The sequence below is a fragment of the Candidatus Diapherotrites archaeon genome (genome assembly GCA_016205145.1).
In the GTDB taxonomy this organism is placed as follows: domain Archaea; phylum Iainarchaeota; class Iainarchaeia; order Iainarchaeales; family JACQJH01; genus JACQJH01.
On sequence record JACQJH010000001.1, the window covers coordinates 280,766 to 511,451 of the forward strand.

Here is a 230,686-nt window from a genome sequence, read left to right on the forward strand (position 1 = left end):
GTCTTCCGCCGAATAATAGAGTTCTTTCAGTTTTCCAAGCAAGCCCATGTAGAACAGCCTTTTCATATAATGGGCATTCGGCTATAAAAGTTTTCTCGCACGCGCTTTCGATCGCGTGTGCCGAAACTAAGGCGTATTGCTACGGCAATACGCCGAGTAAACTATTGCAGAATTAAATGTTTCCGGGGCGTGCGAGTGGCAGAGTTCCCTATTATGGCAGTTCCCTTGGCCCGGTCTTGGGTTCGGTCTGCGTGCACGCGGCTTCCGCGGCATTCATCTGGCCCTGCATGTTTTCAAGTATGGGCTTGGGGTTCCAGAAGAACGCGCTGAAAGCCCTTGAAGAAGAGCCATCAACACACAATGCGCCGTCGTTGACAAGATTGAAAACGTCCTGCAAAGTGTTTATGCCGCTGCCCGGCGAATTGTTCGCCATGCCGGAAACTCCGACCAATGCGACCTTGTCTCCCGCCTCGTCCGCGGTTGAAAGGCTGGCGCTCTGCGAAGCCGAAGTGATGTAAATCCTTGACGAAACGTTTTGCGGCGTGAAAATGACAGTGCTCAAGCCGACGCTGGTCGAAGCTCTCTTGGGCGAGCACCATTCAAAGCCGTAAGAAGTGGAAACCGCATCCCCGAGAACGCGCGCGCACTGTTTCTCAAGGGCCTGCCTGTCCCTGGCATTGTAAAACCTTTCCGCCGCAAGCGCGTCGTCAAAGTCCCTGCATGCTCCCCCAACGCCCGTCCATTCCGACAGGTATGTCGAGGTTCCGAACGGAGTGCCGCCAATGTCGACTCCGTAGAAAGCGTAAGCAGATTCGGCAACCGGGCTTGAAACCCTCAACAATACCGGCGTCGCAAAGCTCGGGCTGTAATCCAGCTTTGTTGTTTCGCCTTGCGTTGAAACGCTCAGAACTATTCCGCGTTCCGTCTGGTTCAGTGTCCTGAAATCGTTGTTGAAGCTTGCCAAAATCCAGCCGTTTGGCACGGGCAATGAAGTCGGCGAATTGGTTGCAAACACCGGCTGTGAGGAATCAGCATTGATTTTGATTGACTTTTCCGATTCTTGCCTGAAGTTGACGCCATAGCCCTGCCTGCCATTCGCGCTGTCCAATCCGACTCTTCCGTCAAACGGCAGATAATAGAACGGGCTCTCCGGGTTCGGCGCGGCTTCTCTCGTCAGCTTGACTTCGATGAAAACATCGGGCTTTCCGTCCCTGTAAAAGTCCCAGTTTTCGTTGTTGAACTTGATGTTCATTTCAACCAAATATTTGCCTGCTTCGGCAAAGCCTATTGCCTGGCCGGGCACAATGAATTTGAACCTGTTCGTGTCGCCGAACAGCTCTCCAAGCCCGTCGTTTTCGGTGTAATAGCTTGGCGTTGCAAAGAACGACTTTGTCTTTGCGAACTCGTCGAAGTCCTTCTGGAAGTCCTGCGTGAAACCGTCGCGCATTATGCTCGCCTCAAACCTCAAGTCCTTCAACGCCTTCTCCGAACCAGGCAGTTTGCCCCGTTCAAGCTCGGTCGCAACAACGTAATCGGAGAACTTCTTTGTGCTGTAATCCCCGCAGTCCTGCAATCCCGAGAAACCCCATGCAAAGTCGCTGTTCAAATGGTCGTTTGCCTTTTCCGCGTTCTTGCAGTCGGCGCACAATGCGACTGTGGCGTTCGCGTCAATCTGGTACTGGCCCTGCCTCAGGCCGTCAACTATGCAGCTTGTGCTTGACTTTGTCTGCACTGAAACGTCTTCCTCGCATTCCTTGACAACCGAGCCGTCAGCCGCCTTGACAGTGGTCTTCACTTTCGCCTGAACCGCCTGCGCATTCGAATTGCTGACCGTTACGACAACCTCGCCGGTGTTGTTGCCGAGCTTCCTGACCTGGGTCCTCGTTATCCCCGCATCCGCGTCAATTTCGCTCAACGACTGTTCCCTTATGGACGAAACCGATTCGGGTGAAGCGCATTCGAACGGCCTGTTGGCCTCGACAAAGTCCCTGAAATCCTGCAATTTCTTGAGCAATGCAATGCTGAACTGCGTTGCATCACAGTAGATTCCATCCGGGTTCGAGGCATCGCAGCTGTTTTCCTTGACACTGCTCCAGCTCCAGCCTATGCCCTTTGCAAGGCCGATTGCGGGCAGGGCCTCTTTTCCGGTCGAGCCGATCCTTGCGCCAAGCTGGCAGTTGTTCAAAGTTACCGCCGGGCAGGGGAAAGTGTTCGGGCCGCATTCCTTGGGATCGAATGAATTGAACTGCAAATGGAATTTTTCGAGTATTTTGTTCCTGTCCTCTGTTGTCTTCTTTTCATTGGCTTTCGGCTGGTCGGGCTCCCTTTTGCCCTTGTAGCCTTCGGTTTCAAACTGCTGCCTTCTCGCCTGCACCTTCAACAGCCTGAAAAACGGCACTGTCGGGTCGGCCTGCTTTATTCCCTTTGAATTGATGAACGCCAGATCCTGCAGATAGTTCGCAAGCAGGGGATCATCCTGCCTTGGAATGCTTGAATTCGTGTCAAGAATCTGCAATACGATGTCCTTGCTTTCCTCTTCAGCAATAGTTGCCGTGCCCGCGCCGGTGGCCGGCTCGATTTTTTCGCCCGTCATCAGCAATTTGATTTCCCCGACAAGCGCATCCTTGGCAATGATTGTAAACTTCACGTCATCCTGGTTGTTGTAAGCCATCCACGTGCCGAAAATCAGGCCATACATGCCGTAGCTGTAAGGATTGGGCTTGCCGAGAATGGCCGAACCGGCGCCGATCAAAACACTTGTCATGAGCTGTGGCAGTCCGCCCTGCCCGCCAAGCGCTCCGCCGCCGGTCAAAATGTAGCCCATCGGATTCTCTGCAAAAGTTGGATATTGGCCCGAACCCATCTGCGGCCCGCCGCCAAACAGCGTGCCCTGCTGTCCAAACAAATCGTACCCCGTCAAAGGCGCGGTCACAAGGCCGGTGGAAGGCGAAACATCCGAGCCCTGCGCCAGGCCGGCGATGGAGGAATGCGAAATGTCTTCTGACAAGCTGGCCGACTGTGAAGTCCATTGCGTGCACGCGTCGCTGTCGCCGGAATCGCATTTGACTTTCAATGCTTCAAGCCCTGTCACTTCAAAGATGTTGGTTCCTGATGATTCAAGGCTTTTTGACTTGTAAACCGCGGTATCTTGTGTACTGCCCCGGTGCCTTATAGTGTAACGTTCGGCATAGTTTTTGCTCGTGTCTTTGTAGGAATATTTGTAGCTGACAAAACAGAATCCTGTATTGGGTGAAGTATACCTGTATGGGCAGTTGTTGCTTGCTGTCTTAGCAACCAAACCAGTGGTAGCATTTTTCAAGAATGCGGCTCGGACAGTGTCCGGCGTCACGGTTATATTGCCCACACTGTGTGGCTGGCTGTCATTAAGTGTTGTCGCGCCAGCCCCCCAATTTTCTTTTGAAGTGCTGTATTGCACGGTATTGTCCACAGTAATCCTAAAACGGGCAAGAACAGTTTGATTAGATGTCCTATATGTGACATATTTGTACCAGTTTGTGGCCAAAAAAGAATCAACGTCTTTGGTTTTGCCCGGTTGGTTGGGCACCGGTTCCTGTGTTCCGGACCATCCGACAAAAGTTTTGCTCAAATCAACCGTGCCGGTTCCTTCCGCACCGGGAGCGGGTTTTGGTGTTCCAGTTACAACTGTCGACCGAGGCCCGTCGCCGGATGTGTTGAATGCAACAATATAATAGAAATAAGTTTTCGCGTTTGCCAACCCTTGGTGTAAAAATTCCGCAATTTGGACTGTTTCTGCTAGCACATACGGCGTGGTATCTGGCTCCGCGGTAAATCCGAAATAAATTTTGTATCCTGTCGCGCCGGCAACAGCTTCCCAAGTCAACGTTATTTTTGCATCTCCTTCATCAACCGTTATTCCTGCAACTTTTTTTGGTTTTGTCGCTGCAGGGGCCTGCCCGCTACTGATTGATATTTCCTCAGATTCCCCCTGGCCTATAATTTTTCCGCTGCTATCGGCTGCTTGGACGAGGAAGCGGTAGTTTCCAGGACTCAATTCATCAAACACTGTTGCATCAACGGTTGACCCCAATGACCTGTCTGCAAGTGAATGATATTCCTCTTTTATGACATATCTGCTTGCACCCTCGACTAGTGTCCATGACACAGTGGCCGCGTTGCCGTTGGGTTGTGCTGTTACAGTTATTTCTTTCATTCCGGTTCCTGCGCCTGGTTCTTGTGTCTGTCCGGCAATAACTTTGACTTTTAGTGTTATTATGTTTCCGTTGCAATTTGCGGTTATTGTCGTGTCCCCGATTGCTATTGCGGTTATGGTTGTTGTCTTTCCGCTTGTCGGGGAAACCTCTGCAATGGATGCCTCTTGTGTTCTCCAAGCAATGCTTTCGCAGTTTTCCGCCTGCAGCGCCTTTGTTTGTCCGACCTGCAATTCTATTGTGTGGGTATTGTTTATTGTTTGTCCGCCACTGATTATTTCAAAGCCGCTTCCGCCTTCAGCTTTACTTTCACTCATTATAAATTTTATTTTTGCCTCTGCCGTGCTTTCCAGGTTCAATGCCTTGTTTCTGGCAATGAATTTGAGCTGGAATTCATTGGGCAGTTTTTTGATGTCAAATACTTTTATTGTAAATGCCGGGATGTCGTTTTCCTTTGTAACAGTCCAGTCAGTCGTGGATTTTAGGCTGCCGCTGTCCCAGTCGTATTCGGTTACTTTATCGGGGTTGTCGATTTCGCCTATAAATGTGATTTCCCCGGCCTTGCTGACATTTATCTCATTGGTTTTATTGCTTGTAAGGAGTTCAAGTGGGCGTCCATTCGGACTGAGTATTCTTGCTTCGCCGAGCTGGTCGGGGTCGATGACGTGGACTATAATCGTGTTCGAAACCACTTCGCCTTGCGTATCTGTCGCCTTGAGTCTTGCCTGTATCATATAGTCTCCAGGTTTCGGGGCTGTCCCAGTATATGTTTCCCCGTTCCGTGTGGTGATTGGCACGACTTCGCCGTTGCGCAACCATTCTATTTCGCGGTCTGCACCGTGGATTGTTTCGTTATACTCTGCGACAAACTTTATTTCGTCGTTGGGCTTGAAAGGCGGCTCGCTTAACAGCCTGATTTTGAATCCTTCCGGCGCTTTAAGGCTTTTTATTTCGCCTGCAATCTTGACTGTTTTGATTATTTCCTGCGCCTTTTTATTGATTATGGCTGTCATCGGCACGGTAAGTGTTATTTCGTCGACTTTGACTTCGTCTATGTTTTCAAATTTGCTTTGCCTGTCCTTTGAAATGACTATAGAGTACTGGCCGTTCTGGTTTGGTCCCGCAACGCTGTCTATTTTCCAGTCCGGCCACTCCTTGTCGGCTGAGAATCCTCTGCCCGAGCTTATGCTGACGTTTCCGCCGCGCCAGCTTATCTTGTCCTTTTGTATCTGCGTTATGGCCGTGCCCTGCTGCGGCGTGAGTTCTGCAGCAGCCCGTATTCTCGGATAACCCGTTGCCGGGTCGTTCGGATCAATATATATGACGCCTGTTGCAGTAACCACGGCCTGCATTTCCTGTTGCGTCAGCGGCTTTATTTCTTTTTTGCTCGCCCCGTAGTATTGTCCTATCGCGCCCAATGCCATCATGAGCAGGCCGGTTTTGAGGCCTTCCATGAGGGCTTTTCCGAAGTCTTTTGTGCGCGAAGTGATTTCGACTTTTTTTTCCGAGCACTTGTTCAAGAGCTGTGCCGTGTCATAACCGTCGAACTGGTTTGTGGGGTCGTCGTAGACGTCGAACTCGTATTTGCTCAATTCAAAGCAGCCGTCCGGCGCGATGCGCGCCCTGACCATTTTCAACAGCCTTTCCTCGGTCTGGCCGAAGGGAGTCGCGTTCACAAATACCGGGTACTGTCCGGGATTGTTGTTTTCCGCGAGAATCTGGATTGCCTTGGTTTCCTTTTCCCCGAGCTGGAAATTGCTTTCGCTTAAATTGAGCTTTGACTGGAGTTTGAACTGCGTTGCCTGGCCGCAGCCAAGCGTTTCAATGTTGAATTCCCCGCTTTCGCCTTTTTTCATGTTGACTATGCCCTTGTCTATGCGGACGCAGTCCTTGAAATTGACTGCCGCGATTTCAACCGTCATCTTGTCGTTGAGCGTCTGGCTCCCGCTGTCGGTTTTGTTGCCTGCCTGGAATTCGATCGTCGCTTTTGCGCTTCCGCTTGTTCCCGCGTCAGGCGTGAACACCAGTGTGAGGGTCTGGCTTTCCTCCGGTTCCATTCTTGCAAGGATTGTCCTGTAATAGCCGTCCCTCAGTTCCTTTGTGAACTGTTCGCTTCTCAACTCGAATGTTCCGATGCTGTTGCTCTGCCAGTCGATTTTCGCCTGAATCTGTTCCAATGGGATGGGTGTCGAGGCGACTGTGCAGTTGTTCTGCAATGTCACGGAAACCTGCACTGGCGAGCCTTCTGTCGAGGTTTTCCATTCCTTTTTGCTTATCGTGAAGCAGGTCGGAGTGTCGGCTTCTCCCCCCACGCCGATGGAAATCTTGACGGGCAATTCGAAACTCCATTCTTCATCAAGCCCTTCAAGCGTCGCAATAAGAGTTCCGGACAGGTTTGTCGCCTGTGAAACCCTTCTGCCGAGGTCGGAGAGGTTTGCCCTTAAAGTGAAGCTTGACTTGTCGTTTGCCTTGATTGTTTCGCCTTTGAATGTTTCAAGCCATTGCGAGACCTGGTCTTCGCTGATGTAGCCGCGCAAGTCGCCTTGCAGTTCGAATTGCCTGACTTTGAGGTTGAACTCGGTCCTGTTTGTTATGTCGAAGACTGCCGTGTTGTCCGGCCTTGTCTGCGCATTGAGCGTAAGGCCGAGCGTGTCGGGCGACAATTCCGCGATTTTGTCGTTCACGTTGAGCGCGGTTTCAAACGTCTTGTATTCCTCTTTTTCGACGAACAGCTTGAGCTTTTCCCCCGGCATCTGGCTTGGCAGTTGTATCTGCGCTATTCCCTTGACTGTCGTGTCTGCCTGCAGCAATGTCGAGTTGAACCTGTCCTTTATTTTGACTGCCGCATTTTCGACTTCGAGTTTCGTGTTCTTGTCCTTGACTGACACGGTTATCTCGTTCTGCACGCCTGATGCGAGCAAATCGGGCCTGATTTGCACGTCAAACTCTTTTGCGGGGTCGACTGTTATTGAAATGTTCTTTTCGTACCTTATCCTCTGCCCGCTTCTCAATAGTATTTTGATTGTCTGGCTGCCCGGAGCCTGAGGCGAGAAGTTTAGCGTTGTGCTTATCGCGTCGCCCGGCTTGAAGTCCTGCACGTTTATCCAGGCGGTTTCAAACGCGTTCACGTCGCCTGATTTTTTTCCGTTCTGGCTGCCATAGACCGTGTAAGCGCCCAAATCCATTTTTTCTTCCGGGTTCTGGATTTTCATTGTGGCCTGCGGGAAAGTGTCGACGTCGTTCCCGGAATTATTCTGTATGGTGAAGTTGAACACGTACGGGTTGAATATTTTGGCAGTGAAGTCATTGTTGACTGTGGTCAGAATGTCCTCTTTCCTGTCAAGTATGCTGCCGGAGAAGCAGAACCTGTCGTTGCAAAGCGTTTCGGTTCCGACCTGGCGCGTTTCCGTTTTTGCGTTGGCGTAAAGGCCTTGCTTGCCCCCCGCATTTTCACTTTCGCCGAGCCCGGTGTCAAGGGGATCTCTCTTCCACCGGTTGTCCTGCGTTATTGCCCAGGCGCGGTAGAATATGTTGAGTTCGTCTGAAACGCCTGCGGTTTTCTTGACTTTGATGTCGGCCGTGAACTCTATTATGCCTGACTGGAATGACTGCCATTCAGCGTTGAACCATTTTGCCTCGTCAAGCGTTTCCTGTATCTGGCTGTCCTGCGCATAATTGTCGGGCGGATTGTATGACACCGATTTGATGACTGCGGGGTTTGCCGGCAGGTTCAGTTTTTTTATGAGCAACTGGTCGGTTTCAATCCTGTTCGTGTTTCCCGTCCTGACGTGCACGCCCACGCGCCTGTAATTCCTTGTGTTGTCCTGCCTTGGAATGTGCAGTTTGAATTTTGCCGTATACTCTTCGCCTTCCGTGAGAACCGTTGCAAGGTCTGCGCCCTTGTAGAGGCCGGCAAGCTCTATCTGGACGTCGCCGCTGATTTCTTCCGGCTCAAGCGTTGCGTCTATGACTGTCGCGGAGTTGGGCTGTATGTCGTACACTATTGTCGTGTAACTGCCATAGCCTTCCTTTGAGACTACGGCGTAAACGCTTTTGTCCGCCTTTGTGGTGTATGTCAGTATTCCGTCGGGGCTTTCAACCGGCCTTGAGCCTCCTCCGACCACTTCCCTGAAAACCGGGTCGTAGAATGTGACGTCCGCAAATTGTATGGGCTGGCCGTCCTTGTCTTTCACGTGCACTTCGATTGTGCCGTCCGGGATCTGCAAGGTTACGACAAGCCTCTGCTTTTCGTACGCGTTCTGCACGAACTTGACCGGGTCGCTCCAGCCTGCTGTGGAGCCTTTGAATGCGAATGCCTTGTATGTTCCTGTGGGCGCGATGAATTCGGCTATGCCGTTGACATCGGTTGTTTTTTGCGCGTATCCGAGGCTGAAGCCCTCTTCAGTGTACAGCTTTACCGTCGCGTTCCTGATCTTTTTGCCCTCGTCGCTTAAAACCTGCACCTGCAATTGGGCGCCGCAGCTGCTGTTGCCCGGAATGAATCTTTCCATTTCGACTATGCGCAAAGTGTTGTTCGGCACTATTCCGGAGAGCCTTTGGGGACAGTATCCTGCATGGTCTATTGTCATATCGTATGGCGTGTCCTCTTCCACGCTGAAGACTGCGTTGAAATCAGTGCTTGAGGTTGTCTTTGTCTCGATTTCCCGCCCGTCCCTGAAGAGCGTTGCTATTGCGCCGCTTATGCCGGAACCGTTGTCCTTGTCGACCGTTTTTATCCTGATGGTGTGCAGTCCGCTTAGCGTTCCACCGCCCCCTCCGCCGGACTGCAGTGTTATCGTTATGGTTTCCCTTCCGTTTGCCTGCACTGAAACGCTTTGCGATGTTTTTGAAGCATAGTTTGCCGTCGAAGAGGTTCTTGCAAAGTATGTTCCCGGGGAAACGTCGAACGACGCTGTGCCGCCGATTGCGTCTTTTGTGTCAACGGGCACGCCGTCATACCCGTCATCCGTGAAAATGCTGACTTCGACCGTGCTGCTGATGAAATTGCCCTGGCTGTTCAGGAGTTCGACGTCAATCGTGCCCTGTCCGCCTGAGATTTCCTTTTCCTGCAACAGTATGGTGTTTGTGATTTTGCTTAACGGCACGCCGTGCTGGGGCTCGAAGCTGTATGATTCGGCTGTCGCAAGCAGTTCGCCGCAGTCGCTTGGCTCCTGGACTTCAGCCGAGCCGTTCACGACAGTGATGCTGTCCGGCGGAATCGCATCCGGGTTCGTGCATTCAAAGCTTATGCTTACGGCTTCGGTTATCCTGTTGCCTGTCGCGTCCTTGATGAGAATCGTGCGTTTTGTGGTGCGCGTTGCTCCCGGCGATTCCTTTTCAAGTTCCACTGTTGCCAGGGTGTCAAGGCGGTCCACAATTATTGCCTGGCTCACAAGCTTGTAGCCCTGCACCGACACGCCAAGTTCGACTTCGCTGTTGAGCTTGAATTTTTGGCTTGGAATCCTGCCGCCTGCATCCGTCCTGAACGGGTTCGTGGTGCCTTCGAAGCCTAATGTTACGTATGCATTTTCGACGGGCCGCCTGCTTTCATCAAGCACCAGCACAGTGAGTTGCGCGTTGTCCGAATTGATGAGAGTCCACGCAAAGCCCGCTGTGCCGAGAATGAGCAATAGCACGAGTATGAGGAACAGCACGAATGACGGCATTATCCTGTCAATTGGTTCGACGATTTTGTAGACTGGGATGCTCTGGTCGAGCTTGTCGAGGAACCTGTAATATTTGTCTTCCCACGCGTAATAGATGTCCTTGAGCCCCAAATGCAATCCCTTTCACGATTTTAACGCCGACCGATTAACCGGTATTATTCTTGTCGTTTCTTTTATTAATACCTTTTCTTTTTTTTAACTTTTCCTGTTTCACAGCGAAGCCAGCGCTTCAAGCGCCGGAAGTATTTCGTCGCCTTCAATTGCCGCGGTTATTGCAACTATGGTTGCCGGGAGGATTATGCCAAGAAAAATGATTGCCGCGATTGCCATGATTATTTTTTTGTTGAACGCGAATGCGTTTTCCTTTCCCGTCATGTCCTTGTGCAGGAGTATGCCGATTGTCGCGCCGGTCTTCAAGCTTAATGCAAGCGGCAGCAGGAGGAGCGCGGCCGCGGGCTGTTTTGCAATAACCGGCCCCATAATCATTCCTATTGCAATCGCCACGACCGGCGAAAGGTAGCCGAAGAAAAGAACCGACAGCACGAGTGCGGCGGCGGACAGGAGCAGGGTCTGGATTATCATGTTGCCCTTGAACGGCATTGCGATCGAGGTTTCAAAAAAAATTGCGATGGACAGGCCGAGCAGCAATGCGAGCATGCTGATAAGGAACAGGACTTTTGTTTCCGGCGGCAACCTGCCAGTTTCCAAAAAAACCACTTTTTTCCGTTAGGCTTTTTCCTTATTTGATTAAATCATTATCGGCCTTATTTGGGCGCGGCCGGGGCGGTCGTGCCGCCCGTTGCAGGTGGCGTTGTTTTCGGAGCGCTTGACCCTGCCGGCTGCTGTGCCCCTGTTTGCGTTCCGGCCTGCGTGTTCGCCGCGGTTTGCGTTTCTTCTATCTGCGCCCGTTCCGGCAGCGTCTTGTTCCACGCAATCTTCAGCCTTGTCTTTGTGGCCTGCACTACGCAGGCTTCGCCGCTTGCAATCTTGTCGATGACTGCCTTGATTGACGCGTCCTCTGCCTGGCCTTTTTCGTTCACCCTTATCTGGCGCGGGTTCGTGAACTGGTATTCTTTTCCGATCGTTGCAAGGCTGTTGTCTGCCGTGCCGGCCGCGGTTGCCTGCGCCGCCGCACAGTACAGCCTGAACAGGAATTCCTTGTTCCACGGCACGAAAACGAATGATGTCAGTATGGGTGTGCTGTTGTCTGTTTCAATCGAATGGTTTTTCGCGCTGCCTGATGCGTTCGAGCAGTACTGTGAAACGTCCTGCGTTACGGCGTCTGCAACCGGCTTCCGGCCGCCGAACCAGGTCAGGAGGTTTTCGCTTTCCACTTCCTGCGTTCCGTCGAACAGTTCGTAGAACGCCTTGCCCTTTCCTTTTTCCGGCACGACTTCCAGCTGCAGTTCCGTGTCGACGGAGGGATTGAACTTGAAGTCCGTCGAGCTTATGTCAATGAGCACGCCGTCCTTTGTGTCCGCAAACGCGCTTCCGAGCCTGCCTTTGAGGCTTTTCAGGCCGCCGCTTCCGCTGAAAACATTCACCAGGCTGTCGGCGCTGTTGAAGACAAGCCGTATCGGGCTTCCGGCGCCTTTCACGCTTGTTCCATAGCCGGTGCGCCTGTTGCCGCCCAATTTTCCGTCGAACGGCAGCCTGAGCAGCAGGTTGTTTGCCGCGAATTTGCCTGATGACGTGTCGATTTCCTCGATGCTTTGCAGTTTTGTCAGTTCGACGGTTACTGTCCTGGCGGTCCAATCGTAGTTGATGAATTGCCCGTGCCTGCCGGTTTCAATGTTCGTGTTCGGCAATTCTATGCCCTCGGCGCTTAATGTCTTGAAGTTCCACCTGCTGCCCGCCGGCTTCACATTCATGCCCGTTGTTTCGGCGGCGTATTCCGACGCGAAGTCGTCGACAAGGCCCTGGCTGTAGCCGTCCGCTATGAGGTTTGTTTCCGTGTCAATGTTTTCGTAGTAGAGCTTCCACAGGTCCGAGAACTGCATAAGCCACAGCCTGTCCTCTTCGGAAATTTTTTCGTTGTTCCTTATGCCGATCCTGAATGAAATGTTTTTGAGCAGGCGCTGCAGGAACCTGTAGTCGATGTTTTTGCCGTCGACCGTCACCTGGGCTATTGTGGCGGCATTTCCGACCTTTTCCCTGATTTTCTGGTGGAATGCCTTGAACTCGTTGAATGTTGCGACGTAAGTCGGGAATTTTGCCGGGGGCTTGTCGGCCTTGAGCACGCTTTCCAGTATGGCATTGTCTTCCTCTGTGAGGCCGATGGTTTCTATTTCCGCGACAATGTTGTCCTTCCTTTCCGGGGCATTCTTTTCGATTTCGCGTATGAGCGTTTCCATTATGCCAAGGTATGTGAGCGCATTGCCCACTGTCGGCGGGTCGAGCTTGTCAAGCTGGCTTTTCGCGTCGGAAACCTCGGCGGGAAGCCTTGACCTGCTTTCAAGTATTGTGCCGCCGCTGCCCACAAAGAAGACAAGCTTTTTTGCCGGCGACACGGCATTGTCAGTGACCGGTCTCTGCCTGACGCTGAACCTGAACAGGTTTTTCGTGTTTGTTTGCAGGCAAATGCCTGAAGTTTCGCCGATGCAGCCGTTTTTCTGCAGGCTGCCGATGGCCTTCTCTATTTCCTTCTGCTTTTTGGTCAATGAAACCATGTTCTGGACAGCATCGCAGAAGTTCTGGCCCGCGCCGGTATTCCATGTTTCAGTGCCGACTTTTTTCGGGACGTCGCACACGTTTTTCTTGACTGCGCCGAAACTCCAGTCGAACAAAAGCCTGTTGAAATATGCTTCAGTGTAATATGCGTCGCCGGTGTGCGCGCCTTCGATTTGCTGCGAGCATGCGAAGTAGTCTTTCTTTGCAAGCAGGCCTCCGCCCGGCGGAGTGGGTGTGGGAGTTTCCTCTCCAGTGGGCTTTCCTTCCACTGGCGTTGTCGCGCATGTTTCAAAGAATTCTTCCGTTATGTCTTCCGGCTGCACTGATTCGTGCAGTACCCTTACGATTGCCGGCAGTCCGACACCCTGCGTTTCGGGCACCTGCACCCTTGTGAGTTTTGCCTGGACCGGCTTTTCGACGTCGGCGCAAAGCGTTTTCAGGCCGCTCCTGTCAATGAACATTGTGATGTTGTGCTTGTCGTCCGTTATCGCGAATGACAATGCAAGGCCTGTCTTGGAGTCCCTCCAAGTCAACGGCCTTATATCGCTTAGCCTGTCGATTGTGCCGCAGCCGTTCGGGTGCTGGGCGTCCTTGATTATCAGGACCTGGTTCCTTTTTTCAGGCGTGAACTGGAAGACCTTGCCGTTGCCCTTGTCGAATTCCTCCTGTGGAATGACGCCGAGGGAATGCCCGAGGTTTATGTAGTATTGTTTGGTGTTGAGCGCGTCCTTGTTTATGCAGTTCTGGAAATTCTTTTCATCCGAACCCGGCTCTTCCAGCGCATCCAGGAATTCGCCTGCCGCGAACTTGTCCTCAAGCACCCTGAAATAGCTTTCCGTCCTCTCGCTTCCAAGCTGGTCGAAGAACGTTACCTTCGCGTCTGCCCTCACTTCTATCCTGTAGAATCCTGTCTGCAGGAACAGCCTGAGCTGGCCGAGCTGCCTGAAAGTCTGGCCTTTGAGCATCAATATTGCCTGTTTCCTGTAGCTTATGTCCGGCTTTATTTCGAATTGGAGTTCCTGGGTTGTCCTGTTGTTCGGGCCCATTTTCCTGGCTTCGTCTATGAAATAAATCTGGCTGACAAGCGGGCATTTGCCTTCGTCGGGCTGCTGCACGGCTTCCTGCTGGCCGGTCTGCTTGTTTGTCTGCGTCTGGGTTGCCTGTCCGGTTGTTGCCTCACTCGGCACGTCGCAGATGAATGACAATGCTGATTCGTCTGTCGGCACCCTTATGCCCATGTCGTAGCAGTAATTGATTATCTGCACCTTGACCGGCGTGCCGAAGAATCCGGAAAAGTCTATCTTGTTCGGCGGCATGAGCTTGAGGCAGTCGCGCGCCTGCGCGGAAATGTCTCCTTGCGGCCTGGTGAAAATCTCGACATCCTGCACTTTCACGAACCTGTCCTCGGTTTCCGCGTTCCTCGCCTTCACTTCTATGTTGAACCTGCCGAAAGTGTAGCCGGCCTGCACCTTCAAATCCTTTGAATCGTCTTTCGACACGACAAACGATGATTCCGGCACCTGTATTTCGGCGTCCGCTTCAAGCTTTATTTCAACGTCGTTTCCGCAGTTGTTGGTTATCCTGAACCTGTCCGAGCCGAAGGGATTTATTCCATAATTGAAGGAATTCGAGAAAGCCTGATTCACTGGCGTTCCGCCGTAGAATGCCCCGCCGTACATGCTTGAAGGGTATGCTCCGACAGGATACGGCGAGTAGGCCTGCGTTCCGCCGTATGCCCCGGTTGCGTTCGGCGAACTTGCGCTTGTGGTGCTGAAAGTGTTGTAGCCGTACGCATACTGGCTTGCAGGATAGGGCGTCTGGTAGCCTGCCCCTGACTGGTAACCATATCCGGCGCCCAATGCGCCTGAATAGGCGTTCGGGTTGTAGCCGTAGCCCTGGTAAATGCCATAACCGAGGTTTGGCGGGGAAGCGATTATCTGCAACTGTGTCGGCTGGACTTTCACGCACTTCGCGAGATTGCTGATTCCCGCGTCAACGGAGAGCACAGAATAAATCTGTTCCGTGCCGTTTTCCGTTGGATTGGATGCCCTCAATATTATTTTCGGCGACGCGCTTGCCGAACTGATCTTTTCGTTCGGCTGGAACGCAAGCTTTATTTCCACGGCCGAGTTTTTCTGCATGTTCGCAAAAACCGTCTGGAACTTTTCGTCCAGGGGAATGCTTATCCTGCCGAAGCCTTCCTGTTCAGTGTAGCCTGTCGGGCTTTCGGCGTCAAGCCTGAACGTTCCAATCTCGTCCTGGTTTTCCCATGAAACTTTTGCGGAAACATTCTTGAGGTCGATTGCCTGCTGCTCCACTTTGCAGTTGTTTGTCACGGTGACAGTGAGAGTTTTCTGCTCGCCTGCCGTTGAAATTTTCCAGCTGTTAGGGTCGACTGCAAGGCAGGTTGCGCTGTCAACGGTTTTGCCCAGGCTGATCCTGACTTCGATCGGCACGGCCTGGACCCATCTTTTTCCGAGGTCCTTGTTTGCGAGATAGATTGACATTGCGCCTGAAACCACTGTATTCTTTGTCAGGCCATAGGCTGCGTCGGCCAGTTCGATTGAAATGGAAATGTTGGAATCCTGGTCCGGCAGGAACAGTGTCTTCTTGTAGTCCTTGCCCGGCTTGACAATAAGGTACTGCGACAGGCCAGCGGAAAACTGGATGTCTTCGACTTCAAGCGGAATCTTTGTGAAATTCTCCACAAGCACGGTCGGCTCCGCTGACGGCATCTTTGTGAGGTTGAGTTCCTGCTTTATTTCAGGCGGCGAAATCCTCAGCAATTGGCCGGAAACCGTGAGTTCGGTTTGAGCCGGCCTGTAGCCCTGCTTTTGCGCTGTTATCGTGATTTTGTCGTTCGCGTTCGGTGATGGCAGCAGGGCATCAATTGTCCCGTTCCTGTCGGTTTGGCCTATCGCAATTGTTTTGCCGTTGCTTGCCACGCCGACAACCGCGTTTTCTATGGGCGCATTGTCCTCGCCTGAAACCTTCACAAGCAGCTGGTTGTCAATGAATGGCACGAGCTGCTTCGGCAGGACATCGATGTTCAATGTTTTCGCTTCCGGAACATTGACGATTATCGTTTCGCGCAGTATCTCCGCGTTGTCGGATGATTTGATGATGAGGATTATCGCATTGTCCCCCTCGCTTTTCGTAGAGAACCTGACTTTGCCGCTGACAACCGAATCCTGCTGCAATGTTCCGATTCCGTTTTCAATGTCCGATTGCGCGGTTCCGGTGAACGCCTGTCCGAAAGCGTCGGTTATCGAATAATCGCCGAGTTCGAGGCCTTCGCCCGAAATGACCATGCCGGAGTTCGCATAGGTCTGCCTTGAAATGCTTGAAACCGTGAAGCTGAACTCGTATTCGGTTGAAAGCTTCGCTGAATAACTGTCAATGACCTGCACCTTGGATTTTTCCGCAAGGTCTTCCATGAAAAGCGTTTTGCAGAAACTCTGGTTGCAGAGGTTTGTTGGCCCGACGCTCAGCACTTTCTGCTTTGCGTTCGCGTACAATGCAAGCTTTTCCGCGGAGTTCAGGCTTTCTCCAAGTTCCTTGTCGACCGGGTCCCTGATGATTGATCCCCTGACACCATAGCCGCGGTACCAGAATTCAAGCAAATCGCCTTGTGCCGCGGTCGAGCTTACCAGCAGTTCGACGTTCGCCTCGTAGACGCCGCTTTCGGCATTGCGCCAGACAACGTTCGCCCATTTCGCGTCGCCGGTCGTGATTTTTCCGGCGTCGGTTGCCTCGCCTTTCGGCGGAGTGTACGACGTGCCCCTGACTGTCGTGCCGGCTGTTTCAACGCCTGAAATCAGTATGCTGTCCTCTTCCATTATGTTCTGCCTGCCGGCAATGCTTTTTCCGGTGCGCACGTGCAGGCCGGCTTCGCTGTAGCCTGAGCCTTTGGGCACGAGCAATTGGACTTTTGCAATGTATCTTTGCCCGGGCACGATGTTGGATTCCGAGCTTTCGTTGTCAAGCGTGAAAATTCCCGCGACATTCGCCTGCAAGGCTGGAACGCTTTTCACCATTGTGACGGTTTTCTGCACCGTGACTCCGGCAAGCGGCTTTATCGGCACGGTATTGTATTTCAGATAGTTTTCGGCTTCAACTGAAATGAACGGCTTTTTGTCAAGGCGCACGCTGGCCGTTGCTTCGCCCGCGCTGTCAGTCTGCGATTCCTCGAGCGTTGCCCCGGTTTCAAGGTCAATTGCCTTCACTGCCGCGTCCGGCAAAGGCTGGCCCTGGCCGTCCAAAACTTTGACGAGAATGTCGCCGAAGCCGATGTCAAGCGTTATCTGGGTCTGCGCGGGCTGCCTTGCCTCGATTGTTATCGGCGAAGAGTTTTTCGGCTCAAAGCCTGCCTTCACAGCTTCGACGAAATACGTGCCCGGCTCGATCCTTGCGAACGAAACGGTTCCATTCGAGCCCGTCACAAGCGGTTTTCCCGCCGGCGAACCGTCGTTCCTTTTGAGAGTTGCCTTCACGTTGTCCACCGGCTGGCCCGTGCTGTCGACTATGCTGACTGAAAGCGAACCCGAATTGGTTTCCGTTGCCTTCTGCAGTTTGACTTCGATTGTCTGGTCGGATGGCTTCACGTTGCTGAGGCTTTTCAGAATGTATTCGGGGTGGTCAAGCTCTATATAGTATGAAACGTTTTCCGAAACATTGATGGTTGCCTTTCCGTCGCTTCCGGTTTTTGTCGTGCCAAGCACCGGCTCGGAAGCGCTTTTCTTGAGCCTCACGTTCACGTTCTGCACCGGCTCGTTCGTTGCGGAATCCTTTACAATCAATGAAATTGTGCCGGCAACGCTGCGCTTCATCACGACGTCAAAGCTTATCGACTGGTTTGGCAGCAATGGCTTTGCGTCGCCTGAAGGCGTCTGGTTTGCCTGAAGGTAGGTTCCCTGCGGGTCGAATGCAGTTATATAATATGTTCCCGGTGGCACGCTGGCGAAAGAATATGTTCCGGCTGTGGAAGTGTAGCCTTCCTGTATGGCAAAGTTGCCTTCGGTCTCGCTTGTGAGCGAGAGCCTTATGCCTGCGATGGCGCCGCCGTTTTCATTCCTGGCGAAAACATTGACTGTGCCTGTTGCCGGCTCTTCGGCCTGCAACTGGATTCTTGGCGCGGGGTCTGACATGCTTATGCTTGCGTTGCTGCCCGAATATTTTCCAAGCGGGTCGACAAGAAGGATGCCGCAGTCGCTTGGCACATTGGGAACGTCGATGACGCCGGTCTGCGTTGACAATTGCGTGTTGAACGCGGAGTTGCCGGAGCAGGAAAATCTTGCGGTGATTGTTTCGCCTGAAACCAGTTCGTTGGTGTTTGCGTTGACGAACTGCACGGTTTTCGTTGAAGTCGTCACCTTGCTTTGCAGGCTGATAGTTTTTTCGGAAGAACCGTCAAATGTTATTGATTCCCTGCCGTCATTGTAGCCGGGCTGTGAGGCGCTTACAACAACGGTTGCGCCGCGCCTGCCTTTCAGCGCGTATTCCCCGGCATCATTTGTTGTTCCGGTGGTTTCACCGACAGCACCGTTCTGCCATTCAAAGTTCAGGGTTGCGCCGGCAATGCCTTCTCCGGACTGCGCGTCAAGGAGTTTTATCGTGGTTGTTTCCTGCGGTGAAACCGCGGGGAGAACCAAAAACCAGCCGATCAGGCCGAGTATGAGAAGCAAAAGGATTATTGCGATGGGGAAGCTTGGTATGCCGTTTTTTTCAAGCGCGTCAACCGCGGAATAGACCGGAACGCCCTTGTTGTCAAGCCAGTCAAGGAAGCCATAGTATTTTTCTTCAAGGTGAATGTAAAATTCCTTCAAGCCCATCGGATTCACTTGTTCACTCTATCTGCGCAGTTGGCCATATTATTTCCTGCTTTTCAATATATTAAGCTTTCCATGCAAAGCCGCCCGGCCGGACCAATTTCTCTTTTGATTATGTTAAAAGTGTTATGATATTTAAATGCTTTTTGTTGCGCGTTTGCGGTCAGGATATTTTTTTTGCCGGTTTTTTTTGCCCGCCTGGAAACTTTTTTTTATCCTGGCACGCACTTTGGGGTTGCAAGGCTTAATCCGCCAGGCTGCGGTTCCACTGAATAGCAGTGCCACTCCGCCGTCGTTGCATCGCATGTTCCGGGCGCGGCGCCCGGCGGCCGGATGAAACAGCTTGTGCCGTCTGAAACCGGATGGAACTTTCCGGTAAACGGATGATATGTGTTGTCCAAAAGCCTTATCCTGAAAATGAACTCGTTTTGCTTGTCGACCTTGTACGTTGAATTGTTTTCCTTGAATGCCAGCGTAACCGAAACGCTTTTTGCCTTGGCGCAATAAGCTTTTGTTTCGTTGTAACCCGTTGGCGGGGAAGCAGACGGCTCTATGTTTGCGCATGCCGCATCAGATTCCGACAGCGGCGTGAAAGCGCTTTTGCCTGTTGCCGGGTCCAGGAAAATTCCGAAGCCGACGTTCGCGTGCGGCCCGACCTGCTCTTCGAACGGGCATACTCCTGCAGAATTGCCGGAATATGCGTAGGTTCCCGTTGCCGGGGGCGGCAGAACATTCGGCGGCTCATTATTGAGCTGGGTGATTTTTTTTGACGGCATGGCGCTGATGTCCACGGCAATGTCATTGAGGACAGCGCAGTCGGCTCCTTCAATCTGTCCCGGCGTTGCACCGGCTGTGCTGGGCACAAGCTCAAGGCCTGCCGCGATGTCCGGTGCGCCCGGAAGCGAGGCGGCAAGCCGGGCATTCGACTGCGCGATTTTGCACACGCGCCTTTTCACCATCGTTGTTATCCTCTGCCGCAGATCGGACTGGTTGGACTGGCTTGCAGGATAATTGAAATTGTCGTTTGGGTCTGAGGCATTGCACATTCCGCGCTGCTGCATGTCCGGCGTGCACGGCACGGTTATGTTGCCTGTGAAACAGCTGCTGCCCGGAGTGCCCGCAATCCTGTCGGTTTGCGGCGCAGTGAAAGGGTTTGTGCGCCAGTTGCAAACGCTTTCATCGCACATCCCCAATTGAATCTGCTCTATTTCATTGTGCACGCGCGGCGAAAACAATCCGAAATCCGCGCCGGTGTTGTCCTCGCCGTAATCGTGCGCAAAACTTTTCGCGATTGCTATTGCCCTGAAAATCCTCAGTGGAACGTAAATCTTGAAATTGGTTCTCGGCAAAATCGATTCCTTGCGCACGTTGCCCCTGCCGTCCGACACCACTATTTTTGGAAGGCTTTCGAATTCCGCGTCCGTAAGCCCTGACATGTTGAGGTTCACGTAAAACGTGCCCTGCCCGCAGTCATCCGGGTTTCCGTCAGGGCAGCCGACGACGCTGAAAAAGTTTCCCGCGTTCACGCTGTTCCTCACTGCGGAGGCAAGAACCGGTTTTGTGGAATCCGCGTTGCCTTCCAGGCTTATCGCATATTCCGCGAAAAAGCTTGGAGTAGATTCAAGCAATACCTGCAGATCGTTCGCCATGAAGTCGACAAAGCGCGTGCTTGTCGCGTCGCCGAAATTCGCCCTTGCGAAATCCTGCTGTATTTCCTGCCACGACCTGTCTTCCAGGTTCAAGGTGTAATAGTTTGTAGGCGAGGAAAGCCAGTTTGAAATCGTCTTGCGCAGAGTGTAATTGAAGGACTGCAGTGCATCCGCCTTCACAAGGTCAGTGACTGCCTTCAGCTCGGCCTGCGTCTGTATGTTGGTTATGTTCTGCTGCGCGTTCCTTTCGGTTTCAATCATGCTGTTGACGAGCAGCGCCGCCAGGAGGATGAGCATGAATGACAGCAGGGCGGTGAAAAGGTTGAATGCTCGCTGGTTCAATTGCAAAACCGGAAAGATTAACACAGTTGAAGATTAAAAAGTTTGTCCGCGTTCGCCCGCCGGCCGTTCAGGCGCCGTCGCAGAAGGACTCTGCCTTGTTTCAACAGGCGGATGAATTCCTGTATGCGCCGGCGCGTTTTTCAATTGCAAACCCGTTTAACGAACCGGCGGGCTTCAGCCCGCCGTAATTCAGCATTTGAAAGTGCACTTGTAACTGTTCGCGCCGTCCCTGGTGTAAAGGTGCAGGCCGTTTCCCAAATCGCGCGGAAACCCCGTCGGCTCGGAAACCAACCTGTTTGTTGAAGTGCAGCCGTGCCCGATGATGTTCCCTTCGGCAATGTTGTATTTTGCGGCAAGGCCCTGCACGAGCTGTTTCACTGCCTGCTGCTGTGCCGGGGGATAGGAATCAGAGCCGTTGCCCATGTTGACTATTTCTATTCCTATTGACCTTCCGTTCACGCAGTTTGCGTGCCAAGCCTTCTTGTCTTCGGGAATCACTTCGACTATTTCGCCCTGCTTTCCGACAATGTAATGCGAGCTTGCCTGGTGGGAGTCGGCCCACCAGCTTAACGCGCCGGAAATGTTCCCGCCCGCGGTGTGATGCAGGACTATAGTGTCAATCCGCGTGCCGTTCCTTGAACTCGAATTCGACTGCACTGATTTTGCCTGGCTTGCGGAAACAAAGTTTGTCATGGGAACGGTTTTGACATTGCCACTCAGTTCAGCTGAAGTTTTTTTTTTATCCGCAGGCTCCTGCATTGCGCCCTGCTGGCTCCGCCATTTTGCGACGTCGGCTTTCACGTTGCGGATGTATGCCCCGGTGTCGTTTTCGCTTGACGGCGCATAAATTGGCAGTATGTCGTCAACGGTTGTTTTGCCCTGCGGGAAATAATGCTTTGAGGTTTTGATGTAAGCGAACCACGCCTCTATTCCGCCCTGCCATGAATTCCATCCGCAAAAGGCTCCGCTCATGAAATCGTATTTGATTGTGCTTTGCGGGCATTTTATGTTTCCGACGCTTTTTGTTTTATTTGCGACCCCGAATTTTCCGTATGTTGATTCCTGCTTGAAGAACGCAAGCGCGATTGCGTTGTCAATGCCGTACTGCTGGCCGTATTGCACGAAATATTTTCCTGTTCCTGCTGCGGGAGAGCCTGCGCTTGCAAGGATTTGGTCCACGAATTCGGCTGAAAGGCACGGCCTCTCGCTCAGCATTGAAAGTTTTTCGCCCTGCTTGGGCGGGGCGCAGCCGCCGGTTGCAACATTCGCGGTTCCGCCCTGGCCTGCGCCCGCACCTGCAGCGCTTTCAGCGGCCACAACGCTGTAGCGTTTCCATTCCTGGTATTTTTCGACAACCCATTTTGCCAGCGGGGAAGAGTTTTTCGGGTCAAGGGTTTTGGCGAATTCAGCCAAAGCATTTTCCGTGCTCCCCGTCTGGGTTTTGAGCTGTGCAAGCAACTGCGCTGTTTGCAGTATTGATTCCGGCGCGAGGATTTTTTCGCGCTGCTGCGAAGCCTGGCTTTGCGCCTGGCCTGCGGCAAGAGTAATTGTTCCGGTGACAGGGGTTTTCGTTTCCGCTTTTTCCTGCGTTTTCTCAGCCTCCGCCGCGTCAACGCCTTTCGCCTTCATTTCCGCAAGCACTGCAGCCATTATCGCAGCTTCTTCCACTTCGGTCTGGTCGGAAGCTGATGCAATTGCTTTCTGCGCTTCCGGGTCATAATAAATTTTCATTTCCTGCGGGTCTGCGCCCGCTTCAACCGTCGGCAGCAATGAGCCGAAAACCGTGCTCAGGGTCCTTTGCGCGAATTCTCCTTTGCAGTCCGAGTCAAGGCGCTTTGCCTTTCCGCTTTTCAGCTCTTCCTGCATCTGGCTGAACTGCTCTGCGCCCTGAACTTCAACTATCGTCGTTGTTGCACCGCTGCCGCCATCGCCTTTCGCTGTCTTGACAATCCTGTAAGTGTGGTTTTTCTTGAGAATCACTTCAAGGCTGTCGCCCAACACTTTGCCTGTTTCGGGGTCGATTTCCTTTGCCCCGCCGTTTATTTCATCAATGCCCTTGTCCGGCGCCTTGAACATGTTTTTCATCCACTGGTCATAGCCTTCCATGCCGGCTGCAACCGAGAGCACGCTACAGCCAAGGCCTTTCGCCAGATCCCAGAACCGTTTCCTGCTGAAAGTGTCCCTCAAATTGCGCTTGAGCGCGTCAAGCCTGCCGAGTTTTGCGGCGTCGTCCAATGCAGAGGTGGCGCTTCCGCTTAGCGTGGATTCGGTAATCTGCCTGAGCGCAGCATCGTCGAACAACGCGCCCCTCACAACCTGCCTGTCAAGGCTGTCAGCGCTTGAACCCAAAATTCTTCTCATTTCATCCTGCGACAAAGCCGCCTTTATCCTGAAAGCGCCGCCATCCCATTCTGGCGCTGTTGCAGTGCTGCTGAACGCGGTTTCAAGCCTTCTGCTTATCTGCTCCCTGAGCGGTGCCCTGAGCCCGTCGATTTTTGCGGCCTGCTCTACTGAAACGCTGTTTTTCAATTGCGCCATCACGTCATCCGTGAGTTCGTCGGCGAACGCGCCAACCCTGCCGCCGATTTTGATGTTGTTGCCTGCAGTTTCAATCAATTGGTCCATTTCAGCTGCGCTTACAATCCTTGAAGTTCCGCTGCCTGCGGCGGTTTCAATCAATGGCCTGCCGCTTGTGGCGTCGATTCCTGTTATCAGTCTTCCATCCCTTGTCACTTGCCCGACCGGGTCCCATTCCAGGCCGGTTGCCTTGAAATTGAATTCAGCAGGCAATGCAGTGTCGCCAACGGCTTTCTGCAATGGCGCTCTTGCAGACGCGTCGATCTGGTCCAACAGGTTTGTTCTCAGGGCCGGAGTTCCGCGCAAGCTTCTGAGTTGCGGGTCCCTCAGGAGGGTCGTGCCAACCTCGCTCAGGAGTGTGTCAGAGCCCTGCAAAGCGTTCTTGGCCGCAGTGTCGATTGATATTTTGGGGTCGAGCCTGTGCGCTTCCAGAATCCTTTTTTCCATTGCGCCCTTGAAAGTGCCTTTGAACTGCGCAAAGCCGCGGTTCTCGCTTTTTGCGACAAGCGCGTCAGCCCATCTTGCCGAAACAATGTCTGCCTGCTGTTCGAAGCTTAGGGTTTCAAGTCCCCTTGTAAGCGTTCTCACCGTGGCGCCGCCAACCGCCGCGTCAAGCAGCGCGTCCCTGTTGTCCTGGCTCTGCGGAGTGTCGAGGAATGAAAGCTGGTCCGCGCTTATTCCCTGCAAGTCCTTGCCTCCAAACCATGTTTTGAGTCCGTCAAACTGCCTTTGCATGAACGCCTTTGCGTCCTCGCCTTTTTCAAACGTGTCCGCTGCGGCAATCGACGCGGGCAAAACGCAGTTCAGGCCCACATCCCACAATGCGCCCACACCCGCCTTTGTCATCCCGCCGCAAATCGCTGCCGCTACACTGCACGGTGCCAGGAACCCTGCTTCAATCGCCTTTCTTTTTTCCGCATTCAATTGTTCCTTGTAGGTTTTCTGCTTGTCCAATGCCGGCCCGCCGGGAGTGCTGATTGCCTTGTTTGCCGCATCCAATGCCTTCTGCCTTGCCAAAGCCTTTGCCACATCCGCCAGGCTCACTGTTTCCGGCTGGCCTTTCCATCCGACCGTTGCATAATACGTGCCCGGCTCCATGCCGACAATTTTTTTGAGCAGGTCTTCCGGATGGATTCCGCAAACGCTGAATTTTACGTTGAAGGAATTGCTTTCAAGCAGTCCTTCGGAAACCCATTCGGATGGCTTTTTGTCCGCGCTTGCTCCGGATGCAGTGCCTCCCTGTGATCCGGAATTGTTTCCTGTTGCCTGCTGTGCTGATTGCGTTGAGCCGGATTCCTGCGTTTGTGCATTTGCCGTGCCATAACTGCCCGGGGCCTGCAGCCTTGCGATTGAAACAGTTGCAACCGCCTCATTCAGTGGCTGTGCGTTTGCCGTGGACGCGCCAGCCCTTTTTATCTGAACGCTTTTCGCCTTCACGTTCACATAAGGCGAGGTGGTCTGCGCCGCCAAAACAAACTGGTCGTTGCCGGAAACGCATAATTTGAAATCGTATTTGTAGTTGCCGGTTTTCGCGTCCTTCGCGAGTTCGATTGTCTGGGTTGAAGGGATTTCTTTTCCGTCGGCCGAGCGCAATTGCACTGAATCTATTCCTGTTTTGTCCTCGTGCGTTTCCCAGTCCTGCGACAGGCGCACTTTCTGCGGGACTTCCGCCACAACCTTCAATTGCGCGCAGTTTTCGCCCACGTAAAGCGTTACGTTCTCGTCGCCCTCTATTTTGAGGCTTCCGACCTGTGAAAAGCTTTTTATGAGCAGATAGCTTTCGTCCTTTGAAATGCAGCCGTCAACCTGGTGCTGTGTGAGTTCGGCGATTGCCTTTGCCGCTTCCGATGCGATGTTTCCGGAAGTCGAAAGCGCAGTGCCTTGCGTCTGCTCCGCGGGCTGTGTTGCATTGCCCGCGTTCTGCGCCTGCGCCTTTGCAACGAAAACAGTGCCCGTCATTCCGGGATGCAAGGTGCACTTGTAATCGAATTTGCCTTCCTCGGTGAAAGTGTGCGATGTCGCCTCGTTTGCCTTGAGTTTCACGTTGAAGCCGATGGACTCGATTGTAACTGTGTGCTCGACAGTGTCGTTGTTCACCCATTCAACGGTCTGTCCGGGCTGGATGTTGACTGTTGACGGGCTGAACTTCAAGTCCTTTATGTTGATTGTGATGTCTGCTGCGGGCAGCTGTCCCTGCGTTGCATTGCCCGGCGCCTGTCCCGCGGGCGGGGCAGCTGCAGGGGTTTGCGTTTGCGTGGGCTGCGTTGGCGCAGTCGTGCCTGTTTGCGTTCCGCCTGGCGCCTGCAGCATTGCAGTTCCATTGCCCTGCCAGTTCAATGATTGCGATTTTGCGGTTGCGGGCTGCTGTGCATTCTGGCCTGGCGGCGTTGCCGGAACATTCGTGCTGCCGGTTTTCTGGCTTTCCGCTTTCTTTTTTTCAGAATAAACTTTCGGGATCGTCGCGAACACTGTTTTCGGTTCGTCTGATTTTTCGGTTTTTTCTATTTCAAGCTTGACCAGGCTGCCGTTGGTTTCTCCGGCCTTGATGACAATCTTGTTTCCGCCTGCCGTGCGCGCAACCCTCTGCTCCGAACCGAAAAGGCTTTGCGAAAAGCTTTTCCCGATTTCTTCAAGGCCTTCTTCCGGCTGGACCATGCCGGGCCAGGAGCCGAAGCTTTGGCTTTGCGAATAGCTTTTGTCTATCGGCAAAAAGTTGGAAACGTTCTGCACGGCATTCAGGCATTCGCCTGTCACTTTCCTTTCGCTTTCATGCCTGACAAGCAGTACAAAGCTGTCCTTGATGATCTGGCCGTTCTTGACCTGCACCGCGCCTTTCACGGAAAGCAGGTATCTGCCGCAGCCTTTGAGCGGCTTTGACATGATTACCTGTTTTGTGAGGCCGGTCGCGGCAATGTCCGATATTTCCTGTTCGCTTGTTTCGCCGGCCTGGATCTTGTAGCCTTTCAGTTCGGAAATGTTTTCGGTTTTGACTGCGTTTTCAATGCCTGCGCTTGTGACAAAGTCGTTCTGCAGGAAAACCGGGAACGGAGTCGAGGCAACGTTCATGTTCGAAAACGTGCAGTAATCCTTTCCCTGCCCGCAGCCCGCAAAGCTTTTCGCATCCGCTGATGATGCTGAAATCCTTTCCTGCGCCTGCTTCACAGCATCCTGCATTTTTTTCGCCAAAAACTTTGCAGCTGTTTCAGCGTCGCAGTAGCCCTCGGAACAGTTGTCCTGCGAAAGCAGCGGGAATGAAACCTTTGCCGTGCCATCAGCGTCGCAGTAAGGCAGTTCTATTTCGGATGTCTTGACTCCCGCGCCTTCAACAGCTTTTTCCCCGAGGCTGATCCTGAAGGGAAGGGCATTGCTTTCCATGAACTTCTGGCTTCGGATGAGCAGGCCGATTGCCTTTATGCTGCCGGTTTCGTTTGAATAATCCTGTTTTTTCTGCAGCAACAGCTGGAATTTAGCTTCCGAATTCGGCGCCAGTATGGGGGTTGCAAGCGGGCTCAGCACAAGGGTGTTGCGCCCGAATTCCTTGGGCGCAATGTCGACTATCCTGATTTCTTCCGCGCATTCGTTCCTGATTGTAAGCTCTTTCGCTATCGTGCCGAACCTGCTTTCCTCGCTTTCGAATGCCGTGTCGTCGGAGAACGCCTTGAGGCACTTGAAGCCTGACACGTTCGCCCAGACGTCGATTGACTTGAACGCTATTCTTGGCAGCCCCCCGCCATACGTTTCAAGGCTTGAAATCCTCTGCGCCTGCAGCTGGCTTGCCGCAAAGGCGTTGTAGCCGTACTGCTGTGCCGGGTCAAACGTTTCGCTTTGGCCTGCCAGTGCCGGCGAAGAAAAGCCGTAAGGGTACGATTGCACTGGCGTTGCGGACTCTTCCGTTGCGCCGTTGATTATTATCTGCCCGCGCAATGGCCTGTCAAAGCTCTTGTCCTGGCCGGTTTCCGCTATGACAAAGCGCGGGGGCAAAAGCACCTGCCCCGGCTTGAGCGATTCGAGTCCGGCTGTTTTCGGCATCACGTCCAGGGTTATGCCGTTCTGCCCTATTTCCATCGGGCTCACTGAAAAGCTGAGCGCCCTGATTTCAAACGGCGAAACGTTTTCAACGTGCAGTTGCGCTGCAGCAGTCGCTTTCTGCGCCTGCCTGTCGTGGCTGAGGAAGAGAACGATTGTGTCGTTCGAGGCGATTGAAAAGCGGCTGTCCCACAGCACAACTTTCAATGGCACGGATTTCGCGATTGAATCTGATTCAAGTATGACCGTGAACTGCCTTTCCTCTTTCTGCGGCAAAAACCTTTCAACGCGGTTGCTCAATGTTATCGTGAAGGTTTTTGTCTCATCCTTTTTCAGGGTGATTGGCTGGGCCAGAACCTGGAGTGCGGGATCGTTTTTTTTCGCCAGAACCTTTGCCTGCAGTTCAAGGTCTGTGCCGCACCTGTTCTCGACCTGCAAGTCAAGGTTCTTGTTCGCGCCCGCAGTGCCGAGCAGATAGGCCTGCAGGCTTTCCCTGTCAAGCCTCAGGCAGCCGGATGGAAGGCTCTTGTTGTAGTACACCTTTATCCTGCCCTTCGCGCCCGTCATCTGCCTTCCGCCGGCAAGGCCTTTCACAATGATGTCCGCTTCGCCGAAAAGCGAGGCGCTTTCGGGTCCGGAATATTTTGCGGAAACCGATGCCTGGCTTGACTGCGATTGCGCAAGGCTTTCCGGCACCGATGCGGTCAGCTGGATTTCCTGCGGAAAGCCCGGCCCCGGGACCATTTCGTATGAAATGTTTTCAATGCCATAGCGCGAGAGGTTGCGCAATGCAATGAATGCGCTCGCCTCCTTTGTCTGCTTGTTTATGCTGAGGGTTATTTCCTGCGGAGTCAACTGCAATGAATCGAGCCCGCCGATTGCCATGGCCAGGGACTTCGGAGAATAGCCTTCAGCCGAAACTTCTGCGGTGTAGGCGCCTGCAGTGAAAGCGCCCCTGAAAAGGAATTCGCCGTTCCTGCCGGAGCCGATGCCTGAATTGCCGGCAACGCTTGCAACAACCCTTCCGCGGTCGTCCTTCAACTGCACCAATGCGTTTTCAACGCTCTTCAATGTCTGCGCGTCCTTAACTGAAACAGTGAAGCTTTCGCCCGCCAGAATGGTTTCAGGCCTTACGCTGACGTCAAGGCCTTTTTCCTCGAAAATGTTGAATGAGAATTCCTGCGGCACAACTGCCTGCCCGGCAATGACCTGCGTTTTTATGGACGCGCTTCCGCCCGCAACAGTGCGGAAGAAAACCGATGCCTTGGCGCTTTCCTGTCCGGCGACGCTTATGCCTGAAACTTCGATCGAGGTTTCATTTCCGTTCGTGTCGGGAAAGTTTTCCGCCGTTCCTTTCGCGCTTCCGGTGAAGAAGAGCTTCGGGTCGGTTTTCGAAGTGTCTGCTTTGACAGTGACGCTCGCCGGTTCGCTTGCAAGCAAGCCGATTTCAAGCGCGAATTTCCTGTTCGCTGCAGGCTTGAAGTCCTGCGGCAGGATCTGCGCGCCATTGTCAGCGACAAACTTGTACGTGAGGCAGACCGGCCCCTGGCACAATGCGTCGGATTCGAAAACAAGCAGGCCAAGGGTTTTTGTTTCCGCGTACAATCCGAGCCTGTTGCGGTTGAACTCGTCTCCGCCGAGAACGCTGTCCTCCGGGTCCCTGAAATAATTCGGCCCCCCCACAGCCCATGCTCGGTAATGGAATTCGGTTTCCTTTGCCTGCGAGCCCGGCTTCAGCATCACCTTGACCCTGATGACTGCAGTATCAGCCGGCTTGTCGAATGAAAGCTCAAGCCATTTGCCGGGCTGGCCCGGCCTTGAAAGGTTTTTCCTGTCAACGCCCTCGTTGCCCGGCGAGGGCGTGGCATTGTAAGTCGAGCCGAACGCGGCCTTTGCGCCGGTTGCGTCATAGCCGTAAATGCCTGTGTCCTGCGCATCAACGAACTTCACGTTGTCCGGCCCCGCCCTGAAATGTATCCCTGATTTGAAGTTTTCGCCCGGCCATTTGGCCTCGAATTCAAGCCAGTAAAACTTTCCCGGCACTATGCCTTGAACCGGCTGGTTCCTTTCATTGAGAATGCGCACGAACCTTATTTCCGGCTCTATGCCCGCGGCGCCCGAAACCCCTTCATCGCCGGCCCTGACTTCCGCGGAATTCTGTTCGTCAAGCGAAACCTTTGCAGCCAGCGTCTTTCCGTCCGGGGTTTTTATCTGCACGCTGAAATCCTTTTTGCCCCTGTTGTCAAACAGCACTTTGCCGTTCTCGATGTTGCCGTCAAAAACGTTTTCGCCGTTCGCCGAGATTATGGAAATGGTTCCGCTTAACGGCAATCCGTCAGCGTCAACAAGAATGAGTTCAGCAACGGATGCGGACTTCTGCAAAGTTATCCTGACGGCATTGCGCTTGTTCGCCTCGATTGTTTTCCTTCCATCCCCTTCTTCAATGCCCCTTTTCGCCTTCACAAGAATGGTCTTGTTCACGGGCGCCCTCACTGATGCAAAGCCTGCCACGTCCGCAGTGAGGGCAGGAATCCCCAACGGAAGAACCGTTTCATCAGGCAGAATCTCGTAAAATGAAACCGTTGCGTTGTTCGCCGGCACGCCGTCTGAATCCTTTATGTATGCTTCAAGCGTCGAGGCGTTCTGGCCCGAAACCGGAACGAGATTCAGCCTCGCTTCCTTTGCCGTTGCCAGGTCGACCTTTTCGGCAACGGGCAGATAGTTTTCAATGAAGCCCGTCACAACCAGCTTTTTTCCCGGCTCAAGGCCTGAAAACTCGGAGAGGCCGCCGAAACCAGTCGGCTTTGACGCAAGCACTGTCGTTCCATTCGCATCAAAAACCTGCACTATGACATCCGGCAATGGAATGCTGTTCGAATAAGCCGTGACCGAAAGCTTTTCGCCGCCCTTTTTGAGCTGCACTTCAAACTGTTCCTCGCCCTTCCTGATTGTCAGCGCTTTGCCATCCAACAGAGAATCATATTCAAGATAGCCGTCCTTTGAAACTATTATCCTCGCGGAAACGCCCCTCTCCACGTCCAGTACAGCCGTGCCGTCAGCCGCAATGGTGTCGCTCACAACAATGTCCTTTTCCTTGTCCTTGACCGTTACCTTCGCGCCCTTCACAAGCTCTTTTGTGGAATCGTCGAAAACCGAGACTATGAGCTTGGACGTTCCCTGCAATGCAACGCTTCTCGGACTCAATGGAACGCTTCTTTCCTCATTTCCGGAAAAAGACATTGGCTGCTGCAAGTCCTCATAGCCGTCGGCTGAAATCGAGACAAGCAGTTCCTCGTTTTCCGGCACTGCATTGAGGACAAAGCTGCCGTTGCCGTCTGGAATGGCCTGGAAAGTCGTTTCCGCGGCATCCCATTCAGCGACAATCTGCGCGCCGCTAATCCTGTCCTGTGTTCCGGAATCAACGAGAACAATTTTTGCGTTGACGAGATTCCTGTTTTTTTCAAGGCTCAGACGCACCGGAATGCTTGCCGAAGTCACTGCAGCAGATGCCTCCGCGCTCTTATACCCGGATTTTTCCCCGACTATCCGGATTGCCGTGCCAACCGGAATGCCTTTCAGTTCGATTGCGCCGGAACCGCTGACAGCCGATTCGCCCAGCTTGTCGCCCGAAACATTGTCGAACACTGTTACCTTGACGCCGCTCAAAGAAGCCTTCAAATCATCGGCAATGGAAATGTTGACCTTTGCGTCAATCCTGCCGCCGACAAACAGCAATCCGAATGCCAGGGCAATGACCAGAAGCAGGACGCCGATTGTGAACGGCAGGCTTGGAATGCCCCTGTTTTCAAGCGCATCGACATAGCCGTAAACCGGAATGCCCTTGGCGTCAAGCGCGTCGAGAAAGCCATACCACTTGTCCTCGACGCCCGCGTAAAACGAGCCGATTTTTTCAGACAGCATCCGGACCAGTTAAACGATTAAGTTCAAGCTACAACAATTAATGCTTCATCTATTAATAACTTTTCTTATCGCCGCAGGAATTGGCATTTTATTTTTCCCGTCGCCCACAAAAACCACAAAGCGTAGAATCCGGCGATGACAACAAACAATGTCAGCCTGAACAGGACGTTGTGCGTGAATTCAACCAGCTGCAAATCCCCGCCAGCGGAAATCACTGCAACCGTTATTGCAATGCGCGCGATGTTGAAAGCGAATGCGACTGCAACCCCCACAAATGCGCCCGCAACTCTTTTCTTCCACGAAATGCCCCAGGAAGAAAGAATTGCAGCCACAATAATCAGGGTTTCGGTTTTGCCCGTGCAAAGTTCTGAAATCTGCGCGACAACGCCGTTCGAAAACTGCATCAGCACCGGTTCCTGCAAAACGATTTTTCCTGAAAAGCCGAAAAGAGAAAGCACGAGCATCACGGCATTCGCCACAAGCGCTTCGATTGCCTGCAACGGCAGCAGGATGCCCGACAAAAACAGGATTGCAATGTACGCGGCCGCGAAAGTCAGGACGAACCTTCCGGCTTTTTTCGCTTCTTCAACATCCAAGTTTTTTCCCTTGCCTGGCAGAAAGTATGCTTTAAGTTGTTAAAAAACCAATCTGCCGGCCCGGCCATGGCAGCCAATTTTTTTTAAGCGGCTGTTCCGGCTTGCGCAATCGTTACGCTTGCAATGCCGGATGATGCAATCGTTTTTCCTGCCGCGTCGACAGCCTTCACCTGATAGGAATACGTTCCAGGCGCAAGGCCTGCGCCGGTTTCGCCCGCATCAATTATGCTTGTGTTCGGTTTCGGAATGCTTGACGCGATCTTTCCGTTCCTGAACACGTCGTATTTTTCTGCCCCATCCACTTTTGCCCATTCAAGCTTGACGCCGATTTCATTTCCTTCGCCGATTGTTTTTGCGCTGAGCGGAAAGCCCGGGATTTTTCCCCTCCATGCAATCGTTTCCTCGAAAACCCTGCGCCCGGAATCCGGCGCCTGCCTTGACGCAACAGCCTTTATTTCAAAGGTTCCGCCCGCCGTTTCAGCCGGAAAAGTGTAGCTCAAAGCCTTTCCGTTCAGTTTTTCGGACACGATCCTGCTGCCGGAGCGGTCTGTCGCGCTCACATTCCATTCGAAGCCGAAGTCCTCGGATTTTGCGCCGATGACTGCCTGCAATCTTACCGGTTCGCCGGCTTCAATGCTTCCATCCTCTGCGCTTTTCTCCAGCGACTTTGAAACAGCCGCCTGTGAAACGATTATCCTGAAATCTGCCGGCATCACGCTTACCTCGATCGACGGGAATGTTTCGCCGTCATACTCCGCAACCGCCCTGTACGCATAAGTTTTTCCGTTTGAAACGGTTTCGTCGAACCAGTTTTTCGGCCCGTTTACGGTGAACGACGCAATTTCCTCAAACGCCCCTGAAGGCATTTCCCTGCGTTCAACCGTGATTGTTGCGGGCGTTCCCCTGAAAATTACCAGTCCCCCGTCCCTGACCACGCCGATTATTTTGAATAAAACCTTTCCGTCGCCTGCCTTCACATCCAAAGGCAAAAAGCCGGGCCTGCTTTCGTTTGAAGCGTAAGTGAAACCGTTGCTTTCCTGCGTTTCCCCGGAGCTTTGCGTTGCCACAAGCAGGATTTCCCCGGAGTCAAGGCCGCTTAATGCGGGATAGTTTGCGCGCAATGTAGTCTCCTTGCTGTACTCGCCGGCCGAAAATTCAATGTCGCTTTTAGCGGAAACCGAAACAGTGTACGGCGCCCCCAATGAAATGATTCCGGCTTCGCTCAATGCGTCATACGCGTTTCCGAAGCCCTCGCGCGCGGATTTTTCAAGGAAATAATCTTCAGTATAATACGTTCCGGCGCCCTTTCCGGTTTCAATGGATGAAAGCGCCGCAATAAGCTGTGTCGAATTCACGCCCTGCTCCCGCCTTATGGGCGATTCGGCTGGCAGGCATTCCTGCGCTGAAATGTTTTGCACGCATTCCGGCCTTTTGACAATTACTGCAGGCAGCTGTTCCGACAATTCAAACAATGAGCCGTCGCTCAATTCGAGTTCAGCCTTGTCCGGCAAAACGATTGCCTGCGACTGCCCCGGCTCGAGGACAACGCTTTCCGGCACCTCCAAACCTGAAGGCGTTACGCCGCCCGAAGAGCCTCTTTTCACTTCGATTGAAAGTCTTCCCGCGGACGAGGACAAAACAGTCCTGCCATCCGCGTCAATGTAAGCGTAAGGAACCTCGGCACCGTTTTTGAACAGCCGCACGCCGTACCTTCCCAACGGAACGCTTTTCGGCAGGAAATCGTTGAGCACGGAAAAGACCGCGGACAGGTCCGGGCGGGTGAATGCAGAATTGCTTGCATACGCGGGTCCTGGGTCGGGAGCATCACTGTTCTCTGCATACAACAGCCTTTGCAATCGGATGCGGTTGCTGACTCTTTCGCGCTGCATGTTTCTCCAGCTGCGCACGTCGCTTTTCACGTTTTTGATGTAAGTGTCGGTGTCGTTTTCCGAGGCAGGCGCGTAAATCGGCAGTATTTCATCGATTGTTGTCTTGCCTGCCTTCACATAGTATTTGCTGTTTTTGAGGTAGTCAAAGAACCCTTTTATCGAATCCTCCCACGAATTGTATGCGCTCCACGTTCCGCACCTGAAGTCCGGCATGCCCGAATTGTATTTTATGTTGCCTATTCCCTTGGTGCCTTTGCTGCACGCGCCGCCCGGCCTGCCGACCCACCGGGAATTTGTCCCCCACGTGGACTCGTATTTGAAAATCGCCAGTGCGACAGCGTTGTCGATGCCGTAATCGTGCGAGTATTTGACGAACCACTTGCCATTGCCTTTTGCCGGGGAATTGTACTTCTCAAAAACATCGTTTATGAATTCCACTGAAAGGCAGGGCCTGTCGGAAAGCACCGGCATCGGCTTGTCCAGTTCAGGCAGGGGGCAGCCGCCGGAAACGATTGTCTGGACGTATGACTGCGACTGGGCAAAGGCGTTGGCTGAAAGCAGGGCAATGAATGCGAGCAGCACTGCGGCCAGGGCGATTTTTTTCATGGCAGTCAACAACACACTTTTTTGGTTAAAAAAATTTCTTAATACCAATTGCAATTTTCCGGTTAATAAATCCTGCGCAAATCCCCGCCGGCCGCATAATTCATCTTTGGGATTCAGGGTTTTTCGGTTTTGCCGTTTCCGGGCTTGGATATTTATAAATATAAGAAACCAGTTTTATCTACCTGGCAGCTTTTGTCTGGCGGTGTTGGCTTTTGAAGATCGGCGGTTTTGAGGTTGGCGAGTTTGCGGTCAAGGAGTCCGGCGGAAAAAGGCACTGCGTTTTCGACTGCCGCAACTGCGTTTATTCGGCTTCGATTTCGGACGACAAGGCGTGCCGCTACCATGTAGTCCATGCTTTGGGCGAAGTCGATGCCGATGACGTTGTCCTGTCCGAGGTTTACCAGCGCGTTTATTCGGAGGACCAGACTAAACTGCTTGCCGAAATTTCCGCCCTGGCCGAAAGGTTCGAGGCCGAGGGAGTGTGGAGCCTCAAGCATCTCGGCCTGGAGGGCAAGGAATCTGAACCATTTTTGCCGCAGAGGCATGACGCTTTGGTGAGGATCTGCCACGACCTTCTGCGGTTCGACCCGATTGCGGCTTACATTGCGTGCCTCAACGAGCTGAAGCGCGAGACAAGCAGGTTCAATGAAAGCGATGACGTTTACAGGAAGGCGACGCAGCCGTACATCGAAACCCTTCAGATGGTAAGGCGGCTGTTCGAGTCCACTGATCTCGTGCAGCGCTCGAAGGGCCTGATTGCAAGGCTCAAGGAAGCGCCGGACACAACTGAATTGTACCGGGGCTTTTTCGAGGCCGAAATCAAGCCGAGCTTCATCGGCTCGCGCATTACCTTCGGCGAAACCGAAAAGCTCGATCTCCTCGACGAGTATGCTGTGCAGAAGTCCACTGTCCAGATTTTTTCGCATCCCGACAAGGTCGAGAACCTTTACTTTGTCAACCCGCCGGAATATTCCCTGCCGCCGGACAAGTATTTCATCCTGAGCAAGACGCGCGAAATTGTTTCAGGCTACCAGCCCGGCAGGACGTCTTTGAGCGATGTCAGCAAGTCAAGGAGATATTTCGAGCGCATTTACGTTTCGACAATCAAGGATGTAGCGCGCACGGCCAACATTTCCCTGTCGGGCGAGGAGGTTTCCGAACTCGCAGAAATTGTCGCGCGTTACACCGTCGGCTATGGCACGCTTGAAATCCTTTTGTCTGACAGGAAGCTTACGGACGTTTACCTTGACGCGCCCATCGGCTCGAAGGCGATGTATGTGGTGCATTCGGATTTCGGGCAATGCCAGACAAACGTCCTGTACAATGACACTGAAGCGAAGTCGATGGTTTCAAAGCTGCGCGCAATGTCGGGCAGGCCGTTTGACGAAGCGCATCCGGTCCTTGACTTTGATCTGCCGAGCCTTGAAACGCGCGTAGCAGTAATAGGCCCTCCGCTTTCCCCCGATGGCACGGCTTTCGCGTTCCGCCTTCACAAGGTTACGCCCTGGACTTTGCCGCAGTTCATTGACCTCAATTTCATCAGCCCGCTTGCCGCCGGCCTCGTAAGCTTTTTGATTGACTCGCAGGCGACAACAATCATTACGGGCAGCAGGGGCTCCGGTAAAACTTCTTTGCTTGGCGCGTGCATGCAGGAAATCCCGCAGAATTCTCGCATACTTGTGCAGGAGGACACGCTCGAGCTTCCCGTGGATTACCTGAAGCGCATCGGCTTCAACATCCAGAGGCTGAAGACGCGTTCGCCGATTTCAGTGAGCGCGACCGAATCGGAGGTTGACCCCGCAGAATCATTGCGCACGGCATTGCGTTTGGGCGACTCCGCGCTCGTGCTGGGCGAAGTGAGAAGCAAGGAAGCCAAGGTATTGTACGAGGCCATGCGTGTCGGCGCGGCAGGCAACATTGTAATGGGCACTATTCACGGCGATTCCGCTTACGCTGTCTGGGACAGGGTTGTGAACGACCTTGAAGTGCCGACCACTTCTTTCAAGGCAACCGACCTCGTGGTTGTCGCCCGTCCCATCAGGTTCGGCGGCTCGCTGAAGCGGCACAGGCGGGTGGTGCAGGTCACTGAAGTGAAGAAGCACTGGACCGAGGACCCGGAAAGCGAAGGCGGCCTTCTCGACCTAATGCTTTACGACGCGAAAAAGGATTCTTTGGAACTGCTGGAGGATAATTTCAAGGAATCGGAATTGTTTGAAAAAATTTCGCGCGTTTCCGGACTGTCGATGAAGCAGATGTGGGCCGAGATAAGGCTGCGCGCCGAATCCAAGTCCTTCCTTGTCGAGCTCAGGCGCAAGCAGAACGTTCCGCAGCTGCTGGAATCCGAGCATTCCATTCTTGCGGCCAACAAGCTTGCATTGCTGAAAGAGCAGCAGCTTGAAGAGCACGGTTCGGTTGAAACGGACGAGGTTCTCGGAAAGTGGAAGTACTGGGCGAAGAACGTGCTTTTGCCGAATGTTTCGAAGAAGAAAAGCTGAAGGTTTTTTTGAAATGATGCGCAAAACCCGCGATGCCGGCGATTCGTTTTCTTTGGGGCGGCTGTATAGGCAGATTCCTGGCGAGGACCTGTCCGAAGGCGACCTTGAACGCAAGCTTTTCAAGAAGCCCGTCCCGTTTTTCGTGCGCTTCTGCAGGAACATCCACAAAGCGTTTCCTTCGCTCGGCAGGGGCGCAAAGTTTGAAAAAAAATTCGCGGAGGCAATCAGCTTCCTGGGCTGGGACCTCAAGGCGGAGGAGCTGTCCGCCGCGTCAAAAATAGTGCTGCTCGGCTCTGTTGCCCTGGGCTTCATTTTTGTCCTGCTTGCGGTTTTTTCGCCTTTGCGGGACATTTTTTCCGGCATTTTCGGTCCGTTCGGGCTGATAATGTCAGGCGGCTTTGCCGTGATAATTGTCCTCATGGTTTCCAGTTTTTTCCAGAACTATCCCCTGGGCGTTGCCGAGAAGGAAAAAACGCGCGCCCTCACGTATGTTCCGGAAATAATGGGCTACATGATAATGTCCATGAAGCTTGTGCCGAACCTTGAGAAGGCGGTCGAGTTTGCCGCCGGCCATGGAAAGGGGAAAATCGCCGATGATTTCCGCGATGCGATCTGGAACGTTCAGATAGGCGTTTTCTCATCGCTGTCCGAAGCTTTGGATGACCTGGCTTTGCGCTGGGGAAAATTTTCCGAAGAATTCAAGCGCTCCATGATGATGGTGCGCGCCTCCGTGCTGGAGGGTTCGGAGGACAAGCGCTTCGAGGTACTGGACAAGACAATGGACATAATCCTGGATTCGGTGCGCGTCAAAATGGAACGGTATGCACGGGATTTGCAGCAGCCCGCAACCATACTGTTCTATCTGGGCGTCATATTGCCGCTGATTCTCGTCATCATACTGCCTGTCGGAAGCGCTTTCACGGGCCAGGCTTTTGCCAGGCCGGAAATACTGGCGTTCATCTACAACCTTGCCCTGCCCGCCCTGACAATTGTTTTTGCGTTCAAGGTAATCAATTCCAGGCCCCCGACTTACGAGCCGCCTGTAATCCCGGACAATTTTCCGTCTCTGCCGCCGAAAGGCAAAATGAAAATCGGCGGGTCGTTTTTTGACATACGGCTTGTGGTGGCAACAATTTTCCTGATCGGCCTGCTCGGCTCGGTTTTCCTTTCAGCGCAGGGCATTCCCCCCAAGTCGATGATTTCCCTGGACGACGTGCAGTTGCTCAAGGCCGACAGGAACAGGGAGGAACTTCTGAAGCAGAAAACCAATTATGAAAACTATTTCAGCGAGGGCGGGCCGCTTTACCTGCAGAAGCTCTCGCAGGGCGTTGCTCCTGAGGCTGCAATGGAACAAGTCAGGCTTGAAGAGCTCAAATTTTATCTTGCGCCGGAAAACGACGTCACGCCGTACAACCTTTTCTTCGGCCTGATAATAACCATCGGACTGTGCTTTTTCATTTTTTTCCATTTTTCAAGCGTTTACAAGTTCGAGGCCCAGCAGAAAATAATGCAGATGGAATCAGAGTTCAAGGATTCGCTGTACATTCTTGCCTCGCGGCTCGGAGAAAACAAGCCGATGGAGGAAGCCTTGCGGCACACAAAGGAGTTTTTGCCCGAACTCACGATTTCCAACCGCGTTTTCGGCCGCACAATGGACAACATAAACCTTTTGGGCATGCCATTGGAGGCGGCTGTGTTCGACAAGACTTATGGCGCGATGCGCGACCTGCCGTCAAAAACAATCGGCAGCGGCATGAAACTGATCGTGGATGCCGTGCAATTGGGCGTCAACGTTGCAGCGCGCACCCTCATTTCTTTCTCATTGCAGCTTTCCAACATGGAGAAAGTGAACAGGCTCCTGAAAGACCTGATAAACGACACAACATCTTCAATGAACACAATGGTGACTTTCGTAATGCCGATCGTCCTTGGCATAACGACCGCGCTGCAGAGGATTGTCCTGAACACTCTCGCAGGAGTCGCGTCAAGCGGAACGATCCAGAATGCCGGTTCGCAGTCGTCTTTGGGTGGGACGCCGCTGGCCGGCTTTTCCGGAATCTCAACCCAGTTCGCAAGCCCGGAAGTTCTGCCATCCCTTGCCACGCCATTGCAGTTCCTTTTCATTATCTCGCTTTATGTCCTGGAAATAACAGTAATCATCACCTATTTCAACACTAAAATCCAGGAAGACAATGACCTGGCGACAAGGCTTGCAATCGCAAAATCCGTGCCCATAGCTTTAAGCGTTTTCATTCTGGCGGTCATTGTTTCCAACATTGTCGTGGGCGGCGCGCTGGCAAGCTGAATGGTGAGTTGAATGGACGAGCGCGGGCAGTATTTTGAGGGCTTCCGGCTTATAGTGGAAGCGGTAATGGCGCTGGCAATCCTTGCGATAATTGTCGGGGCAATATCCTATTTCGAGCAATTGCGGATTGACGTCAGCATCAGCCAGATTGAACAGGGCTTTTTCGACTCGTTCGAGGCATCGGACGGCAGTGTCATAAAAAAATCCGGCCTGGAGATTCCGCAGATGGAGCTTTCCTCGGTTTATTTTGCAAAACAGGTCAACCTCGGCCAGGAATGCATTGAATTCGATTCATCCGGCATTTCGAATTATTCCGTTTTTCCCGGCAGGCACGGCATAAAAATAAATTCTCTGACAAAAGCCGACGTTTTCTTCAAATGCCAGCGCGACACCCTGGGCTGTGACAGCCATTGCACGATCAGCTTCGGCAAAAAGCTTTCCTAGCCGTTCCGCCGGTTCCCTTTTTTACGAAAACGCTTAAATAGTAGTTTCGGGCTTTTACATAGCAAATCAAATGGTTGTTTTCAGGGTGATTTTTTTGGTGCGAAAGTTTTCCATGAACGAAAAAGGCCAGGCCTTTGACACTTTTAAGCTGCTGATTGCGGCAATCGTTGCAATCGCAATCCTTACAATTCTTTTCCAGATTTTCGGCCTGATTCCGACCAATCTCCTGCAGTCGAATCCGACCGAGGCCGCGGCCGACAAGCTCAAGACCGCGACGAACAAGCTTGCCTTGGCGCAGACGACCAAGGACGTTGTTTTTGACAGGACGAACAACGAGTTCTCGAACAGGCCGATTTCCAAGGTTTCAGGCGTGCCGATCGGGCCGGAACAGATTTGCGTGTTGAGGGGCTATTTTGCCGACAACCCGGAATTTGAATTTATATCGGAAGGCCAATCCATTAGCTACAAGGGCAACAGCCCCAAGCCCGCCAAGATAACGGTTTTGTGCGACAGCGGCGCGGGCGAGCTTGCAAGCGATTTGGAACAGCAGCCACTGCTTGCGGCGGATGTCGAGAAGGACGGCGGCCTTGCTACCTGCGGCAGCCTGCCTGCCTGCACCGAGTCAAGCACTGAAACCTGCTGCATCATTGTTCTGAGAAGCGGAGGCGGCGCGTAAAGCCGCTTCTGTTTTTTTTTCCCGGCGGCTTGTTTTTTTCCTCCCGTCTCCCCGTTTTTTTTCTTCCGCCTGCCTTGTTTTTTCCTGCTAAACCTTTATATTCAACTTTCTCTTTCTATTATTCTGCATGTTTTCGTTTTCCGAATTGCTGTCCGAGGAGCGCGCGCAAGGCGAATGGAGTTCGCTTTACATGCTCATCGTGCTCATAATTGCCGCGCTTGTCCTTGTCTCGGTTGTCAAGCCCATGTTCAGGCAGTCGCAGAAAATCGTCACGCAAAAGGTTGCCGACGCAAAGCAGGGTGCTTAGCATTATGGACAGCAGAGGCCAGGAATCCGCGCCTTTCGAGTTGCTTGTTGCGGTCATTGTCATGGGCTTTGTCATCGCCATCGGCTACCAGGCCTTGGGCATTCTGAACAACCAGCTTTGCGAGGGCAAAATCGAGGCTTCCCTGAACAATTTCCGGTCAAAGCTTGAAATCGCAGTGACGCAGAAAACCCCGCAGGAATTCTCATTCGAACTGCCATGCTACAACAAGGCGAAAAGCTCGGTGAAAATTCAGGAGTGGCGCGATGCGAAGATTTGCGCGAACGAGTGCCAGCGCTCGTCCGACGCGTGCACTTTGCTGACTTACACTTATTCGGGCAGCGAGAACCCGGATTTTTCCGTGCGCACCTGCCTTGAAATTCCCATCACGACCAGTTTTCCTTCACAGGAAAACTGCGGCACCGGAAGCAAGTGCGACTGCAGGGATGCTCCGGACCAGGGGGGATTCATTTTGCAGAACTTTTCAATCGCGGTTCCGGACGGGAAATACCAGCTTGTGAACAAGACCGACGTGCAGGACCCGAATCCGACTGTCTGCGCGTACTGGAAGGGGCGTTGAAGAATGCGTTTTGCTTGGGTTCGTGCGCTTGGAGGTGTTGAGTCATGCTCGGCTTTTCCTTGAGCAAACTGAACCTGCTGATCTTGGTTGTGGCGCTGTTCGCGATTGTTTCCTATTTCTATCTGGGCCTTTCCGACATTCTCGTGGCGGACAAGGCAAGGCAGGTTGCGGACAAGTATTACGGCGAAATCCTGAACAGGGCGCAAACCGATTCCCTGTGCAATTCCAAGACCGGGATAATTTTTCCGCGCTCAATCAGCGTGTCCGGCGGCGACAGGTTTTACGTGGCGCAGATTTCAAAGTTCGAGCCCGCGGATCCGGACAAGCTGGATTCCGTGGTTTTCAAGGTCGTGAACAGGAAGGACCGGAAACTGGTGTATGCCGCGAAATCCTTTGACGTCAACGCGACAATCCGGCTTTTCAGCTGGGACCCGAAGACAAGCACGGTTACCGAGGAACCGCCTGACGGCATGATTTCAATCGACCCGCAGTCGGCTCCAAGGCCCGTCGACGGCATGAACGTTGTCAAGGAAACTTTCCAGGGCCAGAATTTCGTTTACGTCATTGCATGCTCGTCGGTTTCCGGGATTTGCGAGCTTAACTCCGGCATTGTCGGCTGCAAGGTCAAGGCGGAGCGCGGCATTGCGTCAAGCTGCATTGCGCCGGCCGACCCGTGCCCGGCATGAAAAGGTTTTTTTATGCACAGGATTTTTTCGCAGTCAGGGTTTCTTGGCCCGATCGGCGACGATTTGCCCAGCTTAATCCCGCTCATTGTTTCGCTTATGGTTTTCTTTTCGACTTTTTCGTTTTCATTCAACGCTTTCGATTCGAAAAAGGAAAGCTTTGATGCCGCGGTTTCCATTCTGCGGGTTTCAGGCGCTTTGAGGGGCAACTCGTATTTTTCGGGCCTTGCCGACTTCAAGGCGAAATGCTCGCAGATTTCGGACCGGCGCTTCAACTTTGTCGCAGGCCTGATGGAACTGCCTGAAAACCCTTTCGATCCAGCCGATCCGGCGCATTTCAGGGGCGTGGACATCGCAGATCTCGGCGGAGGCTTTTACAATACGCCTTCCGACACGGAAAAATTCGAGTGCTCGAACGTCCTGGATCCGGCATCCGATTATCCGGACATTCACAGCAGGGATTTGATTGTGAGGCTTTTTCCGGTCGCATTGGAGCTTAACGCGGACGACGGCATTCAAAGCGGCTTTGCAATAAAGCCAATGGTCCTGGTGGTGGCAGTATGGCGCCCCGGCTAGGCGAGAAAGGCCAGGCTTCACTGACCGACTCGATGTTTTTTCTCATAATCGTTTCGGCTTTGTCGGTTTTCCTTTTTTCGTTTTCGGTTTCCTATGGCATGGGCGTAAGCCAGCAGCTTGTCCGCGAGTACAGGTCCGAGTTTGCGGCTTCCGCCATGAAATCCATTCTTTATTCGAGCGTTCCGAGGCAGGCATCCGACAGGCTTGAAAACGCTTCCGAAGTCGACTATCTTCTTGCGGCAATCAAGGAGGATTACGCGGATGACCAGCTTCTGGACCTGACAAGGGAGACGATTGCAAGGCGCGTGGTTTCCGTAATGGAACCGTTGTCGGATTCGTTCGACTACGTTTTTTTCATTTACCTTCCTTCAACCACTTCGCCTTCAGGCAGGTTTCCGTTTGTGCTGTTTTACCACAACGATTTTTCCTTTCCGGCCGGGCGAAGATCCACTGATGCAGGCAATCCCATTGTGGTTTCTTCGGGCAGGGCCTATTTCTGCGACCCGGTTTCAAAGGACGTCATAACGAACAGGCTTCTGCCTGCGGTGGGCGACGTGGCTTTCGCAAGCAACAGGCTTGAGCTTTTCTCCAACAACGCCGCCGGCCCGAATCAAAAGGTTTTGGCTGAAATCGGCCTGGCAATGTGGCCGACAACCGTTCTGCCGGAAAGCGTCTGGGACCCGGCCAACAATCCAGGCAACCTGAACTGCGATTTGGCGGCCCCGATGGAAGTGCGCACGGGCTGAAAAAAAAGAATTGCGATTTTTTTTTGGCAATTGCCGGTTTTGTCCTGCCTTTACGCGCGCGCCCTGACTTCGGTTCCGCATTGCGGGCAAGTGTATTTGACCATTCCGTCCGGCTGCTTTTCCATTTTTTTCGCGCAGTGCGGGCAGTAGGCTGTTCCACACCCGGAACAGAAGACAAGCTCCTCGGTTTTGCTTTTGCAGTTCGGGCACGTGTTCTTGTCGGTTTCAACGGTTTTCTTGAAGCCAGTGCCCTCGTCAAGCTCTGAAATCCTAAGCTCTTCGTCTTTTCCGAGGTTCAGCTCGGATAGGTCGAATTCGTCCACGGGCTTTCCTTCATTGCCTTCGATGCCGATGCTTTCACTGCTTTCGGCTTCGGGAATCTCAAGCACTTCTTCCGCGTCTCCGGACCCGCTTTCATCTTCTTCGGGGAGCTCCGCGTTTTCAGCGCCCTCTTTTTCACTGTCCTGTTCATCTTCCTCTTTTTGCCGCGTCAATGCCCTCTGCCTTCTTGTCATGAACCCGCCGGATTTTTCTGCGGCAACTGCTTTTCCGGTGATTTGCGCTTCGCCTTCCTCCGGCTCATTGCGCAGCCTGCTTTTTTCAAGCTGGCTGTAAACGTTTTCGGCTATTTCGTCAAGCTCTTTTCTTGTCGGCTCGCGGTTCGCTTTCTCCCTGAACCTTTGGATCTGGCTTTTGGCCTCATTTTTGATTATCTGGCTTTCAATGTCGTTTTCGCGCCTGTCCGCCTCGGCCCTGTCTTCGACGCCCATCTGGCCTTCAAGGTCTTCTTCCATTTCTTTTTCTTCGGGCCCGCTTCCGGAAAAGCGCGCGCCAGCGCCCTGCATTGTTTCATGGCGCCGCCTCAGCCTTCTTGGAACAAACTCTTCTTTCGCCGTCTGGCCCATGGCGGGTTCCCTGCCTTTTGGCGCCGCCTGTCCGCCTTTAAGCGTTTTCATTGCCTCGATTATGCGCCTGATTTCCTCCTTTTTTTCCCTGTCGGAGCGGCTGTCCACGCGGGTTTGAACACTGCCGGAAACAGTTTCAGGCTGTGCGGCTTTTTCCGCGGTCTGTGATTCCGATGGCTTTCCGAAGAATAATCCGAAAAGCGGTTTGCCCTGCCTTTCATCCCTTGCCTGTTCCCTGGTTGCTGACCTGTCCGCGGTTTGAAGTGCGGGTGCAGCTTTTGACTGTGTTTCTTTTGCCTGTGCCGCTTTCTCCTGCCCGGCCTTTTCCGCTTCCGTTTTTTTGCGCTCCTCAAGCCTTGCCTTGACGCTTTCCTGCCGGGGCTCTGCGATAATTTTTTTAAGCGCTGACAATTCCTTTTGCGGTTCTCCCCCGCCAAGTTTTGCGGCAGGCTTTCCGCCGTCCTTCGGCTTCAGCTTTTCCCATTCCCTGTCCAGCGCCTTCACGTCCACTTTTTGTTCAGGCTTGCCCGTGCCGAACAGGAAAGGCTTTTTCTGTTCGGCTTTCCGCTCTTCGGCTTTAGCGGTTTCCGGCTGCTCAGGCTTTTCGGTTTCAATTTTTTCCCGTGCCGGCGCTTCAACCATTGCAGGCTTCGGCTTTTTTGCGAACACCGCGGAAATGCTTTTGCGCAGGCTGTCAGCGAGGCTTTCCCCGCCGGTTTCCTTCTGCTTCGCGCCCTGGACTTCCGCGGGCTGTGCGGCAAGGATTTTTTCCCTTGCAACCTGGCTCGCGCTCTTCGCCGAACGCCCGGCGGGTGCGCGTTGAGGGGTATCGCTGACGCTCAACCCCTCTGCCTGCACTGCTGCAGCTGTCAGAGTTGTGTTTGCTGTTGGCATTTGCGTTTTCAGCGTCCCGGTTTTTTCCTGCGGCTTTGCCTTCAGCATTTTTTCCGCGGCAATGCTTTGCACGGCTTTTTCCTCGCGCTCTTTTTTCTTGTCAAGGAACCGCTCAAGCCTTGACCTCTTCTCCTCGGTCAAAGGCGAGGCGATGAGTTCCGAGCCGAACGCCTTTTTTGTCACGACAACGTCGACTTTTTTCGGCCCGACGACTTTTCTGCGCAATGAAAGGAATGCGTGCGTTCCGATTGCCGCGGCTGCAAGCACCGGAATGAAAGTTTCTTTCGCACCGGCGAATTCCGCGGCAAAGGAGACTGCCGAGACCGCTATTGAAAAGCCCGCGCCTATGAGAACGGCCCATCCGACCTTGTAGCTTGTGTCGATGCTCCTCACTTTTGGCCAGCCGGAGCGCAGGAAAAGGTAGCCTATGGAAGCGGAACCGGCAAAAGCGTAAGCAGGCAGGATTCCGAGGATTTCCATCTGCACGGCCATGGTTTTTCCGCCTTTAAAAGAAACCTTTTATATTAGTTTTAACATAGTCCTTTGGATGGCTCCATGGCACAATCCCTTCTTGATTCAATCGTTTTTCCATCAATTTCCCTTCTCGTGCAGGTACTTTTATTGTCGGTCCCGGTTTTTTTTCTAGCGCTTTTTTCGGGCATGATTTCCTCGAAGCTTTCAAAAAAATTCAGGTTCAACTGGCTCCAGTCGACAGTGGTTTCGACATATTTAGTTGTTTTCCTCTTAATATTCTTTTTGTATTTGTTCCCGGTTTTTTCCGTTGCTCCCGATGTCAGGGCGGGAACGCCGCCCGAAGGCCTCCGGTTGTCATTCATGGAGCAGGCTTTCCAGTGGATTGTAATCTTCGCCGGCCTGCTTTTCAAGGCAATTGTCTTCTCGGTACTGCTCCTGCCGCTCGAATTTGTCGCCGCCCTGATTTTTGATTATTCGTCGAAACGCATTTCAAAGACGGCCTGGTTCAGCGTCTTTGTTTCGGTTTATGCAACCACTCTTTTCGGCTTTCTCGTGCTGCTGTTCAATCCATGGCTCGCAGAGGGCCTCATTTTTTTGCTTTATTGGGGGTAAAGGATTTTCATGCGCCGACATTTTGCTGACAGGATTTTTTCGCTCTTTGCAGTCTTCCTGATGCTCGGCGCCAACTTTTCCTTTGCCGCCGCGCAGCCGCAGCCTGCAGGCGCACAGGCAAATGCGCCCGGAAGCATTGGAAGCGCGGGGAACGCTTCAACACCAAACCTTGCACCAACCACGCAAGCGCAGTTTGCCTGCTCATCCGAATCGATTTCGCCGCAGGAACTGCAAAAACTGATGGACGCCACCACTAACAACGGCTTCGAGGGCAAGGAACTCTCTTCGGGCACGGGCGCGAAAAAAGACAGGGGAGAACTGGACCAGAACACGCTTGTTTTGCCGACCGGCGAGGGAAGCAATGCCGTGAGGCGCAATGTTCCAAGCCAGGAGATTTCCCCCGATGAGACTGCGCATTTGCTCAACTCGTTTGTTGCAGGGCCGTTCGCTTTCGGCCTCGTGCTGTCCGACACTTTGCGCGTGGGCAGGTGCAAGGACCAGGATTCGAACGAGAACTGCGCATTGCAGGGCAAAAACCTTGCCTACCGCAATTCAGGTGCGGGCATAAAGGAAGATTTCCGCAATGTCTGGGACGATTTCAAGACAATTTTCGTGGAAAAGCCGGCCGAGATTTCAAACGACGAGTATGACGCGTTGCGCGCCAACTTCGCGCAGTCGACTGGAATTTCTCCCGAGCAGCTAAATCAGCTGCAGGATGCGCAGGACGCGAACAAAGCGGTTTCAAATGAGGACAAGAGCCTGCTTGCGGGCGTTTCCGACGGCGTCAAATCCCTGAAGTACAGGTTTTTCAAGCGCGAGCCGCTTGACGTGATTCCCAACAGCATCCTTTCGGATTCGTTCACGGCTTCCACGCAGACAAACTGCGACAATGCTGCGTGCATAATTTCCAGCTACAGCTTTTTCGACAAGATGTACAACAGCTGGTTTTCCTCGCAGCTCGTGGTTTCGAATTTCGGCCCTTCGCTTTTCGGCGTTGCGCGCAACATGATGAATTGGACCATGACGCGCAACTGGCCGTGGAACATAGAGGACAGCAAGCTCCTGCAGAAAATCCGCACCAAATTCCTCGACCTTGAATTCCTGCCCACGCAGCTAAAAGCGGGTGCGATGCAGCAGAGGGCATACGCCCACGGCCTCGATGATTTGTGGGTTCCGATGATGGAGAACAAGGGCGGATGGGACGGCGGCTATTACCTGTTGAAAGGTCAGAGTTTCAGGAGCTGGGCAAAGCAGATTTTCGACCCGAAAGACGGCGCCTATTACAAGCTCAGCCCAACGCAGAAATCCGAGTTCGGAAAAATTGTCAGGGACCTCAAGTCTTACGCGAAAAGGAAGGAGGCAATCTGGAACGCGGCGGAAGAGGAATACACAACTATTGCAAAGGCCGCTGGAGTAGGCACGCAAGCCGAGATACAGGCAAGGATTGAATTCGGGAAAACTTCCGCCCGGCTCATGCAGAACGACGACGAGTTCCTCAATCTTGATGTTCCGGAATGGTGGACGCGTGATTCAATGGCGGGCCTCTACGATGTCGCGGTCAAGGAGAATTTTTCCGGCCACTACCAGATGCTGAACAAGGACTCGAAAAACATTGACATGATACAGAAGGCGTTCATGGACAAAGGCGACTGGTCGTCTTTTGCGGGCAGCGGATTGAACACCTACGAGGTTTCCAAGCTGGCGGACGGGCGAAGCGCATTGCAGTTCTACAGGGTCGGGCCGAAAGGCCAAGCGACAGAGGCGCATGTAGAGGACCTTGAAAAGAACCTGCCTTTGTTCCATGACAAAATGGTCGTCAACGACAAGGGGGAAAACCTAATCCTCACCGAAACCACTTTGCCTTACATCAAGGAAACCTCGACCGGAACAGTCAAGGTTTACGATGCCGGATGGGAAAAGGCAGAGGCAATTTCACCGGAAGATTTTGCCGGCAAGCTGCTGCACCCGCGCGTGAAGTCGAGGACAATTTCCTTGTTCAACAAGAACGCCGACCAACTCTACCAGTCGCTGATGGAGCAGGGCTTTGTCGACCGGCGCTATTTCTCGCTGCTTGACAAGTACATCACCAACGAGAAGAACGTTTTGCAGGAATACTTTTCCGTTAAGGGCGGGGCAAAGTGGACGCTGTACCCGTTCGGCTACTGGCAGGCAAAGCGCGGCTTCGGCTTCGAGGGCCTCTCCGCCTACCAGCTCCCCGATTCGTGGAGTTCCATCATAGTCTACCACGGCGACGAAAAGATTTTCGACGACGCCTACATCGATTTCTTCTCAAACGAGGGCTCGGACCAGGGCGACATTTTCGTGCAGGTTTTGAACAAGCTGCCGATAAAGATCATTTTGAACGAGGTTTCGGACAAGTACAATCCCGTGAAAAAGCTTTATGATGCTGTGACCGGCAACACCCTGCGCGGCAAGGTCGAGGACATAGCAATCTATTCCTCGACTCCGCCTGAATGTCCGGGCTGCGGCGTTTCCCTGAACTCGGAAAAGCTTGAAACTTTTTCCCCGGCGTTCACGGTAACCAAAAAGTTTGACGCCTACATCCTTGAAAACCCGCAGAGCAATGCCGCCAAGGAAAAAGGCACTACGCTTGTATCGTATGCGCATCACGCTAACCTGAAAGGCAAATCTTCTGAAATCGAGGGGGGCGCGATCGACCTTGTCAAGGCGATGCAGGAAAAGAAAACATGCTCGGACGCAATCAAGGAAGGCGCTTTGGGCTGGACCGCGGGATGGGTCGGAGGCATTGGCAAGGAAAAAAGCGCGTCAAGAGTCGGGGCGGTGCTTGCCTTGGAAGAGTCTGCGGCTTACGCGATTTTCAGTTTCTGGGGCGCAGGGGAAGCGGGCATAATCGCATCACTCGTGCAGCAGACGGTTCTCGCGCCGAAGCTTGCGGACTGCGTCGACTCCGAGGAAGGCTATTACATCCATTTCACCGTGCCGAAAAAAGAGGAGCAGAAGGAAACCGCCAGCTCGGAACAGCTTTCAACCGACAAGGTCAGTGAAATGATTGATTCGGGAACAAAGCAGGTTCTCGGTTCGCTGTCAAACAATCCTGATTCCCTGCTCGGCAAGCAGGCCGAGGAGCTCAAGGGAAAGATAGAAGACCTTGTCGGAAACGCGGCCAAAAACGATTTTGTCGAAGCGATTGTGGGCATGGATGGAAGCTCTTCCGGAAAACTGTCGGGAAAAAAACTGTTTTATTTCTGGTTCAAGGGCATTTTGTCGCCGGCAAAGTACAAGACCGATGGCAGGCGCGTCATAGTCGACCCCAAGACAGGCACGACTCTTGACATAGACTTTGCGAACGGCCGGATTTCCGTCAACGGCCAGCCCACCGTGACAAATCCGGACATAGTGCGGCTTGCAACCACGAACTCCGAAGTTCCGGCAGAGGAGATTCCGCACACCATAACAAAGGTTTCTTTGCCGGACTCGAATGCCGTGATGTTTGAAATGGGCCTCAACTCGGACACCGTTGTTTTGGACCAGGCAGTGCTGAACTGCATCAAGGCAGGCGTTCTGGAGCAGACGGGCGTCGGGCTTTCTTCGAACAACCTTTCCGAGGTTTTCGGCAAAACGCTTGCGATTGCAACCGACTCGCATCCGAACATTCACGCCGACGCATCCGCCAAGCAGATAATTGCCGAGGGCACGCCCAGGCAGATTGTCAGCGGCCAGAATGCGAAAGCTGGCATTCTCGGCAACCGCGAAACCATTTTGAGGGGCGATTCCGAAAAGAGAGTCGGCCTGCTTGAATCAATTCAATTTGAGAATGGCGTAATCATTGTGAAGCCTGAAACAAAGCAGTTGATTGTCTGGCTGAGGCACAACGAAAAAGCCGTTCTTGACCAGAAGGACGTCAGCGGTTTGAAGGCGAAATTGGAAAGCGTGAAGAATCCTTTGACGAGCTGTTCCGAGCCTGCAATAAGCCTTGAGGCACTGCCGACGCAGGGCTCCGACTTAGCGGCCTTCAAGACCCAGCAGTTCAACCAGTCCATTCAGAAGCTCGGGCCGTTCCAGGTCTTTGACACCGACAAAAAGCGGTTCATTCTTTACTCCAAGCTTGAGGGTGGCAAATGCGTTGACTATTTCAAGGTAATTGACAAGGCAACGGGCGAGGTCTATGAGTCGCCCATATCTTCGATTACGCAGACGCCGGACGGCGTGCAGATACAGACTGCGGACGGCCAGACGCACTCACTCGGCTTTTCCGCGGAAAACGGCATTCCGAAAGTTACGTTTGACGGCGGCGCGCCGGAAACCCTGCTTTCCGCGACAGGCAAGAACGGCTCGTTCTATTACAATCCGGACAAGGGCTTGTGGTATCCTGAAAACGGCCAGTTCATTCCGTTGAGCGACGCGTTCAGGCAGCAGGGCGTTACGACTCAGGCCAATCCCGACGGCACGGTTTCAAGCCAGCCCGGCGGAAACGTAATGAACCTGAACATAGGCGACAAGGGTTCGGGCACGCCCTTCAACCTGCCCTCATTGCCGGAATCCGCGGCAATGCAGTTTGCATTCATTGCATTGCTGCTGCTGTCATTCCTTTTCGTGCAGGCGCGTTTTTCGCGTCGCACCGGACCATAAGGGGGCTGACAGCAATTTTTTTAAGCCTGTCCGCCGAACCTTTTCCTTATATGCCTGCAAAACTAAAAGAGCCGCGTGCATTTGAAGGCACGGTGGTTTCGGGAATGCAGAAGGCGCAATCGTTTCTCTCCAAAGATTTTTATGCAGCAGAAATGCTTGGCTGTTTCGGCTTTTCGCCTTTTCCCGGAACGCTTAACATTCGCGCGGACGATGCGGAAGTGCAGCGCGCTATCGCCGGCGGAAAATGCGTTGAAATCGCCGGCAAACACGGGCACGGCGGCCTGAAATGCTACCGCGCCCTGCTGAATGGAACCGAGCCGTGCATTCTTGTCTTTCCCGAAAAATCGTTGCGCGGGGGCGTTGTCGAGATAGTTTCAAAAGGGTTTCTGAGGACAAAATTTTCCTTGAAGGACGGCTCAAAAGTCAGGGTGCTCGTCGAATGAACTGTTTCAATTATTCTGGGTGCATGCAATGAAGCGCATAGGGATCGCGGACACGACTTTTGCAAGGGCCGACATGGGCTCTTTCTGCGAAAAAACCCTGCTTTCCGGAGCAAAGGCAATGGGAAAAAAAATTTCCATTGAACGGTATACCGTTCCCGGCATAAAGGATTTGCCGGTTGCGTGCAAAAAGCTTTTCGACGAAAAGAATTGCGACATTGTCCTTGCATTGGGAATGGCCGGGCCGAAGCCGGTTGACAAGCAGTGCAGCCACGAAGCCTCGCTCGGCATCCAGGCGGTGCAACTGCTTTCAGGCAGGCACATTCTCGAGGTTTTCGTGCACGAAGACGAGGCAACCGGAAACGACGGACTGCTTGCAAAAATAATGGCAAACAGGACGAAAGGGCATGCAATCAACGCTTTATGGCTTTTGTTCGAGCCGCAAACAATGAGAAAAAGGGCGGGCACGGCGAGAAGGCAGGGCTTTGCCGACGAAAAACCCATCAGGCTCGAATGATTTTTTTATTTTGTTTGTTTTTTGGTAAAAATGCGGCTGGTGTTTGGATGAAAAAGATCGGCATAGTTGTTTCCGAATTCAATTCCGCAATCACTTCGAAAATGCTCGGCACTGCGCAGGCATACGCGCAAAAGCTCGGCCTCAAAGCGGAACGCGTCATAAGCGTGCCGGGCGCATTCGACATGCCCCTTGCGATAAAAGCCCTGCTTGAGCGAAGCGACATTGAAGGCGTCGCAACGCTTGGCGCGATAATCACCGGGGAAACATCCCACGATGAAATCATTGCGGCCGCGCTTGCAAAAACAATCCACGATTTGCAGTTGGAGTTCAACAAGCCTGTTTCATTGGGCGTGTCGGGGCCGGGCATGACTGAAAAGCAGGCGAAGGAACGCGCGGAAGAATATGCAAAAAGAAGCGTTGACGCGCTCGCAAAAATGATTGCCGTGCTTGAAAAATAAGCATGGGGCGGGCGATTGTCCGGAAACTCCGCGGCCGGAAAAACTGTTTTTCCCGACCGGCAGTAAAACTGAAACTCACCCTTCTTCCCTGTCCTCTTTTCCCTCATCGTGCTTTGGCGGTGGCGTCGGAACCTTTCCAAGCCTTCCGGCCCGCGCGTAAACCCTGAGTTGCTTTTCCGAAATCTTGAATGCCAGAGTGCCTTCCCTGCTTGACCTGCCCTCATTGAACGCATTTGTCATGCGGTCGTAAGTTTCAACCATTTGCGACCTGATGCTTCTGAGCTTCCTTAGCTTCCAAAACCCGGGCTTGTGGAAAAAAATCCCGATAAAATTAATGGGCAGTTTCCACGGGCTGATGAGATAGAATTTTCCATGCTCGCTCTTTTCGGGCTTGAAAATTGTGAGCATTGGATTGAAGCCCCGCCCAAATTCCTTGATGGCTTCCCACGTAGGATTTGACTTTTTGACCTTTGTTATCATGTCGTCTATTTTTGCAATGCTTTTCTCCTGCTGTTCTATCTGGGTGGCAAGAAGCCTCATTTGCTTTCTTGCGGTCTCCTCGTTTCTTTTCGGCGCCTCCTCGTCCCCCGCTTTCTGTTTTTCCTCAAGGATTTTTTTGCGTTCGTCCAGAGCCGCTTTCTGAAGCTCAGCATCCGCTTCTTCAAGCTCCCGATTGTAGCTTTCGGCGCTTTCAAACTTCCTGCCGAAAAAGTTGAAGTTCCTTTCTTCCGGCCTGCCTTTTTTCGGCTCGCTTTTCCTTTTTTCCGCCAAGAACCGCAGAGGCTTTTCAGCGGGCTTCCTTCTTCCAAATCTAATGCGCAATGCCATCGGATTCACCAGTCTTTCTGTTCACGAGAACATCGGCGTCTGCACTGTCTTGTCCTCAAGCTTTTTTATTTCATCGCCCGTTTTTTTCATTGCGCCAAGGTGCGAGAGCAAAGCCTTCTCCGTTTCCTTCGCCTCCTTGAGCAGGGGAGCGATGTCAAGCCCCAGTCCGGACATTTCGTCAAGCTTTTTCAGCAATACCGCGGCAGCCTTGTAGTCCGCGGAAATCTGGACCCTGCCGAGAAGTGAGACTGCCTGGATGTCCTTGTCCATCAGATCAAGCATTATGAGCGCATTCACGCCGGTCGTGATGCCCTCGTTTATGATTTCAACGCCGTTTTTTTCCAGGAAATCCTTTGCCCTGGCATTCGAGGCTATGCCGTAGATTTTTTCCTTTTCCTCTTCCTCGGTCTTTATGCCGGCAAGGGAAACCACTCTTTCAATGCCCTTGCCCTCGATCCAGTCCACGAGTTCCCTGGCAAAAATCCAGACAAGGTTCTGCGGAATGAGCTGCTCTGCAATGATCACTGCAAGCTTTTTCCTGTCGTTGACGTAAAGCCTCGACGGGTGCACGGGCCTGCCGCCGTGAATCCTGATGATCGGAACGAACGCGTTGGAATCCACGAACCCGATCTGCTCGAAATCAAGCTTTTCGACAAGGTATTTCGCGGCAATCGTGCCGACAAGGCCCATGCCGGGAAAGCCCTCAATGAGTGTATAACCTGAAAGGTTATGCTCGCCTTTTTCAACAAATTCAACCCAATACTTTTTCGATTCAGCCAAGGGAAATCACAATATAAGAAGAGTTTCAGTGTTTTTTAATTTATGTTTTTTTCGCCGGTTTCGTCCGGCTCGCCGTCACGTCCGGGCGCGTTTTCGACCGCGCGTGCCGAAACCAAGGCATATTGCTACGCAATATGCCGAGTATTCCATTAAAGCGTCCGGGGTTTTGCAAGGGGTGCAACCCCTGCGTTTTATCCGGCTGGTCCGATGCCCATGCTCATTTCATTCGCATGGAGCTGCGCGCTGTTGCGCGTTGAGAAACTCAAAAGAACATGCCTGCCGCAAAATACGCAAGAAAGCCCGCCGGAAGCATGAACGCAGCATACAAACAGCCTTTCTTCCAGTCCTTTTCCTGGAATCCGAGGAATGCGGAGGCAAGAATGGCATACTCGGCAATGTACGCCTGGCTGCCGAGAACCGCGGCGTCAAACAATTGTTTCCTCTGCTCCGCCGGAACGCCTAAGCCGAATTCCGCGAACTCCGAAAAATGCATTCCAGACACCATCGAAATTATCATGCCAAGAATGGCCGGAACTATAATTGCGCCGGCAAAAAGCAGGGTATATTTTTGGACTAAAAGGCCCGCCTGCCGTTCCCTGAAAGCGGAAGCGGTTTCAAGCAAATCCTCGGCGGTTTCCCGGAACACGGCTGACATGTCGGCGCCGCTTTCATAGCCGTGCAGCAAAAGGTTCAAAGCCCGGTCCGCGATTGCGCTGTCCGCCCTCTCCGAAAAATCCGCGAACGCCTGCGCAACGCTTTTTCCCGCGGTTATTCCTGCGGCGCATTTCCCGAACTCCTTTCCAAGCCCGCCGAATTCCTCGGAAGCGAACGCTTCAAGGGTTTTTGCCATTGGCGTTTTAGGCGGGAAAACCGATGCCTGCAAAAGCAGGTCCGGAATCATTTCCTCCATTGCCCGGCGCCTGACGCCGAACCGGTAAAGCACGGCAAACGACCTTGATGCGAGCGGCACGAAAAGCAATGCAATGCAAGCAAACAGAATGTGCCCGGCTGGAAGTTTCAGCAAAAACAGCACTCCGAAAAACGCGGCCGCAAGGCCCGCGCCTGAAAGCAGGTTTTCCGAAACAAACGATTCAAAGGTTCTGCCTTTCACGCAAAGCAGTTTTCCGCAAAACGAGCGCATTGCACGCTTTCCAAAAACGGTTTCAAAAAATTTTTCCAGCCGCAAGCATTCCACCAGCCAGTTTTCAGTTTTCCGCCTATTGCATGAACGCCGGCGCCTGGCTTTTCACGAAAAGGAATACCGCCATGTCGAGCAGTGGAAAGCCCGCAATGCAGGCGAGCAAAACCTGCATCGGAGAAAACGAGACTTTCAAAAACGCGCTGCCCACAATCACGAACACCAAGAACATTGCCGGAACAATCGCGGAGACAACGACAAAGACAAGCGACAGCATTGCAAGCTTTGCCGAAAATTCTTTCGCCTGCGCCCTCTGCCTTGACAGGATTTCCGAGGAAACGCGCCTGATTGCCCCGGCTGATTCCGCCGGAGAACCGGAATTGTACGCGAACGCAAGCTGTGCGCACGCGCGCCTGAGGCTCCTTGACGAAAACCTGTTGCCCAAATCGAACAATGCATTCCGCATGCCTTTTCCCTTATGCCTTGTCTCTGCAAGCAGCCTTGAAAACTCCCTGGACACAATTCCATAATTCCTGTTGGAAACGTTTTCCGCGCATTTCTCGAACGCCAGGCCGAGGGACAGCTCGACGGCAAAATCGTTCAACGCGAACGGAAGCTGGCTTTCGACAAGCTGGCTTCGCCTTTTCCCCGCCCCTGCCGGTTCGACAAAAGAAAGGAACACGAATGCCAATGCACCGGCGGCAAGCATTGCACCCAATCCAAGCACAGCGCTTTTCAGGTACAATCCCGCCAAAAGCCACGCAAACAATCCGGCCAGCGCCGACGATTTCGCATTCCGCGCAAAAAACGCCTTGGCATCCGGCCTCTCGTTTCCGGCCGCGAAAAGCCTTTTTTCGGTTTCAACGCAAAGCAATGCGAACCGTTTTTGCACGCCGGCATGCAGGGCTTTCATTCCAAATCATCTCCGGCTCCGATGTCTGCAGCATCCTTCACAACCGCCTTCCCTCCAAGCCCGGCTGCCTTCCTTTTGAGTGCGGCCTTCGCCCCGCCCTCCAAGCCGGCAAAACTTTTCTCCGCCTTTTCAAGAATGCCTTTTCCCCCACCGCATTTCACGAGCCGCCGCCTTGCGTAATCGAAGCCGAAAACCTTTTTCGCAGACGCCTTCCCGCCTTTCAGGCAGACCTCGCAGATTTCGGTTATGCGCCTTTCCTCCTTCACGCCGCCCGGATGAAACGAATTCCACCTGCGCTGCACTACAATCACGCCAATCGAACCCAGGTCCATTTCATTGACGCCAAGATTTTTGAGCCGGTTCAATGTTTCCTGGCCGGACTGGCCGTGAAATGTCGCATAACTTCCCCTGCCCTGTCCAGCAAGCATAGTGTCCACAAAAGCGTTCGCTTCCTCGGAATTCCGCATCTCGCCCACTATGACGCGGTCGGGCCGCATGCGCAAAGTTTCAACTATGAGGGCATTCATTCCAAAGCCGAGCTCGGGCCTTGCGACAAGCCTCACGACGTGCCTGTGCGGAACCCTTATTTCAGGCGTCTCCTCCAGCAATGCAATCCTTTCCTGCAGGGGCACAAAATAAAACAATGCGTTCAAGGTCGTGGTTTTCCCGCTGCCGGTGTTTCCCGCCACAATGACTGACAGGTCGGTCTGCATTGCAAGCCACAAAAAAGCCATTGCCTCGGCGCTGGCAGTGCCATTCCGGCACAATTCTTCCGGAGTGAAAGGCTTCTCCCTGAACTTTCTCACCGTAATCGAAACCCCGTTCAGGCACAACGGTTCAGCCACAACGTTCAGCCTGCAACCGTCCGGAAGATTCGCGTTCAGCCTCGGGGTTTCAAGCGTGATGCGCCTTCCGATGCCGAGAGCCATGCGGTTCGCAAGCTCCACTGCCCTCTCAGCAGTCGAAACGAAAAAATTGCATTCAAGCCATCCGAAAACCGAGTGGAACGCCCTCACGGGATTGTTTTCTCCGGTGCCTGCCACCGCAATCTCCTCTATTTCATGGTCATTGAACAGAACATCAAGCACGCCGAATCCGAGAATGCAGCTTTTCAGGATTTCAATGTACGCATGCACCTGCTCGGAGTCGAGCGAAACAAGGTTGGCAATGCAATACTGCCTCAGGAAATCCGCAACCGCATCGCTTTTTTCAAGCAAAGTCCTTCCGTCCAATGCATCGGCATGCGAACGGAAAAGCTCCAAAGCATCGGCCAAAAAGCCTGCTTCAAGGCAATTCAGCGGCGGCACGGACAACGCAAAATAAACCATGCTTCCATTGCGCAGCCTCAGAATCTCGCAATTTGGCCGCTTTGCAATAATCCTTTCAATGTCAAAGCACTCCCTTGCCAGAACCTTCCAGCCAAGCCTTGCGAAAGCATTCGCCGATTCAGGCATAACGAACAAAAAAAGCGGGAAACAAAAGAATAAAAGCCTTGCCAGTTTTTCGGCAGAAAACGGAATTCCTGAAAAAGTAATAAATACCGGTTTCTTCAATAGGCTTTTGTAATGGCGACTAATCGGAGCGGCGGCAGGAATCCGCCGCATCAAAACCGGCGTGAACCGCTGCGTGACGGCGCACACGTCCCGGCATGGGAAAAAATCCACGATGCCGGGTTAAGAAGCCCCCAGTACCCTGATTCGAATCCGGATTTGCTGGCTGCAAGGGAAATGCTCGCCGAAGCCATGCGGGGCAGGCAGCACCGCATGTTGCTTGACGTCGGAGCCGGCGAGGGGCGCATCACTTCCGGCCTCCGCGGTCCGGGCATAAAAGTCATTTCGCTTGAACCCACATCCGTTCGGCAGTTGCCGCACCAGGTGCCGCAGTTTGCCGTCAGGGGCATTGCCGAGGCCCTGCCATTCGCAAAAGGCTCTTTTGACACAGTCCTCTCGGCTTATGCTCTTGAATATGCAAACCGGGAAAAAGCCGTGCGCGAAATTAGAAGGGCGCTTGCCCCTGGCGGAAAAGCGGTTCTGTTGCTGCACAAGCCGGGCTCGGTTTATGTCAGGCAGCTTGAAGGAATCATAAGGTCAAACTCTGCAATGGTCACTTTCCTTGAACGCATTCGCGGCAACGAATATGAAACCGCTGATGCCGCGCTCTCTGATGCCGCCGCTCTCGGGACAGACGAAACCCTGGCATCACCAACGGCAAGAATGGCGTTCCGGCATTATTTTAACGAAGTAAGGGCCGGAAAGCCAAGTGCAATTGAGCGCACTGAACACAATATTAAAGGAATCCGCGCCATAGTTTCGGCATTTGAACGCACGGTTGTGGACAACAAGCGCCTTTTCCCGAACGGGCTCGCGGTAAAATCGTATTTTGGGATTGCAGGTTTTAACGTTGCCCAGGTAAAAACCGTGCGCCTTCAAGACGGAAGGGAACTGGGCTACGCTGTGCTATTGCAAAAAAAATAAAAAAAGAAGAAATGTGCCCTTCTTCAGGGCACTTTTTTCAAAATTTCAGCTTTTATTTACGGGTAGCTGAGCTTAGGGTAGTTTTTTTTTTACCCCCTCTGATGTAGAGGTATCCCGCGACCAGGACAATGACTATGACTGCGATGCCCGCAATCAGGCCGGTGTTGTCCTGCTTCGGTGCCGGCGCGCTTGGCTTTCCAGCAACTGGCGCCTGCTCAGCTGCGCATGTGCCTGCCTTGCAGACCTTGCCATCCTCACACCAGGTTCCATCAAGCGCAGTGCTGTATTCGCACTGGCCCGTATTCCTGTTGCAGCTGGCTGTCTGGCAGGTTATCGCAGCGCACCTGACTCCGGTGCACAGGTTCTCCTGCTCGACGACACTTGTTACCGCCGGGGCAGAATAGTCCTGCAAAACCGCCTTGTTCAGGCTTGACCTGACCTGGTAGCTGATTGTGACCGATTCGCCTGCAAGGACTTCCGGAACCGTAAACTTCAGCACCGGGTCATCCTTGACAACTTCAAACGCATAATTTGCGTTGATTATCTTTGAAGCCGTCATTGCCACGCTTTTCGGCACGAACTCTATTATTTCAATGTTCTTCCAGTCCTTGTCGGTCGTGTTCGAGATTGTCGTCTCAATAGTGCTGGAATACGTTGTGGCCTTTCCGCCGCCGGAAGTTTTCTCAACCGTCAGGGACCTTGTCACTTCCATCTTGGAAGCGGTGTCCTCCGCCGTTGCGACCGCCTGCTCGTCGGTTATGCCCGCTTCTGACAACGTGCTTTGCACCGATTCGACTGTCGGCATTCCAGTTGTGGAACCGCTGACAACTGTTTCAGTGCTCTGCGGCGAAGTGGTTGTTGTGCCGCTTGACGTCGTGCCGCTGGAAGTGCTGCTCGAACTTGACGTCGAACTGCTGCTTCCGCCGGTCACGAACACGACATTCGTGGACGTCACGGCACTGTTAATGTCCGAATAGTCCTGGGCCTTCACATAATATGTACTCGTTCCAGTCGGAATTCCGCTGTATATGAACGTGTAAGACCTGTTCGCAGTTTCGACCCAGGTAGTGTTGTCCTCGCTGAGCCAGTACTTTTCGACTCCGCTGACAACATCCGTTCCATTGAAGTCAATGGTTATGGATGCGGCATTCACCTGCGTTCCCGCAGCCGGCGAATTGATCTGGACCGTCGGGTTCGTCGAATCGTTGATGATTATCGACGTGACAGACTTGTTCCAGTCGCCGAGCCTGTTGATGTCGCCGGTCTGGCCGCCTGAGAACCTGTTATAGTCTGGAATGTGGCCAGCGATATTTGTGGCATTCACTTCGACTATGACAAAGTACCTTGCCGCGGACAGGTTGGCTGCGTTGAAGTCAACAGTGCAGTTGGTGTCCTGCTTGTATGCTCCATAAGTGCAGCGCAGACCGCTGCCCCTGATTCTTGGTGTAATTGGTTTCGATCCTGCATTATAATCCGAGTTATAATCCCATCTGTAATTCTGGTCCCTGTTAAGGACGTTCGCGTCCCAGGAAACAATGTTTATGTCTCTTGTGGTTCCGGTTGACGACAGCCAGACAACAAAGTTGTAGTCTTGTATGCTGTTGTAGTCGCCTACAGTGATGCTTCCGGCCTTGTTCCAGTCAACATTGACTGGGAAATGCACGTTGAAGTCCACTGAAATGTTCCTGTCGTATGCAGGCGCACTCGCGTTGGCAGTAACGTTGGCGTCGTTGCCGAAGTTCCTTGCGCCGAACGTGAAATTCACGTCAACGATGTTTATGTCCGGCGGGTTAATCCTGACAAGCGGGCTTGAGAATATGAGCCAGTTGCCGTCGGATTGCCTTAAGTTGACGTCAATGTAGTACATGCCCGGGAGGACTTTTGCTATATTGAAGTCCACTGTGCATGTATTGACGGTTGCCGCATTGCTGTCCGAATCCGTGCAGTAAACCCTGCCATTTTGCGAGTCGGTTGTAGCGCCGCTCTGCGTGAGGCCGTACTGTCCACCGAGAACGGACAACGTGTTCGTGTCGTTGAACAGCAGCAGGTTGCCATCGCCCGGGTTCTTTGACAGGTATATTCCTGTGACTATGTTGACGTCCCATGAATTAAGGTCGCTGGCGTTGCTGTCAACGAAAGTGAACGTGAAACTCGCGTTCTCATCCGCATTCGCCGAAGTCATGCCCACTCTCCTGCTCCTGAACGCCTGGTTGGCGGTGATAGTCAGATTCGCGTCAATGTTGAAGATCGCGTAAGCCGAAAACGTGCTTACCCTGAACGAGAAGTTTCCGTCGCCCCTTGCGGGATTGTATGCCCAGGTCTGCACTCCGGTTTGGGTGTCGCTGTGCGATTCCGCCAGCGTGCTTCCATCCTGGTTTGTGCAGATGCCTGCCGGGCACTTCTTGTTGTTCCTTGCAATGACAGGCATGTTCGGGTTTCCTGTAACCACATAGTACCAGAAGACGTTCGCGTCAATCTGGAATTCGGGGAAGGACTCCGAGTTGAAGTTGAAGTCCTTGCGGTTGTTTGAAATGCCGTTGCTTGTGTAGTTCCTGTTCGCCCCTTTTGAAAAGTTTATGTCAGAATTCATTTTGATGACAATCGCCCTTGCAGTGGATGTCGCGGGGTCGCCGAACTGGACAATTATTCCCTTGACCGCCTGCGTGTTGTCAATATATTTATGCTCTATTGCATCCTGCATTGGCATCCTTGTCTTTGTCGAGGCCCTGCTGTCGCCGCTATAACATGTGCGGGCACTTGACTGGTTCAGGTCCTTGTCGCAGATAAGGACAGTTATGTTCACGTCTGTTGGAAACTGCAGTTTCGGCGTGACGACAAGCATTGAGTTGGTGTCAGCCAATGTTGAAAGATATACTGTTCCAAGGTATTGGGCATTGATGTTCGTGTCCGTTACGCCGATTGAGCCGAGCGTGACAACGCTTGAACTCGGTATGATGATGTTTACGTCAAAGTTTCCGTTTGCATCCGGGAAGATTATTGACTTGTTGAAGTCGGCAAGCCTTGCGGTTGTCACGAATTTCTGGCTTTCGAAGTATCCCAACATATCGTTATAGTTTGCGTCCTTGTCTTTCAGGCCAAGCGATGCTGCCGCTGTCGGACCTGAGGGAATGTTCCTGTCAGCGAAAATCCAAGGCTGCATGTAGTTAACATCTATTATAGTGTTTATGTCCCACTGCGAGCCGTTATGGTCAACGTATCTCAAAAGTATTCCCTGGTTAGTGTCAACCGGGAAACCGTAGCCCTGCACGAGTATGTTTGAGTCAATCTGGCCAACGGGCGTTCCCGCATTAATCCTTAAGTATGGCGCAACCAGGAAGTTTGCGTCAGCGTAAGAGCCTGCTATTCCATTCGTGTCCGGTATGCACGTTGCCGCGCTGTTTTCGGTTGTGACAAGCGCCTTCCAGACCTGCACCAGGATTTCCTCGTTTTTCCATGCTGCTCCCGGGATTGTCAGGTTAGCGTCAAATCTTCTTGTGCCGCTGTTTGCTATTGTTGTGGTGTCATTGACATCTATAACGTCCATGGACCTTGTCGTGAAGCCATAGCTTGAGCAGCTGCCCTCGGTTACGGTGACTTTGCGTACTATTCTGTCGATTTGATTGAGGTCTGCGGTGTTTCCGTCGTTTATGGTGAGGTTGAAGTCTGTTGTTGTACCGCCGCTGACCGAACTGTTGAAGTCAAGGTATACGTTCCGCATCGGATAGTACAGCCTTACAAAGTAGTAATAGCTGTTTGAGTCCGCGTCAATGTTGGTAACTATGAGGTTGAAGTCCTCGCCCCTGCTTGCGAACATCGCGCCGTTGTTGTCCTGCGCGTAAGCGCTTGCAGTCGCATGCGCCGACGCAATCATAAAAAACAGAATAGCGAGTGCTATCAGATACTTTGAAACTTTCATGTTTTTGACCTCCACCACAATCCGGAAACGGAATTTTCGTTATTAATAAAGCAGTTTTATTTAAATACTTTTCCGTCAGGTTCGGGGATTGTATTATGGCGTTTCGGGTTAAAACCACACTTTTTTGCCTTTTTTCGCCTTTTCGGGGTCTGGTTTGCGTTTTCAGGTTTGAACCAAAAAGGCGTTTTTTTTGCTTTTCGGCGGCAGTTGGTTTACGCTTTGCCCGCGAACAGCCTTGCAATGTACGGCACAAGCAGGCCCAAGGCGCTTAATGTTATGACGATTGCCCAGTCCGCAAGGCCTAATGGCGTTGTCCTGAAGAATGCGCTGAGCGGAGTGTAAATCACTGCAAGTTGCAGTGCGAATGAAACCGCAACCGCAAGCAAAAGGCTTTTGTTTGAAAGCAGGGGCATTTCGGCGAAGGTTTTGTTTTCGCTCCTGCAATTGAACACGAAGAACAGTTCGAAGAGCACGAAGATTGTGAATGCGATTGTGCGCGCCTTTTCAATGCCCTGCGGCAGGTAGTATGCGAAGCCTGCAAGCACCGCAACCGCCATCAGTATTGCGGCAACAGCTATTGTGGGTTTCATTTTGTGCAGAATGTCTTCTTTCGGGCCGCGCGGCTTTTTTTTCATTTCGTCCTCATGAAGGGGCTCGTTGCCCAGGGCCAGCGCCGGAAATCCGTCCGTGACAAGGTTTATCCACAGCAAATGGATTGGCAGCACGGGAATCGGGAACGATTTCACGAAAAAGCCCGCGATTGTGGCAACGCCCACAACAAGCACTTCGCCGGCGTTTGCAGCGAGAAGGTAGCGCACGAAATTTTTGATGTTTGAATAAATTTTCCTTCCTTCCTCTATTGCCTTGACTATTGTCGAGAAGTTGTCGTCGAGCATGACCATGTCGCTCGCTTCCTTTGCGACATGCGTTCCGGTTATGCCCATTGAAATGCCTATGTCCGCCTTTTTGAGCGCGGGCGCGTCGTTGACTCCGTCGCCGGTCATTGCCACGACATGGCCGTTCGCCTTGAGCGCGTCGACTATCCTCAGCTTGTGCTCGGGCGATACCCTTGCAAAGACCGCTATCCTGCCGATTTTTTCCCTGAGCTCCCTGTCGGACATTTTTTCAAGCTCGTCGCCGCTCAAAGCGATTTTGCCTTCCGCCATTATGCCTAATTCCCTTGCAATCGCAACCGCTGTAAGCTTGTGGTCGCCCGTAACCATCTTGACGTCGATGCCCGCGCTCCTGCATTCCGCAATCGCTTCCCTTGCCTCCTGCCGCGGTATGTCAATCATTCCGGTTATGCCCAAAAGCGTCATGCCCTTTTCCGTTTCCTTGACTGAAACCTTTTCCTTCGCGTCAAGCCGCCTGTAGGCGAAGGCAAGCACTCTCATTCCATCGGCCGCAAACTCGTCGTTTTTTTCCTCAAGCTCGCGGAAAAGCTTTTTGTCAGGGCTTTCCTTTCCTCCGGAAAGAACCTTTTCCGAAACCGAGAGCACGGACTCGAAGCTGCCTTTCATGAACGCAATCCTTCCGCCTTTGTGCCTGAACACCGATGTCATGCGTTTCCTGTTCGAATCGAACGCAAGCTCGGTTTCAAAAGAGAATTCCGTCAAAGCGTCTTTCTCCACGCCCGCCTTCCTGCCCATCAGCAGCAATGCTATTTCTGTCGGGTCGCCGATGTTCCCGTTACCGCGCCCGGCGCTTGCATTGTTGCACAGCACCGCGCCATTCAGCAGCAATCTGAGCCCTTCGCCGAACTCTTCTTTTCCGATTTCACCGCCGCCTGAAAGGAAGCTCTCGCCTTTGGGTTCGGCAAGCACTTCGATTGTTTCCCTGTCCGCGAAAACCGTTCTCACGTTCAGCTCGTTTTTCGTCAGCGTTCCGGTCTTGTCCGAGCAGATCACTGTCGTCGAGCCGAGCGTTTCAACCGCGACGATTTTTCTGACAAGCGCGTTCCTTGCAGCCATTGCCTTCATGCCGAATGCAAGCGAAATTGTCACGACCGCGGGCAGGCCTTCAGGCACGGCCGCAACCGCCAGCGCTATCGCAGTCAGAAACGATTCCGCGCCGAATGTTCCGATTGCAAAATCTATTGCAAGCAGCGCAACGATTATCGCAATCACTGACTTTCCAAGGAATTCCGCCAGGCCGTCCAGCTTTTTCGTGAGCGGCGTTTTTTCCGCTTCGATTTCCTGTATGAGCAGGGCGATTTTCCCGAACTCGGTTGCCTGGCCAGTCGCAACGACAATTGCGGAGCCCCTGCCGTACGTCGCAACAGTGTTCATGAAAAGCATGTTTTTCCTGTCCGCGACAGCCGCGCCTTGGGCAGCCTTTTCATCCGTTTTCTGCACGGGCGTTGACTCGCCTGTCAGCGATGATTCGTCCGTCTGCAGGTTCACTGACATTAGCACCCTGCAGTCAGCGGGAATCTTTTCGCCTTCCCTGACAATGACGATGTCGCCGGGCACAAGCAGTTTCGCGTCGATCTCCTGCTCTTTCCCGTCCCTTACAACCACTGCCTTCACTGCGGCAAGCTTCTGCAACGCTTCCATCGCCTTCTCCGCCTTGAATTCCTGCACGAATCCGAGGGCGGCGTTCAACACAACGATTGCGAGAATGACGATTGCGTCGAACTGTTCGCCGATGAAAAAGGAAACGATTGCGGCAAAAATGAGCATGAGCACCAGGAAATTGGAGAACTGCCCGAACAGTATTTTGAGCGGATTGATTTTTTTCTTTGCAGGCAATTCGTTCAAGCCGGATTTCTGCAGGCGCTTCTCCGCTTCCCCCGCATCCAGGCCTGCGGATGAAACCGACAGCCGTTCCAGCGTTTCCTTCGCTGAAAGGGAATGCCATTCACTGTTCGTGTGCGCCATGCAGACCATTCACATTAACTGCGCCAATATTTAAAACAATTAATGGCTGGCGTGCAACGGGTTTCCCGGCCGGATGCAGATTAACTTTTTCCGATAACAAGCGCACAAATTTTTTGGCCGCCAGGAAGCATTAAATACACGAAAAGCCGCATAAGTACTGGTGTGGTTGGTCTTAACCGACGGATCACCCCAGTTCTTGAATAGAAGGCAAGAAGGCAAAGGAGGAAAGTTAAGGACCCTGTTTTTCCTTTTAACTTTCCTCTTATTTTTTTCGCTTCCATTCCGGCATTCGGAAAGGATGTTTTAAATAGGCTTTTTGCGAATTATGTGTGATGCTAAAATCGCCTTTGCCGCGCATTAGGCGTGCCGTGCAGGGCCGCCGGCGTGCGGTGGTAAAACGCGAATGGGATAGGCGCGCTAGTACTATTGAGGCTGCCCTGCAGCAAAGGGAATTTTTGAAATCGTTGCTTGACGCTGAATGCTCGGGGCCGAACAGGCTGGACCTGATGTCCGGGACCGGGTTGGATGCGGGCGCTGTTGCATTGGACCTTTCCGGCAAAATGCTTGGGGTGAACCCGGCAGCACGCAAGGTAATGGCAAACATTGACCCGCATCTTGGGCCGGCGGGCATTCCTTTTCCTGGCAATCAGTTTGACTCGGTTTCAATGGTTAATGGCGTGAGGTATCTGAACAGGCCGGCTGAAACCTTCAAAGAAATATTCAGGGTTCTGCGGAAAGGCGGAAAACTTGTCATAATAAACTATGCCGGGCCGGGAATAAGGGATGTGCCGCGGCCCAAAACCCTTTCAGTTTCGGGTTTGGAGAAACTGCTTAATCGGTCGGGGTTCAAAACGCACACAAGAGAAGAAATGGCGCCGCCCCCCGATACGCTCTCTGTTATACGGGTGCTGACTGGCGCCGAACCGCGGTCCGTGCCGTATTTTGTTATTGTCGCGGAAAAACAATGACAAGCCTTGTTTTTATTCCCACTCTATTTCGTCGCCCTGGCGCGTGCCCTTCGCCTTTCCGGCGGGCAGTTCGATGAAGTATTTCGCGGCCTTTTTTCCGGGCATGGTTTGGCGTGAACGCCAAAGGGCTTCAGGAGCTGTCGCAATTCAGAGCTTCCCTATCGCGGTCAAAAGCTTTTCGTGGCCTTTTATGAGCCTGTTGAACTCTTCAAGTTCTTCGGAAACAATCCTGCTCTTAATGCTGTCTTTCAAATTTTCTGATTTTGCCATTTTTTATCCACTCCGTTATCTCCGAATCCGAATAATGGTTTTCCCTTATGCCAAGCAAAATTTTGGCATTTTCGGGGTTGTCGGGTATTGCCGTGCGGCAATTGTTTTCCGCCAGAAAATATTTCATTGCAATGAACGCCGTTCTTCTGTTGCCGCTGGCAAAGGCATGGCCTTGAACGAGGCATTTCAGGAGAACCGCAGCTTTCGCGTAAATGTCCCCGTCAAGCTTCCTGCAATTCTCGACGGCCTCTGAAAGCTTTGCCCTGCTTAAAACCTTTGCCGAATCAGATTTCTTCGCCTTCAGAACGCTCAACGCCAAAACATTGAATTCTATGATTTTGTCGGGCGAAGGGTATGAAATCATAAGTATTCTATTCTCCCCCGGCTTAATAAAAATATCCAAAGGCAGCAGGCCTTTACTCCCATTCTATTTCATCGCCCAACCGCGCGCCCTTCGCCTTTCCGGCGGGCAGTTCGATGAAGTATTTCGCGGCCTTTTTCGGCGTGTAATTCGGGGTGAACGGCTGGAGGCTTTCTGCGATGTCCACAACCTTTCTGTTCGAGTCGAGGAAAATTATGTCAATCGCGAAGAACACGAACATCATGTGCACGCTTGCCCCGATTTTGGATTCGGAGTCAAGCACGAAAACAAGGCCGTAATCGAATTTTTTCGTGTCCTCGAACATGAGGCCGCGCAGTTTGTCCCAGGAAGCGGAAATGACCTTGGACTTTGCAATGATTTTTGTTTTGCGGGTTTTGTTGAAAATCATCCGCAAGAATTAGTGCGCCCCGCTTAAAATGTTTTTGTGTGCCTGCACTGCGGCCGGTGCGGCGGCTTTTTGTTCTATTTACTTTTTGTCTTTGAGCAGTGACAGTTCGGGCACGATTATTTCCTCGATGAGGCTTTTCGAGTATTTCGGCGACTGCTTTTCTTTGGCAGGATGCGGCATCCGCCTTTCAATCCTGCCGAGCCTTTTCCTCAGCACGCCCAGTATTTTTTCCATTCCGCGGATTTTCCTGTCCGAAACGCTTCCTGCTTGGCTTTTTGGCATTTGTACCAACAAAACAATCGCTTTCAGGCTTTTAAATGATATCCTTTTAAAAGCTATTAAAAGAATAAACTTTACAACCGGCTTCGGAAAAAAAACCGGTTTTTTTTTGGTGCGGCCAAATGGAACTATCCTCGGTTGCTTTCATTCCCGACGGAAACAGGCGGTATGCCGTCAGCAATGGCATTTCCCTGGCGGAAAGCTATGCCTTGGGCACGCAGAAGGCATGGGATGTGGTCAAATGGCTTTCAGATTACCCGAAAATAAGGGTGGGCACGTTTTACACGCTTTCCCTGGAAAACCTCACGCGCAAAAAATCCGAGCTCAAGCTGCTTTTCAAAATCTTCGAGAAACAGCTGGACAGGGTTGAAGGCAACAGCCTGCTTGAAGAGCACCAGGTGAAACTGAACTTTGTCGGTCGCACGGACCTCCTGCCGAAAATAGTGCAGGACAAAATCGCAAAGGCCGAGAAATGCACGGAAAACTTTTCCGACAAGACAATAAACTTGGCAATCGGCTACAATGGCCGGACCGAAATAGTCGACGCGGCCAAGGCAATCGCCCAAAAATTCGCGCGCGGAAAAATAAGCCTCGACCAGATAGACGAGGACTCGTTCAAGGACTACCTGTACAGGGGCTCTTTCGACCCGGACATGATAATCAGGACTTCCGGCACGCAGCGCCTTTCAGGCTTTCTCACATACCAGAGCGTTTACTCCGAACTCTACTTCTGCGACAAGTTCTGGCCCGAATTCTCGCGCACCGACCTTGACAGGGCGATTGCGGACTACGATGAAAGGCAAAGGCGCTTCGGAAAATAAGGCCGAAACGCAAAAGTTAAATGCCTTCTCCCGAATAATTTCTTTCTGCCATTCTAGCCCCGTAGTCTAGTGGCCAAGGATTCGAGGCTCTGGACCTCGAGACGAGAGTTCGAATCTCTCCGGGGCTAAGCGGTTTCGTCCGCAGCCGTCTCGTCCGGCTGGTACGAACCAAGGCGTATTGCTGATCGCAATACGCCGGGTATGCTGTTTGTGCATAAGTGGTATTGCGCAAGCAATACCACGCAAGGGGTTTGCAAGGGGCGCTAGCCCCTGCGTTGTGACACGCCGAGTAAGCCGGCCTTTTTTTTTTAGGAACCCAAAAAAGAAACCGCGGCATACTACTTTCTGCCGTATGCCACTGCCTAGCTCGGCTGGTTTTTGTCTGTTTGGCATTGTAAAGAATTCGGATTATTTTTTTTTCAGTCCGCATGGCCGTATTTTGCCTGCACTTGTCCCGGGGCCGAAACGGTTGGCGGCTCTGCGCGGTAAATCAGCCAGATAAAATCTACCTGTCCATCGGATTCTTCAATCGGCCCGTCCGCGATCCCGCCGTTCCAGTTGTCTAAAACGATTTTTCTTGCCGGGCCATAGGAATCGACTTTCCATTTCGTCCAGTCCGCGTCTTCAATCGCGGCAACGCTCCACTTTCCGGCCGAGCTGCTGAACTGCCATGTCCCGTCCGCGTTTATTTCGAGCCGGTGCCCTGTTCCGCTTCCCACGTCCCCGCCTCCGCCCGCGTCATAAAACAGCCTTGAGGACAGGGCGCGCCATGAGCCGGCAAATTCCTGCGGATTTGACTGGCTTGCCTTGCCGGCTTCAATGCCGGGAATTTCATCTTCTTCTGATGGAATGGCCGGAGGCGCATCGCTTTCATCTTCCGCAATCGCCTGTATTTCCTCGTTGTCGCTTGGCGGTGCAGGGGGCAGGTCGGAATCCTCTATTGCCGCTTGTTTGCCGCCTGCATCGGCACTTTTGGCGGTTTGCGGAAATTGTGTGCATCCTGCAAGCAGGATTAATGCAAGCAATGCCAATAATGCCAAATTTTTGAATTTCATTTTATCCATCATCCCGCATCCTCAATATACCGCCTGCCTCTTGTTCCTTGCGGGGTTATTCCGGAATCTTGCGAGGCTGTTATTTCATCGGTTGATTCCGGTGCGGCTGGCGGCGCTTCCTCGCCGTCTTCGCTGCCAAGAATGCAGTCATCGGCAACTTTGATCCAGTAGCCGGTTCCGGCATTAAGCTGGTCGCGCTTGTAGTAGCCCTGCGGCTTTCCGTTTTCAATGAACCCGCTGTAAGTGAGCGGGCCTTTGAGTATGCTGCAGCTCGTGTTTTTTGCAGTGTCGAACGATTTTTCCGTTTGGATGCTTATAAGGTTCCAGCCTTTTTTCAGCGCTATTGCCTGTTCGGACAGGAATTTGCCCGTATACTTTATTGTGCAGTCGCCGCTGGCGCTTTTCGGGCTGGCCCTTTTGGCCCACAGGCCTTTTCCGATGAGGCTCTTGTCTTTCAGGTCAGTGACTTTCCGGTACTTGCCGTTTTCCTTGTCGTAGTAATAGAATTTTGAAACGCATGAATGGTTCTCGCTTGAAATTTCTGCGTATGGCACGCCGACAAGGCTCCATGTCCAATCCAGCGCGAACCTCAGTTCCCGCTCGGTGCCGGTTGCGGCTTGCGCCTGCTTGAAGCACCTGCCTGTTGAGTCAACAACAAGCCCGCCATTGCAGGTCTTTCCGTTCGGGGGCGCGGCGCCGCATGCGTATAACCCCTCGCAGCCGCAAAGAATGTACCCTGTGCGGTCCCAAACGGTCCCGTTCTTGCACGAAGTGTCTTGTGCCGGCGGGGTTGGTGCGGGTGCCGGGCTTGGAGCCGGAGCAGGGGCCGTGCCGGCCTTGGAGGAAGCTTTCACTGTCACAGCCGCATAATCGTTCGCGCCATTCTTGCACGTAATGTCGGTGAAGCAGTAGCCGCCGCTGCAGACAACGTCATCCAAAAAAATTTTGGCCGACACCTTGTAGTCGACGTCCTTGCCTGAGGCTTTGTAAGTGCAGTATGCGCCCGAATACGACAGAGTTGTGCTTGTGTAAGCAGCAATCCTTGCAGTCACGGCATCCTCGTTCGCGCCGGGCAAGGCGTTTCCCGCATTGCAGTTCACTTCGACTTTGGTATTGCCGTTGAAACCGCCTGCAAGCCCTTCGCCGAAAACCGTGACCCTTCCGGCATTCGCGCCGTAATCGTTGTCAATATCGACAATGGCCGGCGTTGCGGAAACATCGCAGCTTGCCGCGGACGCAAAAGCCGCGAACAATGCAACAAACATCAAAAAAGCAATGGGTTTACCAAACATTTTTGCCGCCTCCGTGGAACAACGCAGAAACGCTTTATGGTTTCCCGAATATATAAATTATTCGGTTAAAGCTTTTTTTGTTCGGTTAAAACTTTTCCAATGCTGCAGCTGAAAGCCTGCGGCCGCTCATGTCATCTGGAATTTCATGAATTCGGGCGCCATGAACCAGAAGCGCGGGTTTGCGATTATCTTGCCGACAAACCTGCTCGGGTAATCCATGTGCCCGTGTTCTTCGAGCACTTCTTTTATGCCGGCTTTTTTGAGCTTTGAAAAAAAATTGTTCATCTGCTCGTAGCTCAGGGAGTTCGCGTATTTTCTCATTTTCCAGTGCAATGCAAGCTCCTTGTTTATGCCTTCGAGGCTTTTGTCGAAGTTTTCAAGCGGCGACTTGTGGATGAGGTGCGAGGCGATCGTCTGCGCGCAGATTTCAGATGCCTTCAGGCCGAGGATTATGCCGCCGCCCGTCGTGGCTTTGGCGTGCATGCCCGCGTCCCCGACAAGCATCATGTTGTCCTTGACAACGCTTTTCATCGGCGGGCCGCATGGAATGAGGAAGCTCGACGGGCCGCCGATCCAGTCGACCATTTCGCCGCGCTTTGCCGTGAATTCTTCCAGCGCGGAATTGATGTTGGTGCCGAGCGTTGCGCCCAGGCCGATTTCCGCGATTTTTTCGCTTTTCGGTATGACCCAGGCAAAGTATCCGGGCGCGAACCTGCCGACGTGCACTTCAACCATGTCCGGCGTGAATGTTCCTTCGGCAAGCCTCTGGATTGCGTGCACGAAGTTTTCCCTGCCCAAGCCTATGCCTGCTGCCTGCCTCACAGTGCTGTTGACGCCGTCCGCTCCGACAACGATGTCGGATTTTATCATTTCGCCGTGCCCCGCTTCAAGGAAAAGGTTTTTTCCGCGGATGCTCCTGACTTTTGCGCCGAATTTTATTTCAACGCCTTTCGCTTTCGCCTTGGCTTCAATGCTCTGGTCGAACCTTGCCCTGTCCAATACGACTGCAACGGTTTCCTGCCTTCTCACTTCAATGCTTTCATTGTTGGGCGCAAAAATTTTCGCACCGCTTATGCGGTTGACTATGACGTCCTCGTCATAATAGCCTGATTCGATGAGCCCGCTTTTCGACACCAGGCCGGAACAGTTGACGGGTTCGCCGATTTTTTTGTGCTCTTCTATTACGCCGACGTCAAAGCCGTGCTCCTTTATTTTGAGCGCGCAATTCAACCCTGTCGGCCCGCCGCCGACAACCGTGACGAGGTAGCCCATCGGATAGATTATGGGCTGATGACTTTTTAATTTTCAGCTTTACGCTTTTTCGGCCAATGCAAGCAGGTACGGCAGGCCTGCCTTGGGCAGGGCAAAGTCCAATGGCTTGAGCAAAAAGTATTTGGGGTAAAAGAATTTTTTTGACAAAAAGCGCACGTTTGAAAACCCGGCTTTTTCAAGCTCCGCCTTCAGCTCTTGCGCGGAAAATTCCTTTTCATGCTCCGCAAGATGGCCGTCATCGTGCTTGCGGTAAACTTCCCGGTTGGGCGTGTACACAAGGACCTTCCCGCCTTTGCGCAGTACCCTGCAGCATTCCCTGAGCGCGTTTGCATAATTTTTCATGTGCTCGATCGAGTCAAGCATTGTCACTGATTCGAATTCCGCGCTTTTGAATGGAAGCTTTTCGCCGGCGTCGCCGCTTATGACGTCAAGGCCCTTTTCCCTGCACGCCTTCGCCTCGTAGTCCGTTGCGGTTATGCCTTTCACGTCGAAGTTGAATGCCTTCAGTGCGGACATCATTTCGCCGAAGCCGCAGCCAACATCGAGCAGTTTCCTGTCCATCTCCGAAAAAACGATGTTGAATATTGCCAGGTCGGCGAAGCCCCGCCGCTTTTCCGGGTACTTTTCCGCGTAATGCCTTTCAAGCTGTTTTTTTGTGAAACCCAGGAAGACCACGCCGCTGCCGTTTGCCTTTTTTTCTGCCCGCAACCAACTCAAACCACAAAAAACCTTTTAAATGCTGTTCGCAGTTATTCTGTTTCATGGTTCTGGAAATAATTTACGGCTTTGCCTCGCTGGCATTCGCGTTGCTCGTGCCGGGCTATTTTTTCTGCCTCGGCTTTTTTCCGCAAAAAGGCGACATTGACGGGTTGGAACGCCTGGCATTCTCGCTTGTCTTTTCCATAACGCTTCTGCCATTGCTCGTGCTCTTCGAAAACATCCTTCTCGGCGTGCGCATAGTTTTCGTGACAGTCGCGGCGAACATGGCCTTGATAATCCTGTGCGGCCTTCTGCTCTACCTTGTGCGCACGAAAAAGGTTCCTTTTCCCGGCCTGTTCTACAAGTTCGTTCCGGCAGTGCCAAAAGGCGAAGAGTTTCCGGTAATTCCGGTAAAGTAGCCTACTTTTGTTTGCCCTGCCAGTCCTTTCTTGCTTTCTCAAGTCTCGCAAGGTTGTCTGTCGGCAGCCATTGGCCCTGGCAAAGAACCCCGAACAGCTTTCCTTTCGCGGCGATTTTCGGGAACGCGTCGCGCTCGATGCTCGACTTTCCGTCCGGCAGGTAATTGAAAATCTCCGGGCCGAGGATGTAGAGGCCGGCGCTAACGGTTGCGTTTTTTGTCACGGCATTTTTTTCGTCAAAGCTCGTTATCCTGCCGCCTTCAAGCCTCACTGCGCCGAATTCCGAGGCATCATGGATTTCCTTTAGTGCGAGCGTTGCAACCGCCCCTTCGGCGAAATGCGTTTTGAGAATCGGTTCCGGATTGAAGTCTTTAAGCTCGTCGCCGTTCATCATCAGGAAATCCGAATCGAAAAAGCCTTGCGCGAGCTTCAGCGCCCCGCCCGTGCCAAAGAATTCTTTTTCAACGCTGTAAACGATTTTCACGCCGAATTTTTTTCCCGTGCCGAAATAATCGCGGATTTTTTCATGCAGGTGCCCGACGCCCAAAACGACTTCTTTTGCGCCGAACCTTTTCGCGAGTTCAACGTTGTATTCGAGGATTGGTTTGCCTTTCACTTCGACCATGACCTTGGGCGTGTCCTTGGTCAAAGGCATGAGCCGTTCGCCTTTTCCCCCCGCAAGAATGAATGCCTTTCCGATTTTTTTTGCCGCATGCATTATTTTTTCACCACTGCTTCGAGTCCGCGTTTTATTTTTGCGCCTATTTTTTCGCTTGAGAATTTTTCCTCAAACGTCCTGCGCGCGTTCCCGGCAATTTTTTCCGCGAGCGCGGGATCGTTTTTCAGCCTTCTCACGGCATCCGCAATCTGCCCAGCATTTCCTTTGTCGACAAGCAATGCGTTTTTTGCATCCGCCAGCACGCCGGAAACCGCGTCGGAACGCATCGTTATGAGCGGCTTTGCCATTGCCATTGCCTCGAAAACCTTGTTGGGTATGACGCGCCGGGCTTTCGGGGTTTCACCGAAAATGCCCAAACAAGCATCGGCTTCCGAAATTTTTCGCGCTAATTCCTGCAATGGCACCGCTTCCGAGAACTTTGCGTTTGCGGGCCGCCCCTTCCTGTCCCGTTCCTCCCTGAAGAACAGGTTTGCGCCCACGAATTCGAATTCAATGTCCTTGTCGCCTTCAAGAATCCTCGCCGCCTCGACTATATGCGGAAAGCCGTGCATCGGAGTGACGTTGCCGTAAAACAAGACCCTGAATTTTTTGCCCCGCACGCTTCTGCGCTTTGCCGCCGGCTTGAACGCAGATTCATTTGCGCCGACGAAAAACCATGAAAGCTTTTTTTCCGGAACCGAAAATTCTTTTGCGATGAACTGCGCGTGCTGTGCAGTGTCGAGAAAAACCCTGTCGGCAAGCCTGCAGGCAAGGGCATCGATGGAGTGCAGGAGCCTTGCGTGGAATGATTTGCGGGAAAACTGCTTCATGCCGTGCTTTTCGATGAGGCGTTTAGACTGCTGCGCACCGCCTTCGATTAAGCCGTATTCGGTTTCCGCGTCGAATTTTGAAATGAACAGGTCGAATGCCAGCGGCTTCCTTTTCAGCATGCACACCGCCTTCGCCGCAAGCATGTCAAGATGCCCCGGATAGCACACCCACATTATGTCGAAGTCGCATTTCATTCCCGCAAAAAAAAGCCTTACTGCGCTGAAAGGGAATTTTTTTTCCCGCGCATTGCATTCAACGGTTTCCGAAAAGGTTTTGATGGCGGCGATTGCGGATGCGTTTCTCGCATAGTCCCTGTCATAGCTTCCGAAGAGGCATACTTTCATTTTATCAAACCTTTTTTGGGCCGTGCGCATAATATATTCGGCTTGGCGGATTGCCTGAATTATTGTGCCTTCAACTATATTTTAATAAGTTAGCCTGCCAATTTCTTTTGGTGCAATTCTCGTGGAAATGATTGAAGGCGTTGCCGTGAAGCAGTTGAAGCGGATTTCCGATTACCGCGGCTTCCTCATGGAAATCATGCGCCCCGACTGGCCTGAGTTCAAGAAGTTCGGGCAGGTTTACATGACCGCGTGCAATCCGGGCGTTGCAAAGGGCTGGCATTACCACAAGAAGCAGACGGACAGCTTCTGCGTTGTGAAAGGCGTTGCGAGGATTGTCCTTTACGACATGCGCAAGAACTCGAAGACTTTCGGCAAAATAAACGAGTTCATTGTATCGGCCGAGGAGCCCAGGCTCATCCAGATTCCCGCTTTCGTCTGCCACGGCTTCTGCGCTGAAGGAAAAGAAGAGGCGTTCATTGTCAATGTGCCGAGCGAAACCTACAACTACAAGGAGCCGGACGAGCACAGGTTTCCATTTGATTCGCCCGAAATACCATATAAATGGAACGTTGCAAAGGGCGGCTGAACCTACAGGTTTTTTTTAATGTCATCCGTTCTCGTTGTCGGCAGGGGCTTTCTCGGGGAAAAGCTTTTGACGGTTTTTTCGGCGGAAGGATTTGAAACGCACTGCGCGTCAATCGGCACGGAAAGCGAATTTGCGCTTGACATCGCGGACCGCAAAAGGGTTTTTTCGTGCCTTGAAAGGTTTGCGCCTGAAACGGTTTTTTTGTGCGCCTCCCTGACGAACGTTGACGCGTGCGAGGCCGATCCTGCAAAAGCCGCGGGTGTGAATGTTCTGGGCGCGAAAAACGTCTTGGACGCGTGCATCGAATTCAATGCGCGGCCGGTTTTTTTTTCGACCGATTTTGTTTTCGACGGCGAAAAAGGCGATTACAGGGAAAACGATTTGCCGAACCCTTTGAACGTTTACGGGAAGACGAAGCTTGAGGCGGAAAGGCTTTTCCTGAAGCGGGCCGATGCACTGGTTCTGCGCATTTCAAGCCTTTACGGCCGCAACTCGGAAAACGACAAGCAGACGTTCCTCAACTGGGTTTTAGGCAGCCTTTCCGCCGGCAAAAGCGTTCCGGTTTTCACTGACCAGAAAACCTCTCCGGCCCTGATCGACGACATTGCAGGCGCGTGCCTGAAGCTTTTGGACAGGGACGCGCATGGCCTGTTCCATTGCACCGGCAGTGAGGCGGTTTCGCGTTTCGGTTTCGCGGAAAAAGCCGCGGAAGTTTTCGGCCTGGACAAAAGCCTGCTCCGCTCGGTCTCCTCGGATGAAGTCTGGCAGGCCGCGAAAAGGCCCCGTGATTCCAGCCTGTGCATAAAAAAGCTTGAAGGAAAAGGCGTTGCAATGTCAGACGTTTCGCAGGGCCTTGAAAAAGTGAAACGCGGTTTTGCCTGATTGCCCTCACCCAAAACTTAATATTGCATGGTGCGCTATTTTTTCCATATGCGAAGCGAAGGCGGTTCTGCAGGAAGGCGCGGGCCGGGGCCTGCGGGAGAACAAGGCCGTGAAAGGAATGTTCTTTTTCCGGGCTTGCGCAGGTGGCTCCGCAATTTCCGTGGCAGGAAGGCACAGGTTGACCGGCTGGTCGACCTGCTTCAAAACAGGCAGGCCGGCAGGGCGGCCTTTTTTGATGACTTTGCGGGAGTTTTCCGCCGTTTGGAGGGGCGTTCCGGCCAGGCTTTCAAATTCACCCGGCTTTTGCGCGATCACGAGATTTTCGGCTGTGTTGCGCCTGACGGAAAGAGGCTGATAGTTTTTCCGGACGGGGAATTCACAAATGCGGAAATGAACGGCTTGGCGGCAGAACTTGCGGCAGTATCCGGGGAAGAAAATTTGCAAGCCGACATAAGGTTTACGACCGTTTCGCGCCTGAAACGCAAAATCGCGGGCGACTTGAGGGCATGGGAGCGCCATTTGCTCGGCTGACCATTTTTTTCAAAGCAGTATTTCCGCTTTCCTTAAGTCCTCGCGCGAGTTCACGTTCAGGTAGACGCCCTGGAAAGGGTAGCCGAACAGCAGCCGTTTTTCCGCAAGCTTGGGAAACAAATCCCGCTCGATGTTCTCCATGTTCCTTGAAACGTATTTGAAGATTTCCGGCTCGAAAATGAAGTAGCCTGCGTTGACGAGATAGCTTTGCACGTTTTTTGTCGGCTTCTGCACGAAGTCGACTATGTTGTTTCCTTCAAGCGTCGCAACCCCGTACTTTTTCGGGTTGCTCACTGTTGTGAGGGCAACGGTTGCGATCGCCTTGTTCTTTCGGTGGAACGAAAGCATGTCGTTGAGGTTGATTGAGGTTATGGTGTCGCCGTATGCCACCAGAAAAGTGTCCTTCAGCCTTGCCTTTGCCTTGAGCAAAGGGCTTATGGTTCCGGTCGGCCTGTCGCCTTCGATGAAGTCCACTGCGTAAGGCGGGCTTTTCGCCCTGATGCCTGAAATGATTTCCTCGGCATTGCTGTCAACGTAGACCAGGAAATTGTTGACGTTGAATTCGTGGATGGAGTCCATTACCGTCTGGAGCAGGGCCTTGTCGTTTATTTTTTCGAGGAATTTCGGCCTGCCGTTCCACAGCAGTTCGCTTTTCCTTCCGCCCGCGAGCACAAGCGCCTGGCTGAGCCTGAAGTCGGAGAGGATCTTGCTTAGAAGGCTTTCCATTGCCTGGCTCCGGCTCCTGATGCTTGTGCCGTCCACAAGCCTGTCGACCTGCTCAAGCAGGTCCTTCTTGATAGTTATGGTCGCCCTGACTCTCATGCCATCAAGCCCCAGAAATATTTGATGCTGACTCGGCGGCCTGCGTCAGCAGGCTGCCTTGGTTCCGGACCAGCCGGACGGAAGCGGCTGACGGCGGTTGGTGCGGTTTTCGCCTTTTTCATATTGTATCATATATCATATGAGCCAATCATACTTTTAATGGTTTGCCGGGCACATTATTGTTTATATTCCTTGCGTTGCCTGTTTTATGAAAAAGGTGTGTTGTTTGGCGAATGTGAAGAACGTGTGCGTTGTGGGAACGGGTTACGTCGGTTTGGTTGCGGGCGCCTGCTTCGCCGACATGGGCCACAACGTAACGTGCGTCGACATAGACGAGAGGAAGATTTCGATGCTCAGGGCCGGCAAAATCCCGATTTTCGAGCCGGGCCTCGGGGAACTTGTCAGGAGAAATTCCGCCAACGGGAGGCTTTCGTTCACGACAAGCCTGCCTGAAGCGGTCGGCAAATGCGCCATCATTTTCATTGCCGTCGGCACGCCTCCCAAGGAGGATGGCACCGCCGACCTGTCTTTCGTGCGCGCGGTTGCGAAGGAAATAGCCTTGTCAGCGAAGGAGCCGAAAATCGTGGTTGAAAAGTCCACGGTTCCGGTTGAAACCGGCGAGATGGTCCTTGAAATCCTGGCCGCGAACTCGCACGGCAATGTTTCGTTCGAGGTCGTTTCCAACCCGGAATTTTTGCGCGAGGGCTCCGCTGTCGGCGATTTCATGAAGCCCGACAGGATTGTCGTTGGCACGGATTCTGAGCATGCGCGGAAGGAGCTGGGGGAATTGTACGCTCCGCTCAAGGCAAAAATCCTGTTCACCGACATAAAGAGCGCGGAAATAATCAAGCATGCCGCCAACTCGTTCCTTGCCACGAAGATTTCGTTCATCAATTCGGTTGCAATGCTTTCCGAGGCCGTCGGCGCCGACATAAAGCTTATCGCGGAAGGCGTCGGCCTGGACAGCCGCATCGGCCCCAAGTTCCTGAACGCGGGCATAGGCTACGGGGGCAGCTGTTTTCCAAAGGACGTTTCGGCGTTCATCCAGATAGCGGACAGGCATGGCGTAAATTTTTCAATACTCAAGGAAGTGGAAAACGTAAACAAGGGGCTGAGGCCGCTTTTCGTCGGGAAAATCGAAAAGGCGGTCGGAGGGGTCAAGGGCAAAAAAATAGCTGTCTTGGGCCTTGCCTTCAAGCCGGACACTGATGACATGCGCGAGGCCCCGAGCGTGGACATAATCAGCGCTCTCGCTGAAAAGGGCGCCAGGGTTTTTGCATTCGATCCAGAGGCGGAAGAGCGCGCAAAAAGCCTTATAAGTTCCGGCAATGTTTCGTATTGCGGCAACGAGTTTGACGCGATTCAGGATGCGGACGCGCTTGTAATCCTTACGGAATGGCCGCAGTTTGCAAAACTCGACCTGGCCAGGGTCAAGTCTGCCTTGAAATCGCCGGTAGTGATTGATGGCAGGAACATCTTCGAAAAGGCGGAGATGGCAAGGCGCGGTTTCACTTACGTTTCAATCGGAAGGTAAATTCCAATGCCTGTGAAAAAAGCCGTCATTCTCGCAGCCGGCCTGGGTTCGAGGCTTTTGCCCGCCACAAAGGCTGTTTCAAAGCCCCTTCTCCCGGTTGTCGACAAGCCGGGCATACAATACCTTGTCGAGGAACTCGCGGAAGCCGGAATCAAAGACATCTGCGTTGTCGTCAACAAGGGCGAAGCGCAGGTGCAGCAGCATTTCGCGAAGAATCCGCGCCTCAACAAACTGCTTGAAAGCGCGGGCAAGCATGACTGCGTGAAGGATTTTGAGCGCATTGAATCGCTCGCTCGCCTCGTTTTCGTGGAACAGCCCAAACCTTCCGGTCCCGGGGACGCGGTCCTGCTTGCAAAACATTTTGTCGGCGGAGACGCGTTTGTCCTGCTTTATTCAGACGACGTTGTCCTCTCAAGGGTTTCCGCGACAAGACAGCTCATTCGCGCGTTTGAAAAGTGCAACGCGAGCGTCGTGGCCGTTTCAAAAGTGCCGCGTGAAGAAGTGGTGCATTTCGGCGTCGTGAAAACATCTTCCCCGGAAAGGCTGTCACGCGTCGAAAAAATCGTTGAAAAGCCCAAGCTGTCGGACGCGCCCTCCGACCTCGCGGTTGTGGGCAGGTATCTGCTCACGCCGGAAGTGATCGGCATACTTGAAAAAACGCCTCTTGCGGGAAAAGAGCTTTTCGTGACCGACGCCCTTGAGTCGCTTGCCTCCGCCAAAAAGCTTTTTGCTTTGGAGCTTGACGGCAAATGGCTGACCACCGGAAAAAAACTCGATTATGTCAAGACAGTCGTCGAGTTCGCCCTATTGCGCGAGGACATCGGGCCGGAGTTCAGGGCTTACCTTAAAAAATTGCTTGAATGATTTTTTTGTGGTCGGTCTGTGATGGAATCTGTTGTTGTAACGGGCGGTTCGGGCTTCATCGGTTCGCATCTCTGCGACCTTCTGCTTGGAAAAGGCCACAGGGTTTTCTGCGCCGACAATTTCTGCACGGGGCAGAAAAAAAACGTGGCGCACCTTCTGGAGAACAGGAATTTTTCCCTGATTGAGCACGACATTGCAGTGCCACTGCGCCTTGATGAAAAAATCGGCAAGGTTTTCAATCTCGCCTCGCCTGCATCGCCCGCGGATTTCGAAAAAATTCCCTTTGAAATCATCCGCACGAACACGGATGGCGTGAGGAACATGCTTGAGTTCGCGAAAAAAAACAACGCGGTTTTCCTTCAGGCATCGACTTCCGAGGTTTATGGGGAGCCGCTGGAGCACCCGCAGAGGGAATCCTACAACGGCAATGTTTCAATGCTGGGCGAAAGGGCGTGCTATGACGAGTCCAAGCGCCTTGCCGAAACCATTGTCAGCCTTTACCGCAGGAAACATGGAGTGGACGCGAAAATCATCCGCATTTTCAACACTTACGGGCCGCGCATGAGGGAAAACGACGGCCGCGTCATACCGAATTTCATTCCAAGCGCCCTCGCGGGAAAACCCATAACGGTTTACGGCAACGGCTCGCAGACAAGGTCGTTCTGCTATGTTTCGGATCTGGTTGCAGGCATTCATGCCATGATGGATTCCAAGGCGCCCGGGCCCGTCAATCTCGGCAACCCGCAGGAAATAACCGTCAAGGCGCTTGCGGAAAAAATTGTTGCGCTCACCGGCTCGAAATCGAGGATAGTTTTCAAACCGCTTCCGCAGGACGACCCCACAAGGCGGAAGCCCGACATTTCCCTTGCGAAAAAAGCGCTGGGCTGGGAACCGAAAGTTTCATTGGACGATGGCCTGAAAAAAACCATTGATTATTTTGCGGGCAGGTGAGGCGATGGCACTGCTGAAAACCGTGAAGGAAAACTTTGTTTTCGCGGTCCTTTTCCTGCAGGCCGCAATGTTCCTGTTTGGCTTCCTGGTGGTCCCGCATTCCGCTTACTCCATCGGAGATTCAAAGCATTACCTTCTCCAGATAGGCGATTTTTCGCGTTTCAATGCTCCGTCAGGCAACAAGTTTCCGCTGTTTCCTGCGCTTGCCGCCATTCCGAATGTTTTGCTTGGCAATCCGGTTGCCTCCGCATTGCTCGTGCAGTTCCTTGCCTCGACCCTTGCACTGCTCGCGTTTTATTTCTGGACCGGCTCGAAAAGGCTCACGCTCGCATTCATGTTCTTCCCGCAGTTCATACTGTTCTCTCACGGCGTTTACTCCGAACCATTGTTCCTGCTGTTTGAAATCCTGGCCTTGTGGCTTTATTCGCAGGCCAGGCTTGCAAAGTCCTTTTTGATGCAGGGCGTTTCAATTCTCGCGCGCGGCACGGGCTTTTTCCTTTCCGCCGCGCTCGCCTTTTCAATGTTCCTGCAGCGCCGCAGGCTTTCAGACGCAAAATTCCTGCTTCTGCCTGCGGCGGGCGCGCTGCTGCTCTCAGCATACTATGCGGTTTTCTTTTCCGACCCATTCCAGCCGCTGGGCATTTTTTTGAGGGGCGGAGGCCTGCAGTTCTCTGTTCCCGCGATGAGCCTGAAAGAGCTTTTCGTTTCGGGCGCCGCAATTTTCCTTTTCATTGCGACAACGCTTTTCGCGTGGCTGCGCTTCAGGCAAAAACAGTCCGAAATTTTCTGGGTTTCGCTTGCGTTCTCCGCGTTCTACATCCCCAGCGGATTTTTCGGCCCGATACAGCTTCTGCCGGGGCAGATCGACCGCTTCTATCTGACGGTCCTGCCAATAACCCTCATCGTCTTCCGGCCCGAAATAGAAAGGCATTTCAAATTCATTCTGCCGGCATGCGTCATCGGGGCAATTGTTCTGGCGTACGGCTGGTGGTTTTAACACGCAGTTTCGGCTGCGTGGAGCGACGACTGGTACTTCGCGCGGCTCAGTACCCATCTGTTTTATTTTCGCATTAAACATTCGGGGGTGTGAGGGGCGGCCCCTACACTGGAAGCCCGCGCGGCTCGATACCCATCTGATTTCAAAATCTCTTGTAAATGAAGCCCGCCTTTTCCGCTTCAGCGCGGGAAAAAACCCATTTGGGGTCCACGAGGCACGGCCTTTCATTGCACAATGCTTTCAGCCCATGCAGGCCGATTGCCCTGATTTTGTCGTGCGCTGCAGCAATGATTATTGCGTCGACTTTTCCGGCAATTTTTTCCGGAGCGGTGTTTTTCACGCCGAATTCTTTTTCGACTTCCTCGTTTTCGAGCAGAGGATCGAATGCAATCGTCTCCTTTACCCTGCCTTTGAGTGCCTTCAGGATTTTTTCCGCGCCCGAATTGCGCGGGTCCTTGACGTTTTCCTTGAAAGTCAGGCCGAGAACAAGGATGCGGGCGTTTTCCGGTTTTTTTCCGGCTTCGGCAAGAGCAGAGAAAAGTAGTCCGGCGGCATGCAACGGCATTGAATTGTTGGTCTCCCGTCCGGCAAGAATGACGTTGGGAGTATAGCCGAGCTGTTCGGCTTTCCATGTGAGATAATACGGGTCGACCGGAATGCAGTGCCCTCCGACCAGGCCGGGCCTGAATCTGAGGAAATTCCATTTTGTTCCCGCGGCCTCAAGAACTTCTTCGGTGTCTATGCCCATTTTTTCGAAGACGAGCGACAGCTCGTTGACCAGCGCTATGTTGAGGTCGCGCTGTATGTTTTCAATGACCTTTGCGGCTTCCGCGGTTTTGATGTTTTTGGCCCTGAAAACTCCGGCTCCGATTATTTTTGAATAGCATTGCGCGATTTCTTCCGCGCTTTCATTGTCCATTCCCGAAACAACCTTTTTGACTTTTGACAGGGAATGTTCCTTGTCGCCCGGATTAATGCGTTCAGGCGAATAGCCTATTTTGAAATCCCTGCCGCATTTCAGGCCGGATTCCTTTTCAAGTATGGGCGCGCAAACCTCTTCAGTCGCGCCGGGGTAGACCGTTGACTCGAACACGACAATCGCGCCCTTTTTGAGGTTCCTGCCGACCGTCCTTGACGCGCCTTCGACGAATGACAGGTCCGGAAGATTGTCTTCCGTTACCGGCGTGGGCACTGTCACTATGACCAGGTCTGCTTCGCGGATGCGATTTTCGTCTGCAGTGAACTGCGCTTTTGTTTTTTTGAGTTCCGCGGAAGGCGTTTCGTTGTTGCGGTCGTTTCCGGCTGAAAGCTCTTCAATTCGTTTCCTGCTGGTGTCGAAGCCGATGCATTTGAAGTGCCGGGCAAATTCCAATGCAATGGGCAATCCAACGTATCCAAGGCCGGCAACGCAGACAGTTTTTGTTTTCATATTAGTGATTTGTTGTGGGGTGTTTTTTTAAATATGCGACCGCTTTTCATTTCGGTTTTTGCACCAAAACGCTCGGCTTTTTTAACTGGTCCGCACAATCTATTTTTTCATGCGCGTTTCGGCTGTCCTGCCGGTTTTCAACGGCGAAAAGTTCGTCGCCGGCTGCATTGAATCTTTGCTCGCGCAGTCGAAAAAGTTTGATGAAATAATCGTCGTGGACGACGGCAGTTCGGATTCGACCGTGAAAATCTGCCGCGGCTTCGGCGTGAAAATAATCGAGCCAGGCCATGTCGGCAGGTCGCGCGCGCGCAATCTCGGCCTCAGGAAAGCAAGGCACGAAATAGTTTTTTTCGTCGAATCCGACGCGGTTTATTCGAAAAATTTCCTTGCCGACTGCCTGAAGCATTTTTCGGATTCCGATGTTGGCGGGGTCATCGGCAAACTTGAAGTGCGCAACCGCAATGAGAGCGCCTGGACAAGGTGCAGGGCGGCTGAGCTCGACTCAAGGTTTTCCGATTACAAGCCGTTCACTGCATGGATGTACCGCAAGGGCGTTGTTGAAAAGCTGGGCGGTTTTGACGAACGGATTGACGTGGGCGAGGATACCCTTCTCGGGGAAAAGGTGCGGCGTTCGGGCCTGAGGCTTGTTTATGAGCCCAATGCCGTGTGGAAGCACCTGGAGCCGGCTTCCCTGCGCGCTGTATTGCGGAAGTCGTGGCAGCGCGGCCTGGGTTTGGGCCAGAAACACGTTGTGCTTGGGCTTTTTCCAAAAATCCTGCCCGCGGACGCGATTTTTTTCGCATTCTTTTTCATGGGCATTTTGAATGTTTTTTTCCTGCTCGCGGCCTTCGCTTTCATTTGCGCCCAGCTTTTCGTGCGGAGGAAACAGTTTTTTTTCATAGGGCGGCGCTTTTGGCCGCACCTAGTTTTTTTTCTCGTGCTTAACATCCTGGCTTTCAAGGCGGCGAGGCTTCTTGGAACTGTTTTTTTCGTTTTGAAGGGTGCGTGAATGCTTTTCAACAGCTTCCAGTTCGCGGTTTTCCTGGCGGCAGTGCTGCTGGGCGTGCATCTTCTGCGCAACCGGAAATCCCAGTTCATTTTCCTCGCCGCGGCCGGCTATTTTTTTTACTTTGTTGACAGCGGTTTCCTGTTTGTCCTGCTGCTGTTTTCAACGCTTCTCTCGTTTTTCTGCGGCAAAAAAATCTTTGAGGCGAAAGGCGCGGGTTCGAAAAGGCTTTTTCTAGCTTTGGGCGTTGCCGGCAATCTTCTTGTCCTGGGCTTTTTCAAGTACGCAAATTTCGCGCTGGATTCCGCGAACAGGCTTTCGGCTTTTCTGGGAGTTCCGGCAGCCTTTCCTTTGCTTTCAATTGCCCTGCCGGTCGGCATCTCGTTTTTCACTTTTCTTGCAATCAGCTATGATTTTGACGTTTTCCGCGGAAAGCTGAAGCCCGCATCATTCCTGGATTTCCTTCTTTACATTTCATTTTTTCCTGCGCTCCTGGCCGGCCCCATAACGCGTGCAACCGATTTTTTGCCGCAGTTGAAAAAGCCGATCGGATTGCGCTGGCCTGAAATCAAGCTTGGCCTGACGCTCATTGCATGGGGCATTGTGAAAAAGGTCGTTTTTGCCGACAACATCGCACCGTTTGTCAACGCGGTTTTTGCCGACCCCACTGGCTATTCAAGCGTTCCGATAATGCTTGCAACTCTCGCTTTCGGAGTGCAGCTTTACTGCGATTTTTCCGGCTACACCGACATTGCCGTTGGTTGCGCAAGGCTGCTCGGCCTGCGGCTTGCGAAAAACTTTGACAAGCCGTATTTTGCGAAATCGCCTTCGGAGTTCTGGCGCAAGTGGCATATCTCGCTTTCAAGCTGGGTCCGCGACTACATTTACATTCCGCTCGGCGGCAGCAGGAAGGGAAAAATCCGCACTTACGCTAACCAGCTCGCGGCAATGGCATTGATGGGTCTGTGGCACGGCGCGGCCTGGAATTTTGTATTGTGGGGTTTTTTCCACGGTGCTCTGCTGGCAATGCATAAATTCCTGTCGGGCTTTCGCGTGTTCCCGTCCTCCATTTTGCGTTTCCTCAAATCCCTGCCGGGAAAGGTTTTCTGTTTGCTGCTGACGCAGTACCTTGTCTTTTTCGGCTGGCTCCTTTTCCGTGTCCGCGGCTTTTCTTCACTTGCCTATGCCGCGCAAAAATTCGTGCTATTTGATTTCGTTTTCAACGCGAAAACCCTGGGCCTGCTCGAAGCCAATTCCCTTGCATTGTTTCTGATTGCCGCCTTCGCATTCATTCATGCCCTGAGCTATCTCAAAAAGGACACGATTGAATGGATTTATTCCTTCCGGTTCAGGTACTGGATTGCGTTCATCGTCCTGGCAGTGTTTTCGCTGATAATTTTCATGCCGGCATTCAACTCGCAGTTCATCTATTTCCAGTTCTGATTTTGCGGTCTTGGCATTTGGCAGCTATTTAACAGTAAAGCTTGCCTGCAGGAATTGCGCGATTTTTTCCGCTGCGAAAGCGTGGCCTTTTTCGTTCCAGTGGCCGTCCCCCGCGAAATACATTGCGCTTTGCGCGCCCGCGTCTCTGCCAAGGTATAGAATCGGAATTCCGGTTTGTTCCGAAAAAGACTTCCAGTATTCGGGAATGCGGTTTTCGTCAAGCTCTTGCGCGGGAACGCCGAAATAGCCGGCGGCCTTTTCAAGTTCCGTGCCGTCAACTTCCATGCGCGCCGGAATGACTGCAATTGCAAACTTTGCGCCTGCGCTTTCCGCGGCTTTTTTCATTTTCTGCAGTTCGGTTTCGGTAAGCTCCCTTTTTCCGGTCCTTCCGGAAAATTCCATGCCCTTGTTTTTTTTCATCATGGCCATTGAATCCGGCAGAGCGGAATCGCTTATGCCGGTTGCCCTGAAAACAGTCTTGAACGGTTCTATGAGTTCAAGCCTTTTTTCGACAAAGTATGCGAGCCTGGAATTCTTGAAAACGAATGCCTTCGCCTTGTCGAAAAGGCTTCCCCTGCCAATGCAGCCATTCACGACAGTTGTTTTGAGGAAGTCATCATTGTTTTCGGAAAAATCGTTGCCGTTGTAGAATGCCAGTAAAACGACGTCGGGTTTTATTTCCGGCATGAGGCCTTCAAGCATTATCCGTTCCTGCCTTGTGCCGTAAGCGCTTGTTCCCGCATTTATCGTTTCAACGCTTCCGCCTTCCGCGGCAAGATAGTTTTCAAGCTTTCTTGTGAAAGTCTTTTCTTCGGCAACGCCCTGGCCGACAACCCACGAGTCGCCCAGCACCAGAATCCTGGTTTTTGTTTTTTCGGCTGACGGCTCCGGGCCGCGGAAGCCAAGCGAATTCGTTTTGATGCTTGCCCTGTATTCCTGTTTTTCCAGTGTTGCCTGCGCGTTCGGCTGGAACCTGAAGCCCAGCTTTCCATCAGCCTGGAAAATGCAAAGCGGCTGTTCGTATGGCGCGAGGAAAACCCTTGCAGTAATTTCAAGGCCCAGAAGCAATAACAGCAGAACCGCAATGGTCGCCGGTATTTCTTTCTTGTTTATTTGCATAACCGCGCCTTTTGTCATTGGCAGAAAATTTTTTGGCTGCCGCTACCTGAACGAGTTTGCGGCTTCAATGACTTTTGAGATTTCCTCTCCGCCGAGTTCAGGGTAAATGGGCAGTGAGAGTATGCGCTTTGCGTTCCATTCCGTGGCCGGCAGCTTTCCTGCCTTCACTTTGCCGGCAGAGGCTTTCTGCAAATGGCATGGTATCGGATAGTGAATCTGCGTCTGCACGCCGTTCCTTTCAAAGTGCGCCTTGAGCGTGTCGCGCTTTTCGCTTTTCGCAACGAACAAATGGAAAACGTGCCGCCTGCCGGACTGATCCGGGGTCTGGATTTTCGGGTTTGTCATGCCGCCGATGTAAGTTTTCGCTATTTCCCTTCTCCGCTCATTCCACTTGTCAAGGCGCAGGAGCTTTTTGCGCAGGATTGCCGCCTGCAGTTCGTCGAGCCTGCTGTTCAAACCATAAACATCGTGAACGTTTTTTTTGCTCTGGCCCAAATCGCGGAGCATCGCCATTTTTTCCGCCAAAGCCCTGTCTTTTGTCACGATCATTCCGCCGTCGCCGTAGCATCCGAGGTTTTTTGTCGGATAAAACGAAAAGCATCCCGCGCTTCCGAAGCTTCCGGTTTTTTTTCCATTGAATTCCGCGCCATGGCTCTGGCAGCAGTCCTCGATGACGGGAATCGCGTGCTTTTGCGCGATTTCCATTATTTCATCCATTGCGCACGCCTGGCCGTAGAGGTGCACCGGCACGATTGCCTTGGTTTTTTTGGAAATTTTTTTCCCGATTTCGCCCGGTTCAACCAGGAACGTTTCCTTTTGGGTGTCGGCAAAGACCGGGGTTGCATTGCATGCAAGGATTGCGAGCACGGTCGGATAGGCCGTGTTGGCAACCGTTATGACCTCGTCGCCGGCTTTCACGCCTGATGCCCTCAGCGCTATCTCGATTGCCTGCGTTCCGTTCGCGGCCCCGACACCGTGCCTTGTGCCGCAATAGCCTGAAAATTCTTTTTCAAACGCCCTGACTTCCCCGCCGAGAATGAACGAGCCGTTCTGCAAAACCTTTGAAACCGCGTGGTCCAGGTCCTCTTTCATGCTTTCGTATTGCCTTGTCAGGTCGAAAAACTTTATCATGCGAACACGCCACTCTTTTCCATTGCATCCGCGCTTTTCCCTACCAGTAATGCGCCTTGAATTTCCTGTAGTAATCGATTGTTTTTTTCAGGCCCGCGTCAAGCGGAACCTTCGGTTCCCAGCCGAGAATTTTTTTCGCCTTCGAATAATCCGCGTAATAGTCGCCGATTTCGATTTTTTTCTTTTCCGGCGGGAACGGCACCATTTCAAGCTTTCCAGTGCCCGCCACAGCAATCAGCTTTTTTGTTATGTCCAGCACGCTCACTCCGTTTCCGGAGCCGAGGTTGAATGCTTCGCCGTCCGCCTTTTCGCTGGCCGCGGCAAGCAGGAACGCATCCACCGCGTCGTCGACATAGTTGAAGTCCCTCAGTTGTTTTCCGTCGCCGAAAATTTTTATCGTCTTGTTGTCAATCGCAAGCCTCATGAACCATGCCAGGAATGTCTGCCTGTCGTTTTTCATCATCTGCCTCGGCCCGAAAGTGTTGGTCAGGCGCAGAGAGCTTGCCTTGATGCCGTGCACCCTGTTGTAAACGAGGTGGTACATTTCGCCTGCAATCTTGTTTATGCCGTTCACGTCGGTCGGATTGAACGGGTGCTTTTCGTCAACCGGCAGGTATTCCGTCCTGCCGTATTCGCTTCGCGTGCCCGCAAAAACGACCTTGACGTTGTCGTTGTTTTTCCTGCACGCCTCAAGCAATGTCATCTGGCTCCTGCAGTTTATTTCCAAATCCGTGTAGGGGTCATTGATTGAGTCAAGGTGGCTTACCTGCCCGGCGAGGTTGAAAATGTAGTCTTTGTCCTTCACAAGGCAGTTCATGCTGTTCTCGTCACGGATGTCAGCGATGTTTATGTCGATCTTGCCCTTTATTTCCTGCACGTTGAACGGGTTTCCGCCGTAGCTTGGAATCAGGGAATCGACGACCTGCACTTTCGCGCCCAATGCAACGAGTTTGTGGCAGAGATTGCTGCCGATGAAGCCGAGGCCGCCCGTAATCATGACGTTGGCGCCAGCGAACTTTTTAGTCTGCTCAGCCATTCCTTTTCCCACCGTAATCGCGCGTCCACCCGAACACCACAAGGCGGATCCATTGAACAAATAAGCCGTAAAAGACTTTTAATATGTGCACGGGCCTGAAAAACTGGCTGCTGCCATGCGTTCTGGGATAATGGTGCACTCCGACTTCTTCAAAGGCAGCCCCGGCCATCTGCAGTTTTTTCACCATTTCAATGCAGATGACGCCCGAATCCGACCTGAGGCCGATGCGGTCGACAAAAGTTTTCCTGATGAGCCTGAAATCGCAGTCGATGTCCCTGATTTTTATGCCGAACATGAGCCTTGAAAATCCGTTGTACATGTTGCCGAGAATGACGCGATGCCGCCTGTCGCTTCTTTTTATCTTGTATCCGTTGACAACGTCTGCGTGGGTTTTACGCTGCTTTTCAACGAGCCTTTCAAGCTCTTTCGCATCGTACTGCGCATCTCCATCAGTGTAGAAAACCCATTCGTGCCTCGCCGCCCTGAAGCCCGACTTCAAAGCTCCCCCGTATCCCATGTTCTTTTTGTGGTGCACCACCCTGAGGAAAGAATGCTTTTTTGCGAGTCCGTCGGCAATCTTTCCGCTGTTGTCCGGACTCCGGTCGTCGACGACTATGATTTCGAATTTTTTTGCAACCTTTGCGGCTGTTGCCGCGGCGTCCAGCACCATTTTTTTTATGGTTCCCCCGTCGTTGTAGGCGGGAAAGAATATCGAGAGGCTTTCAAGCTTTTCCATCGGCACCGTTTCCATTTATCCGCAATCAACTATTTTAATTGTTGTTTAGGGCACGAAAAAACGAAGCCCGTTTCGTATCCTTTTGAATAAAAAGTTTTGGCAAGCGGGCATTTTTTTTGCAGTTCAAGCCACGCATCGTTTCCCCTGCGGGGCGGCAGGTTGAGGAAAAGAGCGGTTCCGCCGCCTTCAAGCATCTGCATGCTCTTGCTCTTGTCGAGGTGGTAAAATGACCCGAAGCCTTCACCCGCATAGAACGCGAGGTCCTCGTTGGTTGAAAAAACCGGCTTGATGCCGCCGCGTTCATGGAAGAATTCCGCCATGCCGTTCATGGTCTGGTTGTAGTCCGGGGTTGTCGCAAAGAAAAGGTATTCCGACAGGAGCACGGCGTTGAACGCGATGCCCAACCCGATCATGAGTGCAAGAGCAAGCGCCTTCGCCTTTCCGCTTTTTGCGAGCAGGAAAACCGCCGACAGGACAAGCGCGGCGATTGTTGTGAAGAGCAAACCCCACAATGCCATTATCACAAGCGGGCCGGACGTTCCGGCAAGCCAGACGTCAGGATTTTTCAATGCGAGCGCGAAATCGAAATGCTCGATGCTGAAGGTTTCATGCAGCCTGAAAACCTGGAACGCAAAAAGCACGGCCGCAAATGCGAGCGCGGAGCCGGCAATAACATGAATGTTTTTTTTCAGGCTTTCGAGGTTTTCCGCCGCAACCGCGCCGGCGAGAATGGAAAGCGCGGGCAGGATTATCATCTGGTTCCTTTCAATCTGGCCTTTCTGCGCGAGCAGGATGAACATTGCGAGCGCGGCAATTGCAAACGCCCAGAAAATCAGGGCTTTTTTTCTCTGCTTTGAAAGCAGGCCGAGCAGCGGCAGGAAAAACAGCAACGGCCCGCCGTATTCGGCTATCCTGTAAACGTGCTTGAAACCGGCCTTAGCGGTTTCAACGGGAATGTTTCCGCCGCCGGAAACGTTTTTTCCGCCCCATTCGATTGTTTTCAGGAAAACGCTTTCATTTCCGGTGGCAAACGATATGGCCGGAAAGATTGCGAAAAGCGCAATGCCTATTGCAGCCGCCGCCGCAACGCCCTTCCATTCGGGTTTTTTTCCGCCGAGCAGTTCAAAAACCGCGATTGCCGGAATTATCGCGATGGCGGTGTATTTTGTGAGCATTGCAAGGCCGAAGAAAATTCCCGACATCGCCAGCAGGCTGTTCCGGTTTTCCCTCCCTATGTGCGCCCTGTAATAGAAGTAAAGCGAAGCAGTGATGAGGAGCGTGAGCAGGTTGCCGTCAATGTCGATTATGTTCCTTGCCAGCAGGCCGTAGAAACTGAATGCTATTATGGCCGAGGAGATTATCGCGGTTTTTCTGTCAAACGCGAGCAGGGCAAACCTGAACGTGAGCGCAATCAGGAGCAGTCCGTAAAGGACGGAAAGCAGCCTTATCGGCGGAGAAACGCCCAAGCCGGAAAGCGCATTTCTTGCCTGCGAGAACAGGTAAAACGATACGGGCCCTGCCGGAGGATGATCTTGGTATTCCGGATAGCCGCCCTTTGCTATTATGCCTGCCGTGAACTCGTTGATTGCCTCGTCGTCGACCAGCAGATGGTTTATGCCGAAGAGCGAAACTGCCAGGGCCAGGACAAGTATTCCGGCAAGCGCCTTATCCACCGGATTCCCTCCGCGGCCCGAAGTAAAACACGTCGCACAACCAAAAAACGCTTTTGCGCGCCTTTAACCGGAAATGCCTTTGCAGTATTTCCAACTCTTTTTGCGGCGGCAACAGGGTATTGGAATGGGCGTCCGGCTCTCCCGCCAATACCGCCAAAATTCCGCCCAACAGGTTTTGGCGGGCAATTCCAACAACCAATTCCGTGCCGGGATTTTTTGCCTTGAATTCCCGCAAAATCTTTTCAAGCTCTTTTTCCGAAAAAAGATAAAACACCTCGTTGGCGGCAACAACGTCAAAATCAACGGCTCTCCAGTCCTTGACATCGGAAAGTTCGGGCAAAACGTCAAAACCCGTTACCTTTTCGCCGAGCAGTTTCTTCAGTTCTCCGCAACCGCAGCCAAAATCCAAAATCCTGACGTTGCGCCGGTCAAGTCTCGCGATTCCGGCAATTGTTTTCAGAATGCCGTGGAAGTAAATGCCTTTCAGGCCCGTATAATAGTTTTTTGAAAAATCCTTGCCCACAAAAGCAACTCCCTTTTTTCCCTTTGCCATTTCAGACGGCCTCCCGCGGACCTTATCTCCACGGGTTTTTTTCCGAATTAAATTTTTTTTCCGCCTTAAGCCTTTCATATTTTTTCTTGTCCCTGAACTTTTTCACCTGTGCCGGGTTGCCTGCAACCACCGCGCATGCCGGAACGTCTTTCACCACGACCGAGCCCGCGCCTATGACCGCGCCCTCTCCGACAGCCGCGCCGCCAAGGATTGTCACGTTCGAGCCGATCCAGACATTGTCGCCAATCCTGACCGGCTTTTTTATGCGGGTTTTGCCGTAGGGCAGCTCTTCTCCTTCGTAGTCGTGGTTGTCGCTTATCACAAAAAGATTTTCGCCGGCGCGCACGTTGTTTCCGATTGTTATGCTGCCTGTTCCCCGCAGTTTCGTTCCGCTGTCAAGGCAGCTGTTCTCTCCGATGCTCACGCATTCGGGATGCGAGATTTCAACGCGGCCCTTGAAATAGCTCGCCCTGCCGAAACCTTTCATGGCGCGCGCCAGTTTCAGGTTTTTGCTTTGCACGTGGGCTTTTTCAAGCCTTTCCAGGACAGCCCTTATTTTCAGAAAATTGAAAAGTTTTGCCAGCAATCCTTCCACCGTCATTTTTTTTGCTCCGCAAGCACATGTTTCTCTATTGGCCGCCATCCCTTTTCAATGCGTTTTCTTGAATACTGCCAGTCCACGAACAACGGAACCTCGATTTCTGCGAGAATTTTTCCTTCGCCTTTTGTTGCCCTCGCAAGCCATGTTATTTTGTGGTTTTCCGGAAACTTGGTGTCCCCGGCCATTTTTTCGAATTCGAACGAATCCGGTTCCTCGTGTTTTTCAACCCACCCGTCCGAGATGAGCGCTGCCTTGAGCGAGTTGAATGCGGCAGTGCAATTTTTTGCGGTGATTTCTTTTTCGACAATCATTGCCTTCACTTCACAATCCAGTTTCCGATTGCTAGGCAGTCCTCGCCGCCCTGCAAGTAAGACCTTATCGCGTCTTCCGGCGAGCAGACTATGGGTTCGCCGTGCATGTTGAATGACGTGTTGATTATTGACGGCAGGCCGCTGAGCTTTTTGAATTCCTCGAGTATTTTGTAATAGCTTGGGTTCGCGTTTTTGTCGATTATCTGCGGCCTTGCGGTTCCGTCGACGTGCACCACGCCCGCCATGTCTTTCTTCATGCGGTCTGTGCAGTCCAGGCTCACTATCATGAACCTTGCCGGAATGCATTTTTCCCAGTCGAATCCCCTGTAGCATTCTTCCGCAAACTCCCGCATAGTGACGGGCGCGAACGGCATGAATTCCGTTCTCGAAAGCCTTTCATTGAGCCAGTCCTTTGTCGTCGGGTCCTTGGGCTGGTACAATATGGAGCGGTTTCCCAACGCTCTCGGCCCGGCTTCCATCCTGCCATTGAACCTTGCAATGACCTTGTTTTCAAGCAGCAGTCCCGCTATTTCCTTTTCAACGTCGCGCGCCTTTTCCGCCCGGCCGGAGAGGCCGAATCCATTTATCGCGTTTTCTATTTCCTTTTCCGAATAGCCCGGGCCAAGGTACATGTCCTTGATTGCGTGCGGTTTCGGCTCTTCGCCGTGCTCTGTCATGCTTTCCGCCCAGACTTTCAATGCCGCGCCTTCGCCCAGGCCTGCGTCCGACATGTTTGGATAGACGAACATTTTTCCGATGCCGCCCGTTTCATAGATGCGCTGGTTTGCGCGCACGTTCGCGAAAACCCCGCCGCACAGGCACACGTCGCTTATGCCGGTTTTTTTCACTGCATTGCTGACAAGCTTTGAGATTATTTTTTCCGTGAACCTCTGCAGTGCCGCAGCAACGTCTTCCGTCCTGAATGTTTCAAACAGCTTTTTGTAATACATCGCTTCAGGCTCGAATCTCGCATGATACAGCTGTTTTCTTCCTTCCGGCTTGACGAAGCGCAGCCCGCTTTCGTCAAGGAAAACGTGCTTTTCAAGTATTCCTGTTTCCGCGGAAAGGTCTTTTTTCTGCGAATAGCCTGCGAGGCCCATGAATTTTCCTGCCTCTGTCGCGGGCTTGAAGCCGTAGACTGCGATGAGCCTTGCCCAGATGCTGCCGAAGGAATCGCACGCAAGGCTTTCCGCGACCGGTTCGAGTTTTCCGTGCTCCGCCCTGAAAATTGTCGAGGAAAGCTTGTCGCCGCCCGCGTCGACGGTCACGACAGTTGCCTGTTCAAAGCCGGACGCAAAATACGCGGCGAAGGCGTGCGATGCGTGGTGGTCCACGTAAGTCACGGGTTTTTCGGCTATTCCGATTTTTTTGAGTTCGGATTTTATGCCGGACATCGCCTGCGCCCTCAACTGCGGCGCCTTCAAAGCCATTGACGCGCAGATTTTGAGCCAGTGCGCCGCGCTTTTATTGCAGAGGAACTCCTCTTTTGCGAAGCGTTCGAAGCTGTGGCCATCCGAGCCGGAATAAGCTATTGCGTCAATCTCTTCCGGTTTCGTGCCGGAAATTTCAAGGACTTTTTGAATGGAAAGCGCCGGAAACCTGCCCTCTACTTTCACCCTTGTCAGGCGTTCCTCGTTGACGACCGCTTTCAGGACTCCGTCCTCTATGAGCGCAGCGCCCGAGTCGTGCATCCTGTTGAACGAGATTCCGAGTATTTTCAATCCTGCCACCGTTCTTTTCAAATTTTTTCTTTAAAAATATTTAATTGCGTTTAGTTTTCTGCCATTCTCTTGCAGCCTGTTGGCCAAATATTTGTTTTCTAGCCGTGTATTAAACCTTATTGATTTTTCCTTGCGAAATTTTTGAGCATTACCGCGGCAACGGCTGAAGCGAAAAATTTCGCGTCTTTCGGCTTCGGAATGATTTCGATGCTGTAACCGAGCCGTTTTGCAAAATAATAGCCTGCGCCGCCCTGCAGTGCAGCGTACAATGCCATGAGCGAGATCGCGCCGGGGAGGCCTGACTTTATCGCGACAAGAAAGCCGTATGGTATGCAGACGAGCAAGGCGATGACGTTTGTCGCGAGCCTGAACTCTATCCTGTTTATGCTGATGAAAATCTGGCCGATGGCTGTCGCCGACTGCACGGCTATGGCAATCACGAACAAGGGCAGGAGATAAAGGCCGGGCGCGTATTTTGGCAAAAGCAAGGGCACGAAAACGTATGCCGCGGCGGTGCTGACTGCGCCCAGGCCGAGCGCCAGCAATATGCTTGCCTTTATGTTCATTGAAATGAAGTTTTCAAGGGTTTTCTTTTCCGCGTTTTTTTCCATGACGTACGGGTGAAGGACGTCGTCCAGTGCCGAGTTGCCCGTGCCGATGAAAACATTCGCAATCTTCTGTATTATGTAGAAATAACCGAGCTGTGCCGCTCCCGCAGACAATCCGAGCACTATGTTGAAGAACGTGTCATAGGCCCTGCTCAAAAAACTTGTCGGCAGGGAAAAAACCGAAAACCTTGCGATTTCCCCGAAATTTATGGGCTTGTCCTCGAACGGCAGCTTCCGGTACTGCGCGTACAGCAATGCAAGCGCTATCATTGAAGCGGTGAACTGCGCGTAAATCACGCCAATGCCCCCGAACTTGAGTGCGACTACCAGTAGCAGGGCAAGGCAAAGGTTTGAGGAATTCATGATGACTTCCGCAACCATGGTTTTCTTGAACTGCTTGAACGTGCGCATCAGGAAAAGGAAACTCATGTATGCCGGCATGGTCAGTATTGTGAGGACGCTTGCCTGCAGAAGGAAAACATCTTTCTTTTCAAGGAACAGAGTGATATCAGAGGCGAACAGCCAGATTGCCGCGCCGATGAGCAGGACAACCGCGAGCTGTACCTTCATCAGCAGGCCGAAAAATTCCCTGGACTTGTACCGCGGATTGAACGTCTGGAAAACATTCTGCAAAAAATACAGGCCGAACAGGTTGGCGAGGCTCGCCACGAAGCTGATGAAGTATGTCACAAGGCCGTATTCTTCCGGGCCAAGAAAATTTGCGACAAGATATGTGTAAGCAAGGCTTATTCCGATAATCCAGAGCTTCTTGCCCTGCTCGAAAAAAAAGTTTTTAATGAATCCTTCAATCTGTGCCACAAAAACACCCGTTTCCGCCGAAGTCAGCCTTTGAGCGCGCCTTCAACGGCCGAAACGACGCAATCAACCTGCTCTTCGCTCATGCCGGCAAAAATCGGAAGCGTGACAATCCTTTCCGCGACGTTTTCCGTAACGGCAAGCCCGCCTTTCTTTCCGCCGATGTTTTTGTAGTACGGCTGCAAATGCACTGGCGGATCGAAGTGCACGGACGCCTGCACCCCGCTTTCGCGCAATTTTCCGACAAACGCCTGCCTGTCGGTTTTTTTCCCAACCTTGACAGTGTACATCTGGTAAACGTGCCTGCATTTTTCGGCTTCGACCGGCAGATCCAATGCATCAATGCCGGCGAATGCCCTGCCGTATTTTTTCGCAATCGCCTTTCTCTCATCGTTCAGCCTGTCGACCTTTTTCATTTGCGCGACGCCGATTGCCGCAAGCACGTCGCACAGCCTGAAATTGTAGCCCGCAACCTCCGCCTGCCTCAGCCACGGCCTTTCCTTCCTTTCGCGTTCGAACGCGCTTGACGAAATGCCATGCGCCTTCAGGGCTTTCGCCTTCTCCGCAACAGCGTCATCGTTTGTCGTGAGCATTCCGCCCTCGCCGGTCGTGATGTTTTTTGTCGGATAAAACGAAAAGCAGCCCGCATCGCCGAAGCTTCCGGTTTTTTTGCCCGAAAACTCCGCGCCGACTGCCTCCGCGGAATCCTCTATCACTGCAAGGCCGTGCTTTTCCGCAATCTCCATTATTTCATCCATTTCGCACGCCTGGCCCGCGAAGTGCACGGGCATTATGGCAACCGTTTTTTTTTCTATCGCCTTTTCGACTGCCTGCGGGGAAACATTGCACGTCCCGTAATCTATGTCGGCAAACCTCGGCGTGCAGCCGGCCGTTACGATCGCATTGGCGCTTGCCACAAACGTGAAGCTCGGCACGATTATTTCGCCTTTGAGGCCGAGCGCCTGAATCGCGGCATGCAATGCGGAAGTGCACGAGTTCATTGCGATTGCATGCTTCACGCCGGCATAATCCGAGAACAGCTTTTCGAATTCCGCGTTTTTGGGGCCGTGCGCCAGCCAGCCTGAGCGCAGTACAGCGGAAACCTCGCTTATTTCCTCTTCACCGATTGACGGCACGCACAAGGGAACTTTCACAGCCGGCATCATGTCAGCCCGTTTTCTTGACAACTTCAACGTATTTCGCTATGCCTTCCTCGACATTGGTTTTCGGCGAAAACCCGATCAGCCTCTTCGCCTTTTCAATGCTCAGCGAACCCCTTTTCGGCCTGCGGATGTCAGTGCCGGATTCAACGAATTTTGCGTTCGGCACGTGCTTTGCGACGATTTCCGCGAATTCCCGTATGGTGCGGGCATTCCCTGCAGTGATGTTGAACGTCTCGTTTTTCGCCTTCGCGGATTTTGATGCGAGCACAAAACCGTTCGCGGCATCTGTAACATGCGTGAAATCCACTTTTTCCAGGCCGCCGTCAAAAAGCTTCAATGGCTCGCCTTTCAGGGCGTTTTCCACGAAAACCTGGGACACGCGCCGGTTGGCGTCGCCGGGACCGTAAACCGCGGACGGCCTGATTATAGTGTAATCGATGCCGAACTTTTTCGAATAAGCTTTCGTCAGCACCTCGCCCGCAAGCTTTGTGCCGCCGTAAATGTCAATCGGGTTCAGGGGATGCTCCTCGTCCGCAACTTCTTTCACAAAGTCGCCGTAGACGAAGCTTGAAGAAGTGTAAACGAACCTTTTCACGCTTCCGAGTTCGCGCAGGCTTTCGAGCACGTTGACAAGGCCGTCAAGGTTTATGCTTATCGCATCCTCGGGAAACTCGTTGCTTTTGGTTGCGATCGGCAGCGCCGCCAGATGGATCACTATTTCGGGCTTTTCCTCACGGAGCGCGCGGAGCAGGCCGCCCTTGTGCCTTATGTCACCGCGGATGATTTTGACCTTGTCCTTTATGTCGGCAAGCCGTGCCTTCAAAATTTTTTCGTAATTGCTTTTGAGCGGGTCAATGAAGTTGAGGAAAGCGTCGAAGCACACGACCTCGTCGCCTTCGGCCAGAAGCTGCCTTGAAATGTGGCTTCCGATGAAGCCGCAGCCCCCGATTATGAAGAATTTAGCCATGTGGTTCAGCCCTTTTTCCTTTCTTAGATATTGGCGTTCCAAGCCTTTAAAAATGCAAGCGCCCTCGCGCCTGCATGGTACAATTTTCGATTTTCTAAACCGCGGAGGGGGTCCACCCCATCCCCAGTTTTAAGGTAATCCTGACCCTCCCCCGCTATGCGAATTGTTTTCAAGCTTTTGCCATATAATCCTGATGATGCCGAAAAAAATCGTGGTTCTCACCGCGGAAACCGCGAACAATTTTGAAATCCTTGAGCCGCTTTTCAGGCGCGCTCCGGCTGATATCTGCGCGGTCTTTGTTGACGGTGTTCCGGCTGAACGCTTCGGAAAAAACCTCAAGCGGGTTCTCAAGTTCGGCCTGCTCCGCCTTCCCAAAGCCCTGCTTGCAAGGCTTGCGGGAATGCTTTCCGGAAGGCAAAAGTCAATCACACGCCTGTGCGCGCAAAACAAAATCGAAGTGCACAAAATCAGGGACATGAATTCCGCAAAAACCATTGCACTCCTAAATCGGCTTGCCCCCGATTTGGTTGTCTGCGCCGGCTTCAACCAGATACTGAAAAAAGATGCCCTTGGAGTCTGCCCGGCCATAAACCTGCACCGTTCCCTGCTGCCGAAGTTTGGCAACAGTTTCCCAATCCACCGCGCCCTGGCGGCCAAGGAAACCGAAACTGGCGTTACGATTCATTTCATGTCGGAAAAGGTCGATTCCGGAAAAATCCTCGCACAGGCAAAGGTCAGAATCGAAAAAAACGATTCAGTCGAATCGCTTTACCAAAAAACGTCGGCGGTCGGCGGAAAGCTTCTTGCCGACACAGTTGAAACCATGCTTGCAGGCAAAAAACGCTGACCCGGCCCAAAACCCGCCTGCCCCGCCTGCCAAAAGTATTTAAACAACCGGGCCTTAAAATACATGGCAAAATCAGCGAGAGGTGTTTTTTGATGGCTGAAAAACTTGACATTAAATCCGGGGCGGTTGCAGGCGGATTAACCGGGGTTGCGCTTTCAATTATCTGTGCCGCGGCAATCTATGCTTTTCCGGGCGCGGCTATGGGCCTGTTCACTTCAATGATCCACTCAAACATTCCGATTGAACCCAGGCCTTTTGAGGCTGCAGGCTTTTTGTCTGGGCTGGTTATGGCATTCATTATCGGCGCAATAGTTGTCGGCATATTTGTGCCAATTTACAATGCCTTGGCTAAACGCTGAACCTTTATTTTGTGCAGGCAACCGGCGGAAAAAAGGGCAAACAAGCAAAACACCGGGATGTGCAGGCTCATCCCAGTATTTCCGCCGCCTTTTCCGCGATTCCGGCAAACTTTTTTTCCGGCAGTGTGAGCGGGATTTCGATGTAAGTTCCAGCTGTCCTTTCCGCGTTTGGAAACCTTCCTTTCACGCCGAAAACCTTGTTCAACGGCATTGGAAATTTGGGGTTCACTGTGAGGCCGGCTTTTGCAAACATTTCAATCGCCATCCGCCTTTCAATGCCCTGCAGCACAACCGGAAAGTACGGTGCGGCGATTTTTCTTTTTTTTATGGCCGGAAGCACCGCTTTACGGCTTTTTGACAGCCTTTTGTGCAATGCGCAAAAATTATTGTGCCTCAGTTCTGCAACGGAATCAAACCTTTCCAGCTGGTTCAGGAAAACCTGCACCGCAACATTGTCCGCGCGCGCAAGCTCCGCGCCCCATCCTGCCGGCCTGTGGAATTTTCTGAGCAATGGATAAGTCCATTCATTCGCCGAGCCATAACCGCAAAACGCTTTCATTTCGGCAATGCCGAAGCCGTTTTTTGGCAGGCCTGCAAGCAGCCGCCTTGCCTTTTCCGCGATTTTTCCGTCCTTCGTGAAAAGCATTCCGCCTTTTCCGGCGCCGAAACTTTTCCCGAAACCGAAGCTGATGAATCCTGCCGTTCCGTTGCACCCGATTTTTTTGCCGTCGAATTCCGAGCCGAAGCCGCGCACGAAATCCTCTGCAACAGGCAGCCTTTCATTCGCTTCAATTATTTTTTTCGTGTCCAGCGGAATGCCGTAGGCGTGCTCCGCCACGGCGCAGTCCGCGCTTTTCGGAATCGCATCAAAATCCATCCCGAAAGTTTCCGTTTCCACGTCAACCAGGATTGCCTTTGCGCCGGCCTTCTGCACTGCGAGGAAAACCGAGGGGCAGGTGAATGCCGGCAATGCGACCTTTTTGCATCCGAGCGCCTTCAATGCAATCCAAAGCGCGGTGCTCCCCGAACCGGCAATTATCGCGTGCGGTGCGCCGGTTTTTTCCGAGGCAAGCCTTTCCGCGCGCGCAAAGTTTTCAGCCGAATAGTTTCCGAGCAAATCGGAAAACCGGAACATTGAAACTATGCCGGGCAAAGTTCCGTTCATTTTACAGCAGCCCCTTTGCAATCCCGTACGCCTTGAGCGAAACCTGCCACGCGGCCCACTTTGCATGGTCGTTGATTTTCTGCATTGTATAAAACTCCCTGGGCTTTCCGCCGAACCTTTCCTTGAACCGCTCAAGCTCTTCCGTTGCGGAGGTTCCGAAGTCAAAAAATTCGCAGCCGCGTTTTTTTGCAAACAGCATGGCTTCGTTGAGCAAAAAGTTGTTCGGGTTTCTGCCCAAAAATCTTTCATCCGACGCCGAACTGAAGTAATGGCACGTTTTGCCTGCCTTTGAAAACAGCAGCATGGTTCCCGCAACGGCTCTGCCTTCAAGTTCGGCAAGCAGGATCGTGCCCAGGCCTTTTTTGAACAGCAGTTCTTCCGCCTTGAGGAAGAATTTTTCGTTGAAGGTTTTTCCGGCCCCAAGCTTTTCCATGGTCTTTTCGTACATTGCGGCAAAAGTTTTGATGTCGCCGCTTGCTTTGGCTTCCCTTATTGAAAAGCCCTGGCCGTAAGCTTTCCTCACGGCATTACGCGTTTTCTTGTGGTATGCCGAAAAGATTTCCTCCCCGCTTTTGCCGATTTCGGCAACCGTTGCAGAAAAAGCCTTTTTTTCAAATCCGAGTTCTTCAAAAATTTTTGCGTCTTCCAGGCTTTCGACCCTGCAGAAGCACGCGACACAGCCTTTTGATTCAGCCGCAAACTTTTCGGCCAGGCGGCGTTTTGCCTTTTCACTGCCGAGCGGCCCGCCCTCGTAAAACTTCGGGTAATTCGGGGGCATTGAAATGAGGTGCTCGAACAACGCATGCCTTGCCTTCATTGCCGGAAAAACGCCCTCGATTTTTCCGCCGCTTTTTTCCGCAAGCATTATGGGCTCATAGCCCAAACATTCGTGCAGTAATTCCGCAAATTCCGTCCGGTGGAAAACCGTGCCGCCATTCTTTTCCACGAATGCATTCCATTCCTCGTCGCTTAAACTTTTTTTTCCCATATGGCCCGCCTTACCTGTGCGCCGTTATGCGTTCATAAAATTTTTCATACCGTTCAACGGCTTTTTCCTGCGAATATTTTTCCTTGACGCGTTCAAGCGCCTTGCTTCCTAGGATTTTCGCTTTTCCCGCATTCTGCAGCACTTCGAGTATTTTTTCCGCCAAATCGTTTTCGTTGCCCGGCTTAAATGACAGGCCGGCGCCGCCTTGGATGACTTCGGCCATGCCGTCGATTTTGCTTGCAATGCACGGCTTTTTGCACGCCATCGCCTCGACAAGCGAGTTCGGAGTCGTGTCAAAAAAGCTCGGCAGGACAAATGCGTCGCACGAATTGCAGTAAAGGGGCATTTTTTCCCTTTCAATGCTGCCGCGGAATTCCACTTTATTTTCAATGCCCAAGCTTTTTGCCAGCGCCTTCAGGTTTTCCTCTTCCGCGCCTTTTCCGGCAATCACAAGGTTTGCCTTTTCATCGCTTGCGCAGACCCTGCGCATTGCATTCAGCAGGACATCGCAGCCCTTCCATTTCACGAGTCGCGCGGAAAACAAAACCGCTTTGCCATGCATTCCAGTCTGCACGCGCGCCTTTTCTTTCGGCATTGGCGCAAACTTTTTCATGTCCACGCCGTTTGGCAGGACCGAAACCTTGCCTTCATGCACGCCGCGCTTAACCAAAAACTTTTTTCCGCCATCCGCATCCGCGGCAATGAAGTCGGCGCTTTTGAAATACCAGTCCTCGACCTTGTGCAGGATTCCCGCAACGCCTTTTCTGTGGGCAAGCGTTCCATCAAGCCCTTTCCTGCAATCCCAGTCCGGAAAATTCTTGATTGACAGGTACTCGTAGACCATGTCGCCGCCGTATTTCATCACGCATGGTTTTTCCGCCAAAATTTTTTTCGCAAGGCAGAGGCTGAAAGCGCCGGTTGAAAGGTCGTGCGAGTGGAAAACGTCGTTGTCCCGGTTTTCGAGGATTTTTTTTGCGAATGCAACCGAGCCGATTGCCATGTTCGCGTTGCTGAATTCAAGGCTTCCTTCAAGCGTGAACGCGCGTTTTATTTTCACGCCGCTTTTTTCGCTTTCCTTGGGCCGGCCCTTCATTTTCTGTGTTATGACCGTAATCTCAAACCCTTTCCGTGCGAGGCTTTCGGACAGAATCTCCAAAAAAGAGCCGCTGCCACCGACTTTCGGCGGGTAGAAGCGCGAAACCATGCAGATTTTCAACAAAACACCTGTGTGGGGTGCAAAGAACTTGGCCTTCCCCATTCTTATTTCTTTTTTTCCGCGCTTTTGCGCAATGCCATTTCCCTCGCCAGGCCGGTTATTTCCGCTTCAAGGTCCTTCTGCCTGAAATACGTGCGTATAGTGAAGAAAAGCGCGGTGATGGAAATCAGGCTGAGGAACGCGGCAGCAGTGTCCCTGAAACCGAGGCTTTTCGTCAGCTGCAGAGTTATTTCCGGCATGGCGACCATCACAAGTAGCCAGAAAACGATTATGAGCAGGAGCGTGGAGAAAAGGTCCATGCCCTTCTTGCGCATGTTCGCAACGACTATGCCGGCAATTGCCAGCAATGCAAGTAAGCCGATTATTGTCGTCAGGCCCGCCATTTCAGAAACCACCAGTTTCTATGTAAAATGAAAAGCCTTAAATTTGAAACCATGAAACTTAATTATTGGTTCAAAAATAAAATCCAATGAAATTTAATTAAAATTCCTGGTTGGCGTTTTTTATGGCTGCAAAAAAAGGTTCCGCGCAGAAAATAACGACTGTTTCCATTCCCGCCGAGCTTGCGGAAAAAATCAGGAAAAAATGCAAGAACACGGGCTTCCATTCAGTTTCCTCTTATGTTACATACGTTCTGCGCATAATCCTTTCCGAGCCAAGCGAGCTTGAAAAGGACAAGCGCCAGGTTTTCTCGAAAGAGGACGAGGCAAGGGTAAAGGCAAATCTCAAAGGCCTCGGCTACCTGTAGCGGCCTTTTCAAATCCAGCCTTTTCTTTCAAGCGCTTCAAAAATCTTTTGCGCGCTTTCTTCCGGCGTTTCCCTGTCTGTGTGAACGATGGCATCCGGTGTTTCGGGCCGCTCATATTCCGTGTGAATGCCGATGAAATCCTTTATGTGCCCTTCGCGCGCCTTTTTGTACATTCCTTTCGGGTCGCGCTTTTCGCATTCCCCGAGCGGGCAGTCGACAAACACTTCCAGATAGTGCTGCAACTCTTTTCTTGCGTGCGCCCTGCTCTCAGCAAACGGCGTTATGACGGGAACGATTGAAACGCCGCCGTGCCGTTCAATGAGCCCGCTCAAAAAGACTATGCGCTTGTTGTTTTCGATTATGTCGTCGCGGCTGAAGCCGAGGCCCTTTGAAATGTTCTGGCGAATGGCATCGCCGTCAAGGGTTTCGACAAGAAACCCTTTTGACGAAATTTTCCGCGACAATATTGCGGTTATCGTAGACTTGCCGCTGCCAGGCAGGCCGGTCAGCCAGACCACAAAGCCGTGCCGCCTTTCATTGGCGCCAGCGCCGGTCATTTCACGAAAACCTCTTCGCCTTTTTTCATGTGCTCAAGAATCATTCCGGAAATTTCCGGGCGCATCGCCTCTGCCGGAGGCATTTCGCCGGCCAAAAGGATTTTTCTCAGCTGGGTGCCGCTTATGTGCAGCCTGTGCTCTTCCCCGACTTCGCTTGCATGGCCGTATTTCCCGGTCTTTTTTGAATAAAATACCTCGTCAAACTTGACAGGCACCACATCCAGGTCGTCGAACCTGTCGAATATCTTGTGCGAATCGAAGGGCCCGTAAAAGTCCTTGACTCCCGTGTGGTCCCTTCCTACAACAAAGTGGCTGCAGCCGTAATTCTTGCGCACCAGCGCGGTAAAGATCGCCTCGCGCGGCCCGCCGTACCTTGAAAAAGTCGACAGCGCTGAAAACACGACCCTGTTTTTTGGATAGAACTGGTCCACCATTATCCTGTAGCTTTCAACTATTATGGGCGTGGTGAAATCGCCGCTCTTTTTCCTGCCAATGACGGGATGCACGAACAGGCCGTCGCAGCCGCTTTTCTTCAGGCCCTCCATCTGCACGAACTCGTGGCTCCTGTGGATGGCATTCCTGGTGTGGAAGCCCAAAACATTGCTCCAGCCGCGCTGTTCGAAAATTTTTCTGGTTTCGCCCGGTGTGAGTTCCCATTTCTTGAACGGGCTTTGCGCCCGCTTGACCAAATCGATTTTTCCGCCCACAAAAATCTTGCCGGCATCAAAAGTCCTTTTCACGCCCGGATGCTCCAAACTTTTAGTGCCGTAGACCTTTTCCACTATTTCATGCCGGTCAAATTCGAATTTTTCCTCGACGTGCAGCAATGCAATCGCTTCATTGTTCTTGTCCGCAAGCGCAATCGTGTCGTTTTCGGAAAAGTTTTTCGCTTCTTCTTCCGAAATGTTCAGGGTTATGGGCAGGGTCCACGGAACCCCGCTTTCAAGCCGCATCCTGTCGACAACGCTTTGCAAATCGTTCCTGCAGAAAAAGCCTTCAACCGGCGAAAACCCGCCCAACGCAATCTGTTCCGCGTCCATGACAACTGTTTCATCCGCATTGTGCACGAACAATTCCTTCAATTCGCTTCCGGAAATTTTCGCCGGCCTTTCAACAAGCCTTCCGCCGTGCGGTTTTACAAGCGCCATGCAATCCACCAATAACCCCTGATAAACTCAAATGTAATGCAGTGCCTCAAGCCTTTTGATTATCTCTCCGGAATCGCTCATCGGTTCGACAAGCTCCGCATTTTCGCACAGTTTTTTCAGCATTTTCACGGTTTCAACAGGAAACTTTCCGTTTGCGGTTTCGCCCGCCAGAACCAATCCTGAAGCGCCGTCAAGAATCGTGTTTGTAACGTCCGTTGTTTCCGCGCGCGTCGGCTTGGGCTTTTCGGTCATGCTTTCAAGCAGGTGCGTTGCAATGAAAGTTTCCTTTCCCATGCCTTTCGCCTTCGCTATGACGATTTTCTGCACGAAAGGGATTTTTTCAACCGGGATTTCCGCGCCAAGGTCGCCCCTGTCAATGTAAACAATGTCGGATTTCGAGATTATGCCGTCCAAATCCTTTAGCGCGGCCTTGTGCTCGATTTTTGAGATTATTTTCATGCCGCCGGAGATTTTCCTCAGCTCGTCGACGTCGTTTCCCGTGCGCGCAAACGACAGTGCAACGAATTCAACGCCCTTGCGCAAGGCAATCCTTATTGCCTCAACGTCGTTTTCGGTCAGGACCGGCCTTTCCGAATCCTGGTCAATGCTGATTGTCTTGTAGCTTGAAAGCCTTCCTCCGACAAGTATCCTGCATTTCACGCCGCCTTCGCCGGTTTCAATGACTTCCGCCTCAATCGAGTTGTCGTCAATCAGCAGTTTAGTGCCCTTCTCCAAGCTTTTCATTATCCACGGAGTTTTGAGGCAGATTTTTTTTGCGTTTCCCTCTATTTGTTCCAATGCGATTTCGATTTTCGCGCCGGTTTTAAGTTCGACCGGCTTTTTCATTTTCCCCGTCCTGATTTCGGCGCCCTGCAAATCCAAAATTATGGGAATGGCTTTGTCCGTGCCCCGGATGAGGCCGGCAAGATCGGCGAATTCCTGCGGCGTGCAGTGCGAAAGGTTTATTCTCGCGATGTCCATTCCAGCCGCCTGCATTGCAAGGATTTTTTCCCTGTTCCATGTCGACGGTCCGATCGTGCAGACTATTTTTGTTTTCCTCGCGTTTTCCATGCTTTCACTTTTCCAGCAGGCTTTTTCCCTGCAGATCCTTTGGCTTTTCCTCACCCAGAATGTCCATCATCGTCGGGAACACGTCCAGAATGCTGATTGTCCCCATGTCGCCGCGCCCGCCGATTTTTTCGTCGACAATGACAAAGCTGCCTTCCGGCGCATGCCCCGCGTCATCGCTGCCGACTGTCGTCGAGGTTGAATAAAGCCCCTTGTTGCCCACGTCATTGTTCACGCCCCAGACAAGGTTGTCGAAGTAGACAATCATTTCCGGGCATTCGTCATCGAAGCCGTTTTTGTAAATGTCCTTCGCAAAAAAGACCTTGTTGTCGAGCTTTTCGCCTTTCCCGCCCCTGATTGCCAAAAGCTTTTTTTCAAGTTCCCCGCCGAGCCAATCGCATTCGTCTTTTCCGAGAATGCCCTTGTGGCCCAATGCCTTCCTGTCCCGGTTGAGATAGATTCTTCCCTGATAGCCGCCGACCGCAAATGCTTTTGTCTTCTGCCAGTCGATGCCTGAAAGCCTCAGCCTTGCGGGCTTTTCCGCGGTTTCGTTTTCAAATTCCTTTTTGAGAACAAGATAGCCTTCCCTGCGCAGCCAGTCGTTGAGGTTGACGCGGCCGTCCATGCGCTCCATGCCGTGGTCGGATGAAACAATGATGCTGGTGTTGTCCGGCAGCAATTTGAGCAGTTCGCCCAATTTTTTGTCCACGAAAGCGTAAAAGTCGCGCACCGCGTTTTTGTACGGCGAATCCCCTTGGAAGTTTACATGCTTTTCGTCGAAGAACCGCCAGAGCATGTGGTTCAGCCTGTCGGTTCCAATCACAACCGCCATGAAAAAATCCCATTCCTTGTTTTTGAGGCAGTGCTCCATCAGCTTGAAGTGCATTTCCGTCATCTTGTAGGTGCGGTTCAGCAGATCGTCCACGTCAAGTTTCTTGTAGCCTGTGAACCCGGCAACGTCAAAAACGTATTCCTCGCCGCCAAGGAGTTCAAGCATTTCTTTTTTGAATTCTTCCGGATAAACGCAGTCGTACTTGAAGCCAGGCGTCATGAAATCTGAAACCATTATCCCGTTTATTTTCCTGACCGGGAAAGTGAGCGGCACGTTCAGCACAACGCTTTTTTTCCCCTTTTCCGAGAGGATGTCCCAAATCTGCGGCTTTTTTTTCAGCGTCGAGTCCACAAGCCTTACTCCGTCGCTTTGCGGCTCGAAGCGCGTGTAAGAGTAAACCCCCAATTCACCCGGATCCCTGCCGGATGCAAGGGCATTCCATGCAATTATAGTGCTCGGCGGAACAGTCGACCTGATTTTGGCATACGCGCCTTTTTCCATCAGCCTTGAAATGTTGGGCAGATGCTTTTTCCACTCGCCGAAAACGAGCTTCGGCGGAGCGCCGTCAATGCCGAAAACGAAAACCTTTTTGCCTGCCATGAAAAAACCCTGCCAGACCGCCAATAAATCTTAATTAGTCTTAATTAACTATAATTGGCGGATTTTTAAACCTTTTTGGTGCAATCGCCGGTTCTTTGCATATTATTTTGATTTGTTCCAATTGCAGTATCCGCATTCTTCCGCGGCGCGCGGTTCCGAGCCATTCAGCGTTTTTAGCGCGTTGTCGAATATTTTTTGCGCGTTTTCAGTTGAAATTTTCATTTTTTTGAGGTCGCTGTGGAATACCGCGTCGCCGTTTTCATTGATTTTGTTTGGATGGTAGAACAGCAGGTAGGCGTAGTCTTCCGTTTTGTGGCCGTTTTTTCTGAGCAAAAAGTTGTACAAATCCATTTGGTCCTGGTAGTGTTCGTGGGTGTCGTCCTTGCACGGATAGCCCCTTGTCTTGAAGTCCAGGACGACAAGCCTGCCTTTGTGCACCAAAAGGTTGTCAACCGCGCCCATCAAAACGTTGCCTTGGCCGTCTATCCAGCGGATGCCCCTGAAATTGTTGCGCCAATCATCCAGCAGGGCCTTGTCGTCGAAAAGCCTGTATTCGCCGTCCAATTCCTTCAATTCCGGCGGCAGTCTGCCCTTGTCCCTGAACGAGTCAAAATGCTCCTTCAAAACCCTGTCCATTCCGGACGGCAGGGAAGGAAAGATTCCGGAGGGCCGCTTCACGCCCTTGTTGAACTGCAGCCAAAAACAGCGCGGGCAATCCTTCAGCAAAGACAAAGACGATGGGGAGAATTTGTAGGGCATTATTCAATCACTTCAATTGTTTGAAATATTTCAGCATCCTTATTGTTTGTAAAATGGCGGCATCATATTTTCCTATTTCATTAATTTCTTTTATCAGCGTGGGTATTAAATCATCAAAAAAAAGTACTTTAATATTTTTTTCTTGAAGTTTTTTCACCCAATAATCTAATTTTACTTTGCCCATTTAAAAATTTGTAAGCCGGAATCAATTTCGTGATTTCTTCACTTACTGTTATTAAAAATTCTTTTTTGTGAAGGTCAGAATAATCTCGTGGATAAATTTTTTTTATTGCAAATTGAAAAAGTTTCCGGTTTTTTATTTTTTTAATTAAATATTCTGTGTCATTTTTTTTGAAATATTTTCCAGTTTCTATTTCAAGAATGGTACTTTCTTTCTTTTCTCTTGGGCGAATCATCACTTTGTCATCAAGTCTTATTTTATGTTCTTGTAACTTTTGGCAAATTTTTGTAAATTCTGCTGGTTTTGCTTCTATTTGGTTAAGTACTTTTTTTGTTGCTATTTTTCCTTCGGCCCATAGTTCTACCCCAAAACCATTTTCGTTTAGATATACTGAATAATGAATCTTTTGTACAATTGACAGTTTTGAATCTTTGTCATCATATATTGCCGACCAGACGCCCCTGGAATCTTTTTTTAAATTGCCAACTGGTTTATGATTTGGTTTTTGGAATGGCTGGCCTTTTTTGATTTTTTCAAATAGTTCGTTGCTAAATTGTTCAAATTTTCTTTTTACTACTTCTCTTTTTTCTCTGATTGGATCTTCGTCTATATTTAAAAATGCGTCAAAATCACTTTTTTTAAATCCTAAAAAACTGCTCAAACCCATTACCTCCATAAATTCGGTAAATTGTGATATTAAAAATTGATCTTTTTCGGTTAATGCAGGTATTTCTTGGATTTTTTTTGTTATTTCCTGCCAGGTAAAAAACTTAGCGTTAATATTTTCTGTAATTTTTTTGCTTTGTGGATCTTTAGTCAAAACTAGCAAAATATTATTATCTTTTTTTGGGTCAAATTCAATTTTGTGATTTTTTAACTGTTCTAATGTGAGTTTGGCTTGAACTTTTGATTCAATTACAATTCTTGTTTTTTCATAATCTATCACTGCATCAGGGGTGGATTTGATTGACTTTGTTTGAAGCTGAAAAATTGTGTTTTTTGCAATTGGGAGTTCAAGTTTTTTAAATATTTTGTTTTTTGTGTCCTCGCTACAAAATTCGAGCAAATTTATGAGTGATTTGGTGACATTATTTTCAATTTGATAATCTATTTTGTTCTTATTAGATGACTGGCTGCGATAGTAAAAGAAGATGTTTTGGTGCGGATCTTTCATTTTTTTATCATCATTGAATTTTCATTATTTTTCATGCGTATTTTTTTTGTATTTGGATATTTGCCGTTGTGGTCAAGAATATATTCGAATTCCTTGAACCACTGTGTTTCTTGTTGATTTCTCCAGAGTTCTAGTTCCTTGTTTCTAATGTTGATTTTAGTGCCATTTACAAATTCTCTTAGCGCATGGCAGTATGCGATGTACTGCGTTTCATCATTAGTATTAGTCAGCGTGTCTTGAAAGTAGGCAACTATTCTGAAGTCAAAAACAGCGTATTTGTCTGGCAATTTGAATGCAAGTATTGCAGATAGCATTGGCAGATTAATGCCTTTGGCCCCTTCTCGTTTAAGTTCCAGAAGTGCCGCTTTTATTTTTTTACGTTCAATATCTGCGCTTAAATTAGATTCTTTTAGGTCGGCCAGTAATTTATTCAATATGGTAGTGTGTTTATCTTTATCAAAATGACGGCGAATTCGTGGGGATTTCCAGTTTGCTATTGCCTTAAGCTGTATATGGGTAAGTTCGCTATTGACAATTTTTTTGGAGGCTTCTAACTGAGAGTCCCTCTTTTGAACGGGCTCTTTTAGACACACTAAAATTTTTTTGGTGATTTCTTGCAACTCGGCGGGTTCGTCCATTTTGTTCACATTCTTGCTATTTTTCCTGCGTTGTTTGGTTTGTGTGTTTGTCGTTTATTTCAAATTTGACTTTGTAGTATTTTAGGCTTATTTGGTTTTCCACCGGCATTATAGCATAGTCGAGCCTGTTGTCCGGCTCGTTTGTGATTATTATTGCCCTCGCGTTTTCTGATTTGTTCTTTTTTATCCAGCCCAGGTATCTGAGGGTTTGCCCGACGACTTCGTCGCTTGACCGGCCTTTTTTGAGTTCTATTATGACTTGTTTGCCTTTTTGGTCTTTGCATAGCAGGTCTATTTTTCCGACTTCTTTTGTGTTGAATTCTTTTTCCGTTAATTGCAGTCCTTTTTCTATCAAATGCGGGTTTTTTGCGAGGTATTCTTTCAGGTCTTTTTCCAATGAGATTGACGAGTAGTTTTCGAGGATTTCTTCCGGCATTTCAGGGTTTGCGGATTTTTTGCCAAACCATATGAGGTTGTTTACCGACGTGTATTTTTCGGTTCCGAGCAGGTTTTTGATTTCTTCGAAAATTATGAAGTTTGTCAGGTAGTCTATTGTTCTGTCCAAGTACTTTGTCGGGTCATCAATGTTAAAGTGGCGCATTGCCAGTTCATAGGCTTTTTCTTCCTGTTGGGGGCCCAGGTTGAGGGCTTCGGTTGTTTGCCAGGTTATCAGGGGAAATTTTGACGGGTCTTTGGCGACCAAAAATTGGGAGAGCGTTTGCTGGCCAATTCCTTTGAGCTTAAAGAATTCGTTGACCCTGTTGACAAAGTCGGTTTCGTTTCCAAACAAAAGCGCGCGCAGTTTTTCGTTGAATTGTTCCAAGCCATTTTCCCGGTATAAAAGGTTTGAAAGCGCCCTGTTGTTGGAAAAATTTCTCATTAAATGAAAAATCGTGTCAAAATCTTCCGAAGCCAAGTTGTTTCCGGAATCAAAGTTTTTGTCATTGAATATTTTGCTTATTTCCTGTTCTGCCTTGTCTTCCTCGGCTTTCCACAGCATTGCCTTTTCGGTTTGAAGGCTTTCATTCCATGCCCGCAATTTGTCTATTTGCTCTTCGTAAAAAATTTCACTCACAACCAATCACCTGAAAGTTCACATTCTCGCAATCTTTCCCGCGTCCGTCAGCTTGAATCCTTTTCCGTCTTCTGTTTCTTCGATGAAGCCTCGTTGTTTCAGTTCTTTTAGGTTGCGGTAGACCATTGCCTTGCTTTGTTCGGTTTCTTTGGCGAGGTCTGCGGGGATGTCGTGTTTTTCGGCTTCTTCGAGGATTTCCTGTTGGCCTGTGGAGAGGTCGAAGTTGAGTGTGGGCAGGGTTATTATGTCTTTGAATTCGTTTGGCTTGGTTTGGTCTGCCACGTAGACGATTTTTTTTACGCGTGTGCTTCTTGCGTAGGCGCCGAATAGTGCGCCCAAAGCCTGTGTTTTGCGGCCGTGGGTCACATTCACAAAGATTTCGTCGGTGTTTGCGAGTGCGTCGATGATGTTTGCGGTGTCCTGTGCTACCGCGACGATGTCGAATAGTTCAACCCTTTTTTCCTTGATTTCGATGACTTTTTCGAATGTTTTTTTGAGGTCGTCGACGGCTTTTTGCTGTGTTTCATCGGGCTTTTTGTCGATTAGAAGGAACAGGCGGTCGATGGAGAATTTGGTTAAAAGGAGGACGATTGAGTCGGAGGAATAGGCCGTTGTTATGAGAACCCTTGCCATATCAGGGTTAAAATCGGAAGAATTTAAAAGGTTGCCAGAACAATCCACTGCAATACCCGCCAATACAATAGTATACTTTATAGTATACTTTTATAAGGTGTTTGCGACACGTTTTTTGTTTGTTTTTGTGGTGTTGCGTTATGGTGTCGCAGTCGATGAAACCGCCTGAAGACCTTTTTGGCGGCGAGGAGATTTCGTGTGACTTGTGCGGGCGGATTATTCCGCCGAATGAGCGTTATTTTGCTTTTACTCTTGGCTTGGAGTATTATTCTTTGAACGGGGACGGGGCGGAAGTGGAGCCCGTTGACGTGTTTGCCGACAAGACTTTTTGTTTGAATTGTTCCAAGCGGAACGGCACCAATCGGAAATTTAACGCGCTTAAAAAAAATGCCGGTCCCGAGGTTTCGGTTAACGGGCCCAGTGACCCGCGTTTTGAAAGGCTTGGGGTTGACGGTGATGGCCTTGGCAATATTGGCGTTGAAGTTGTGCCGTCCAAGGGTTTGGATGACGTTGTTTTGACTCCGAACACGAGGAAAGGCGTTGAACTGGCTTTGGCGCATGTGAGGAATGCCGGAAAGCTCATGGCGGATTGGGGTTTGGGTGAAAAATTTTCTTATGGCAATGCCTTGGCTTTGAGTTTTGTGGGATTGCCTGGAACGGGCAAAACTTTGTGCGCGGAGGCCTTGGCGAAAGAGGCCGGCAAGAAATTGCTGGTTGCCAATGCTTCGCAATTGTTGAATTGTTTTGTCGGCGGCACCGAGAAAAGGATTTCGGCGTTGTTTGAGCGGGCTTCCAAGTCGGATTGTGTCCTGTTTTTTGATGAGGCCGATTCTTTGGCTTCTACGCGTGTCAGCGTTCAACTGGGCAATGACAGGTATGCGAACAGTGAAACCAATGTTTTGTTGCAGGAGCTTGAAAAGTTCAGGGGCATAGTCGTTTTTTCGTCTAACATGGCGGGAAATTTTGACCCGGCCTTTGAGAGAAGGATTGGCTTGCATGTCTTGTTTGAGTTTCCGGGTAAAAGGGAGCGCGTGGAATTGTTCAAAAAACTGGTTCCAAAAAAAATGCCGTTGGCTAAAGGCGTTTGCTTTGAGGAACTGGCAAAGGAAAAGTTTTCGGGCGGCGACATCAAAAATGTTATAATCAATGCGGCGAGGCTGTGTGTGAGCAACTCAAAGTCCAAGGTTTCACAGGCCCATTTCGTGGAAGCCGTTGAAATCGTGAAAAATAACAGGAAAAACTCGGGTTTTTTGTTGGGCGCGGAACCTGAAGCAAAATTCAGGCGGCATTGTTTTGTGAGCTGAGGCGGTTTTTGTGGGCAAACGCTTGTTGGATTGCGTGAAAAAAGGCGAAGTCATTGAAATCAACAGCAAGCCTTACGGGTTCGGGCTTTACGGGTTCGTCAAGGATGAGCTGATAATGCTTGCCGATAAGGGTTTGGCAACCGAGCAGGAAGTCATGTCTGTGCGGATTGGCTTCGTTTGCGGGAATTGCAAAAGGCACGTCATTCGGAACGTGGCTGACATTCATTTGTTTTTGAGCCAGGCGTGCGGCGAAAAATGTTCCAAGGCGCTTGACAGAATAAGGTAATGAGCACAATTGCGGCTAATGTTGCGGCAATCGCAGGGCGTGGTGGCAAAATGAAAAGAAAATTGAAGTCGCCTGAGGATGTGAGGGCTGAGTTGCAGCTGCTCAAATACCTGCTTGACGCGCTTAACCAGATAGGGGAATTGGAGGGCAGTTTGAGGCATTATAAGAATCACATTGACTTAGACGGCTATCTTGCGGGGAAAAGCGAGGCGTCTGAACTGCGGTTTTTGCGGTTCGAGGATAACAAGGACACTCTTGAGCGGTTGTATGAGGAGGTTGAACTTGAATTGCGGGGCAGGCTGAGCGATTTTGTTGAAGCGCGCCTTGGCGAGTTGGCTGCACAGGAAAAGAAGTGGAAAAAAGTTCGTCGAACGAAAAAATCGGGGTGAAATGCGTGCAACCAATGTTTTCGTTTAAAGGCTCGAAAAGCCAGCGGAAGGCGTTTTGTCTGCTGGCCCAGGAATATGGTTTGTCCGGCAAAAAACTTGCCGAGTTCAGCGAACTGGATAAAATCGTTTTTCAGAATGTCAAGGTTTTTGCGAAAAGCATTTGAGGTGATTTTACGGAAAAGGTCAAAGTGGCGTCAAAAAAGGAACTGAAAAAACTGAACGGGCGGCTTTTGAAGAGGGCGAAAAAGGCTGTAAACCAAAAAATGGTTTCCAAGTGGAGAAGTGAACTCAGGCCTGTTGCCAGGGGAATCGGAATGCATGTCATTGACCAATTTTATCTTGAAAACCTTGTTGACGAGTCTTTCGCCGCAGGGTTTCTCGAGGCTTTTCACGGAAACAAGAAATCGGCGGAAAAAGAGCTGCGGAAAAAGAGGATTATGCCAACCGCGGTTGAAACCGCAAAATACGGCATAGACGAAGACTATTGTGTGGAATTCGCCAAAAAGTTCAAAGGGAAAAGAAAGGATTTCATCAACGCTCTCAAAAAAGAGGGAAAACAGTCACTGGCAATCGCAATAGGACATTTTGAAAAGTACGGCGAAGCGCCGGACATGGAGTATGATTAAGAAACTCAATTGTGGGTGAAAGATTGGTGGAATTGTCGGAATTGGCAGTTGAACCGCCGAAGGACTGGACAGCCGAGTTTTTGACGCCTAAAAACAGCCTGGTTGCGGGCGCGGTTGGCTGGATGTGCAAAAATTGTGCAAAACCTTGGTGCGTGAAGTGCGGCGCATCCGTTCTTTGTCTTATCTGTCAGGGCGGGGATTACGTTCATTTGTGCGCGGATTGCGCGAAAAGCAGGCTTCACAAGTGCGTTCGTTGTAACGGCAAAGCCGAACCGTTCAAAATGTCCATACGGCCTTTTATGTGCGTCAATGCCGTGCTTTGCTCGAAGTGCAGGAAGGCTTTCAAAAACAAGTGCTATTCGTGCGGAACTAGGCTGCCAAGCAAATGCGGTTTTGTCATCCACGATTTTTTGAAAAAGGGCACAAAAATTTATCTGATGAAAGGCAAGTCCGGCAGAATCAAAAAACTGGCACAAAACGCGCTGCAGGTTTACAGTTGGAGAAGAACAATCTTCCCGCAGTTTCCAAAAAGTTCACATTAAAAGTTTTGTTCCGCATTTGTGGCAGTAATTTTGTTTTAAATGTACCCGAACCCGGCAAGCCTGTTTTTCACGGCTTCCTCGCCTTCCTCGTCGAACGCGCTTTCCGTGGAATGCACTTTCGCCTTTCCTTCCCCCGCTTTTCCGGCTTTCGCCTGCTCCGCGTTTTCGAGTATCGGCAGGCATTTCCCGTCTATGCCATCCGGGACCGGAAGGCCGAACAACTGCAGGATTGTCGGCATGACGTCGAACAGCCTTGCCTTCGCCAATCCAGGGTTTTTCTTTATGCCGTGCCCTGCGGCAATGAAAATAGCGTCGCGCGTGTGGTTGCCTTCGATTGGCCCGAGCTTTTCCTCGATTATGGGCACGTTGCCTGTTTTCATTGAAACAAGGTATGGCTTTTCAAATTCCACGAACAGGTCGGGGATGCTTTCAAGGAACGGCCCCCAGTACAGCTCTTCTTTCAAATGCACTTTTTTGACCTTGCCTTTCAGTTCCGGCGCGTTCATTATGGTTTCGCAAACCTTTTTCCTGAACTCTTCGAATTCTTCCCTTGAAACCGTGCCCTGCGGTTCCCTGCCTTTGAGGTTCAAGCGCACTTCGCCTCCCCGCCCGGCGCAGAAAACCTTTGTCTTCGGCCAGTCGGCGTTCGAGGTTTCATAGCTTTTTTCGCGCAAAAACTTTTCCAGCTTTTTCGGCATCTTGAATGGCAGAATGTTCACGAGCTTCTGCGCCTTCGAGCGCAAACCGAGCCGTGCAATAGTCGTTATCAGGCTTCTGACCGGGTCGAACCTTTTCTTGGTTTTGAACAGCCCGTTTTTTTCGAACAGCCTGTTCAGGTAAACCATTCCGTATTGCGGGCCGAAGCCGTGGTCGGATACAATGAAAACAGCGGTGTTTTCGCCGCATTCGTCAACAAGCTTTTTGGTTTCGGCTTCAGCCTTCTGATAGAATTCAATCACTTTTTCCTCAAAGCCGGACTGGTAGTTGGGATGCTTTTTGTCGAGGAAGCTTGCATAATTGTGGTGCATTTCCTCGGTTTCGGTTATCGCCAGGAACAAAAAGTCCCAGTGGAACTGTTCAATGAAAATCTTCGCGGCCTCAAATCGTTTCAGCATTGTGTCGACGTTTTCCTCGAAAAAGCCGGCTTCTTTTCGGACGGTTTTTTCCGGCAGGATCTTGTAGCCGATTTTGTCAAGCTTTTCCCTGAAATTTTTCGGGTAAGTGTAATCGGCGAGCGGCGGAGTGAGGAAATCAGTGACCATTATTCCGTTGAGCTTGTGCGCCGGGTATGTGAGGGGCAGGTTTATGATTCCGACGACCTTGTTGTTTTCGGACAGTATGTCGTACAGCTTTTCGCCGTGTATGTGCGTTGAATCCGGAATGAAGTTTTCGTAGCTGTTTGCTTTCTCGATTTGTATGCCGTAGATGCCGTGCTTTCCGGGGTTGTTGCCCGTAACAATCGAGGTCCATCCGTTCATGCTGTGCGGCGGAAAGTTCGCTTCGAGTTCGCAGAAAACGCCTTCATCGCAGAGCTTTTTGAAATACGGCAGTTTTCCCTCGGCAAACCATTTTTTCATCACCGAATGGCGCGCGCCATCCAGGCCGACAACTACAATTCTCTGCTTTTTCATTTCAACCATGGTTTTCGATTATTGAACCAACCGGCTTTTTTGCCTTTCCAAAAAATGATTAATCCAAAGCTTTTTTTAGCTATGCAAAGTAAAGCTCTTCTGGTGCAGTCCGAAAAGTTACTGTTGAAAATCTTTGCGGCCGTTGCGGCTCTTGCCGTAATCGTCAGGCTGTTTTCGATCGCAATCGTTCCCGTTGCGGCTTACAGCGATTCCGTTTTCCATTTGCAGCTGGCGCAGGCGATTGTTGCGGGAGCAGGCATAGACCAGGGCCTCGGTTTTCCACCGCCGTTCTTCCACGTCTTTGCCGCGGTCTTTTCGGTTGTTTCGGGTTTCAGCCTGAACTCGGAGGCGGTGAGGGTTATACCGCTTGTTTTCTCGCTTGCCTTCCTTCTTTCCGCTTTCGTTTTTTTCAGGCGCTTTTTTTCCTCTAAGCCATTGCTTTGCCTTGCGGCTTTTTCCTTTGTCGCAGCCCAGCCTTTGCTGGTGCGTTACGGTTCCATAAACTATGTCGACGGGCCGGCCGCAATGTTCGTTCTGCTCTCGTTCTTTTTCCTTTTCGAATTCCAGAAAACCGGTTCCAAAAGTTTTTTGGCAATGCTTTTGCTTTCGTCCGTTGCATTGGCGGTGACGAAGCTTAACTCGGCTGTAATCCTGCCGGCGATTGTCATGGGCCTCGCATGGGCTGCATTTTCACGAAAGCGTGGCTTGGCTTCGCTTGCGGTTTTCGTTGTTCTGCTTGCATTTTTTTCCTCGGCCTGGTTTGCCCTGAATTTCGCAGAGACCGGCTCGTTTGACCCGCAGTTGCAGCGCAACATCGACCTCGCCGAACAGGGAACCATTGTGAGGGCGAACGCGTTCGAGCGCATTCTTTCATTGCCTGCTTTCCTCTGGGATTTTGTGCAGCCTGACGCGTTCGCAAGGCTCCCTTTTCCAGGCGCGACTTATGGAATGGCGTTTGCGTTGTTTTCTCTGCTTGCCCTTGCGTCGCTTTTGTTCATCGCTTTCGGTTTTTCCGGTCTTTTCCGCATGAAAAATGCGCTTTTCCTGCCGCTGCTTGCAGCGTTGGTGCTTGCAATTGTTCCGCTCGCCGGCCGCAACTTTGACGCGCGCATCGCGATTCCCTTCCTGCCGCTGCTTGCCTTGCCTTTCGGTTTCGCGTTTGAAAAATTTTCAAGGCAAAAGGCCTTGCCTTTTTTTGCGCTCGCATTCGCCTTGCTTTCATTGTATGGCGTGGCTTATGCCGGCGCCACTTCGGTTTATTTCAAACAGGCGTATGATTCGGAAATGCCCGCGTATTCCTTCATGAAAGGCCTGCCGGATGATGCCAAGGTTTATTCGTGGAACAGGCACCGCGCAGTCATGTTTTATTCGGGCAAAAACTCGGACTTCGACCTTGACAATGTCAACGAGAATGACCCGGAAGCGGTTTTTGCAGTGCTTTCCGGAAAAGGCTATTCGCACCTGTTCATCAGCTGTAATGAGCGCGCGTTTCCAGACCTAACCATTTCGGCGCTGTCCGGCGGCGGCAAAATGGGCATTGTTTTCAGTGACGGATGTTCCAGAATATTTAAGATAAACTACGGGACATGATTCTTAAAAGGAAAAATTTGGGGTTTGCGCATGGACAAAAAGACGATTTTTTTGTACGCTGTCGGCCTGCTGTCATTGGCCGCGGTTTTTTCGGTTTTCAACGTCGACCTGAAGGTTTTTTTCTCAGTGAAGCCCGAATGGCTGGCTTTGCCGATACTGATTTCTGTGCTGCTTGTCGTTGTTTACGCGTGGCGCACGAAATTCCTGCTGCTTGCATTGGGCCACAAGGCGTTTTCGTTTGCCGACCTGGTGAAAATAGAGTTCGTGAACAAGCTTGTGCTGCAGACCGCGCCCGCAAAGCTGAACATTCCCGCGAAGGCGATAATGCTTGTCAAAAAATGCGGCATCCCGAGGAATGACGCGCTGTCGGTTTCGGCTTTCGAGCATTTTTTGGACCTGTTTGTCCTCCTGGCGCTGGGAGTCTTCGGTTTTTTTGTTTTTGCGCCGATTTCCTCGCATTACTCTGCCAACATCGGCATTGCCACGGCGGCACTTGTTTTTGTTTCAATGGGCTTTTTTGTTTTGCCTGCGGGGTTTTATGATTTTTTGACAGCCAAAACGGATTTCCTGCGCAAGCGCAGGTTTTTGGGCCTTGCCAACATTGCTTTGGTTTACATCAGGGAAATGCGGCGCGCATGGCTTGACCTGGTTTTGCACAGGCACATGTTTATTGTGATTCCGATTGTGCTGGCTTACATTGCCCTGAACGCCATCGCAATAAAGCTGCTTTTCCTTTCAATAGGCCACAACATCGCCTTCGGTTATATTGTGGCGGCTTTCGCGATAACGCGGCTTTTCAGCGGCATTTCTAACATTCCGGGCGGATTCGGCATAAGGGAGGCATCGTTCGTCATACTGTTCGGCTTTGTCGGCATTCCATCCGACGCGTCCTTTTTTGTAGCAATCGCATGGCGTGCAATTGGAACACTGCCGTTGCTTTTGTCTTATCCGATAATGCTTGAAATGGGCCTCAAGAAATTCGATTAGGCCGTTGCGGGTGCTTTTTCTTTGCAATGGCGGCGTAAACGGCAACTGTTTCTTTTGCCTTGATTTTCCACGAATTTTTTTTCGCGCGCCTTTTGCCTTCCGCGCCGAGCCTTTGCGCAAGCTTTTTGTCTTTGAGGGCCTTGATGACCAGTGATGCGAACCCTTCAATGTCATCCGGCTTTGCAAGCAACGCCGAATCTCCGAGAATTTTGCGCACTTCCGCAAAGTCAAAGCTCACGGTCGGCCTGCCGGCGGCCATGTATTCGAACAGCTTGACCGGGCACCACCAGAAGCCCAGCTGTTTCATCTGCGGGAAATTATTCAATGAAAACGGCGCAATGCAGACATCGGCCGCTGAAAGCAGACGCGGAATTTTTTCATGCGCAACGCCTTTCATGAAGACAAAATTTTTTTGCAGGCCTTTCATTTCAACCGCTTGGAGGGTTTTTTCACGTTCCCTTCCGTCGCCAGCCATCACAAAAACAGTTCCGGGGCATTCAGCAAGGACTTTTTCCGCTATTTCCGGCACGATGCCTGCTCCGTGCCATTCCCTGAAAGAGCCGGCGAATGCGACAATGTTTTTTGCGCGCCGGCCGATTTTTTTCCTCTCGCCTGCGGCCTTGCTTTTCGGAACCGCGAAGTCTTCCGGCTCGACGCCGTTTGAAACCACGAAAACCTGTTTTTTTGCCTGCTTTTGAAGGATTTTTTTCAGAGTTCCGGTCTGCGTGATGATGGCGTCGGCGGAATCCAGCTTTGCCGCAATCATCGGCGCGAACACGATCCTTTTCACGCCATTCCACGTTTCAATGCCAGGATCGTTGACTTCTAGCACGTGCACGGCTCCGGAGCCTTTTGTAAGAAGAAGCGTCTGCGGGTTCACAGAATAGCGTTCGTGTATGACATCGAAGCCCTGCAGAAATTTTTTGAGCTGCCGCAATTGCGCAATTCTTTTCAAGGGATTTTTGTGCAGGCGCAATTCGTGCACTTTGACTTTGTTGAGCGCGGTTTTTTTCCCGGCCTGCGTGAAAAGCTCGACTTCATTGCCTGCCGTGGAGAGCGCCTCGCACATTTTTGCGGAATGCGTGAAGCCCGCGTCTCTTCCGCCCAGACTTTCCGAGAGCGCAAGATAGGCTATTCTCATTCCGCCACTTCCGAATAAAGTTTCACAAGTTTGCCGATGTTTTTTTCTATTGAGTATTCTTGCGCCTTTTTTTCCGCGTTTTTCACGATTTTTTGCTTTTCCATTGCGGGCTTGCGCGCAATTTCAGAGATTTTCCGCGCGGTTTTTTTTGCGTCCGAAAAATCCGCGATGAAACCGCTTTTCCCGTCTTCAACGATTTTTTCAAAGCTCGGAATCCTGTTGACTATAGGAATGCAGCCTGCCGCCATCGCCTCGGCAAGGGAAATGCCGAAGCCCTCGTATTCGGAGGCGGAAACGAAGAATTCTGATTTGCCGAGCCTTTGCAGCAGCTCTTTTTCGGAGAGGCTTCCGTCGAAGAAAACGTTTTTTTCAAGGCCGGCTTCAACCGCCTGCCTGGCCAGCTTTTCCTGCAGGTCATCGAAATCGCCGCCGCACACGTGCAGGCTCAGGCCGGGAAGGCTTTTTTTTGCCTCGGCAAACGCTTCAAGCAGCCTGTCGACGCGCTTGTTTTTGGAGAGCCTGCCCACGAAAACGAAAGAGTTTTTCCTTTTCCGGCCGCTGAGCGCGAAAAACTTTTCAAGGCTCACGCTGTTTTCGAGCAGGCGGATTTTTTTTGCGGGCACGATTTTTGAGAAAAGCCTTTCGTCGTTTTCGCTTACCGCAATGATTCTGCCGGCGCGCTTCAGCAGGATTTTCTGGAACGCGTTGAAATAAACCTTTTTTGCAATGCCCATGCTTTTGGTGTGGAATATGCCGCCGTGCGTTGAAACAACGACCGGCTTTTTGTGCAACGGCTTTGACAGCAATGCGAAATCCGAGAAGAAGCCGAGGCCGTGCACGTGCAAAATATCCGGGTTTTCCCTTTTGATTGCCTTGAGCAGGCCGAAAGCCGGCTTGTAGTATTTTAGGTCCGCAAACCCGAGCCTGATTATTTTTGTCCTGCCAAGCGTTTCCTCCGCTTTCAGTTTTTTCTTTTCTTTCGGGCACCTGTTGAGGCAGGCCACAACGCATTCAATGCCGTTTTCCGCGAGCGCATTACATGTGTCCAGAACAACTTTTTCCACGCCGCCCGTGCAGGGCCAGAAATGGTGCGTCAAATGCATTATTTTGAGCTTTTTCATGTGGCAGCCTCATGTCGGGCGCTTTAGCACCAGCCCGTAAAATCCGTAAAGCAGTCCAAGCGAGAAGACTATGCTGCGCAATGCGAGAAGGAACGGCGTGAGCACGCCAAGCATTGGATCCTTCGCCATCACTTTGCCCGTGAGCTTGACGCACGCCAGCAGGAACGCCAATGCAAGAACAATCGAGAATTGTACCAACAGTTTTGCTTCCGCGCGAAACCCGAACGCCATCGCTAAAAAGAGCAATGCCAGCGCCGGAAAAGCCGCATATGCTATGATGATCTGCGCTTTCAGGCTCTGCCGCGTGTAGGAATCTTTCACCATCTTGATCCTGTGCTTCTTGTAAAGCAATATCCGCCAGTAGGCGCGGAAAAACTTTGTTTTCAGGTAATCTTTCAGGGTTTCCGGGTGTTTGTGGTAGACAACTGCCTTTGGCGCGAACACAAGCCTTTTGCCGAAAGAGGCGAGGCCGTATGAAAGGTCGGTGTCCTCGCCGGAGGATGTCCTGAACTCCTCGTTGAAGCCGCCGAATTCCAAAAAGATTTTTTTCCTGTACGCCGCGGAATAGCTGCCAATGAAGTCAATGCTTTCCTTTTTAGCCATGAGGTCGTAGCGGTCCTCTATTTCAAGTTGCGTGAACCTCGCCATCAGGCTTTTCTGCCTTGTCCTGTACCTGCCCTGCACTCCCGCCACGCCCGGGTTGGAAAAGGGCTTCAGCATTTCATCGAGCCAGTTTTTTTCGGCAACGCAGTCAGCATCGACAAAAACCAGCACTTCCCCTTTCGCGTTCCTTGCGCCCATGTTTCTGGCAGCAGCCGGGCCGCGGTGCCTTTGCTCCAGGATGCGGACATTTTTTCCCAACGATTTGGCAATTTCGATTGTCCTGTCCGTGCTCCCGTCGTCGGCGAGGATGACTTCAAAGCTTTTGCCGGTTTCCTGGCCAAGCAATGATTGAAGGCATTCCGCAATGCTTTTTTCCTCGTTGCATGCCGGCACTATGACGCTTGCGTCCATGGGAAACATTTAGGCATTTGCTTGTTTTAAATTGTATTTGTTTTCCGTTCCCGGCGTTGGTACAATTTCCGCTTTTACGTGTTTTTGGGCACTGCTGGCAAAAAATCAGGTCAGATGTTGTGCGCCTTTTCGAACATGCCTTCCGGCAGGGTCGTATCCCTGTTCAACAGATACTTGAAGAACGTCTGCCCGGACTTGAATAGCCTGGGGAATTCCTTCGGGTGCGTGATGCCCTGGATTATTTTTCGCGCAATGTAAGTTGGCCTCAAATAAAATTCCCTTCTCGCCTCGTCGCACGCCTTGACAAGCTCTTTCGCGCTCAATGCGGGCGTCGAAACGATCGTATTGTGCGAGCCGTCAGGCAAAAGCCATTCGTTCCAGTTTGTCGTGGTCAGGTAGCCGTTGTTCTTGGCCCACTCGTATGCTTCAGTTCCGGGATAAACCATGAGCGGGAAAAACTGCGCAGTATCGGGGTCCAGTTCTTTTGCGAACTGCACGGTCTTTTTGATTGTCTCCTTTGTCTCGCCGTGGTTGCCCATCATGAAGCAGCCGTGAACCAGGATGCCAGCCTTTTTCGAGTCCTTGACGAACTGCCTGATCTTCGGCACGACGGTGCCCTTCTTGATGTTGTTGAGTATCTGCTGTTCCGCGCTTTCAAAGCCCACGCACATGAGCCTGCATCCGGCTTTCTTCATCCAGTCAAGGGTTTCGAAATCGACATCCGCCCTCGAATTGCAGGTCCACGTCACTTTCAGGCCCCTGTTTACGATTTCCATGCACACTTCCTTTGTCCTCTGCGTGTCCTGCGTCAGGGTGTCGTCCTCGATCATTACGTCCTTTACCTGGGGCAGATTCTTTGTTATCCATTCGAGCTCGTCGACAAAGTTTTTCGGGCTCCTTGCCCTGTAATTGTGGCCTGTGAGTGTTTGCGGCCACTTGCAGAAAGTGCACCTGTACTTGCAGCCCCTGCCGCTGACAATCGTCACTTCAGGGAAGAGCACTGAAGGGTAAAAATAATCCTCGATTTTCAAAAAGCGTTTGTAAATTTCGCTGACGAACGGCAGTCCGTCCAATTCTTCCGGCGTCATTTCCGGCATCGGCGCGTTGAGCCGGAATTCGCCTTTCTCCATGAATCCTATGCCCTTCACTGTTTTCCATTCCCCGGATTCCTTTCCGCCGTTTTCAAGCGCCCCCGCGATTTCGCGCGTGATGATGTCGAATTCGTTGGTTGAAACCGCGTCGATTGCCTTGCACGCCATCAGCGATTCTTTCGGCATGGCTGAAGTGTGCGTTCCCACCATGAGGATGAACGAGTCCGGGAATTCTTCGCGCATTTTTTCCGCCACTTTCGCGTCGTTGAAGAACGAGGCAGTGACCGTTTCAATGACAATCATGTTCGGCCTGAATTCCTTTGCGGCCGTGAGCACCTCTTCCGGCGATGTCGGCTTTGCGGGCGCGTCAATCAGCAGATAGTCTGTGCCGGCTTTTTCCAGAACGCAGGCAGTGTAACCGAGCCAGATGGGATAATAGACGCAGCCGCCCTTTGAGACCGCGGGGCTGCGGCTGTCCTTGGAAAATTTCGGAAAGAACGGCGGGTTCAGCAAAAGCACTCTGGTTTTCATCGCATCAGCCTTGACGGTAAATAATCATGCTTTCTTTTTAACTGTTTTCTGGTGCAAAACCCAAATAAAATATGAAGCACAATTCATATAAAAGGTTTTGTCTTCCGTCTGCGGCTCATGGCTTATTGGCCTTTTCCGGCAAGCCTTTTTGTTTCAAGGTTCGCGTTCAATAAGTCCTCGAAGTCGCCGGCGTCAAGCCACTTGCCTTTAAGCCTGCTCGCCTTCAGGGTTCCCTTTTTCAGGAACTCGTTGTTTACCTCGGTTATTTCGGTTTCGCCGCGCGCCGAGGGCCTGAGTTTTCTTATCACGTCAAACACGCTGGGCGAGAACATGTAAATGCCGATTGATATGAGCCTGCTTGGCGGCTCTTTCGGCTTTTCCACGAGCTTCACAACCTTGTCACCGTCCAGAACCGCGACGCCGGACTTGCGCGCTTCCTCAACCGTTCCCTCGAACAGCATTATGCGCGCCTCTTCCCTGCCTTTCTCGAATTCCCCGGCAAACTGCTTCAGCGGCTCGAAAATGATGTTGTCGCCGTTGATGGAAATGAACCTGTCCTTTCCGACGAAATCTTCCGCCAATGATATTGCGCTTGGAATGCCCCCCGCTTCATCCTGCACCCTGTAAGTGAACTTGACGCCGAAATCCTTTCCGCTTCCAAGCAAACCGAAAATGTCGCCGGCGTGGTTCGTCCCGGTTACGACCATTATGTCTTTTATGCCCGCGCTCTTCAGCGCTTCAATCGGATAATAAATCATGGGCTTGTCGTAAATTGGCAGCAAGTGCTTGTTGGTTACAAGCGTCAGGGGCCGCAGCCTGCTGCCCGTTCCTCCCGCCAGAATCACGCCTTTCAAAGCCATGTGCAAAACCGCCTGCCATTTTATGCTTTTTTTGTCGTGCAGAGGAATATTGCAATAGCAATATCCGCCGTCGTTCCACGCAGCCGAAACCGCGTTTAATGATGTTTGCAGGCAAAAACTATTTTAAGAGATTTGCATTTGGTACAAAAACAGAATCAAGCAGCCTATGAGAAAAAAAGATTACTCGGCATTCTGCAAACGCAGAATGCCTTAGTTTCGGTACACGCGCTCGAAAGCGCGTTTTAGCAGCAACCGTCGCCAACCATTTTGTCTCCCCCCAAAATAATTCCGGCGCGGCGGTTTAAATTCGTTGGCTTTAACACTTCAAAAAAAAATTGAAAGTGCCGGGGCTTTGCCTTGAACGCCGGAAAGCCGCGAACGTAGATTTTTTTAAAAGCGCGCAATAGAATTCTTGTCATGTCACAGGTTCTTGTCACGGCTTTCGGCGAGGACATGGAAACAGTGTTCCCGATAATAAAGTCGTTCCAGCTTGAAAAAATCATTCTCCTGGCGACAAAGGATTCGCTTGAAAATGCGAACGCGTTTCTCAAGGAATTCGACAAGTTCGGCATCTCAGGCAAAACTTACGGGCTGAAGGACTGCTCGATTGAGGAAGTTTTCAGGGCAATCAAGTGGGTTGTGGGTTCCGAAAAGGGAAATGAAGTGATAATCAGCGTCGCCTCCGGCAACAAGATTGTCGCCTGCCTCATGGTTTCCGCCGCCTTTGTGAACGGCCTCAAAGCGGTCGGGGTGCAGGACGGAAAAGTGGTTTTGCTGCCGATAATGAAATTCTCCTATTACAAGCTGCTTTCAGGGCAGAAACTGAAAATAATGGAATTCCTTGTCAGCATGCCGCAGTGCTGTTCCTCGATTGAAGAGCTTTCAAAGCAGATCGGCTTGAGCCTGCCATTGCTTTCATACCATTTGAACGGCACCCCCAAAGCGGAGGGCCTGAAACAGATGGGGCTTATTTTGACAGAAGAGAAGGGCAGGAAAACAAGGGTCGAACTGACGCCGTTGGGAAGAATGCTTGTCGCGGGCCATTTGTGAAACTGGCGAGTTTCAGATTTTCATTTGATCAGCGGCTTCCACCATTTTTCGTTTGCCTTGTACCATTCGACTGTTTCCTTGAGGCCTTCCTCGAACGGCTTTTTCGGCTTCCATCCAAGCTCGTTTTTGATTTTTGAGAATCCGACGCTGTACCGCAAATCGTGGCCGGGCCTGTCCTGGACGCGTTCGATCATTTCCTCGCCCCTGCCCAGCAGAGAGAGTATTTTGCGCGTCAGTTCGATGTTTGTGGTCTTGTTGTCCGCACCGATGTTGTAGATTTCACCCGCTTTTCCTTTCCTAAGGACCAGGTCGACTGCCTCGCAGTTGTCTTTCACGAAAAGCCAGTCCCTGACATTCTTCCCGGGGCCGTACAACGGAACCTTTTTCCCGCGCAAAATGTTTGTTATGAAAAGCGGTATGACTTTTTCCGGAAACTGGTATGGGCCGTAATTGTTGCTGCTCCGCGTAACCGAAACATTCAGGCCGAAAGTGTTGTGATACGATAGCGCCAGCAAATCCGATGCGGCTTTCGTTGCAGAATACGGGTTTCTCGGCTTGAGCGCGTCGCTTTCGCTTGACGAGCCCTTTTCCACGCTGCCGTAAACCTCGTCAGTGCCGATCTGCACAAACCTTTCAATGCCCTGCTTTCCCGCTTGGTTCAGCAAAACCATTGTTCCCTTAACGTTCGTTTCCGCGAACACTGCCGGATTTTTGATTGAGTTGTCGACGTGCGATTCCGCGGCAAAGTTGACGACACCATCGCAGCCGTTCATCGCTTTTTCAACGTCTTTCTCGTTTGCGATGTCTCCGTGCACAAAAGAATAGCGCCCGTTGTTTTCCACGTCGGAAAGGCTTTCTTTCCTTCCGCAGTATGTCAGCTTGTCAAGATTGACGACCGACAAATCCGGGTATTTTTCCAGGACGAAATGCAAGAAATTGCCGCCGATGAAGCCGCAGCCGCCCGTGACAAGGATTTTTTTCAATTCCATTCTGTTCACTTCAATGATTTTTGTCGGCGAAAACGCTTTTATACCATTCAACGGTCTGCCTTATGCCGTCCCCGAATGCAGTTTCGGCGCGCCAGCCGATTTTTTCCGCGGCCGCAACCGAAAAAACGCTTTCATCCTCTTCCCTGAATGCCGGCTCGACGAATTCCGGCTTCAGTTTGGAGCCGGTTTCCTTCAGGATTGCCTCGACAGCTTCAAGAATGGTTTTCTGCCTGCCGCTCGCGACATTGAACGCTTTGCCTTTCACTGCGCCAAAATCCGACAACGCCAGAATGTAAAATCCGGCGGTGTCTTTCACGAAAACGAAATCCCTTTTCGCCTTTCCGTGGCCGCGCAGGACGGGCGGCTTTCCGCCGAGCACGCGCATTACTGTGTTCGGCACAAGCCTGTTTGCATTCGGGTCTTTCGGCCCGTAGATGTTTCCGGCGCGCGTCACGCAGACATCCAAACCAGAGCTTTTTCCGAATGCGAGCGCGAGCCTGTCGGCATAAGCCTTGCTTTCGCCGTAAACCGTTGCAGCGTTTAGCGGGGCGCCCTCATCAACTGTTCCAGCGCTTTTTTCGCCGTAAACCTTTCCGCTCGAGGCTACAACCACGCCTTTCACGTTGCTTTGCCTTGCCGATTCCAAAACATTCCACGTGCCCTGAACGTTGGCTCGGAAAGTTTCAAGGAATGCCTTCTCGCCTTTTCCGACGCTTGACTGCGCAGCCAGGTGAATGCAGTAATCAGGCTTTTCCGCGCCGAAAATTTTTTGCATGCCTTCAAAGCCGGTTATGCTGCCTTCAGCAAGCCTGACTTTTTTTTCAATTCCGTGCAATGCAAGCGAACCGGTTTTTTTCCCGTCGCGTGCCAGCACAACGACTTTCGCCTTTTCTTCAACCAGCGCCCTGCACAGCCACCCGCCCAGAAAGCCCGTGCCGCCCGTGACAAGGATTTTTTTTCCAGAAAGATTTCCGGCCATCGATAACACCGCGTTTCATTTTTCATTATAGCAATAGCTTTCCGTGCCTGACGCTGCCAATAAGGCGCGAAAGCTTCAATGCAATAACAAAACCTATTCCCAAAAACACAATTAAAGCGGTATGCAACGGCGACCTGTTCTGGATGAATGTTATGCCGCGCGGGCTCGACAATGAAAAATTCGCTTTCGGATGCCAGCCTCCGGTCGCAATCCCGAAATCCTTCGCCGGATTCACGAGGAAACCGAATTTCACGTCCAAAAACTTTCCCGCAAGCTTCAGATGCTTTTTGTAAAGCAAAACGTCGTTCTGGTGGTAGGCAAGCCTTTTCAGAACATACCGCACAAGGTTCAGGAATCCCTTCGGCTTGGTTTCCACGTGGTCGTGGAAATAACGCGCCTTGACGGAAACGAATTCGTATCCAAGTTCCATTGTTTTGAAAGCCAAATCCGTGTCCTCGCGGTAATAAAAATAGTCCTCGTCATACCCGCCAACCCTGTCAAGCAAATCCTTCCTGAATGCAGTGCTCGTTCCGCCAAACCCGCCATAACCGGAAACCACTCCAACTTTCCGGTTTTCAAACGGCTTCACCAATTCGGCGAGCCAGTCCCTGTCCGGAACGCAGTCGTGGTCCATGTTCACGACAATTTTCCCTGAAGCCTTTGCAATGCCCGCATTTCTCGCTTTGCAAACGCCCTGGTTTTTTTCGAAATTGACAAAGGAAATTTTTTTGTTCCGGCTGAATTCCTCCGCCATCATTTCCCTTGTGCCGTCAGTGCTCCCGTCGCTGACGACAATGATTTCGTAAGGCGCACTGTAATCGAGCGAAAGCATCGCCTTCAAGACCCTGCGCAGGACCTTGGCGTTGTTGTACGTCGCAATGACGACTGAAACGCGCGGAAGATTTTTTTCATGCAAACTCATTTTTTCGCCTTCACAGAATATTCTTTCACAAGAGCCGCAAAAGTTTTTTCAAGCATGTCGACCGTTGCGCCGATTGAATATTTTTTCAAAAACCTTTTTCCCGCCTTCCTTCCGAGTTCCCTGCGCAGCTCCGGGTTTTCAATCAGCCGGTTTATCGCCTCCGCAATCGCCTTTTCGTCTTCAGCCTTCACGGCCAATGCCGTGTTTCCGACCAATTCGCGCACGCTGCCGACGTCGGTTGCAATGCACGCATTGCCGGCGGCCATGTTTTCAAGCAGTGAAATGCTTGTCGAAAACTCGTAGACAAAGGAATGCGGGGAAATGTCGGTTGCTGCGAGAACGTCAAGCGCTTTTCCCGACACCACGTGCCCGCCGAACAGGGCGCTTTTCTGCAGGCCGAGCCTTTCAACCAGTCCGACAAGCCTGTGCCTGTCGTTGCCGTCGCCGAAAATGACGAGCTTCCAGCCGGGATGCTTTTCCGCGACAGCCCTCATTGCCTTCACTATGAATTCGATGCCCAGGACATTGGAACCCCAGAGCGTGCGGAAAACGATGATGAGGTTTTTTCCGTACCTGTCGCGCACCCATTTGCCCCTGCCTTTCACATTGTAGTTTTCCGCCTTCAGCGCCGCGCCCTGCACAATGATTTTCTTTTCCGGAATTCCCCAGGGCAAAAGGAATTTTTCCTTCATGTTCTGCGTCCATACAATGAGCTTGTCGTAATTGAGTTTTGGCAAAAGGAATTTTTCCGCGGCATGGATTGTTTTGGTGTGAAGCGTCTTGTTCTGCGAGCTAATCAGTTCAATTAGCAGGACGTGCGGAATGCCAAGCTTTTCCTTGACTCTGTGGCCGAGCCACCCCATCATGGAATTCGAATGGCTCATGACAATGTCCGGCCTGAATTCTTCCGCTTTTTTCAAAACCCTTCCGGCAAACAATGGCGCTTCGAACTTGTAAAACGCATGGTGCCCGAAGACCGGCAGATAAAGCATTTCCGCGCCCGCAACGTCGTGCCTCATCGTGCTGACAACGCACGCATTGTGCCCGCGGGCGACAAGCTCTTTTATTATGTCCCTGCAGTAGATTTCGGAACCGCCTTTCGGGCCGAGAACGGACGTGATGTAGAGTATTCTCACCAAAACCAAAAATAAAAAACGCAACAAAAGGATTTAAAGCTGCGTTTTCCTGGTGCAAAAATCGAACGGCGGTTTCGTCCGCCGGGTTCGCCGACGGGTACTTTGCTACGCGCAGTACCCGTCTGCGTTATAATTCAGGCGAGGCCCTTGCGTTTGAGTTCTTCCGCCGCCTCGTCGAACCTGTCTTCGGCCTGCACCGAAGCGCTCCATTCAATGATTTCTTTCATGCCTTTCTCGAATGAAACGCCCGGCCTGAAGCCCAGCTTTGAGCGTATTTTTGAAATGTCGGCAAAGCAGTGGCGGATGTCGCCTTTCCTGAATTTTTTCGTTATTTCAGGTTTCAGGTCCGAGCCGTAAAGCGAGATTATGGTTTCAGCGACTTTTCTTATGCTCAATGCGCTGCCGCCGCCGACATTGAAGGTTTCATAGTTTGCTGCACTGGATTCCATTGCAAGCAGGTTCGCCTTTGCAACGTCGTGCACGCTTACAAAATCGCGCGTCTGCAGGCCGTCCTCGTAGATGACCGGCGCCTTGCCGTTTTTCACGCGTGACATGAAAATCGCGCACACGCCGGTGTAAGGGTTGCTTAACGATTGGCGCGGCCCGAAAACATTGAAATAGCGCAGCGCGACAGCCGGAATGCCATAAGCCTTTCCGACCATCAAGAGCATTTCCTCCTGGTCCTTTTTGGTGAGGGCGTAAACGCTTTCGCAGTTCTGCCTTTTGGTTTCCGGCGTCGGCATCGCAATAAGCTTGCCGTTGCACGCACTGCACTTGAACTCCCATCTGCCTTCCGCCATCTGCTTTTCGCTTCTCAGCGTCGGCTCGAAAAGCTTTCCGCATAACCCGCACTTGTACAGGCCTTCGCCGTACGAGCTCATGCTTGCCGCTACAACCATTTTTTCGATTGGATAATGGCCGTTCACAACCGCTTCCAGCAGGTTTGAGGTGCCGAGGTTGTTTGTCCTGACGTAATAGTTGATTTCGTACATGCTCTGCCCGACGCCGACTGCCGCGGCCTCGTGGAAAACGACCTGCACGTCCTGCAATGCCTTTTGCACGTCCTCTTTTTTTGTCACGTCGCCGAACAGGAATTCCGCCTGCGGGTTCAGCCAGGCCGGCTTTTCGCCATTCGGGTGCACCTGCCTGTCGAGATTGTCGAGAATTCTGACATCATGCCCTTTTTCGACAAGCGCGTCGACTATGTGCGAGCCGATGAAGCCAGCGCCGCCCGTGACAAGAACCTTTTTGGTTTCCATTGAAAAACCTTAAACAAAAATCGGCTGGTTAGGAAATAAAAAAGAATCAGTTGGGCTTTAATGTTGTTCCGGCTTCTGCTGCCTTATCTTGCGCCGGATTTTTTTTATCAAATCCAACAGGGCCCTCCTTCGTTCGACAAGGTAATTATTTTCTGTTATTATTTGCATGATTTCCGGAGAATCTTCCGGTTCACCCCTGACAAGAAGCGCCCTCCGCCGCGCTTTTGCCGCTTTTATCCTGCGCTCGACGCTTGGAAGCATTATTTCATAGTCTGTCAAATAGTCCGGGAGTGTTTTTTGCCTTTTTGCGGCTTGTTCCTGCCCGGCCGTGGCTTGGCGTATGTTCGCGTTTTTGATTCTCCTCCTCCATTCGTCTTTTCTTTGTTCGAAAAGGGCTTTTGGAATGAAATAAAGGCTCCTTATTTCGGTGTCGAACAGCATCCCCTTTTCCAGCGTGATGAACGGAATCAGGCCGGTTTTTCTCCATTTGTTTGCGGCTTGAAGGCTTATCCCCATCTGTTCTGCAAATTCTGAGATTGTCATGTGGTCTTCTAGGAATTCCTTTGTAAACTGCTTTTTCCTTTCAAGCGCAATTATTGATTTAGCGTCCACGGCATATGCCTGGCCGGGGGTTCCCGTGTTGTGGCCGGAGAGGACACCGTCTTGAATCAACTGCCGGACCTGCCGTTCTTTTATGCCGAGTCTCCTTGCGGCTTCCGCAACTGTGATGCCATGCCTTCGCTGCCTTAAATTTTCAACCGCCTGCCTGTCAAAGAAAAGCGATTCATGCGAGCCTCTGGCACCGTTCAGGCTTCGGTGCACAAGCACGCCTGCTCCGACGAGATTGTACACGCGTTCCCTGCTTATGCCAAGGTGTGCTGCAGCCATCTCCGGAGTCAGGATACTGCTGAGGTGATGAACAGTTTCAGGGCTGACATGCCAAACCCCGTTTATTTTCTCGCCCGGAATGATCCCCTGTTGCAACCACTGTTTCATCTGTTCTCTAGTCATCCAGTTTACGAACCCTGCAGCTTCTTTTATATTATAGCGCCTTGGTTCCGGCATGGAAATAGGTTATGCGTTTGAACTTTTTATAGTTTTTTGCTATGCAAAAAGCCCTTTGTTGGCTTTCACCCATTCAACAAGCCTTGCCACGCCTTCTTTCGCGCTTGTTTTCGGTTTCCAGCCGAATTCCTGCTCGGCCCTGCGAATGTCCGAAACGTAGCATGGCTGGTCGCCCGGGCGCCAGCCGGAAAAAGAGTAATCGATTTTTTTGCCAAACAGTTCTTCGAGATAATCCAAGAGTTCAAGCAATGACAGCGTGTTTTTCGGCCCGCCGCCGACATTGAAAATTTTTCCCCTGGTCTTGTCGGTTTTTGCTGCCGCGGCCTCGAATGCGTCCAGCAGATCCTGCACGTACAATACGTCGCGCACCTGCTTTCCGTTGCCGTAAACCGTTATTTTTTTTCCGAGTTCCGCGGCAATCGCAAACCATGCGACCCAGCCCTGGTCCTCCACTCCGAACTGCCTTTCGCCGTAAATGCAGCTCTGCCTCAGCACGACAGTGTTCAAACCGTAAATGCGCGCGTAATCCCTCACATACTGGTCAGCCGAGCCTTTGCTGCAGCCGTAAGGCGAGTGGAAGTCAAGCAGGGCGCTTTCAGGTATGCCGTTGGGCAGATCCGCATACGAATACCTGGTTTTGCCTTCAACAACCCTTATAGTTTCCATTCCGCCGTAAACCTTGTTTGTCGAAGAAAAAATCAGCGGGGCAGTGGATTTTGCAGTGCGCATTGCCTCAAGCACGTTGAACGTCCCCAAAGCGTTGTCGTTGAAGTCCTGTCGCGGGTCCTGCACTGATGTGGTGACCGCAACCTGGCCAGCCAAATGGAATATCCTGTCGGCTTTTGCGATTTCCATGTCCAAAATCTTCTGGTCCTTTGAAACGTCGCATTTTTGGATGCGCACGTTTTTTTCCTGTTTAATCCATTTGGCGTTTTCGCCTGAGCCTTTCCTTGAAAGGTTGTCCAAGACAACAACGCTTTCGCCTTTTTCAGCCAGCCTTTTCGCGAGGTTTGCGCCTATGAAGCCTGCGCCGCCCGTGATGACAGATTTCATTTCATTTCTCCCCAGATTTTTTTTGCGACAGTTCTGCGTTCCATGCGTTTTTGCATTATCCTGCCCATGATTTTGAAGTTGTTCCAGTAGCTTTTCAGCAGCAAGTGCAATCTGCCTTCCGGAATGCTCCGCAGGAAAATCAGGCAGAGCCCCGGCGCATGCCTCAGGAATTCCAGCGCTGAAAGGTTGAAAAGCATTGCCTTCAGGCGGTGCGTGTTCAAAAGCACATACTGCCATTCCCTTCCCGTCTGCCTTTTCGTGTCCCTGCTTCCGAGATGCTTTATCCTGCTGGAATCGGTTTCGACAATCCTGTAGCCGGCGTTTCTTGCACGGTAGCACCAGTCTGTTTCCTCGCCGTAAATCGGCGAAAATTCCTCTGCGTCAAGCGCGCCGATTTTGTCAATAACGCTTTTCCGCATCAGCATCGCGGCCCCGCAGGTTGTCAGCACGTCCCTGTCCTTCTCCGCAAATTTTGCGTTCCCCCAGTCCGGAAGGTCGATTAGCCTGCTTCCAACCGCGGCAATCAGTTCATCCTTTTCGATCGCCTTCACGGCATTCGATAGCCAGCCTTTTGTGACTGTCGTGTCGTTGTTGAGCATGAAAAAATATCCGCCTGACGCAGCCGCAAAGCCCTGGTTGTTTGCGAAGGCAAAGCCTTTGTTTTCATTGTTGAAGAGTGCCTTGTGCACCAAACCGGATTTCTGCATTTTTTTTATCTCTTCGGCGCTGCCGTCGCTGCTTCCGTTGTCGACGACAATGACTTCGTACTGCGCATAATCGGTATTCTGTTTTATGGATTCTATGCAGCCTTTCAGGTAGGCCCGGCCATTCCAGTTGAGGACGATTATTGAAACCTTTTTGCCCATGCTTTCACTTTTTTTTTCAAATCAGTCAAAGAACCGGTATCTGAACAGCGCGATCCCGGACTTTATGCCGTCCCACACCGTTATTTTCTTGCCTTCCTCGAACGTGCGCGCCTCGAATGTTATGGGCACTTCCAGGATTTTGTTGCCGCGCTTCAGGATTTTGGCGGTTATTTCCGGCTCGAATTCGAACCTTCTTTCCCTCAGCCGCACGCCGTCAAGCGCCTCTTTCCTGAACATCTTGTACGCGGTTTCCATGTCCGTCATGCCGTGCAGGAAAAGCACGGTCGTCATGAGCGACAAAAACTTGTTGCCAAAAGTGTGTGAAAGCAGCTGCTTGCCGCGCATTGTGCCCAAAAACCTCGAGCCGTAAACAACGCTTGCTTTGCCGTCAAGAATCGGTTTCAGCAGCAACGGTATTTCTTCGGGAAAATATTCGAGGTCGGCGTCCTGGATCAGTATGATGCCGCCGGTCGCGTTTTTGATGCCGGCCTGCACCGCCCCGCCTTTTCCGAGGTTTTTTTTGTTGGAATAGAATTTTATGCCGGGAATTTTTTTGGCTATTTCGGCTGTCCTGTCCCTGCTGCCGTCGTCGACCACGATTATTTCCTTTTCCGCGCCGAGGCCCGCGAGATTGACTTTCCTGACCTTTTCAACTATGCGCCCGATAGTGGCTTCCTCGTTGTACGCAGGAATGATTATGCTGAGCCTTTCTTTTTTCATTTCATTTCACTTTTCCGCGCTTTCAAGAAAAGCGCTAATCCTTCTTATTAGTTTTTCCCTTGAACTTGAAAAATCCGGCTTGAAATGCCCGGCCGTTTCAATTGCGCCGGCCAGGCCAGAAATGTCCTCCACTGCAACGGCCTTTCCGTCTTTTTCAAGCGCCTTTGCCAGGTCAAGCTGGTGGTCGTTGGTGTGCTCGCCGAATTTTTTGAGCCGCGGCACTATTATGAGCTTTTTTTCCATCTGGAGCGCGCTGATGATCGTGCCAGCGCCGCCATGGCTGACTATTATGCCTGCGCCGCGGAATTTTTTTTCGTATTCCTTTCCTGACAAAAATTTTTCGTGCGGAAAAGAAGGGGTGAAACCAGAGTTGCCCGTCTGCGCGAAAATGCGCAGGCTTTTGTCATTTTTTGCAAGGACGTCAAGCTCCTTCAGCAGCCTGTCGAACTGCTGCGGATGCGTTCCCACGCTTGCAAAAACCCTGGTTTCGGGCATGCCTTAGAACACGCTCCCGCAGAACTCGGCTTTCGGGAAAAATTTTTTGTTTTCTGCCCACTGCACCAGGAAAAGGTCTGCAAGCGGGTACATTATTTTTCCGGAAAGGCTCGGCTCCCTTATCCTGCAATAGCTTTCGATGAAAACGATTTTTTTTCCGAACAGTTTTGCGATCAGGCACGTCGGAACGGCCGTGTCGGCGCCCGTGCTTATCACGACATCGGGCTTCTCGCGAAAAAAAATTTTGAGTGACTGGAAAAAATTTTTGAGCAGTTTCACTGCATTCCTGCGCGGGCATTCGACGAAAAACGCCTTTTCGCCTGCAGGCAGCTGCGAAATGCCCTGCCGCCTGTCGACCACAAAATAATGGCTTTTGCCCTGAAACGCCTTTTCAAGGCGCAGGAGCTCGGTCAGGTGTCCGCCGGACGAACTGGCGCAGCAGATTTTCATTTCAACGCCTACAAGAGTTTCTGTGAAACAATCAACGTTACGGCAAGGCTCACAATCGCCTGCATTGCAAGGATTATGGTTACGACCTGTTTTTCTGAAAACCTGCCGCGGCGCATCACAAACTGGGTTATCGAGCCGCCGTTCGGATCGGCCCTGAGAGTGCCGTCCTTCTGCGGCATGCCGAAGCACTCGGACCGGAATCTGTGCCTTGCCTTTATGGCCAATTCCATGAAATACAATGCCATGAGCAGTATGCCGACTTTTTCCATGTCGCCGATGATTGAAACAGCGGCAATTGAAGCTCCGACCGCCAAGGTCAGGGAATCGCCGCCGAAAATCCTCGCCGGATGCCAGTTGAACCGCAGGAATGCCAGGAGCGCGCCGAGCAATGCGAACGCGATTATTGCGGCCTCAAGCCTGCCCGTGAAAAACGCTATCATTCCGAGCGGCAATATGATGAGCACGCCGAGGCCGGCTTCAAGGCCGTTCAGGCCGGCAAGCATGTTTGTGGCATTGCTTGCGCCCGTCACGCCGATCGGCACGAGCACAAGCGAATAAAACAGGCCGAATGAAACCGCGCCGAAAACCGGCAGAATAATTTCGCTTGGGAACAATCCGATTACCGGCAGGTTTATTGGCGGATTGTGGATGTTGACCGCCATCAACGGCAACGCCGCAATGATCGGGAGCAGTGCATGCTGCCATTGCTCTATGCCCTTTTTCCATCCGACAAGGTCGTCGACTATTCCGATCAAGCCGACAAGCATTATTGTGGTGATGCCCGCGAACAATGCCGTAAGGTCGAGATTTGCCGGCGCCACGTATGTTGAAACCGACAGCGCGGCCATGACCGCAATGAAAAAACCGGCAATGACGGCAATGCCCCCCATTTCCGGCACTTCGGGCTTTCCGATCTTGTTGAGGTCTTTTCCAGTGAAACCGCGGCTGGAAAGCCGTTTTATGAGAAACGGGGTTATGGTTGCAGTTGCGGCGAAGCCGGCGAGAAAAGTCAATGCAATGGAAGCCTGGCTCATCATAAAAAAACCAATTTGCGAATCAGCTTGCCTGTTTCAGCGGCCTGAAAATCTTGATGCCGTCCCTGTAATAAACTTCCTCGAAGTGCTTCATCGCCTCGCTTTCATGGAACCAGAGCCTTGCAAGCATTGACTTGTTCATCTGGGGCGCGAGAATGTACAGCCTTGAATTGTCGCCGTCCTTGTATGCGAACGACGGGATTGTCGCATTCCTTCCGGCCTCGGCCGGCACCTGCTGTGCAGTGTTCGGGCTTTCAATCCAGCCGGTTGGAATGCCATTCATCTGCCCTTCGCCGAGATTGTTGGCCGGACCGCACTGGAACCTTGTCTCGTTCTGCGTCTGCTGGGCCTGGCAGCCGTATGAAACGTTGTTGCCGATCCTGTAAGGGATTATCCTCTCGTCGTCGTAATTGGTTGTCCCGAAAGCGTAAATCGCGAAAGACGGGCCCTTCAGGAACATCTGGTCGTCCAACAGGATGTAATCCGGCTTGTATTTGGCAATTATGCCGTTTGCCTCGTCAAGGTCCGGCGTTATGGTGAACCTTGCGAAAGCCGATGAAGCGTCAAGGTCCGCGTTCCTGCCGTCGATTAGCGGAACCCTTTCGCCTATGAACGAAATCCAGTGGCCGTTGTCCCACCAGTTGAAAATCTTCGAATTCGCAGGAGTGCTGTCCCTCAGCCAGTACAACGCTTCCGTCCATCCGATATCGGTTTCAATGTTGGGAATCTTGTCCTGCACGAAAATGCCGGACACTGCGACTGACGCAAGCAGCAGCAGAGCAACCGGCACAAGCACGGCTTTTTTGCCGTTCGGCGACCAGCCCTTCACGTAATGCATCAGTTCGACTGTCACGATGCCCGCCGAAAGGGCGATCGGCAGGCCGAACGAAAAAGTGTACTTGAGCTTGTAGACCGCCATGAACATTGTTATGAGTATCCAGAAAAACAGGATTATCGACAAATGGCCCTCGCGTTTCCTGTAAAACCGCAATGGAATAAGCAGGAGCGCAAGCCCGGGCAGGAAAAGGTTGTTGCCCAACGGAATGGCCGCAAACAAAATCATTGCATTGAACTTTTCTCCGAAAAAGGGCTTGCCCACGTTTTCCTCGCCCACGGTCTGGTCGATTATGCCGGTGCCGCGGAAATCCTGCACTGTCAGGAAGACAAGCGAAAAAATCAGCAATACGACGACAAGCAGGGCGCTGGAACCAAGCTTTATCAGCTTTGCGGTCTTTTCGTCGACATGCTGTTTTTTGACTATGGCGTTCGCAATCATGAAAATGAAGCCGATCGTGATTGCGCCGAACAATGCGAGGACAAAAAAGTCGAACGGGTCCGGTATGACGCCGACAACCTGGAAGTATGCGCGCTGAATCCAGTCCGGGTCAGCAAACGTCGCAATTGCGCCGAAAACCCCCATTGAAATCGCGAAATTCTTGATGAACCTTGCGAGCCCGTCAATCTTCCCGATTGCGAAAATCTTGAGGCTTGCAAAGAAAAAATATCCTGCCATAATTATGGGAACGAGCAGGAACATGTCCCACGTCAATGCGAACAGGCCGAAAAACAGCCCGGCCAGAACCGAGTCGATTATTGTCTGCCTGTTGAATTCAAAGTGCTTCAGCGAACGCGCCAAAAAAACCATTGCAATGGCCATCCACATGAAACCGAAAGCATCATCCTCCAAAGCGCCCGCCATCGTCCTGTAAACGAACGCGGGAACGGTTGCCGCAACCAACGCCATTGTGATGCCGGCAGCATAGCCGTACGCCTCTCCCTTTTCCTCGAAAAACTCCTTGCCCAAAAAGAAGAATGCCGCTGCGGTTATCGCGCCCGCCAATGCGGGCAACAGCTTGACGAAAAAAATCCAGGTTTCCTTGTCGTACGGCGCGTTGAGCGTGAAAACCTTGTAGATTACGCCCCAGGCCAGCCACAGGATTTTTCCCTGCGGGGGAAGGACAAAGCCTTTCGGCCAGAACTGGAAATACGCGCCCAAATCAGTTGCCGGCACCTGCAGGTTGTGCGTCAGCACGTATTCGCCCATGCGCGCGTGAAAGTACGGGTCGAAGCCCCAGAACAAATCGTATTTCATCAGGTGCGCCCTGACGCCGAACGCGAGCAGGAACAATAGCAGGACAAGAAACCATTTCTTCCAGTCAACTGCCTTCAGCCTTCCGGCAACCTTGTCAAGCATGCAATCAGACACAATTTCGATTAAAAGAATTAAATAACTTATGCCACGCCGTCACCGCCCGGCGGGTGCGAAACTAAGGCGTATCATGGCAAAATCGCGATTTTGCCATGTGCCCGGAATCTTGGGATTCCGGGGCATGCTAATCGCAATACGCCGAGTAAGCCTTTCATGAATTAAAATGATGTTTCGCCAGCACCCGCTTGCGGTTCCGATTTTTGTGCATGGAAAAGCTTTTTTACCGGTTAAACGTAATCTTGTGCATGGCAAGAGAACCGCCACGACGGTCCAAGCAGCCTTGGCACAGAAAAGCCAGAAACTGGGTTGCGCTCGGCGTGGGGGCGCTTGGCTTTGGCTGGTTTGGCACAAAAACCGCCGGCCCGAGACAGCCGGTTGCTCCGCAGGCCCAAACTGGCCAGGTTGCGCCGGGGCAACAATCTGCACGGTCCCGCAGGCCGGCCCCGCGGCAACAGCCTGAACAGCCCCGCGGGCGTGCACCGCGATTTAGCCAAACGTTTGAGGCACCTTCAACTTCTGCTGAACCGGTCCGCCCGACAATATCTTATCCTGCCGGATCTGCCATGGATAAGGCGCAGAAAAGCGAGTATGCGGCAAGCCTTGAAAAAGCCTTCAAGGGCACCAAGGCAAGCAAGCCGTTCCGCGAGAATTTGATTGACATCTGCCATTTTGCTTACGGCACGGGAATCATGCCGGAGGATGCGGCCAAAGTCCTGCAATTCTGTGCAAAGCACAGCCTGCGCCCGCTTGACTTTTTCTGGGCGGCGGAACACGCAACCGCGGGAACGCCCGCGGCAGTCAAGGTCCATTCATTTCTAAGCGGCCCCGAGCAAAAACGCCTTGCCGACACCATAAAGCGAACTGAAGGCAGCGCAGCCAAAATCGATTCCCTGGTTAAAGGCGCACAGTACGAACGTGACCTGCAACGCTATATAGACGCGCACGGCGGCAACCTGCCGGCCGACCCGGAATAAAACGGATAATTTGTAAACGTGCCTGTTTTTGAAATCAAAAAAAGCGCAAGGCAGCGATTCGTAAATTTGATTTTTGTTTTTCCAGCCTAATGGCTGGCTGGAGAAAAAAATGATTAGCAGCGTTCAGGCGGCTCCAAGCAGAAGCCCAGCGCCAACCTTTTCCCTGCAGGTCTTAACTTCCGGGTTCGAAACGAGTCCGGGTGTTTCCCCTGCGGTATGGCCGCTAATCACAATCAATTGGATATTGAAAGGTTTAAAAAACTACTTTCGCCATTCGGCAGGCTCCGCCGGCCCAAACCCCTGCAGCATTTTTTTTGCATTTTGCAGGCCTTGCTTTTTTTTTGTCCGGGCGTTTGCTTTTTGCGGCTACTTTTTCTTTTTCCCCTTTGCCTTTCTGCCGAGAATCATTTCTTCCGCGACTTTCAGGCCTTTTCTCAGCAGGCTTTCCTTTTTCGCGCCAGCGCAGATCATTTTTCCGTTCTTGAACAGGAGCAAAGTTATTTTCGGCTCGGCTATGCGCAGTATCGCGCCCGGGAATTGTTCCGGCTCGTATTCGACGTTGTCGAGGTTCATTGCAATGCTGAACAAGTCAAGGGTCTTGTCGAGGTTTGCCGTCGCAACCAGGTTCACGACCTGGTATTCGACTTTTCTCTGCACTTTTACGGAGGGCTGGATGTCGTGGATGAGCTTTGACGCTTTTTTTATCCCAAGTTCAATCTGCTCCTCGTTGCTTGCGCCTGAACAGATTATTTTTCCGTTCTTGAACAGGAGCATTGAAACCTTGGGCTCCTTCAATTTCAGTATCGCGCCCGGGAATTGTTCCGGCTCGTATTCGATGTTCGGAACCGTTACCGCCAAGTTGTACAAGTCAAGCGTCGCGTTAAGCGTTGCCGAAGCAACCAAGTTCACAATCTGATATTTCATCCGTCCCAGACCCCCTTTAAAAAGGCTTGAACATTTAAAGCTTTAAAAGGGTTTAAAAAGGTATTTAAGCGCGGGGCCTTTCACGGCATTGCGGATTATAATTTGGCCAAGCAAATAGCTGACTGGTTCAGTGGGCGAACGGATTGTCTTCTATGGCCGGCTGCGGCACTGCCTGCTTTTTGCGTTCGCGGTGGAATCTTTCGTATGCCTTGAGGGTTTCCTCGCCGGTTTTGCCGCGCAGTATCTTTGTTATCGTGTGCTTCGGCACGGCATTGGAGCCGAGAATGGAAGGCGAATAGTCAACAAGGACGATGTCTTTTTCCTTGATTTCCGAAACAAGCTTTTCGTCGACGGTCAGGGTTATGATGTTTTCGTCCCACATTTCCAGCAGCGCCTGCGTGCTGTAGTCTGCCGCAATCACGCTTTTGTCGTTTTTTCCGAGAACCTTTACAACCGTTCCGACGTGAAACATTTTTTTTGCCTCCCCTGCTGAAACTCTTGCCCGCTTTGCTTTTTAAATCTTTTTACGGCTCTATTTGCTTATTCGGGTAGTTTTCTCTATCCATACATGGTTTTTCTGGTGGTAATGTGGTTAACAAGAAGGCAAAGGGCCAGCGCGCCAAGACGCGCGACAAGCTGAAGAACAAGTCCGGTAAGACGTCAGTCAACAAGCTTTTGGCTGAGCTTCCCGTCGGCGGCAACGTGCAGATAATAATCGACTCTTCGCGGCATGAGGGAATGCCCCATCACAGGTATCATGGCCTGTCGGGCACGGTTTCAGGCAGGAAGGGAAGGGCTTACGTTATCGCTGTCAACAAGGGGAACAACCGCAAATCGGTCGTTACGACGCCCGCGCATTTGAAGGTTATTTCCTCGAAGGTGAGATGATGCTTGGTGAAAAGATTATTGAGATGAAGCCGTTGTCCCTGCTGCAGGTAAGGGAACTGCTTGAAGCGAGAAAAGGCGAGAAGGACCTGACTTACGAGCAGGACGTAACATTGAAGTATGCGAAGAAATTCGCAAAGCTTTCGCCGGCAAAGGCCGAAAAGCTTCTGGCTGAACTGAAGGAAGTGCCGTCAGTTGACGATGAGTTCGCAATAAAGATCTGCGACATCATGCCCGGCTCGAAGGAAGTTCTTGAATTGCTTGTGCCGAAAGGCCTGAGTTTCGATGCAGCAAACTCCGGCAAGGTTTTGGAAATTGTCGCAAAATACGCAAAGTAGGGTTTTTGGATTGATGGGCGGGTGGAACAATGCCGAACGAGGACTATTCTATTGTTTTGGATTATTTGCCAAGAGGCAAGTCCACGGGCTACAGGGCGGAACCGCTTTGCCAGATCCTCGGCACGGAATTCTTCACTATCCTTGAGGCCGTGCCCAAGGCCGGCCTGAAAATCGGCGAAACCGTTTACGTGGGCAAGGATGAACGGCCCAAGATCGGCATCATAAAGCGCAGGATCTCGTTTTCCGAGCTCACTTCCACTGCGCAGATTGAACTGCCGAAAGCCATCGAGAAAGTTGTTCTGGAAAACAGCGCCAAGTTCCTGTTCTTTTTCAATGATTCCGCTTCCCTTTCATTGAGGATGCACCAGCTTGAGCTTTTGCCGGGCCTTGGCAAGAAGCACATGCAGGAAGTGCTGTCGGAAAGGGAGAAGAAAAAGTTCGAGTCGTTCGCGGAAATAGCGCAGCGCATCCATCTGATGCCTGATCCCGTGAAGCTTTTGGTGCGGCGCATAATGCAGGAAATCCAGGGCGAGGGCGGCAAGCATTACCTGTTTGCGAGGCCGCCAGCCGACCCGGAGCAGAGAAGGTTCGGCGGCAGGGGCTGATTCCCTTGTGCGCCCTGAGTGCTGTTGCCGCGGCAACGGTATTTATGCTTAGCAATTTACTCGGCGTATCACGCAGTGATACGCCTTGGTTTCGGACCCGGCGGACGAAATCGCCGCCGGACGAAATCGGCGGTGGTCGGATTGCCGTTGTCTGAGGAACTGAACGCGCTCATGGTGAAATACCGGTTCAGGCCGAGCAAGAAGATGGCCCAGCATTTCATCATCGACGAAGCAGTTGTGCAATCGCTTGTCAGGCACGCCCGCCTGAAACCGGATGACAGGGTCCTGGAGATTGGCTGCGGCACGGGTTTTCTTACGCGCGAACTGCTGAAGCAATGCCATGTCCTCGGAGTCGAGCTTGACGACGACCTGTTCGGGCTTCTTGAAAACGAACTGCCCAAGGAAAACCTTGAATTGTTCCACGCGAATTTCCTTGAACTGAATGATTTGGATTACAACAAGGTCGTATCGCTGCCGCCTTACACCATTTCCGCTGCGATAATGTTCCGGATTTTTGCACACGGCTTCGACCGCGCTGTGCTCGTGTTCCAGAGGGAATTCTGCGAAAAGCTTTTGGCAGAGCCCGGTTTCAGGGAGTACAACGCCCTAAGCGTCCTGACGTCATACCATTGCTCGGCGAAACTCGCGGGCGACGTTTATTCGAATTCCTTTTTTCCGAACCCCAAGGCGGTTTCCTCGACAATCGTCCTTGAACCGGAGAAAAGGTTCGGCTTGGCGAAGGATGAGGCGCTGTTCACGGAATTTTTGAGGGCGGTTTTCAGGTTCCCGAACAAGAATGTGGTGAATGCCCTGAGGTTTTCCGGCCCGTTCCTTGCGAAGGGCTTCGGCCTGGATGAAAAGGCTTTTGCGGAAAAGGCAAAGTCGTCAGGCCTGCCGGAAGAAAAAGTGAACCTGCTGGAATGCGAAGATTTTGTAGAAATCTTCAATGCGCTTGCGGAATAGCTTTTTTTGATGTGGCATGTCATCGCGCAACACCACATATTATGCAACTGCTTACTCGGCGTTCTGCAAAAAGCAGAACGCCTTGGTTTCGGTATGCGCGGTCGAAAACGCGCCCGGACGAAACCGGCTAATCTATTTTCTGGATTATGATGCGCTGCATTTCGGTCATGCCGTCCGATTCCGCGAGCTTTGACGCCAAATCGAGCTTTCTCTTGTTTTCCGCGAAAATTTCAAACAGCTCGTCGCCTTTCCTGATTTTTGCGCCCTCTTCGACTTTGAGGACGAGGCCGGAAAGCCTGTCCGCGGGGCAGCCTGCCGTGCGTGCAACGCTGATGCATTTGCGCACGTTGATTTTGCTTATCACGCCTGACTGGCTTGAAAAGAATTTTTTTGAGAATTTTGCCTTCGGGACTTTCGCTGACTCCGAAGCCTTTTCGCCCTGCGCCTTTATGATTTCCCTCATTTTTTTGAGCGCCTTTCCGGACAAGAGGATTTGTTTTGCGTAATCGTATCCTTCGCCCTTTTTTTTCCTGCCGACCAGCTCGAACAATGCGCCTGCAAGCTCGCAGCTTTTCTGCGCCAAGTTGTCGAAAACTTTTCCTTCCAAAATCATGAGCGCGTGTTTGGCTTCGAGCGCGGGGCCGAAAGCCGGGCCGCTTGGCGTCGTGCCGTCGGTCAGGAGCACTTCGACTTTTATGCCAAGGCGCTTTCCAACTTCAATGAATTTCTGCGCCATGTCCTTCGCCTTGTCCATGCTGCTGATTTTGACGTCCGGGCCGACGGGAAGGTCTATGACCACAAATTTGGCGCCGACGCTCGCCTTTTTCGCCATGACGCTTGCAATGACCTGTCCCTCCGGGTCCAATGACAGGGGATGCTCGACTTTGATGATTTTGTCGTCGACCGGCGCCAGGTCCAGGGCTCCGCCCCAGACAATCACGCCGCCCGTTTTTTCCGTAATGCCTGTAATCTGCTTTATGCTGAGGGAAACGTTTGCCAGCACTTCCATTGAATCGGCCGTGCCCGCGGCGCTCGTGATGCTCCTGCTCGAAGTTTTCGGCATGAACAGGCCGGCGGCCGCCATTATGGGCACGATTATCATTGTCGCCCTGCCGTTGACTCCGCCGATGCTGTGCTTGTCGATGATGGGCTTTTTCCTTATCTTCAATTGCACGCCGTCTTCCGTGAGCGCCTTTGTCATGGCCGCGGTTTCCTCCAAAGAATAGCCGTTTATGTATACTGCGGATACGAATGCCGACAATTCTATGTCATCAATCTTGTTTTCGCCGACGTCTTTCACAATCTGCCTTATTTCCTGCGCGGATAGCTTTTCCCCGTCCAGTTTTTTCTTTATGGCTTTCACGCTTTCCGGCCTTGGCACGGCTTTCACTTCAAGTGCCTGGCCCTGCCTTGCCCCGATTTTTTCCCAGACGTCCCTGAACATCCCGATTTCGTCTTCCTTGACCATGCTGTCCGTCGTGTCCACCAGCGCGGTAATGCGTTTCCCGTTTTTCGGGTTCTTGATTTCAACCCTGTCAAGCGGAAAAACGCCCAGCTCATTCGCATCAATCCCGTTCAGCACGGCTATGAGCTTTTGCGCGGTGATGTCGAAGTTTCTCGCCTTCAACTGCTGGACAAAGCCCGTCTGGGGCTGGGATTCAACCATTTTCGATCAGCTGAAACAAAAACGCCTTTCGTGTATTTAAAGTTTTATTGCGGAAACCGATTGGCTTTTTTTACCGAAAGATTTTTTTAATTGCCAGGCGTTCTATTCTCAGGATGCCACGGTCTGGACAATCACGGCCTGCCAAGCCGTCGTATGCGCACTTTGTGTCGGTCGCCGACGCCCTGCATGAGCTGAGGCGGCGCTTTGCCGAGTCCACGCCAAGCAGGGGCGTCGGTGCGCGTGAAATGCTGGAAGTAGTCCGGCGGCATAACCCGCATTTGTCGGAGGAAGATTTGCGGCGCGTCGAATTGAATGCGCGGTCAGCCGCGGATGCAAGGCGCAGGCTGCATGCGGTTGCCGGCGTGGAACCGAAAAGCCTTTTCAGCATGGCTTTCGGCAAGCCTTTTCCCGCAAACATTCCCGAACAGGCCTTGCAGGTGAGGTTTTCGCCTTATTCTGTCAACTTCATCCTTGACTGCAGTAGCTTTGATTTCCGGGATTATCTTGGCGATTGGGAGCCATGGGTTCGCGGCTACAGCGCGCCCCGTGCCGCGACTTCTGCAATGGATGGATTAGTCAACGTGGTTTTTGCCGGTGGAAGGAACGTTTCAAGACACGAAACAAGGCATTCTTTCAACAGGCAGTCCGGCGTGGTCGGACCCCTGTCAGCCGCGCATGAAAAGCACCTGCTGTTCCGAGGCGCGGATTCCAAGCTCCTGCGCTCTCTTGAACAGTTCATGAGGGACGAACTTGTGGCAAGAACCGTTGAAAGCGGCCCGTTCCGGTTCGGGCCGGCAACCTTTGACACTTACGTGAACAACTGTTTCGGCATTCCGTCCACGCCCAAAAAAATGAACAGTTTTGCGCAAAGAATGCTTCGCACAGACTACCATTACGTGTCATCGGAAGAATCCTATGACTTGTTCCGCAGGCAATTTTTTCCGGAACAGCTTGCAACTGCGGAAAAGCTCCGCCCAACCATTGAAAAGGCGGTTGCGGCAATCGCCGAAGCGCAGGCAAAAGGCATTCCCCGGCAGGTTCTCGCAGACTTTGTCGCGATGGTTCCATTGCATTTGATGCCGAGAAGGCTGCCGAGAATCATTGAGGAATACAGGCGCGCGCATCCGCAGGAATAGGCTTTTTTCAGCGAAGTTCTTTCGCCAGTTCTTCCGCGGCTTTCTTCACGTCTTCGGCCTGGTAGATTGCCCTGCCTACAATCGCGTGCCATTTCTTTCCGGCTGCCTTTCCGGAATCAGTGATTTTTCCGCCTTGCGCGACAAGGCCGGGCGAGTAAAGCGTTGCGTCAACGCCTTTTGACTCAAACAGCTTTTTGTATTCAATGATTTTTTCCGGCTTGTTGCCGGGCACGACAAAGTCTTTCACGCCCAAGTCGCAGGCAATCTCGTACATGCGTTTCGGCGCCTCATCCGCCAGGAACCCGCCGTCTTTTTTCAGATATGCCTGGTGCGTCATTTCCCCGCCGACAATCAGGCCCAAGCCCTCTTCCTGCACCGCCTTAATCCAGGCCGCCTCGGTTTCCGGCCCCGCCTGCGGAAACAAAATCACCGCGTCAACTCCGCTTTGCCTGCACGCCTGCGCGAACTTTTTTCCCGTTTCAGGAATGTCCGTCGCGGCTTTCTGGTGGTCGTAAATGACCGGCTTGTCCGACAACTGCCGGATTTCCTGCACGATTTTTTTAAGGCCGTACGGGATTGCAAGCTCGAACCCCACTTTGTATGCGCCCACGCCTTTCACGCCCGATGTCGCGGAAACGATTTCGTTCATGCGCGCAATGCCTTCGATGTCAAGCGCGGGGATTATCGATTTGTCCTGTTTTACAATGCCCATTCCACATCATCCTTTTTGTCTGACTTTTTTTCACAAGTTATCTGATTATTTTTTTTATTTTATTATGCCTTCCGCTCTCAATGCAGCCATCTCTCTTCGGATATTGTAGATTTCCATTGGCAGAATGCGCATTCCGTGTAGCCGGAGCGTTTCAGTTATCTCTTTATCGGAAATGCCGGGGTTTTCCAGGATAAGATTGCGCATGGCCGCGGCTTTGGTTCCAAGCCTTGAAAATCTTCGCCCCATATTTTTCCCCGGAACCTGCGGAGCGTTTTCCGGCTGACTGAACCCGTACGCATGCCTTGTAAAACTTACGTCCGACGGCTTTACTTGTGATCCGCGCGTATTTTCCGGTTTTAACATTTCTGCTATTTGCCGGTCGGTGTGCGTTCCGGCGTGTTGCAGTAGCGCCCGGTGGATTCTGTGCCCTTTTGTCCCTTCGCTTGGCGGTTTTCTCATGCTGTTCGGTTCCCCTTAGCCTTTTTTCCCCTGCCATTCCTCTGGGTTTTTGAGATAGCTTTTCACGCTGTCGAACTGTTCTTTTGAGATTTTTTCCTTTTCAAGCAGGACCTGCAGGATTTCGGTTATCGTGAAAACCGCTTTCAGGACATAGCCTTTGCTTTCAATCTGCTGTTTTCCGCCCTGTTCCCTGTCAACGAGCACGACAATGTATTTGACTTTCAGGCCCGCTTCTTCGAGCGGCGCAATCGCTTCGAACTTGCTTTCGCCGGTCGTAATTAAATCGTCGTAGACGAGAATTCGGTCGCCTTCAGCATAATTTCCTTCAATCGTCCTTTTAGTGCCGTAGCCTTTCTGTTCCTTGCGCGGGTAAATCATCGGAATGTCATTCTCCAAAGAAACCGCGGTTGCAATCGAGATTGCCGCATAAGGAATGCCTGCAATGCGGTCGAATTCGCAGCCGAGCGTGATTTTTCTCAGTTCAGCCGCAACCTTGTGGAGTATCTGCGGGTATGACACGAGAACGCGCAAATCGATGTAAACCGGGCTTTTCAGCCCGGATTTGAGCGTAAAGTCCCCGAATTTTATCGCGCCGATGTTGAACAAGTCAAGGCACAGTCTTTCCCTAGAATCCATTTTTTCATTCCCCCGTTGTTCCGAAAACGATTTCTTTTCCTTTGATTTTTTCGCCGAAGCCTTCGCCGTCAAAAACAATCTGCCCGTTCACGACAGTCATTTCCGCCCTGCCTTTGGCTTTCCTGCCGTCGAACGGCGTCCAGCCGCATTTGCTGTATTGGCCGCCATCCTTTATTGTAAATTCTTTTTTTAAATCGATGATTGCGAAATCGGCGTCGAAGCCTTCGAGTAAGAAGCCCTTTCCTTTCGCCCTGAACAATACCGCGGGATTTTCACAGCAGAGCCTTACAACTCTTTCAAGCGGAATTTTGTTTGCATTCACTTCAGTGAGCATCAATGGAAGCGTCGTCTGCAGTCCCGGAACTCCTGACGGCGCGCTCCAGTAATCCTGCTCTTTTTCCCCGGCAGTGTGGGGCGCGTGGTCGGTTGCAATGCAGTCGACCTTTCCTTCAAGCAGTGCCTTCCACAATCCCGCAACGTCTTTTTTGCTTCGCAATGGAGGGTTCATTTTCGCAAAATTGCCCTTCACTTTCAAAGCCTGCTCCGTCAGGAAAAGGTGGTGCGGGGCAACTTCGCATGAAACCATTTGCCCGCGTGATTTTGCCTTTTCAACAAGCGCGATTTCTTCCGGAACCGAGGCGTGCGCGACATGCAGCCGGTTTCCAATGCCGGCCCGTATTTTGAGCGCGTTTTCCACTGCAATGATTGCCGCTTTTTTCGGCCGTATTTTTGAATGGATTTCGGGATTGTTTTTGCCTTTGAATTTTTCGGCATTTTTCATTATGGTTGCTTCGTCTTCGGCGTGCACCGCGACAACCGTGCCCTTCTGCCTTGCCGCGAAAAAAACCTTTTTCACGTCGTCGGTTTTGTCGACAAGCAGGCTGCCCGTAGTCGAACCCAAATAGTCTTTTACCCCGCAGATGTTTTTGGCGAGGGAAATTTCCTGAATGTGTTCATTGCTTGCTCCAAGATAGAGGCCGAAGTTGGCGAGGCTTTTCTTTTGCGCAATCTGCCTTTTTTCCTCAAGCAGTTCGGCAGTGACAATGCTCCGCTTGTTGTTCGGCATGTCAAAAAAGCTTGTCACGCCGCCTGCAAGCGCAGCCTTTGAGGCTGTCAGCCAGTCTTCCTTGTATTCCTGCCCCGGCTCGCGCACATGCACGTGCACGTCAATCAGGCCCGGCAAAATAATCCTGCCATGGCAATCCTGTTGTTTGCCTTCGATTTTGAGCTTGCTTATATCCGAAATTTTTCCGCCCGCAATCCCGACATTAGCTTCGACCAGGTGGCCTTTGAAAAAAACCTTTCCGTTTGCGAGGACAAGGTCATTTTGCATTTGCTCTCCACCCGTGGAATTCGTGCAGGGAAACAAGCCTTCCTGATTTTATGCGCGCCGTTTTCCCGAAATCCTGCACCTTCCTTATCTGGTCTCCGGTCAGCACCGGCCCGTCAACGCACAACAGGTATGGCCCGAACGCGCATTGCCCGCACAAGCCCATTCCGCCGCATTTGAAATAGCGTTCAAGCGAAAGCTGGCAGTTCACTTTCCGTTTTTCACAGATTTCGAAAACCCTGACAAGCATGGCTTCCGGCCCGCATGCGAAAACCGTGCCGATTTTTTCCTTTGAAAGAATCAGTTCGAGCACATCTGTTGCGTAGCCCTTATGTCCAAGGCTTCCGTCTTCCGTCGCCACGAATGCCTTCGAACTGTATTTTTCGGCCAGGCCCTGCATCCAAATCCTTTCCCTGCTGCGCGCGCCCTGCACGAAAAAAACCTTTGCGCCCTTTTCCTTCAATTCCTTTGCAAGCAAGGGCATTGCAGCCATTCCGCTTCCGCCGCCGATGATTGCAGCGCTCTTCACCCCATCCGTGCTGAAACCGTTGCCATATGGGCCGCGCAGGCCAAGCTTCTGCCCGGCTTTCAATTTTTCAAGCTCAACCGTGAACTGCCCTTTGCGCAAAACGCCCAACCCGATTTGCTTTCCGCCGGCGTAGGCGACTGCAAAAGGTTTTTCGTCGAGGCCCGGCAGCCAGAGCATGACAAACTGGCCGGGTTTAACGCCGCAAGGATAATCGAAAAAGTATGTCGTGATTTCCGGGCACTCTTTTTTTATTTTCACGAGCCTTGCCATTTTCGGCCGAGAAATGCAGCTGCTGCCCGTGATTTTTTCGGTGCTTTCGCCGGCTGATTTTTTTATTTGCGGTTTTTTTTCACGTTTTTTCATTTGTGGCCAGCCCCGACCAGTTCTTTCACGCTTTTCACTTCGTTTTCATTCATCCACGCCTGCATTTCATCGCAGACCTTCCGGAAAACGCCGATTCCCCTGTAATAGATTGCCGAGCCGATGCTTGTCGCGCTTGCCCCGGCCATCATTGCCTCGATCGCATCCCTGCCGTTTGAAATTCCGCCGGACGCGATGATCGGAATGTCCACTTTCTCGTAAATCTGGTAAATGCACCTGATTGCAATCGGCTTGAGAGCCGGGCCTGAAATCCCGCCGACCTTGTTGTAAAGAACCGGTTTGCGCGCGTCGATGTCGATTGCCATTCCGAGCGCAGTGTTTATTGCAGTTATGCCGTCCGCGCCCGCGTCCTCGCACGCCTTTGCGATTTCCGCGACATTGTGCGCCTGCGGAGTCACTTTTGCAAAAACCGGAATCTTTCCGGAAACGTTTTTGACCGCTGAAACGACTTCCGCCGCGGATTCGCATTTGACGCCGAAAATCATTCCATGCTCTTTCGTGTTCGGGCACGAAATGTTCAGTTCAAGAAAGTCAGGCTTTTTTCCAGCCAAAAACCGCGAAACTTCGACAAACTCTTCCACGCTTGCCCCGAAAACGCTTGCAATGACCGGCGCGTCAATTTTGCCCAGCTTTTCCCATTCGTGCTCCATGCTCTTGTAGCCGGGGCAGGAAAGGCCGATGGCATTCAGCAGGCCGGATTCAAGCTCTATGACCGTTGGATTCGCCCAGCCGGTCCTCTCCTCTCCGCCAATGGATTTTGTCGTAACGGTCGCGCATCCGTTCTCGACGCATCTTTTCATCAGGTCCGCGCTGACGTCGAGAATGCCGGACGCCAAAACCGTCGGGTTTCGGAGTTTGACTCTGCAAAGCTCGGTTTCAAGCATGGCTTCTCACCACGCAGGAAACACCAAAAAGTTCAAAAAAAGAATCAGAACAGGTTGCAAAAGCGTTCAATTCAACCCGCAATAATTTAAGCCGACAAAGGTATTTAAGGCTAACTGGATTGGCAATGAAGTATTTAATAATTCCGACAACTTTTATCTGTCATGCCTGAAATTCATGGCGGCCGCAGCCATTTGCCCGAATTTATTCTTCACCCTGACAAGCATTTGGGCGGCGGCATTTATCTGAAGCGGGTCACAGCCGGCGAGCATCTCAGGCGTTTGCCTCGGAATCCTGGCGCATCCGCCGCTGAAGAGGATATAATCCATATTGCAAGGGCAACTCCTTATGGTTCCCACGGTTCAATGGATTTGCGGCACGGGTTCGGAGTTGACAACACGCTTGTGTCCCTTAGTGGTGGCAGGTTCGAGGGCATGAAGTCGCTGGAAATCCGCAGGGATATCCCGTCAGAACATCGCGGCCGCGGAATAGGCACGCAAATGCTTGTCGAGGCGGAACGGATTGGGCGAGAACAGGGTTTTGATGTCCTTTGGGCTCACACAGCAAGCGATAACCTTGGGGCGCGCAGGTCATATGAGCATGCCAGATGGACATTTGTAAGGGAATATTTTCAAACTGGGGAAGGGCAAAGAGTGCTGTATGTAAAATTCTTGAACGATCAATGAATGCGATTTGCTTTTCCATTCCAGATACTTTTAAATTCTCTCGCGCACACACTATTTTGGGTTGGATTTGAACCACAGGCACCTTGTTTCCATCGCAGACCTGTCGCGCAAGGACATTGAAACCATTCTGCAGCGGGCCGAAAAAATCGAAAAACTGCCGCGCGCTGAACAGGCGAGGATTCTGCCCGACAAGATTTTGGGAACGCTTTTTTTCGAGCCATCCACGCGCACGCGCCTGTCGTTTGAAAGCGCGATGCTCCGCTCCGGAGGAAAGGTTTTGGGCTTTGCGGATGCGAGCGTTTCAAGCACGAAAAAAGGCGAAACCCTCGAAGACACGATCCGCGTTGTAAGCAATTACTGCGACATCATTGCAATGCGCCATCCCGAAGCCGGTTCGGCGGACCGCGCGGCAAAAGTTGCAACCGTTCCAGTCATAAACGGCGGTGACGGCCCGAACCAGCATCCAACGCAGACGCTTTTGGACCTTTACACGATTAAAAAGGCGCACGGAAAAATCGACGGCCTGAACATAGGCATGCTCGGCGACCTCAAATACGGGAGAACCGTGCACAGCCTTTCCCGCGCCCTCACGCACTTTGACTGCAGGCAGTACTGGATTTCGCACGAATCCCTGAAAATGCCTGAAGCGGAAAAGCAGTTTGTCGTGGGCGCAGGCAAAAAGTTTTCCGAAGGCGAAAAGCTGAAAGATTTCCTTCCGGAACTGGATGTTTTGTACGTCACGCGCGTGCAGGGCGAAAGGTTTCCTTCAAAGGAAGAGTTTGAAAAGGTCAAGGGCTTTTACGTCGTAAGCAAGGACGCTTTGTCGAAGGCAAAGCCTTCCCTGAAAGTCATGCATCCCCTGCCGCGCGTCGGCGAAATTTCTTTGGACGTGGATTCGACGCAGTTCGCGGTTTATTTCGAGCAGACCGCAAACGGCGTTCCGATAAGGCAGGCGATAATGTCATTGCTGTTGAAAGTTGAAGTATGAGTACGTTTGTCAGATATTTTTGGCGAACCCATGCTCATGAATTTTTCCGCTGTTATAAAAAAAGATGCCGGCTGGTTTGTTGCTTATTGTCCTGAACTTGGCGTTGTAAGCCAAGGCAAAACAAAAAAGAGCGCTTTAGCCAACCTGAAAGTCATTTTTTGTTCTTGAGCAGGCTTAACAGCGAAATCGTTTTTCTTTTTTCCATGCCCATTTCCCTGAACATTTGGACCGCGAAAAGGTGCGGTGCAAGGATTCCGTTTTCGTAAATTATGCCCGCCACAAGCTCGGCTTCGGTCACGTCGAAGGCAGGATTAGCTATTTTCAGGCTTTTAGGCCTTTCAGCCCACACTTCATCCGGGTCCCTTTCCTCTATTTCTGTGTCGTGCGTGAGGGTTTCCGCGTCAAACTTGTAGGATGACGTCACAACATAGTGCGGAACATCCGCTTTTTTTGCGGCAAGCGAGATTGCGCGCGTTCCAATCTTGTTTATCGCGCTTCCGTCCGCCGTAACCGAGTCCGCGCCGGAAAAAAAGTAGTCCGCCTTTTTGATGAACGTTGCTGAGGCCGAGTCGACAATCATTGTTACGGGAATGCCGAAGCGCGAGAGGTTTTCCGCTGTTATCCTGCCCTGATAGCGCGGCCGTGTCTCGGTGCAGATGACTTCGCTGATTTTCTTGTCCCTCCAGGCCTTTTCCAGCATTGCCTCGATAGTGTTGGAATGGCAGTGCGTGAAGACAACAGAATCTTTTTCCATCATTTCCGCGCCGATTCTTGCAATCCCGCGCCTTGCATCTTCTGCCCGGTCCTTTGCCTTCGCGCATTCCTCTGCAACAAGCAGTTTCGCCTTTTCAACGTCTTCTTCTCCTGCGGAGTGCGTGAGAATTATTTTCAGCGCATTCCTCAGGCCGGGTTCTGTGGGCCTTGCCTTGGCCAAAGCGACAATGTTTTCCTTGAGCTGCTTCCTGAACTGCCCAATGCTTTTAGCATCGCTTCTTCCGGCCCAGCCGGATATCGCGCTTATTGCGGCTTTCAGGATCTTTGACGCGCCCTGGATGCGGAGTCCGCGTATGTCTTCGGCAATGCGCAGCACGTTTTTGTCGGCCATGGGTTCACTTTTTCCGGTTTTTCCAAGAGAATTCTTTTTAAAAACATTTATCGGGCAGTTAATAACAGTAGAATCAACAGGTTTCTTGTTAATAATTTTTTTCTTTGCTTAGGGGAAGGGGATTGGATGGAAGATCTTTTGAGAAAGGCGATTAAGAGGGCAAAAGCCGAAGAGCTGCAGAAACAGGGCAGGCCGAAGCAGGCTTCGAAGGACGACGAAAGCATCGAAAAGCTGCTGAAATCTTCGCAGGCGAAAATCGTTGTCGTGGGCTGCGGTGGAGCGGGCTGCAACACTCTGCAGAGAATGTTCGAAGTCGGCATTGTCGGAGGCTCGACTCTTGCCGTCAACACCGACGCGCAGGACCTGTTGAAGGTGAGCACCGACAAGAAAATCCTGATCGGAAAACAGCTGACGCGCGGTTTGGGCGCCGGCTCCGATCCGAGCGTGGGCGAAGCCGCGGCAAAAGAAAGCCTCGGCGAACTGAAAGACGCGCTGAAGGGCAGCGACCTGATTTTCATAACCTGCGGAATGGGTGGAGGAACCGGCACGGGCTCCGCGCCTGTTGTAGCGGAAATCGCAAAGGAAATGAAGGCGCTGACAATTGGCGTTGTGACTTTGCCTTTCACCGTTGAAGGGCGGAAGCGCAGCGAAAATGCCATGCTTGGCATAGGAAACCTGCGGAGGAGCGCGGACACCGTCATTGTCATTCCGAACGACAAGATACTTGAAATCGCGCCGGATTTGCCGGTCAACGCGGCATTCAAGGTAGCGGACGAAGTCCTCACCAATGCCGTCAAAGGCATAACCGAAATGGTCACAAAGCCCGGCCTCATAAACCTCGACTTTGCGGACCTGCGCACAATCCTTTCAAAGGGCGGCGCGGCAATGATCGGCTTGGGTGAAAGCAAGTCCTCGGACGCATCCGAAACAAGGGCACTGGAAGCAGTCGAGAATGCATTGACTTCCCCGCTTTTGGACGTTGACATCAGTGACGCGAACCGCGCGCTCATCAATGTCATAGGCGGAAGCGACATGACCCTGCGCGAAGCCGAAATGGTCGTTGAAACGGTTTCAACGCGCATTTCCCCGAAAGCGCACATAATCTGGGGCGCAATGGTCGACGACGAGGTTCCGAAAGGCAAAATCCAGGCAATGGTAGTCATTGCCGGCGGGCGCTTTCCATACCTTGACGGCGGAATGTCCGAAAAAGGCGAACTGGATTTGGGAATCGAATTTACATAAGATTTTGTTGGCGTTTTGGGCTTTTGCAGGCAAGGCGCCAGCTTTTATTTTTTTCTTTTGATTGTGTTTGTGGTTTGAGCGGGTGTTTTCATGATTGACAAGGTCAAAAAGTTTGTTTCCGACGCGCGCAGGGTTTTCATGATTTCGAAGAAGCCTGACGCGCAGGAATTCTCGGTCATGGCGAAGGTAACGGCCCTGGGCATAATAGTCATAGGCATAATCGGCTTCATTGTCCTGCTGATTTTCACGCTTTCAGGTCTCGGCAAGTGACTCCGAACCGCGGAGGGCGGCGGTTTCGTCCGCCGGGTCCGAAACTAAAGCCTATTGCATTGCAATAGGCCGAGTAAGCAATAATGCGTGGTGTCGAAGCAAAGCGGAGACACCACAAGTCGCACCCGCCGGGCGTGACGGCGTAGGGAACTCCTGACCCTCCCCCCATTCTTGGTTTTTTTTGTGAAGGCAAAAAAAGCTTTTTGCGTTTCGCTTTTTTTCCAAGGTTTTTTTTGCAAGGGCAAAAAAAAGCTTTTTGCGTTTCGCCATTTTTCCAAGGTTTTTTTTGCAACAGCAAAAAAAAGCTTTTTAAGCGTTTGCTGGGTTGTTGTTAGTATTTGTTCCTTATTGATAATTGTAGAAAACGGTTTTAGGCGGTTTCGCCGGCAGTGTTTTTTGATTGGTTTTGTGGTGATTGGGTGATTTTTCCGGTTAGGACAACAGTCGGGCAGGAAAGCCTTGTCGTCGACATTTTGAGCAGCAAAATCCACAAAGAGGAGTTGAACATTTATTCCATCAGCGTCATTCCGGGCCTGAAAGGCTATATCCTGATTGAGGCCGACAACGAAGTCACTGTCAGGCGCGGAATAACGGGAACTCCGCACATCAAGGGTTCGGGCATAGTCAAGGGCGCCGTCAACATCGAGGAGCTTTCCTCGTTGCTTGAAGCAAAGCCGCTTATGCAGGCCATAACCGCGGGCATGAAGGTCGAGCTTGTTTCCGGGCCGCTGAAAGGCGAAAAGGCGGTTGTTTTGAGGGTCAACGAGACAAAGGAAGAGGTCACGGTTGAACTGCTTGAAGGCGTCGTCAAGATGCCGATTACTACAAAAGCGGAGAACATCCGCATAATCAAGGAATAAGCATTGCCGGATTGGCGTGCGGAGCATGGCATTTGGTTTTTAACGTTTTTTGAGGGTGGTTTGTTTTATGCCGGAAATAGGTGTTTTGGTTGAAGGCGGAAAAGCGACAGCGTCCGCTCCGTTGGGCCCGGCTTTGGGGCCTCTTGGAGTTAACATCGGCGAGGTTGTCAGCCAGATCAACGAGAAGACAAAGGCCTATGCCGGCATGAAGGTTCCGGTCAAGGTAATAGTCGATTCTTCCACGAAAAGCTTTGAAATCGAGGTCGGAAGCCCGCCTATGAGCGCGCTGGTCAAAAAGGAAATCAGCCTGCAGAAGGGAGCCGCCAACCCAAAGCTTGAAAACGTCGGAAATCTGACAATGGACCAGGTCAAAAAAATAGCGGAAATGAAGCTTGACGGCCTGACATCCTATTCCATGAAATCCGCGGCGCGCGAGGTCATTGGAACGTGCAATTCCATGGGCGTTTCGATTGACGGCAAGAAAGCCAAGGACGTGCAGAGGGAATTCGACGCGGGCAATTTAGATTCAGTGTTCGGCTGAAAGCCTTTTTATTGCCTCATCCATGTTTTCCCCTATTAGATAGCTTATTACTCCGCGGACTTTTTGTTCCAGGCCGTTTAAGCTTTGCGTGCGCCTGCTGAGTTCATTGAATTCGGCTTGCCCCATTCTTATTGCCCGGTTGAAGCCCCTTTGCGCGATTTCCGTGCCTTTTGGCCCGTATCCCTGGGCAATTTCGGAAAAGTTGTCAAAAAAGTCGCCGAGCACGAGCCTTCTAGAATATTGTTCAAGGCTTTTCCTTGTTTTTATGCCGCCCAGGCCCAGGCGTGCGGCATAGCGTTTGACGCTTAGATTATCCGGGGCTGAATCTTCGCCGTACCGCACGCGCCTGTCGGCATTGTCGAAATCCATTGAAATTTGCCTGTGCCCCAATCCCAGATAGCCTATGGCCCTAATCTGGGGCTCGTTTTCGAGTTCCGGAAAAAAGCGTTTTGCTTCCCCGAACACGCCGCCCTGCAGGTTTTCCCTTATCCTGTTTTCCCTTATGGCGTCGCTTTCGCGGGAAATGTAAAATTCCTTTTCAAATGCTTTTTGCAGGCCGGCAAGGCTCTCTCCGGCTTGCAGGCGTTTCTTCAGGCCCTGCAAAATCGCATTCGATTCCTCTTCAGCCCGCGAAATGCGTTCAAGATCCGTTGCATCGTAATATTCGACCGGCATTATTCTTATGCCCTCGCGTGCCAATTCCAGCAACAGCTCGGATGCGAATTCCCCAAAATTGGAAAAATCGGGGGACGACCTGTAATGGTTCCTGACGTAGTCTTCCGCCTCCTTTTCTGGCAGGCCCCTGTTTCGAAGCGTTTCAAGGGCCGATCTGATGTTGGCGGTTTCCGCATTCATATCGGCGATAAACCTTTGCATGTCGGCTTTCTTGAGGTAGGGGGATTCCATAAGAAAAACGTGGTACGGCCTGCCTTCCGCCCTTGCCGTGCGGATTTTGTCGATTATGGGCCGGGCATCGTGTGCCCGGATGTGCGGGCCGAAAAGCATTGACACGTCCGCCCTGCGCTCGGCATCAGCCAAAAAAGGTATTTTCGGTCTAAGAAATATTGCCCCTGCTGTTGCGAGCATTCCGGCTATCACGCCGCGGCGGGTTCGGCCGGTTTTTTCGCTTTGTGGCATTTCGCGCACGCGCCGCATTGAAAGGTCGGGCCGTGTTTCCTCTCTTGCCGTTTGGCCTGCCCTGTGCCATGCTGCGGCCATTCTTTCGCGGAGGCCCATCACGGTTTCTGCCGGTGCTGGTTGTGCTTGCGGCGCTGGCTGCGGCTGTGGCGATGGTTGCGTGGGTTTTTTCCTGCCTCCGCCGGTTCTTTGGCTTCCGCCCGGCCCCTGCTTGCGCCCGCTGTTTCGCCCATTTCCGCCTCTTCTTGCCATGCAGTATTTTTAGTGCTTCGGCGAATATATTTCTGCGTTTGTTTGCCGGTTTTTTTTGGCGGTTTTGGCCGGGGGTTTGGTTTAAATACTTTTCATTGAAATGATTTGGTATTATTTGATTGCGTTGGGCAGTCTCTGATTGTTCAACCGTTATACCATGTCGCTCTGCGCATGGGAGGTTAGATTTGAATGAAGCAAGGTGCAGTTGTTCAAGCACTCAAGGCAATGCGCGATGCCTCTAAGCAGCGCAAGTTCGTGCAGACCGTTGAAATGGTCGTCATTTTCAAGAACCTTAACATGAAAAAGAACGAGCACCAGATTGACCTGCGCGTCGAACTGCCGCACGCCACCGGCATGGGTTCGGGCAAGTCGCTTATTTTTATCAGGGACAAGACCTTTGCCTTCGAATTGAAGGGCAAGGTCGACCGCATCATAATGGAAAACGAGATTGAAAAGCTTTCAAAGAAGGATGTTGCCGCGCTCGCCGAAGAATTCGACCTTTTGCTTGCAGAGGGACCAGTCGCTTTGACTGTCGGAAAGTTTTGCGGTCAGGTTCTGGCGCCCAAGGGAAAAATGCCGAGGCCGGTCCCGCTAAATGTTCATCAGGTCCTGGAAATAGTCAAGTCTTCAAGCGCCGCCACAAAGGTGTCGAACAAGAAGGGCAAAACCCTTGCATGCGTGCAGGCAGTCATCGGCAAGGAAAACATGTCCGACAACGATTTGGCCGACAATGCGGTCGCGCTTTACAATGCCGTTGTCAATGCCGTGCCGAGGAAAACGCAGAGCATCAAGTCGGTCATATTCAAGCCCACTATGGGCGCTCCGGTGAAGGTCGGTGAGGTTGAATGACCCGCCACGTTTCGTCCTGGAAGAAAAAGGAAGTCGAGGAAATCAGGAAGCTCGCGGGCCAGTATCCCGTCATAGCCATAGCTGATTTGGCGAATTTTCCGGCCAGCCTGTTCCAGATTCTGAGGAAAAAGCTTCACGGAAAGGCGGTTGTCAAGGTTTCAAAGACAAAGGTTATCAGGCGTGCCCTCTCCGAATCAAAAATCGGGTCAAAGCTTGACGCGCACACCAACAACTCGGTTGCGGTTATTTTCACGCAGATGAACCCGTTTGAATTGTTCGCTTTTGTCAAAAAGAACAAGGGCAGGATCGGCGCAAAGCCCGGCCTGCTCGCGCCCGAAGACATTGTCATTCCGGCAGGCGACACCGGCCTGCCGCCGGGTCCGGCTTTGAGCGACCTGAAAGCGGCTGGCCTGAATCCCAGGCCGCAGGGCGCAACAATCTTTTTGCCTGAAGACAAGGTTGTCACCAGGAAAGGCGAGCCTGTTTCAAAGGCGGTTTCAAGCGTTCTCGCAAAGCTTGACATCAAGCCCATCAGGGTTGGCTTGAACATTGCGGCAGTGCTTGAAAACGGCGAGGTTTTCACCGCAAAGGTTTTGGACATTGACACCGAAAAGGTTTTCGCAAACTTTGTTGATGCGCACAGGAAGGCGTTCAACCTTGCGGTCAACGCCGCTTATCCGACCAAGGCGACAACCGAACTGCTTGTGCAGAAGGCCTTCAATGACTCTAAAGCGGTTTCATTGGAAGCAAACATCATGAATTCTGCGACAGTTGACCTGCTCCTGGCAAAGGCCGACAGGCAGGCGAAAGCCCTTGCGGCTTTGGTGCCCGAAGAGGCTGCTTTGCAGGAAGCGGGCAAGGCGGAAGAAGGCGTTGCAGAACCAAGGAGTGCGGACGGGAGCAAGGCCTGAGTTTCGGCCTGAATTATTTTTCTTTAAATGAGAAAAAAATTGAAACATGTTTGAGGTGAAATTATGGAGTACGTCTATGCTGCAATGCTTTTGCATTCGGCTAAAAAGGAAATCTCTGAGGACTCTGTTGCAGGCGTCCTGAAGGCAGCGCACGTCGAAGCCGACTCTTCAAGGGTCAAGGCTTTGGTTGCGTCGCTCAAGGAAGTCAACATAGACGAAGCGATTTCCAAGGCGGCTGTTGCTGTTGCGGCCCCCGCACAGGCGGCTGCGCCGGCGGATGCTGCAAGCGCACACAAGAAGGAAGAGAAGAAGGAAGAGCAGAAGTCCATCGAAGAGGCTGCGGAAGGCCTTGCCGGATTGTTCGGCTGAAACCTTCCACTTTTCATTTTTTCTTCTTCCATTCTGCCTAACCATCGGCAAGTTGCCTTGCCGTGCTTTTTTTATTAATTGGGAGAGAAAAGCAGATGGGTACAGCGCGTAGCGGTGTGCCTGCCGTCGAACCAGCCGGATAAAACGCAGGGGTTGCACCCCTTGCAAACCCCTGAAACACGCAATGCTTACTCGGCTTATTGCGAAGCAATAAGCCTTGGTTCGTACCCGCCGGACGTGACGGCGAGCCGGACGAAACCGGCTTTTTGGAAAAAGATTTTAAACCCGTTCAAGCCTTATTCTTCTCATGCAAAAATTTTTTTCAAGAATTTTGCTCGCATTTTTTCTGCTGTCGTTGTTTGCGGGCGCTTTTGCCGTAATTCCAGATTCTTCCATGAACATTTTTGCGGTCATGGACGACGGCAAGGCGATTGATGCAGACCTTATTCTGCGCATCGAGCCGGGCAACGGCATGGTCTGGAGTTCGGTGCGCACGCTTGTCGGCACTTCAACGCAGACAACGGAAAGGATTGCCGTAGAGCTGGCGAAAAACTATTACAAGAACGTTGGCGGTTTTGACTACAAGTTTGACATCAACAGTTCGGCTTCTCTTGTGGAAGGCCCGTCCGCGGGCGCGGCAATGGCTTTGCTTGTGATTTCCTCTCTGCAGGACAAGAAGGTGCCGGCTTTTGTCGGCCTCACCGGCACGATCAATTCGGATGGCAGCATCGGTCCGGTCGGCGGGGTCTTTGAAAAGTCGCGCAAGGCCTCGCAGATTGGCATAAAGCTTTTCATGGTGCCGCAGGGCGAGGCCCAGCAGATTGTGAAGCTGCCTGACGGCGTGAAGTCCATTGACCTGACGGAGTATGCGGAAAAAGAGTGGGGCATGAAGGTTGTGGAAGTGGCCAACATCGACGATGCATTGAAGTTTGCATTCATAAATCCCGCGGACCTTCCGTCGGGCGCTTCCGCCCCGGCTTTGCCTGAATTCGTGCCCATTGCCCTTCCGCCGAACGATAACCTTGTTTTCATGAAGGAGATAAACGCCGATTATATCAAGGAAGCCGAACGCATGGTCGGCGAGGCCCAGACCGCGCTGTCGGGCACCACGATTTCCGACCCGGCCATTTTGGATGTCCTGCTTTCAACGCTGAATTCCTCCAAGACGCTTGTTGACCGCGCCAAGATTTCCTTCGAACAGAACTATTTTTACAGTTCCGCGAATTTCGCGTTTTTGGCGCAGATAAACGCGTCCCTTGTTTACGACGTGGCCGCGAATCCCGGCATTTTGTCGGGCAATTCCACGGTTTTTTCGTCGAAGGTCTCGGATTTGAATGAAAAAATCGCGGCTCTTAAGCGCAAGCTCGGGCAGTCGATTTCGGTTTCCAGCGTTGAATGGCAGGTTTCCGCAATGCAGCGCCTCGCTTACGCGGAAAACAATGTCCGGAACCTTTTGAACCCGGAAACGATTGTTGTCACTGTCGGGGAAGGCAGTGACCAGTATGCCGCGGCATTCCAGAAAATAAACGATCTGGAGTTTGCGGTTGCATGGTATAACGTTGCCGATGACCTGTATTCCAAGACTGACAAGGAAAATCACCGTGTCAAGCTGGATGACCGTTTTTCGAAGGACCTCGACTCTGCCCTGGCGGAACTGGAAAAAAAGATGTCCTCATTGCCGGACAGCGAGCTTGAGGACATCCAGCGCAGGCATGACACCGTTGTCCTGGAAAAATCTTCCGGCTGGTACATTGCAGGGCTGTTTGACGCGAAAACCGCAATCGCGTTTGTCGACGCTTTCAATGATTCCGAGGGCAAAAGCCTGGACGAGTTGCTGCCAATGCTTGACGAAAAAATCGGCCGGCTGGAAAAAAGGATGCTGGACGGCAATGTTTCCGTTGCCTGGCCCAGGCTTTATTTCGACCACGCAAAATACTATCTTGACGCCGCCAAATTTTACCGGCAGCAGGGCCAGCTGATCAAGGCGTCTGATAACGCGAAGTCCGGCCTGTCATTGGTTTACCTGGCGGACAACCTTTACGGCCTCACTGTTGAAGCCGACAGTTATTATGCAGGCCTCTCGGAATCGGCGTTTGTTCCGGAGCCGTCAGCTTCGCCTGCTTCAAAGCCATTGCAGCCGTTTCTGCCATTCGGCCTTAATGTTTCAGGCTTTCTGATGCCCTTGCTTGTCATTCTGGTCGTGCTCATTCTTGCCATCCTGTTGGCGGCGCTTTTCCCCTTCGCCCGGCTGCATGACTCTGCCGCCGCCAACAGAAAACGCATTGACGCGCTCAAAGGCATGCAGTTGGAATTGGACAAACGGCTTTTGGCCGGAAAGATTTCCAAGCCGGATTACTGGGAAATGCACCTCAAATTCGAGCGCGAAATCCTTGCATCCGGGCAGGCGCTCCTGGCCGAATCAAGGCGCACTGTTGAACTGGAAAACATCCGCGCCGAGCTTTCCGCTTTGCAGGGCTCAGTGCATTCGTTGCGCGCCGATTACAGGAAAGGCTTTGTCGTCAGGCCTGACTTTGAAAGGAACCTGAAACAGAAAAGCGCCAGGATTGCCGAGCTGTCCTCAAGCCTCGATTCTGTCGCGGCCGGCAAGCCGTCCAAAAAGCGCTGGCCGCAGAATACAAAAAAGGCAGTGGCATCCAAAAACCAAGCAGCCAAGCGCAAAAATAAAAAGCGGAAATAATTTTTTTTTGTTGCCGCAAAATCAGAATGCTTCGGCTGCCTCTTTTATGTGAAATTCTTTTCCGCCTTTGCCTGAATCGCTTTCGCCGCCGTTTTCGTTTTCCTTGTCCTGCGTGTCGGCCGCTTCCGTTATAGTGCCCTGCTTGAGCCTTATGCCTATGACCGAGCTTTTTTCCTTGTTCAACGCTACGCCGATTATCTGGTCGGCCTGCTTTATGAGCTGCTCATTGTGTGTGATTGCCAAAAACTGCGACGTCTTGCTAATCTCCTTTATCATTCTGCCAAGTTTGATGGAATTTTCGGCGTCAAGCGCGGCATCGGCCTCGTCGAAAACATAGAATGGCGCGGGCTCGTACAGCTGGATTGCGAACAGGAATGCGAGCGCTGTAAGGCTTTTTTCCCCGCCGCTCATGGAATCAATGTTCTGCAATGCTTCCTTGTGCTTTGCCTGGATTATGAGGCCGGCTTCAAGCGGGTTTTCCGGGTTGCTTAAAGAGAGGTTGCCTGCGCCGCTGAAAAACGAGTAGAACAGCCTGTTGAAGTTCTTGTTGATTGCGCTGAAGCAGTCCATGAAAACGTTTGTCCTTTTGACCTCGATTTTGCCTATCATGTCCAATACCGCGAGCCTTTCCTGTTCGAGTTTTCCGGATTTTTCGGTTATGTCGGAAACCTCTTTTTTGAGTTCCTCGAACGAGGCGACGGCGCGCATGTTTATTGCGCCGAGCTTTTGGATGCGCTTTTCTATTTCGGGAACCCTTCTCTTGAGCTCTTCCAGGTCGAACCTTTCAAGCGGCTTTGTTCCCTCGAACAGTTTGGATTCCTCTTTGAGGTCGTTTTCCCTTACTTCAAGCCTGCTGTTTTCAATGATGACCTGGTTTTCAACCTGCTCGGTTTTTTTTATCCTCTGCCTGTGCGTTTCAATGCGCTCGGCAAATGACCCGGCTTTTTCGGAAACGCGTTTCCTTTTTTCCGCCATGCCCTCGCTTTCCTTCTGCGCCTTTTTCAGGCTGTCCTGCAGGTCCGAGATTTCGGATTGCAGAATGCCGATGCTTTTACCTTCCGCTGAAACCTGTTCTTCGGCTGAAGAATTTTCAGAGCGTTTTGCGGAAATTTCCTCAAGGACGCCTTTCCTTTCCGAGTCGAGCCTGGCAAGCCTTTCGTTTTGGATGCCTGACTGTTTCTGCTCGTCAAGGCTTACCTGCCTTTCAAGCTGGGCTATTCTTGATGCAAGCTCCCCGGCTTTGGAATAGCTTGTCTCTGAAAAAAACGCGTCGATTTCAGCCTGCTTTTGGTGCATTGCCTTCCTGTGCCCGTCAAGGTTTCTTGCATGCCCGTGCATTCTTGCCTCTTTTTCGGCGAGGCTTTTTCCAGAGAGCGTTGAATTGAGCGCTTCAATGTTTTTAGTCGCGGCCGACAGTTCGGCTTCAAGCTCTTCGAGGCCGAAAACTTTTTCCCTGTGCCCTGCAACCTCGTCCAAAACCTGTCTGAGCCGCTGCCTTGACTTTTCGGCCTGTTCGAGCAAGGCTTTTTCCTTTTCCATTTCCTGTTCGGCCAGCTTTTTTTCGGAAAGCCTTTTTTCCAAGAGAATTTTTTTGCGCTCCAGTTCAAGCGGCTTTTCGCAGACCGGGCAGCTTGAAATGTCCTTTTTGAGTTCGAGAACCGCTTTTTCCGCCTGCCTTGCCGCGGCTTCAAGCTGTTTCAATTTTTCAATCGATTTTTTCTGGCCGGCAAAATTGCTTTCAAGCGCTTCCTCCGGGTCGGGGGTCTGCCTCAAAATGTCCGAAAGCCTTGCCTTGAACGCGCGTTTGTGCCCGGCTTTTTTTTCCGCGCCCTCGGCGCGCGCCTTTTCGGCTTCAAGCTTTTCCCGCACGCTTTCAAGCCACTTTTTTTCCCTTTCCAGATCGATTTCGCATTTGTGCAGGTTTTCAAGCCCTTCCGCGAGCCTTGCATCGATTTCCTTTTTTTCCCTTTCAAGCTGTTTTCTCGAGGATTCCTTTTCAGAAATTTTTTTGTCTAATGCGGCCTTCTCGTTTTTGAGTTCGGCGGCCTGCTGCCTGAGTTTCGGCAGAGCCGACTCGATTTTTTGCGTTTCCTCTTCCAGCGTCCTGCGTTCTTCCAGCAGTGCGGAGGCCTTTTTTTCAAGCCTTTCAATCTCGCTTTCGTTGCGCTGCATTGCCTGCGATTTGCCCCTCACTTTTTCCTCCAAAACGCCTTTTTTCGCCTTTTTTTCCTCGAGCTTTACCCCGATTTCCGAATACGTTTTTTCGCTCGCCTTCAGCAGTGCTTCTTCAAGCGCCTTTTCCTCTGCTGCCAGGCCGGAGAGTTCCTGCGCGAGTTCCGAGATTTTCGCCTCGATTTCCGATTTCTCAGAACGCGCCCTGAGGATTTTCGCGTCGTTCTCGGTTTTAGCCTTCAAAACCCTTTCAAGTTCGCCGAAAATGATTGTAGCCTTGGCCTGCTTTTTTTCGCTTTCAAGGCTGCCGAATTCCATTGCCGCCTTCCTTTCGGCGTCAAGCTCTTCCAGGTATTTTTCCCTTTCCTTGAGGACAATCCCCGCTTCTTTTATGCGCGAGTCGACTTTTTCAAGCTCTTTCAGGGCTTCCTCTTTTTTTTCATCGAATTCGCTTAAGCCCGCGACCTCGTCGATTATTTCGCGCCTCTGCTGCGAGGACATTTCCATTATCCTGGTTATGTCGCCCTGCACGACGATGTTGTGGCCGGCCGGCTTTATGCCCAGCTCGCCCAGCAGAGAGGAAATTTCGTTGAGAGTCTTTTTTTCGCTGTCAAGCCTGTAAACGCTTTTTCCCTGCTTGTCGACCATCCTGCTGATTTCAAACTTTTTGTCATTCTCCTTTTCCCTTAACACTATGTCGCATTTCGCATAGCCTTCGTTCGACGAATAGTTGACCAGGTCAGTGAGCCGGCTTGCGCGCAGCATTTTAAGCGAGGTTATGCCGAAGCCGAACATGAGCGCGTCAAGCAGGTTGCTTTTTCCGCTGCCATTGCTGCCGGCAATGACCGTGAATCCGTCGGCAATCGGCATTTCGGCTTTCCTGAACGACTTGAAGTTCTTGAGCCTCATATGGGACAGTTTTATCATTCAGGACACCCGCAGCATTCCCTTTTCACTCGAAACCGCCATGCTCTTTCCGGATGTAATAAACCGGCAGGACAAGAAAATAATATGCCGTTGCGGCCAGCGCAAAAACGGTTTCGGCCGCGGCTGAAAGGATTTCATTCCGGCTGAAATACTGCGTCGCAATGAAAGCGCCAATGTTTGAAAGCAGTGCCGAGAACGCGCCCGCCGCGAGCAGCAAAACGATTATTCCTAAAAGATGCTTTCCTGAGAACTCCCAGGTTTTTTTCAGGCCCTCCTTGAGGCTCAAATCATCGGCTGCAATGATTGTCAGGAGCATTGAAAGCTTTATTGCAATGTACGCCGCGGCAAGGAGAAGCACTATGACTGCGATTCCGCCGAAAAAAGCTGACTGCGCCGAAACAAACTGCACGAGCCAGTACGCAAAAAAGCCTATTGCGGCGACCGACGCGAAAAAAACCGCGATGGCCAGTCCCTTTCCGATGCTTTTGTTGGCATACACGAACGCGGAGGAGGACTCCTGCCCGCCTTCAAGGTTTTTTGCGAAATGCGCGTAGAATGCGGTTAACCAGAATGCCAGAACAAATGAAAACGCGAGCTGTATGCCCAGAATTCCGAGATTGTAGCCGTAAATTGAAATGAAATGGAACGGCTGCTGCAACAGGCCGGTTTCAGGCGCGGCGTTTTGCGCGAGAACGCCGAAAACAAGGTCGCCGATCGCCGGCCCGGTCAGGGACAATGAAACGAAATTGGCGAGCGCCACGGCAAGCGCAGGAAAAACCAGCAATGGCTTTGAAGCCACCAATGCGATTGGTTTGGCTAAGGACTTGAACATCGGTTTTCACAAGATAATGGTCGGTTTGAATATATTAAGTTTATTGGTTTGCCTTGCTGTTTGCTGTTTGCCGGTGCGAAGCCCGGCATGGTTATGCCGGAGCGCAGACTTCCTGGCCGGCGCAGGACTCGTCCGGCACAATGAATCCTTCCGGGGCCGGGCATTTTTCCGAATAAATGCAGGACTCATTTGAAACGCTGTCCAGCATTTCCCGGCTTGGCGGGTTTTCGCCGAAGCTTATGAGAATCCTGTCCAAATCCTTTGGCTTATAGCTTCCGAATCCGCTGTTCGGAACGCCGTTCACGAACATCCGCAGCTTTCCGCCGTTGCCATTGCAGTGTTCGGCAAGGCCGTCATTGAAGCAGTTTTCGTTGAAGCCCATTCCGATGCCCGTGAAAAAATCCGCGAGTGTTGCATCCGGGCCGTGGAAATGAATGACGTTCGGGTTGAAGTCGTGGAGGTGCGCAATGGGTGAAAGCGGCATTGCGCCGGTGCTCATGAACTGCGCCCTGTTGAAGTCGACCTGCGCCCCGTCAATGAAAACCTTGAAGTCGGCGTGGACGTGGTATGGCTCAGAGCTTTGCGTCTGCACGCATCCCGCCAATGCAAGGGCCGCGAGCGCCACGCAAACCGGCCACAAAAAATGCGCTGGTTTCAATTCCACACAATCGCCTTGAAATGCTTTTTTTTGTTTTGGTGTTTTAGTAGTTGAATGGGAATTATCTTTAATGTCTTTTCGCCCGGTTCCGGAAGCCACCAATAGAGTTTTAAACCATCCACTGCCATATTTTGTAACTGTTTTTTGCCTTCTCCTGGCAAAAAATCTTCGCAAAAAAAGCATTTTTTTAAGGCATTTTTCATGAACATTCCAAAGGTCATAAGGACTTACTGCAGGAAGTGCAACCAGCACACCGAGCATAAGCTCAAGATTTTCAAGTCGGGCAAGGCAAGGGCCATGTCCGAAGGCCAGAGGAAAAACATCCAGAAGAAAAAGGGCTACAAGGGAAAATACCAGTTTACGGCCGTTGTCAAGAAGCAGAACAAGAAGCCCACCTTTGTCGCCGAATGCTCTGTCTGCGGCTCAAAGCACTACCATGTCGTGCCCAAGCGCATGAAAAAAGTCGAGCTGACTTAAGGGCTTCCGGCTTTTTTAAATGCTATTCTTCATCCCTGAGGCCGTTCAGCAATTCTGCTTTCGAATAGGATTTTTTCCTTGCCAAGCTTCCAGCCAACGATTTTTCGATGGCGGATTTTTTGGTCCGAATTACGTTTTTCATAAAGCCACTATTACAATTTATGGGTTATTTTACTATAACTGCTTTGCTTTGGCTTTTTTTCGCAGGGTGGGCGGTAGAGCGGCAATGCATTTATGTATATGTTGGGGGCTTCTTGAAGTTTTTTTTCCCTTTCTCTGGTCAAGTTGCCGCTGGTTTTTTATACCGCCTCAGCCTAATAGCTTAACATGGCCGCGCATAATTCGATTTTGTTAATCATCAAGCAGCATAACGGCATCGACCAGGTCTCACTGCTCAACAAGCTTTCCCAGAACTATGCGAGCATGAATTCCGCGCGCGCCGCATTGAGCCGCGCCTTGAAGGACCTTTCAGCTGTCGGTCTTATCCAGAAAAAGGATAACGCGATTTTTGTCACGGACAAGGGAAACACACTAATCCACTCGGAAATGAAAAACAAGCTGTTGCTCAAGCTCAACACTTCCATAAAGCAGAAGGACAGCCTCAACCACATCGACGAAATTGTCAGCCAGCTTTCAACTCTCATTGCAAGGGCGAAGGCCGACTCCGACCTGCTGAAAGCCGCAAAGGGCAGCACGGACTTCTATTTGTCCGACCTCAACGAGCTGAGCGAAGGCCTTGACCGGCGCATAAAGCAGTTCTCCTATCTTGACGGCGTCCTCAAAAACCAGATAACTGCATTGCAGGAACTCAACTTCTACGACGCAAGGCAGTTCGAATGGGCTTCTCAGGCCCTCGAACTCATAAAATCGGTTCCATCGCAGACCGAAGGCAACACTTTCACTGTGGAATGCCTCAACGAATCCTTTTTTGAAACAGTGAAGCAGGCCTTCCAGCCGAAAGTGCAGGGCAAAAACATAGTGCTCGAAGACCAGTCACTGCCGAACCTGCTCATGCTCTTGCAGGAAAACCATTCGCTCGAATACAACACAGTCAACCTCTATTTTGCCACAATCCGCATCAGAATTTCCTTTCCGCAAATCCTGTTGTTCGGGCCGTACCAAAAGCTCGAGGAACTGCAGAAAGCAGGTGCCTTGGCAGCGGCAAAAAAATAGTTATTTGCCAGCCTGGAAAACTTTTGGGAAAAGTTTTATCAAAACTCACGGAACAACCCGTTGCTTGCGCAACGGGTTTTGCGCCCGCCGGGATTCGAACCCGGGTCATGACCTTGTTCCGCACGGAATGTCGTCCTTTACAGCAGGAATTTTTGCTGGGGTTTACTCGGCGTATTGCAAAAGCAATACGCCTTGGTTTCGAACCCGCCGGACGAAACCGGCGTGGGAAGGTCAGATGCTACCATTACACCACAGGCGCGCCTGCATTGTTTTTTTTGCTGAAGCAGACGATAAAAAGGTGAAAGTTAGATTTTTTAAAACCGACAATTTTTTGCCGCTCCGCCGGAACGAGTTGCCAGAAAAGCTTTTATAGGCTGCAACCGTTTCTTTTTTTGCCAGCTTTTTTGGTGATCGTATATGCCCGCCAAGGTAACGAATCGAGCCAAGCCGAAATCCGGGGCAAAGGCCGATTTGGAGTTGCTTCTTGAACTGATGAACCTTTTCGGGGTTTCGGGCAGCGAGAAAAGCGTGCGCGATTTCATAATCAAAAAGATCCGGCCGCACGTCGATTCGATCAAGGTCGACAGGCTCGGCAACCTTGTCGCGACGCAGAAAGGCAGGAAGCCGAAGATAATGCTTGCCGCGCACATGGATGAGATCGGCTTGATGGTGAAGAGCATCGACCATACCGGCAGCCTGTTCCTTTCCGAAATTGGTTCAATGGCTTCGAAAACCCTTCTTGGCCAGCGCGTCCTCGTGCAATCCGGCAAAGGCCTGTTGCCTGGCGTGATTTCAACCAAGGCGATTTCCAACTGGGTTGAATCGGACAATTCCGATTCGGAGCTGAAAAACATGTTTGTCGACACCGGCCTCGACCTGGCTGCAGTGAAGCGCGCCGGCGTAACCGTTGGAAGCACGGTTTCCCTTGTGCAGGACAATGTTTTTCTTGCAGGCGGCAGGCTTGTCTGCGGCAAGGCCCTGGACGACCGGGTCGGCTGTTTTGTGCTCATCGAGCTTGCAAGGCGCCTGAGGAAAACGCCGGAAGAAATAGATTTTGTTTTCACTGTGCAGGAAGAGGTTGGGTTGTATGGCAGCAGGACAAGCGCGTTCTCGGTCGACCCCGACATCGGCATAGCGGTTGACGTGACGAATTCGAATGACGTGCTTGAAGACCGGCCGACAAAGATTCTGGGCAATGGCCCTGTGCTCATAGTCAAGGATTCGGACATGATTGCAAGCAAGTCCATCAATGACGCGCTTATCGCAATAGCAAAGCGGAGGAAGGCATCATTGCAGCTTGCGGTGATGAGCGGCGGCACTACCGATGCGTTGAGCATTTCTCTTTCACGCGAGGGCGTTCCTGCAACCGTTGTCGGCGTTCCGGTAAGGAACATGCACACTGTTTTCGGCATCGCTTCATTGCAGGACATCGAAGAGCTTGTTTTGCTGCTGGAGGATTTTTTGAAAAAGCCGCCGAAAATCCGCCCGCAGTGAACGGTTTTTTTCGGATTGGCGATTTGGGTAAAAGTTTTTATTGGCCGGCCGGAGTTTTATTCCGGCGGCGTGGGCTGCGCTTGCCTTAATAATTGTGTTTGCCTTAATAATGTTTCTGCAAAAATATCTGTTAAAAACTTTAAAATAATTTTTGGAAAGGGGGAGTTTGATGACAAAACTTGGGGAAATGGACGCAAAATCTTCTGCGCAGATTCCAAACAGCTTGGTTCTCGCGGCAAGCATATTTATTTCGGCGCTGATTTTATCGGCATCTGTCCTGATGGTGGGCAATTCCATTACAACTGAAATTTCAAAGCTTTCAGGCCTGGCGCTTGCGCCGGCAAATGCAGGCGGAACAGGAACCCAAGAGCAAAACGTTCCTTCGCCCGCGCAGGCTGCGCCTTCTCCTGAGCCGGCGGCGCCCGAAATTTCGCTGAAAACGGTTTCAGGCAATGCAGCCGGAGTCATGGGCGAGGACAATGCGCCGGTTACAATCGTGGAATATTCCGATTTCCAGTGCCCGTTCTGCAGGCGCCATTACACTGAAACGCACCAGCAGCTGATAGACAATTACGTGAAGACCGGCAAGGCAAAGCTTGTTTTCAAGGATCTGCCTTTGGACTTCCATCCTTCGGCTTCAATGGCCGCGAACGCGGCAAGGTGCGGCGCGGAGCAGGGAAAGTTCTGGGAAGCGCATGACGCAATCTTTGACATGCAGCAGGCAAAGGATCCCAGCGGGGGAACCGTGCAGTTTTCTGCGCAGGACGTCAAGGATGCCGTCGCGAAGATTTCCGGAATCGACGCAACAAAGTTCAATTCGTGCGTTGACAGCAGCAAGTATGCAAGCGATGTGAAGGCAAGCTACACCGAAGGCTTTTCCATCGGCATAAACGGCACGCCGAGCTTTGTCATCGGACCGACGGACGGCAAGGGCCAGATTGTCGTTGGGGCGCAGCCTTTCGCGACATTCAAGGCGGTCGTAGACGGGTATTTGGGCTGAAACCCAAATACCCCACTTTCTTTCTTTTCATTTTTTTGCGGGCTGGTGCAATTGGATTTTTTTGATTCCATGAACGCGAAAACCGCGCATCTTTCCAGAGCTTTCCGCATTGTGTTTTCCCGGCCCAAATATTCGCTTCTTGCCATTTTTCTTGCCATGGCTCTTTTTTTGGGTGTAAACTTTCTTGTCAACTGGCGCCTGCTTTCGGGTTTCGTGCTTGGAAACTTTCCGCTGTCAAACAAAATCACGGTCCTTTCCGGATTAGCGCAGGGAAGCCTGCTAAACAACACGACTGAAACTTTTTTTTCCTTCGCCGTCGTGTCATTGCTAATCGGCGTGAACGTTTCGCTTTTCGCCTATCGCATCAGGCATTCGGGCTTGGACAAAAAGGCGGGCGCGAGCGGCATTCTGGGCGGGTTTTTCGGGCTGTTTGCCGCGGGCTGCACGGCCTGCACGCTTTCGCTTGTGGCATTTTTCGGTTTCGCGGGATTGTTTGCGCTGCTGCCTTTCAGGGGCTTTGAAGTGTGGGCATTGGGAATCGCGGTCCTCATGTTGAGCATTTACTGGAATTCGAAAAGCATCTGCGGAGTCTGCTAGCAGTTCGGGGGAATGCGCATGGGCCTGACAAAACACGAAAGGAAACAGCTGAAAAAAACGGAACGGCTTGAAAGCGAAAGGACCCTTGGCGAAAAAAAGCGGAAGGAAAATTTCCTGAAAAACGCGGGCATGGCAATCCTTGCAATCGCGGTTGTCGCGGCAATCGCCTTTTTTGCGTTGCAGGCAAATGCCAACAGGCCCAAACTGGACACGCGCGGCATTTCCTTTCCGTTGGTGAACGTGCACTGGCACGCCACGCCCCGCATTTTTTTGTGCGGCGGGGAAAAGTTGATTCCGACGCCGCCTGAAACAAATCCTTTGCTGCACACGCATGAGGACAGGCTCATCCACATCGAAGGCAGCGTTTCCGGGCCGGAGCAGATAACCCTGGAAAGGTTTTTTGACGGCATCGGCATAAAGTTTTCTTCAACCGGAATCTGGGGCAAAAGGAACGGCGACACCTGCGAAAACACGGGCAAGGCGGGAAAGGTTTCAATGAAGGTCAACGGTTCCGCAAACACTGAGTTCCAGAATTTTGTGCCAAAGGACGGCGACGTGATAGAAATTCGTTTTGAATAGGCGTTGTGACATGAATAAAGTGAAACAAACCGCGTTGTTCACCTGCCCGGAATGCGGCGCAAAATCGGAAATAGCGGTTCCAACCGGCAGGTGCCTTGCCTTTCACGAATGCGTGGCATGCCATAAAATCATCGCGGCAAAAAAATCCTGTTGCGTCATCTGCGACTACTCCGACAAGAAGTGCCCTGTTTCAGCAAAACACTGACTGGCCGCACTTTTGATTGTTTGGCTTTTTTTTGGCGCTCAGGGGCTGTTCCGCTTTTTCCACATGGTTTCAACAACGGTTATCTATGGTTTCAGCCGCATTGTTTGCATCAGAGCCTGATTCAGGCAATGTTTTTGCGGAGGAGACGGAAATGCAGGGTTGTTGCGGGGAAGGGCACAAGTCCGGTTCCCATAAGTCTGGTTCGGCTGGCCAGCAAGCGGAATTCAAAACCAGTGCCGGCGGCAAAAAGCTGGGTTTTGGAAAAACCGCATTGACTGTGGTTTTGGCCTTGGCTGTTGTAGCAGGACTGCTGTTTTTCCTTCGCCCCGGCTCGACTGGACAGGTGTCCGCAACCGCGACGGGCAATACTGTCGGTGCTGTGGCGCCGGGTTTTGAGTTGAAGGACATTGCCGGAAACAGCGTGAAGCTGAGCGATTTCAAGGGCAGGGCTGTCATACTTTTTTTCAACGAGGGCGGAATGTGCTATCCTTCGTGCTGGAACCAGATAAAGGCTCTGGCAACGGATGAAAGGCTTAACAACGAAAACGTGGCGTCTTTCTCCGTGGTGGTTGACAACACTTCGGACTGGGAGAAAATCACGGCTCACGTGCCCGGCTTTTCGCAGTCGGGCCTGCTCTTCGACACTTCAAAGGTTGTTTCGTCAAGTTACGGGGCGCTGAACATGCCGTCTTCGATGCATGGCGGCATGATGCCGGGGCACACATATTATATCATCGGAAAGGACGGCAAAATAAAGTTCATTTTCGACGACCCGCAGATGGGCGTGAGGAACGACCTGCTTGCCGCTGAAATAGCAAAGCTGGTTTGACGGCTGGATTGTTTTTGGTGGTGGCGTGGGCGAACTGCTTTTAGGCGCGTCAATAATAACCGCTTTTGTGGCGGGAGTCGCGGCATTGTTCGCGCCGTGCTGCATTACCGTGCTCTTGCCCGCCTACCTCGGCTCGGTTTTCAGGCAGATGCGCACGGTTTTCCTCATGACTTTCGTTTTCTTCCTGGGCCTGCTCGCGGTTTTCCTGCCGCTCGGCCTCGGCTTCGCGGCGCTCGGCGAAGCGTTCAGGCAGTTTCACGACGTCATTTTCGTCGGCGGAAGCGTTTTCCTCATAGTGCTTGGCGCCTCGATGCTTTTGGGAAAGCACTTTTCAATGCCATTTGCACCGCGCCCGTCTCCAAAAGTTACTGGTGCGGTTTCGGTTTTCGCGCTCGGCGTGTTCTCCGGCATAGCGACGCTTTGCTGTGCGCCCGTGCTTGCCGGAGTGCTGGCGCTTTCGATAATGCCGGGTTCGGTTTTCTGGGGCGGAGTCTACTCGCTGGCTTACGTGCTTGGCATGACGATTCCGTTGTTCGTAATTGCCTTCGCGCTTGACAAGTCGGATGCCCTTGAAAAAATCCGGCTGCTCAACAGGACCGTCGAATACGGCTTCGGCGGAGAAAAAATCAGCCTGCTTGCATCCGAAATGGTTGCAGCGTTGATGTTCATCGGAATGGGCTTGCTGACGATTTACTTTTTCATGACCGGGCAGCTTGCACAAAATTCCGGCTTCCAGGTTTCCACGAACGTGATGCTTGCAGGAGTGGCGGATTTTGCCTCGAAGTATTTTTCGTGGGCACCGCCGGTTGCATTGGCGGGCGCGGTTGCGCTGATTTTGGCCGGCCTGGCGTTCATTGCCTTCAAAGAGAAGCATGGCCGGGGAAACGAAAAAAGGGAATCCTGATGGGAGGGATGAAAACGTGATTGCAAAAATAATCGAAAGCGCAAAGCGCAACCATCTCGCGCAGATGGCAATCTGCTGCCTCTTGCCGGTGCTGCTGATAATCGCGTTGCAGCTTTTGGGTTACACGGGTTTCTGGGTTTATGCCCTGGCCCTCGCTTTGTGCATCGGCTCGCACATTGCAATGGCGGCTATTGGCGCGAAAAAAGAGGGGCAGTCATGCCATTAGACTTAGGAAAGCACCGCGGCTGGCTGGAAAACGCCTTCTGGCTTCTCGTGCTCGCAGTCGCATACATTGCAATGCAAAAAGCAATGCATCCCGGCTGGACGGTTTTCGGAATCTGAATCCGCCGGGTGTATTTAGCCTGATTTGGAAAAACTAATATAAATGCCGCTGCGCATCCATTAAAAACGCAGGAGGGCGGGATTAATCATGGCGGGATTTGATGGCAGGACTGTCATTGGCTTGGCTTTGGTGGCCGTAATCGTGTTTGGGGCGGCGTTTTACATTGGCACATCCGGAAATTCCGGAATGCGTTCAGAGACGCGGCCGGCCGGAAGCGCGGCCGGGCAAACGGGCGCGGCATTCCCTTCCGGTGAATTGTCCGCCGGCGACAGGGCCATGATGGAGCACTGCAAGTCCATGCCGCAAATGCCGGGGTGCGAAAAATTCGCCGGTCAGGAAGCCGCCGCAAATGGCGGTGCGGGTGCAAACGCCGGTTACTCTGATTCAGTTGCCGGGCTTTCCGCGGCAGGCGGAACCGCGGTTTATGATGCGAAAGACGGCGGAAAAATAACCCTGTCAGCGTCGGCCGTCAAAAAAACCGTTGCCGGCACGGAAGTCAGGATGCTTGCATACAACGGCCAGATTCCGGGACCCACGATAAGAGTGAAACAGGGAAGCTCTCTGGAAGTGGAATTCATAAACGGCCTTGACTCCGAAACGACTGTGCACTGGCACGGCGTGAGAGTAAAAAACGATTTTGACGGCGTTCCGGGCGTGACGCAAAAGCCGGTCAAGCCCGGGGAAAAGTTTGTCTACCCGCTGGAGTTTCCGGACGAGGGCATATACTGGTATCATCCGCACATGAGAGAGGACTACCAGCAGGAGCTCGGGCTTTACGGCAACATCATCGTCGAGCCGTCCGATGAAGGCTCTTACAACAAGGTCAACCGCGAAATGACGCTTGCGCTTGACGACATTCTGATGGAAGGCAATGGCATTGCCGCGTTCTCCGCCGATTTTGCGACGCATTCCCTGATGGGAAGGTTCGGGAACGTGATGCTGGTCAACGGCAGTGACAAATTTGAAATGGCCGCGCTGAAAGGCGAAACTGTGAGGTTTTTCGTCACGAATGCCGCGAACGCAAGGACATTCAACTTGGTTTTCGGGGGATTGAAGTTGAAGGTTGTCGGCGCGGACAGCGGAAAGTATGAAAAAGAATTTTTCGCGGACTCGGTTGTGGTGGCGCCGTCGGAAAGGTACGTTGTGGAAGTGCTGTTTGACGGGGAGGGAACATACAACATCCTCAATTCGACGCCTGAAGGAAAAACGGTTCTCGGCAAAATAGCCGTGTCGGGCCGGCAGGCGGAAGAGGATTATTCCAAGGAGTTTTTTGAAACAATGGAAAATTCCCGGGTTGCTGACAGCATTTCCGGCATGAGGCGGTATTTTGACAAGCCCGCGGACCATGAAATAAGAATCGGCGTGGACCTGATGGGCATGAGTCATGGCAGCATGGCGATGGCTCAGGGAACCGGCGGCATCGAGTGGGAGGACGAAATGCCGCAAATGAACCTGGCCATGAACAGCAGGATAATGGAATGGCAGTTCATTGACGTGAAAACCGGGAAAAAGAACGAGGGCATAAGCTATGAGTGGAAAAAAGGCGACAAAATCAAGTTGAGGATTTTCAACGACCCGGATTCCGCGCACCCCATGCAGCACCCGATCCATTTGCACGGCCAAAGGTTCCTGGCCATAAGCAGTGACGGGGTGGAAAGCGAAAACCTGGCGTGGAAGGACACGGTTCTGGTCCCGTCGGGTTCCACGGCGGACATTCTTGTGGATGTCTCGAATCCCGGAAAATGGATGCTGCACTGCCATGTCCCGGAACACATGGAAAGCGGAATGCACACGACGGTAAACGTAATATGAGCGGCTGCCCGGAACCGGTTTTAATAACTGCGTTGCGGATTCATTCCGTGGCATAAAATGCGAAAATGGTGGCAAGTGGACAAAAAAATAAAATTCCTGTTGGTTGGGGCGGGGCTTTCAATTCTGCTTTTCATAATCATGGGAACGCCCACGGCCCTCGTGCCCAACCCATTCATTCACTACAAGAGGATGGTTGCCGCGGCATGGTTGGACTATTTTTTTCTCGCCTCAACCTCGATAATGCTTGCGGCATTGATTTCGCTGAAACTGTATTTCAGGTCGGGGCGCGGCCTCGGCGCAAAAGAAATCGGCGGGGGCGCGCTGGGCTTTCTTGCGTTCAGCTGCCCGATTTGCAATGCTCTTCTCGTGGCTTTGCTCGGCGGCGCGACGATAATGGCGTTCGTGGAGCCGTTGAGGCCGCTGTTTGGAGTCGTGTCGATTGCGATTTTGGGTTGGCTTATTTATGGCGCGCTGAAATGCGGGGGATGCAATGGCGCCGCAGGCCGGCACGGCATGAAAATTAATTAATCTGCTTGCATTTACATACAATCTGTTGCGGTGCTTGGAATGGCGTTTCCTTTGAACCCCTGGCTTTTCGGCTCGGCCGCCCTGCTGTTGTTGTGGCTGGCCATATGGCTTTTCAGGCCCGCTTTGCGCAGGGAAATGCTTTTGGTCAGCCTTTTCACCGCGCCTTTGGGTCTGACGGAACCGCTTTTTGTGCCCGAATACTGGACTCCGCCTTCGCTGTTCAACCTTGCCGCCACAACGGGCTTTGACATTGAAAGCATAGTCTTCTGCTTTGCCGCCGGGGGAATAGCGGCGGTCATCTACGAAATCCTGGTGAAATCGAGGCACAGTGAAATGTCCATGAATGAAATGCGTTCTAAACGGCACAGGTTCCACAAAATCGCGCTCGCCTCTCCCGCAATCGTTTTCGTGCCCCTGTACCTTTTTTCCGGCCTGAACCCGATATATGTTTCAATAATTGCGCTGTTTGCCGGCGCAATGGCGACTGTCGTGTGCAGGCCGGATTTGAAGAAACCGGTCTTAACCGGAGGAACAGTATTTTTGCTCATCTATTTCTTTTTCTTCCTGTTTTTGAGCGTGGCATTCCCGGATTTTGTGCCGAACGCGTGGAATTTTTCGGCCATCAGCGGCATTCTTGTTTTCGGCGTCCCTTTTGAGGAGCTGCTGTTCGCGCTTTCCTTTGGAATGGCGTGGGCGGGCCTTTACGAGCATTTTTTCTGGAAAAAACTGGTTCGTTAGGCCAATCAGGCAACCGGCAAAGGCTTCCGGTCAGTGCGCGCCGCCGCCCTTGAAAGTCCGCGCGCAGTGCCTGCAGCAGAATTTCAGGGTTTTTCCGTTTATTTTTTCCGTGTGGCCGCCTTCATAGACCATGCAGGCGCAGTGCGCGCACTGCGAAAGCTTCGGTTCCACGGCAAGGTCTATGAGGCCGCCGAACCTGTGCAGCATCGACTTGCAGAACGCCTTGCCTTCCGGCGTCAGAGCGTAAACCTTTTTTTCCCTCGCGCCCTCTGATTTGACCCGGATGTATTTTGCCTTTTCAAGTTTTGCGAGGAAAGGGTAGATCTGGCCGGGTGAAACCCTGCTTTCGAGCCTTTCGCTTATCTCCTTTATGAGCTCGTAGCCGTGCCTGGGGCCGTCGCACAGAAGAAGCATGCAATAGAATTTGGCCATGTTTGTGATCCTGATTTCTTTCATTGCGGTCAGGCGGATTTATCTGGGAAAACGTTTAAATATTTATATATCTAAATTTGATATATCTGTTTTCTGGGCATCATTTTTCTGAGCGTCATTTGGGCTGGCAACAATTTTTTTTGGGGTGGTTTGCAATGGTGGAAAAATCGGGTTTGCTGGCATTGGTTGTATTGGCGGGTTTAATCGCGTTGCCTGTTGCAATGGCGCAGGGTTCGGATGATTTTGCGCAGGCGAAGGCGCTGATCGACAGGAATGCGTCCTGCGGCAGCCTGAGCAGCGAACAGCTTGAACTGATCGGCGATTATGTGATGGAGCAGATCCATCCCGGCGAAGCCCACGAATATGTGGAATCGATGATGGGCGGCGAGGGCTCGGATAGCCTGAAACGGGCGCACATTGCCATGGCTTACAGGTTCTACTGTGCAGGCTTAGGTTCTGGGTTGAACGCAAACAGCCCGTATTATGGCGTAATGGGCGGCTATGGGATGATGGGTGGCATGATGTACGGCAACTATGGCGGGATGATGGGTTCTGGCAATGCCTATTCCACTTATGGGCTTATGGGATACGGCGGCGGAACCGCAAATTATCCTGGAATGATGGGCTATAATGCGTCAACCGGCGGCCTTGGCCTGCTTACGCAGGTCTTGTTTGTGGTGGCGCTTGGTCTCGCAGTTCTGTTCCTTGGCATTAAAGTCTTCGGGCAATTTCAAAAGCGGTGATTGAGGATTTGGGGTTGAATGTCCTGCGGGTTGTATGCCGGCCCGGAACAAAAGGTTTCAGCAATGCCTATTTATGGTTTCAGCAGGAATATTTGCATAGTTGTGTTTTTTTGCATCCGGTCTTTTTTATGAATTTTATGGGTGAAGGCTCTAAAGTGGTGGTCAGATGAATGAGGTTAAAGTCCAGCGTGTTTTCCTGTTGCTTGTGTTAGGCGCCCTGGTCGTGTTCGGCGGAATGGTTCTGTTTTGGTTTGGCGCTAATGCAGCGCCCGCCAGATCGGCATCGGTAAATAATCAGGGTATTGTTGCCGGAGGGAACGGCCAGGCACAGGACATTTACATCAGGGCGCTTTCAAGCGGAACCTATGACAAAAGCGAGGTCACGGTAAAGAAAGGCGTGCCGGTCAGACTGCATTTTTCCGCTGACCCTGGCGCGGGCTGCGGAAGGTATCTGGTGCTATACGGCCTGAACGTCAATGCGCTTTCCAAGAACGGCGAAGAAGCGGTTGTCGACTTCACGCCGCAACAGGAAGGCAGCTTTGAATACAATTGCGGTATGAGAATGTTCAAACCCGGAACATTGAAGGTTTTGGCATGAGCAGGCTTGAAGCTTTGGCCTTGGTGTTGTCGGAGCGCAGTCAGCTCGCAATATTTCTTGCGGCGTTTGCCGTGCTTTTGCCTTTGCTGGCAGTCAGCTCGGCAATAATTTCGCCGGTGGGTTTTGCGTTCAATCCTTTGGCTGAACCGCTTGGAATCGCTTTGACAATCGTCATTGCAATCCTGATGGGCCTGAACCTGACGGTCCTGTTGCATGCCCACGCACGCAATGCAAATGCAAAAAAGGGGACTGTCCTGTTCGGCGGCCTGGCGGCAACGTTTGCCACTGCCTGCCCTGTTTGCCCGCCGACATGGATTGTCCTGCTCGGCTTCGGCTCGGCCGCGGGCTTTCTTTCTGGAACCGGGATTTTCATTGCAATTGGCAGCATAGTCTTGCTTTCATTGGCTCTTTACAATTCTTTGGGTTGCGCAGACGGAAACTGCGGGGTGGACAAGAATGGAAAAAATGATTAAAGTGAAAGGCATGCATTGTAAGTCATGCGAAATCCTTGTCGCGGACTCCGTGTCTGAAATCAGCGGCGTGGAAAGCGTCAAGGCGGACAGCAGGAAGGGAACTGTTGTGGTGAATGTCCGGGATGCCGGGATTCTCGGCAGGGTGAAAGCCGCGATTGAAAAGGAAGGCTACAAGGTGGAAAACTGATGGAATTCGAACTTGAACTTGGCGGAATGTCCTGCGGCTCATGCGAGCGCATAATCGAAAAGGTTGCCGAGAAAGCCGGCGCGGAAGTCAAGGAAATCGACTCGCGCAAAGGCAGGGTCACAATCGTTTCCGAGGAATCCAAAATAGCCGGAATAAGGGAAGAGCTTGCCAAGCGCGGCTTTGCCGAAAAGGGCAGCAGGGAAGACGTGGGCAGGGGCGACCTGAAAAACGTTGTTGGCTACATTTTGGCAGTGCTGTCAATCCAGCCGCACGTCGAAGAGGAAGCCAGGCTCGTCAACCACGCCATTGCGTCCGCGATTATTTTGGCTGGGCTGAACATTCTGGCTTACCTGTTTTTTGTGCAGGGCCTGGAGAACGGCGAAAAGTACCTTCCATTCCTTGCATTGGCGATTGTTGCGTCAATAACATCCGTTTTCGCGTACCTTCACGCCAAATGCTACCGTAAAATCATGTCCTGCCAGAACGGCATGATGGTCGGAATGACCATGGGCATGGTTCCGGGCTTCATGGTCGGCGCAATCATTGCCGCGACAAACGGAATGTTTCTTGGCAGCGTGGCCGGAATTCTGACCGGCGCATGGCTTGGCCTGAAGAGCGGAAAATGCTGCGGCGTAATGGGCGCAATGGAAGGAGTCATGGCCGGCCTGATGTCCGGTTTGATGGGGCCGATGACAGTGATCATGACCCTCAACGACAACATGCTCGTTCTGCTTTACCTGATTTTCGGAATCTCTGTTTTTTTGCTCGGCGGCCTGAGCTACATGCTGTACCGCGAGGAAGGCGAAACCCCGGTTGCGAACACAAAGCTGCCGGAATTCATTGTTCTCGGCATTGCGTTCAATCTTGTGCTGCTGGCGATAATGCTTTTTGCGGTTAAGGGGCCATTGAGGTTCGTGTGAGGGCGATGGCATGAAAAAAATCACAGTCGGCATTAAAGGCATGCATTGCGCTTCCTGCGCCACGATAATCGAGCGTCGCCTCAAAAAAGTTGAAGGCGTGAAGGATGTCTCTGTCAGCGTCGCGGCAAACAGGGCGGCGATCGAATTTGATGAGGGCATTGCGGGCATTGAACAGTTTGGAAAGGCAGTGGAAAGTGCAGGGTACGAACTCGTCCAGCCGCAGGGGCAGGATTCCGGCGATGCGAAGATAACAATGCATGTAAAGGGCATGGATTCGCCGCATTGTGCGGGCATTGTCGGGAATGCGCTCAAGGGAACCGCTGGAGTGAAAAAATTCGACCTCAGCTTCCAGAATGCCTCGGCAATGGTTGAATTCGATGCCTCCATCACCGGCTTTGATAAAATAAAGGCTTCGATTGCAAGGGCAGGCTATGATGCGGAACTGCTTGTCGGGGAGGAAACAGTGGACCAGGAGAAGGCCGCACGCGATAAAGAAATCGCGGAATTGAAGCGCAGGCTCGTTTTTTCGGCATTGCTGACCGTGCCGGTTGTCCTGCTTGCATTGCCGGAAATGCTGAAAACTGTTATGGCATTCGAGTACCCGCAGTTCATAATGCAGAACATGGCTGCATTGCAATTGCTGTTTTCAACGCCGGTGATGTACCTTAACAGGGACATGTTTGTGAGGGGCTTCAGGGGGCTGTTGAATAACATGCCGGGCATGGACAGCCTTGTCGCTTTGGGCGTCGGGACAACCTATGCTTACAGCGCAATCGTGGCCCTGCGCATCATTGGCGGAGTCATGTATTTTGAAACCGCTGCTTTGCTTCTCACGTTCATATTGCTTGGCAGGTACCTTGAGGCGATTGCCAAAGGAAAGACTTCCGAGGCAATCAAGCGCCTTGTAGGGCTTGCGCCGAAAACCGCAATCGTGGTCAGGGCAGGAAAAGAGGTTGAAATTCCGATCAAGGAAGTTGTTGTCGGGGACATTGTCATTGTGAAGCCGGGCAGCAAGATTCCGGTTGACGGCGTCATAGTCGAAGGCGAAAGCAGCATTGACGAGAGCATGATTACAGGGGAGAGCATGCCCGTGCACAAGCGAAAAAATGACATTGTGATCGGCGGGACAATCAACGGCAATGGCTCTTTCAGGTTCAGGGCGACAAAAATCGGCAAGGACACAATGCTTGCGCAGATAATCCGTTTGGTGGAGGACGCGCAGGCAAGCAAGGCGCCGATCCAGAAGCTTGCAGACACTGTCGCAGGCTATTTTGTGCACGCAGTAATAGTGCTTGCATTGCTTGCCTTCGCTTACTGGTATTTCGTGGCAGGCCAGCCGTTTCTTTTCGCGCTCACAATCCTTGTTTCAACGCTTGTGATTTCCTGTCCTTGCGCAATGGGCCTTGCAACCCCGACAGCGGTCATGATTGGAACCGGCAAGGGCGCCGAGAACGGCGTGCTCATAAAAAACGCGGAGAGCCTTGAAATCCTGCATCAGGCCAAAACCTTTGTGTTCGACAAGACCGGCACAATCACCATGGGAAAGGCGTCGGTAACGGAAATCGTTCCGGTCGGAATCAAGGCAGCCGACCTTCTTTGCCTTGCGGCTTCCGCGGAAAAGAATTCCGAGCATCATTTAGCGCAGGCAATCGTGAAAAAGGCGAAGGAATCGAGGCTGAAAATTGCAGAACCGAAATCTTTCAAGGCGATTCCGGGGCATGGCGTCGAGGCAAAAGTCGGGGCGAAGAATGTTCTCATCGGAACTGTTGTCCTGATGAAAAAAAGCGGGGTCCGGATCGGAAACGATTTGGTTGGCAGGATGCAGTCGCTTGAAGAGCAGGGAAAAAGCGTTGTCCTTGTTTCGTCGGACGGAAAGCTTGTGGGAATGGTTGCGATTGCCGACACCATAAAAGAGCATGCTGCCGAGGCTGTAAGGCAATTGCAGGCAATGGGTTATGAAACCGTCATGATAACCGGCGACAATTCCCGCACTGCAAACGCGATTGCAAAGCAGGCAGGCATTTCAAGGGTGCTGGCGCAGGTGCTTCCGTCGGACAAGGCCGCGGAAGTCAAGAAATTGCAGTTGAACGGAAGAAAGGTTGCCTTTGTCGGCGACGGCATAAACGATGCCCCGGCCTTGGCGCAGGCCGACATTGGAATCGCGATTGGCAGCGGCACCGACGTTGCGATTGAAAGCGGCGGAATAGTTTTGGTGAAAAGCGATTTGCGCGACATTGTGACGGCGGTAAAGCTTAGCAAATACACTCTCGGCAAAATAAAGCAGAATCTGTTCTGGGCTTTCGGCTACAATGCGGTCGGCATTCCGCTCGCGGCAGGCGCATTCTATCCTTTCACCGGCTGGCTTTTGTCGCCGGTCATAGCCGGAGCGGCAATGGCTTTCAGCTCGGTAAGCGTTGTTTCGAACAGCCTGCTCATGCGCGGATGGAAACCGGATAAAAAGGTTTGACTATTGTTTTCCCGCGCTGAGCGCCTGGTAGTTTACCGCGCCGTAAGTGTTGTTTTCTTTGAGCGCGCGGATGATCTGCTGTGCCGCTTCGACCCCGCACTTGTCCTGCGCTTCCTTTGTGGCTGAGGCGATGTGCGGCGTGAGAATGACGTTGCCCAACTGCGTCAGCTCCGAGTTTTCCAATGGTTCTTTTGCGAAAACGTCGAGTGCAGCGCCGCCAAGCTTTCCGCTTTTAAGCGCTTGAACCAGGTCGGCTTCGTTTATTGCCCCGCCGCGCGCAGTGTTCACGATTTTTGCGCCGTCCTTCATTTTTGAAATAGTGTCCGCGTTAATCATTCCTTTTGTCTGCTCTGTCAGGGGAACGTGCAATGAAATCATGTCCGCCTGTGCCAGCAGTTCGTCCAACTGCACCAGGCTTGCGTTCGCTTCCCTTACATGCTCTTCTTTCGCGAAAGGGTCCGCAACGACGATTTTCATTCCGAATGCGTTGCCGCGTTTGGCAACTTCCCTTCCGATGCGGCCGAAGCCGATCAGGCCGAGAGTTTTTCCCTGAAGCTCGTTGCCCTTGAACGCTTTCTTCTCCCATTCGCCGCGCTTCATGCTCGCGTCGGCCTTTGCGATGTGCCTGTTCAATGCGATCATCAAACCGATTGCGTGCTCGGCAACGGAAACGGTGTTGCCTTCCGGGGTGTTGAAGACGAAAATGCCTTTTGCGGTCGCGGCCTGGATGTCAACATTGTCGAGGCCAACCCCGGCCCTTGAAACCGCTTTCATCTTGTGCGCTGCGGCGATGATTGCGGGCGTGACTTTCGTGGCGCTTCTCACTATCATTGCGTCGTATCCGGAAACCGATTGCACGAGCTGTTCTTCGCTGAGCCCCTCCCGTTCATCGGCTTCGAGGCCCGCCTCTCTTATCATTTGCACGCCTTTTTTTGCGATGTTGTCCATTACGAGAACTTTTGCCATTTTGGTCCCCCGGTTTTTCCCGTGCGATTTTCGCGGATTTTCACGCTATTGCCTTCATTGTGGCGAGAATCGAGTCGATTGTGTCCAGCAGTTCTTTCAGTTGTTCTTCCGTGGTGTCGCCCATGTGCGCTATCCTGAAAGTCTGCTGCTTGAGCTTGCTGTAACCGTTTGAAATCACATAGCCTTTTTTGCCGAGCTCTTCGTTCAGCTTGTCGATGTCGTATCCTTTCGTGTTTTTGATGCAGCTTAATGCGATTGCCTCGAAGCCCTTTTCCGGGAACAGTTCAAAGCCCTGTTCCTTGACCCAGGAGTGGCAGATGTTCCTCAGCTTTTCGTGCCTTGCAAACCTCTGTTCGAGGCCTTCCGCGAGCATGTTGTCAAGCTGTTTGTCCAGGCCGAACAATTGCGGTATTGCGGGCGTGCTCGGCGTATTGTTTTTCTGGTGGTATTTGTCCATTTCAATAAGGTCAAAATAATAGCCCCTGTTTTTCACTTCTTTCGCCTTGTCCAGCGCCTTCTGGCTCACGGATGCGATTGCCAGGCCGGGCGGCAAGGCAAATGCCTTCTGCACTCCGGCAAGGCAGATGTCGATGCCGAAAGCGTCTGTGTCAATCGGCATTGCCGTCAGGCTTGAAACAGTGTCGACGCAGAAAATTGTTTCAGGATAGTCTTTCATCACTTTTGCGATTTGTTCAAGCGGGTTCAATACGCCGGTGGATGTTTCGCTGTGCACCAGCATTACAGATTCGTATTTTCCGGTTTCAAGCTTTTCCTTCAATGGCTCGGCCTTGTTTGCGAGGCCCCATTCCACGCTTAAAGCGTCGGCCTGCTTTCCGTTTGCGAGGCTGAGCCTGTGCCACAGTTCGGAGAAGTTTCCGCATGTCATGTGCAGGCATTTTTCGTTTGCCGTGTTGCGCGAACAGGCTTCGAATGCGCCTGTGGAGGAGGACGTGAACATGAAGACCCTGTTCTTGGTGAACATTGCCTTCTGGATTTTCGGCTGGATTGAAGCGTACAGGCTTGCGAATTCCCTGCTCCTGTGCCCGATCATGGGCCTGCCTATCTCATGCCTGATTTCCTCGCTGACTTCCGTCGGACCCGGAATGAAAAGCCTTTTGTGCACTTCAAAATCCCCCCTAATTTCTGTTATATGCCTGATAAAAGACTGATATTTAGCCGACAACTTTTTTTAAAGCGTGCGTTCGGAGCCGGTTTCGTCCGGCTGGTTCGATGACGGGTATCTCGCGTTGCTCGATACCCATCTGCACTCAGCATTAAATGTTTCGGAGGCGTGCGACGGAGCCAGGTTATTCCTTGATTTCAGCGGCATCGATCTGCCCGTCGCCGTCCAAATCCAGGCCTTCGACAACTTTTGCGTGAATCCTTTCATTGAAAAGATTTGGCTTGGCAATCTTTTCAACGCTTTTTGCCATTGCGACAACCGCGGCCTTGGTGCCAGCATTGCGGTTTCCGGCTATGAGCAGAATGCGCTTGTCGCCGAAGAAAGGGTGTGGCGCCTTGACGATTATGCCTGTTGCGTCCTCGGTGTAGGTTTTTTCCGAAGCCGAGCTTTCAATGCCCCATGGGCCATTGCTTTGCACGAATTTTACGGGCAGCCTGTCGTTTATTTCCTGGCAGATCTTGTTTGTGATCGGCCCGCCGACAATGATTGCGTTGCTGTCAAGCTTTTCCAGTGACTCGACCATTGTGTCCAATAGCACGAAAGGGTATTTTATTTTGGAGGCATAACTGCCGAGGATTGCTGCCAGTTCGACTGCCAGGTGGGAGTCCCTTGCCCTCGCCTTGAGCGGGCCGTGCGGATCGGGCGAGCCGATGATGATTTTGGCTGAAAAAACGCCCTTATGTATAAACGGTTCGAGGAATTCTGCAATCTCTTTAGGCACTTCCTTTTCCCTGCCTTCGATGGCCTGCTTTTCCCCGCCGGCATCCGGTGTAACGATTGACACCGCGCCGAAGTCCGCGGAAAAGAATTTTGCCAGGGCGCCCTGTTTTTCCTGCGTCTTCTGCACCGACACAAGTCCGGATTTTTTCAGCTGGTTGATGTAATAGTATGCTTTCTGCTCCGGCATGCCCAGCTTTTTCGCCAGCTCGGCAGGATAAGCCGGCTTTTTCACCAGCTCAGAGTAAATTTTCCATGCGCTATCGCTGGCAAGCGGCCTTATTTCGCTTGCCTTGTGGGCAATTTTTGTGGCGATTCGCCTCCGGACCGCGTTCCTTTCAAATTCGACAAAATCCGCCAAAAACACCACCACTTTTAACATTTTAATAATGGTATAGCTTTTTTAATAATAATGGTTGAATTTTTATTTAAATGCTTGCCCCTGCGTTCTGAATTTTTTCTTAATGCTTCCGCGATTTTCGGGTTGGGTTTTAAATACCTGCGGAAAGCAATTGTCTTATTCGCAACTGTTTTTTGTGGTTTGTAATGTGTGGAATCATCGGCGTGAAAGGCCTGAACGGCTTCAATGAGGCGCAGCCTGCCATACTGTCGGGCCTGAAAAGCCTGGAATACAGGGGCTATGATTCCTGGGGAATTGCGCTGGAGCAGGCCGGCGGGTTTTTCGTTGAAAAGAAGGCCGGCAGGATTTCCGATGAAAAAGGCGTTTCCGAGATCCGGGCAGGCACGGGCATCGGCCACACTCGCTGGGCAACGCATGGAAAAGTCTGCGAGGCAAACGCGCATCCGCACCTTTCAAGGAACGGCAAAATTGCCGTGGTGCACAACGGCATAATCGAGAACTATTCGGAGCTCAGGGAAACGCTTTCAGGCAACGGTTTCACTTTCGCATCGGAAACCGACACCGAAGTCGTTCCGCATCTGATTGAATCTTTCATGGCTGAACCCGGCAATGATTTTTTCGGCGCTGTGAGAAAGGCGCTGCTGCAGCTCGAAGGCAGCTTTGCAATCGTTGCAATGCACGCCGATTCCGATTCATTGGTTTGCGCGCGCAACGGCTCGCCCCTGCTTCTTGGAGTTTCGGATGACGCGCTTTTTGCGGCATCGGACATCACGGCTTTCCTTGGCCACACCAAAAACGCGGTTTACCTTGCCGACGGGGAAATGGCCCTGCTCTCTGACAGGCCGGAGGTTTTTTCCATTGCAACCGGCGAAGGCGTTCCGTTCAAGGTTGAAACCGTTGACTGGAACGTCGAGCAGGCGAAGAAGGGCAATTTCGCGCATTTCATGCTGAAAGAAATTTGCGAGCAGCCGCAGACAATCAGGCTTGCCATCGAGCAGGACAAGGCACTGCTTGACAAGGCAACCGGAATGCTGCGCGATGCTTTCGGCATCTTTTTTGTGGGCTGCGGCACAAGCTACCATGCCTGCGTTTCGGCGTCATACATGTTTTCCGGCATTGCGGGAAAGCACGTGAATGCCTGCCTTGCCTCGGAGTTTTCCAATTACACGGATTTCATCGGGCCGGGCGCGCTTGTCGTCGCGGTCTCGCAGTCCGGCGAAACCGCGGATTTGATTGACGCCGTGAAAACCGCAAAGCAAAAAGGCGCGAAGGTTTTGTGCATCGTGAACGTCATGGGCTCTTCGCTTTCAAGGCTCGGCGACGAAACCCTGATGATGAATGCCGGCCCTGAAATCTGCGTGCTGTCGACGAAAAGCTACACTTCACAGCTTGCAATCCTTCTGCTTCTGGCGTTTTCGCTTGCGGGCAAAGCACGGGAAGGCAGGGCGCTCATTCTGGATGCCGCGTCAAAAGTCAAAAAAGTCATTTCCGGAAACGAAAATGAAATCAAAAGGATTGCCGCCGCAACGAAAAACGCGAAAGACTATTTTGTCATTGGCAGGGACCTCGCATTCCCTTCCGCGCTTGAAGGCGCGCTCAAGATAAAGGAAGTCTCCTACATCCATGCCGAAGGCTTTGCCGGAGGGGAGTTGAAGCACGGCACAATCGCATTGGTCGAGCAGGGCGTTCCGGCAATAGTGTTTTCAACCGAAAAGACAAGGCCGCTCATCCTGGGCAATGCAATGGAAATAAAGTCGCGCGGCGGCATGATAATAGGCTTGGACTCGAAGCCGAACCCGCTTTTCGACCATTTCATTGAAGTGCCAGAAGTTTCGGAGGCAAACCCGATTTTAATGATTGTCCCAATTCAACTGCTTGCATATCATCTCGCATTGGAGCGCAATTGCGATCCGGACAAGCCGCGCAATCTCGCAAAATCTGTAACGGTGAAATGAGATGGCGGAAGAAACTGCAATGAACGCAGGCACGCGGAAAAGGCGGCTGTTTGAAACCGACGGCATCCGCGGAAAGGCCAATGCCTATCCGATGACGCCTGAAATAGCGTTGCGCGTGGGCAAGGCTGTCGCAAAATATTTCCTTGAACGCAACGGAAAAACGAGCCACCGCATTGTCATAGGCAAGGATACGAGGCGTTCAGGTTACATGCTTGAAAACGCGCTTGTCTCAGGAATAGTTTCAATGGGCGCGAACGCCCTGCTTGTCGGGCCCATTCCGACCCCGGCGATAGCGCACCTGGCAAAGTCCCTGAACTGCGACGCCGGAATAATGCTTTCCGCTTCACACAATCCTGCCGAGGACAACGGCATAAAGATTTTTTCGGGGGAAGGCTTCAAGCTTGACGACAAAGTCGAGCTTGAAATCGAAAGGCTCATTTTTTCCGACATCGACGCCTCGCACATAACCGGAAACCTGGTCGGCGGGGCGAAAAGGATTGACGATGCCGCGGGCAGGTACATTGAATTCGTAAAGAATTCCATTAACAACCAGCCCTTGGACGGCCTGAAAATCGTGCTTGACGTGGCGAACGGCTCGGCTTACAGGATTGCGCCGTGGGTTTTCTCGGAACTCGGCGCGGAAGTCATTGTCATGAACGATTCGCCTGACGGCATGAACATCAATGCAGACTGCGGTGCACTGCACGTGCAGGGCATGCTGGAAAAAGTAAAGGAAACCGGCGCAGGCATAGGCATTGCTTTCGACGGCGACGCCGACAGGATAGCGGTCTGCGACGAAACCGGAAAGGAAGTTGACGGCAACGCTTTGCTCGCCATTTTCGCGCTTGACCTTTCGGACAAGGGAAAGCTGAAAAACAATTGCGTCGTCTCGACGGTCATGGCAAACTCCGCCCTGACGGAACTGCTCGGCGGGCACGGCATCAGGACAGTCCATACGCCGGTCGGCGACAGGTATGTGATAGGCGAAATGCGCAGGGGAACATCAAATTTCGGCGGCGAGCCGAACGGCCACACTGTCTTTTTCGATTACAACACCACGGACGACGCAATGGTCGCGGCATTGCAGCTGCTTGCGATAATGAAACGGTCCGGCAAAAAGGTTTCCGAGCTTGCTTCGGTGCTCAGGCCTTTTCCGCAGGCGCTTGTCAATGTGAAGGTCCGCGAAAAAAAGCCTTTTGAAACCCTGCCCCGCGTGAAACAAAAAATCGCGGAAGCGGAAAAATCTTTGGCAGGCAACGGCAAGGTTTTGGTGCGCTATTCGGGCACGGAAATGCTTGCCAGGGTTCTGGTTGAAAGCGGTTCCATGGAAAAATCCGAATCGCTCGCTGCTGGCATCGCAAACGTGATAAAAAATGAAATCGGCGCGTGAAAAACCGGTGATTTGGATGGCTGAACTGGCTGGGCAAAAAATCCGCGGGTTTTTGCGGCGGGTTGAAAAGGAAATCGCAAATGCAAAGAACGCCGAACTCGAATTCTGGAAACTCCTCGACGAGGCGGAAAAGCTTTGTGAAGGCATTCAGAATGCAAGCGAAGGCGCGGTTGAGCAGAATGTTGTCGTGGAAGGATTGCTGTCCGTCGGAAAAGGCTCGGTTGTCAAGGCCGGCTCGCGCATCGAAGGCGATGTTTTCATTGGCGGGAACTGCGTGATCGGGCCGAACGCGTACCTGCGCAAGTCTGTCGTAATCGGCGACAACTGCCATGTCGCAAACTCTGAAATAAAAAATTCTGTCATACTGCATGATTCGAACGTCCCGCATTACTCTTACGTCGGCGACTCCGTAATTGGCGCGAACGTGAATCTCGGAGCGGGAACAAAGATTGCGAATCTGCGCTTTGACGACAAGAACATTTTCGTTGCGGTTGCCGGCAAAAAAACCGATTCCGGCAGGCGCAAGCTCGGCTGCCTCATAGGCAACAATTCGAAGCTTGGCATAAATTCCAGCGTCAACTGCGGCGTCATAATCGGCAACGGCTGTTTTGTCCGGCCGGGGAAAGTTGTGGAAAAGAACCTTGAAGATGGGGCAAAACTTGATTGATTTTTTCGCGCCTCATCTTGTCTTGTATCCGAATTTCCGGCTGTATTTTTTGTGGTCGTACCACTCCAAAATGATGCTTACAACAATTATTTCGTCCCTTGCCACTGAATAAATCAGCTGCCATCCTTTCGGCAGATTGTATTTCCAGCAGTTGTCTATTCCGTATTTCCTGAAATATTCCTTCGGAACCTGTTTTTTCGGCACCTGTATTCCTGAAAACGCGTTTTCCCGGATGTTTTCAAATGCCTTTTCCAAAAATCCGCTGAGCGCAAGGTCTTCAGTTGTCGAATGCCCCAATTCTTGGAATGCTATTTTTATTTTTTCATCCGCAAACCTGATTTTTGACGCAAGTTTCATTTTTTGTTTCCCCAGCCAAGGCTTTCCATGGCGAGGTATTTTCTGGCAAGCGCCGGATTATAAATCCAGGCTATTTTTCGTTCCTTGTCGAGGGCAATCTTTCCCGAGTCCAGAAGATAGCCGATGGTGGTGCAGTATGTCTGGTACATCATTTTTTTCGGCAGTTTTTCCCACAGCATTCTTTTCCTGAATTCGCCTGAATGCGCTTTTATGACTTTTTCGACCATTAAGACCGTGTCCAATCGGGGATAGCGCGTGATTTGAACGGTTTCCGAAGCCACAAAAAGCACCAATCCTTGTTATATCAGTTGATATAATAAGTATTTTAAACCGTTTCTCCTGGCGCCCGTGTGTAAGTGGGCGGAATGCGATGCGTTTGCGAAGGTGCCTGCAAACGGCTGTTCCGGTCAGTAGATTATTTCCTTGCCTTTCATCGCGTCCAGGAAAATCGTGCGGTTCTTTCCGTCATAGCTTTTCAGCCTTCCCTCGTATGCCGGCATGTAAACGGTTTCGATTTTTTTGACGACGATCTTGCTCCACAGCCTTTTCAACGATTCCGCCGCCTGTTCCTTTGAAACGCGCGGGGCCTCGATTGCCACGGATTCCTGCTGTTTCAATGGCAGGCCGTGCAGCGAATTCATTATGGGGTGCAGCGGGTTTGCGGGCAAATCAACGCTCTCGTTTAGCCTGAAGGAAGTTTCATTGTTCGCGGTTTCAATTTTGATTATGTTCTTGTCCGCGAGGCTTTTCAGCAGCCTCCTGAGCCTGGCCTCGTCCATGCCGGTTTTCTGCATCAATGCTTCCAGGCCGGCCTTATCCTTTTTGAGAGCGTTGAAGAGAATCGCCTCGTTTTCGTTCAGCTGCGAAAATTCCTTGAATCCGCGTGACTCCAAAAACTCGTTTCCGGCATAGTGCAGGAATTCGCCGCTCAGGGAATTGACGTATGCCTCGCCGACATTGAAAATTTCCTTGGAGCCGAAATAGTTGAATTTGAACGCGAAAACGGGAATGAATTTGAGGTAAACGCTTTCCAGCATCTCCTCCTTTCCGAAAAATCCCAAAAACTTTTTTTGCCGCATGGCATTGAACGCTTTTCTCGCGGCTTCCTCATTGACCTGCACCGGAAACGCGAGCAGTTCCGGCGGTTCCTGCACTCCGGCTGCGGTTTCAGGTTTCGGCGCCTCTTCCTTCAAAACCTTCTTTTCGATTTCCTCCGCCTTTCTTGTCGCCTCTTCGAGCTTTTTCTCCATTTCCTCTTCGTAGCCGGGCACGCTCACGGTCTGCTTTTCGGAGTCAAATTCTATTCCCTTGCGGTCGAGCTGTTCCATTATGTCCGATGGTTCAATGTTCGCCTTGAACTTGTTGTTGACAGTGTTTATGATCTGGCGGATTTTTTCAAGCTCAATCACGCCTTCCTTTTCAATTTTGGCGAGGCACATTTCCAATGCAAGCTTTTTCGCCTTCTCCGGATCCAGGTCCTTCGACAGTTCTGCGGTTTCAGCTTCCCTGCCTTCGTGCTGTGACATTCTCGGCCTGACCCTCATTACGAACGCCCTGCTTGTCTCCTCGCGCCTGTCGCCGGTAAGCGCGGTTCCAACGGGAAGCGTTTTGATGAACGTGGGCTTCCTGAATTTTTTTGGAATCAGGGTGGGAGTCCTCTTGAAAACGGATTTTATGTCGTCGTCGAAGACAAGCTTGTGCGTCATTATTATGTCAAGCTGTGACAGCACGTGCGAGTCGATTGCAGACGGCTGTTGTGTTGCGAAGACAAGCGAGCAGCCGGGCTGGCGGCCCTGCTTCACATATTCTATGAGCGAAGTTGTCGCAGGCGTCTTGACGTTTCCGCTCGGAATGAGCGTATGCGCCTCGTCTATGAACAGCCATGTCGGCGGAATCTCAAGCTCCATCATTTCATCCGCATCAACAGTCTTGTGCCTGCTAGCCGCCTCACGCCTTGTGGTTTTTTTGCGCGCTGCAAGAATGCGCCTGCCAAGAATGCCTATGACCAGCGCGGAAACATTGTCCTCAAGGAAAGAGGTGTCGATGATTGTGAGCTGGTTTTCCATGCTCAGTTCGCCCAGAGGTGTGCCCTTATCGGAGAAAACGCCCCAGTTTTTTGCGGCGTCAAACCTTGAAACCAGCGCCCTGATAGAATCGGGCTTGTAGCCCTTGTCCGAGGAATGCAGTTCCTTGTCGTTTTCAAGGCAGTTTATCAGGTCGTCAAGCGTGTAATTGCCTTTTTTTCCCGCAATTTTCGGTCCTTCCTTCTGCTCGTAGCCGCTTCTCACCTTTGAAATGACCTTTTCTATGAGCAGGCCGCTCGGCGAAAACCTTTCAATGCCGAATGTGAGGCACCAGTCGTCGGTTGAAAGCAATGAGGCGTGCATGGAAAACGTCGCGTCAAACGTTCCGCCCGGCACCTGGTCCTTGACTCCCGCAGGAATGAATACCTTGAGGTTGTCCAAACCCTGCGGTGTCAGATCCCATTTTGCAAGCATGCCAATTTCCCTTTCATCCTTGTTCGGGAACCTCATCGACCAGAACACGCCGATGGGGTCTATCACGATTATGCCGACGTTCTTGTTTTTGTGCGCCAGCTCTTCCGCGAGAACGCCCAAAACGTAAGACTTTCCGGATCCGCGGGCACCGTTCACGAAAATGACGTGCGGGTTGAGGCTGTCCACCAATACATTGAAATCGTTGAGTTCGGAGTCCTGCACTTTTCCGACAAACAGGCCGGCTTCCTCGCCGTACTTTTCAAACAACGACTTTTTCCTGCCGATGAACGCAATCTTTTTTTTCTCGTCAGACAATAAGCTGAGTTCGAACCTGCCGCCTTCCTCGTCTCTCTCCTTCTCTTTCTCGGTTTTCGCCTCGACCGGGTTTGGCTTGTGCTGGTCGGAATAAATGTCCGCTTCGCGGATGCCGACTTCCTTGTCGAACGGCAGGAGTTCATCCTTCTGCGCGTAAATGGATGCCTTCTCCAGAATGACGTCCTTTATCTGCTGCTTGTCCTCTTCCTCCAAGGCGATTTGTTCAAGCTCGTCGTTCATTTCAAGGTCGTCAGCTGCCTGCTTTTTGGCCTTGACTCCCGCCGCATCTAAATCCGTTTCCGCGCCTTTTCCCGCCCTGCCTTCGCCGGCAATGCCATTCCCGCTTTCCTTTGCCGCGGCGTTTTGGGCGGGTTTTTGTTTCGCCTGCCTTTTCCTTTTCACGCGCTTTTCATCGGGCGCCGCGCTTTCAATAACGGTTTCGTTTTCGAACCCGGCTTTTTCGGCCGGAACGCCTTTTCCTTTTTCCGCTGTTTCCGGCGCGTTTTCTTCTGTTATGTTTTCGCCTTCTTCGCCCGCGCTTTTCGCCTTTTTTTCGGCTTTTTCCTTCAGTTCAATGGTCTTTTTCTTCCTTGCCTCGCGCGCCGCCTTGCGCTCGTTGCTTTCGCCCAAGACCTCGTCGAAAATGTCCTTGTCGTCCTCGACAAAAGAGGTCTCAATGACCTTCTCGTCATCGCTTTCGCTGGCTTCGGCTTCAGGCATGGAAAAACCAAGCTATATTGTGTGTTTTCATATATTTATGTTTTCTCTGCCGCGGCAAGAATTCTTAAATATTAGTTAAGGTTTTAGTAGGTGGGGTTGTCAAGGTAATTGAATGTCCGCGTTTTCTTCTGATGAAACGGGCCAAGTCCCGGTAGCCTTGAAATTGCTCGCCGTGCTTGCCATCATCGCGTTCGTGCTTGCCCTTGTTTCATTGGGCCGGAACGGGCAGGCAAACCTTGCGGGCCGGTTTGCCGGAGCGCAAGCCGATTTTGGCGGAACATGCCTGTTCGGGGATTTTTTCTGCTTTTCCGGATCAGGCGGGGCGCAGGATTCATTCGAAGGGGATTCGGCTGTTTCCGGTTCAGGTTTCGATTATGCAAATGAGCCGGGCATGCCGGAAGCCGGCGGCGGTTTTTATGGCGGCTATGATTCCGGCGCGGCGCCGGAAGATTTTGGCGCCGGCCCGGAAACGGGTTCGGACCCTGATTATGGCGGCCAAAGAGGCGCGCCTTCCGGAAGCGGACTGCCGGAAATTTACGGTTCGGTCCAGCCGGCCGGCAGTTTTGGTGGCGTGAACGCCGGAAAAAGCGTTCTTGACAGGGAAAGGCCGCCCGTCAGGATGCCAAAAAACCTGCCCCAGTCATCCGAAAAATCCGGTCCGAAAGCTGTTGCGGCCTCTTTTGAAAAGTATTCCTCGGACTATCCGCCAGAATGCAAAGAGCATTGCCCGTCGGTCACGGTTTTCTGTTTGCCGGAAGGCCAACTTGCGGATGAATGCGGTGAAGGCGCCACTGCCTGTGCGGATGAGGCTTCCTGTGAAATCAGCCTGCTTGATTCGGCCTGCGGGTCTGCGGGAATAAGCTCTGGAACATATCCTGCCGGTGAAATCGAGGATATTTTGAACGATGCCAAGGAAAAGTCCGCGCCAGGGCCAGATGAGGCGGAGGACATTTGCACGCTGGAACACGAATTCAGGCACATCTGCGACCCTGATGACAGGCCGCCCGGTTCCCGCCAGCAATGCACCGAAGTTTATGCCGAAGTCTACGAGGACAAGTGCATGAACGACTTTGCCGAGGCGAACTGCGGCGAAAACCAGAATTGGACCGATGAGCAGTGCGGCGACCTTTGCGGCAGAATAGAGTACGGCAATTATGTGCGCAAGTGGGATGACTGCATGTGCCAGAATGCGGTTTCGGCAGAGGGCAAGTACAGCACCGGTTCAACCGGCTCATCCGACTGCTGTTCTTGCATAAGCCAGTGCACGGCCTATGGCGATAATATGGCGATGCCGCAGGCATGCATTGACAAGGGCTTTGTCAACCAGAAGGACGCCCAAAGCGCGTGCGCCGGCATTTCAAAAGCGGGAAGCGGCCACGGCTGCGACTATTGGAGCAGTGACGAGCACGACGAAGCCCAGATTTTCGGCCAGTGCGGCGGCCCCGGCATCTTTCTCGGCTGCTGTTCCGGTTACCCTTCCGGGCAAAACCCGTGGCCGGGAAACAAATGCGAAAGCTGTGACGCGCTTTTGGCATTGCAGGTTCCTGTCGGCGACGACGGAAAAACAGACTATGCCCTGCTTAAAACGCAGAGGCTTGAGGCGGTTGCAAAAGCCTGCAATGGCGCTCCCGCCAATTTCGATTCCGAGTTCAAAGACGGTTCCGATGGGCAGATATTGGAAGTTTGCGTGGTCTGCAACGACCCGTGCCGGCCCTGCTATCAGCAGGCGGGCGGAACAACATCTTCATGTTTTCCGAAAGGGCCTGCAGGCACTTGCGCCCCTGAAAAGGATGATGCCGCGCTTTTGGGCTTGATCAAAAACATTGCAAAGGGCAGCGGAGTCTGCGCAAATCCTTTGACGGCTTATATGACAAGCATGCAGGCCGGCCCGTACTGCGGCCAGGCGTGCTGTGCCGACTATAGCTGCCCACTCCCAGAATATGGCAACACCACTCCAGGCATTGCCGGATGCGTGCTCTGCGATAGTTAAGAAACCTGGCTGTGCGGCTTTGGCTTTTGGCAAGTTATCTTTAAATACTTTCCCGAAACCAATATTTGCGAGAGTTATGCCAAGTGATTCACTTTGGGTTCGCGAGTGATTCTTCTTCTGTAAACCTGCATAGCTTTCAGCACGCAAAAAAAGGCTCAATCTGCCCAACATTCAAGACCGTCCAGACATCAAACAGTTTTGATGCAACCGGGTTTTTCGCAAAACTCTCCGATTACGGCAGGAAGGAAAACTGCATTTTGTTTGAAAGCGCGGACATAGTCAAAAAGTACGGCGAGCACAGCATCGGCTCCTCTTCGCCCTGCCTGAAAGTTTCCGGAAAAGGCGCGAAATTCGGGATTCTTGCCCTCAATGCGACCGGCGAAAGGTTCCTGAAATTCCTCCACACCCGCCTGGGCTTCTGTGACAGTGTCAAATTCGCTAAAACGAAAATCTCCGGCTCGCTCAAGCCGAAAGCGCAGGGCGTTTCCGAGGAGGAAAGGCTGAAGCTGAAAACGCACGCCGACATTCTGCGGCAGATTGCTTTCGCATTGAAGCCAGCCGGCTTGGCCGTGCCATTCCCTGCTTATGCCGGCTTGTTCGGCGCGATTTCCTATGACTTCATAGACCAGTTCGAGTTCCTGCCGAAAAACAGGGCAGACCCGCTCAAGGACCCGGATTACGAACTGTTCTTCCTTGACAATTTGTTCCACTGCAACCATGCAAAAAAAACTCTCACTTTCGTGGCAAATGCCCTGCTCTTTGACGGCACGAAAAAAGAAATGGAAAATGAAAAAACGCGCTGCCTTGCGAAAATCGCGGAAATGGAAGCCGCGCTCGCAATGCCCCTGCCAAAAAAACGCAGGTTCAAAACGCGCGCCGGCAATGCGCAAAAAATGTCAACCGACTGCGCAAAAAAAGATTTCATCAAAACCGTTGAAAAGTGCAGGGAAAACATCCTGGCGGGCGACGTTTTCCAGATAGTGCCCAGCCGCACAAGCATCGTTCCCTATTCCGCCGAGCCGCTGGACATTTATTCCGAACTCAAAAAACTCAATCCCTCGCCTTACATGTTTTTCGTGAATGCGAAAAGCGGCATCCTGCTAGGAAGCTCGCCGGAAACGTTTTTGCGCGTGCAGGCAAAGAATGGCAAAGGCGGAAAGTATGAAAAATCCGTTGAAATCCGGCCGATTGCTGGAACGAGGCCGCGGGGCAAAACCGAAGCAGAGGACGCGGCCTTTGAAAAAGAACTCCTCTCCGATGAAAAGGAACTGGCCGAGCACACGATGCTGATCGACCTGGCGCGCAACGACGTGGCACGCGTTTCGATTCCCGGCACAAGGCGCGTTGAAACTCCGTATCATGTCGAAAAGTATTCGCACGTCCAGCACATTGTTTCAAACGTTCTTGGCACATTGAAGCCGGAGCTTGACTGCCTGCACGCTTATCTTGCAAGCATGAACATGGGCACTTTGACAGGCGCGCCCAAGGTGAAGGCAATGGAGTTGTTGCGCCGTTATGAGAAGACAAAGCGCGGCTTTTACGGGGGAAGCGTTGCCTATATCACTCCATCAGGAGAGCTTGACTCCGCAATCGTCATCAGGAGCGCGAGGCTGAAAAACGGCAAGGCGTTTGTGCGCGCCGGCGCAGGCATTGTCTTCGATTCGGTGCCGGAAAAGGAATTCGATGAAACCGGGCGCAAGGCGCAGGCCTGCCTGAATGCAATCGAAAGCGCGAACAAAAAAGCCGGGGCGGCGGGAAAATGACTGCAATTATTAACCTGTCTTTTGATGAAGCTATGGCAGTTTATGAGGAAGTCATGCTTGCAACGGATTCGAAACCGGCTGTCAGGATTTCCGGCACTTTGGAGCACATCCTGCTTTCATGCGAGAATTCGTTTAACGGCGAAAATGATGCCTTGTTTTTCAAGGCGGCTTTTTTGCTAAAGGAAATAATTTCAAAGCACCCTTTTATGGATGGAAACAAGCGCGGCGCTCTGGCCATAACCGATGCTTTTCTGAGCCAAAACGGACAATTTTTGGAGTTTGAAAGGCAGGATGTGGCATTTTTGGAAGAAATAGACTTCAAAAAACTGCGGGTTGGCACGATAAAAAAATTTTTGGAGAAAAAGGTGAAAGTCTAATGGCTCGCCAAAACCTTGTAAATTTCAATGTTCCTTTTGACTACTTTGCGGGCAACTTTCCTGAATTTTTCGTCAGCCATATTAATATCTCTGCGATAAGTGCATTTAAACATTTGCAGGCGGCGGGAAAATGAGCAGCAAACAAAGAACACCGGTTTCACCCACAAGCCGGCTGAGAAATTTGATAGCCGATTCTTATTTCAGGGCGTCTCCTCGTGCCAAAACGGATTTGCGCACGGGGCTGAGTGAAGGCCACGGAGGGAGTCATCCGGATTATCCGAACAGGGGCGCAATGAATGTTTTTGAGGTAATTGATGATGGGAAACCGTTAAGGGGCATTAGGAAAAGTTTCCAATTGGCTCTGCGTCTTGTGGCTGATTTCCATGGCCGGCCGGCAACTGGCATTTTGAGAATGGGCAAAGCAGGAATAAGGCGCAAAGTTAGCGGCGAAGCGGCACATCTTCTTCCGGGGCACGGGCTTGCCGGGCCACAATTTGTTGAGCAGAAGATTTTTGAAAATGTTCCGCCCGACAAACTTGAGCTTTTCATTGATATTGCCAGAAAAAATAAGGGCGAGCCGTTGGCGAGGTTTCTGGAACGTGAAACGGTTTCCGGAATATATTCTGATGAGGAACGGGCAGCCCTTTGCGAAGGGTTTCCGACCGTCGGCAGGCTTTTGGCGGCCGTAAGGGCCGGTTTGCTTGTAAAGCTGACCGAACAGGCGATAGTAGAACTTGCATATGCGCACAGAGTGCAACTTCCGAAACCGTTTACTGGCAGGCCCCTAAAAACGCACGTGATTTTGGAATATCTTGCGCCAAAATATCCTTCGCGCGAGGCGATGATTGCCGACATTGAACGGGTTGTGCAAGAAATTCCCGGGTACCAGTTTGTTGCCGAACTGGAAAGAGTTGAAGGTGAAAAAAGATGAGCAAAGGCAAAAGAGGAAAAGGCGCGCGAGGCAAGGGCATCAACGTTTTGTTCATCGACAACTTCGATTCTTTTACATACAATCTTGTGGACGAGTTTGCGAAACGCGGTTGCCGCGTGAAGGTTTTCCGCAACAACATCGCCATCGCAAAAATCAAAAGCGAGGCGAAAAAGTTCAAGGCTCGGCTGATTGTCATTTCGCCCGGCCCCTCGACGCCGGAGCGCGCGGGCAATTCTATTGCGGTCATAAAAGAGTTTGCCGGAAAAATCCCGGTTTTCGGCGTTTGCCTTGGCCTGCAGGCAATGGTTGTTGCCTTCGGCGGAAAGGTTGCAAGGGCGCCTGAAACCGTGCACGGCAAGCCGTCTGACGTGGTGCATGACGGCAGAACCATTTTTGAAGGAATTACAAATCCTTTTTCGGCGGGAAGGTATCATTCCCTTTGCGCTGTCAAAGTGCCATCCTGCCTGCAGGTTTCGGCTTTGTCGGAGTCGAAAGTCGTCATGGCTTTGCGGCACGAAAAATCGGGGAAGACTTTCTGTGAGGGCGTTCAGTTCCATCCCGAAAGCATTTTAACGCAGGAAGGCGGAAAGATTATTGAAAACATAATTAAAATGGCAGAACGTGATGGCAGATGATCCGTGACAGCCTTTCAAAACTGGTTGAGCGCAAAAGCCTTTCCGATGCGGAAATGCAGGTATGCGTTTCGGAAATGATGATGGGTGAAGCCACGCCGGGCCAGATAGGCGCGTTCCTCGCGGCAATGCGCATGAAACCTGAAAGTGCCGGGGAAGTCGCTTCCGCAATGATGGCGATGCGCAAATTCATGGTTCCGGTGAAACCCAAAACAACCGAACCGCTTTTGGACATTGTGGGCACGGGCGGCGATGCCGTGAAGACTTTCAATGTTTCGACGTGCGCGGCAATCATTGCAAGCGCTGCAGGCTGCAGGGTTGCAAAGCACGGCAACCGCTCTTTCACAAGCAAATGCGGCTCCGCGGATGTTTTGGAAGCTTTGGGCGTCAAGGTCGGCCTCGATGCGGAAAAGTGCGCGGAAATGATTGACAGGATCGGAATAGCGTTCATGTTTGCCCCGACGCATCATCCTGCAATGAAGTTTGCCGGCCCTGTGCGCAAGGAAATCGGTTTCAGGACAATCTTCAACCTGCTCGGCCCGCTCACAAACCCGGCAATGGCGCAGACAATGGTTGTCGGCGTGTACGAAAAGGAACTGGTTGAAAAGACAGCCAATGTTTTGAAAACTGTCGGAGTGGAGCACGCGCTTGTATTGCACGGCCTGGACGGATTGGACGAGTTTTCGACTGTCGGGCAGACTTTTGTCGCCGAGCTTTCAGGCAAAAAGATTTCAACCAAGACTTTTTCGCCTAAGGATTTCGGCTTCAAAAAGGCGAAAGCGCAGGACATTGCCGGCGGTTCGGCTGAAGAGAATGCCAAAATAATTCTCGCAACCCTGAGCAACGAGGAGAAGGGAGCGAAGCTTGACATTGTCTTGTTGAATGCGGGCGCCGGCATTTTCGTGAACGGAAAGGTGAAAAGCGTGAAGGAAGGCGTTGCGGTGGCAAGGCAGGCAGTCGAATCGGGTGCTGCGCTGAAAAAGCTGGGGCAATTAAAGGAGTTGTCGAACAGATGACTTCCGTCAATTTTTTGGAAGGCATTGTTTCGGCTAAAAAGCGCGAGCTTTGCCTGAAAAAGGAGAAGCTTCCGTTCGAGCGCATGAAGAAAGCCCTCAATCCTGCGGAAAAGGATTTTAAGGCCGCGATCGAGGGCAAGCAGAAAATCTCCCTTGTCGCGGAAATCAAGATGGCGTCACCTTCGGCGGGAACGCTTTTGCAGGGCGCATCCCCCGTAGAGATTGCGGCGCTTTACGCAAAATACGCCGACGCGGTTTCATTTGTTTCTGACAAATCTTATTTCAAGGGCAACATCGCGGATTTGCCGAAAGTCTCATCGGTTTCCGGCCTGCCAGTGCTGATGAAGGACTTCATAATAGACGAGTACCAGATTCTGGAAGCGCGCTTTTTCGAAGCGGATGCGGTTCTGCTGATTGCGTCCATGCTGAAAACCGAAACCCTTGCCGATTTCATTTCAACCGCTGAAAGGCTTTCAATGCATTGTGTTGTAGAGGTGCATTCGCGCTCCGAACTTGACAAGGCGCTTGAGGCCGGCGCGGAAATAATCGGCATCAACAACCGCAACCTCACGGACTTTTCAATCGACATGAACACGACAAAAAACCTTGCGCCGTTCGTGCCCAAGAAAAAGGTCGTCATTTCGGAATCCGGTTTTTCTTCAAGGCATGATGTTGAAAAGTTCCGCGGCGAAATCGACGCAATCCTTGCCGGAACCGCCATACTCAAGGCGCAGGACAGGGAAGCAATGCTGAAGGAGCTTTCAGGAAGGCAATGATTGGAGAATTCGCGGATGAAGAATTCGTGAATGAAGGATATTTGAAACTGGATGTTGGTTTTGATGGCTGGGATCGGCAGGTTTGGAAAGTTCGGCGGCATTTTCGTGCCGGAAACCCTTATGCCGGCGTTGGAGGAATTGCAGGCGGCGTTTTCAAAGTATTCGAAGGACAAGGCTTTCAACCGCGAGCTTGATTATCTGCTTAAAGAATATGCTGGCAGGCCCACGCCGTTGACTTTCGCGGACAACCTTTCAAAAATCGTCGGGGCGAAAGTTTACCTGAAGCGCGAGGACCTGCTGCATACGGGCGCGCACAAGCTCAACAATGCTTTGGGGCAGGCCCTGCTTGCAAAGCGCATGAAAAAATCCAGGCTTATTGCGGAGACCGGCGCTGGCCAGCACGGCACGGCTGTCGCGACCGCGGGTGCAAAACTGAAATTCAAGACCGAAATTTTCATGGGCGAGGTTGACATTGAAAGGCAGAAGCCGAACGTTTTCCGGATGAAACTGCAGGGGGCAAAGGTTGTTCCGGTTTCAAGCGGGGGAAAAACCCTCAAGGACGCGATCAACGAGTGTTTGCGCGACTGGGTTGCAAGTTCCGGGTACACGCATTACCTTCTCGGTTCGGCTTTGGGCCCGCATCCTTTTCCGGGCATGGTTGCGCATTTCCAGAGCGTCATTGGCAAGGAAGCCAGACGGCAGATTTTGAAAGCCGAGGGCAGGCTTCCGGATTCGGTTGTGGCGTGCGTGGGCGGCGGCTCGAACTCAATCGGCATTTTCAGGGAATTCCTGAAAGACAAAAAGGTCGGCCTGCTCGGAGTCGAGGCCGGCGGCCTGGGCATTGAAACCGGAAAGCATGCCGCGCGGTTTGCTGACAAAAAGCTGGGCAGGCCCGGCGTTATCCACGGCACTTACACTTACGTTTTGCAGGACAAGTTCGGGCAGATTTACAACACGCATTCCGTGAGCGCGGGCCTGGATTACAGCGCTGTCGGCCCTGAACATTCGCTCTTGAAGGAAGCGGGCAGGGCAAAGTATTCTTACGCTACTGACCGGCAGGCATTGAATGCGTTCAAGGTCTTGTCGGAAGAAGAAGGAATCATTCCGGCTTTGGAAAGCGCGCACGCTGTCGCGTACCTGCTCAACCACAAAAACGAGTTCAAGGGCAAGACCGTTGTCTTGAATCTTTCCGGCCGCGGAGACAAGGACATTTTCCACGCGGCAAAACAACTGGGTGAGGAAATTTGAAAAAAACAGGGGAAACGCGCGAAACGCGCTTTGAAAAAAGGTTTTCTGAATTGCGCTCGGCCGGGCGGCATGCCTTTGTGCCGTTCGTGGTTTTGGGCGACCCGGATTTTGAAACCTCGCTTGAAATAATCAGGACGCTGATTGCTTCCGGCGCTGATGCCCTTGAATTGGGATTTGCCTTCTCCGACCCGATTGCCGACGGCCCCGTGATTCAGGAAGCCGACCAGCGAGCGCTCGCATCCGGCATGGACACAGACAGGAATTTCGAACTGTTGAAAAAAATCCGTTTGCTTGACGCGGAAATTCCAATCTCGCTGCTAATCTATTCAAATCTTATCCTGCAATTCGGCATTGACCGGTTTTACAAAAATTGCGCGGAATGCGGCGTTGACGCGGTTCTCGCGTCAGACGTTCCAGTCGAGGAATCGAAGCCGTTCCTTGCCTGCGCGAAAAAATTCGGAGTGCACCAGATTTTTTTGGTCACGCCGAATGAAACCGAATCGAGGCTGAAAAAAATCCTCGCGGTCTCAAACGGTTATGTTTACGTTGTAGCGGTTCTTGGCGTTACCGGCGCGCGCGAAAACGTGCAGTCCGTGGCAAAGGGCCTGCTGCAAAAACTGGCAAAAAAAACAAGGCTGCCACTGCTCGTGGGATTCGGCATTTCGAAGCCGGAGCATGTGCGGGAAATCATTGCGTCCGGCGCGGACGGCGCGATTGTCGGCAGCGCAATCGTCAGGAAAATCGGCGAAAACCTTTCTGACAGGGAAATGCTTTTGCGTGAACTTAAGAAATTCGCCTCCAGTCTGAAAAGTGCTTCGCTCTGACAAAAATTTGCTTTAAAAACCCTTGCCAGAAAAATTTTTCTAATCGGTTATCGCAGGCTGTCGCAGGCAGAGGGTTTGAGCGTAGCGAGAACCCTCAACGTCGCACCCGCCGGGCGATGACGGCGAGGGCCTGTAGCTCAGCTGGTAGAGCGCCGCATTCGCATTGCGGAGGCCACGGGTTCGAATCCCGTCGGGTCCAAACACGCGCTTTCGATCGCGTGTGCCGAAACCAAGGCGTATCACTGTCGTGATACGCCGGGTAAGCAAAAACGCGCTTTCAGCGGGACCGAAACCAAGGCGTACCGATGCTGCAGTTAACCGCGCGGGCTTGATTGTGAATCAGGTTTTTGCAATCGCGTTTTCAAGTTCCGCAATCAAATCGTCCGCATTTTCTATTCCCACGCTCAGCCTCAGCAGGCCGTCGGTGATTCCTTTCCTTTTGCGCTCTTCCGGCGGCAGGGAACTGTGCGACATTGTCGCGGGGTGGCTGACCAGGCTTTCGACTCCGCCCAGGCTTTCGCCGTAGGTCCAGATGTGCAGATGTTCAACGAGTTTTTCCGCTGCCTTCAGCCCGCCTTTGAGCTCGAATGAAACCATTCCGCCGGATCCGGTCTGCTGTTTTTTTGCAAGGCCGTGCTGTGGATGCCCTGCCAGGCCTGGGTAATGCACTTTTTCCACTTTCGCGTTGCCTTCGAGGAATTCCGCGACTTTTTGCGCGTTCTTGTTGTGCTGTTCCATTCTCAGGTGCAGGGTTTTCAGGCCCCTCAATGCAAGGAAGCATTCCATCGAAGCCATTATGCCGCCGGTCGCGCGCGCATTGAACCGCAGGTTTTCTATGAGCTCCAAATCATCCGAGCTGATGCTGCCGCCGACCACGTCATTGTGCCCGGCATAGTATTTTGTGAGGCTGTTCAAGACAATGTCTGCGCCGAATTTTTTTGGCTTCTGGAAATGCGCGGTCAGGAAAGTGTTGTCCACAAGCAATGGAATGCCGCGGCGTTCACAGGTTTCCTTCATCGCCTTGATGTCGACAAGCTTCAGCATTGGGTTTGTGGGTGTTTCGACAAAAACAAGCTTTGTGTTCGGCTTGAGGCTTTTTTCAAGATTTTCGGGTTTTGTCAAATCAACGAAGTCGGCCTGCGCCCCGAACTTGTCCAGGACGCGCTTTGTCAGCCTGTAGAACCCGCCGTAGCAGTCGTCGTTGAAAATGATGTGGTCCTTGTTCGAGAGCGTGTGGATCAGTGCCAATGACGCGGCAATGCCCGAGCCGAAGCAGACGCTTTGCCCGTAGCCTTCAAGATGCGACATCGCCTTTTCAAGAACCTCGCGCGTCGGCGTTGACATCCTGCCGTATTCGAAGCCGTGCGGCCTGCCGATGCCGGCCTGCCTGTAAGTTACGGCCTGGTGGATGGGCGTGCAAATTGCCCCCGTTGCGGCGTCCTGCTGGTTGCCGCCATGCACGCACAAGGTCTCGAAGCCCAGCTTCTTTTCCTCGCCCTTCCCAATCACGTCAAGTGTGTACGCCATCGAAGAAAACCCTCTGCTTACAGAAACCCCCTTTATTCTTTTTATAATAATTGTTGACATGATTATTCAAATGTGAATTTAGGCTTTTGAATCCGCTTTGCCGGAGCCCCGCGCCGGGGAAAAAGCTTTTTATTACCTTTAACCCTTATTCTGTCAAAATTTTTTTAGTTTGGTGGTGGTTTGTTGAAAAAATCGTTTATTGCAGTTTCAATTTTCTTCCTGATTTTCCTTTTGGGCTGTGCGCAGCAGGGCACCGGCATTGGCGGAGTTTCCCTGAAGGACTGCGGCAATGACGCGACCTGCTTCGACGCGGCTTCGCAGAAATGCGAGGCGGCGAAAGCAACGCTTTCACAGTCAACCGAACAGGGCTCCGTTCAAACCTATGCGGAGAGCAGGGGCAAGTCCGGCGGAAACTGCGAATTTTATTCCAAGATAATCAAGTTTGACATTGCCACGGATGCCCCCGGGGTTTCGCCCGAATTTTCGGCCAAGGTGAATGCTCTTGTCAAGGGCCTTGAAGGCAAGGACATGGTATGCAGGGTTCCGGAGGACAAGGCAAAATCCCAGGTGCTGGACTTTGCCGAAAGCCAGGACCTTTTTGAAAAGTACTGCTCCGGTGCGCTGAAAGACGAGCTTTCAGCACTGCAGTCCAAGCTTGCGGATTTGGTGCAGCAGGAACTGCAGGCGCAGATTGCGGCAGCAGGCCCACAGTCCGGAACCGCTGACCCAACGGCTGAACAGCCCGCATATCCTGACTATGCTCCGCCGGTTGATGAAACGGGAAGCGCGCAATAAGCGCTTCTCCCCTTTTCTTTTTTTTTTAATTTTTTCATTTGCCGAGAATTTCGGTCCTGCCGGAATAAAGCTTTTTGAATTTCTCGGCGTCCGCAGCCGAGCCCACAATGCTCGCGTAATGCATGGGCACGGCAATTTTCGGCCTGATTGTTTCAGCCGCCTTTGCTGCTTCTTCCGCGGTCATCACATAGGTTCCTGAAACGGGCAAAAACGCGACGTCGATGTTTTCGAGCCCTGACATTTCCGGAATGAAATCCGTGTCGCCGGCGTGGTAAACGCGAATTCCGTCCATTTCAATTACAACGCCGATGCCCAGTCCCTTCGGATGGAATTTCTTGTTTGTGTTGTACGCCTCCACCGCGGAAATTCTGGCCCCGGCAATTTCAATGCTTTCGCCTGCGGACAAGCCGCTTGCGTTTTTGCCGATTTTTGCGGCACAGCTTTTGGCGCAGACGATTTTTGTCTTTTCGGACGAAATTTTTGCGATATCCTGCAGGCTCAGGTGATCGAAATGTTCGTGCGTTACAACGATTATGTCCGCCTTGAAACCGGCGGCAATCCTGAACGGGTCGATGCACACTGTTTTCGAGCCGGAAATCTTGGCCGAATCATGGCCCAGAAGCTCAAATGAAACATTCCTGAATTCAAGTTTTCCCAATCAAACACCGCCAGCATGTTTTGGTGCATTCCGGCTTTTTTATTTTTTGCCCGCATTGAGCACGACGATTGCGGTTGCGCTTGCCAGGGCGCTGAATGCGAATGCCGCCTGCGCCCCGAAAGCGCCCCACAGCACTCCTGCGATAATGCTTGCAGGCAACAGCAGCAGTCCCGTTATGCCCTGGTACGTGGCAATGGCACCAGTCCTTTTTTCCTTCGGGACAAGCTCCGAGGCAATCGTGCGCTGAATGGTTTCAGTGCCGGCTGTGGCAATGCCATAAAGCAAAAGAAGCACGACTGCAATCCAGATTTCATTGGAGATTGCGAGCAGGGCGAAGGAAACCGCGAACAACGCAAATGAGACTGACAATCCATTTTTCCTTCCAAACCTGTCGGCAAGCCTGCCCAATGGAACCGTGAACAGCGCATACGCAATGTTGAATGCAAGGTATGCAAGCGGCACGAAAGCTATCGGCATTCCAAGCTCCTGGATTCTTATAAGGAGAAACGCAAGGCTCATGTTTCCGGCGGCAAAAACGCATGATGCCAGAAAGAACCGCCTGTAGCCAGTGCCTTCGCCGGCTAAAACCTTTTCCTCGGACGCCTTTGCATTTTTTGCCGCCGGTTCCCTTACAAGCACGAATATTGCCACCAGTGCCACAACTGCCGGAATGAACGAGAGCAGGAAAACGAGCCTGAAATTGCCGGAAAAAACCGCGAGAATTGCGAACGCCAATAGTGGGCCGATTATCGCTCCAAGCGTGTCCATTGCGCGGTGCACGCCGAAAGAAAACCCGCGCGAACTCTTATCGGAAGAATCGGCTATGAGCGCGTCCCTCGGCGGCCCCCTGAGGCCTTTTCCGGCGCGGTCAACGAACCTGACTGCAAGGACATGCCACCACACGGTTGAAAGCGCAAAAAACGGTTTTGCTATCGCCGACAAACCGTAACCGAAAATCATCGCGCTCTTTTTTTTGCCGAAAAACTTTTCCAGTTTGGGCGCGAGGAGGCTGAATACGCTGGCGGTCGATCCGGCAATGCCCTCGATCATGCCTATGGCCGCCTTGTCAAGCAGGAGCACGCCTGACATGAATGCCGGCAGAATGGAAAAAATCATTTCGCTTGAAATGTCGGTAAGCAGGCTGACAATGCCCAGAACAAAGACATTCGGCTTGATTTTGTCAAAAAACCCCATCCTGCACCGCCGCGCCCAAAACCTTCAGGTGTTTCCGACCGCGCTTTTTTTGATTTCGTGGACCGCCAGCACGAACAATCCAGCAGTCCACGCGAAAGGCTTTTCGCATTTGAGCATGAATGAGTTTGCCGGAACGCCTTTTTCGTCGAGTATTTCAGGCGAGGCATTGGCCATGTTTATGATGCCTGCGATTGCCCTGAGCTGCTGTTCCGCTTCCTTTGACAACCCCATCTGTTTCATTGCAACCGCGTTCAGGCAGCCGATCCACGGCCAGCTGAAGCCGTTATGGTAATGGTATGCCCTGAACGGCAGGAGCAGGAGCGCAATGCGCCATGGCGGATAAGGCGGAAAATTGGTTTTCATGGGCACTTTCGCAAGCTGCCTCTGCTTCACGTAATTCTGCACCATCTGCGCCTGCACACCATCGGCTATTCCCCAAAGGCACGCCAAAACGTTTCCGTCCGAGGAGAAAAAATCCTGTTCCCAGAAATCGAACCAGTCGTTGTAATAGCCGCCGTTCCAGAACCGCTGGTTCAATTTTTCCCTGACGCGTTCCGCAAGCCGTGCATGTTCTTCCGCAGGTTCCTTTTTCCCGGCAATGGCGCAAAGCTTTGAAAAATCCGACAACGCCCTGCAATAACAGCAGTTCGTGTAAAGCACGTTCCCGAATTTGAGGACAGTGTCCATCCAGTTGGCGAAAAGCCCTTCCTCGATGAGGAAATCACTGTTGCGGTCCCCCGCTTTCAGCCAGGCCATCGCCTTTTCTGCCTTTTCAAAATTGTCCAACAGGAATTTCCTGTCATTGCTTTTCTGCACATAGTCAAGGAATGCCATGAAAAAAAGCGCCTGGCTGTCGATGCAGGGCGAAAAAAGCATGGGCTTGTACGATGGCCTGAGCTTCCTTGAAACCCTGCCCGGCAGCAAGCCGTCCTTTCTCTGCAGGGAAAGGAACAGCGACAGGTTCTTTTTGGAAATTTCAAAGTCCCCGAGGCAGTTCGCGCCCAAAGAGGCGAAAAAGGAATCCCGCGCCCAGTACTCGTTGAAATTCCTCAGGCCTGCTACAATCCCGTCCTTTGAATAGCATCTGCGCAGGTCGCCGGCCGCGGTTTCATACGCGAGCGCAATCTCGGTTTTTTCGGGCATGCCGCAAAGAATAGGAGCAAAAAAGCTTTAATGCTTTCAATTTGGCTGGCTTTTCTTCCGCCTTACCGGAAAAGCTTTTTAACCCCTTTACCTTTAATTAGTTCAGGTTTTTTTTGAGTCGCGGGGGAGAGAAAAAAGTGCAACGCTGGCATGCGGCTTTTCTTGCACTTCTCGCCGTATTGGTCCTTCCCGCAGGCGCATTCGCCGCGGTTTCACTCTCAATCGCAGGCGGCGCGGCATACACCAACACCGCGACGCCGCAACTCGCCATAACCGCAGATAACACGACCGACGCCAACATGTTCTTTTCCTGCACTGGCGCGGTATGGTCAGCATCACAGCCATTCCAGGCAACTTATTCGTCTTTCAACATCACTTCCGGCGAAGGCTGTTCGTCTGGCGACGGCCTGAAACCGGTTCACGTCAAAGTCCAAAAGCAAACCGGCGAAGAAACCGACAACAAAACGATAACCCTTGACACGTCGGTTCCGACAATTTCCGGCCGGACTCCGGCAAACAACACTTACACTTCCAACACACTGCCGGCAATAATTTTCGATGCCAACGATTCCGGCTCAGGCATCAACGATTCAAACACGGTTTTGAAAATCGGCGGCTCCGCTGTCGACCTGACCGGCAAGAAAACCGCCACAAGCACGGGTTACAGGATTTCATACGCGATTTCCTCTGCCTTGTCGCATGCCCAGACCGTGAGCCTTGAGGCAAGCGCGGCCGACAATGCAGGAAACACTGTTTCCTCGTCCTGGTCTTTCACAGCGGATTTGCAGGGTCCATCAACCGCAAGCGTTTCATCTTCAAGCGACACAAACAATGCGAATGTCAAGTTTTCCATAAGCAATGTTTCGGATTCCGGCATCGGCGTGACCCAAGGCAATGGAAAGGTTGCGTTTTCATGCACGAATTCTCTGCCTTCAACAAGCGTTGCGTTCGCATCAGACGTAAACTTTGACATCACTTCGTCAAGCCACGGCTGTTCTTCTGGCGAGGGCGCAAAAGCCCTCTATTTCTGGGTTGCCGATGACTTGGGCAACTGGATGCAAACCGCTGCGCAGAAAACTGTAAACTATGATATAACAAAGCCGTCCACGCCTTCAACGCCCCGCATCACAGTCGGCGACAGCAAGATTGACCTTGCATGGGATGCGGCGTCCGACAACCTGAGCGGCCTCAAGGAATACGTCATTTACCAGGACAACGCTCTTCTCACCACTACCACGTCGACAACTTACACTGTAACCGGCCTTTCAAACGGTTCGACTTATTCTTTCAGCCTGAGTTCGCGCGACAATGCCGGCAACCAAAGCGACAAGTCCGGCAGTTCCGCTGGCGTGCCGGTGTCGTCTTCCGGCAGTTCCGGAAATTCCGGCTCTTCCGATTCATCCGATGATTCTGACAGCCCCGCGCCAACTGTGCTTGTCGACTCCACCCTGCCTGATGTTTCGTTTGTCAATCCTTCCGCGGGCGACAATGTCAAGGGCATTTTTGAGGTTAAGGTGAAGGCGACGGATGCGCGCGCGATTTACAATGTGGGCCTTTACGTCGACTCCAAGGATGAAAAAAACCTTGTCGCGGCAAAGGACGTTTCGGAGAACGACGAGTTTGCCTTTTCGGTTGATTCCTCGAAATGGCCTGACGGCAGCCATGAACTGATTGCGGTTGCAACGGACTTTTCGCCTCAGCGCAACAAGAACGAGGCAAAGCTTGCGGTTGTTTTCGCCAACGCCGAAAAAAAGCCGGAGCAGGCAGTGCAAAAGAAGGCCAAAACCGAAGAGCAAAAGCCTGAAACGGTTTATTCAAAAGTTTACATTATGCCTTCCAGGGAAAGCGCGGCAAAGGCCCTGGCCTTGCTTGGATTGGGTGCCAATGCAAGCGCAGAGGCCGCGAACACTGTTTCCAATGGAACGCTTGAAAGGAAAATCGAGATTTCGTCTGATGCGGACAGCAACGGCTTGTTCGGCTTGAAAGTGCGGATTTCATTCACGAACGTTTCCGGCGGCGGCAGCCTGAAGGTCCTGGAATTCGTGCCAAAGGAAATAGCAGAAAAGGCTTCTTTAATCCGGTCGGAACTCCCCTTCAATGTCATTGCCGACGACCCGGTAATAGAGTTTGACGTGAACGCGGATGCAAACCAGAGCGTTTCAATCGACTACTGGCTTGAGGCGGATTTGAACAAGGCCGAAGCGGAAAAGCTTTCAAAGGCAAACCTTGCATCCAAATTCAGCGCGCCCCCCGTTGTTCTGCCCGCGGAGACCAAAATAGATTACGCTTCGATAAAGGCCGCGGTTGAACCAAAACCGGATGACTTGCTTTCCGGTTTTTCCGGCCTGCTGAGCCTCGCCGACATGAAGCTTCCGTTCGGGCTGAACGCGGGCATGGCTGTCCTCGGCATAATTGCGGTTTCATTGGTGTTTTTGTTCGGAGCGTCGTTTTTGAGGAAAGCGCATTCGCCGGCTGAACAAGGCGAGCCGGGGGAAGAGCTCGGCGAAAAGGTTTTCGTCGAAGCCGACGAGACAATTGCAACGGAGCCTGTCACGGCTCCAGGGCAGATAATAAAAAGGCCCGCCGATAAAAAGCGGAAAAAGGATTCCCTGGAAAAGATTGAGGACAAAATAAAGGGCCTGCGGTCGAAAGAAGATTTATAATCAATAATGGTGCAATAAAATCGGGGTTGAAATTTTTTGGGCGAAAGCTTTCTTTTTTGTTCGGGGAAAGGCGGAGTCGGGAAGACTTCTTCCGCGATAAACCTTTCCTTCGCTTTGGCCGAGCTTGGCAGGCGTGTCGCGCTCGTCGACGTCAATGTCCCGAATCCGAACATCGCGTTCCATTTGAAGATTCCGGATTACGTTGAAACCCTGAATGAATTGATGCTGGGGAAAAAGCAGCAGCACAAGATTCCCGGCTATTACAACTGGCGCCTTCGCATTGTTCCCGCGGCGTTTTCCGTGAGGGCAATGGAGAGCTTTGACCTCCGCTCTTTCAGCGCAGCGCTCAAAGGCATCTGCTCTGAAACCGATGTCATGATGCTTGACTCCGCACCAGGCCTCGGCGCGGAAGTCGTGGCGTCGCTTGAGGTTTCCGACAAGGTTGTCATAGTCACAAACCCTGAAATTCCGGCCCTGGCGGATGCGGCAAAGACAATCCACATAGCAAATGACCGCGGCATAGAGGTTTCCGGCGTAATAGTGAACAGGGTGGGAAGGTTCAGGCACGAGCTGAAGCGCAGTGAAATCCTGAACGTGATCGACAATGTTCCGATTCTGGGCGAGATTCCCGAAGACCCGTTTGTTTCAAGCGCCGTGCGTTCCGGACAGCCGGTCGTGCTCAAATATCCTGCGAGCAAGGCGGCGCGCGAATACAAGCGCATTGCATCCAAGCTCATAGGCGAAAAGTTCGTCGACAGGACCGGCGTTGTGGACCGCCTGCAATTGTTCCTTGAAAAATTCAAGCCGGTCTGAGGCAATTGTTTTAATTCCGTCATTGCATTGGTCTTTCAGGTGGTTGTCTTTTGAAAATTGCCGCATCAGTCCTGTCAGCCGATTTTTCGCGCCTTGGCGAGGAAATACGCGCTGTTGATGGCGCGGGCGTTGACTGGCTCCAGTTTGACGTCATGGACGGCATTTACGTTCCGAACATTTCTTTCGGCGCGCCAATAATCGCGTCGGCGCGCAAAGCTTCAAAGCTTTTTTTCGATTCGCATTTGATGATTGCCAAACCGGAGCGGTTCATAAGCCAGTTCGCGGAAGCCGGCAGCGACAACATCACTTTTCACGTCGAAGCAACAAGGAATCCTGCGAAAACAATAAAGATTATCCACGACAACGGCTGCAAGGCGGGGGTTGCGGCAAACGCAAAGGTTCCGGTCAAAAAACTTCTGCCATTCCTTTCAGAAGCCGACCTGGCGCTCATAATGACGGTCAACGCCGGTTTTTCAGGCCAGTCATTCATTTCCGGGTGCCTGAAAAAGGTCGAGGCCGTGGCAAAAACCAATGAAAGGGAAAAGCTCGGCCTTGAAATACAGGTCGACGGCGGAATAAACGCAAAAACCGCGCCATTGTGCCTTGCCGCGGGGGCAAACAACCTGGTTTCGGCTTCGCACATTTTCAAATCCGCCGATTATGCGAAGGCAGTGCTTTCGCTCCGGGGCCGGTAAAATGGACGCCGCGGAAAAAATGCGCATTCTCGATGCAAACCTCGCATATTACGGCATTTCGGTTGCGGATGCAATGGAAAACGCCGGCAAAGGCGTTGCCTCGGAAATCGAAAAGCGCTTCTGCCGGGGCAAGCGCAAAAAAATAGCTGTTTTCTGCGGCCTTGGCAATAACGGCGGCGACGGCCTGGTTTGCGCGCGTTATCTTGCAAAAAAAAACTCCGTTCACGTTTTCCTTGCCGGCAGGCCTGAATTGATAAAAACCCCGGAAGCAAAGCTGAATTGGCAGAGGCTCAAAAAAACCAATGCCAAAGTGAAATGCATTTCTTCTGCATCGGAAATTTCCGCCGGCAAATTCGACATTGTAGTCGAAGCCTTGGTGGGTTTGGGCGTTGAAGGCAGGCTGAAAGAGCCATTGCATTCCATTGTCGCAAAACTGAACGCCTTGCATGCAGGCAAGGTTGCAGTGGATGTTCCCGCGCCGGGCTTCAAGGCTGATCTGACCGTCTCCCTTCACAACGCAAAAGTGAATGGCGCCGTCGTGGTCGGCATCGGCATTCCAAAAGAGCTGGAAAACTTCACCGGCCCGGGCAATGTGAAAATCCTGAAACGGCCGGCCAAAAACAGCCACAAGGGCGAGAACGGAGTCGTTTTGCTTGTAGCAGGTTCAAGGAAATGGCATGGCGCCCCGGTTTTTGCCGGCCTCACGGCTTCAAGGCTCTGCGACCTGGTTTTGTTTGCCACTGCCCGGGAAAACATTCCAATAGCAAAGAAGGCTTCGCCGGAATTCATTGTCTTTCCCCTCCAATCTGCCTTGAAGGAAATAAACAAGGCTGACTGCGTGCTCATCGGCCCGGGCCTTGAGCCGAGCGCTTCAAACAAGGCGCTGATCAAAAAGCTTCTTTCGCACAAGGACAAGAAGTTCGTGCTCGACGCAACCGCGCTCCGGCTTGCGAACCCGTACTGGCTGAACGCAAATTGTGTTGTGACGCCGCACCGCGCCGAATTCAAGGCACTGTTCAAAGCCGGGCCGAACGAAAAAAACGTGAAGGCAATGGCGAAAAAGTTCAACTGCATTGTCGTCCTGAAAGGTTCCGTCGACCTCATTTCCGACGGCCGGGCGGTTTACAAGAATTTTTCCGGCAACCAGGGCATGACCAAAGGCGGCACTGGAGACGTGCTTGCCGGCCTGATTGCGGGCTTTGCGGCAACAAACGATTTGCTTTTGTCGTGCCTTGCCGCAGCTTTCCTGAACGGCTTTGCCGGCGACTTGCTGAAAGAAGAGCGCGGATTCATGTTCAATGCCCAGGATTTAATGGAAATGATTCCCCGCGCAAAAAAACTTTTGGATGAATTGTGAACGGGCTTTATTCGGAGTCGACGCCTTTCACGCCCTTATCCGTTTCATGGCCCGGCTTTTCCCGGTTTTTCCTTAAGCGAAGGTATGCCGCATAGACTATTCCGAGATACGCAAAGTATCCGAGCACCTGCGACAGGGATGGCGCGGTGTCATATCCGACAATGCCTTTCAGGATTCCGCCGACTGCGCCTTTCTCGTGCATCAATGCGTAGCTGCCGTCGGCATTCATCGGCGGCGTGATGTCGTAAACGTGTTCCACTATGACGGGGAGCGCACCGGCTTCCTCCAATTCATGGATTCCCTGTGAAAACAGGCCGGCCGCCAGCAGAACGAGAATTATGCTTGTGAATTTGAAGAACCTGCTCAATCTGACGTGCACGATGTGCCTGAAAATAAGGTATGCCGCCACAACCGCCAAGGCAAACCCGATTGCAACCGCAGCAATGCTCACGGCTCCGGAGGAAATCCTGATGCCGTTAAGGAAAAGCACTATTTCAATGCCCTCGCGGAATATGTTCACGAATGACAGCATTGCAATGCCGATGCCGCTGCCAAGCATTGCCTGCCTGCCCACGCCCCGCTCTACTTCCTGCGCGATTTTCCTGTGCTTTAACATCCAGAGTATGAGCCATGTCACGAGAGCAGCCGCAACAATGAGCGTGACTCCTTCAAAAAGCGCTTCGACCGGCTCGAAGGCTTCCTCTGCAAACCCGAACAATGCCGCGGCAAGAACGCTCGCGATTCCCGCAAAAGCCGCGCCAATCCACACGTTTCCGGCAAACCTGCCGTTGCCGGTCTTGTAAAGGTACGCGAGCATTATGCCCACAAGCAATGAAATCTCGAAAAATTCCCTGAACGCAACAATGAATTCCGCAAGAGCCATTTGCACCAGTTTTGCAGTTTTTTTCCCATTTATTTTTTGAAGCCGCCAAGTCACGCCGGCCCAAAAAGCCAGTTCTATTGTGGAACATTGTTGTGGAACATATTTTAAACCTTTCCCGTTCCTTCCGCCGGCGCAAGCCTTTAAATTCCTGAGCCGCCTATTCTTTTGCATGGTTTCCGAAGCGGAAATAATCAGGGCGCTCGATTCATCCGGACGCGGCCAGTCGATTTCCGAGCTTTCCGGCAGGCTCAAGGCCGACAGGCGCACTACCGCCAAACTGCTTGAAGTGCTCAAGGCGAAAGGCATTGTAGAGTTCGAGCGCGTGGGCATGGTCAAATTGTGGTCGGTTTCCAAGTCGCCGATAATTTCACTGCTTTTGAAGGACGACGAGCAGAGCGTCGTGCTGAAAAACATCCTCAACTCGCTTGACGAGGGAATAAGCATTCTCGACAAGGACCTGAAAATCATCTGGGTAAACGACACCGTAAAAAAAATGGCGAAGCGCCTGACGCACCTGCAGGGCAGGCGCTGCTATGAAACCTACCTGAACCGCAAGGACATCTGTGCAAAGTGTCCTGCAATGAAAACCTTCAGCTCCGACAAAATGCAGAAATCCGTAGAGCGCGGAAAGGACAAGAACAACAACTCCTACCACTACCAGTTCATCACCGCGCCGATCAGGGGCAGGGACGGAAAGGCAATCGCGATAATCGAAACGATCCGGGATTTGTCCGACTTGACAGGCAAAGCCTGAATTTTTTTTGATTGCCTGCGCAATTCAAATCACCGGCAACCCGCCTGTGTTCGCTTAAAAAACCCTGGGCAGTTCAATTTTTCCAAGCTGATTCAAATGGCCGAACCTGTCGATATGAACCATGCGTTTTCAAAGGCGCTTGAACTGATGGAAGGGACGCGCAAAAACGTTTTCATTACGGGAAGGGCGGGCACGGGCAAATCGACCCTGCTGGGCCATTTCAAAAGCGTTTCAAAAAAACGGCTTGCTGTAATCGCCCCGACCGGTGTTGCGGCTGTCAACGTCGGCGGCCAGACAATCCACTCGTTTTTCGGCTTCAAGCCGAACATCACGGTCGGCAAGGTGAAGGTTTCAAAAAAGCGCAGGATATTCGAGGCCCTAGACGCAATCATCATCGACGAAATTTCGATGGTGCGTGCCGACATCCTGGACTGCATCGACCGTTTCCTGAGAGTCAACCGCGGCAATCTTGGCGAGCCGTTCGGCGGCGTGCAGATGATTTTGTTCGGCGACCTCTATCAGCTTCCGCCGATTGTGTCTGGTGCTGAGCGCGCGCACTTTTCGACTTTTTACCGAAGCCCATACTTTTTCGACTCGGATGCCTTTGAAGGCCTCGGGCTTGAAATAATCGAGCTTGACGAGGTTTACAGGCAGAAGGACAGGGAATTCGTAAGCTTGCTTGACGGGGTAAGGCATAACAGGATTTCCGACGAGCACCTGAAGCGCCTGAATGCACGGGTCATGCCGTCCTTTGAGCCGAAAGAAAACGAATTTTACGTGCGCCTGTGCACGCTGAACAGCATGGCGGATGAAATCAACGCGGCGGAACTCGAAAAAATCAAAGCCTATGAATACCGCTTCCGCGCGGCATCGGAAGGCGATTTCGGAAACGAGTACATGCCATGCGAACAGGAACTCAAACTCAAACTGGGCGCGCAGGTGATGTTTTTGAACAACGATTCGGAAAAGCGCTGGGTGAACGGCTCGATGGGAAAAGTCATAGGCTTCCGCAGGGAAAATGAAAACTATGCAATCCAGGTCGAACTGCCCACAAAGGAAAAGGTTGCCGTAAACCCGCACACCTGGGAACTGTTCAGGCCGAAACTCGACCCGCTCCGGAACGCGCTCGCATATGAAACGATCGGCTCTTTCACGCAGTATCCTTTGCGCCTGGCCTGGGCCATCACAATCCACAAAAGCCAGGGAAAAACGTTCGAAAAGGCGATAATCGATTTCGGCCATGGAACATTTGCGCCGGGACAGGCTTACGTCGCCTTGAGCCGGTGCACGACGCTTGAAGGCATGGTCCTCAAAAGGCCGCTTGAAAAAAGGCACGTGATGGTCGACAAAAAAATCGCGGACTTCATGGAAAAAGCGAAAAAGCCGGGATGATGGCTAGAACCTAGGGCGCCCAAAGAAATGACTGGTCAAGTGGATAATTGTATGGGTAGATAATTAATAACATTCATTCAATAAATTAAATTATTTTTTGAAGTTTGCGTGTCTGGGTGATTAATATAGGAAACCCAATAAATTTTGTCAAAACAAGTTTTAACAAAATAATAATCAGCACAAAAATTCAAAAAATCAATTATGTGCAACGAATTCTCCTGCTCGTAGTGTCTTGGACGCTTATTGGCTCGATTATAGGAATAAATCTAGTAAAATTTAATCTCATTGAAGTTTCAAATTCGTCAATTATTGGTTTGTGTATTTTTAATTGTAATAATATTCAAAATGTCCAAGACAACAAAATAACCGAAGAACAAAGGCAAATTGAATATAATAAACATCTGAGGCTTGTGGATTCAACTATTGCAGAGCTAAAAAACAATAGGGGTATTGCTAATCAGTATTTTGATGATAACAAATCGTATCTAGTTTATCACTACCTATTTTCAAAACGATTTAAAACGACCCAGCTTGAAACGCTAATAAACTCTTCAGATTTTAGAAACAATAGCATTATGGGACTTCTAGGTATAGTTGAAACAAACACCAAAAGTGCAAATAAATATCTTGACAATTTAGAACAAATGTTAAAACAAATTGAAACTGAAGGGCAGTATGATCAATATGGTAAATATGAAGAAACATTTCAAAATATTTTTGAAAAAATTATTAAACCGCTGAACCAAGCGCAAGAAACATTAATTCAGTTATTAACAAAATACAAGGTTTCTGTGGGCATTAATTCTTTTCCGTGAGCAAATAAAATTTTGTGTGGCGGTTATTGAATCTTGGTCCTTTTGTTATTATTCCCACTCGATCGTCGCGGGCGGCTTGTGCGTTATGTCGACGTACACTCCGCTGATCTTTGTCTTCGGCACTTTTTCCAAAAGCTTTTTCACGAACTTTTCGGGCAGGGGGAAAAATTTTGCGGTCATTGCCTCGCGGCTCTGCACCGGCCTCAAGACAATCGATTCGCGGCGCCTGCAGTCCGTTCCAACTGGAATCAAAACTGTCGGGAACTGCCATATTTCATTCATCAGGCCCTGCTTTTCGACCAGCTTCATCACAATCTCATCCATTTCCTGCAGCAATTCAATCCTTTTAGCGTTCAAATCCTTTGCGAACAGGTTGATGCTTTCCGCCTTTTCCCGGTTAACGCAATAGACAACCCTGTTGACTTCCGGCACTTCGTTTGTGATGCGCGTTGAAACGAATTCAAGGGCCTTCCAGCCGCTTTTGCCGAACAATGCCATGACATGCTTGTACGAGCGCGAATCGCCCTGGACGCCGACGCTTTTCAATGGCAAAACCTTTGGCCGCAAACCGGATTCGGCGCAGATTCCGGAAGCCTTTTTTTCGATTGCGGCAATCTCCTTTGCGCTGGAATCACTTTTGCCATTTGAGCACAATGCCCTGATTGCAAGTCCCGGCCCGGGAAACGGGTGCCTCAAAACCATTTCATTGGGCAAACCGATGCTTTCGCCCAGCGCCCTGACTTCATCCTTGTACAACTGCTTCAACGGCTCTATGACAATGCCTTTCGCAATCATTTCCTCTATGACCGGAACGCGGTTGTGGTGCGTCTTGATTTTAGAGGCAAACTTTGTTCCGGCAGTCTCAATCGTGTCAGGATAAATAGTTCCCTGGCACAAAACCCACTGCTCATGGTTCAATCCGAGCTTTTCAATTTCCGCCTGCATTATTTCAACAAACAGGTTGCCTATGATTTTTCGCTTTTCCTCCGGGTCGAAAACGCCCTTAAGCGCCGCGAAAAACCTTTTCGACGCGTCAACGGTTGTAACATCGCACAATCCGAGCTTTTTGAACGCCTTTTTCACGCTTTTCGATTCATTCCTGCGCATGAAGCCCGTGTCAACGTGCAAGGCAAAAACCCTGTCACGCGGCAGGGCCTTACTCACCAAAGCCAATGCAACAGTGCTGTCGACTCCGCCGGAAACAAGGCTGAAAACCTTCCTGTCGCCGACAGCCCTGACAATCTCGATTATCTCCCTTGAAAGATAATTTTCCATTGTCCAGTTTGCATCGCAGCCGCACACGTCAAAAACAAAATTCTTGAGAATCTGCATGCCGTTCTCAGTATGCGTGACTTCAGGATGAAACTGCAAACCGAAAAATTTCCTGCCTGCATCAGCAACCGCCGCGGCTTCACAGTCGTCGGTGCTGCCAATCACTTCAAACCCTTCCGGCAGTTTCTCGACAGTGTCGCCGTGCGACATCCACACCTTTTCATTGCCCTGCAACAAGTGGAACAGCCCTTCGGATTTTTTGACGTGCAGGAAAGCCGAGCCGTACTCCTTTGTCTTTCCGGCAGAAACCGTTCCGCCAAGCGCCTGTGCCATTAATTGGTGGCCATAACAAATGCCCAGCACCGGCTTGCCCAGTCCGAGAATCTTCCTGTTGAACGGCGGAGCATTCCTGTCGTAAACCGAGTTCGGCCCGCCGGACAAAATTATCCCGCAGCAGTTTTCAAGCTCTTTTTCGGAAACAGTCGGCTCCTTTATCTCCGAAAAAACGTTCATTTCGCGGACGCGCCTTGCAATCAGATGCGCGTACTGCGCGCCGAAGTCGATTACAACTATGCCCTTCTGTTCCTGCATAAACTCAGATAACATCAAAAACCTTTAAACACGAACACAACACCAAAAACCGCACGAACGCCTTGAATGCAAAAGAGAAAAAGAGTGTTTCCCGAAACCGCGGAAATTATGTCCAATCCCAAAACATATTTAAAAAGTTGCAGGCAAAAACCTTGAAAGTGTTGGGAGTTGAAGGGGCGAGTCATACCGCTTGCGGTTCCCTGGCTTGCCCTCTCATTTTTATCCTGAGCCGCTTTCGTCCGGCTCGCCGTCTCGTCCGGCGGGTACGTTTTGTGGTGTTCGCGCCGTTGCGGAACACCACGCATGCTTTGCGGGGTTTGCAAGGGGTGCAACCCCTGCGTTTTATCCGGCTGGTTCGAAACCAAGGCGGCCTGCTGTTGCAAGCCGCCGAGTGAGTCAGTACTCCTGACCCTCCCCCGAAATTCCTGATTTTTTCCCACAAAAACCATTAAAAAACTCCCTGACCAAGAATAGTTCAAGGCACCGGAATCAAAGTGCCAAAAAGCCACCATCAAATTGCGGGGGTGGCGGAGCGGTCTAACGCGCCAGCCTTGAGAAACCTTTTTCTTTCTTGAGAAGAAAGAAAAAGCTTCAATGCAAAATCAAAGATTTTGCATGCATCAAAAATTTGATTTTTGATGTACCAAAAAGAAAGAACCGTTCTTTGTTTCAGGCAAGCTGGTATCCGAAAGGATGCGCGAGTTCGAATCTCGTCCCCCGCGAGCACGCAGTTTCGGCTGCGTGGAGCGAAACTAAGGCGGTTCACACTGTGAACCGCCGAGTAAGCAAAAAAATCACATCGCGTTTTTCGCCTTGCAAAACCGGTTTCGTTTTTAAACATTTTCCACCCAATCTTGGACAAGGTGAGTTGTGGATGAAAAGGCTTGCAATCGCTTTAATCGCAATCTTATTGCTTTTCGGCTGCACCGTGCCGAAAAAGCCGTCAGGCAATGACAATAATGCGGCTGTAAATCCCCCAGTTGGAGTTGATTTGATGAAAAACGTTGTGGAAAAAGGCGACACTGTCAAAGCCGACTACATTGGCACGTTTGTCGACGGCAACAAGTTTGATTCTTCGATTGACCGGAAAGAGCCGCTGGAATTCGTGGCCGGCGCCGGACAGATGATAAAAGGCTTTGACGCCGCAGTCATTGGCATGAAATTGAACGATGAGAAGAACATAACTCTCCAGCCCAAGGACGCGTACGGCGAAAAGGACCAAAGCCTGGTCAAGCAGGTTCCGAAATCCAATCTTACCGACCAGAACATTTCACCCGAAGTCGGCATGACCTTGTTCGCGAACGGCCAGCAGATTGAAGTCACGGCAGTCGACGAGAACACAGTCACTTTGGACTTCAACAGCAGGATGGCGGGCAAAACCCTGAACTTCTGGCTCAAAGTGGTCGGAATAACCAAAAAGCGGGCTTAAACCAAGCCTGCCCCTCTTTTTTTATTCTTTATTTAACAGCTTTTGGTATGTTAGGATAAGCCGCCGGGCGGCAGAGGCATTGAGCTTTTGCGAAATGCCTCAACATCGCACGTTGGCGACGAAAACGCGCTGAAAGCGCGTAGGGCTATGCGAGTGAAACGAGCATAGTGCGTCGCACCAGACGGGCGATGACGTCTTGCGGGGGTGGCGGAGTGGTCTAACGCGCCAGCCTGGAACTGCCCTTTCTTTTCTTTGAAAAAGAAAAGAAAGTGCAAGGTGCCCAAAGAAAAGAAAACGGGCCATTGCCCGGAAAAGGCGCTTTGCAAGGCACCAACAAGCTGGTTTCCGCAAGGAAGCGCGAGTTCGAATCTCGTCCCCCGCGTGCCGCTTTCGGGCGGCAGTGCCGAAACCAAGGCGTATTGCTAATCGCAATACGCCGAGTAGGCTCAATCAGGCAAAAAGGCTATTAAGCTTTAGCAGAAAGAATTAATCTTACTCAAAGCGGGGTTACCCAAGCGGTTAACGGGAGCGGGTTGAGGGCCCGTAGCTTAGTGCTTACAGCGGTTCGAATCCGCTACCCCGCAAAAGAAAATTGCGTTCTGTTTTGACCCCCTGCTTTTATTTGAAAAAGGCAGGAGGGTTTGTATGATTAAGACAGAATCGCAGCTTTCAAACTACTTTTCTGGGTTCGAGGAACAGATAGGCAAGCACAACGCCCAGTTAATAATTGCTTTTGCCGAAAAGCACAGGGCGACCGTTACAGAGCCGAGCCTTCAACGAATTAGCACGGTTTGCATTCGTTTGAAGTCTATTGCCAAGTGGCTGAACAAGCCTCTGGACAGGCTAACCGAAGCCGACCTAATCAGGCTTAACACGGCAATGCGCGACAAGGGCATGAAGTCAAGCGCGGACTACCGGCAATGCCTAAAGCACTTTTTCAAGCTGACCGACAAAAAGCGTTTCTATGACCTCATTGAATCAGAATACCTGCGAAACGTCAAGAAAAAGGGCACAGACCAGCTTGTGGACGCGGAAGAATTTTGGAGTCAAAGCCAATGCAACGATTATCTCATGGAAAGCCTTAACCGTTCCAAAAGGCACGGTGCGTTTGCTGCAATTTGGTTGTCGTGTGGCATGAGGCCGCATGAAATAATGGGTTTGCATAAGGCAGACCTTGAATTGGATGGACAAAGCCTTGTAGTCAAGGTTCGGAGCGGCAAAACCGGCAAAAGAACAATCGTGTTAAACGGCAACGAAGGAACAGGGGTTTTTCGATATGTTGAGCCTTACCTTGACACTTTGAAAGACAACGAAAAGCTATTTTCCCTGACTTACAAGGCCGTTGAAAAATGCCACCACAACATTTGTGAAAAAATAGGCTTGCCGGAAGGCAAAAGCCGAAAGCTTTACATGAGCAGAAAACGGACTTTGACACGCTGGTATAACGAGTTTGGGCTTGTCAAGGCCGCCAAAATGTGCGGCCACGTGCAAGGCGGTCGGGCAATGAAACACTATTTGGACATGACCGACGAGGAATTGAAGGAAAACAAGCGGCCGGAACGCCTTGAAAACAAGGTTTGCCCCAATCCAAATTGCAAGCAAGTCAACGAACCGCTTAGCGGCCTATGCTCCAAATGCAGCAGCCCGCTGGACAGGGAACGCTTTGACGAGCTGATAAAAAGCAGCTTGGACGAACTGGTTGAAACAAAAATTGCGCTGGCAATCGTCAAACTCCAAAATGAAGCCCTGAAACTCAAAACCCAATAGGCTGCCCTTCATGTGCCAACAAAAAGGTTATAAATGCCAGACGATTTATTTACTGTATGAATAGTGCCGGAGCAGGCAATGTTGATGCAATAGCTGTTTTTGGTGTTGCCGGAGCGATTTTAGGCGCAATTTTTCCCATTTTTGGAACCAACACCGTCATAGTTGGGCTGTTTGCCGGCATAATAATAGGGTTCCTTATACAACGGGGGTGATTTTCTGGACACCCCAACATATATAGCAATTTTTGGGCTGTTTGCAGTTCTCCTTCTAATATACCGAAAATTCGTTCTGAAAAAAGAACTGTCATACAGAATTTATTTTGTGGTTATTCTCGGAACGTTATCTGTTGCAGAAGCCACGTCCGCAATCATTTTGTATTTTTTTAATTTGGATTTGGGGATTATAAGCAAAGATTTGCTGTTTGTCGTTGCGGGTGGCTTAATGCTTTTGTTTTCTTTGGGTTTTGTTTTTCGGGAAATTCGCGAGACCGAAAAATAAGGTTAAGAGCGCTGGAAAAAGGAAAGAAAGGCACATTAGCGGTAGACTAAAACTAATTCTTGCGTTTTCTATTTGAAGTCCTTCTTTTTGCTTTTGTCTTATAAACTTCGTTTACCAACTTGTTAGAGTAATAACCCCTAATATCTATGCCCAATTCTTCACATGCTTTTTTTCTGGATTTGCCTTGCCGCTTTTTATTTAAAAGCCTTTTTTTCAAATATTCTCGGTTGTGTTCTGGGCGAATGCCAGAAACCAAAATTTTTTGCACCTTGTTAAACTGTCTTTTCTTAATTATCGACTTTTTCGACTCACAATAAAACCCATTTCTAAGAATATAACTGATTGAGCTAACTGGCATTTTCATTATTTCCGCTGTTTTTCTGATTTCAAATTCTTCCAAAAAGACCTCAAAAATATGTCTAACCTTGTTGGCTGCTTTCTTATCAATAGTCAAAACCTGTATTACCTTCTTTTCTAGTTTATAGCCTAGCGGGGCACGCCACAAAATTTTATTGCTCATACTAATCACACTAGTTCTAACTGGGTTTTAAACCAATATGTGGGGTGGCTTCTTGAACAGTATTCGTCAAACTTTTTTAGAAATGTTTTTCTTGGTCAAAGGGGGTATACTATGGGGATGATTATGCCATCACAAAAACGATTCGGGAAAAAAATGAAACTTTGCGTTAGCGAGGCAATGTTTGCCCGTTTGCAAAAACTCGCCAAAAAAGAGGAGACGACAATTGCGGAAATCGTTCGCGCCACCCTGAAAAGGGAAGTAGGGGCGGAATTATGACCTTGTTCGCTGGAATTCCTGTGGAGAAAATTCGAAAAAGTGCGGAACTCCGCGAGGCGTTCCTTGAACTCAAAAAGGCTTTCGAGCCGGGGCGCATTGAAAAATAAAAAAAGGCGAGGCCCTGCAAGACCTCGGCCAAAAAGAAGGTATGCCAATGCAGATTACGATTTCTAGAAATAAAAGCACGGGGCTGGCGCTTTACGACGGCAAAGCCTGCGCGGTTTGCGGGGCAACGAAAGGAGGGGCAAAACGTTGGGTGTTTGTGTTTTCATACTGTCAAAAAGCCAAGGTTTGCGGCCCGTGCGTTTTTCAAATAGGCCCAGCAAATGTTTCCGAGTGGCTTGAAAAAAAAGCTGTTTTTGACAAAAAAGGCTATTTGACCGGCTTTCGGCCGGGGGTGGTCGTCCCGTGACCTCTACACCGGATGAAACAACAACGCTTGAAGAGAGCAGGCGAGTTTCGGAATTGAAGCACCTGAGCAAGGAAGCTTTTTTGATACAGATTACCGCAACGGAAAAGAAGATTCAGGAAGCTTTAGTAGCTGTGAAAAAACTCCATGCCAATGCCGAAATTATTTTGCAGGGAACCGCACTTGGCAAATTTGGAAAACTCGCAGACAAAGCTTTTACAGTTCTTCAAAAAAATGGCCAATTTTCAACAAACGATGCTAGCAAATTTGGCGTATTTGGTTCAAGAGACCTGGACAAACTCTTCACTGAAATCTCAAAACGTTATCCTGAAGTGCGAACACAAAAAACCACGTTGTACGGCTCCAACCAGAAAATTCGGGTCGCAGTAATTGACGTACACGAGTTCGAAAAGGCAAAATCTGGGCCTTACAATGACATTCGCAATTTTGTCGTTGAGAAAAATCCGACACGTGACCAACTCATTGAAAAGTTTGGCTGGGGCGAAAAAGTCGCTAATGATACAATCGCATTGCTTGCGCGGAAGGGAATGCTTTGCTGGTCAGATGGCAGATATTCCTGGGAGGACGCTCAACTAGTCTGAGGGAGTTGGGTTGTTGTAGAGTAGTATAGTAGAGTTGAAAACATATATCTCAACTAACTCCCCCCTACTTAGTTGGGTACGTTATAGGTCTATGAAAAATTATGAGAGAAAAGGAATGTTCCCAACTGGTTAAGGGGAGTTGGGTATTTTGTAAGGTGTTTTTGTGAAAAAGTCTGAAACTCAGCTTGTCCGAACAAACCTTTTGTTGCCTGAGTCTTGCCGGGCTGTGTTGAGGTTAGTTGGCTCTGGTAGCTTGTCAAAAGGTTGCAGAATTTTGGCACAGCAGGCGATTAAAACAGAGTTTGCGGCTGGCAGGCCGCGAAAATTTGACGGCGGGAAAGGCAAGGAAAATGTTGCGCATTACCACACTGGTTTTCAGAGTGCTTTCGATATACTTGAACAGCAAAAGAAGGTGGTTGGTTGAATAAAAAGAAGCGGCAAAGGCGTGTGCAGGAGTTTCTGTTTTTGGACGAGCCAACGCCCACAGCCTTGTTCCTGAAGCTGAACCGGCTTTCAAGGCAAGGCTGGCGAACCGAAATTACTGACGTCCACCATACCGAGTTTTTCCGTTCCTGCACGGCTGTTGTTTCGTGGCGTCGTGTCATGCCGCGTTTTAGCATTTCCTACACGGGAAAGGGAAACTGAAGTCAAAGGAGGACTGACTATGAAAAATGCAGAAATTAAGAAAACAAAAGAAGAAACGCCATCAACCCTTGGGAACGAAACGTCTGATGAGGAAGCCGAACCAGGGCCGAAACCCAAAGGCAGGCCGCCGAAATCTTCCATAAAAATCGAAGGCGAACCGCAGCAGGACGCGTGCGAAAAAATGCAGCAGTTGGCAATTTGTTTGACCTCGATTGACATGAGCAAGCTTTCATGGCTGAAGAGGAAAGGCCATTTTTCATACCTGTCCGAAACGATGCGGGAACTCGTGCGTGCCGAGTTTTTGCGGCTGCACCCCGAACCACCATTGTGGCCGGATGATAGTGTTTGGAAGAAACAGGGGAAGGACAAGACGACGGTTGGTTGAGGCAAGAAGGTGGTTTGTTTGGTGAAATCGAGGCGAAAGCTGCTCAACGAACTCGGCGGCTTGAGGCGCAGCAATAACGCTTTGAAAAGCGAGCTTGACGCATTAAGATTGCCGGAAGGCGAGCTTTGGCGCAAGGCGCATACATTGTTTCAAGAAAACCTGCGGCTTCGTGCAGAATTGGAACAGATACGAAAACAGAGGGCTAGTTTCCCATGAAACCCGCAGCAATCGCACAGGATTCACACAACTTCTGACAGGATTGCAACCAAAACAGACCTTTTTGGGCGTTTTTCAGTCATTTTAAGCCCATTTTGGGCTTGTTTTGAAGCCTTTTCCGGCTGCTTTCTCGGCCGGTGAGGGGTGTGTGTGAGATGCTTTTTGCTGGGCTACTTTTATCTGTAAACCCCATTAAATGATTCGCAAAGTAATTTGACGATTACCAAAAAAATTTTTTTCGATGGCAACTGCTGCCGCAATAGCATTTGTTTAGGGTGGTTGGATGGCTCGGAAAATCATTGGGCGATACCTATTATCGAGAGGTGTCTCTATTATTGGCCGGTCAAAAATCAAAAACAAAGCCAATTTTCCAAAAAATTTTCAGAAAACCGAGTATCGACTCGACGAAAAGAAAAGCGTTTACTTGCAATGGGCTGAAATCAGGGATGCGTGGGTTAACTTCCAAAGCCTCGATGACCTGACCACTTGGCTGGAAGACATTTTGCCTAACGCTTCCGGCAAATATTATATCAGATGCTTCGCTGAATGGCACGCGTTCATTCCCCAGCCAACCACAAAGAAACGGTTGAAAAGAAAACGCGGCCGACCGTTCAGCAAAAAGGAAAGAAAGTTTAGAATTGGTTGGGACATCATTTGTGCCTTTGCCATAGAATCCGGCACGGTAATGAGAGTCTTCGCGCACAAGCGAGGCAAAACCGATTATTCGCCGAAGCGGCGGAATGCTTACTGGCTTTTGGGTGCAATCCAAGACCAGAAGGAAGGCAAGCATGTCTTCGACCAGATTTAAAGGCGGGCAAAGCCTACATGCTTTTTTCGCAAACCATTTGCCTTCAACCCGCAACGCCCTGCCCCGCAAACGGTTAAGGCATTGCCAGCAAGGGAGTTTAGTAGAAAAGCCCCGCATTTGCCTTCAAGCCAAGCAGGAGCGCGGGCGCAAAAGCCTTGCAGTTGAAATTAAGCCATGCCAACAAAAGATTAACCATGCTGGCTGCGCGTCCATAAAATCATTTGCGAAAATCGCAAGCCAAAAGGGCAGGAGTTGTGAGGCCATTTCTCATTAAGGCCTTAACACTTTTGAAAAGCGTTGACGAATACAAGCCCTTTCCCGAAAACCCTTTCGACTATTCCAGCCAGCCCCTTGTGCAGAAAAGCCCCACAGAAGGCTTCAAGGCTTTCCACTTCACCGGCGAAAAATGCCTAAAGAATAGTTCAACATATGCAGCAAAAACATTGCGCTTTTGAAAAGTGTTTGCCTTTCAATCAAAAGCCTTCAACGCTTCTCTAAAGGGTCAATTGTTTTTCATTCATTTCTCGTTTTATTGGAGTTGCACTTCAATTGGAATTGCTATTTCTGGAGTGCCACAAATAATAGAATATGGCGTCACTGAGTTGTCAACTTGTCCAACACAAATGGTAACTGAGCCTGCTTCATTCTGGCTTGTAGAGCCATAACTCGAATAAGCTATTTTTAGTACAGTGCTTTGTTTTGGTCTTAAATTATATAACTCATCTTCGAACCCTATAATACCAACGTTATGCGATGTGCTATTAATTGACGTTCTAATGCCCTGCACCTCAAAATCAGAATCGTTTGTTATTGTAAGTGTTTTTTCATCCTTATAGACCGTTTCTTTGATACTTGGTTCGTTTGGATAAACCGGCATGCTTTTCGGAGTCAAATCAATTTTTTTCGGGGCGACTTCCAGTTTTATTTCTGGCGGTGGAATTTGGAATGTTTTGCAGTCGGATGAATTAGACACGCAATAACGGATAGGGGAAATTTCTAGAGACTCTGATTGCAACAGTATGCCAATGAGAGAAGCTGAACAAACACTTTGTGGTTCACAAGAAATAGTGGTTGGCAAAGAGTCCACCGCGCTAATGCTATCATAATATATATTTAGCTCAATAGCTTTACCTTCATTTGACTTATTTTCAAATTTTACCTCTGCTGTTCCAATGGGTCTTATATCTTGTTTTGCGCCTATCGCCGCCATATCAATTGGATAGATAGATTTCCAGTTTGCCCCTTTAAATTCAATCGAGTCTATTTTAGGTTGGGCTTGTTGGATACAGCCGGTTAAAAAAATTCCTGTCAAAAAGACTGCAATCAAGATTAGCAAAATATTCCGGCCAGGTCCTAATTTTTCCCAATTATTGTTCATTATAC

General features: G+C 51.6%; 208 protein-coding genes, 6 tRNA genes and 1 rRNA gene (1 of these 215 only partly in view). 107 read left to right on the forward strand and 108 right to left on the reverse strand.

The annotated features are described in order from the left end of the window. The 8 genes from HY394_01480 to HY394_01515 all read right to left on the reverse strand — a co-directional run. A protein-coding gene (locus tag HY394_01480; protein ID MBI4052686.1) for a carboxypeptidase regulatory-like domain-containing protein crosses the window boundary here: on the reverse strand, window positions 1-66 show its 5' end (the start). The gene continues 7,398 nt to the left of window position 1, outside the view; 66 of the gene's 7,464 nt are visible here — the first part of the coding sequence; its start codon is at window positions 64-66; the stop codon falls past the left edge of the window. A gap of 145 nt (window positions 67-211) precedes the next feature. Further along, window positions 212-9,973 (reverse strand): carboxypeptidase regulatory-like domain-containing protein, encoded by a 9,762-nt coding sequence (locus HY394_01485; GenBank protein ID MBI4052687.1) that lies wholly within the window; start codon window positions 9,971-9,973, stop codon window positions 212-214. Window positions 9,974-10,066: 93 nt separating this feature from the next. Further along, window positions 10,067-10,564: a hypothetical protein gene (locus tag HY394_01490; protein ID MBI4052688.1), complete on the reverse strand. Its 498-nt coding sequence runs from the start codon at window positions 10,562-10,564 to the stop codon at window positions 10,067-10,069. 56 nt (window positions 10,565-10,620) lie between these two features. Beyond that, window positions 10,621-18,357 (reverse strand): carboxypeptidase regulatory-like domain-containing protein, encoded by a 7,737-nt coding sequence (locus tag HY394_01495; GenBank protein MBI4052689.1) that lies wholly within the window; start codon window positions 18,355-18,357, stop codon window positions 10,621-10,623. A 209-nt stretch (window positions 18,358-18,566) separates the two neighbouring features. After that, on the reverse strand, window positions 18,567-20,351 hold the full coding sequence (locus HY394_01500) for a hypothetical protein (protein MBI4052690.1): 1,785 nt from the start codon (window positions 20,349-20,351) through the stop codon (window positions 18,567-18,569). Between the two features lie 183 nt (window positions 20,352-20,534). Further along, entirely contained in the window at window positions 20,535-30,869 is a 10,335-nt protein-coding gene (locus HY394_01505; protein ID MBI4052691.1) for an N-acetylmuramoyl-L-alanine amidase, read from the reverse strand. Between the two features lie 65 nt (window positions 30,870-30,934). Beyond that, a complete protein-coding gene (locus tag HY394_01510; GenBank protein ID MBI4052692.1) occupies window positions 30,935-31,465 on the reverse strand; it encodes an exosortase/archaeosortase family protein in 531 nt (176 codons plus the stop codon). Between the two features lie 83 nt (window positions 31,466-31,548). Next, window positions 31,549-33,960 (reverse strand): glucosaminidase domain-containing protein, encoded by a 2,412-nt coding sequence (locus HY394_01515; protein MBI4052693.1) that lies wholly within the window; start codon window positions 33,958-33,960, stop codon window positions 31,549-31,551. Window positions 33,961-34,172: 212 nt separating this feature from the next. Here HY394_01515 and HY394_01520 point away from each other — a divergent pair, with 212 nt between their 5' ends. The 9 genes from HY394_01520 to HY394_01560 all read left to right on the forward strand — a co-directional run bounded on the left by HY394_01520 (window position 34,173) and on the right by HY394_01560 (window position 42,769). Continuing rightward, window positions 34,173-36,455 (forward strand): type II/IV secretion system ATPase subunit, encoded by a 2,283-nt coding sequence (locus tag HY394_01520; protein ID MBI4052694.1) that lies wholly within the window; start codon window positions 34,173-34,175, stop codon window positions 36,453-36,455. Window positions 36,456-36,468: 13 nt separating this feature from the next. Next, the gene (locus HY394_01525; GenBank protein ID MBI4052695.1) at window positions 36,469-38,760 is read left to right on the forward strand and encodes a type II secretion system F family protein; all 2,292 of its coding nucleotides are present in this window, start codon (window positions 36,469-36,471) and stop codon (window positions 38,758-38,760) included. Between the two features lie 12 nt (window positions 38,761-38,772). Then, window positions 38,773-39,204 (forward strand): hypothetical protein, encoded by a 432-nt coding sequence (locus HY394_01530; GenBank protein MBI4052696.1) that lies wholly within the window; start codon window positions 38,773-38,775, stop codon window positions 39,202-39,204. A 70-nt stretch (window positions 39,205-39,274) separates the two neighbouring features. After that, window positions 39,275-39,880: a hypothetical protein gene (locus HY394_01535; GenBank protein ID MBI4052697.1), complete on the forward strand. Its 606-nt coding sequence runs from the start codon at window positions 39,275-39,277 to the stop codon at window positions 39,878-39,880. Between the two features lie 127 nt (window positions 39,881-40,007). Further along, window positions 40,008-40,187: a hypothetical protein gene (locus HY394_01540; GenBank protein MBI4052698.1), complete on the forward strand. Its 180-nt coding sequence runs from the start codon at window positions 40,008-40,010 to the stop codon at window positions 40,185-40,187. A gap of 4 nt (window positions 40,188-40,191) precedes the next feature. Further along, on the forward strand, window positions 40,192-40,764 hold the full coding sequence (locus tag HY394_01545) for a hypothetical protein (protein ID MBI4052699.1): 573 nt from the start codon (window positions 40,192-40,194) through the stop codon (window positions 40,762-40,764). Between the two features lie 44 nt (window positions 40,765-40,808). Further along, window positions 40,809-41,450: a hypothetical protein gene (locus tag HY394_01550; protein ID MBI4052700.1), complete on the forward strand. Its 642-nt coding sequence runs from the start codon at window positions 40,809-40,811 to the stop codon at window positions 41,448-41,450. Between the two features lie 12 nt (window positions 41,451-41,462). Continuing rightward, window positions 41,463-42,023, forward strand: a complete 561-nt coding sequence (locus HY394_01555; protein MBI4052701.1) for a hypothetical protein — start codon at window positions 41,463-41,465, stop codon at window positions 42,021-42,023. Next, window positions 42,008-42,769 carry a hypothetical protein gene (locus HY394_01560; protein ID MBI4052702.1) on the forward strand — a complete coding sequence of 254 codons (762 nt, stop codon included), beginning with the start codon at window positions 42,008-42,010 and terminating at the stop codon, window positions 42,767-42,769. The genes HY394_01555 and HY394_01560 overlap by 16 nt, the downstream gene beginning before the upstream one ends. A gap of 50 nt (window positions 42,770-42,819) precedes the next feature. Here the strand turns inward: HY394_01560 and HY394_01565 are convergent, their stop codons facing one another. Beyond that, window positions 42,820-45,060 (reverse strand): hypothetical protein, encoded by a 2,241-nt coding sequence (locus HY394_01565; GenBank protein ID MBI4052703.1) that lies wholly within the window; start codon window positions 45,058-45,060, stop codon window positions 42,820-42,822. A gap of 63 nt (window positions 45,061-45,123) precedes the next feature. Between HY394_01565 and HY394_01570 the strand changes: the two genes are divergently transcribed. Genes HY394_01570 through HY394_01590 form a run of 5 tightly spaced genes read left to right on the forward strand, consistent with a single transcriptional unit; the run spans window position 45,124 to window position 51,680 of the window. Further along, window positions 45,124-45,654 (forward strand): hypothetical protein, encoded by a 531-nt coding sequence (locus HY394_01570; protein ID MBI4052704.1) that lies wholly within the window; start codon window positions 45,124-45,126, stop codon window positions 45,652-45,654. Between the two features lie 9 nt (window positions 45,655-45,663). Then, window positions 45,664-50,265 (forward strand): hypothetical protein, encoded by a 4,602-nt coding sequence (locus HY394_01575; GenBank protein MBI4052705.1) that lies wholly within the window; start codon window positions 45,664-45,666, stop codon window positions 50,263-50,265. A 50-nt stretch (window positions 50,266-50,315) separates the two neighbouring features. After that, entirely contained in the window at window positions 50,316-50,708 is a 393-nt protein-coding gene (locus HY394_01580) for a DUF120 domain-containing protein (protein MBI4052706.1), read from the forward strand. Window positions 50,709-50,736: 28 nt separating this feature from the next. Continuing rightward, entirely contained in the window at window positions 50,737-51,222 is a 486-nt protein-coding gene (locus HY394_01585; GenBank protein ID MBI4052707.1) for a riboflavin synthase, read from the forward strand. Window positions 51,223-51,269: 47 nt separating this feature from the next. Then, the gene (locus HY394_01590) at window positions 51,270-51,680 is read left to right on the forward strand and encodes a 6,7-dimethyl-8-ribityllumazine synthase (protein MBI4052708.1); all 411 of its coding nucleotides are present in this window, start codon (window positions 51,270-51,272) and stop codon (window positions 51,678-51,680) included. A 75-nt stretch (window positions 51,681-51,755) separates the two neighbouring features. Here HY394_01590 and HY394_01595 read toward each other — a convergent pair whose 3' ends face one another. The 5 genes from HY394_01595 to HY394_01615 all read right to left on the reverse strand — a co-directional run bounded on the left by HY394_01595 (window position 51,756) and on the right by HY394_01615 (window position 56,793). Continuing rightward, on the reverse strand, window positions 51,756-52,508 hold the full coding sequence (locus tag HY394_01595) for a hypothetical protein (protein ID MBI4052709.1): 753 nt from the start codon (window positions 52,506-52,508) through the stop codon (window positions 51,756-51,758). Window positions 52,509-52,529: 21 nt separating this feature from the next. Further along, window positions 52,530-53,288, reverse strand: a complete 759-nt coding sequence (locus HY394_01600) for a proteasome assembly chaperone family protein (GenBank protein ID MBI4052710.1) — start codon at window positions 53,286-53,288, stop codon at window positions 52,530-52,532. Window positions 53,289-53,550: 262 nt separating this feature from the next. Further along, window positions 53,551-54,429, reverse strand: coding sequence for a type II secretion system F family protein (locus HY394_01605; GenBank protein ID MBI4052711.1), 879 nt, complete (start codon window positions 54,427-54,429; stop codon window positions 53,551-53,553). Between the two features lie 76 nt (window positions 54,430-54,505). Further along, window positions 54,506-55,339: a type II secretion system F family protein gene (locus HY394_01610; GenBank protein MBI4052712.1), complete on the reverse strand. Its 834-nt coding sequence runs from the start codon at window positions 55,337-55,339 to the stop codon at window positions 54,506-54,508. Then, window positions 55,336-56,793 (reverse strand): type II/IV secretion system ATPase subunit, encoded by a 1,458-nt coding sequence (locus HY394_01615; GenBank protein MBI4052713.1) that lies wholly within the window; start codon window positions 56,791-56,793, stop codon window positions 55,336-55,338. Before HY394_01615 ends, HY394_01610 begins: the two co-directional genes overlap by 4 nt. Window positions 56,794-56,904: 111 nt before the next feature. On the opposite strand from HY394_01615, the gene HY394_01620 reads away from it, so the two are divergent. Continuing rightward, window positions 56,905-57,813 carry a class I SAM-dependent methyltransferase gene (locus tag HY394_01620; GenBank protein MBI4052714.1) on the forward strand — a complete coding sequence of 303 codons (909 nt, stop codon included), beginning with the start codon at window positions 56,905-56,907 and terminating at the stop codon, window positions 57,811-57,813. A gap of 52 nt (window positions 57,814-57,865) precedes the next feature. On the opposite strand, the gene HY394_01625 is transcribed toward HY394_01620, so the two are convergent. The 3 genes from HY394_01625 to HY394_01635 form a co-directional block, all read right to left on the reverse strand. Beyond that, complete coding sequence (locus HY394_01625; protein ID MBI4052715.1) at window positions 57,866-61,747, reverse strand: hypothetical protein; 3,882 nt, start codon at window positions 61,745-61,747, stop codon at window positions 57,866-57,868. A gap of 194 nt (window positions 61,748-61,941) precedes the next feature. Beyond that, a complete protein-coding gene (locus HY394_01630; protein MBI4052716.1) occupies window positions 61,942-64,617 on the reverse strand; it encodes a cation-translocating P-type ATPase in 2,676 nt (891 codons plus the stop codon). A 71-nt stretch (window positions 64,618-64,688) separates the two neighbouring features. Next, window positions 64,689-64,889 carry a hypothetical protein gene (locus tag HY394_01635; GenBank protein MBI4052717.1) on the reverse strand — a complete coding sequence of 67 codons (201 nt, stop codon included), beginning with the start codon at window positions 64,887-64,889 and terminating at the stop codon, window positions 64,689-64,691. A gap of 174 nt (window positions 64,890-65,063) precedes the next feature. Here HY394_01635 and HY394_01640 point away from each other — a divergent pair, with 174 nt between their 5' ends. Next, a complete protein-coding gene (locus HY394_01640) occupies window positions 65,064-65,576 on the forward strand; it encodes a methyltransferase domain-containing protein (GenBank protein MBI4052718.1) in 513 nt (170 codons plus the stop codon). Between the two features lie 235 nt (window positions 65,577-65,811). On the opposite strand, the gene HY394_01645 is transcribed toward HY394_01640, so the two are convergent. The 3 genes from HY394_01645 to HY394_01655 form a co-directional block, all read right to left on the reverse strand. Further along, window positions 65,812-66,210, reverse strand: a complete 399-nt coding sequence (locus HY394_01645; protein MBI4052719.1) for a type II toxin-antitoxin system death-on-curing family toxin — start codon at window positions 66,208-66,210, stop codon at window positions 65,812-65,814. A gap of 52 nt (window positions 66,211-66,262) precedes the next feature. Further along, the gene (locus HY394_01650) at window positions 66,263-66,616 is read right to left on the reverse strand and encodes a DUF192 domain-containing protein (GenBank protein ID MBI4052720.1); all 354 of its coding nucleotides are present in this window, start codon (window positions 66,614-66,616) and stop codon (window positions 66,263-66,265) included. Window positions 66,617-66,694: 78 nt separating this feature from the next. Further along, the gene (locus tag HY394_01655; GenBank protein MBI4052721.1) at window positions 66,695-66,898 is read right to left on the reverse strand and encodes a hypothetical protein; all 204 of its coding nucleotides are present in this window, start codon (window positions 66,896-66,898) and stop codon (window positions 66,695-66,697) included. Between the two features lie 119 nt (window positions 66,899-67,017). On the opposite strand from HY394_01655, the gene uppS reads away from it, so the two are divergent. Then, the gene (gene uppS, locus HY394_01660) at window positions 67,018-67,716 is read left to right on the forward strand and encodes a di-trans,poly-cis-decaprenylcistransferase (protein ID MBI4052722.1); all 699 of its coding nucleotides are present in this window, start codon (window positions 67,018-67,020) and stop codon (window positions 67,714-67,716) included. Window positions 67,717-67,771: 55 nt separating this feature from the next. Further along, window positions 67,772-67,844 (forward strand) — tRNA-Gln (locus tag HY394_01665). A 291-nt stretch (window positions 67,845-68,135) separates the two neighbouring features. Here the strand turns inward: HY394_01665 and HY394_01670 are convergent. The 4 genes from HY394_01670 to HY394_01685 form a co-directional block, all read right to left on the reverse strand. After that, entirely contained in the window at window positions 68,136-68,780 is a 645-nt protein-coding gene (locus tag HY394_01670) for a hypothetical protein (protein MBI4052723.1), read from the reverse strand. Beyond that, window positions 68,780-70,063 (reverse strand): hypothetical protein, encoded by a 1,284-nt coding sequence (locus HY394_01675; protein MBI4052724.1) that lies wholly within the window; start codon window positions 70,061-70,063, stop codon window positions 68,780-68,782. The genes HY394_01670 and HY394_01675 overlap by 1 nt, the downstream gene beginning before the upstream one ends. A 126-nt stretch (window positions 70,064-70,189) precedes the next feature. After that, window positions 70,190-71,335 carry an NAD(P)/FAD-dependent oxidoreductase gene (locus HY394_01680; protein ID MBI4052725.1) on the reverse strand — a complete coding sequence of 382 codons (1,146 nt, stop codon included), beginning with the start codon at window positions 71,333-71,335 and terminating at the stop codon, window positions 70,190-70,192. 39 nt (window positions 71,336-71,374) lie between these two features. Continuing rightward, window positions 71,375-72,043 (reverse strand): class I SAM-dependent methyltransferase, encoded by a 669-nt coding sequence (locus HY394_01685; GenBank protein ID MBI4052726.1) that lies wholly within the window; start codon window positions 72,041-72,043, stop codon window positions 71,375-71,377. 53 nt (window positions 72,044-72,096) lie between these two features. Here HY394_01685 and HY394_01690 point away from each other — a divergent pair, with 53 nt between their 5' ends. Next, window positions 72,097-72,453 (forward strand): DUF1616 domain-containing protein, encoded by a 357-nt coding sequence (locus tag HY394_01690; GenBank protein ID MBI4052727.1) that lies wholly within the window; start codon window positions 72,097-72,099, stop codon window positions 72,451-72,453. Between the two features lies 1 nt (window position 72,454). Here the strand turns inward: HY394_01690 and HY394_01695 are convergent, their stop codons facing one another. Next, a complete protein-coding gene (locus HY394_01695) occupies window positions 72,455-73,171 on the reverse strand; it encodes a nucleotidyltransferase family protein (GenBank protein ID MBI4052728.1) in 717 nt (238 codons plus the stop codon). Then, the gene (locus tag HY394_01700) at window positions 73,171-74,286 is read right to left on the reverse strand and encodes a glycosyltransferase (GenBank protein MBI4052729.1); all 1,116 of its coding nucleotides are present in this window, start codon (window positions 74,284-74,286) and stop codon (window positions 73,171-73,173) included. Before HY394_01700 ends, HY394_01695 begins: the two co-directional genes overlap by 1 nt. 127 nt (window positions 74,287-74,413) lie before the next feature. Between HY394_01700 and HY394_01705 the strand changes: the two genes are divergently transcribed. Genes HY394_01705 through HY394_01715 form a run of 3 tightly spaced genes read left to right on the forward strand, consistent with a single transcriptional unit; the run spans window position 74,414 to window position 76,285 of the window. Continuing rightward, window positions 74,414-74,872, forward strand: a complete 459-nt coding sequence (locus HY394_01705; GenBank protein ID MBI4052730.1) for a dTDP-4-dehydrorhamnose 3,5-epimerase family protein — start codon at window positions 74,414-74,416, stop codon at window positions 74,870-74,872. Between the two features lie 18 nt (window positions 74,873-74,890). Next, window positions 74,891-75,754 carry an SDR family oxidoreductase gene (locus HY394_01710; protein ID MBI4052731.1) on the forward strand — a complete coding sequence of 288 codons (864 nt, stop codon included), beginning with the start codon at window positions 74,891-74,893 and terminating at the stop codon, window positions 75,752-75,754. Window positions 75,755-75,802: 48 nt separating this feature from the next. Then, a complete protein-coding gene (locus tag HY394_01715) occupies window positions 75,803-76,285 on the forward strand; it encodes a hypothetical protein (GenBank protein ID MBI4052732.1) in 483 nt (160 codons plus the stop codon). A gap of 9 nt (window positions 76,286-76,294) precedes the next feature. Here the strand turns inward: HY394_01715 and HY394_01720 are convergent, their stop codons facing one another. Next, window positions 76,295-77,107, reverse strand: coding sequence for a nucleotidyltransferase family protein (locus HY394_01720; protein MBI4052733.1), 813 nt, complete (start codon window positions 77,105-77,107; stop codon window positions 76,295-76,297). Between the two features lie 208 nt (window positions 77,108-77,315). Between HY394_01720 and HY394_01725 the strand changes: the two genes are divergently transcribed. From HY394_01725 to HY394_01740, 4 genes are read left to right on the forward strand one after another with little or no spacing between them, the layout of a single operon-like run. Next, window positions 77,316-78,641 carry a UDP-glucose/GDP-mannose dehydrogenase family protein gene (locus tag HY394_01725; protein ID MBI4052734.1) on the forward strand — a complete coding sequence of 442 codons (1,326 nt, stop codon included), beginning with the start codon at window positions 77,316-77,318 and terminating at the stop codon, window positions 78,639-78,641. A gap of 6 nt (window positions 78,642-78,647) precedes the next feature. Continuing rightward, window positions 78,648-79,505: a UTP--glucose-1-phosphate uridylyltransferase gene (locus tag HY394_01730; GenBank protein ID MBI4052735.1), complete on the forward strand. Its 858-nt coding sequence runs from the start codon at window positions 78,648-78,650 to the stop codon at window positions 79,503-79,505. A gap of 21 nt (window positions 79,506-79,526) precedes the next feature. Further along, window positions 79,527-80,456 (forward strand): SDR family oxidoreductase, encoded by a 930-nt coding sequence (locus tag HY394_01735; protein MBI4052736.1) that lies wholly within the window; start codon window positions 79,527-79,529, stop codon window positions 80,454-80,456. A 4-nt stretch (window positions 80,457-80,460) separates the two neighbouring features. Continuing rightward, the gene (locus HY394_01740) at window positions 80,461-81,453 is read left to right on the forward strand and encodes a hypothetical protein (protein ID MBI4052737.1); all 993 of its coding nucleotides are present in this window, start codon (window positions 80,461-80,463) and stop codon (window positions 81,451-81,453) included. Window positions 81,454-81,595: 142 nt separating this feature from the next. Here the strand turns inward: HY394_01740 and HY394_01745 are convergent, their stop codons facing one another. Continuing rightward, window positions 81,596-82,882: a nucleotide sugar dehydrogenase gene (locus HY394_01745; protein MBI4052738.1), complete on the reverse strand. Its 1,287-nt coding sequence runs from the start codon at window positions 82,880-82,882 to the stop codon at window positions 81,596-81,598. 109 nt (window positions 82,883-82,991) lie between these two features. Between HY394_01745 and HY394_01750 the strand changes: the two genes are divergently transcribed. Beyond that, window positions 82,992-83,891, forward strand: coding sequence for a glycosyltransferase (locus HY394_01750; protein ID MBI4052739.1), 900 nt, complete (start codon window positions 82,992-82,994; stop codon window positions 83,889-83,891). Further along, on the forward strand, window positions 83,892-85,331 hold the full coding sequence (locus HY394_01755) for an MBOAT family protein (protein ID MBI4052740.1): 1,440 nt from the start codon (window positions 83,892-83,894) through the stop codon (window positions 85,329-85,331). It begins immediately after the preceding gene. 24 nt (window positions 85,332-85,355) lie between these two features. Here the strand turns inward: HY394_01755 and HY394_01760 are convergent, their stop codons facing one another. The 12 genes from HY394_01760 to HY394_01815 all read right to left on the reverse strand — a co-directional run bounded on the left by HY394_01760 (window position 85,356) and on the right by HY394_01815 (window position 97,766). Further along, the gene (locus HY394_01760) at window positions 85,356-86,450 is read right to left on the reverse strand and encodes a hypothetical protein (GenBank protein ID MBI4052741.1); all 1,095 of its coding nucleotides are present in this window, start codon (window positions 86,448-86,450) and stop codon (window positions 85,356-85,358) included. 42 nt (window positions 86,451-86,492) lie between these two features. Then, window positions 86,493-87,581 carry a DegT/DnrJ/EryC1/StrS family aminotransferase gene (locus HY394_01765; protein MBI4052742.1) on the reverse strand — a complete coding sequence of 363 codons (1,089 nt, stop codon included), beginning with the start codon at window positions 87,579-87,581 and terminating at the stop codon, window positions 86,493-86,495. A gap of 40 nt (window positions 87,582-87,621) precedes the next feature. Further along, window positions 87,622-88,617: a GDP-mannose 4,6-dehydratase gene (locus HY394_01770; protein ID MBI4052743.1), complete on the reverse strand. Its 996-nt coding sequence runs from the start codon at window positions 88,615-88,617 to the stop codon at window positions 87,622-87,624. Then, complete coding sequence (locus tag HY394_01775) at window positions 88,610-89,368, reverse strand: glycosyltransferase family 2 protein (GenBank protein ID MBI4052744.1); 759 nt, start codon at window positions 89,366-89,368, stop codon at window positions 88,610-88,612. Before HY394_01775 ends, HY394_01770 begins: the two co-directional genes overlap by 8 nt. A 14-nt stretch (window positions 89,369-89,382) precedes the next feature. After that, entirely contained in the window at window positions 89,383-91,026 is a 1,644-nt protein-coding gene (locus tag HY394_01780; GenBank protein MBI4052745.1) for a glycosyltransferase family 39 protein, read from the reverse strand. Then, complete coding sequence (locus HY394_01785; protein ID MBI4052746.1) at window positions 91,019-91,579, reverse strand: class I SAM-dependent methyltransferase; 561 nt, start codon at window positions 91,577-91,579, stop codon at window positions 91,019-91,021. Before HY394_01785 ends, HY394_01780 begins: the two co-directional genes overlap by 8 nt. Before the next feature lie 22 nt (window positions 91,580-91,601). Further along, a complete protein-coding gene (locus HY394_01790; protein MBI4052747.1) occupies window positions 91,602-92,066 on the reverse strand; it encodes an acyltransferase in 465 nt (154 codons plus the stop codon). Between the two features lie 110 nt (window positions 92,067-92,176). Further along, window positions 92,177-92,491 (reverse strand): hypothetical protein, encoded by a 315-nt coding sequence (locus tag HY394_01795; protein MBI4052748.1) that lies wholly within the window; start codon window positions 92,489-92,491, stop codon window positions 92,177-92,179. A gap of 5 nt (window positions 92,492-92,496) precedes the next feature. Continuing rightward, a complete protein-coding gene (locus tag HY394_01800) occupies window positions 92,497-94,221 on the reverse strand; it encodes a hypothetical protein (protein MBI4052749.1) in 1,725 nt (574 codons plus the stop codon). A 107-nt stretch (window positions 94,222-94,328) separates the two neighbouring features. Continuing rightward, the gene (locus HY394_01805; GenBank protein MBI4052750.1) at window positions 94,329-95,639 is read right to left on the reverse strand and encodes an oligosaccharide flippase family protein; all 1,311 of its coding nucleotides are present in this window, start codon (window positions 95,637-95,639) and stop codon (window positions 94,329-94,331) included. Window positions 95,640-95,662: 23 nt separating this feature from the next. Then, window positions 95,663-96,799, reverse strand: coding sequence for a DegT/DnrJ/EryC1/StrS family aminotransferase (locus HY394_01810; protein MBI4052751.1), 1,137 nt, complete (start codon window positions 96,797-96,799; stop codon window positions 95,663-95,665). Window positions 96,800-96,803: 4 nt separating this feature from the next. Then, window positions 96,804-97,766 (reverse strand): NAD(P)-dependent oxidoreductase, encoded by a 963-nt coding sequence (locus tag HY394_01815; GenBank protein ID MBI4052752.1) that lies wholly within the window; start codon window positions 97,764-97,766, stop codon window positions 96,804-96,806. A gap of 196 nt (window positions 97,767-97,962) precedes the next feature. Between HY394_01815 and HY394_01820 the strand changes: the two genes are divergently transcribed. Next, window positions 97,963-98,613, forward strand: a complete 651-nt coding sequence (locus HY394_01820) for a hypothetical protein (protein MBI4052753.1) — start codon at window positions 97,963-97,965, stop codon at window positions 98,611-98,613. 92 nt (window positions 98,614-98,705) lie between these two features. After that, a complete protein-coding gene (locus HY394_01825) occupies window positions 98,706-98,972 on the forward strand; it encodes a hypothetical protein (GenBank protein ID MBI4052754.1) in 267 nt (88 codons plus the stop codon). A gap of 67 nt (window positions 98,973-99,039) precedes the next feature. Here the strand turns inward: HY394_01825 and HY394_01830 are convergent, their stop codons facing one another. The 4 genes from HY394_01830 to HY394_01845 are packed head-to-tail and all read right to left on the reverse strand — an operon-like array spanning window position 99,040 to window position 102,736. Next, window positions 99,040-100,137 carry a DegT/DnrJ/EryC1/StrS family aminotransferase gene (locus tag HY394_01830; GenBank protein ID MBI4052755.1) on the reverse strand — a complete coding sequence of 366 codons (1,098 nt, stop codon included), beginning with the start codon at window positions 100,135-100,137 and terminating at the stop codon, window positions 99,040-99,042. Window position 100,138: 1 nt separating this feature from the next. Then, entirely contained in the window at window positions 100,139-101,125 is a 987-nt protein-coding gene (locus tag HY394_01835; GenBank protein MBI4052756.1) for a peptidoglycan bridge formation glycyltransferase FemA/FemB family protein, read from the reverse strand. A gap of 10 nt (window positions 101,126-101,135) precedes the next feature. Continuing rightward, window positions 101,136-102,341, reverse strand: a complete 1,206-nt coding sequence (locus HY394_01840) for a glycosyltransferase family 4 protein (GenBank protein MBI4052757.1) — start codon at window positions 102,339-102,341, stop codon at window positions 101,136-101,138. A 44-nt stretch (window positions 102,342-102,385) separates the two neighbouring features. Further along, on the reverse strand, window positions 102,386-102,736 hold the full coding sequence (locus HY394_01845) for a DUF2304 domain-containing protein (GenBank protein ID MBI4052758.1): 351 nt from the start codon (window positions 102,734-102,736) through the stop codon (window positions 102,386-102,388). 110 nt (window positions 102,737-102,846) lie between these two features. On the opposite strand from HY394_01845, the gene HY394_01850 reads away from it, so the two are divergent. Further along, entirely contained in the window at window positions 102,847-103,089 is a 243-nt protein-coding gene (locus tag HY394_01850) for a CopG family transcriptional regulator (GenBank protein MBI4052759.1), read from the forward strand. An 8-nt stretch (window positions 103,090-103,097) separates the two neighbouring features. Here the strand turns inward: HY394_01850 and cysC are convergent, their stop codons facing one another. The 9 genes from cysC to HY394_01895 form a co-directional block, all read right to left on the reverse strand. After that, window positions 103,098-103,646: an adenylyl-sulfate kinase gene (gene cysC, locus HY394_01855; protein ID MBI4052760.1), complete on the reverse strand. Its 549-nt coding sequence runs from the start codon at window positions 103,644-103,646 to the stop codon at window positions 103,098-103,100. Next, the gene (gene sat / locus HY394_01860) at window positions 103,643-104,794 is read right to left on the reverse strand and encodes a sulfate adenylyltransferase (protein ID MBI4052761.1); all 1,152 of its coding nucleotides are present in this window, start codon (window positions 104,792-104,794) and stop codon (window positions 103,643-103,645) included. Before sat ends, cysC begins: the two co-directional genes overlap by 4 nt. 27 nt (window positions 104,795-104,821) lie before the next feature. Then, complete coding sequence (gene pyk, locus HY394_01865; GenBank protein ID MBI4052762.1) at window positions 104,822-105,865, reverse strand: pyruvate kinase; 1,044 nt, start codon at window positions 105,863-105,865, stop codon at window positions 104,822-104,824. Window positions 105,866-105,869: 4 nt separating this feature from the next. Beyond that, window positions 105,870-107,294: an alkaline phosphatase family protein gene (locus tag HY394_01870; GenBank protein ID MBI4052763.1), complete on the reverse strand. Its 1,425-nt coding sequence runs from the start codon at window positions 107,292-107,294 to the stop codon at window positions 105,870-105,872. 102 nt (window positions 107,295-107,396) lie between these two features. After that, window positions 107,397-108,053: a PD-(D/E)XK nuclease family protein gene (locus HY394_01875; protein ID MBI4052764.1), complete on the reverse strand. Its 657-nt coding sequence runs from the start codon at window positions 108,051-108,053 to the stop codon at window positions 107,397-107,399. Between the two features lie 128 nt (window positions 108,054-108,181). After that, window positions 108,182-109,408, reverse strand: a complete 1,227-nt coding sequence (locus HY394_01880; GenBank protein MBI4052765.1) for a hypothetical protein — start codon at window positions 109,406-109,408, stop codon at window positions 108,182-108,184. Further along, on the reverse strand, window positions 109,405-110,046 hold the full coding sequence (locus HY394_01885) for a hypothetical protein (GenBank protein MBI4052766.1): 642 nt from the start codon (window positions 110,044-110,046) through the stop codon (window positions 109,405-109,407). Before HY394_01885 ends, HY394_01880 begins: the two co-directional genes overlap by 4 nt. Window positions 110,047-110,062: 16 nt before the next feature. After that, window positions 110,063-111,121, reverse strand: coding sequence for a DUF91 domain-containing protein (locus tag HY394_01890; protein ID MBI4052767.1), 1,059 nt, complete (start codon window positions 111,119-111,121; stop codon window positions 110,063-110,065). Window positions 111,122-111,139: 18 nt separating this feature from the next. Continuing rightward, window positions 111,140-111,754 carry a CRISPR locus-related DNA-binding protein gene (locus tag HY394_01895; GenBank protein ID MBI4052768.1) on the reverse strand — a complete coding sequence of 205 codons (615 nt, stop codon included), beginning with the start codon at window positions 111,752-111,754 and terminating at the stop codon, window positions 111,140-111,142. 140 nt (window positions 111,755-111,894) lie between these two features. Between HY394_01895 and HY394_01900 the strand changes: the two genes are divergently transcribed. From HY394_01900 to HY394_01920, 5 genes are all read left to right on the forward strand, one after another. Continuing rightward, window positions 111,895-113,058, forward strand: coding sequence for a 26S protease regulatory subunit (locus tag HY394_01900; protein MBI4052769.1), 1,164 nt, complete (start codon window positions 111,895-111,897; stop codon window positions 113,056-113,058). A gap of 10 nt (window positions 113,059-113,068) precedes the next feature. Continuing rightward, window positions 113,069-113,344, forward strand: coding sequence for a hypothetical protein (locus HY394_01905; GenBank protein ID MBI4052770.1), 276 nt, complete (start codon window positions 113,069-113,071; stop codon window positions 113,342-113,344). 50 nt (window positions 113,345-113,394) lie between these two features. Beyond that, entirely contained in the window at window positions 113,395-113,733 is a 339-nt protein-coding gene (locus HY394_01910) for a hypothetical protein (GenBank protein ID MBI4052771.1), read from the forward strand. 188 nt (window positions 113,734-113,921) lie between these two features. Continuing rightward, window positions 113,922-114,359, forward strand: coding sequence for a hypothetical protein (locus HY394_01915; protein MBI4052772.1), 438 nt, complete (start codon window positions 113,922-113,924; stop codon window positions 114,357-114,359). Window positions 114,360-114,382: 23 nt separating this feature from the next. Continuing rightward, window positions 114,383-114,901 (forward strand): hypothetical protein, encoded by a 519-nt coding sequence (locus HY394_01920; protein ID MBI4052773.1) that lies wholly within the window; start codon window positions 114,383-114,385, stop codon window positions 114,899-114,901. A 35-nt stretch (window positions 114,902-114,936) separates the two neighbouring features. Here the strand turns inward: HY394_01920 and HY394_01925 are convergent, their stop codons facing one another. Further along, window positions 114,937-116,541, reverse strand: a complete 1,605-nt coding sequence (locus tag HY394_01925; GenBank protein ID MBI4052774.1) for an alkaline phosphatase family protein — start codon at window positions 116,539-116,541, stop codon at window positions 114,937-114,939. Window positions 116,542-116,634: 93 nt separating this feature from the next. On the opposite strand from HY394_01925, the gene HY394_01930 reads away from it, so the two are divergent. Further along, window positions 116,635-118,122 carry a glycosyltransferase family 39 protein gene (locus tag HY394_01930; GenBank protein MBI4052775.1) on the forward strand — a complete coding sequence of 496 codons (1,488 nt, stop codon included), beginning with the start codon at window positions 116,635-116,637 and terminating at the stop codon, window positions 118,120-118,122. A gap of 30 nt (window positions 118,123-118,152) precedes the next feature. Further along, window positions 118,153-119,109: a flippase-like domain-containing protein gene (locus HY394_01935; GenBank protein ID MBI4052776.1), complete on the forward strand. Its 957-nt coding sequence runs from the start codon at window positions 118,153-118,155 to the stop codon at window positions 119,107-119,109. On the opposite strand, the gene HY394_01940 is transcribed toward HY394_01935, so the two are convergent. The 5 genes from HY394_01940 to HY394_01960 all read right to left on the reverse strand — a co-directional run bounded on the left by HY394_01940 (window position 119,093) and on the right by HY394_01960 (window position 124,861). Next, window positions 119,093-120,250 carry a glycosyltransferase family 4 protein gene (locus HY394_01940; protein MBI4052777.1) on the reverse strand — a complete coding sequence of 386 codons (1,158 nt, stop codon included), beginning with the start codon at window positions 120,248-120,250 and terminating at the stop codon, window positions 119,093-119,095. The genes HY394_01935 and HY394_01940 overlap by 17 nt on opposite strands. Next, window positions 120,247-121,371 carry a glycosyltransferase family 4 protein gene (locus HY394_01945; protein ID MBI4052778.1) on the reverse strand — a complete coding sequence of 375 codons (1,125 nt, stop codon included), beginning with the start codon at window positions 121,369-121,371 and terminating at the stop codon, window positions 120,247-120,249. Before HY394_01945 ends, HY394_01940 begins: the two co-directional genes overlap by 4 nt. Before the next feature lie 9 nt (window positions 121,372-121,380). Further along, window positions 121,381-122,385, reverse strand: coding sequence for a glycosyltransferase (locus HY394_01950; GenBank protein ID MBI4052779.1), 1,005 nt, complete (start codon window positions 122,383-122,385; stop codon window positions 121,381-121,383). Window positions 122,386-122,495: 110 nt separating this feature from the next. Then, window positions 122,496-124,007, reverse strand: a complete 1,512-nt coding sequence (locus HY394_01955; protein ID MBI4052780.1) for a radical SAM protein — start codon at window positions 124,005-124,007, stop codon at window positions 122,496-122,498. A 122-nt stretch (window positions 124,008-124,129) separates the two neighbouring features. Then, a complete protein-coding gene (locus HY394_01960; protein MBI4052781.1) occupies window positions 124,130-124,861 on the reverse strand; it encodes a sugar nucleotidyltransferase in 732 nt (243 codons plus the stop codon). A 423-nt stretch (window positions 124,862-125,284) separates the two neighbouring features. On the opposite strand from HY394_01960, the gene HY394_01965 reads away from it, so the two are divergent. Next, window positions 125,285-125,917 (forward strand): winged helix-turn-helix transcriptional regulator, encoded by a 633-nt coding sequence (locus tag HY394_01965; protein MBI4052782.1) that lies wholly within the window; start codon window positions 125,285-125,287, stop codon window positions 125,915-125,917. Window positions 125,918-125,937: 20 nt separating this feature from the next. Here the strand turns inward: HY394_01965 and rfbB are convergent, their stop codons facing one another. From rfbB to HY394_02030, 13 genes are all read right to left on the reverse strand, one after another. Then, window positions 125,938-126,906, reverse strand: a complete 969-nt coding sequence (rfbB, locus tag HY394_01970; GenBank protein ID MBI4052783.1) for a dTDP-glucose 4,6-dehydratase — start codon at window positions 126,904-126,906, stop codon at window positions 125,938-125,940. A gap of 10 nt (window positions 126,907-126,916) precedes the next feature. Further along, window positions 126,917-127,885 (reverse strand): NAD-dependent epimerase/dehydratase family protein, encoded by a 969-nt coding sequence (locus tag HY394_01975; GenBank protein ID MBI4052784.1) that lies wholly within the window; start codon window positions 127,883-127,885, stop codon window positions 126,917-126,919. Between the two features lie 25 nt (window positions 127,886-127,910). Further along, window positions 127,911-128,807, reverse strand: coding sequence for a glycosyltransferase family 2 protein (locus HY394_01980; GenBank protein ID MBI4052785.1), 897 nt, complete (start codon window positions 128,805-128,807; stop codon window positions 127,911-127,913). Then, the gene (locus HY394_01985; GenBank protein MBI4052786.1) at window positions 128,804-129,952 is read right to left on the reverse strand and encodes a glycosyltransferase family 4 protein; all 1,149 of its coding nucleotides are present in this window, start codon (window positions 129,950-129,952) and stop codon (window positions 128,804-128,806) included. Before HY394_01985 ends, HY394_01980 begins: the two co-directional genes overlap by 4 nt. 125 nt (window positions 129,953-130,077) lie before the next feature. Next, window positions 130,078-131,202 carry an SDR family NAD(P)-dependent oxidoreductase gene (locus HY394_01990; GenBank protein MBI4052787.1) on the reverse strand — a complete coding sequence of 375 codons (1,125 nt, stop codon included), beginning with the start codon at window positions 131,200-131,202 and terminating at the stop codon, window positions 130,078-130,080. Between the two features lie 57 nt (window positions 131,203-131,259). After that, entirely contained in the window at window positions 131,260-132,090 is an 831-nt protein-coding gene (locus HY394_01995; protein MBI4052788.1) for a hypothetical protein, read from the reverse strand. 216 nt (window positions 132,091-132,306) lie between these two features. After that, window positions 132,307-133,320, reverse strand: coding sequence for an SDR family NAD(P)-dependent oxidoreductase (locus HY394_02000; protein MBI4052789.1), 1,014 nt, complete (start codon window positions 133,318-133,320; stop codon window positions 132,307-132,309). Then, the gene (locus HY394_02005) at window positions 133,317-134,186 is read right to left on the reverse strand and encodes a glycosyltransferase family 2 protein (protein MBI4052790.1); all 870 of its coding nucleotides are present in this window, start codon (window positions 134,184-134,186) and stop codon (window positions 133,317-133,319) included. Before HY394_02005 ends, HY394_02000 begins: the two co-directional genes overlap by 4 nt. 21 nt (window positions 134,187-134,207) lie before the next feature. After that, window positions 134,208-134,906 carry a glycosyltransferase family 2 protein gene (locus tag HY394_02010; GenBank protein ID MBI4052791.1) on the reverse strand — a complete coding sequence of 233 codons (699 nt, stop codon included), beginning with the start codon at window positions 134,904-134,906 and terminating at the stop codon, window positions 134,208-134,210. Window positions 134,907-134,912: 6 nt separating this feature from the next. Then, window positions 134,913-135,401, reverse strand: coding sequence for a hypothetical protein (locus HY394_02015; GenBank protein ID MBI4052792.1), 489 nt, complete (start codon window positions 135,399-135,401; stop codon window positions 134,913-134,915). A 3-nt stretch (window positions 135,402-135,404) separates the two neighbouring features. Next, window positions 135,405-135,851, reverse strand: a complete 447-nt coding sequence (locus tag HY394_02020; protein MBI4052793.1) for a hypothetical protein — start codon at window positions 135,849-135,851, stop codon at window positions 135,405-135,407. An 8-nt stretch (window positions 135,852-135,859) separates the two neighbouring features. After that, on the reverse strand, window positions 135,860-136,888 hold the full coding sequence (locus HY394_02025; GenBank protein MBI4052794.1) for a hypothetical protein: 1,029 nt from the start codon (window positions 136,886-136,888) through the stop codon (window positions 135,860-135,862). 19 nt (window positions 136,889-136,907) lie between these two features. Next, complete coding sequence (locus HY394_02030; protein MBI4052795.1) at window positions 136,908-139,079, reverse strand: hypothetical protein; 2,172 nt, start codon at window positions 139,077-139,079, stop codon at window positions 136,908-136,910. Window positions 139,080-139,657: 578 nt separating this feature from the next. Between HY394_02030 and HY394_02035 the strand changes: the two genes are divergently transcribed. Beyond that, a complete protein-coding gene (locus HY394_02035) occupies window positions 139,658-140,068 on the forward strand; it encodes a hypothetical protein (protein ID MBI4052796.1) in 411 nt (136 codons plus the stop codon). A 111-nt stretch (window positions 140,069-140,179) separates the two neighbouring features. Here HY394_02035 and rrf read toward each other — a convergent pair. The 3 genes from rrf to HY394_02050 all read right to left on the reverse strand — a co-directional run bounded on the left by rrf (window position 140,180) and on the right by HY394_02050 (window position 141,464). Continuing rightward, window positions 140,180-140,296 (reverse strand): 5S ribosomal RNA (gene rrf, locus HY394_02040). A gap of 138 nt (window positions 140,297-140,434) precedes the next feature. After that, window positions 140,435-140,992 (reverse strand): TATA-box-binding protein, encoded by a 558-nt coding sequence (locus HY394_02045; GenBank protein MBI4052797.1) that lies wholly within the window; start codon window positions 140,990-140,992, stop codon window positions 140,435-140,437. A gap of 127 nt (window positions 140,993-141,119) precedes the next feature. Next, on the reverse strand, window positions 141,120-141,464 hold the full coding sequence (locus tag HY394_02050; protein MBI4052798.1) for a hypothetical protein: 345 nt from the start codon (window positions 141,462-141,464) through the stop codon (window positions 141,120-141,122). Between the two features lie 116 nt (window positions 141,465-141,580). On the opposite strand from HY394_02050, the gene HY394_02055 reads away from it, so the two are divergent. The 4 genes from HY394_02055 to rsmA all read left to right on the forward strand — a co-directional run bounded on the left by HY394_02055 (window position 141,581) and on the right by rsmA (window position 143,783). Next, window positions 141,581-141,880, forward strand: coding sequence for a 50S ribosomal protein L21e (locus HY394_02055; GenBank protein ID MBI4052799.1), 300 nt, complete (start codon window positions 141,581-141,583; stop codon window positions 141,878-141,880). Continuing rightward, window positions 141,880-142,215 (forward strand): DNA-directed RNA polymerase subunit F, encoded by a 336-nt coding sequence (locus HY394_02060; protein MBI4052800.1) that lies wholly within the window; start codon window positions 141,880-141,882, stop codon window positions 142,213-142,215. Before HY394_02055 ends, HY394_02060 begins: the two co-directional genes overlap by 1 nt. A gap of 29 nt (window positions 142,216-142,244) precedes the next feature. Further along, window positions 142,245-142,820, forward strand: a complete 576-nt coding sequence (locus tag HY394_02065) for a DUF655 domain-containing protein (protein MBI4052801.1) — start codon at window positions 142,245-142,247, stop codon at window positions 142,818-142,820. 141 nt (window positions 142,821-142,961) lie between these two features. Next, on the forward strand, window positions 142,962-143,783 hold the full coding sequence (gene rsmA / locus HY394_02070) for a ribosomal RNA small subunit methyltransferase A (GenBank protein MBI4052802.1): 822 nt from the start codon (window positions 142,962-142,964) through the stop codon (window positions 143,781-143,783). 127 nt (window positions 143,784-143,910) lie between these two features. On the opposite strand, the gene HY394_02075 is transcribed toward rsmA, so the two are convergent. Further along, on the reverse strand, window positions 143,911-145,449 hold the full coding sequence (locus tag HY394_02075) for an AMP phosphorylase (protein ID MBI4052803.1): 1,539 nt from the start codon (window positions 145,447-145,449) through the stop codon (window positions 143,911-143,913). A gap of 113 nt (window positions 145,450-145,562) precedes the next feature. On the opposite strand from HY394_02075, the gene HY394_02080 reads away from it, so the two are divergent. Continuing rightward, entirely contained in the window at window positions 145,563-146,585 is a 1,023-nt protein-coding gene (locus tag HY394_02080) for a hypothetical protein (GenBank protein ID MBI4052804.1), read from the forward strand. 7 nt (window positions 146,586-146,592) lie between these two features. On the opposite strand, the gene HY394_02085 is transcribed toward HY394_02080, so the two are convergent. The 6 genes from HY394_02085 to HY394_02110 all read right to left on the reverse strand — a co-directional run bounded on the left by HY394_02085 (window position 146,593) and on the right by HY394_02110 (window position 151,516). Then, window positions 146,593-147,297, reverse strand: a complete 705-nt coding sequence (locus HY394_02085) for an orotidine 5'-phosphate decarboxylase (protein MBI4052805.1) — start codon at window positions 147,295-147,297, stop codon at window positions 146,593-146,595. 54 nt (window positions 147,298-147,351) lie between these two features. Continuing rightward, on the reverse strand, window positions 147,352-147,543 hold the full coding sequence (locus HY394_02090; GenBank protein ID MBI4052806.1) for a hypothetical protein: 192 nt from the start codon (window positions 147,541-147,543) through the stop codon (window positions 147,352-147,354). 228 nt (window positions 147,544-147,771) lie between these two features. Next, window positions 147,772-148,392 carry an orotate phosphoribosyltransferase gene (locus HY394_02095; GenBank protein ID MBI4052807.1) on the reverse strand — a complete coding sequence of 207 codons (621 nt, stop codon included), beginning with the start codon at window positions 148,390-148,392 and terminating at the stop codon, window positions 147,772-147,774. A gap of 4 nt (window positions 148,393-148,396) precedes the next feature. Continuing rightward, a complete protein-coding gene (pyrC, locus tag HY394_02100; protein ID MBI4052808.1) occupies window positions 148,397-149,725 on the reverse strand; it encodes a dihydroorotase in 1,329 nt (442 codons plus the stop codon). Further along, complete coding sequence (locus HY394_02105; protein ID MBI4052809.1) at window positions 149,715-150,614, reverse strand: dihydroorotate dehydrogenase electron transfer subunit; 900 nt, start codon at window positions 150,612-150,614, stop codon at window positions 149,715-149,717. Before HY394_02105 ends, pyrC begins: the two co-directional genes overlap by 11 nt. Then, window positions 150,611-151,516 carry a dihydroorotate dehydrogenase gene (locus tag HY394_02110; protein MBI4052810.1) on the reverse strand — a complete coding sequence of 302 codons (906 nt, stop codon included), beginning with the start codon at window positions 151,514-151,516 and terminating at the stop codon, window positions 150,611-150,613. The genes HY394_02105 and HY394_02110 overlap by 4 nt, the downstream gene beginning before the upstream one ends. Before the next feature lie 162 nt (window positions 151,517-151,678). On the opposite strand from HY394_02110, the gene HY394_02115 reads away from it, so the two are divergent. The 3 genes from HY394_02115 (at window position 151,679) to HY394_02125 (ending at window position 153,356) form a co-directional block, all read left to right on the forward strand. Beyond that, window positions 151,679-152,200 carry a GNAT family N-acetyltransferase gene (locus HY394_02115; GenBank protein MBI4052811.1) on the forward strand — a complete coding sequence of 174 codons (522 nt, stop codon included), beginning with the start codon at window positions 151,679-151,681 and terminating at the stop codon, window positions 152,198-152,200. A gap of 61 nt (window positions 152,201-152,261) precedes the next feature. Beyond that, complete coding sequence (gene pyrB / locus HY394_02120; GenBank protein ID MBI4052812.1) at window positions 152,262-153,188, forward strand: aspartate carbamoyltransferase; 927 nt, start codon at window positions 152,262-152,264, stop codon at window positions 153,186-153,188. Between the two features lie 30 nt (window positions 153,189-153,218). Continuing rightward, the gene (locus HY394_02125) at window positions 153,219-153,356 is read left to right on the forward strand and encodes a type II toxin-antitoxin system HicB family antitoxin (protein MBI4052813.1); all 138 of its coding nucleotides are present in this window, start codon (window positions 153,219-153,221) and stop codon (window positions 153,354-153,356) included. Here the strand turns inward: HY394_02125 and HY394_02130 are convergent. Then, window positions 153,340-154,293 (reverse strand): S-methyl-5-thioribose-1-phosphate isomerase, encoded by a 954-nt coding sequence (locus HY394_02130; GenBank protein ID MBI4052814.1) that lies wholly within the window; start codon window positions 154,291-154,293, stop codon window positions 153,340-153,342. The genes HY394_02125 and HY394_02130 overlap by 17 nt on opposite strands. A gap of 126 nt (window positions 154,294-154,419) precedes the next feature. On the opposite strand from HY394_02130, the gene ftsZ reads away from it, so the two are divergent. Next, complete coding sequence (ftsZ, locus tag HY394_02135; protein MBI4052815.1) at window positions 154,420-155,535, forward strand: cell division protein FtsZ; 1,116 nt, start codon at window positions 154,420-154,422, stop codon at window positions 155,533-155,535. Window positions 155,536-155,625: 90 nt separating this feature from the next. After that, complete coding sequence (locus HY394_02140) at window positions 155,626-155,805, forward strand: protein translocase SEC61 complex subunit gamma (GenBank protein MBI4052816.1); 180 nt, start codon at window positions 155,626-155,628, stop codon at window positions 155,803-155,805. Window positions 155,806-155,856: 51 nt separating this feature from the next. Here HY394_02140 and HY394_02145 read toward each other — a convergent pair whose 3' ends face one another. Beyond that, entirely contained in the window at window positions 155,857-156,075 is a 219-nt protein-coding gene (locus HY394_02145; GenBank protein MBI4052817.1) for a hypothetical protein, read from the reverse strand. A gap of 149 nt (window positions 156,076-156,224) precedes the next feature. On the opposite strand from HY394_02145, the gene HY394_02150 reads away from it, so the two are divergent. Both HY394_02150 and HY394_02155 read left to right on the forward strand, forming a co-directional pair. After that, complete coding sequence (locus tag HY394_02150) at window positions 156,225-156,665, forward strand: transcription elongation factor Spt5 (GenBank protein MBI4052818.1); 441 nt, start codon at window positions 156,225-156,227, stop codon at window positions 156,663-156,665. Between the two features lie 67 nt (window positions 156,666-156,732). Continuing rightward, window positions 156,733-157,206 (forward strand): 50S ribosomal protein L11, encoded by a 474-nt coding sequence (locus HY394_02155; protein ID MBI4052819.1) that lies wholly within the window; start codon window positions 156,733-156,735, stop codon window positions 157,204-157,206. On the opposite strand, the gene HY394_02160 is transcribed toward HY394_02155, so the two are convergent. Next, window positions 157,192-158,343, reverse strand: coding sequence for a hypothetical protein (locus HY394_02160; GenBank protein ID MBI4052820.1), 1,152 nt, complete (start codon window positions 158,341-158,343; stop codon window positions 157,192-157,194). The genes HY394_02155 and HY394_02160 overlap by 15 nt on opposite strands. A gap of 441 nt (window positions 158,344-158,784) precedes the next feature. Between HY394_02160 and HY394_02165 the strand changes: the two genes are divergently transcribed. The 4 genes from HY394_02165 to HY394_02180 all read left to right on the forward strand — a co-directional run bounded on the left by HY394_02165 (window position 158,785) and on the right by HY394_02180 (window position 163,422). Next, on the forward strand, window positions 158,785-159,444 hold the full coding sequence (locus HY394_02165) for a hypothetical protein (protein MBI4052821.1): 660 nt from the start codon (window positions 158,785-158,787) through the stop codon (window positions 159,442-159,444). After that, the gene (locus tag HY394_02170; GenBank protein ID MBI4052822.1) at window positions 159,441-160,355 is read left to right on the forward strand and encodes a 50S ribosomal protein L10; all 915 of its coding nucleotides are present in this window, start codon (window positions 159,441-159,443) and stop codon (window positions 160,353-160,355) included. Before HY394_02165 ends, HY394_02170 begins: the two co-directional genes overlap by 4 nt. A gap of 63 nt (window positions 160,356-160,418) precedes the next feature. Continuing rightward, a complete protein-coding gene (locus HY394_02175) occupies window positions 160,419-160,724 on the forward strand; it encodes a 50S ribosomal protein P1 (protein ID MBI4052823.1) in 306 nt (101 codons plus the stop codon). 307 nt (window positions 160,725-161,031) lie between these two features. Continuing rightward, a complete protein-coding gene (locus HY394_02180; protein MBI4052824.1) occupies window positions 161,032-163,422 on the forward strand; it encodes a hypothetical protein in 2,391 nt (796 codons plus the stop codon). A gap of 21 nt (window positions 163,423-163,443) precedes the next feature. Here HY394_02180 and HY394_02185 read toward each other — a convergent pair whose 3' ends face one another. The 4 genes from HY394_02185 to HY394_02200 form a co-directional block, all read right to left on the reverse strand. After that, on the reverse strand, window positions 163,444-166,521 hold the full coding sequence (locus tag HY394_02185) for an AAA family ATPase (protein ID MBI4052825.1): 3,078 nt from the start codon (window positions 166,519-166,521) through the stop codon (window positions 163,444-163,446). Window positions 166,522-166,546: 25 nt separating this feature from the next. Beyond that, window positions 166,547-167,353 (reverse strand): hypothetical protein, encoded by an 807-nt coding sequence (locus HY394_02190; GenBank protein ID MBI4052826.1) that lies wholly within the window; start codon window positions 167,351-167,353, stop codon window positions 166,547-166,549. 91 nt (window positions 167,354-167,444) lie between these two features. Continuing rightward, on the reverse strand, window positions 167,445-168,017 hold the full coding sequence (locus HY394_02195; GenBank protein MBI4052827.1) for a hypothetical protein: 573 nt from the start codon (window positions 168,015-168,017) through the stop codon (window positions 167,445-167,447). After that, window positions 168,008-168,172: a hypothetical protein gene (locus tag HY394_02200; GenBank protein ID MBI4052828.1), complete on the reverse strand. Its 165-nt coding sequence runs from the start codon at window positions 168,170-168,172 to the stop codon at window positions 168,008-168,010. Before HY394_02200 ends, HY394_02195 begins: the two co-directional genes overlap by 10 nt. A gap of 40 nt (window positions 168,173-168,212) precedes the next feature. On the opposite strand from HY394_02200, the gene HY394_02205 reads away from it, so the two are divergent. Both HY394_02205 and HY394_02210 read left to right on the forward strand, forming a co-directional pair. Next, entirely contained in the window at window positions 168,213-168,488 is a 276-nt protein-coding gene (locus tag HY394_02205) for a 50S ribosomal protein L44e (protein ID MBI4052829.1), read from the forward strand. A 348-nt stretch (window positions 168,489-168,836) separates the two neighbouring features. Beyond that, on the forward strand, window positions 168,837-169,661 hold the full coding sequence (locus HY394_02210) for a hypothetical protein (protein ID MBI4052830.1): 825 nt from the start codon (window positions 168,837-168,839) through the stop codon (window positions 169,659-169,661). Window positions 169,662-169,740: 79 nt separating this feature from the next. Here the strand turns inward: HY394_02210 and HY394_02215 are convergent. After that, window positions 169,741-169,920: transfer RNA gene (locus tag HY394_02215), tRNA-Gly, on the reverse strand. 158 nt (window positions 169,921-170,078) lie between these two features. On the opposite strand from HY394_02215, the gene HY394_02220 reads away from it, so the two are divergent. From HY394_02220 to HY394_02275, 12 genes are all read left to right on the forward strand, one after another. After that, window positions 170,079-171,155, forward strand: coding sequence for a M28 family peptidase (locus HY394_02220; GenBank protein MBI4052831.1), 1,077 nt, complete (start codon window positions 170,079-170,081; stop codon window positions 171,153-171,155). A gap of 15 nt (window positions 171,156-171,170) precedes the next feature. Beyond that, window positions 171,171-171,461: a hypothetical protein gene (locus HY394_02225; protein MBI4052832.1), complete on the forward strand. Its 291-nt coding sequence runs from the start codon at window positions 171,171-171,173 to the stop codon at window positions 171,459-171,461. Beyond that, a complete protein-coding gene (locus tag HY394_02230) occupies window positions 171,436-172,155 on the forward strand; it encodes a DsbA family protein (GenBank protein MBI4052833.1) in 720 nt (239 codons plus the stop codon). Before HY394_02225 ends, HY394_02230 begins: the two co-directional genes overlap by 26 nt. A 51-nt stretch (window positions 172,156-172,206) precedes the next feature. Beyond that, window positions 172,207-172,752, forward strand: coding sequence for a hypothetical protein (locus HY394_02235; protein ID MBI4052834.1), 546 nt, complete (start codon window positions 172,207-172,209; stop codon window positions 172,750-172,752). A gap of 18 nt (window positions 172,753-172,770) precedes the next feature. Next, window positions 172,771-173,331 (forward strand): hypothetical protein, encoded by a 561-nt coding sequence (locus tag HY394_02240; GenBank protein MBI4052835.1) that lies wholly within the window; start codon window positions 172,771-172,773, stop codon window positions 173,329-173,331. A 10-nt stretch (window positions 173,332-173,341) separates the two neighbouring features. Then, window positions 173,342-173,536 (forward strand): hypothetical protein, encoded by a 195-nt coding sequence (locus tag HY394_02245; protein MBI4052836.1) that lies wholly within the window; start codon window positions 173,342-173,344, stop codon window positions 173,534-173,536. A gap of 85 nt (window positions 173,537-173,621) precedes the next feature. Next, the gene (locus HY394_02250; protein MBI4052837.1) at window positions 173,622-174,365 is read left to right on the forward strand and encodes a redoxin domain-containing protein; all 744 of its coding nucleotides are present in this window, start codon (window positions 173,622-173,624) and stop codon (window positions 174,363-174,365) included. A 25-nt stretch (window positions 174,366-174,390) separates the two neighbouring features. Beyond that, window positions 174,391-175,269, forward strand: coding sequence for a hypothetical protein (locus HY394_02255; GenBank protein MBI4052838.1), 879 nt, complete (start codon window positions 174,391-174,393; stop codon window positions 175,267-175,269). Beyond that, window positions 175,238-175,495 carry a hypothetical protein gene (locus HY394_02260; GenBank protein ID MBI4052839.1) on the forward strand — a complete coding sequence of 86 codons (258 nt, stop codon included), beginning with the start codon at window positions 175,238-175,240 and terminating at the stop codon, window positions 175,493-175,495. Before HY394_02255 ends, HY394_02260 begins: the two co-directional genes overlap by 32 nt. Window positions 175,496-175,699: 204 nt before the next feature. Then, on the forward strand, window positions 175,700-177,424 hold the full coding sequence (locus tag HY394_02265; protein MBI4052840.1) for a multicopper oxidase family protein: 1,725 nt from the start codon (window positions 175,700-175,702) through the stop codon (window positions 177,422-177,424). A 75-nt stretch (window positions 177,425-177,499) separates the two neighbouring features. Beyond that, window positions 177,500-177,952, forward strand: a complete 453-nt coding sequence (locus HY394_02270; GenBank protein ID MBI4052841.1) for a hypothetical protein — start codon at window positions 177,500-177,502, stop codon at window positions 177,950-177,952. Window positions 177,953-177,991: 39 nt separating this feature from the next. Continuing rightward, window positions 177,992-178,690, forward strand: coding sequence for a hypothetical protein (locus tag HY394_02275; protein ID MBI4052842.1), 699 nt, complete (start codon window positions 177,992-177,994; stop codon window positions 178,688-178,690). 30 nt (window positions 178,691-178,720) lie between these two features. Here HY394_02275 and HY394_02280 read toward each other — a convergent pair whose 3' ends face one another. Then, complete coding sequence (locus HY394_02280; protein ID MBI4052843.1) at window positions 178,721-179,146, reverse strand: PadR family transcriptional regulator; 426 nt, start codon at window positions 179,144-179,146, stop codon at window positions 178,721-178,723. A gap of 131 nt (window positions 179,147-179,277) precedes the next feature. Here HY394_02280 and HY394_02285 point away from each other — a divergent pair, with 131 nt between their 5' ends. The 6 genes from HY394_02285 to cadA all read left to right on the forward strand — a co-directional run bounded on the left by HY394_02285 (window position 179,278) and on the right by cadA (window position 184,510). After that, on the forward strand, window positions 179,278-179,865 hold the full coding sequence (locus tag HY394_02285; protein ID MBI4052844.1) for a hypothetical protein: 588 nt from the start codon (window positions 179,278-179,280) through the stop codon (window positions 179,863-179,865). A gap of 166 nt (window positions 179,866-180,031) precedes the next feature. Then, window positions 180,032-180,463 (forward strand): cupredoxin domain-containing protein, encoded by a 432-nt coding sequence (locus HY394_02290; GenBank protein MBI4052845.1) that lies wholly within the window; start codon window positions 180,032-180,034, stop codon window positions 180,461-180,463. After that, window positions 180,460-180,936 (forward strand): hypothetical protein, encoded by a 477-nt coding sequence (locus HY394_02295; protein MBI4052846.1) that lies wholly within the window; start codon window positions 180,460-180,462, stop codon window positions 180,934-180,936. The genes HY394_02290 and HY394_02295 overlap by 4 nt, the downstream gene beginning before the upstream one ends. Next, complete coding sequence (locus HY394_02300) at window positions 180,920-181,123, forward strand: heavy-metal-associated domain-containing protein (protein ID MBI4052847.1); 204 nt, start codon at window positions 180,920-180,922, stop codon at window positions 181,121-181,123. Before HY394_02295 ends, HY394_02300 begins: the two co-directional genes overlap by 17 nt. Beyond that, complete coding sequence (locus HY394_02305) at window positions 181,123-182,043, forward strand: heavy-metal-associated domain-containing protein (GenBank protein MBI4052848.1); 921 nt, start codon at window positions 181,123-181,125, stop codon at window positions 182,041-182,043. The genes HY394_02300 and HY394_02305 overlap by 1 nt, the downstream gene beginning before the upstream one ends. Before the next feature lie 10 nt (window positions 182,044-182,053). Further along, window positions 182,054-184,510, forward strand: a complete 2,457-nt coding sequence (cadA, locus tag HY394_02310; protein ID MBI4052849.1) for a cadmium-translocating P-type ATPase — start codon at window positions 182,054-182,056, stop codon at window positions 184,508-184,510. On the opposite strand, the gene HY394_02315 is transcribed toward cadA, so the two are convergent. The 3 genes from HY394_02315 to HY394_02325 all read right to left on the reverse strand — a co-directional run bounded on the left by HY394_02315 (window position 184,511) and on the right by HY394_02325 (window position 187,758). Continuing rightward, window positions 184,511-185,476, reverse strand: a complete 966-nt coding sequence (locus HY394_02315; GenBank protein ID MBI4052850.1) for a hydroxyacid dehydrogenase — start codon at window positions 185,474-185,476, stop codon at window positions 184,511-184,513. 40 nt (window positions 185,477-185,516) lie between these two features. Further along, complete coding sequence (locus tag HY394_02320; protein MBI4052851.1) at window positions 185,517-186,527, reverse strand: alanine--glyoxylate aminotransferase family protein; 1,011 nt, start codon at window positions 186,525-186,527, stop codon at window positions 185,517-185,519. Between the two features lie 256 nt (window positions 186,528-186,783). Further along, complete coding sequence (locus tag HY394_02325; GenBank protein ID MBI4052852.1) at window positions 186,784-187,758, reverse strand: S-layer protein; 975 nt, start codon at window positions 187,756-187,758, stop codon at window positions 186,784-186,786. A 164-nt stretch (window positions 187,759-187,922) separates the two neighbouring features. On the opposite strand from HY394_02325, the gene glmS reads away from it, so the two are divergent. From glmS to HY394_02340, 3 genes are read left to right on the forward strand one after another with little or no spacing between them, the layout of a single operon-like run. Beyond that, window positions 187,923-189,692 (forward strand): glutamine--fructose-6-phosphate transaminase (isomerizing), encoded by a 1,770-nt coding sequence (gene glmS, locus HY394_02330; GenBank protein ID MBI4052853.1) that lies wholly within the window; start codon window positions 187,923-187,925, stop codon window positions 189,690-189,692. A 19-nt stretch (window positions 189,693-189,711) separates the two neighbouring features. Continuing rightward, window positions 189,712-191,082: a phosphoglucosamine mutase gene (locus HY394_02335; protein MBI4052854.1), complete on the forward strand. Its 1,371-nt coding sequence runs from the start codon at window positions 189,712-189,714 to the stop codon at window positions 191,080-191,082. Between the two features lie 16 nt (window positions 191,083-191,098). Beyond that, window positions 191,099-191,749, forward strand: coding sequence for a hypothetical protein (locus tag HY394_02340; GenBank protein ID MBI4052855.1), 651 nt, complete (start codon window positions 191,099-191,101; stop codon window positions 191,747-191,749). Window positions 191,750-191,761: 12 nt separating this feature from the next. Here the strand turns inward: HY394_02340 and HY394_02345 are convergent, their stop codons facing one another. The 3 genes from HY394_02345 to HY394_02355 form a co-directional block, all read right to left on the reverse strand. Next, complete coding sequence (locus HY394_02345; GenBank protein ID MBI4052856.1) at window positions 191,762-192,106, reverse strand: hypothetical protein; 345 nt, start codon at window positions 192,104-192,106, stop codon at window positions 191,762-191,764. After that, window positions 192,103-192,333 carry a hypothetical protein gene (locus tag HY394_02350; GenBank protein MBI4052857.1) on the reverse strand — a complete coding sequence of 77 codons (231 nt, stop codon included), beginning with the start codon at window positions 192,331-192,333 and terminating at the stop codon, window positions 192,103-192,105. The genes HY394_02345 and HY394_02350 overlap by 4 nt, the downstream gene beginning before the upstream one ends. A 180-nt stretch (window positions 192,334-192,513) precedes the next feature. Next, window positions 192,514-195,639 (reverse strand): DUF87 domain-containing protein, encoded by a 3,126-nt coding sequence (locus tag HY394_02355; GenBank protein MBI4052858.1) that lies wholly within the window; start codon window positions 195,637-195,639, stop codon window positions 192,514-192,516. A 112-nt stretch (window positions 195,640-195,751) separates the two neighbouring features. On the opposite strand from HY394_02355, the gene HY394_02360 reads away from it, so the two are divergent. The 10 genes from HY394_02360 to HY394_02405 all read left to right on the forward strand — a co-directional run bounded on the left by HY394_02360 (window position 195,752) and on the right by HY394_02405 (window position 205,395). Further along, on the forward strand, window positions 195,752-197,629 hold the full coding sequence (locus HY394_02360; protein ID MBI4052859.1) for a hypothetical protein: 1,878 nt from the start codon (window positions 195,752-195,754) through the stop codon (window positions 197,627-197,629). Between the two features lie 83 nt (window positions 197,630-197,712). After that, window positions 197,713-199,392 carry a chorismate-binding protein gene (locus tag HY394_02365; protein ID MBI4052860.1) on the forward strand — a complete coding sequence of 560 codons (1,680 nt, stop codon included), beginning with the start codon at window positions 197,713-197,715 and terminating at the stop codon, window positions 199,390-199,392. Beyond that, complete coding sequence (locus HY394_02370) at window positions 199,389-199,769, forward strand: Fic family protein (GenBank protein ID MBI4052861.1); 381 nt, start codon at window positions 199,389-199,391, stop codon at window positions 199,767-199,769. The genes HY394_02365 and HY394_02370 overlap by 4 nt, the downstream gene beginning before the upstream one ends. A gap of 580 nt (window positions 199,770-200,349) precedes the next feature. After that, a complete protein-coding gene (locus tag HY394_02375) occupies window positions 200,350-200,700 on the forward strand; it encodes a hypothetical protein (protein MBI4052862.1) in 351 nt (116 codons plus the stop codon). Next, complete coding sequence (locus HY394_02380) at window positions 200,697-201,335, forward strand: aminodeoxychorismate/anthranilate synthase component II (protein MBI4052863.1); 639 nt, start codon at window positions 200,697-200,699, stop codon at window positions 201,333-201,335. Before HY394_02375 ends, HY394_02380 begins: the two co-directional genes overlap by 4 nt. Next, a complete protein-coding gene (trpD, locus tag HY394_02385) occupies window positions 201,332-202,348 on the forward strand; it encodes an anthranilate phosphoribosyltransferase (GenBank protein MBI4052864.1) in 1,017 nt (338 codons plus the stop codon). The genes HY394_02380 and trpD overlap by 4 nt, the downstream gene beginning before the upstream one ends. Next, complete coding sequence (gene trpC, locus HY394_02390; protein MBI4052865.1) at window positions 202,345-203,124, forward strand: indole-3-glycerol phosphate synthase TrpC; 780 nt, start codon at window positions 202,345-202,347, stop codon at window positions 203,122-203,124. Before trpD ends, trpC begins: the two co-directional genes overlap by 4 nt. Window positions 203,125-203,187: 63 nt before the next feature. Continuing rightward, on the forward strand, window positions 203,188-204,372 hold the full coding sequence (gene trpB / locus HY394_02395) for a tryptophan synthase subunit beta (GenBank protein MBI4052866.1): 1,185 nt from the start codon (window positions 203,188-203,190) through the stop codon (window positions 204,370-204,372). Continuing rightward, on the forward strand, window positions 204,369-205,196 hold the full coding sequence (gene trpA, locus HY394_02400; GenBank protein MBI4052867.1) for a tryptophan synthase subunit alpha: 828 nt from the start codon (window positions 204,369-204,371) through the stop codon (window positions 205,194-205,196). Before trpB ends, trpA begins: the two co-directional genes overlap by 4 nt. Window positions 205,197-205,322: 126 nt before the next feature. Next, window positions 205,323-205,395 (forward strand) — tRNA-Ala (locus HY394_02405). 140 nt (window positions 205,396-205,535) lie between these two features. Here the strand turns inward: HY394_02405 and HY394_02410 are convergent. Continuing rightward, window positions 205,536-206,723, reverse strand: a complete 1,188-nt coding sequence (locus tag HY394_02410) for a PLP-dependent transferase (protein MBI4052868.1) — start codon at window positions 206,721-206,723, stop codon at window positions 205,536-205,538. A 183-nt stretch (window positions 206,724-206,906) separates the two neighbouring features. On the opposite strand from HY394_02410, the gene HY394_02415 reads away from it, so the two are divergent. Next, complete coding sequence (locus tag HY394_02415) at window positions 206,907-207,518, forward strand: hypothetical protein (GenBank protein ID MBI4052869.1); 612 nt, start codon at window positions 206,907-206,909, stop codon at window positions 207,516-207,518. A gap of 34 nt (window positions 207,519-207,552) precedes the next feature. Here the strand turns inward: HY394_02415 and HY394_02420 are convergent, their stop codons facing one another. From HY394_02420 to HY394_02430, 3 genes are read right to left on the reverse strand one after another with little or no spacing between them, the layout of a single operon-like run. Further along, window positions 207,553-208,176, reverse strand: a complete 624-nt coding sequence (locus HY394_02420) for an MBL fold metallo-hydrolase (GenBank protein MBI4052870.1) — start codon at window positions 208,174-208,176, stop codon at window positions 207,553-207,555. Between the two features lie 39 nt (window positions 208,177-208,215). Beyond that, window positions 208,216-209,370 (reverse strand): MFS transporter, encoded by a 1,155-nt coding sequence (locus HY394_02425; protein MBI4052871.1) that lies wholly within the window; start codon window positions 209,368-209,370, stop codon window positions 208,216-208,218. Window positions 209,371-209,394: 24 nt separating this feature from the next. After that, window positions 209,395-210,513 (reverse strand): hypothetical protein, encoded by a 1,119-nt coding sequence (locus HY394_02430; GenBank protein MBI4052872.1) that lies wholly within the window; start codon window positions 210,511-210,513, stop codon window positions 209,395-209,397. Window positions 210,514-210,650: 137 nt separating this feature from the next. Here HY394_02430 and HY394_02435 point away from each other — a divergent pair, with 137 nt between their 5' ends. Genes HY394_02435 through HY394_02450 form a run of 4 tightly spaced genes read left to right on the forward strand, consistent with a single transcriptional unit; the run spans window position 210,651 to window position 216,041 of the window. Beyond that, window positions 210,651-213,176, forward strand: a complete 2,526-nt coding sequence (locus HY394_02435; GenBank protein ID MBI4052873.1) for a hypothetical protein — start codon at window positions 210,651-210,653, stop codon at window positions 213,174-213,176. 36 nt (window positions 213,177-213,212) lie between these two features. Next, the gene (locus tag HY394_02440; GenBank protein ID MBI4052874.1) at window positions 213,213-213,989 is read left to right on the forward strand and encodes a P-loop NTPase; all 777 of its coding nucleotides are present in this window, start codon (window positions 213,213-213,215) and stop codon (window positions 213,987-213,989) included. Window positions 213,990-214,039: 50 nt separating this feature from the next. Then, window positions 214,040-214,684, forward strand: coding sequence for a ribulose-phosphate 3-epimerase (rpe, locus tag HY394_02445; protein MBI4052875.1), 645 nt, complete (start codon window positions 214,040-214,042; stop codon window positions 214,682-214,684). A gap of 1 nt (window position 214,685) precedes the next feature. After that, window positions 214,686-216,041 (forward strand): NAD(P)H-hydrate dehydratase, encoded by a 1,356-nt coding sequence (locus tag HY394_02450; protein ID MBI4052876.1) that lies wholly within the window; start codon window positions 214,686-214,688, stop codon window positions 216,039-216,041. Between the two features lie 7 nt (window positions 216,042-216,048). Here the strand turns inward: HY394_02450 and HY394_02455 are convergent, their stop codons facing one another. Then, window positions 216,049-216,924, reverse strand: coding sequence for an FTR1 family protein (locus HY394_02455; protein MBI4052877.1), 876 nt, complete (start codon window positions 216,922-216,924; stop codon window positions 216,049-216,051). A gap of 169 nt (window positions 216,925-217,093) precedes the next feature. On the opposite strand from HY394_02455, the gene HY394_02460 reads away from it, so the two are divergent. The 3 genes from HY394_02460 (at window position 217,094) to HY394_02470 (ending at window position 219,885) form a co-directional block, all read left to right on the forward strand. Next, a complete protein-coding gene (locus tag HY394_02460; protein ID MBI4052878.1) occupies window positions 217,094-217,678 on the forward strand; it encodes a PAS domain-containing protein in 585 nt (194 codons plus the stop codon). Window positions 217,679-217,774: 96 nt separating this feature from the next. Next, window positions 217,775-219,070 (forward strand): AAA family ATPase, encoded by a 1,296-nt coding sequence (locus tag HY394_02465; GenBank protein ID MBI4052879.1) that lies wholly within the window; start codon window positions 217,775-217,777, stop codon window positions 219,068-219,070. Between the two features lie 227 nt (window positions 219,071-219,297). Continuing rightward, window positions 219,298-219,885 carry a hypothetical protein gene (locus tag HY394_02470; GenBank protein ID MBI4052880.1) on the forward strand — a complete coding sequence of 196 codons (588 nt, stop codon included), beginning with the start codon at window positions 219,298-219,300 and terminating at the stop codon, window positions 219,883-219,885. A 48-nt stretch (window positions 219,886-219,933) separates the two neighbouring features. Here the strand turns inward: HY394_02470 and guaA are convergent, their stop codons facing one another. Both guaA and HY394_02480 read right to left on the reverse strand, forming a co-directional pair. Beyond that, complete coding sequence (gene guaA / locus HY394_02475) at window positions 219,934-221,748, reverse strand: glutamine-hydrolyzing GMP synthase (GenBank protein MBI4052881.1); 1,815 nt, start codon at window positions 221,746-221,748, stop codon at window positions 219,934-219,936. 14 nt (window positions 221,749-221,762) lie between these two features. Beyond that, the gene (locus HY394_02480; GenBank protein ID MBI4052882.1) at window positions 221,763-222,197 is read right to left on the reverse strand and encodes a hypothetical protein; all 435 of its coding nucleotides are present in this window, start codon (window positions 222,195-222,197) and stop codon (window positions 221,763-221,765) included. Window positions 222,198-222,266: 69 nt separating this feature from the next. Here HY394_02480 and HY394_02485 point away from each other — a divergent pair. The 5 genes from HY394_02485 to HY394_02505 all read left to right on the forward strand — a co-directional run bounded on the left by HY394_02485 (window position 222,267) and on the right by HY394_02505 (window position 224,944). Further along, window positions 222,267-222,470 (forward strand) — tRNA-Ser (locus HY394_02485). A 272-nt stretch (window positions 222,471-222,742) separates the two neighbouring features. After that, on the forward strand, window positions 222,743-223,177 hold the full coding sequence (locus HY394_02490) for a peptidylprolyl isomerase (GenBank protein ID MBI4052883.1): 435 nt from the start codon (window positions 222,743-222,745) through the stop codon (window positions 223,175-223,177). Between the two features lie 198 nt (window positions 223,178-223,375). Next, a tRNA-Ser gene (locus HY394_02495) sits at window positions 223,376-223,559 on the forward strand. Between the two features lie 119 nt (window positions 223,560-223,678). Beyond that, window positions 223,679-223,761 (forward strand) — tRNA-Leu (locus tag HY394_02500). A 61-nt stretch (window positions 223,762-223,822) separates the two neighbouring features. Beyond that, entirely contained in the window at window positions 223,823-224,944 is a 1,122-nt protein-coding gene (locus HY394_02505; GenBank protein ID MBI4052884.1) for a site-specific integrase, read from the forward strand. Window positions 224,945-224,993: 49 nt separating this feature from the next. On the opposite strand, the gene HY394_02510 is transcribed toward HY394_02505, so the two are convergent. Continuing rightward, on the reverse strand, window positions 224,994-225,251 hold the full coding sequence (locus HY394_02510; protein MBI4052885.1) for a hypothetical protein: 258 nt from the start codon (window positions 225,249-225,251) through the stop codon (window positions 224,994-224,996). Window positions 225,252-225,494: 243 nt separating this feature from the next. Continuing rightward, window positions 225,495-225,962: a hypothetical protein gene (locus HY394_02515; protein MBI4052886.1), complete on the reverse strand. Its 468-nt coding sequence runs from the start codon at window positions 225,960-225,962 to the stop codon at window positions 225,495-225,497. Between the two features lie 111 nt (window positions 225,963-226,073). On the opposite strand from HY394_02515, the gene HY394_02520 reads away from it, so the two are divergent. From HY394_02520 to HY394_02540, 5 genes are all read left to right on the forward strand, one after another. Beyond that, window positions 226,074-226,238, forward strand: coding sequence for a hypothetical protein (locus tag HY394_02520; protein ID MBI4052887.1), 165 nt, complete (start codon window positions 226,074-226,076; stop codon window positions 226,236-226,238). Window positions 226,239-226,646: 408 nt separating this feature from the next. Continuing rightward, window positions 226,647-227,249 carry a hypothetical protein gene (locus HY394_02525; GenBank protein ID MBI4052888.1) on the forward strand — a complete coding sequence of 201 codons (603 nt, stop codon included), beginning with the start codon at window positions 226,647-226,649 and terminating at the stop codon, window positions 227,247-227,249. A gap of 163 nt (window positions 227,250-227,412) precedes the next feature. Then, window positions 227,413-227,673, forward strand: a complete 261-nt coding sequence (locus HY394_02530; GenBank protein MBI4052889.1) for a hypothetical protein — start codon at window positions 227,413-227,415, stop codon at window positions 227,671-227,673. Window positions 227,674-227,913: 240 nt separating this feature from the next. Next, the gene (locus HY394_02535; GenBank protein ID MBI4052890.1) at window positions 227,914-228,279 is read left to right on the forward strand and encodes a hypothetical protein; all 366 of its coding nucleotides are present in this window, start codon (window positions 227,914-227,916) and stop codon (window positions 228,277-228,279) included. Between the two features lie 18 nt (window positions 228,280-228,297). Beyond that, window positions 228,298-228,495, forward strand: coding sequence for a hypothetical protein (locus tag HY394_02540; GenBank protein ID MBI4052891.1), 198 nt, complete (start codon window positions 228,298-228,300; stop codon window positions 228,493-228,495). Between the two features lie 343 nt (window positions 228,496-228,838). Here the strand turns inward: HY394_02540 and HY394_02545 are convergent, their stop codons facing one another. After that, complete coding sequence (locus HY394_02545; protein MBI4052892.1) at window positions 228,839-229,357, reverse strand: hypothetical protein; 519 nt, start codon at window positions 229,355-229,357, stop codon at window positions 228,839-228,841. Between the two features lie 475 nt (window positions 229,358-229,832). Beyond that, window positions 229,833-230,681, reverse strand: coding sequence for a hypothetical protein (locus tag HY394_02550; protein ID MBI4052893.1), 849 nt, complete (start codon window positions 230,679-230,681; stop codon window positions 229,833-229,835). Window positions 230,682-230,686 lie beyond the last annotated feature (5 nt).

Excerpts from the sequence above, each read along its gene's own strand:
- HY394_01495 (MBI4052689.1), bottom strand. The coding sequence starts at position 18,357 with ATGGGCTTGAAGGAATTTTACATTCACCTTGAAGAAAAATACTATGGC.
- HY394_01505 (MBI4052691.1), bottom strand. The coding sequence starts at position 30,869 with ATGCTGTCTGAAAAAATCGGCTCGTTTTACGCGGGCGTCGAGGACAAG.
- HY394_01515 (MBI4052693.1), bottom strand. The coding sequence starts at position 33,960 with ATGAAAAAAATCGCCCTGGCCGCAGTGCTGCTCGCATTCATTGCCCTG.
- HY394_01525 (MBI4052695.1), top strand. The coding sequence starts at position 36,469 with ATGATGCGCAAAACCCGCGATGCCGGCGATTCGTTTTCTTTGGGGCGG.
- HY394_01530 (MBI4052696.1), top strand. The coding sequence starts at position 38,773 with ATGGACGAGCGCGGGCAGTATTTTGAGGGCTTCCGGCTTATAGTGGAA.
- HY394_01535 (MBI4052697.1), top strand. The coding sequence starts at position 39,275 with ATGGTTGTTTTCAGGGTGATTTTTTTGGTGCGAAAGTTTTCCATGAAC.
- HY394_01540 (MBI4052698.1), top strand. The coding sequence starts at position 40,008 with ATGTTTTCGTTTTCCGAATTGCTGTCCGAGGAGCGCGCGCAAGGCGAA.
- HY394_01545 (MBI4052699.1), top strand. The coding sequence starts at position 40,192 with ATGGACAGCAGAGGCCAGGAATCCGCGCCTTTCGAGTTGCTTGTTGCG.
- HY394_01550 (MBI4052700.1), top strand. The coding sequence starts at position 40,809 with ATGCTCGGCTTTTCCTTGAGCAAACTGAACCTGCTGATCTTGGTTGTG.
- HY394_01555 (MBI4052701.1), top strand. The coding sequence starts at position 41,463 with ATGCACAGGATTTTTTCGCAGTCAGGGTTTCTTGGCCCGATCGGCGAC.
- HY394_01560 (MBI4052702.1), top strand. The coding sequence starts at position 42,008 with ATGGCGCCCCGGCTAGGCGAGAAAGGCCAGGCTTCACTGACCGACTCG.
- HY394_01565 (MBI4052703.1), bottom strand. The coding sequence starts at position 45,060 with ATGGCCGTGCAGATGGAAATCCTCGGAATCCTGCCTGCTTACGCTTTT.
- HY394_01570 (MBI4052704.1), top strand. The coding sequence starts at position 45,124 with ATGGCACAATCCCTTCTTGATTCAATCGTTTTTCCATCAATTTCCCTT.
- HY394_01575 (MBI4052705.1), top strand. The coding sequence starts at position 45,664 with ATGCGCCGACATTTTGCTGACAGGATTTTTTCGCTCTTTGCAGTCTTC.
- HY394_01580 (MBI4052706.1), top strand. The coding sequence starts at position 50,316 with ATGCCTGCAAAACTAAAAGAGCCGCGTGCATTTGAAGGCACGGTGGTT.
- HY394_01585 (MBI4052707.1), top strand. The coding sequence starts at position 50,737 with ATGAAGCGCATAGGGATCGCGGACACGACTTTTGCAAGGGCCGACATG.
- HY394_01590 (MBI4052708.1), top strand. The coding sequence starts at position 51,270 with ATGAAAAAGATCGGCATAGTTGTTTCCGAATTCAATTCCGCAATCACT.
- HY394_01595 (MBI4052709.1), bottom strand. The coding sequence starts at position 52,508 with ATGGCATTGCGCATTAGATTTGGAAGAAGGAAGCCCGCTGAAAAGCCT.
- HY394_01605 (MBI4052711.1), bottom strand. The coding sequence starts at position 54,429 with ATGCGCTCGTTTTGCGGAAAACTGCTTTGCGTGAAAGGCAGAACCTTT.
- HY394_01610 (MBI4052712.1), bottom strand. The coding sequence starts at position 55,339 with ATGAAAGCCCTGCATGCCGGCGTGCAAAAACGGTTCGCATTGCTTTGC.
- HY394_01615 (MBI4052713.1), bottom strand. The coding sequence starts at position 56,793 with ATGCCTGAATCGGCGAATGCTTTCGCAAGGCTTGGCTGGAAGGTTCTG.
- HY394_01620 (MBI4052714.1), top strand. The coding sequence starts at position 56,905 with ATGGCGACTAATCGGAGCGGCGGCAGGAATCCGCCGCATCAAAACCGG.
- HY394_01630 (MBI4052716.1), bottom strand. The coding sequence starts at position 64,617 with ATGGTCTGCATGGCGCACACGAACAGTGAATGGCATTCCCTTTCAGCG.
- HY394_01635 (MBI4052717.1), bottom strand. The coding sequence starts at position 64,889 with ATGGAAGCGAAAAAAATAAGAGGAAAGTTAAAAGGAAAAACAGGGTCC.
- HY394_01645 (MBI4052719.1), bottom strand. The coding sequence starts at position 66,210 with ATGATTTCATACCCTTCGCCCGACAAAATCATAGAATTCAATGTTTTG.
- HY394_01650 (MBI4052720.1), bottom strand. The coding sequence starts at position 66,616 with ATGATTTTCAACAAAACCCGCAAAACAAAAATCATTGCAAAGTCCAAG.
- HY394_01655 (MBI4052721.1), bottom strand. The coding sequence starts at position 66,898 with ATGCCAAAAAGCCAAGCAGGAAGCGTTTCGGACAGGAAAATCCGCGGA.
- uppS (MBI4052722.1), top strand. The coding sequence starts at position 67,018 with ATGGAACTATCCTCGGTTGCTTTCATTCCCGACGGAAACAGGCGGTAT.
- HY394_01670 (MBI4052723.1), bottom strand. The coding sequence starts at position 68,780 with ATGGATAAAATGAAATTCAAAAATTTGGCATTATTGGCATTGCTTGCA.
- HY394_01675 (MBI4052724.1), bottom strand. The coding sequence starts at position 70,063 with ATGTTTGGTAAACCCATTGCTTTTTTGATGTTTGTTGCATTGTTCGCG.
- HY394_01680 (MBI4052725.1), bottom strand. The coding sequence starts at position 71,335 with ATGGGCTACCTCGTCACGGTTGTCGGCGGCGGGCCGACAGGGTTGAAT.
- HY394_01690 (MBI4052727.1), top strand. The coding sequence starts at position 72,097 with ATGGTTCTGGAAATAATTTACGGCTTTGCCTCGCTGGCATTCGCGTTG.
- HY394_01695 (MBI4052728.1), bottom strand. The coding sequence starts at position 73,171 with ATGCATGCGGCAAAAAAAATCGGAAAGGCATTCATTCTTGCGGGGGGA.
- HY394_01700 (MBI4052729.1), bottom strand. The coding sequence starts at position 74,286 with ATGAAAGTATGCCTCTTCGGAAGCTATGACAGGGACTATGCGAGAAAC.
- HY394_01705 (MBI4052730.1), top strand. The coding sequence starts at position 74,414 with ATGATTGAAGGCGTTGCCGTGAAGCAGTTGAAGCGGATTTCCGATTAC.
- HY394_01710 (MBI4052731.1), top strand. The coding sequence starts at position 74,891 with ATGTCATCCGTTCTCGTTGTCGGCAGGGGCTTTCTCGGGGAAAAGCTT.
- HY394_01715 (MBI4052732.1), top strand. The coding sequence starts at position 75,803 with ATGCGAAGCGAAGGCGGTTCTGCAGGAAGGCGCGGGCCGGGGCCTGCG.
- HY394_01720 (MBI4052733.1), bottom strand. The coding sequence starts at position 77,107 with ATGAGAGTCAGGGCGACCATAACTATCAAGAAGGACCTGCTTGAGCAG.
- HY394_01725 (MBI4052734.1), top strand. The coding sequence starts at position 77,316 with ATGAAAAAGGTGTGTTGTTTGGCGAATGTGAAGAACGTGTGCGTTGTG.
- HY394_01730 (MBI4052735.1), top strand. The coding sequence starts at position 78,648 with ATGCCTGTGAAAAAAGCCGTCATTCTCGCAGCCGGCCTGGGTTCGAGG.
- HY394_01735 (MBI4052736.1), top strand. The coding sequence starts at position 79,527 with ATGGAATCTGTTGTTGTAACGGGCGGTTCGGGCTTCATCGGTTCGCAT.
- HY394_01740 (MBI4052737.1), top strand. The coding sequence starts at position 80,461 with ATGGCACTGCTGAAAACCGTGAAGGAAAACTTTGTTTTCGCGGTCCTT.
- HY394_01745 (MBI4052738.1), bottom strand. The coding sequence starts at position 82,882 with ATGAAAACAAAAACTGTCTGCGTTGCCGGCCTTGGATACGTTGGATTG.
- HY394_01750 (MBI4052739.1), top strand. The coding sequence starts at position 82,992 with ATGCGCGTTTCGGCTGTCCTGCCGGTTTTCAACGGCGAAAAGTTCGTC.
- HY394_01755 (MBI4052740.1), top strand. The coding sequence starts at position 83,892 with ATGCTTTTCAACAGCTTCCAGTTCGCGGTTTTCCTGGCGGCAGTGCTG.
- HY394_01760 (MBI4052741.1), bottom strand. The coding sequence starts at position 86,450 with ATGCAAATAAACAAGAAAGAAATACCGGCGACCATTGCGGTTCTGCTG.
- HY394_01765 (MBI4052742.1), bottom strand. The coding sequence starts at position 87,581 with ATGATAAAGTTTTTCGACCTGACAAGGCAATACGAAAGCATGAAAGAG.
- HY394_01770 (MBI4052743.1), bottom strand. The coding sequence starts at position 88,617 with ATGGCTGAGCAGACTAAAAAGTTCGCTGGCGCCAACGTCATGATTACG.
- HY394_01775 (MBI4052744.1), bottom strand. The coding sequence starts at position 89,368 with ATGGAAACGGTGCCGATGGAAAAGCTTGAAAGCCTCTCGATATTCTTT.
- HY394_01785 (MBI4052746.1), bottom strand. The coding sequence starts at position 91,579 with ATGGCAAAGGGAAAAAAGGGAGTTGCTTTTGTGGGCAAGGATTTTTCA.
- HY394_01790 (MBI4052747.1), bottom strand. The coding sequence starts at position 92,066 with ATGAAAGGTTTCGGCAGGGCGAGCTATTTCAAGGGCCGCGTTGAAATC.
- HY394_01795 (MBI4052748.1), bottom strand. The coding sequence starts at position 92,491 with ATGATTGTCGAAAAAGAAATCACCGCAAAAAATTGCACTGCCGCATTC.
- HY394_01810 (MBI4052751.1), bottom strand. The coding sequence starts at position 96,799 with ATGCCGGCTGTGAAAGTTCCCTTGTGCGTGCCGTCAATCGGTGAAGAG.
- HY394_01815 (MBI4052752.1), bottom strand. The coding sequence starts at position 97,766 with ATGGCTAAATTCTTCATAATCGGGGGCTGCGGCTTCATCGGAAGCCAC.
- HY394_01820 (MBI4052753.1), top strand. The coding sequence starts at position 97,963 with ATGCCGAAAAAAATCGTGGTTCTCACCGCGGAAACCGCGAACAATTTT.
- HY394_01825 (MBI4052754.1), top strand. The coding sequence starts at position 98,706 with ATGGCTGAAAAACTTGACATTAAATCCGGGGCGGTTGCAGGCGGATTA.
- HY394_01830 (MBI4052755.1), bottom strand. The coding sequence starts at position 100,137 with ATGAACGGAACTTTGCCCGGCATAGTTTCAATGTTCCGGTTTTCCGAT.
- HY394_01835 (MBI4052756.1), bottom strand. The coding sequence starts at position 101,125 with ATGGGAAAAAAAAGTTTAAGCGACGAGGAATGGAATGCATTCGTGGAA.
- HY394_01850 (MBI4052759.1), top strand. The coding sequence starts at position 102,847 with ATGGCTGCAAAAAAAGGTTCCGCGCAGAAAATAACGACTGTTTCCATT.
- cysC (MBI4052760.1), bottom strand. The coding sequence starts at position 103,646 with ATGACCGGCGCTGGCGCCAATGAAAGGCGGCACGGCTTTGTGGTCTGG.
- sat (MBI4052761.1), bottom strand. The coding sequence starts at position 104,794 with ATGGCGCTTGTAAAACCGCACGGCGGAAGGCTTGTTGAAAGGCCGGCG.
- pyk (MBI4052762.1), bottom strand. The coding sequence starts at position 105,865 with ATGGAAAACGCGAGGAAAACAAAAATAGTCTGCACGATCGGACCGTCG.
- HY394_01870 (MBI4052763.1), bottom strand. The coding sequence starts at position 107,294 with ATGGCAGGCAAAAAGGTTTTCGTTTTCGGCATTGACGGCGCTCCGCCG.
- HY394_01875 (MBI4052764.1), bottom strand. The coding sequence starts at position 108,053 with ATGCCCTACAAATTCTCCCCATCGTCTTTGTCTTTGCTGAAGGATTGC.
- HY394_01880 (MBI4052765.1), bottom strand. The coding sequence starts at position 109,408 with ATGAAAGATCCGCACCAAAACATCTTCTTTTACTATCGCAGCCAGTCA.
- HY394_01885 (MBI4052766.1), bottom strand. The coding sequence starts at position 110,046 with ATGGACGAACCCGCCGAGTTGCAAGAAATCACCAAAAAAATTTTAGTG.
- HY394_01895 (MBI4052768.1), bottom strand. The coding sequence starts at position 111,754 with ATGGCAAGGGTTCTCATAACAACGGCCTATTCCTCCGACTCAATCGTC.
- HY394_01900 (MBI4052769.1), top strand. The coding sequence starts at position 111,895 with ATGGTGTCGCAGTCGATGAAACCGCCTGAAGACCTTTTTGGCGGCGAG.
- HY394_01910 (MBI4052771.1), top strand. The coding sequence starts at position 113,395 with ATGAAAAGAAAATTGAAGTCGCCTGAGGATGTGAGGGCTGAGTTGCAG.
- HY394_01925 (MBI4052774.1), bottom strand. The coding sequence starts at position 116,541 with ATGGTTGAAATGAAAAAGCAGAGAATTGTAGTTGTCGGCCTGGATGGC.
- HY394_01935 (MBI4052776.1), top strand. The coding sequence starts at position 118,153 with ATGGACAAAAAGACGATTTTTTTGTACGCTGTCGGCCTGCTGTCATTG.
- HY394_01940 (MBI4052777.1), bottom strand. The coding sequence starts at position 120,250 with ATGAGAATAGCCTATCTTGCGCTCTCGGAAAGTCTGGGCGGAAGAGAC.
- HY394_01945 (MBI4052778.1), bottom strand. The coding sequence starts at position 121,371 with ATGAAAAAGCTCAAAATAATGCATTTGACGCACCATTTCTGGCCCTGC.
- HY394_01950 (MBI4052779.1), bottom strand. The coding sequence starts at position 122,385 with ATGGACGCAAGCGTCATAGTGCCGGCATGCAACGAGGAAAAAAGCATT.
- HY394_01955 (MBI4052780.1), bottom strand. The coding sequence starts at position 124,007 with ATGAAAACCAGAGTGCTTTTGCTGAACCCGCCGTTCTTTCCGAAATTT.
- HY394_01965 (MBI4052782.1), top strand. The coding sequence starts at position 125,285 with ATGTCACAGGTTCTTGTCACGGCTTTCGGCGAGGACATGGAAACAGTG.
- rfbB (MBI4052783.1), bottom strand. The coding sequence starts at position 126,906 with ATGGAATTGAAAAAAATCCTTGTCACGGGCGGCTGCGGCTTCATCGGC.
- HY394_01975 (MBI4052784.1), bottom strand. The coding sequence starts at position 127,885 with ATGGCCGGAAATCTTTCTGGAAAAAAAATCCTTGTCACGGGCGGCACG.
- HY394_01980 (MBI4052785.1), bottom strand. The coding sequence starts at position 128,807 with ATGAGTTTGCATGAAAAAAATCTTCCGCGCGTTTCAGTCGTCATTGCG.
- HY394_01990 (MBI4052787.1), bottom strand. The coding sequence starts at position 131,202 with ATGGAAACCAAAAAGGTTCTTGTCACGGGCGGCGCTGGCTTCATCGGC.
- HY394_01995 (MBI4052788.1), bottom strand. The coding sequence starts at position 132,090 with ATGGCTGCAGCACACCTTGGCATAAGCAGGGAACGCGTGTACAATCTC.
- HY394_02000 (MBI4052789.1), bottom strand. The coding sequence starts at position 133,320 with ATGAAATCTGTCATCACGGGCGGCGCAGGCTTCATAGGCGCAAACCTC.
- HY394_02005 (MBI4052790.1), bottom strand. The coding sequence starts at position 134,186 with ATGGGCAAAAAGGTTTCAATAATCGTCCTCAACTGGAATGGCCGGGCC.
- HY394_02010 (MBI4052791.1), bottom strand. The coding sequence starts at position 134,906 with ATGAAAAAAGAAAGGCTCAGCATAATCATTCCTGCGTACAACGAGGAA.
- HY394_02015 (MBI4052792.1), bottom strand. The coding sequence starts at position 135,401 with ATGCCCGAAACCAGGGTTTTTGCAAGCGTGGGAACGCATCCGCAGCAG.
- HY394_02020 (MBI4052793.1), bottom strand. The coding sequence starts at position 135,851 with ATGAAAATCTGCTGCGCCAGTTCGTCCGGCGGACACCTGACCGAGCTC.
- HY394_02025 (MBI4052794.1), bottom strand. The coding sequence starts at position 136,888 with ATGATGAGCCAGGCTTCCATTGCATTGACTTTTCTCGCCGGCTTCGCC.
- HY394_02030 (MBI4052795.1), bottom strand. The coding sequence starts at position 139,079 with ATGCTTGACAAGGTTGCCGGAAGGCTGAAGGCAGTTGACTGGAAGAAA.
- HY394_02035 (MBI4052796.1), top strand. The coding sequence starts at position 139,658 with ATGGATAAGGCGCAGAAAAGCGAGTATGCGGCAAGCCTTGAAAAAGCC.
- HY394_02045 (MBI4052797.1), bottom strand. The coding sequence starts at position 140,992 with ATGAAATATCAGATTGTGAACTTGGTTGCTTCGGCAACGCTTAACGCG.
- HY394_02050 (MBI4052798.1), bottom strand. The coding sequence starts at position 141,464 with ATGTTTCACGTCGGAACGGTTGTAAAGGTTCTCGGAAAAAACGACAAA.
- HY394_02060 (MBI4052800.1), top strand. The coding sequence starts at position 141,880 with ATGCTTGGTGAAAAGATTATTGAGATGAAGCCGTTGTCCCTGCTGCAG.
- HY394_02065 (MBI4052801.1), top strand. The coding sequence starts at position 142,245 with ATGCCGAACGAGGACTATTCTATTGTTTTGGATTATTTGCCAAGAGGC.
- HY394_02075 (MBI4052803.1), bottom strand. The coding sequence starts at position 145,449 with ATGGTTGAATCCCAGCCCCAGACGGGCTTTGTCCAGCAGTTGAAGGCG.
- HY394_02080 (MBI4052804.1), top strand. The coding sequence starts at position 145,563 with ATGCCACGGTCTGGACAATCACGGCCTGCCAAGCCGTCGTATGCGCAC.
- HY394_02085 (MBI4052805.1), bottom strand. The coding sequence starts at position 147,297 with ATGGGCATTGTAAAACAGGACAAATCGATAATCCCCGCGCTTGACATC.
- HY394_02090 (MBI4052806.1), bottom strand. The coding sequence starts at position 147,543 with ATGGGGCGAAGATTTTCAAGGCTTGGAACCAAAGCCGCGGCCATGCGC.
- HY394_02095 (MBI4052807.1), bottom strand. The coding sequence starts at position 148,392 with ATGGATTCTAGGGAAAGACTGTGCCTTGACTTGTTCAACATCGGCGCG.
- pyrC (MBI4052808.1), bottom strand. The coding sequence starts at position 149,725 with ATGCAAAATGACCTTGTCCTCGCAAACGGAAAGGTTTTTTTCAAAGGC.
- HY394_02105 (MBI4052809.1), bottom strand. The coding sequence starts at position 150,614 with ATGAAAAAACGTGAAAAAAAACCGCAAATAAAAAAATCAGCCGGCGAA.
- HY394_02110 (MBI4052810.1), bottom strand. The coding sequence starts at position 151,516 with ATGCTTGAAACCGAGCTTTGCAGAGTCAAACTCCGAAACCCGACGGTT.
- HY394_02115 (MBI4052811.1), top strand. The coding sequence starts at position 151,679 with ATGCCTGAAATTCATGGCGGCCGCAGCCATTTGCCCGAATTTATTCTT.
- HY394_02125 (MBI4052813.1), top strand. The coding sequence starts at position 153,219 with ATGCTCATGAATTTTTCCGCTGTTATAAAAAAAGATGCCGGCTGGTTT.
- HY394_02130 (MBI4052814.1), bottom strand. The coding sequence starts at position 154,293 with ATGGCCGACAAAAACGTGCTGCGCATTGCCGAAGACATACGCGGACTC.
- ftsZ (MBI4052815.1), top strand. The coding sequence starts at position 154,420 with ATGGAAGATCTTTTGAGAAAGGCGATTAAGAGGGCAAAAGCCGAAGAG.
- HY394_02140 (MBI4052816.1), top strand. The coding sequence starts at position 155,626 with ATGATTGACAAGGTCAAAAAGTTTGTTTCCGACGCGCGCAGGGTTTTC.
- HY394_02145 (MBI4052817.1), bottom strand. The coding sequence starts at position 156,075 with ATGGCGAAACGCAAAAAGCTTTTTTTTGCCCTTGCAAAAAAAACCTTG.
- HY394_02155 (MBI4052819.1), top strand. The coding sequence starts at position 156,733 with ATGCCGGAAATAGGTGTTTTGGTTGAAGGCGGAAAAGCGACAGCGTCC.
- HY394_02160 (MBI4052820.1), bottom strand. The coding sequence starts at position 158,343 with ATGCCACAAAGCGAAAAAACCGGCCGAACCCGCCGCGGCGTGATAGCC.
- HY394_02165 (MBI4052821.1), top strand. The coding sequence starts at position 158,785 with ATGAAGCAAGGTGCAGTTGTTCAAGCACTCAAGGCAATGCGCGATGCC.
- HY394_02170 (MBI4052822.1), top strand. The coding sequence starts at position 159,441 with ATGACCCGCCACGTTTCGTCCTGGAAGAAAAAGGAAGTCGAGGAAATC.
- HY394_02175 (MBI4052823.1), top strand. The coding sequence starts at position 160,419 with ATGGAGTACGTCTATGCTGCAATGCTTTTGCATTCGGCTAAAAAGGAA.
- HY394_02180 (MBI4052824.1), top strand. The coding sequence starts at position 161,032 with ATGCAAAAATTTTTTTCAAGAATTTTGCTCGCATTTTTTCTGCTGTCG.
- HY394_02185 (MBI4052825.1), bottom strand. The coding sequence starts at position 166,521 with ATGATAAAACTGTCCCATATGAGGCTCAAGAACTTCAAGTCGTTCAGG.
- HY394_02190 (MBI4052826.1), bottom strand. The coding sequence starts at position 167,353 with ATGTTCAAGTCCTTAGCCAAACCAATCGCATTGGTGGCTTCAAAGCCA.
- HY394_02205 (MBI4052829.1), top strand. The coding sequence starts at position 168,213 with ATGAACATTCCAAAGGTCATAAGGACTTACTGCAGGAAGTGCAACCAG.
- HY394_02220 (MBI4052831.1), top strand. The coding sequence starts at position 170,079 with ATGCCCGCCAAGGTAACGAATCGAGCCAAGCCGAAATCCGGGGCAAAG.
- HY394_02230 (MBI4052833.1), top strand. The coding sequence starts at position 171,436 with ATGGTGGGCAATTCCATTACAACTGAAATTTCAAAGCTTTCAGGCCTG.
- HY394_02240 (MBI4052835.1), top strand. The coding sequence starts at position 172,771 with ATGGGCCTGACAAAACACGAAAGGAAACAGCTGAAAAAAACGGAACGG.
- HY394_02245 (MBI4052836.1), top strand. The coding sequence starts at position 173,342 with ATGAATAAAGTGAAACAAACCGCGTTGTTCACCTGCCCGGAATGCGGC.
- HY394_02250 (MBI4052837.1), top strand. The coding sequence starts at position 173,622 with ATGGTTTCAGCCGCATTGTTTGCATCAGAGCCTGATTCAGGCAATGTT.
- HY394_02260 (MBI4052839.1), top strand. The coding sequence starts at position 175,238 with ATGGCCGGGGAAACGAAAAAAGGGAATCCTGATGGGAGGGATGAAAAC.
- HY394_02265 (MBI4052840.1), top strand. The coding sequence starts at position 175,700 with ATGGCGGGATTTGATGGCAGGACTGTCATTGGCTTGGCTTTGGTGGCC.
- HY394_02275 (MBI4052842.1), top strand. The coding sequence starts at position 177,992 with ATGGCGTTTCCTTTGAACCCCTGGCTTTTCGGCTCGGCCGCCCTGCTG.
- HY394_02280 (MBI4052843.1), bottom strand. The coding sequence starts at position 179,146 with ATGAAAGAAATCAGGATCACAAACATGGCCAAATTCTATTGCATGCTT.
- HY394_02285 (MBI4052844.1), top strand. The coding sequence starts at position 179,278 with ATGGTGGAAAAATCGGGTTTGCTGGCATTGGTTGTATTGGCGGGTTTA.
- HY394_02290 (MBI4052845.1), top strand. The coding sequence starts at position 180,032 with ATGAATGAGGTTAAAGTCCAGCGTGTTTTCCTGTTGCTTGTGTTAGGC.
- HY394_02295 (MBI4052846.1), top strand. The coding sequence starts at position 180,460 with ATGAGCAGGCTTGAAGCTTTGGCCTTGGTGTTGTCGGAGCGCAGTCAG.
- HY394_02300 (MBI4052847.1), top strand. The coding sequence starts at position 180,920 with ATGGAAAAAATGATTAAAGTGAAAGGCATGCATTGTAAGTCATGCGAA.
- HY394_02305 (MBI4052848.1), top strand. The coding sequence starts at position 181,123 with ATGGAATTCGAACTTGAACTTGGCGGAATGTCCTGCGGCTCATGCGAG.
- cadA (MBI4052849.1), top strand. The coding sequence starts at position 182,054 with ATGAAAAAAATCACAGTCGGCATTAAAGGCATGCATTGCGCTTCCTGC.
- HY394_02315 (MBI4052850.1), bottom strand. The coding sequence starts at position 185,476 with ATGGCAAAAGTTCTCGTAATGGACAACATCGCAAAAAAAGGCGTGCAA.
- HY394_02320 (MBI4052851.1), bottom strand. The coding sequence starts at position 186,527 with ATGATCGGGCACAGGAGCAGGGAATTCGCAAGCCTGTACGCTTCAATC.
- HY394_02325 (MBI4052852.1), bottom strand. The coding sequence starts at position 187,758 with ATGTTAAAAGTGGTGGTGTTTTTGGCGGATTTTGTCGAATTTGAAAGG.
- glmS (MBI4052853.1), top strand. The coding sequence starts at position 187,923 with ATGTGTGGAATCATCGGCGTGAAAGGCCTGAACGGCTTCAATGAGGCG.
- HY394_02335 (MBI4052854.1), top strand. The coding sequence starts at position 189,712 with ATGAACGCAGGCACGCGGAAAAGGCGGCTGTTTGAAACCGACGGCATC.
- HY394_02340 (MBI4052855.1), top strand. The coding sequence starts at position 191,099 with ATGGCTGAACTGGCTGGGCAAAAAATCCGCGGGTTTTTGCGGCGGGTT.
- HY394_02345 (MBI4052856.1), bottom strand. The coding sequence starts at position 192,106 with ATGAAACTTGCGTCAAAAATCAGGTTTGCGGATGAAAAAATAAAAATA.
- HY394_02350 (MBI4052857.1), bottom strand. The coding sequence starts at position 192,333 with ATGGTCGAAAAAGTCATAAAAGCGCATTCAGGCGAATTCAGGAAAAGA.
- HY394_02355 (MBI4052858.1), bottom strand. The coding sequence starts at position 195,639 with ATGCCTGAAGCCGAAGCCAGCGAAAGCGATGACGAGAAGGTCATTGAG.
- HY394_02360 (MBI4052859.1), top strand. The coding sequence starts at position 195,752 with ATGTCCGCGTTTTCTTCTGATGAAACGGGCCAAGTCCCGGTAGCCTTG.
- HY394_02370 (MBI4052861.1), top strand. The coding sequence starts at position 199,389 with ATGACTGCAATTATTAACCTGTCTTTTGATGAAGCTATGGCAGTTTAT.
- HY394_02380 (MBI4052863.1), top strand. The coding sequence starts at position 200,697 with ATGAGCAAAGGCAAAAGAGGAAAAGGCGCGCGAGGCAAGGGCATCAAC.
- trpD (MBI4052864.1), top strand. The coding sequence starts at position 201,332 with ATGATCCGTGACAGCCTTTCAAAACTGGTTGAGCGCAAAAGCCTTTCC.
- trpC (MBI4052865.1), top strand. The coding sequence starts at position 202,345 with ATGACTTCCGTCAATTTTTTGGAAGGCATTGTTTCGGCTAAAAAGCGC.
- trpB (MBI4052866.1), top strand. The coding sequence starts at position 203,188 with ATGGCTGGGATCGGCAGGTTTGGAAAGTTCGGCGGCATTTTCGTGCCG.
- HY394_02410 (MBI4052868.1), bottom strand. The coding sequence starts at position 206,723 with ATGGCGTACACACTTGACGTGATTGGGAAGGGCGAGGAAAAGAAGCTG.
- HY394_02425 (MBI4052871.1), bottom strand. The coding sequence starts at position 209,370 with ATGGGGTTTTTTGACAAAATCAAGCCGAATGTCTTTGTTCTGGGCATT.
- HY394_02430 (MBI4052872.1), bottom strand. The coding sequence starts at position 210,513 with ATGCCCGAAAAAACCGAGATTGCGCTCGCGTATGAAACCGCGGCCGGC.
- HY394_02450 (MBI4052876.1), top strand. The coding sequence starts at position 214,686 with ATGGACGCCGCGGAAAAAATGCGCATTCTCGATGCAAACCTCGCATAT.
- HY394_02455 (MBI4052877.1), bottom strand. The coding sequence starts at position 216,924 with ATGGCTCTTGCGGAATTCATTGTTGCGTTCAGGGAATTTTTCGAGATT.
- HY394_02460 (MBI4052878.1), top strand. The coding sequence starts at position 217,094 with ATGGTTTCCGAAGCGGAAATAATCAGGGCGCTCGATTCATCCGGACGC.
- HY394_02465 (MBI4052879.1), top strand. The coding sequence starts at position 217,775 with ATGGCCGAACCTGTCGATATGAACCATGCGTTTTCAAAGGCGCTTGAA.
- guaA (MBI4052881.1), bottom strand. The coding sequence starts at position 221,748 with ATGCAGGAACAGAAGGGCATAGTTGTAATCGACTTCGGCGCGCAGTAC.
- HY394_02480 (MBI4052882.1), bottom strand. The coding sequence starts at position 222,197 with ATGGTTTTTGTGGGAAAAAATCAGGAATTTCGGGGGAGGGTCAGGAGT.
- HY394_02490 (MBI4052883.1), top strand. The coding sequence starts at position 222,743 with ATGAAAAACGTTGTGGAAAAAGGCGACACTGTCAAAGCCGACTACATT.
- HY394_02505 (MBI4052884.1), top strand. The coding sequence starts at position 223,823 with ATGATTAAGACAGAATCGCAGCTTTCAAACTACTTTTCTGGGTTCGAG.
- HY394_02510 (MBI4052885.1), bottom strand. The coding sequence starts at position 225,251 with ATGACAGTTCTTTTTTCAGAACGAATTTTCGGTATATTAGAAGGAGAA.
- HY394_02515 (MBI4052886.1), bottom strand. The coding sequence starts at position 225,962 with ATGAGCAATAAAATTTTGTGGCGTGCCCCGCTAGGCTATAAACTAGAA.
- HY394_02520 (MBI4052887.1), top strand. The coding sequence starts at position 226,074 with ATGGGGATGATTATGCCATCACAAAAACGATTCGGGAAAAAAATGAAA.
- HY394_02535 (MBI4052890.1), top strand. The coding sequence starts at position 227,914 with ATGAAAAATGCAGAAATTAAGAAAACAAAAGAAGAAACGCCATCAACC.
- HY394_02550 (MBI4052893.1), bottom strand. The coding sequence starts at position 230,681 with ATGAACAATAATTGGGAAAAATTAGGACCTGGCCGGAATATTTTGCTA.